General features: G+C 44.5%; 221 protein-coding genes and 3 pseudogenes (2 of these 224 cut by a window edge). 107 read left to right on the top strand and 117 right to left on the bottom strand.

Annotated elements, in window-relative coordinates; translation table 11 throughout:
* The 13 genes from ABMY42_RS01660 to ABMY42_RS01600 form a co-directional block, all read left to right on the top strand.
* A protein-coding gene (locus tag ABMY42_RS01660; RefSeq protein ID WP_017819346.1) for a polysaccharide biosynthesis tyrosine autokinase crosses the window boundary here: on the top strand, positions 1-2,110 show its 3' portion. It extends 86 nt beyond the left edge of the window; 2,110 of the gene's 2,196 nt are visible here — the last part of the coding sequence; its start codon lies off the left edge, out of view; the stop codon is at positions 2,108-2,110.
* Positions 2,088-2,897, top strand: a complete 810-nt coding sequence (locus tag ABMY42_RS01655; protein ID WP_017188677.1) for a putative capsular polysaccharide synthesis family protein — start codon at positions 2,088-2,090, stop codon at positions 2,895-2,897. The genes ABMY42_RS01660 and ABMY42_RS01655 overlap by 23 nt, the downstream gene beginning before the upstream one ends.
* A 2-nt stretch (positions 2,898-2,899) precedes the next feature.
* A complete protein-coding gene (locus ABMY42_RS01650; RefSeq protein WP_009697146.1) occupies positions 2,900-3,952 on the top strand; it encodes a glycosyltransferase in 1,053 nt (350 codons plus the stop codon).
* Complete coding sequence (locus ABMY42_RS01645; RefSeq protein ID WP_349265890.1) at positions 3,918-5,168, top strand: O-antigen ligase family protein; 1,251 nt, start codon at positions 3,918-3,920, stop codon at positions 5,166-5,168. Before ABMY42_RS01650 ends, ABMY42_RS01645 begins: the two co-directional genes overlap by 35 nt.
* Positions 5,169-5,240: 72 nt before the next feature.
* Positions 5,241-6,071 carry a putative capsular polysaccharide synthesis family protein gene (locus tag ABMY42_RS01640; protein WP_029790091.1) on the top strand — a complete coding sequence of 277 codons (831 nt, stop codon included), beginning with the start codon at positions 5,241-5,243 and terminating at the stop codon, positions 6,069-6,071.
* Positions 6,071-7,102 carry a glycosyltransferase gene (locus tag ABMY42_RS01635; RefSeq protein ID WP_009697149.1) on the top strand — a complete coding sequence of 344 codons (1,032 nt, stop codon included), beginning with the start codon at positions 6,071-6,073 and terminating at the stop codon, positions 7,100-7,102. Before ABMY42_RS01640 ends, ABMY42_RS01635 begins: the two co-directional genes overlap by 1 nt.
* A gap of 8 nt (positions 7,103-7,110) precedes the next feature.
* On the top strand, positions 7,111-8,418 hold the full coding sequence (locus tag ABMY42_RS01630; protein ID WP_349265889.1) for an oligosaccharide flippase family protein: 1,308 nt from the start codon (positions 7,111-7,113) through the stop codon (positions 8,416-8,418).
* 2 nt (positions 8,419-8,420) lie between these two features.
* On the top strand, positions 8,421-8,810 hold the full coding sequence (locus ABMY42_RS01625; RefSeq protein ID WP_050922675.1) for a VanZ family protein: 390 nt from the start codon (positions 8,421-8,423) through the stop codon (positions 8,808-8,810).
* A 151-nt stretch (positions 8,811-8,961) separates the two neighbouring features.
* Positions 8,962-9,282 carry a N(4)-acetylcytidine aminohydrolase gene (yqfB, locus tag ABMY42_RS01620; protein ID WP_005432046.1) on the top strand — a complete coding sequence of 107 codons (321 nt, stop codon included), beginning with the start codon at positions 8,962-8,964 and terminating at the stop codon, positions 9,280-9,282.
* Positions 9,283-9,332: 50 nt separating this feature from the next.
* Complete coding sequence (locus ABMY42_RS01615; protein ID WP_009697152.1) at positions 9,333-9,920, top strand: TetR/AcrR family transcriptional regulator; 588 nt, start codon at positions 9,333-9,335, stop codon at positions 9,918-9,920.
* Between the two features lie 102 nt (positions 9,921-10,022).
* Positions 10,023-11,054 carry an NADP-dependent oxidoreductase gene (locus tag ABMY42_RS01610; RefSeq protein ID WP_069688094.1) on the top strand — a complete coding sequence of 344 codons (1,032 nt, stop codon included), beginning with the start codon at positions 10,023-10,025 and terminating at the stop codon, positions 11,052-11,054.
* Positions 11,055-11,069: 15 nt separating this feature from the next.
* Positions 11,070-11,687, top strand: a complete 618-nt coding sequence (locus ABMY42_RS01605) for a glutathione S-transferase family protein (protein WP_274877514.1) — start codon at positions 11,070-11,072, stop codon at positions 11,685-11,687.
* Between the two features lie 300 nt (positions 11,688-11,987).
* Positions 11,988-13,424, top strand: a complete 1,437-nt coding sequence (locus ABMY42_RS01600) for a catalase (RefSeq protein WP_005451376.1) — start codon at positions 11,988-11,990, stop codon at positions 13,422-13,424.
* 195 nt (positions 13,425-13,619) lie between these two features.
* On the opposite strand, the gene ABMY42_RS01595 is transcribed toward ABMY42_RS01600, so the two are convergent.
* Together ABMY42_RS01595 and ABMY42_RS01590 are read right to left on the bottom strand one after the other, a co-directional pair.
* Positions 13,620-14,498: an NAD(P)-dependent oxidoreductase gene (locus tag ABMY42_RS01595; RefSeq protein ID WP_017819353.1), complete on the bottom strand. Its 879-nt coding sequence runs from the start codon at positions 14,496-14,498 to the stop codon at positions 13,620-13,622.
* Positions 14,499-14,614: 116 nt separating this feature from the next.
* Complete coding sequence (locus ABMY42_RS01590) at positions 14,615-14,983, bottom strand: DoxX family protein (protein WP_038899224.1); 369 nt, start codon at positions 14,981-14,983, stop codon at positions 14,615-14,617.
* 101 nt (positions 14,984-15,084) lie between these two features.
* Here ABMY42_RS01590 and ABMY42_RS01585 point away from each other — a divergent pair, with 101 nt between their 5' ends.
* Positions 15,085-15,972 carry a LysR family transcriptional regulator gene (locus ABMY42_RS01585; RefSeq protein ID WP_239210742.1) on the top strand — a complete coding sequence of 296 codons (888 nt, stop codon included), beginning with the start codon at positions 15,085-15,087 and terminating at the stop codon, positions 15,970-15,972.
* A 326-nt stretch (positions 15,973-16,298) separates the two neighbouring features.
* Here ABMY42_RS01585 and ABMY42_RS01580 read toward each other — a convergent pair whose 3' ends face one another.
* On the bottom strand, positions 16,299-18,170 hold the full coding sequence (locus ABMY42_RS01580) for a fructose-specific PTS transporter subunit EIIC (protein ID WP_020194036.1): 1,872 nt from the start codon (positions 18,168-18,170) through the stop codon (positions 16,299-16,301).
* 233 nt (positions 18,171-18,403) lie between these two features.
* Between ABMY42_RS01580 and ABMY42_RS01575 the strand changes: the two genes are divergently transcribed.
* Entirely contained in the window at positions 18,404-18,703 is a 300-nt protein-coding gene (locus ABMY42_RS01575; protein WP_005441202.1) for a PTS fructose transporter subunit IIB, read from the top strand.
* A 12-nt stretch (positions 18,704-18,715) separates the two neighbouring features.
* Positions 18,716-19,492 (top strand): PTS sugar transporter subunit IIA, encoded by a 777-nt coding sequence (locus ABMY42_RS01570; protein WP_017819357.1) that lies wholly within the window; start codon positions 18,716-18,718, stop codon positions 19,490-19,492.
* A gap of 12 nt (positions 19,493-19,504) precedes the next feature.
* Here ABMY42_RS01570 and ABMY42_RS01565 read toward each other — a convergent pair whose 3' ends face one another.
* Entirely contained in the window at positions 19,505-20,347 is an 843-nt protein-coding gene (locus ABMY42_RS01565) for an AraC family transcriptional regulator (RefSeq protein ID WP_005451367.1), read from the bottom strand.
* Between the two features lie 382 nt (positions 20,348-20,729).
* Between ABMY42_RS01565 and ABMY42_RS01560 the strand changes: the two genes are divergently transcribed.
* The 4 genes from ABMY42_RS01560 to ABMY42_RS01545 all read left to right on the top strand — a co-directional run bounded on the left by ABMY42_RS01560 (position 20,730) and on the right by ABMY42_RS01545 (position 26,134).
* Positions 20,730-22,637, top strand: coding sequence for a fructose-specific PTS transporter subunit EIIC (locus ABMY42_RS01560; RefSeq protein WP_349265888.1), 1,908 nt, complete (start codon positions 20,730-20,732; stop codon positions 22,635-22,637).
* 77 nt (positions 22,638-22,714) lie between these two features.
* Complete coding sequence (gene manA, locus ABMY42_RS01555) at positions 22,715-23,947, top strand: mannose-6-phosphate isomerase, class I (protein ID WP_349265887.1); 1,233 nt, start codon at positions 22,715-22,717, stop codon at positions 23,945-23,947.
* 201 nt (positions 23,948-24,148) lie between these two features.
* Complete coding sequence (locus tag ABMY42_RS01550; RefSeq protein WP_349265886.1) at positions 24,149-25,084, top strand: ADP-ribosylglycohydrolase family protein; 936 nt, start codon at positions 24,149-24,151, stop codon at positions 25,082-25,084.
* Positions 25,085-25,228: 144 nt separating this feature from the next.
* Positions 25,229-26,134 (top strand): LysR family transcriptional regulator, encoded by a 906-nt coding sequence (locus ABMY42_RS01545; protein WP_349265885.1) that lies wholly within the window; start codon positions 25,229-25,231, stop codon positions 26,132-26,134.
* 65 nt (positions 26,135-26,199) lie between these two features.
* Here the strand turns inward: ABMY42_RS01545 and ABMY42_RS01540 are convergent, their stop codons facing one another.
* The 6 genes from ABMY42_RS01540 to norV form a co-directional block, all read right to left on the bottom strand.
* A complete protein-coding gene (locus ABMY42_RS01540) occupies positions 26,200-27,195 on the bottom strand; it encodes an efflux RND transporter periplasmic adaptor subunit (protein WP_272760360.1) in 996 nt (331 codons plus the stop codon).
* On the bottom strand, positions 27,195-27,518 hold the full coding sequence (locus ABMY42_RS01535; RefSeq protein WP_029790108.1) for a DUF3302 domain-containing protein: 324 nt from the start codon (positions 27,516-27,518) through the stop codon (positions 27,195-27,197). Before ABMY42_RS01535 ends, ABMY42_RS01540 begins: the two co-directional genes overlap by 1 nt.
* 426 nt (positions 27,519-27,944) lie before the next feature.
* The gene (locus tag ABMY42_RS01530; protein ID WP_009697166.1) at positions 27,945-28,802 is read right to left on the bottom strand and encodes a DUF2608 domain-containing protein; all 858 of its coding nucleotides are present in this window, start codon (positions 28,800-28,802) and stop codon (positions 27,945-27,947) included.
* A gap of 330 nt (positions 28,803-29,132) precedes the next feature.
* Positions 29,133-29,471: a DUF1971 domain-containing protein gene (locus ABMY42_RS01525; RefSeq protein WP_009697167.1), complete on the bottom strand. Its 339-nt coding sequence runs from the start codon at positions 29,469-29,471 to the stop codon at positions 29,133-29,135.
* A gap of 42 nt (positions 29,472-29,513) precedes the next feature.
* Positions 29,514-30,662 (bottom strand): NADH:flavorubredoxin reductase NorW, encoded by a 1,149-nt coding sequence (gene norW, locus ABMY42_RS01520; RefSeq protein WP_272760359.1) that lies wholly within the window; start codon positions 30,660-30,662, stop codon positions 29,514-29,516.
* Positions 30,663-30,672: 10 nt separating this feature from the next.
* Positions 30,673-32,175, bottom strand: a complete 1,503-nt coding sequence (norV, locus tag ABMY42_RS01515; RefSeq protein ID WP_017188657.1) for an anaerobic nitric oxide reductase flavorubredoxin — start codon at positions 32,173-32,175, stop codon at positions 30,673-30,675.
* A 190-nt stretch (positions 32,176-32,365) separates the two neighbouring features.
* On the opposite strand from norV, the gene norR reads away from it, so the two are divergent.
* From norR to ABMY42_RS01500, 3 genes are all read left to right on the top strand, one after another.
* Positions 32,366-33,898: a nitric oxide reductase transcriptional regulator NorR gene (gene norR / locus ABMY42_RS01510; protein ID WP_050935311.1), complete on the top strand. Its 1,533-nt coding sequence runs from the start codon at positions 32,366-32,368 to the stop codon at positions 33,896-33,898.
* Between the two features lie 98 nt (positions 33,899-33,996).
* A complete protein-coding gene (locus ABMY42_RS01505; protein WP_005451350.1) occupies positions 33,997-34,644 on the top strand; it encodes an HAD family phosphatase in 648 nt (215 codons plus the stop codon).
* 156 nt (positions 34,645-34,800) lie between these two features.
* Positions 34,801-35,334, top strand: a complete 534-nt coding sequence (locus ABMY42_RS01500) for a cytochrome b (protein WP_009700145.1) — start codon at positions 34,801-34,803, stop codon at positions 35,332-35,334.
* 72 nt (positions 35,335-35,406) lie between these two features.
* On the opposite strand, the gene ABMY42_RS01495 is transcribed toward ABMY42_RS01500, so the two are convergent.
* The gene (locus ABMY42_RS01495) at positions 35,407-36,321 is read right to left on the bottom strand and encodes a LysR family transcriptional regulator (RefSeq protein ID WP_349265884.1); all 915 of its coding nucleotides are present in this window, start codon (positions 36,319-36,321) and stop codon (positions 35,407-35,409) included.
* Between the two features lie 92 nt (positions 36,322-36,413).
* Positions 36,414-37,283 (bottom strand): helix-turn-helix domain-containing protein, encoded by an 870-nt coding sequence (locus ABMY42_RS01490; protein ID WP_349265883.1) that lies wholly within the window; start codon positions 37,281-37,283, stop codon positions 36,414-36,416.
* 124 nt (positions 37,284-37,407) lie between these two features.
* On the opposite strand from ABMY42_RS01490, the gene ABMY42_RS01485 reads away from it, so the two are divergent.
* Together ABMY42_RS01485 and ABMY42_RS01480 are read left to right on the top strand one after the other, a co-directional pair.
* The gene (locus ABMY42_RS01485; protein WP_009699691.1) at positions 37,408-38,556 is read left to right on the top strand and encodes a PLP-dependent aminotransferase family protein; all 1,149 of its coding nucleotides are present in this window, start codon (positions 37,408-37,410) and stop codon (positions 38,554-38,556) included.
* A 437-nt stretch (positions 38,557-38,993) separates the two neighbouring features.
* Positions 38,994-40,043, top strand: a complete 1,050-nt coding sequence (locus tag ABMY42_RS01480; RefSeq protein ID WP_349265882.1) for a hypothetical protein — start codon at positions 38,994-38,996, stop codon at positions 40,041-40,043.
* 54 nt (positions 40,044-40,097) lie between these two features.
* Here ABMY42_RS01480 and ABMY42_RS01475 read toward each other — a convergent pair whose 3' ends face one another.
* Both ABMY42_RS01475 and ABMY42_RS01470 read right to left on the bottom strand, forming a co-directional pair.
* Positions 40,098-40,424, bottom strand: a complete 327-nt coding sequence (locus ABMY42_RS01475) for a DUF4156 domain-containing protein (protein ID WP_272760357.1) — start codon at positions 40,422-40,424, stop codon at positions 40,098-40,100.
* 79 nt (positions 40,425-40,503) lie between these two features.
* Positions 40,504-40,968, bottom strand: a complete 465-nt coding sequence (locus tag ABMY42_RS01470; RefSeq protein WP_272760356.1) for a hypothetical protein — start codon at positions 40,966-40,968, stop codon at positions 40,504-40,506.
* Between the two features lie 238 nt (positions 40,969-41,206).
* Between ABMY42_RS01470 and ABMY42_RS01465 the strand changes: the two genes are divergently transcribed.
* Positions 41,207-41,914 carry a lipoate--protein ligase gene (locus tag ABMY42_RS01465; RefSeq protein ID WP_038899209.1) on the top strand — a complete coding sequence of 236 codons (708 nt, stop codon included), beginning with the start codon at positions 41,207-41,209 and terminating at the stop codon, positions 41,912-41,914.
* A gap of 68 nt (positions 41,915-41,982) precedes the next feature.
* Here the strand turns inward: ABMY42_RS01465 and ABMY42_RS01460 are convergent, their stop codons facing one another.
* The 3 genes from ABMY42_RS01460 to ABMY42_RS01450 are packed head-to-tail and all read right to left on the bottom strand — an operon-like array spanning position 41,983 to position 45,680.
* Positions 41,983-43,020, bottom strand: coding sequence for an HlyD family efflux transporter periplasmic adaptor subunit (locus ABMY42_RS01460; protein ID WP_009697177.1), 1,038 nt, complete (start codon positions 43,018-43,020; stop codon positions 41,983-41,985).
* 1 nt (position 43,021) lies between these two features.
* Positions 43,022-44,338 carry a glycosyltransferase gene (locus ABMY42_RS01455; RefSeq protein ID WP_272760355.1) on the bottom strand — a complete coding sequence of 439 codons (1,317 nt, stop codon included), beginning with the start codon at positions 44,336-44,338 and terminating at the stop codon, positions 43,022-43,024.
* Positions 44,325-45,680, bottom strand: coding sequence for a diguanylate cyclase (locus tag ABMY42_RS01450; RefSeq protein ID WP_272760354.1), 1,356 nt, complete (start codon positions 45,678-45,680; stop codon positions 44,325-44,327). Before ABMY42_RS01450 ends, ABMY42_RS01455 begins: the two co-directional genes overlap by 14 nt.
* 901 nt (positions 45,681-46,581) lie before the next feature.
* Between ABMY42_RS01450 and ABMY42_RS01445 the strand changes: the two genes are divergently transcribed.
* A complete protein-coding gene (locus ABMY42_RS01445; protein WP_009701234.1) occupies positions 46,582-48,147 on the top strand; it encodes a DEAD/DEAH box helicase in 1,566 nt (521 codons plus the stop codon).
* A gap of 66 nt (positions 48,148-48,213) precedes the next feature.
* Here ABMY42_RS01445 and ABMY42_RS01440 read toward each other — a convergent pair whose 3' ends face one another.
* The gene (locus tag ABMY42_RS01440; RefSeq protein ID WP_349266099.1) at positions 48,214-49,083 is read right to left on the bottom strand and encodes a Vmh family MBL fold metallo-hydrolase; all 870 of its coding nucleotides are present in this window, start codon (positions 49,081-49,083) and stop codon (positions 48,214-48,216) included.
* Positions 49,084-49,243: 160 nt separating this feature from the next.
* Between ABMY42_RS01440 and ABMY42_RS01435 the strand changes: the two genes are divergently transcribed.
* The 4 genes from ABMY42_RS01435 to ABMY42_RS01420 all read left to right on the top strand — a co-directional run bounded on the left by ABMY42_RS01435 (position 49,244) and on the right by ABMY42_RS01420 (position 51,766).
* The gene (locus tag ABMY42_RS01435) at positions 49,244-50,137 is read left to right on the top strand and encodes a LysR family transcriptional regulator (RefSeq protein WP_269987571.1); all 894 of its coding nucleotides are present in this window, start codon (positions 49,244-49,246) and stop codon (positions 50,135-50,137) included.
* Between the two features lie 85 nt (positions 50,138-50,222).
* Positions 50,223-50,600: an MmcQ/YjbR family DNA-binding protein gene (locus ABMY42_RS01430; RefSeq protein WP_009697183.1), complete on the top strand. Its 378-nt coding sequence runs from the start codon at positions 50,223-50,225 to the stop codon at positions 50,598-50,600.
* 7 nt (positions 50,601-50,607) lie between these two features.
* Positions 50,608-51,147, top strand: a complete 540-nt coding sequence (locus ABMY42_RS01425; protein ID WP_009699213.1) for a nucleotidyltransferase family protein — start codon at positions 50,608-50,610, stop codon at positions 51,145-51,147.
* Between the two features lie 313 nt (positions 51,148-51,460).
* A complete protein-coding gene (locus tag ABMY42_RS01420) occupies positions 51,461-51,766 on the top strand; it encodes an NIPSNAP family protein (RefSeq protein ID WP_017188647.1) in 306 nt (101 codons plus the stop codon).
* Between the two features lie 109 nt (positions 51,767-51,875).
* Here ABMY42_RS01420 and ABMY42_RS01415 read toward each other — a convergent pair whose 3' ends face one another.
* On the bottom strand, positions 51,876-52,793 hold the full coding sequence (locus ABMY42_RS01415; protein WP_005451321.1) for a LysR family transcriptional regulator: 918 nt from the start codon (positions 52,791-52,793) through the stop codon (positions 51,876-51,878).
* A gap of 121 nt (positions 52,794-52,914) precedes the next feature.
* On the opposite strand from ABMY42_RS01415, the gene ABMY42_RS01410 reads away from it, so the two are divergent.
* From ABMY42_RS01410 to ABMY42_RS01390, 5 genes are all read left to right on the top strand, one after another.
* Positions 52,915-53,583, top strand: coding sequence for an SDR family oxidoreductase (locus tag ABMY42_RS01410; RefSeq protein WP_005451320.1), 669 nt, complete (start codon positions 52,915-52,917; stop codon positions 53,581-53,583).
* Between the two features lie 101 nt (positions 53,584-53,684).
* Positions 53,685-54,872 (top strand): MFS transporter, encoded by a 1,188-nt coding sequence (locus ABMY42_RS01405; protein ID WP_009699217.1) that lies wholly within the window; start codon positions 53,685-53,687, stop codon positions 54,870-54,872.
* A gap of 79 nt (positions 54,873-54,951) precedes the next feature.
* Positions 54,952-55,581, top strand: a complete 630-nt coding sequence (locus ABMY42_RS01400) for a GrxB family glutaredoxin (protein WP_009697188.1) — start codon at positions 54,952-54,954, stop codon at positions 55,579-55,581.
* Between the two features lie 10 nt (positions 55,582-55,591).
* Positions 55,592-56,683, top strand: a complete 1,092-nt coding sequence (locus ABMY42_RS01395) for an alkene reductase (protein ID WP_005451315.1) — start codon at positions 55,592-55,594, stop codon at positions 56,681-56,683.
* Between the two features lie 163 nt (positions 56,684-56,846).
* Positions 56,847-57,032, top strand: a complete 186-nt coding sequence (locus ABMY42_RS01390; protein ID WP_009697189.1) for a hypothetical protein — start codon at positions 56,847-56,849, stop codon at positions 57,030-57,032.
* Positions 57,033-57,090: 58 nt separating this feature from the next.
* Here ABMY42_RS01390 and ABMY42_RS01385 read toward each other — a convergent pair whose 3' ends face one another.
* Complete coding sequence (locus ABMY42_RS01385) at positions 57,091-58,533, bottom strand: glutathione synthase (protein WP_349265881.1); 1,443 nt, start codon at positions 58,531-58,533, stop codon at positions 57,091-57,093.
* Positions 58,534-58,838: 305 nt separating this feature from the next.
* On the opposite strand from ABMY42_RS01385, the gene ABMY42_RS01380 reads away from it, so the two are divergent.
* On the top strand, positions 58,839-59,360 hold the full coding sequence (locus ABMY42_RS01380; protein ID WP_017819376.1) for a DUF2058 domain-containing protein: 522 nt from the start codon (positions 58,839-58,841) through the stop codon (positions 59,358-59,360).
* A 103-nt stretch (positions 59,361-59,463) separates the two neighbouring features.
* On the opposite strand, the gene ABMY42_RS01375 is transcribed toward ABMY42_RS01380, so the two are convergent.
* Positions 59,464-59,913, bottom strand: coding sequence for a YHS domain-containing (seleno)protein (locus tag ABMY42_RS01375; protein ID WP_005451310.1), 450 nt, complete (start codon positions 59,911-59,913; stop codon positions 59,464-59,466).
* Positions 59,914-59,995: 82 nt separating this feature from the next.
* Complete coding sequence (locus tag ABMY42_RS01370; protein ID WP_114092807.1) at positions 59,996-60,388, bottom strand: ribosome recycling factor family protein; 393 nt, start codon at positions 60,386-60,388, stop codon at positions 59,996-59,998.
* 184 nt (positions 60,389-60,572) lie between these two features.
* Between ABMY42_RS01370 and ABMY42_RS01365 the strand changes: the two genes are divergently transcribed.
* A complete protein-coding gene (locus ABMY42_RS01365) occupies positions 60,573-61,007 on the top strand; it encodes a DUF6795 domain-containing protein (RefSeq protein ID WP_009697191.1) in 435 nt (144 codons plus the stop codon).
* A 3-nt stretch (positions 61,008-61,010) separates the two neighbouring features.
* On the opposite strand, the gene ABMY42_RS01360 is transcribed toward ABMY42_RS01365, so the two are convergent.
* Positions 61,011-61,877 carry a LysR family transcriptional regulator gene (locus tag ABMY42_RS01360; protein WP_005451305.1) on the bottom strand — a complete coding sequence of 289 codons (867 nt, stop codon included), beginning with the start codon at positions 61,875-61,877 and terminating at the stop codon, positions 61,011-61,013.
* 107 nt (positions 61,878-61,984) lie between these two features.
* Between ABMY42_RS01360 and ABMY42_RS01355 the strand changes: the two genes are divergently transcribed.
* The 3 genes from ABMY42_RS01355 (at position 61,985) to ansB (ending at position 66,802) form a co-directional block, all read left to right on the top strand.
* Positions 61,985-63,241 (top strand): adenylosuccinate synthase, encoded by a 1,257-nt coding sequence (locus ABMY42_RS01355; protein WP_009699225.1) that lies wholly within the window; start codon positions 61,985-61,987, stop codon positions 63,239-63,241.
* A 670-nt stretch (positions 63,242-63,911) separates the two neighbouring features.
* Complete coding sequence (locus ABMY42_RS01350; protein ID WP_349265880.1) at positions 63,912-65,399, top strand: EAL domain-containing protein; 1,488 nt, start codon at positions 63,912-63,914, stop codon at positions 65,397-65,399.
* Between the two features lie 338 nt (positions 65,400-65,737).
* On the top strand, positions 65,738-66,802 hold the full coding sequence (gene ansB, locus ABMY42_RS01345) for an L-asparaginase 2 (RefSeq protein ID WP_349265879.1): 1,065 nt from the start codon (positions 65,738-65,740) through the stop codon (positions 66,800-66,802).
* Positions 66,803-66,878: 76 nt separating this feature from the next.
* Here the strand turns inward: ansB and ABMY42_RS01340 are convergent, their stop codons facing one another.
* Positions 66,879-67,715 (bottom strand): pyruvate, water dikinase regulatory protein, encoded by an 837-nt coding sequence (locus ABMY42_RS01340; RefSeq protein WP_005451298.1) that lies wholly within the window; start codon positions 67,713-67,715, stop codon positions 66,879-66,881.
* 348 nt (positions 67,716-68,063) lie between these two features.
* Here ABMY42_RS01340 and ppsA point away from each other — a divergent pair, with 348 nt between their 5' ends.
* The 5 genes from ppsA (at position 68,064) to ABMY42_RS01315 (ending at position 74,122) form a co-directional block, all read left to right on the top strand.
* Entirely contained in the window at positions 68,064-70,433 is a 2,370-nt protein-coding gene (ppsA, locus tag ABMY42_RS01335) for a phosphoenolpyruvate synthase (RefSeq protein ID WP_349265878.1), read from the top strand.
* Between the two features lie 185 nt (positions 70,434-70,618).
* Complete coding sequence (locus ABMY42_RS01330) at positions 70,619-71,398, top strand: hypothetical protein (protein WP_005451293.1); 780 nt, start codon at positions 70,619-70,621, stop codon at positions 71,396-71,398.
* A gap of 117 nt (positions 71,399-71,515) precedes the next feature.
* Positions 71,516-72,337, top strand: coding sequence for a LuxR family transcriptional regulator (locus tag ABMY42_RS01325; protein WP_050925687.1), 822 nt, complete (start codon positions 71,516-71,518; stop codon positions 72,335-72,337).
* An 81-nt stretch (positions 72,338-72,418) separates the two neighbouring features.
* The gene (tyrS, locus tag ABMY42_RS01320) at positions 72,419-73,675 is read left to right on the top strand and encodes a tyrosine--tRNA ligase (RefSeq protein ID WP_272760347.1); all 1,257 of its coding nucleotides are present in this window, start codon (positions 72,419-72,421) and stop codon (positions 73,673-73,675) included.
* A 138-nt stretch (positions 73,676-73,813) separates the two neighbouring features.
* Positions 73,814-74,122: a Dabb family protein gene (locus ABMY42_RS01315; protein WP_272760536.1), complete on the top strand. Its 309-nt coding sequence runs from the start codon at positions 73,814-73,816 to the stop codon at positions 74,120-74,122.
* On the opposite strand, the gene ABMY42_RS01310 is transcribed toward ABMY42_RS01315, so the two are convergent.
* Positions 74,119-74,478, bottom strand: a complete 360-nt coding sequence (locus ABMY42_RS01310; RefSeq protein ID WP_272760346.1) for a DUF6559 family protein — start codon at positions 74,476-74,478, stop codon at positions 74,119-74,121. The two genes, ABMY42_RS01315 and ABMY42_RS01310, sit on opposite strands and share 4 nt — an antisense overlap.
* Positions 74,479-74,607: 129 nt before the next feature.
* Between ABMY42_RS01310 and ABMY42_RS01305 the strand changes: the two genes are divergently transcribed.
* The 11 genes from ABMY42_RS01305 (at position 74,608) to ABMY42_RS01255 (ending at position 86,866) form a co-directional block, all read left to right on the top strand.
* Positions 74,608-75,489 carry a LysR substrate-binding domain-containing protein gene (locus ABMY42_RS01305; RefSeq protein WP_349265877.1) on the top strand — a complete coding sequence of 294 codons (882 nt, stop codon included), beginning with the start codon at positions 74,608-74,610 and terminating at the stop codon, positions 75,487-75,489.
* A 102-nt stretch (positions 75,490-75,591) separates the two neighbouring features.
* Entirely contained in the window at positions 75,592-76,674 is a 1,083-nt protein-coding gene (locus ABMY42_RS01300) for an efflux RND transporter periplasmic adaptor subunit (protein ID WP_349265876.1), read from the top strand.
* A gap of 9 nt (positions 76,675-76,683) precedes the next feature.
* On the top strand, positions 76,684-79,740 hold the full coding sequence (locus tag ABMY42_RS01295) for an efflux RND transporter permease subunit (RefSeq protein WP_349265875.1): 3,057 nt from the start codon (positions 76,684-76,686) through the stop codon (positions 79,738-79,740).
* 2 nt (positions 79,741-79,742) lie between these two features.
* A complete protein-coding gene (locus ABMY42_RS01290) occupies positions 79,743-81,236 on the top strand; it encodes an efflux transporter outer membrane subunit (RefSeq protein ID WP_050921907.1) in 1,494 nt (497 codons plus the stop codon).
* A gap of 152 nt (positions 81,237-81,388) precedes the next feature.
* On the top strand, positions 81,389-81,544 hold the full coding sequence (locus tag ABMY42_RS01285) for a DUF5993 family protein (protein WP_005451278.1): 156 nt from the start codon (positions 81,389-81,391) through the stop codon (positions 81,542-81,544).
* A gap of 11 nt (positions 81,545-81,555) precedes the next feature.
* On the top strand, positions 81,556-82,095 hold the full coding sequence (locus ABMY42_RS01280; RefSeq protein WP_009697204.1) for a disulfide bond formation protein B: 540 nt from the start codon (positions 81,556-81,558) through the stop codon (positions 82,093-82,095).
* Positions 82,096-82,315: 220 nt separating this feature from the next.
* Positions 82,316-83,542: a sodium/glutamate symporter gene (gene gltS / locus ABMY42_RS01275; RefSeq protein ID WP_005451274.1), complete on the top strand. Its 1,227-nt coding sequence runs from the start codon at positions 82,316-82,318 to the stop codon at positions 83,540-83,542.
* 147 nt (positions 83,543-83,689) lie between these two features.
* Complete coding sequence (locus ABMY42_RS01270) at positions 83,690-83,944, top strand: hypothetical protein (protein ID WP_026000163.1); 255 nt, start codon at positions 83,690-83,692, stop codon at positions 83,942-83,944.
* A gap of 372 nt (positions 83,945-84,316) precedes the next feature.
* On the top strand, positions 84,317-85,333 hold the full coding sequence (locus ABMY42_RS01265) for a GGDEF domain-containing protein (RefSeq protein ID WP_009697206.1): 1,017 nt from the start codon (positions 84,317-84,319) through the stop codon (positions 85,331-85,333).
* Positions 85,334-85,397: 64 nt separating this feature from the next.
* Positions 85,398-86,213 carry a helix-turn-helix transcriptional regulator gene (locus tag ABMY42_RS01260; protein WP_005451271.1) on the top strand — a complete coding sequence of 272 codons (816 nt, stop codon included), beginning with the start codon at positions 85,398-85,400 and terminating at the stop codon, positions 86,211-86,213.
* Positions 86,213-86,866, top strand: a complete 654-nt coding sequence (locus tag ABMY42_RS01255) for a LuxR C-terminal-related transcriptional regulator (RefSeq protein ID WP_009700994.1) — start codon at positions 86,213-86,215, stop codon at positions 86,864-86,866. Before ABMY42_RS01260 ends, ABMY42_RS01255 begins: the two co-directional genes overlap by 1 nt.
* Positions 86,867-86,933: 67 nt before the next feature.
* On the opposite strand, the gene ABMY42_RS01250 is transcribed toward ABMY42_RS01255, so the two are convergent.
* Positions 86,934-89,351 carry a glycoside hydrolase family 2 protein gene (locus tag ABMY42_RS01250; protein ID WP_258456177.1) on the bottom strand — a complete coding sequence of 806 codons (2,418 nt, stop codon included), beginning with the start codon at positions 89,349-89,351 and terminating at the stop codon, positions 86,934-86,936.
* Positions 89,352-89,642: 291 nt separating this feature from the next.
* Here ABMY42_RS01250 and ABMY42_RS01245 point away from each other — a divergent pair, with 291 nt between their 5' ends.
* A complete protein-coding gene (locus tag ABMY42_RS01245; RefSeq protein WP_349265874.1) occupies positions 89,643-91,226 on the top strand; it encodes a BCCT family transporter in 1,584 nt (527 codons plus the stop codon).
* A 102-nt stretch (positions 91,227-91,328) separates the two neighbouring features.
* Here ABMY42_RS01245 and ABMY42_RS01240 read toward each other — a convergent pair whose 3' ends face one another.
* Positions 91,329-92,930 carry a long-chain fatty acid--CoA ligase gene (locus tag ABMY42_RS01240; RefSeq protein ID WP_017819392.1) on the bottom strand — a complete coding sequence of 534 codons (1,602 nt, stop codon included), beginning with the start codon at positions 92,928-92,930 and terminating at the stop codon, positions 91,329-91,331.
* A 304-nt stretch (positions 92,931-93,234) separates the two neighbouring features.
* Between ABMY42_RS01240 and ABMY42_RS01235 the strand changes: the two genes are divergently transcribed.
* Positions 93,235-93,894 carry an HAD family hydrolase gene (locus ABMY42_RS01235; protein ID WP_349265873.1) on the top strand — a complete coding sequence of 220 codons (660 nt, stop codon included), beginning with the start codon at positions 93,235-93,237 and terminating at the stop codon, positions 93,892-93,894.
* A gap of 58 nt (positions 93,895-93,952) precedes the next feature.
* On the opposite strand, the gene ABMY42_RS01230 is transcribed toward ABMY42_RS01235, so the two are convergent.
* From ABMY42_RS01230 to ABMY42_RS01210, 5 genes are all read right to left on the bottom strand, one after another.
* Positions 93,953-94,747 (bottom strand): hypothetical protein, encoded by a 795-nt coding sequence (locus tag ABMY42_RS01230; RefSeq protein ID WP_349265872.1) that lies wholly within the window; start codon positions 94,745-94,747, stop codon positions 93,953-93,955.
* A gap of 44 nt (positions 94,748-94,791) precedes the next feature.
* Entirely contained in the window at positions 94,792-95,637 is an 846-nt protein-coding gene (locus ABMY42_RS01225) for an Mg-dependent DNase (protein ID WP_349265871.1), read from the bottom strand.
* 73 nt (positions 95,638-95,710) lie between these two features.
* On the bottom strand, positions 95,711-96,043 hold the full coding sequence (locus ABMY42_RS01220) for a hypothetical protein (RefSeq protein ID WP_349265870.1): 333 nt from the start codon (positions 96,041-96,043) through the stop codon (positions 95,711-95,713).
* Positions 96,044-96,073: 30 nt separating this feature from the next.
* Positions 96,074-96,535 carry a hypothetical protein gene (locus ABMY42_RS01215; protein ID WP_349265869.1) on the bottom strand — a complete coding sequence of 154 codons (462 nt, stop codon included), beginning with the start codon at positions 96,533-96,535 and terminating at the stop codon, positions 96,074-96,076.
* A gap of 68 nt (positions 96,536-96,603) precedes the next feature.
* Positions 96,604-97,437, bottom strand: a complete 834-nt coding sequence (locus ABMY42_RS01210) for a DNAase (RefSeq protein ID WP_187993501.1) — start codon at positions 97,435-97,437, stop codon at positions 96,604-96,606.
* A gap of 571 nt (positions 97,438-98,008) precedes the next feature.
* Between ABMY42_RS01210 and ABMY42_RS01205 the strand changes: the two genes are divergently transcribed.
* From ABMY42_RS01205 to ABMY42_RS01195, 3 genes are read left to right on the top strand one after another with little or no spacing between them, the layout of a single operon-like run.
* Positions 98,009-98,665, top strand: a complete 657-nt coding sequence (locus ABMY42_RS01205) for a TetR/AcrR family transcriptional regulator (RefSeq protein ID WP_005449834.1) — start codon at positions 98,009-98,011, stop codon at positions 98,663-98,665.
* On the top strand, positions 98,652-99,980 hold the full coding sequence (locus tag ABMY42_RS01200) for an HlyD family secretion protein (protein WP_274877494.1): 1,329 nt from the start codon (positions 98,652-98,654) through the stop codon (positions 99,978-99,980). Before ABMY42_RS01205 ends, ABMY42_RS01200 begins: the two co-directional genes overlap by 14 nt.
* Positions 99,977-103,078, top strand: a complete 3,102-nt coding sequence (locus ABMY42_RS01195) for an efflux RND transporter permease subunit (RefSeq protein ID WP_079324982.1) — start codon at positions 99,977-99,979, stop codon at positions 103,076-103,078. The genes ABMY42_RS01200 and ABMY42_RS01195 overlap by 4 nt, the downstream gene beginning before the upstream one ends.
* A 704-nt stretch (positions 103,079-103,782) precedes the next feature.
* On the opposite strand, the gene ABMY42_RS01190 is transcribed toward ABMY42_RS01195, so the two are convergent.
* The 3 genes from ABMY42_RS01190 to ABMY42_RS01180 form a co-directional block, all read right to left on the bottom strand.
* A complete protein-coding gene (locus tag ABMY42_RS01190; protein WP_005449840.1) occupies positions 103,783-104,049 on the bottom strand; it encodes a hypothetical protein in 267 nt (88 codons plus the stop codon).
* Positions 104,050-104,330: 281 nt separating this feature from the next.
* Positions 104,331-107,489: an efflux RND transporter permease subunit gene (locus ABMY42_RS01185; RefSeq protein ID WP_029790151.1), complete on the bottom strand. Its 3,159-nt coding sequence runs from the start codon at positions 107,487-107,489 to the stop codon at positions 104,331-104,333.
* 13 nt (positions 107,490-107,502) lie between these two features.
* Positions 107,503-108,660, bottom strand: coding sequence for an efflux RND transporter periplasmic adaptor subunit (locus ABMY42_RS01180; RefSeq protein WP_009697217.1), 1,158 nt, complete (start codon positions 108,658-108,660; stop codon positions 107,503-107,505).
* Positions 108,661-109,242: 582 nt separating this feature from the next.
* Here ABMY42_RS01180 and ABMY42_RS01175 point away from each other — a divergent pair.
* The 6 genes and pseudogenes from ABMY42_RS01175 (at position 109,243) to ABMY42_RS01150 (ending at position 113,771) form a co-directional block, all read left to right on the top strand.
* A complete protein-coding gene (locus ABMY42_RS01175; protein WP_349265868.1) occupies positions 109,243-110,760 on the top strand; it encodes a phospholipase D family protein in 1,518 nt (505 codons plus the stop codon).
* Positions 110,761-110,884: 124 nt separating this feature from the next.
* A pseudogene (locus tag ABMY42_RS01170) lies at positions 110,885-111,250 on the top strand (methyltransferase domain-containing protein); the annotation flags it as partial.
* Between the two features lie 277 nt (positions 111,251-111,527).
* Positions 111,528-111,752: pseudogene (locus ABMY42_RS01165) on the top strand (SAM-dependent methyltransferase); the annotation flags it as partial.
* Between the two features lie 14 nt (positions 111,753-111,766).
* Positions 111,767-112,330, top strand: a complete 564-nt coding sequence (locus ABMY42_RS01160; protein WP_009697219.1) for a GNAT family protein — start codon at positions 111,767-111,769, stop codon at positions 112,328-112,330.
* Between the two features lie 192 nt (positions 112,331-112,522).
* Positions 112,523-113,383 carry a hypothetical protein gene (locus ABMY42_RS01155; RefSeq protein WP_005448770.1) on the top strand — a complete coding sequence of 287 codons (861 nt, stop codon included), beginning with the start codon at positions 112,523-112,525 and terminating at the stop codon, positions 113,381-113,383.
* Entirely contained in the window at positions 113,376-113,771 is a 396-nt protein-coding gene (locus ABMY42_RS01150) for a DUF2391 family protein (RefSeq protein ID WP_050924979.1), read from the top strand. The genes ABMY42_RS01155 and ABMY42_RS01150 overlap by 8 nt, the downstream gene beginning before the upstream one ends.
* Before the next feature lie 33 nt (positions 113,772-113,804).
* Here the strand turns inward: ABMY42_RS01150 and soxR are convergent, their stop codons facing one another.
* The 9 genes from soxR to ABMY42_RS01105 all read right to left on the bottom strand — a co-directional run bounded on the left by soxR (position 113,805) and on the right by ABMY42_RS01105 (position 120,563).
* A complete protein-coding gene (gene soxR / locus ABMY42_RS01145; RefSeq protein ID WP_017819402.1) occupies positions 113,805-114,236 on the bottom strand; it encodes a redox-sensitive transcriptional activator SoxR in 432 nt (143 codons plus the stop codon).
* Between the two features lie 294 nt (positions 114,237-114,530).
* Positions 114,531-115,250, bottom strand: a complete 720-nt coding sequence (locus ABMY42_RS01140; RefSeq protein ID WP_017188619.1) for a carbonic anhydrase — start codon at positions 115,248-115,250, stop codon at positions 114,531-114,533.
* Positions 115,251-115,568: 318 nt separating this feature from the next.
* Positions 115,569-115,856: a hypothetical protein gene (locus ABMY42_RS01135; RefSeq protein ID WP_349265867.1), complete on the bottom strand. Its 288-nt coding sequence runs from the start codon at positions 115,854-115,856 to the stop codon at positions 115,569-115,571.
* Between the two features lie 130 nt (positions 115,857-115,986).
* A complete protein-coding gene (locus tag ABMY42_RS01130) occupies positions 115,987-116,436 on the bottom strand; it encodes an NUDIX domain-containing protein (protein WP_005448762.1) in 450 nt (149 codons plus the stop codon).
* 92 nt (positions 116,437-116,528) lie between these two features.
* Positions 116,529-116,747, bottom strand: a complete 219-nt coding sequence (locus ABMY42_RS01125) for a hypothetical protein (RefSeq protein WP_049536332.1) — start codon at positions 116,745-116,747, stop codon at positions 116,529-116,531.
* 926 nt (positions 116,748-117,673) lie between these two features.
* Entirely contained in the window at positions 117,674-118,255 is a 582-nt protein-coding gene (locus tag ABMY42_RS01120; protein ID WP_033008349.1) for a DUF1629 domain-containing protein, read from the bottom strand.
* Between the two features lie 361 nt (positions 118,256-118,616).
* On the bottom strand, positions 118,617-118,874 hold the full coding sequence (locus ABMY42_RS01115) for a hypothetical protein (protein ID WP_349265866.1): 258 nt from the start codon (positions 118,872-118,874) through the stop codon (positions 118,617-118,619).
* Between the two features lie 154 nt (positions 118,875-119,028).
* On the bottom strand, positions 119,029-119,481 hold the full coding sequence (locus tag ABMY42_RS01110; RefSeq protein WP_226982145.1) for a hypothetical protein: 453 nt from the start codon (positions 119,479-119,481) through the stop codon (positions 119,029-119,031).
* Positions 119,482-119,663: 182 nt separating this feature from the next.
* Complete coding sequence (locus ABMY42_RS01105; RefSeq protein WP_272760329.1) at positions 119,664-120,563, bottom strand: LysR family transcriptional regulator; 900 nt, start codon at positions 120,561-120,563, stop codon at positions 119,664-119,666.
* 104 nt (positions 120,564-120,667) lie between these two features.
* Here ABMY42_RS01105 and ABMY42_RS01100 point away from each other — a divergent pair, with 104 nt between their 5' ends.
* Positions 120,668-121,588 carry a DMT family transporter gene (locus ABMY42_RS01100; protein WP_349265865.1) on the top strand — a complete coding sequence of 307 codons (921 nt, stop codon included), beginning with the start codon at positions 120,668-120,670 and terminating at the stop codon, positions 121,586-121,588.
* 349 nt (positions 121,589-121,937) lie between these two features.
* On the opposite strand, the gene ABMY42_RS01095 is transcribed toward ABMY42_RS01100, so the two are convergent.
* The 10 genes from ABMY42_RS01095 to ABMY42_RS01050 form a co-directional block, all read right to left on the bottom strand.
* Positions 121,938-123,650: an SgrR family transcriptional regulator gene (locus ABMY42_RS01095; RefSeq protein WP_049536322.1), complete on the bottom strand. Its 1,713-nt coding sequence runs from the start codon at positions 123,648-123,650 to the stop codon at positions 121,938-121,940.
* A 518-nt stretch (positions 123,651-124,168) separates the two neighbouring features.
* On the bottom strand, positions 124,169-125,200 hold the full coding sequence (tdh, locus tag ABMY42_RS01090; protein ID WP_005448756.1) for an L-threonine 3-dehydrogenase: 1,032 nt from the start codon (positions 125,198-125,200) through the stop codon (positions 124,169-124,171).
* Between the two features lie 141 nt (positions 125,201-125,341).
* A complete protein-coding gene (locus ABMY42_RS01085; protein ID WP_050908175.1) occupies positions 125,342-126,535 on the bottom strand; it encodes a glycine C-acetyltransferase in 1,194 nt (397 codons plus the stop codon).
* A 212-nt stretch (positions 126,536-126,747) separates the two neighbouring features.
* Entirely contained in the window at positions 126,748-129,075 is a 2,328-nt protein-coding gene (locus tag ABMY42_RS01080) for an EAL domain-containing protein (RefSeq protein ID WP_009697225.1), read from the bottom strand.
* Complete coding sequence (locus ABMY42_RS01075; RefSeq protein WP_009697226.1) at positions 129,072-130,004, bottom strand: transporter substrate-binding domain-containing protein; 933 nt, start codon at positions 130,002-130,004, stop codon at positions 129,072-129,074. The genes ABMY42_RS01080 and ABMY42_RS01075 overlap by 4 nt, the downstream gene beginning before the upstream one ends.
* Before the next feature lie 60 nt (positions 130,005-130,064).
* Complete coding sequence (locus ABMY42_RS01070; RefSeq protein WP_005448743.1) at positions 130,065-131,465, bottom strand: aminotransferase class V-fold PLP-dependent enzyme; 1,401 nt, start codon at positions 131,463-131,465, stop codon at positions 130,065-130,067.
* Between the two features lie 546 nt (positions 131,466-132,011).
* On the bottom strand, positions 132,012-133,385 hold the full coding sequence (locus ABMY42_RS01065) for a HAMP domain-containing sensor histidine kinase (protein WP_005448741.1): 1,374 nt from the start codon (positions 133,383-133,385) through the stop codon (positions 132,012-132,014).
* Between the two features lie 40 nt (positions 133,386-133,425).
* Complete coding sequence (locus ABMY42_RS01060) at positions 133,426-134,157, bottom strand: response regulator transcription factor (RefSeq protein WP_005448739.1); 732 nt, start codon at positions 134,155-134,157, stop codon at positions 133,426-133,428.
* 146 nt (positions 134,158-134,303) lie between these two features.
* Entirely contained in the window at positions 134,304-134,999 is a 696-nt protein-coding gene (locus ABMY42_RS01055; protein WP_349265864.1) for a spondin domain-containing protein, read from the bottom strand.
* A gap of 9 nt (positions 135,000-135,008) precedes the next feature.
* Positions 135,009-135,692 carry a spondin domain-containing protein gene (locus tag ABMY42_RS01050; protein ID WP_005448735.1) on the bottom strand — a complete coding sequence of 228 codons (684 nt, stop codon included), beginning with the start codon at positions 135,690-135,692 and terminating at the stop codon, positions 135,009-135,011.
* 286 nt (positions 135,693-135,978) lie between these two features.
* Between ABMY42_RS01050 and ABMY42_RS01045 the strand changes: the two genes are divergently transcribed.
* The 3 genes from ABMY42_RS01045 to ABMY42_RS01035 all read left to right on the top strand — a co-directional run bounded on the left by ABMY42_RS01045 (position 135,979) and on the right by ABMY42_RS01035 (position 137,854).
* Entirely contained in the window at positions 135,979-136,452 is a 474-nt protein-coding gene (locus ABMY42_RS01045) for a hypothetical protein (protein ID WP_274884690.1), read from the top strand.
* A 77-nt stretch (positions 136,453-136,529) separates the two neighbouring features.
* Positions 136,530-137,459 (top strand): LysR family transcriptional regulator, encoded by a 930-nt coding sequence (locus ABMY42_RS01040; RefSeq protein WP_009700733.1) that lies wholly within the window; start codon positions 136,530-136,532, stop codon positions 137,457-137,459.
* A gap of 11 nt (positions 137,460-137,470) precedes the next feature.
* Positions 137,471-137,854 (top strand): VOC family protein, encoded by a 384-nt coding sequence (locus ABMY42_RS01035; protein ID WP_239924544.1) that lies wholly within the window; start codon positions 137,471-137,473, stop codon positions 137,852-137,854.
* Between the two features lie 48 nt (positions 137,855-137,902).
* Here ABMY42_RS01035 and ABMY42_RS01030 read toward each other — a convergent pair whose 3' ends face one another.
* From ABMY42_RS01030 to ABMY42_RS01010, 5 genes are all read right to left on the bottom strand, one after another.
* Positions 137,903-139,342, bottom strand: coding sequence for a PepSY domain-containing protein (locus ABMY42_RS01030; protein ID WP_272760322.1), 1,440 nt, complete (start codon positions 139,340-139,342; stop codon positions 137,903-137,905).
* A gap of 152 nt (positions 139,343-139,494) precedes the next feature.
* Entirely contained in the window at positions 139,495-139,854 is a 360-nt protein-coding gene (locus ABMY42_RS01025; protein WP_074051782.1) for a hypothetical protein, read from the bottom strand.
* A 173-nt stretch (positions 139,855-140,027) separates the two neighbouring features.
* Positions 140,028-140,417 (bottom strand): cytochrome b562, encoded by a 390-nt coding sequence (locus ABMY42_RS01020; RefSeq protein ID WP_009697233.1) that lies wholly within the window; start codon positions 140,415-140,417, stop codon positions 140,028-140,030.
* Between the two features lie 100 nt (positions 140,418-140,517).
* Positions 140,518-141,270 (bottom strand): phosphatase, encoded by a 753-nt coding sequence (locus ABMY42_RS01015; RefSeq protein WP_026138185.1) that lies wholly within the window; start codon positions 141,268-141,270, stop codon positions 140,518-140,520.
* A gap of 87 nt (positions 141,271-141,357) precedes the next feature.
* Complete coding sequence (locus ABMY42_RS01010; protein ID WP_005448715.1) at positions 141,358-141,798, bottom strand: SRPBCC domain-containing protein; 441 nt, start codon at positions 141,796-141,798, stop codon at positions 141,358-141,360.
* 244 nt (positions 141,799-142,042) lie between these two features.
* Between ABMY42_RS01010 and ABMY42_RS01005 the strand changes: the two genes are divergently transcribed.
* Positions 142,043-142,228 (top strand): hypothetical protein, encoded by a 186-nt coding sequence (locus ABMY42_RS01005; RefSeq protein ID WP_005448713.1) that lies wholly within the window; start codon positions 142,043-142,045, stop codon positions 142,226-142,228.
* A gap of 7 nt (positions 142,229-142,235) precedes the next feature.
* Positions 142,236-142,943 carry an EAL domain-containing protein gene (locus ABMY42_RS01000; RefSeq protein WP_252045592.1) on the top strand — a complete coding sequence of 236 codons (708 nt, stop codon included), beginning with the start codon at positions 142,236-142,238 and terminating at the stop codon, positions 142,941-142,943.
* Position 142,944: 1 nt separating this feature from the next.
* Here ABMY42_RS01000 and ABMY42_RS00995 read toward each other — a convergent pair whose 3' ends face one another.
* The 7 genes from ABMY42_RS00995 to ABMY42_RS00965 form a co-directional block, all read right to left on the bottom strand.
* The gene (locus ABMY42_RS00995; protein WP_005448711.1) at positions 142,945-143,916 is read right to left on the bottom strand and encodes a hypothetical protein; all 972 of its coding nucleotides are present in this window, start codon (positions 143,914-143,916) and stop codon (positions 142,945-142,947) included.
* A gap of 18 nt (positions 143,917-143,934) precedes the next feature.
* Positions 143,935-144,666, bottom strand: coding sequence for a fimbria/pilus periplasmic chaperone (locus tag ABMY42_RS00990; RefSeq protein WP_069688040.1), 732 nt, complete (start codon positions 144,664-144,666; stop codon positions 143,935-143,937).
* Positions 144,632-145,981 carry a fimbrial usher protein StbD gene (gene stbD, locus ABMY42_RS00985; RefSeq protein WP_349265863.1) on the bottom strand — a complete coding sequence of 450 codons (1,350 nt, stop codon included), beginning with the start codon at positions 145,979-145,981 and terminating at the stop codon, positions 144,632-144,634. The genes ABMY42_RS00990 and stbD overlap by 35 nt, the downstream gene beginning before the upstream one ends.
* Before the next feature lie 2 nt (positions 145,982-145,983).
* Positions 145,984-148,443, bottom strand: a complete 2,460-nt coding sequence (locus ABMY42_RS00980) for a fimbria/pilus outer membrane usher protein (RefSeq protein ID WP_349265862.1) — start codon at positions 148,441-148,443, stop codon at positions 145,984-145,986.
* Between the two features lie 26 nt (positions 148,444-148,469).
* Positions 148,470-149,171, bottom strand: coding sequence for a fimbria/pilus periplasmic chaperone (locus tag ABMY42_RS00975; RefSeq protein ID WP_230844635.1), 702 nt, complete (start codon positions 149,169-149,171; stop codon positions 148,470-148,472).
* Between the two features lie 96 nt (positions 149,172-149,267).
* Positions 149,268-149,804, bottom strand: coding sequence for a fimbrial protein (locus ABMY42_RS00970; protein WP_005448705.1), 537 nt, complete (start codon positions 149,802-149,804; stop codon positions 149,268-149,270).
* 489 nt (positions 149,805-150,293) lie between these two features.
* Entirely contained in the window at positions 150,294-151,220 is a 927-nt protein-coding gene (locus ABMY42_RS00965; protein WP_053050909.1) for a DMT family transporter, read from the bottom strand.
* Positions 151,221-151,351: 131 nt separating this feature from the next.
* On the opposite strand from ABMY42_RS00965, the gene ABMY42_RS00960 reads away from it, so the two are divergent.
* The 3 genes from ABMY42_RS00960 (at position 151,352) to ABMY42_RS00950 (ending at position 156,142) form a co-directional block, all read left to right on the top strand.
* Positions 151,352-152,242 (top strand): LysR substrate-binding domain-containing protein, encoded by an 891-nt coding sequence (locus tag ABMY42_RS00960; RefSeq protein ID WP_005448703.1) that lies wholly within the window; start codon positions 151,352-151,354, stop codon positions 152,240-152,242.
* A gap of 522 nt (positions 152,243-152,764) precedes the next feature.
* Positions 152,765-153,793: a serine protease gene (locus tag ABMY42_RS00955; protein ID WP_349266098.1), complete on the top strand. Its 1,029-nt coding sequence runs from the start codon at positions 152,765-152,767 to the stop codon at positions 153,791-153,793.
* Between the two features lie 123 nt (positions 153,794-153,916).
* Entirely contained in the window at positions 153,917-156,142 is a 2,226-nt protein-coding gene (locus ABMY42_RS00950; protein WP_289882407.1) for an EAL domain-containing protein, read from the top strand.
* Here the strand turns inward: ABMY42_RS00950 and fliJ are convergent.
* The 8 genes from fliJ to ABMY42_RS00910 are packed head-to-tail and all read right to left on the bottom strand — an operon-like array spanning position 156,137 to position 164,016.
* On the bottom strand, positions 156,137-156,577 hold the full coding sequence (gene fliJ, locus ABMY42_RS00945) for a flagellar export protein FliJ (RefSeq protein WP_005448699.1): 441 nt from the start codon (positions 156,575-156,577) through the stop codon (positions 156,137-156,139). The genes ABMY42_RS00950 and fliJ overlap by 6 nt on opposite strands.
* 9 nt (positions 156,578-156,586) lie before the next feature.
* Positions 156,587-157,939 carry a flagellar protein export ATPase FliI gene (gene fliI, locus ABMY42_RS00940; protein WP_029790766.1) on the bottom strand — a complete coding sequence of 451 codons (1,353 nt, stop codon included), beginning with the start codon at positions 157,937-157,939 and terminating at the stop codon, positions 156,587-156,589.
* Complete coding sequence (fliH, locus tag ABMY42_RS00935) at positions 157,932-158,687, bottom strand: flagellar assembly protein FliH (RefSeq protein WP_005448696.1); 756 nt, start codon at positions 158,685-158,687, stop codon at positions 157,932-157,934. The genes fliI and fliH overlap by 8 nt, the downstream gene beginning before the upstream one ends.
* A 4-nt stretch (positions 158,688-158,691) precedes the next feature.
* Positions 158,692-159,711 (bottom strand): flagellar motor switch protein FliG, encoded by a 1,020-nt coding sequence (locus ABMY42_RS00930; protein WP_005448694.1) that lies wholly within the window; start codon positions 159,709-159,711, stop codon positions 158,692-158,694.
* Positions 159,674-161,425 (bottom strand): flagellar basal-body MS-ring/collar protein FliF, encoded by a 1,752-nt coding sequence (gene fliF, locus ABMY42_RS00925; RefSeq protein ID WP_005448691.1) that lies wholly within the window; start codon positions 161,423-161,425, stop codon positions 159,674-159,676. The genes ABMY42_RS00930 and fliF overlap by 38 nt, the downstream gene beginning before the upstream one ends.
* Before the next feature lie 3 nt (positions 161,426-161,428).
* Positions 161,429-161,785 (bottom strand): flagellar hook-basal body complex protein FliE, encoded by a 357-nt coding sequence (gene fliE, locus ABMY42_RS00920; protein ID WP_005448690.1) that lies wholly within the window; start codon positions 161,783-161,785, stop codon positions 161,429-161,431.
* A 15-nt stretch (positions 161,786-161,800) separates the two neighbouring features.
* Entirely contained in the window at positions 161,801-163,132 is a 1,332-nt protein-coding gene (locus ABMY42_RS00915) for a sigma-54 dependent transcriptional regulator (protein ID WP_026138187.1), read from the bottom strand.
* Positions 163,132-164,016, bottom strand: a complete 885-nt coding sequence (locus tag ABMY42_RS00910) for an OmpA family protein (RefSeq protein WP_349266097.1) — start codon at positions 164,014-164,016, stop codon at positions 163,132-163,134. The genes ABMY42_RS00915 and ABMY42_RS00910 overlap by 1 nt, the downstream gene beginning before the upstream one ends.
* Between ABMY42_RS00910 and ABMY42_RS00905 the strand changes: the two genes are divergently transcribed.
* From ABMY42_RS00905 to lafA, 10 genes and pseudogenes are all read left to right on the top strand, one after another.
* Positions 163,973-164,143, top strand: a complete 171-nt coding sequence (locus ABMY42_RS00905; RefSeq protein WP_226982153.1) for a hypothetical protein — start codon at positions 163,973-163,975, stop codon at positions 164,141-164,143. The two genes, ABMY42_RS00910 and ABMY42_RS00905, sit on opposite strands and share 44 nt — an antisense overlap.
* A 389-nt stretch (positions 164,144-164,532) precedes the next feature.
* A complete protein-coding gene (locus ABMY42_RS00900; RefSeq protein ID WP_272760319.1) occupies positions 164,533-165,351 on the top strand; it encodes a FliM/FliN family flagellar motor switch protein in 819 nt (272 codons plus the stop codon).
* Complete coding sequence (gene fliN, locus ABMY42_RS00895) at positions 165,348-165,716, top strand: flagellar motor switch protein FliN (RefSeq protein WP_005448686.1); 369 nt, start codon at positions 165,348-165,350, stop codon at positions 165,714-165,716. Before ABMY42_RS00900 ends, fliN begins: the two co-directional genes overlap by 4 nt.
* Positions 165,717-165,734: 18 nt before the next feature.
* Positions 165,735-166,502 carry a flagellar type III secretion system pore protein FliP gene (gene fliP, locus ABMY42_RS00890; RefSeq protein WP_005448685.1) on the top strand — a complete coding sequence of 256 codons (768 nt, stop codon included), beginning with the start codon at positions 165,735-165,737 and terminating at the stop codon, positions 166,500-166,502.
* Between the two features lie 12 nt (positions 166,503-166,514).
* Positions 166,515-166,784 carry a flagellar biosynthesis protein FliQ gene (gene fliQ, locus ABMY42_RS00885; RefSeq protein ID WP_005448684.1) on the top strand — a complete coding sequence of 90 codons (270 nt, stop codon included), beginning with the start codon at positions 166,515-166,517 and terminating at the stop codon, positions 166,782-166,784.
* On the top strand, positions 166,784-167,560 hold the full coding sequence (gene fliR / locus ABMY42_RS00880; RefSeq protein ID WP_005448682.1) for a flagellar biosynthetic protein FliR: 777 nt from the start codon (positions 166,784-166,786) through the stop codon (positions 167,558-167,560). The genes fliQ and fliR overlap by 1 nt, the downstream gene beginning before the upstream one ends.
* The gene (flhB, locus tag ABMY42_RS00875) at positions 167,557-168,684 is read left to right on the top strand and encodes a flagellar biosynthesis protein FlhB (protein ID WP_047516189.1); all 1,128 of its coding nucleotides are present in this window, start codon (positions 167,557-167,559) and stop codon (positions 168,682-168,684) included. Before fliR ends, flhB begins: the two co-directional genes overlap by 4 nt.
* Before the next feature lie 31 nt (positions 168,685-168,715).
* Positions 168,716-170,806, top strand: coding sequence for a flagellar biosynthesis protein FlhA (gene flhA, locus ABMY42_RS00870; protein ID WP_005448679.1), 2,091 nt, complete (start codon positions 168,716-168,718; stop codon positions 170,804-170,806).
* Positions 170,799-171,583, top strand: a pseudogene (locus tag ABMY42_RS00865) (diguanylate phosphodiesterase). The gene flhA and the pseudogene ABMY42_RS00865 overlap by 8 nt, the downstream one beginning before the upstream one ends.
* 332 nt (positions 171,584-171,915) lie before the next feature.
* On the top strand, positions 171,916-172,767 hold the full coding sequence (gene lafA / locus ABMY42_RS00860; protein ID WP_005448677.1) for a lateral flagellin LafA: 852 nt from the start codon (positions 171,916-171,918) through the stop codon (positions 172,765-172,767).
* Between the two features lie 436 nt (positions 172,768-173,203).
* Here the strand turns inward: lafA and ABMY42_RS00855 are convergent, their stop codons facing one another.
* A complete protein-coding gene (locus ABMY42_RS00855) occupies positions 173,204-173,491 on the bottom strand; it encodes a hypothetical protein (RefSeq protein ID WP_005448676.1) in 288 nt (95 codons plus the stop codon).
* Between the two features lie 737 nt (positions 173,492-174,228).
* Here ABMY42_RS00855 and fliD point away from each other — a divergent pair.
* From fliD to ABMY42_RS00810, 9 genes are all read left to right on the top strand, one after another.
* Positions 174,229-175,566 carry a flagellar filament capping protein FliD gene (gene fliD / locus ABMY42_RS00850; RefSeq protein ID WP_005448675.1) on the top strand — a complete coding sequence of 446 codons (1,338 nt, stop codon included), beginning with the start codon at positions 174,229-174,231 and terminating at the stop codon, positions 175,564-175,566.
* A gap of 19 nt (positions 175,567-175,585) precedes the next feature.
* The gene (gene fliS, locus ABMY42_RS00845) at positions 175,586-175,972 is read left to right on the top strand and encodes a flagellar export chaperone FliS (RefSeq protein ID WP_005448674.1); all 387 of its coding nucleotides are present in this window, start codon (positions 175,586-175,588) and stop codon (positions 175,970-175,972) included.
* Positions 175,956-176,276: a hypothetical protein gene (locus ABMY42_RS00840; protein ID WP_005448673.1), complete on the top strand. Its 321-nt coding sequence runs from the start codon at positions 175,956-175,958 to the stop codon at positions 176,274-176,276. The genes fliS and ABMY42_RS00840 overlap by 17 nt, the downstream gene beginning before the upstream one ends.
* Positions 176,273-177,340 carry a flagellar hook-length control protein FliK gene (locus tag ABMY42_RS00835; protein ID WP_349265861.1) on the top strand — a complete coding sequence of 356 codons (1,068 nt, stop codon included), beginning with the start codon at positions 176,273-176,275 and terminating at the stop codon, positions 177,338-177,340. The genes ABMY42_RS00840 and ABMY42_RS00835 overlap by 4 nt, the downstream gene beginning before the upstream one ends.
* A gap of 22 nt (positions 177,341-177,362) precedes the next feature.
* Complete coding sequence (locus ABMY42_RS00830) at positions 177,363-177,872, top strand: flagellar basal body-associated FliL family protein (protein WP_005448671.1); 510 nt, start codon at positions 177,363-177,365, stop codon at positions 177,870-177,872.
* 12 nt (positions 177,873-177,884) lie between these two features.
* On the top strand, positions 177,885-178,613 hold the full coding sequence (locus ABMY42_RS00825; RefSeq protein WP_005448669.1) for a FliA/WhiG family RNA polymerase sigma factor: 729 nt from the start codon (positions 177,885-177,887) through the stop codon (positions 178,611-178,613).
* 10 nt (positions 178,614-178,623) lie between these two features.
* On the top strand, positions 178,624-179,481 hold the full coding sequence (gene motA / locus ABMY42_RS00820; RefSeq protein ID WP_349265860.1) for a flagellar motor stator protein MotA: 858 nt from the start codon (positions 178,624-178,626) through the stop codon (positions 179,479-179,481).
* Positions 179,481-180,473 (top strand): flagellar motor protein MotB, encoded by a 993-nt coding sequence (locus ABMY42_RS00815; RefSeq protein ID WP_005448665.1) that lies wholly within the window; start codon positions 179,481-179,483, stop codon positions 180,471-180,473. Before motA ends, ABMY42_RS00815 begins: the two co-directional genes overlap by 1 nt.
* Before the next feature lie 89 nt (positions 180,474-180,562).
* Positions 180,563-180,850 (top strand): hypothetical protein, encoded by a 288-nt coding sequence (locus tag ABMY42_RS00810; protein WP_005448663.1) that lies wholly within the window; start codon positions 180,563-180,565, stop codon positions 180,848-180,850.
* A gap of 60 nt (positions 180,851-180,910) precedes the next feature.
* On the opposite strand, the gene ABMY42_RS00805 is transcribed toward ABMY42_RS00810, so the two are convergent.
* From ABMY42_RS00805 to ABMY42_RS00785, 5 genes are all read right to left on the bottom strand, one after another.
* Positions 180,911-181,501: a hypothetical protein gene (locus ABMY42_RS00805; protein WP_047516197.1), complete on the bottom strand. Its 591-nt coding sequence runs from the start codon at positions 181,499-181,501 to the stop codon at positions 180,911-180,913.
* 152 nt (positions 181,502-181,653) lie between these two features.
* On the bottom strand, positions 181,654-183,093 hold the full coding sequence (locus ABMY42_RS00800; RefSeq protein ID WP_349265859.1) for an aminotransferase class V-fold PLP-dependent enzyme: 1,440 nt from the start codon (positions 183,091-183,093) through the stop codon (positions 181,654-181,656).
* A 131-nt stretch (positions 183,094-183,224) separates the two neighbouring features.
* Positions 183,225-184,322, bottom strand: coding sequence for an AraC family transcriptional regulator (locus tag ABMY42_RS00795; RefSeq protein ID WP_349265858.1), 1,098 nt, complete (start codon positions 184,320-184,322; stop codon positions 183,225-183,227).
* 98 nt (positions 184,323-184,420) lie between these two features.
* Positions 184,421-184,798, bottom strand: a complete 378-nt coding sequence (locus tag ABMY42_RS00790) for a PH domain-containing protein (RefSeq protein WP_005448655.1) — start codon at positions 184,796-184,798, stop codon at positions 184,421-184,423.
* 120 nt (positions 184,799-184,918) lie between these two features.
* Entirely contained in the window at positions 184,919-185,134 is a 216-nt protein-coding gene (locus ABMY42_RS00785; protein WP_005448652.1) for a TIGR02450 family Trp-rich protein, read from the bottom strand.
* A gap of 183 nt (positions 185,135-185,317) precedes the next feature.
* Between ABMY42_RS00785 and ABMY42_RS00780 the strand changes: the two genes are divergently transcribed.
* A complete protein-coding gene (locus ABMY42_RS00780; protein ID WP_349265857.1) occupies positions 185,318-186,082 on the top strand; it encodes a transporter substrate-binding domain-containing protein in 765 nt (254 codons plus the stop codon).
* 508 nt (positions 186,083-186,590) lie between these two features.
* Here the strand turns inward: ABMY42_RS00780 and ABMY42_RS00775 are convergent.
* The 18 genes from ABMY42_RS00775 to ABMY42_RS00690 all read right to left on the bottom strand — a co-directional run bounded on the left by ABMY42_RS00775 (position 186,591) and on the right by ABMY42_RS00690 (position 202,807).
* Entirely contained in the window at positions 186,591-186,821 is a 231-nt protein-coding gene (locus tag ABMY42_RS00775) for a PapB/FocB family fimbrial expression transcriptional regulator (protein ID WP_005448648.1), read from the bottom strand.
* A gap of 54 nt (positions 186,822-186,875) precedes the next feature.
* Entirely contained in the window at positions 186,876-187,619 is a 744-nt protein-coding gene (nqrC, locus tag ABMY42_RS00770; RefSeq protein ID WP_009696933.1) for an NADH:ubiquinone reductase (Na(+)-transporting) subunit C, read from the bottom strand.
* Between the two features lie 9 nt (positions 187,620-187,628).
* On the bottom strand, positions 187,629-188,087 hold the full coding sequence (locus ABMY42_RS00765; RefSeq protein WP_009696932.1) for a copper chaperone PCu(A)C: 459 nt from the start codon (positions 188,085-188,087) through the stop codon (positions 187,629-187,631).
* 20 nt (positions 188,088-188,107) lie between these two features.
* The gene (locus ABMY42_RS00760; protein WP_009696931.1) at positions 188,108-188,590 is read right to left on the bottom strand and encodes a TlpA disulfide reductase family protein; all 483 of its coding nucleotides are present in this window, start codon (positions 188,588-188,590) and stop codon (positions 188,108-188,110) included.
* Entirely contained in the window at positions 188,580-189,254 is a 675-nt protein-coding gene (locus ABMY42_RS00755) for an ABC transporter ATP-binding protein (RefSeq protein WP_349265856.1), read from the bottom strand. Before ABMY42_RS00755 ends, ABMY42_RS00760 begins: the two co-directional genes overlap by 11 nt.
* Positions 189,255-189,256: 2 nt before the next feature.
* The gene (locus tag ABMY42_RS00750; RefSeq protein WP_038898215.1) at positions 189,257-190,393 is read right to left on the bottom strand and encodes an FtsX-like permease family protein; all 1,137 of its coding nucleotides are present in this window, start codon (positions 190,391-190,393) and stop codon (positions 189,257-189,259) included.
* A complete protein-coding gene (locus tag ABMY42_RS00745) occupies positions 190,380-191,666 on the bottom strand; it encodes an ABC transporter permease (RefSeq protein WP_009696928.1) in 1,287 nt (428 codons plus the stop codon). The genes ABMY42_RS00750 and ABMY42_RS00745 overlap by 14 nt, the downstream gene beginning before the upstream one ends.
* 2 nt (positions 191,667-191,668) lie before the next feature.
* The gene (locus ABMY42_RS00740) at positions 191,669-193,072 is read right to left on the bottom strand and encodes a Fe-S-containing protein (protein ID WP_349265855.1); all 1,404 of its coding nucleotides are present in this window, start codon (positions 193,070-193,072) and stop codon (positions 191,669-191,671) included.
* A gap of 104 nt (positions 193,073-193,176) precedes the next feature.
* Complete coding sequence (locus ABMY42_RS00735) at positions 193,177-193,710, bottom strand: iron transporter (protein ID WP_017188589.1); 534 nt, start codon at positions 193,708-193,710, stop codon at positions 193,177-193,179.
* 45 nt (positions 193,711-193,755) lie between these two features.
* Positions 193,756-195,726, bottom strand: a complete 1,971-nt coding sequence (locus ABMY42_RS00730; RefSeq protein WP_226982142.1) for an FTR1 family protein — start codon at positions 195,724-195,726, stop codon at positions 193,756-193,758.
* Between the two features lie 426 nt (positions 195,727-196,152).
* Positions 196,153-196,575: a hypothetical protein gene (locus tag ABMY42_RS00725; protein ID WP_017188588.1), complete on the bottom strand. Its 423-nt coding sequence runs from the start codon at positions 196,573-196,575 to the stop codon at positions 196,153-196,155.
* 172 nt (positions 196,576-196,747) lie between these two features.
* Positions 196,748-197,200: a hypothetical protein gene (locus ABMY42_RS00720; RefSeq protein ID WP_005445358.1), complete on the bottom strand. Its 453-nt coding sequence runs from the start codon at positions 197,198-197,200 to the stop codon at positions 196,748-196,750.
* A 140-nt stretch (positions 197,201-197,340) separates the two neighbouring features.
* Positions 197,341-197,586, bottom strand: coding sequence for a hypothetical protein (locus ABMY42_RS00715; RefSeq protein ID WP_017188587.1), 246 nt, complete (start codon positions 197,584-197,586; stop codon positions 197,341-197,343).
* A 298-nt stretch (positions 197,587-197,884) separates the two neighbouring features.
* Positions 197,885-198,598, bottom strand: coding sequence for a class I SAM-dependent methyltransferase (locus tag ABMY42_RS00710; RefSeq protein ID WP_199450381.1), 714 nt, complete (start codon positions 198,596-198,598; stop codon positions 197,885-197,887).
* 151 nt (positions 198,599-198,749) lie between these two features.
* Positions 198,750-199,151: a GFA family protein gene (locus ABMY42_RS00705; protein WP_009696921.1), complete on the bottom strand. Its 402-nt coding sequence runs from the start codon at positions 199,149-199,151 to the stop codon at positions 198,750-198,752.
* Between the two features lie 168 nt (positions 199,152-199,319).
* Entirely contained in the window at positions 199,320-199,583 is a 264-nt protein-coding gene (locus ABMY42_RS00700; RefSeq protein ID WP_005445362.1) for a DUF3012 domain-containing protein, read from the bottom strand.
* 161 nt (positions 199,584-199,744) lie between these two features.
* Entirely contained in the window at positions 199,745-200,764 is a 1,020-nt protein-coding gene (fni, locus tag ABMY42_RS00695) for a type 2 isopentenyl-diphosphate Delta-isomerase (protein ID WP_349265854.1), read from the bottom strand.
* Between the two features lie 249 nt (positions 200,765-201,013).
* Entirely contained in the window at positions 201,014-202,807 is a 1,794-nt protein-coding gene (locus ABMY42_RS00690) for a sodium:proton antiporter (RefSeq protein ID WP_349265853.1), read from the bottom strand.
* Positions 202,808-203,311: 504 nt separating this feature from the next.
* On the opposite strand from ABMY42_RS00690, the gene ABMY42_RS00685 reads away from it, so the two are divergent.
* The gene (locus ABMY42_RS00685) at positions 203,312-206,029 is read left to right on the top strand and encodes a DUF2339 domain-containing protein (RefSeq protein WP_349265852.1); all 2,718 of its coding nucleotides are present in this window, start codon (positions 203,312-203,314) and stop codon (positions 206,027-206,029) included.
* 239 nt (positions 206,030-206,268) lie between these two features.
* Here ABMY42_RS00685 and ABMY42_RS00680 read toward each other — a convergent pair whose 3' ends face one another.
* From ABMY42_RS00680 to flgB, 12 genes are read right to left on the bottom strand one after another with little or no spacing between them, the layout of a single operon-like run.
* Positions 206,269-207,309, bottom strand: a complete 1,041-nt coding sequence (locus ABMY42_RS00680; protein ID WP_005445367.1) for a hypothetical protein — start codon at positions 207,307-207,309, stop codon at positions 206,269-206,271.
* 11 nt (positions 207,310-207,320) lie between these two features.
* Positions 207,321-208,220: a flagellar hook-associated protein FlgL gene (gene flgL, locus ABMY42_RS00675; protein ID WP_005445368.1), complete on the bottom strand. Its 900-nt coding sequence runs from the start codon at positions 208,218-208,220 to the stop codon at positions 207,321-207,323.
* A 12-nt stretch (positions 208,221-208,232) separates the two neighbouring features.
* The gene (flgK, locus tag ABMY42_RS00670) at positions 208,233-209,606 is read right to left on the bottom strand and encodes a flagellar hook-associated protein FlgK (RefSeq protein WP_272760303.1); all 1,374 of its coding nucleotides are present in this window, start codon (positions 209,604-209,606) and stop codon (positions 208,233-208,235) included.
* Positions 209,607-210,155 carry a rod-binding protein gene (locus ABMY42_RS00665; protein ID WP_349265851.1) on the bottom strand — a complete coding sequence of 183 codons (549 nt, stop codon included), beginning with the start codon at positions 210,153-210,155 and terminating at the stop codon, positions 209,607-209,609.
* Positions 210,156-210,165: 10 nt separating this feature from the next.
* Entirely contained in the window at positions 210,166-211,287 is a 1,122-nt protein-coding gene (locus tag ABMY42_RS00660) for a flagellar basal body P-ring protein FlgI (protein ID WP_049538211.1), read from the bottom strand.
* Entirely contained in the window at positions 211,287-211,958 is a 672-nt protein-coding gene (gene flgH, locus ABMY42_RS00655; RefSeq protein ID WP_009696916.1) for a flagellar basal body L-ring protein FlgH, read from the bottom strand. The genes ABMY42_RS00660 and flgH overlap by 1 nt, the downstream gene beginning before the upstream one ends.
* Before the next feature lie 32 nt (positions 211,959-211,990).
* Positions 211,991-212,776: a flagellar basal-body rod protein FlgG gene (flgG, locus tag ABMY42_RS00650; RefSeq protein ID WP_005445374.1), complete on the bottom strand. Its 786-nt coding sequence runs from the start codon at positions 212,774-212,776 to the stop codon at positions 211,991-211,993.
* Positions 212,777-212,836: 60 nt separating this feature from the next.
* On the bottom strand, positions 212,837-213,568 hold the full coding sequence (gene flgF, locus ABMY42_RS00645; protein ID WP_029789141.1) for a flagellar basal-body rod protein FlgF: 732 nt from the start codon (positions 213,566-213,568) through the stop codon (positions 212,837-212,839).
* Positions 213,569-213,580: 12 nt separating this feature from the next.
* Positions 213,581-214,780, bottom strand: a complete 1,200-nt coding sequence (gene flgE, locus ABMY42_RS00640) for a flagellar hook protein FlgE (protein ID WP_349265850.1) — start codon at positions 214,778-214,780, stop codon at positions 213,581-213,583.
* A gap of 26 nt (positions 214,781-214,806) precedes the next feature.
* Positions 214,807-215,490, bottom strand: a complete 684-nt coding sequence (flgD, locus tag ABMY42_RS00635; protein ID WP_005445377.1) for a flagellar hook assembly protein FlgD — start codon at positions 215,488-215,490, stop codon at positions 214,807-214,809.
* Positions 215,490-215,924 (bottom strand): flagellar basal body rod protein FlgC, encoded by a 435-nt coding sequence (gene flgC / locus ABMY42_RS00630; RefSeq protein ID WP_005445378.1) that lies wholly within the window; start codon positions 215,922-215,924, stop codon positions 215,490-215,492. The genes flgD and flgC overlap by 1 nt, the downstream gene beginning before the upstream one ends.
* 2 nt (positions 215,925-215,926) lie before the next feature.
* Entirely contained in the window at positions 215,927-216,289 is a 363-nt protein-coding gene (flgB, locus tag ABMY42_RS00625) for a flagellar basal body rod protein FlgB (RefSeq protein ID WP_005445380.1), read from the bottom strand.
* Between the two features lie 78 nt (positions 216,290-216,367).
* Here flgB and flgA point away from each other — a divergent pair, with 78 nt between their 5' ends.
* From flgA to ABMY42_RS00605, 4 genes are all read left to right on the top strand, one after another.
* Positions 216,368-217,165, top strand: coding sequence for a flagellar basal body P-ring formation chaperone FlgA (gene flgA / locus ABMY42_RS00620; protein ID WP_199450370.1), 798 nt, complete (start codon positions 216,368-216,370; stop codon positions 217,163-217,165).
* Positions 217,166-217,303: 138 nt separating this feature from the next.
* Positions 217,304-217,585, top strand: a complete 282-nt coding sequence (flgM, locus tag ABMY42_RS00615; protein ID WP_026000156.1) for a flagellar biosynthesis anti-sigma factor FlgM — start codon at positions 217,304-217,306, stop codon at positions 217,583-217,585.
* Between the two features lie 22 nt (positions 217,586-217,607).
* The gene (gene flgN / locus ABMY42_RS00610) at positions 217,608-218,045 is read left to right on the top strand and encodes a flagellar export chaperone FlgN (protein WP_005445383.1); all 438 of its coding nucleotides are present in this window, start codon (positions 217,608-217,610) and stop codon (positions 218,043-218,045) included.
* Positions 218,046-218,088: 43 nt separating this feature from the next.
* Positions 218,089-218,766 carry a lytic transglycosylase domain-containing protein gene (locus ABMY42_RS00605; RefSeq protein ID WP_033002550.1) on the top strand — a complete coding sequence of 226 codons (678 nt, stop codon included), beginning with the start codon at positions 218,089-218,091 and terminating at the stop codon, positions 218,764-218,766.
* 403 nt (positions 218,767-219,169) lie between these two features.
* Here the strand turns inward: ABMY42_RS00605 and ABMY42_RS00600 are convergent, their stop codons facing one another.
* On the bottom strand, positions 219,170-219,688 hold the full coding sequence (locus ABMY42_RS00600) for an NUDIX hydrolase (RefSeq protein ID WP_005445385.1): 519 nt from the start codon (positions 219,686-219,688) through the stop codon (positions 219,170-219,172).
* Positions 219,689-219,948: 260 nt separating this feature from the next.
* Here ABMY42_RS00600 and ABMY42_RS00595 point away from each other — a divergent pair, with 260 nt between their 5' ends.
* Together ABMY42_RS00595 and ABMY42_RS00590 are read left to right on the top strand one after the other, a co-directional pair.
* Positions 219,949-220,209 (top strand): DUF333 domain-containing protein, encoded by a 261-nt coding sequence (locus tag ABMY42_RS00595; RefSeq protein WP_005445386.1) that lies wholly within the window; start codon positions 219,949-219,951, stop codon positions 220,207-220,209.
* A 259-nt stretch (positions 220,210-220,468) separates the two neighbouring features.
* Positions 220,469-221,143 carry a hypothetical protein gene (locus ABMY42_RS00590; protein WP_009696910.1) on the top strand — a complete coding sequence of 225 codons (675 nt, stop codon included), beginning with the start codon at positions 220,469-220,471 and terminating at the stop codon, positions 221,141-221,143.
* Positions 221,144-221,152: 9 nt separating this feature from the next.
* On the opposite strand, the gene ABMY42_RS00585 is transcribed toward ABMY42_RS00590, so the two are convergent.
* Positions 221,153-221,995: a YdcF family protein gene (locus tag ABMY42_RS00585; RefSeq protein WP_045487010.1), complete on the bottom strand. Its 843-nt coding sequence runs from the start codon at positions 221,993-221,995 to the stop codon at positions 221,153-221,155.
* A gap of 144 nt (positions 221,996-222,139) precedes the next feature.
* On the opposite strand from ABMY42_RS00585, the gene ABMY42_RS00580 reads away from it, so the two are divergent.
* The gene (locus tag ABMY42_RS00580) at positions 222,140-223,510 is read left to right on the top strand and encodes an L-serine ammonia-lyase (RefSeq protein WP_017817330.1); all 1,371 of its coding nucleotides are present in this window, start codon (positions 222,140-222,142) and stop codon (positions 223,508-223,510) included.
* Between the two features lie 374 nt (positions 223,511-223,884).
* Entirely contained in the window at positions 223,885-225,369 is a 1,485-nt protein-coding gene (locus tag ABMY42_RS00575; protein WP_009696908.1) for an MFS transporter, read from the top strand.
* An 86-nt stretch (positions 225,370-225,455) separates the two neighbouring features.
* Here ABMY42_RS00575 and ABMY42_RS00570 read toward each other — a convergent pair whose 3' ends face one another.
* Both ABMY42_RS00570 and ABMY42_RS00565 read right to left on the bottom strand, forming a co-directional pair.
* Positions 225,456-226,727: an Nramp family divalent metal transporter gene (locus ABMY42_RS00570; RefSeq protein ID WP_005445392.1), complete on the bottom strand. Its 1,272-nt coding sequence runs from the start codon at positions 226,725-226,727 to the stop codon at positions 225,456-225,458.
* A 214-nt stretch (positions 226,728-226,941) separates the two neighbouring features.
* The gene (locus tag ABMY42_RS00565; protein WP_005445393.1) at positions 226,942-227,178 is read right to left on the bottom strand and encodes a hypothetical protein; all 237 of its coding nucleotides are present in this window, start codon (positions 227,176-227,178) and stop codon (positions 226,942-226,944) included.
* 210 nt (positions 227,179-227,388) lie between these two features.
* On the opposite strand from ABMY42_RS00565, the gene ABMY42_RS00560 reads away from it, so the two are divergent.
* The gene (locus ABMY42_RS00560) at positions 227,389-228,279 is read left to right on the top strand and encodes a LysR family transcriptional regulator (protein WP_005445394.1); all 891 of its coding nucleotides are present in this window, start codon (positions 227,389-227,391) and stop codon (positions 228,277-228,279) included.
* On the opposite strand, the gene ABMY42_RS00555 is transcribed toward ABMY42_RS00560, so the two are convergent.
* The 3 genes from ABMY42_RS00555 to ABMY42_RS00545 all read right to left on the bottom strand — a co-directional run.
* Positions 228,276-229,061: a phosphotransferase gene (locus ABMY42_RS00555; protein ID WP_349266096.1), complete on the bottom strand. Its 786-nt coding sequence runs from the start codon at positions 229,059-229,061 to the stop codon at positions 228,276-228,278. The genes ABMY42_RS00560 and ABMY42_RS00555 overlap by 4 nt on opposite strands.
* Positions 229,062-229,247: 186 nt before the next feature.
* Positions 229,248-230,123 (bottom strand): LysR substrate-binding domain-containing protein, encoded by an 876-nt coding sequence (locus tag ABMY42_RS00550; RefSeq protein ID WP_349265849.1) that lies wholly within the window; start codon positions 230,121-230,123, stop codon positions 229,248-229,250.
* A gap of 115 nt (positions 230,124-230,238) precedes the next feature.
* Positions 230,239-230,686, bottom strand: partial view of an OmpA family protein gene (locus ABMY42_RS00545; RefSeq protein WP_005445398.1) — the 3' portion only. Its footprint extends 518 nt past the window's final position; the window shows 448 of its 966 coding nt (coding positions 519-966); its start codon lies off the right edge, out of view — the gene reads right to left on this strand; its stop codon occupies positions 230,239-230,241.

Below are 230,686 nucleotides of genomic sequence, written 5' to 3'. Positions count from 1 at the left end.
AACACTTAAAAAGAATTGGTTAAGCATTTTAGCGTTTACCATCATCTTTTCTCTCACTTGCACTTGGTATATCTATTCGAAAAAGTCGGTATACCAAGCCACTGCTACCCTTCTTATTCAAGAAGAGCAAAAAAGTGCACTCTCAATTGAAGAAGTGTACGGCGTGGACACCACTAAAAAAGAGTACTTTCAAACTCAAATCGCCATTCTTAAATCAAATCACATTGCCGACAAAGTGATTACTCAGCTTAACTTAACCCAGCACCCTGAGTTCACAGGGTCAAGTAGATTTGAGCAGAAAATCGATGAGATTAAGTCCATCCCACTAGTACAAGATGTGTTACGAGTGTCTCCAAACCCTGAAGAAACTCAACAGCATGCAAAGCCATACTACCAAGCTCTTCAAGCATTCAAAGAGAAGCTAGAGATCGAACCTGTACGTAACACTCAGCTAGTGAAAATTCGCTTTCGCTCTACTGATCCCGAGCTTGCGACCAAGATTGCGAATGCCGTCGGTCAGGCATACATCGATACCAACTTCGAAGCCAAGTTAGTAATTACTCAAAACGCAGCGACTTGGTTGACCAATAACTCACAAAAGCTAGAACAACGCTTGAGAACGTCTGAGCAAGCGCTACAAGACTTCTTATTGCAAGAAGGTCTTATTGATATCAATGGTATTGATGATATCTACGCCAGTGAACTCGAAGAGCTAAGCCGCAAGTTAAATGCCGCGATTAACAACCGTATTGAAGCGCAGACTCTGATCGACCTTTTGAAGCGTAAATCTTCACAAGACTTAGATAGCCTTCTGTCTATCGACGAATTTGCAAACCAAGCGCAGATCCGCGATCTTAAACTTTCTGAAGCTCAAGCTGAGAAAAATGTCTCTGAGCTTTCTCAACGCTATGGACCAAAGCATGACCGTATGGTTCAAGCTAGGGCTCAGCTAGATTCAATTCGCACCCGAACTCAACAGCTGATTCGCGAAATCTCATTCAGCAAACAACAAGACTTACTCGCAGCGAAAGCGCAAGAAGATATGCTTCGCGCGGAATTAGACAGCAAAAAGTCAGATTTCCAAATGTTAGGCTCCCAAAAAGCCAAGTATGAGCAACTGAAGCGAGAGGTCGAATCGAACAAAGATTTGTATGAAGCGTTTTTGAACCGCGAGAAAGAGACCAGCGCCACTAGCGATTACAAAAACGTCACTGCGCGTTTTACTGATCCAGCAATCATTCCGCTTTTCCCGATTGCGCCACAACGTATGAAGCTGGTGTTAATTGCGACCTTCTTTGGTTTTGCTATTGCCTGTGCGCTTGTCATCATTTTAGAAACATTGCGTGAAGTGATTCGTACTTCTTCAGATGTACAAGAAAAGCTGGGTGTCACCTGCCTAGGCACAATACCAAGAGTGAAAAAGCGTAATCTACGCAAAGGTGGGGTGAGCTATACCGCTTATCTCGACAAAGATGAGAAACTGTTCAGCGAAGCCTGCCGCTCGGTCAGAACCTCTCTCCTCCTCAGATTAACAAACTCGAAACAGAAAGTGCTCCCTTTCACTTCAGCTATTCCAGAAGAAGGCAAAACATCAACGAGCATCAATATGGCAGTGTCTTTTTCCACCATGGAGAAAGTCTTGATCATCGATTGCGACTTACGCAGACCATCGATCGCCAAACGTTTTAATATCTCGGAGTCGAGCCCTGGACTCACCAATATCCTTACGATGGATACATCGCTAAGTGAGTGTATTGTTCGCAGCGAGGAGGCGAATCTAGATGTATTGCCTGCAGGGATTATTCCACCAAACCCACAAGAGTTGTTGGCATCCGATCGTTTCGACAAATTGATCGAATACCTCAAGGGGAAATATGACCGCATCATTATTGATACGCCTCCACTGCTATCAGTGAGCGATGCACTCATTCTAGGTAAGAAAGCAAACGGATTAATTACGGTAATCCGATCAGAATCGACCAAGGCATCATTGGTTAACGCAGCGCTATCTAAACAAATTCAACACTCAGTTCCTTCGCTTGGCGTTCTGATTACTCAGGCAAAATCAAAGGAAGGAGAAGCGAATTATGTCCAGCAGTACGCCTATTAGCCTTAGCATGCAGTGGTACCAACTGTTAAAGGAGCAGGACAGCCCGGTACTGATTTATCAAATGGGAAAAGTGGGGTCGAGCGCGTTGGAGAAATCGATTCCAAAATCGATTCATCTACACGATCTGATGTCTATCGATGCAGAAAAACAGATATCTCCAGTTCGTGCACAACTGCATAACCCTGCGACTAACTACATCAAGCGCTTATTAAAGCGCTTGATCATGAGTCGCATGCTCAAGCGTAAGAAACAAGTCCGCATCATTTCTTTAGTGCGTGAGCCGATTGGTCGAAACATATCCATGTTCTTCCAATCCCTACCATTCTGGATGGCGGCAAAGTACTTAAACGATGACAGTGCAGTACGCTCTGAACGTTCTCAATTGTTACATGAAGCTTTTGAGGAGCATGTAAACCATCAATATCCATTGGAATGGTTTGATAATGAAATCAAGCCACTCACTGGCATCGACGTGTTTACACACCCTTTTGATCATGAGCTTGGATATCAAGTTTACCAAAAGGACAACTTCTCTCTTATGGTTGTTCGTGTCGATAAACTCGATCAGTCACAAAAAGCAATTAGCACCTTTTTACAACAAGAAGTAAAGGTGCAGCATGACAACCAAGCCGATAACAAGTGGTACTCCCCTCTTCTTGTTGAATTTAAACGTACTTTTCATCCCAAAGTAGCGCTCATTGAAGAAATGCTCACTTCTAAATTCACTAAGCATTTCTTTTCTGCATCTGAGATCGAAAAGTTCAAAAAAGATTACTTATCTGCCTAATTATGAAAACAAAAATACTTCATATCATCAATGACTTATCCAAAAATGGGGGCGCGCAAAAATTCCTTGTGGATCTTGTGATGGAACACGCACCTCAATACGATATAAAGATTCTTGTATTGTGCGATGACAACGACTATCTGGACTTGTTATCTGCTCAAGGCATCGAATGTTTTAACTGGAAAACGCTTTCACTAAAAGAAAAGTGGTCACTGTTGCGTTGGCCTGATTTAGTTCATGGTCACCTATATCCTTCCATCTATCTCGCGCTATTAGCTGTGGGGAAAAAACGAATTCAAACCGAGCATTGTTCTTATAACCGCCGCCGTGACTACCCCCTATTCAAATTCATGGAACACCTGCTTTACAGAGGTCATAACCTTACTGTTAGCATCAGTGAAAAAGTGCAAGAAGAGCTCGTGAAATTCATGCCTCACTACCAACACAAATATCGTGTTGTACACAATGGCGTTGATCTCGAACGTTTTCCAATGGTCGCAAAGTCCGCCAGTTCAGTGCTACAAAAGCCAGTTATTAATATCGGTATGGTCGGAAGACTGCATGAGCATAAAGACCATGAAACCTTGATTCGTGCGACTGCCCTAATGCCGACCAATTATGAGCTTCACTTAGCGGGAGATGGTAGTAAACGCACCGAACTACAGTCTCTTAGTCATCAACTCAATATTGCCGAAAGGGTTCATTTTCACGGCATCATCTCTGATATTCCGTCATTCCTGAGCGACATCGACGTATACGTCCAGTCTTCTAAAGTGGAAGGCTTCGGTTTAGCTGCGGTTGAGGCGATGGCAGCAGGTTTGCCAGTATTGTCTTCTGACGTACCTGGATTAGATGAAGTCATGGGCAGCAGCGAATACCTGTTTGATCTGGGAGATTCAAAGCAACTTGCCCACAAATTAACTCAACTTTGCACCACCCAAGAAATGTACAACAGAGCAAGCGAGTACTCAGTTAATCGCGCCAAGTTATACACCATCGACAAATTCCGAGACGGTTACTATGGACTTTACCAGCAACTCTGCACCAGTAAGTAGTCGCATCTCATTACTGGCAGCAATTACGCTCTCCCTCTTTTTCGCACCATTTAAAGTGGGAGCAGGTAGCCTCGTACTCGCGCCTTCCGATATTGCAAGCTTGCTCTCGATCGGTTTGGTGACTCTTATCATACTGGAAGGTAAGACCCATGCATTGCTACATCCTCGCATGGGCTTCTTATTACTGTTTACCTGCTATGTTTTTGTCAATGGACTTCTTAATCGTGTCCCATTTATGCCCTTGGTTACGGAGACAGTTCAATGGGTTGCCATATTAAGTTTGCTGTGTTTGCTTTACGCCTACGGTGTCTTTAACGACGACCGAATCATGGTCTATTTTACATACAGCTTACTGGTGATTTGCTCTCTTGTTGCGCTGTGGCACTTCTCACAAGGCTACCAGAGTGGATTCAAGCTATTGGGCGTGAGTAAGTACGCCTTCGGTGTTCTCTGCTCCCTACTCTACCTTTACAGAGACAAAATCCGCGCTTTTCCCCTATTAATGCTATTTGCATTCGTACTACTGGTTCTTTCTCAAGAGAGAAAAGCATTGCTCGGTTTTTGTTTGTTGGTTTTTATGGATCAACTGGTGATCAAGCGATTAGTACGACAAACCATCAGTGAGACCTACACTTGGACTGTTCTGATTGGGGTAAGTTTAGTCATCTTCTTCGTCGTATCAACAACGCTTTACGTGGGTTTTGACCAGCTTGCAGACAAGCTCGAAATTACTCAGGAAGACATCCTATTTGCTAACCAAAGTGAAGCGCGTTGGGTCTCCAATTTACACCGTAAATTGCTCTTGGCAAACGGGTTAGACATCTTGCTTCAATATCCAATTTTAGGTGTCGGAGCAAAGATGTTACCTCACTACATGATCAACTACTTTAACTACGATGAGTTAGCGATTTACACCCACAACTTTGTTCTAGATACCTCTATCGAATACGGGCTATTAGGCATTTTGTTGTTATTTGGTGGTTATGTGCACTTTATGAAGGGCTGTTTCAACTCATTGGAAGAGAATAGAAAGAGCTTCCTACTCGCAATCTACGCTCTAATCATGGTGTTTTTTGTCGCCGTGAATACCACCATCATTTTAATACTTTTACTACCCGTCATGATCAGTAAAGCAAGGCATTATAACCTCCAGCAAGAGACAACCGTTTCGGCAGAGTTCCACTCTCAACCTGCTCATGATTCAAAACCCAATTAACTGATTTCGCCACCAACCAACAAATAGAAATGGCGAAGAGCAAACAATTTAAAGCTATCAAGGATAGGATAAATGAAATATTCAATCTCTCGACAATTTGAGAAAAACCGAGAACTTCAAGCAGACAATTTCGTGCTGGTTTACCAAATGGGTAAAGTCGGTTCGTCGTCTATTGAGCATACTTTGGGTGAGCGTAAAATTCCGAGCTACCACATCCACACGTTTGATGATCACGAAGAGTTCCAGATGTACCACAATAAAAAAGATGTGAGTAAATTCTTCGACTTTAAAAACCGCACCATGTATCGCCTTGTTCTCAACAAAAGAAAACGCATCTTACAAAAGCGCGACAACATCAAGATTGTGACTCTGGTACGTGATCCAATTGCAACGGTTTTCTCCCGCTTTTTCCAAGACCTGCATATTCAATTCATCGAAGGCAAGAAAAACGACGCTATCCATCGCGATATGGATGTGACTTACAAACATTTAGAGCATTGCTTCGATAACTACCTTAACCTTAATTATTTTGCTAACTGGTTCGATAACGAGCTTAAACGTAACTTCAACATCGATGTACTTCGCCAAGAGATTGATAACACTCAACCTTTTTATACATTCAGTAATGAAAAGGCGAGTGTCATTCTAATTAAATGCGAACAGCTGAGCTCCCTTGATAAAGAGATCGGTGAGTTTCTTCAGCTTGATGATTTTATTCTTAAAAACAGCAACGAAGCAAAAAACAAGTGGTATTCCAATATCCATCAGTACTTTAAAGAGCGTTACGACTTCTCCAAACTTTTCTACATGTACGATCTTCCTCTTTATCGTCACCTTTACTCAGAGCAAGAGCGTGCAGCATTTAAGAACAAGTGGAAGCAAACTCCAGGGACCAAAGCATAATGAAGAAAGTACTGCACATAACCGAAGCTTTTGGCGGTGGGGTTCAAACAGCACTCTACAGCTACGTTCACTCTTCGCGTAGCGAAGCATTCGAGCATTCATTGCTTGCTCGTGCTCGCTCAAATGATATGACTAATGAATCAAGCAACCATGTCTTTAGCCACACAAAATGGGTAGAGGGCAACTTATTGCAATTCATGAAGGACGCAAACGCATTCATTGCGGAGATCAAGCCAGATTTTGTTCACTTGCACTCAAGTAAAGCGGGCTTCCTCGGTCGATTCTTAAAGCTCGGTCATGCTCGCCTTATCTACACGCCCCACTGTTATGCATTTGAACGTGAAGATATTTCCAATTTTGCCAAACAGATTTACAAGACGTTAGAAAAAATCGCGCTTAAAAAAATCGATGTTGTTGCTGGGTGCAGTCAACGCGAATGCGATTTAGCCATCAGCATAGGCGCTAAGCGCGCTGAGTTACTCAATAACTACGTAACCTATGGTAGCGAAGAGCGCAGTCCAAATACTAACAAAACTCAACTGAAATTGGTCATTCTAGGGCGAGTCGCTCCACAAAAAGATCCTCAGTTCTTGCTTGATACACTCGGTCAAATCAAAAAGGCTGAGTTAGCACATGATATTGATATCACTTGGATTGGTGGCGGCGAGAGAGAGCTTGAAGATCAGTTACGTGCACAAGGTATTAAAGTCACGGGCATGATTCCACGAGATGAAGTCGTTAGCCTACTCAAAACTTCGGATTTGTACTTACATACTGCTGCTTGGGAAGGTATGCCGCTGACCATTCTTGAAGCGGCGAAGCTGCATTTACCTATGGTCATTCGCTCTATCGGTGCCACCAAAGATCTTAACTACCCTTTCTTGGCACAAGGTCCACAAGAGATGGCAAAACAAATCACCCATTGCATTAATCACTACCACGATATTGACTTCAATCAGTACTCAAAGGAGCTCAATGAAACATTTAGTGAAGAAAAACAACGAATCGCGCTAATCAGCATTTACAGCTAGAGGATCAAATGCTTCAACAACTACAACAAAAGCGCGCAGCCACTCAGAACAAGGAAAAAAGTCTGTTTTCCCTCGGCTTTCAAACCGCAGTTACCCGTGTTCTGAGTGCTGGTTTTGCGTTTCTTTTAACGCTCATCGTTTCCCGAGTCACAGATGCATCGACATCAGGGCAGTTTTTCTTTTTGTTTAATCTCGCTTACTTCACTGCCATTATTTCTCAGTTAGGATTTGATGTTTCGCTTGTTAAGTACAACGCTATTGGTTTCTCGAATAACAATAGTGAGGAACAGAGCAACAACTACCGTATCGCGCTAGCACGAAGTCTGTTGTTTAGTGTAGCAGCGTGTACTTTTATCTACTTGGCATTCAACTTTTTCCCTAAACACGTAAACACAACTGGCGTTTCCGACGCTGCACTGGCACTTGCTTTGTTGTCGATCCCATTACTCGTTATTGGACAGACAAATAGCCGAGTATTGCAAGCCTCTAGACGAGTTGTCCCCTCGCTATTTGCGTTACAACTCGGCGTGAGCTTCTTTATGGTTGCGCTGGTATTAGTGGCTCAGAGAGCTTACTCAATTGATGCAGACCTCCTTATGATTTTACTCGTCATAGCAACAGGGGCTGTCGCTCTCCAATCGAGCATCAAATGGCTTAAGTCTGATCAATATAGTCATGGGAAAACGGAGAAAAATACCGAGCTAACCTATTCAGCAAAACAAGTTTGGTTTGGCAGCATCTTTTCCAATTTGGTTCAGTGGGGCAGCTTGGTCATTGCGGGTTTCTTTCTCGCAACTTCCGATCTTGGCTTACTTGCAGCAGCACAACGCACCTCATTACTCATTGGCTTTGTGTTAGTCACAATTAACTTCGTCGTCGCTCCGATGTTTGCTTCACTCTATAAGGAAGGAAAACTAGATCGACTGCAAAGCCTTAGTCGTTTGGCATGCCGTGCAAATATTGGAGCAGCACTGATTCCCGTGGTTGTGTGCGTCGCCTTTCCTGAGTTTGTTATGCAACTGTTTGGCAAAGAGTTTACTGCAGCTGCGCCCTTACTCGTTGCATTGTCGCTAGGGCAACTAGTGAATGTGGCAACAGGTTCAGTTGGGTTTTTATTGCTTATGAGTGGACATGAAAAGACCATGAAATACATCACTATCGTATCTGGTGTCATCTCCATTACATTACTGGTCACGCTCTCTCAATGGTACGGCGTATTAGGCGCAGCTTGGGCAATGGCGATAGGTTTAGCAATCCAAAACTTAGCCGCACTCTACTTCGTGAAACGTTATCTTGGCTTTTTTCCAGTGGGGTAAATATGACAAATACGATTGCACGAATTAGCTTTATCGGAGTGTTACTACTGACGATTTCTCTATCGCTTTGGAAAAGTTCTGATATCAGTCATGCCACGTACCAAAATCTAGAGAATTATGTCGGCGGCTCAAGTACGTTACATTTTACCTTTAGCCTTTTGATTGGTTTTCTAGCCGTGTTTAACTTCCCTAAATGGGTGACAGCAACAAACGCGGACATGTTTGGTATTCGGTTACTGATCGTCCTATTGTTTATCGTCTCTTTAGAGGAGTTCAGCCAATTGTTTATCGCAACTCGCTCCTTCAGTTTTGATGACTTAAGCACTAATTGGATCGGTATTATATTAGGTTATTTCTGTGCCAAACTTATAAAACTCATTGTTAAACAATAACATTTTCGGCGCACTCAACACTCTAAAGCGACAAACTACACACCTCGAAATAGCGACTCTACATAGGCGTCTTTGGTGAGCACTTTTTTGGATATTTTTCTTAAAGGGCGAGATATACTCTCGCCCTATTACATTAATATGAGCATCGGTTATGTCTTCGCATCCAACTAAAATCACCTTCTTTGAATTCCTAACACCACTTATCACTGCAGGTAAAAAGACAATCACGATTCGTGATGAATCAGAAAGCCACTACGTGCCCAATACCGAAGTGGAAGTGTTTACCTTAGAAACAGATCGCAAGGTATGCGACATTAAAATCCTGTCAGTAGCACCACTGAAGTTTGATGACATCAACGAGTTCCACGCAGAACAAGAAGCGATTGAACTGCCAAAACTGAAAGAACTTATCCGTGAGATCTACCCAAATATCGATGAGCTGTATGTGATTGAATACGAACTGATCAAGTAAGAATCACAAATTACTAGACGACTGGTCTAATCGCTTTTATAGTATTAGTCATGAATGCAAAAACGAACGATACACGCCAACACATTCTTGATGTCGGCTACCAGTTGGTAGTGACCAAAGGTTTTACCAGTGTTGGACTCTCAGAACTATTAAAGGTAGCGGATGTGCCGAAAGGCTCTTTCTACCACTACTTCAAGTCGAAAGAGCAATTTGGTGAGGCATTGATTGAAGATTACTTCTCTCGCTACCTTAAAATGATCACAGCCCACTTTACTGAAAGTGAAGGCTCTGGTTCCGAGCGCCTGTTGAGCTACTTCGAGCGCTGGATGGCGATTGAAAATGGTCAATGTAATGCCAACAAATGCTTGGTGGTGAAGTTGAGCGCGGAAGTTTCTGATCTTTCAGAAGCAATGCGTGTAAGACTGGCTTCGGGTGCCACTCAAGTGGTGAAAGCCATCGAAGATTGTGTCCAAGCGGGCATTGAAGACGGCTCTATCCAAGTTGAATCAGCAGAACAAACCGCCCACTTGATTTATCATCAATGGATTGGTGCAAGCTTACTCAACAAACTGTATCAGGATCGTTCCGGCTTAATACGCAGCTTTGAGAGCACTCAAAGTATGCTAAAAGGCAAATAACGAACCACACTTAATCCGCCTTATCTTTACCCAAAAAGTACGGCGGATTTTTTAGGAACAAAAACTAGACGACTGGTCTAATAATTAATGTAGGAACTTACCATGACCCAAACGCTTAACCGTCAAATCGTATTGGCTAACCGTCCAAAAGGTTCGCCAGTCCCAGAGAACTTCCGTTTAGAACAAACTGCTATCCCTACTCCAAGTGAAGGTGAAGTGCTTCTGCGCAGCGTATACCTATCTCTCGACCCATATATGCGCGGTCGAATGAATGAAGGCAAATCCTACGCAGATCCTGTTGAACTAAACGACGTAATGGTTGGCGGGACCGTTTGTCAGGTCGTGGAATCGAAGAACTCTGACTTCCAAGCAGGCGAATGGGTGGTAGCTTACACAGGTTGGCAAGATTACGCGCTATCTAACGGCGAAGGTCTATTTAAATTAGGCAGTGAGCCGACGCATCCTTCTTATGCCCTTGGTGTGCTTGGTATGCCTGGCTTTACCGCTTATGTGGGTTTATTGGAAATTGGTCAGCCTAAAGCTGGTGATACCTTAGTTGTCGCTGCTGCAACCGGTGCGGTCGGTTCTATGGTTGGTCAAATCGGTAAGCTAAAAGGTTGTCGTGTAATCGGTATCGCAGGCGGCGCAGAGAAGTGTCAGTACGCAAAAGAGACCCTAGGCTTTGATGATTGTCTTGATCACACCGCAGATGACTTTGCAGATCAACTAGCAGCAACATGCGACAAAGGTATCGATGTCTACTTTGAAAACGTAGGCGGTAAAGTCTTTGATGCCGTGTTACCTCTGTTAAATGTCGGCGCTCGCGTGCCACTTTGTGGTTTGATTTCTCAATACAACGCGACAGCGTTACCAGAAGGTCCCGATCGTATGTCGATGTTGATGGGCAACATCCTGGTCAAACGCATCAAGATGCAAGGTTTCATCATTTTTGATCACTATGAGCAAAGCTACACAAATTTCGTGAAAGATGTAAGCCAATGGCTAGCGGAAGGCAAAATCCACTACCGTGAGCATTTAGTAGAAGGTTTAGAAAATGCGCCAGAAGCATTCATCGGTCTGCTGGAAGGCAAAAACTTCGGCAAACTTGTTATTAAAACTAATCAACCTGTATAAGAAAAGGATTCTTCTATGATTAAACTGCATCACTTAAACCAGTCTCGTTCAAAACGCATCATTTGGTTACTAGAAGAGCTGGACGTAGATTATGAAGTCATACCTTACCTTCGTGACAGCGTCACATTTCTTGCTCCACCTGAGCTCAAGAGCATTCACCCACTCGGCAAGTCACCCGTATTGGAAGATGGCGACGAGATCGTTACAGAGTCTGGTGCCATCACTGAATACTTAATTGAGAAGTACGCGGACGGGCGTTTTGCACCAGAACGTGGCAGCAAAGCTTACACGCAATACATTCAATGGATGCACTTTGCAGAGAGCTCAGCCATGGTTCCATTGCTTCTCAAAATGTTTGTCGCTAAAGATGGCGCAAAGACCAATTTCCTAGCTGACTATGCAGATGCGGAAACCATGAAAGTCATGGGTTACGTTGATCAAAGCCTTAAAGGAAAAACCTACTTTATTGAAGAGCGGCTAACAGGCGCGGATTTCATGATGTCGTTTATTGTCGACATCCTAAACAAGTTTGGCGTTATTGAGCGTTTCCCTAACATTCAACGCTATGGTGCACAGCTTGCCACTCACCCAGCATTCCACAAAGCTGAAGAGCTAGAGGTAAAGTATGGCTAACTTAATGACTGCCAATCTGCGCTGAGTAGCCTAAGTTTCTGTCTATTTCCGATTTAATTGAAATAGACAGAAATTATTCATATAAGCCATATTCAAGAACAACCTTTAATCCATACGACAAATAATGTTAATTGACACAAAGGCATTGTTTAACAAGCACTTAAAGCATAGGTGATACCTATCACACTGATTGCTAATAACAGTTTTTTTATTCTCAGTTGCAGCGCTATTCTCCTTGCATAACTTTCGAGCAGTTGCCGAAAAGTCGATAAATAATCACTATATTGCAAGGAAAATCAAATGAGCAAAAAACTGACTACAGCAGCAGGTTGCCCTGTCGCCCATAACCAAAACGTTATGACTGCTGGTCCTCGTGGCCCTCAACTATTACAAGACGTTTGGTTCCTTGAAAAATTAGCGCACTTTGACCGCGAAGTGATCCCAGAGCGTCGTATGCACGCAAAAGGCTCTGGTGCTTACGGTACGTTCACTGTAACGCACGACATTACAAAATACACTCGCGCGAAAATCTTCTCTGACATCGGTAAAAAAACAGAACTATTCGCTCGCTTCACGACCGTAGCTGGTGAGCGCGGTGCAGCAGATGCAGAGCGCGATATCCGTGGTTTCGCACTAAAATTCTACACTGAAGAAGGTAACTGGGACTTGGTTGGTAACAACACACCAGTATTCTTCCTACGTGACCCGCTAAAATTCCCAGACCTAAACCACGCAGTAAAACGCGACCCTCGCACTAACATGCGTAGCTCTACCAACAACTGGGATTTCTGGACATCACTACCAGAAGCATTCCACCAAGTGACTATCGTAATGAGCGACCGTGGTATCCCAGCTTCTTACCGTCATATGCATGGTTTTGGTAGCCACACATTCAGCTTTATCAACGCAGAAAACGAGCGTTACTGGGTGAAATTCCATTTCAAAACTCAGCAAGGCATCAAAAACCTAACTGACCAAGAAGCAGAATCAATCGTCGGTAAAGACCGCGAAAGCCATCACCGTGACCTTTACGAAGCGATTGAGCGTCAAGACTTCCCTAAATGGAAGATGTACGTACAGATCATGCCTGAGCTAGAAGCGGATGAAGTCAACTTCAACCCATTCGACCTAACAAAAGTGTGGTCTCAAAAAGACTACCCACTGATCCCAGTTGGTGAGTTTGAACTGAACCGTAACCCAGAAAACTTCTACGCAGAAGTTGAGCAATCAGCGTTCAACCCAGCAGCCGTAGTACCTGGTATCGGCTTCTCACCAGATAAGATGCTACAAGGTCGTCTGTTCGCTTACGGCGATGCTCAGCGTTACCGTCTAGGTGTAAACCACCATCAAATCCCAGTGAACGCACCTCGTTGCCCTGTTCACAGCTACCACCGCGATGGTGCAATGCGCGTTGATGGCAACTTTGGTTCAACACTGGGTTACGAGCCAAACTACAAACAAGAATGGGCAGAGCAACCAGATTACTCTGAGCCACCTCTACGCATCAATGGCAATGCTGATCACTACGATCACCGTGTAGACGAAGACTACTTCAGCCAAGCGGGTGACCTATTCCGTCTGATGAGCGAAGAGCAACGTCAAACTCTGTTCGACAACACAGCTCGCGCAATGGACGGTGTGCCAGAGTTCATCCAACAGCGCCACGTTCAACACGCATACCAAGCGGACGAAGCGTACGGCAAAGGTCTTGAGATTGCACTAGGCTTAAACAAGTAAGCAAACGCTGTAATCATCACACTATGTGATTAAAAGACATAAAAAAGGAGGTGCCCTACAGCACCTCCTAGTTTTAAATCATTAATCCTTAATCACTAGTCACAAACCATGCTCAAGGAGATTCATTATGATTAACTTAGATTTCTTTAAGCTCTTTGATACCAAAGAACTGTTTATCTATTACTGATTCATCAACTACTGATTTTTAGCGACCGCTTTGATCAGTACTGATGTATCCATGCGACCTAAACCATCTCGTTGAAGGTCTGCGTATTGCTCATCCACTTTCTTAGTCAGTGGAAGTTCTAGACCCACTCGCTCTGCTTCTTGCAGACAGAAACCCAAGTCTTTGCGCATCCAATCAATAGCGAAGCCAAAATCGAACTTATCTTCCGCCATCGTATTTGCACGGTTTTCCATCTGCCATGAGCCTGCAGCGCCATGCTTCAGCGTTTCTACAACTTGAGCGATGTCCAAACCTGATTTTTGTGCCAGCAACAAAGCTTCACTCAGACCTTGTAAAACGCCACCAATACAGATTTGATTTACCATTTTACAACGTTGCCCCTGACCGTTTTCACCCAGTAGCGTCATCTGCTTCGCGTACACATTCATCGCTGGAGAGACACGAGCAAAAATGCTTTGTTCACCACCACACATGATGGTTAGAACACCATTTTCTGCGCCCGCTTGACCACCAGAAACTGGCGCATCAATGAAGTGATTGCCGTATTTAACACACGCTTCAGCCAGTTCAACCGCTAGGTCTGCAGAAGTCGTTGTGTGGTCCACTAACACAGCATCCGCTTTCAAGCCGACCAGAATGCCTTCTTCACCGTAAACAACGCTACGAACGTCATCATCATTACCCACACAGGTAAAAACGATGTCACAGCCTTCTGCCGCTTCACGTGGAGTTTCACAAGCCACGCCTTGGTATTCTTCAGCCCACTTGTCAGCTTTCGCCTTTGTGCGGTTGTATACTTTGGTTTCATAGCCCGCTTTACTTAGGTAACCAGCCATTGGGTATCCCATCACACCCAGACCAATAAATGCTACTCTTAGTTTTTCCATTGCAAGCCTCCTTGAATTCGAAATAAGTGACGTTTTGAAACTATTACTATTTGAAACAGTTACTATTTGAAACATGTTACTAAAGATTTCAGAACATTACTTGCAATAATTTCGTCTTAAATAAGCGCAACAAACTCAATCAAAGGCGAAGCTACCAAAAGTGACAATAAAAGCGTCACAATAGACGGAATCGCATCTTTCCAAGTATCAAAACGAAAATGGAAAAACATAGCACCAACGGAGGTGAAAACAATAAAACTTGCACCTATCGCACTTAACAAGTTGTTCGCCGATAACAATCCAATTAACATCAAAATTGCACCCGTCACCTCAACCAGTCCAACCAAAAACATAGCGGCACGGTTCAATCCATATTTATGAAAGAAAGCGAGCTGTGGCTCAAAAATCGGCTTCACCCAACCGATGATTTTGATCGAACTGGCAAACAAGAAAAACGCGATTAACAACCCTTGAATCAACACCATAATTTTAACTCCCGAACAGATGATGGAAGTATTAAAGCATTCCACTTAAAACTTAAGGAGAGTAGTATTTAGCTACTTATCATTCCAAACAGGAATGCATCATGGATAAATTTGATTGTTTGAAAGTCTTTTCTCGTGTCGCTCAGTTAGGTTCATTTACTTCCGCGGCTAACGAACTCAATACCACTCAGAGTGCGGTAAGCAAGAAGATCGCTTGGCTTGAACGAGAAGTCGGCATTACTTTGTTTCACCGTCATGCACGTGCCATCAGCTTAACTTCTGGTGGAAAGCAATATCTCGAGCTGGCGCAGACACTCACAGAACAAATGGATTCCTTCGAGTCGCAGCTTAGACAAGAGCAAGCGTCGGTCTCTGGCGAGCTCAAGCTTTCAGTGCCGAGTGCGTTTAGCGTTCGCTTGTTATCTGCGCCACTGAATGAGTTTCTCAACCAACATCCGGAGCTTAGCGTCGATGTGTCAGTTTCGGACAAGTTTGTCGATTTAGTTGAAGGCAATGTTGATATCGCGATTCGTGCCGCCTACCTAAAAGACTCGGGGTTAAAAGCGCGTTGGTTGATGGATAACGAATTGGTTTACTTCGCTTCTCCAAGTTACATCGACAAGCGCGACCCTATTCTTAGTGCTAACGATTTGAGTACGCACTGCTGCTTAACCTACTCACTCTCCAATCCGTCTAACTTGTGGCGTTTTAGCGATGGAAATGAAACCATTAAAGTCAAAGTGAAAGAGCAGGTTCGAAGTGATAGTCCTGAGATGTTGGTGCAAATGGCAAAGCTTGGGCAAGGCATCGCTGCAATGCCAAAATGGATGGTAGAACAAGAGCTTAACAATGGTGAACTGATTCAAGTATTAACGCAATATCAATCAGTTAAGCTACCAATGTACTTGGTTTACAAAGATAGTGAGTACCAACCTCAGCGCATTCGCACTTTCATTGATTTCTTGGTTAAGCACTTTTCTCAGGGATAAAAAAAGCTCCATCAAAAATGATGGAGCTAACTAGCTGATAGCCTTATTTGGGATTATCCCCAAGTGACTTCAAGATGCAGTATTCAGAGCTTGGTCACTGACTCGAGTTCGAGGAAAACATCGCAGCGTAATAGTGATCTATTTCCAAAGAGTTTGACAAAGAAATCGCTTCAGTGACAAGCTCCCGAAGGGCGAGTTGATTTGGTTTGCATACTTTGTTAACGATTTTTGATTTAGCACCACTAGAACTTCAAATCGTTGCCTCGTCTGAAAACCAAATCATTCTCGCTGAACCATGCATATCGAGGTTACTTGGGGATATGTACTTAAGGGATTCTTTTCGCCTGCAACAGTGCTGCTGCATTGAGCATTGCGTCTTTAGTACTGACATCCAGCACCTTCATTTTTCTGAATCGTTCTGGCTCTTTGATGGCTACATCGTGAGCGAAGATTACAAACCTTGCCTTGGCGATATCTTTGTCAGTGATTCGGTTAATGATGCCGTTCGCACCTTGCGTTTCGACCTTAATCTTAATGCCTAACGCACAGGCGGCTTTCTCTAGTGACTTCGCAGCTAAGAAGGTATGCGCCACACCTGATGGACAAGATGTCACGGCAAGAATATCTGCTTCGCCCTCGCCTTGCACAGACGTATAAGCTTGAGATTGACCAACCGGACTATCGTCTTCTGTGACTGTCTTCTTAAGCGCAATAACAATCAATGCTGTGGTAAACGAACCTGCAATTGTGCCAACTATGTAGCCAATCTTGCCGTCCACAACTGGCAGCACAATCCAGCCGCCCCACGGAGCATGGTTAATGACATGGAACATAAACCCAATCACATTACCGACGATACCACCAGCAACAATCGCAGGCAATACGCGAGCTGGGTCTCCGGCAGCAAACGGAATCGCCCCTTCGCTGATGCCAATCATACCCATGATGCCCGCGGCTTTACCCGCTTCACGTTCATCACGTTTAAACTTACTTGGCGATAGAAAAGTTGCTAACGCCATACCTAAAGGCGGGGTACAAATCGCGATACCGACACCACCCATCAACCACGGCTGAGTATTCACCTGTGTCTGAGCAAACAAGGTCGCCACTTTGTTGATAGGACCGCCCATATCAAACGCGGTCATTGCGCCCAGTACGGTGCCCAACATCACTTTACCTGAGCCAGCCATACCCGTGAGCACATCGTTCATGGTCGTCATTGCGCTGGCGATAGGTGAACCAATCACCCACATCACTGCGCCACAGGTGACAAACGTACCAACCAGTGGGTAGATAAAAATCGAGCCGAGGGAGCTCATGCTGTCCGGCAATTGAATCTTCTTCAGTAGCCAAACCACAAAGCCTGCGAAAAATCCGACCACAATCGCGCCCAAGAAGCCAGTGTTGTAATGACTAACCGCAATCCAAGATCCAATCATTCCCGGAGCAAGACCAGGCTTATCAGCGATCGAATAGGCAATGTAACCACCTAATACCGCGGTAAATAGTGTCAGACCAGCAATACCCATTTTGGCGATATCAGCCAGAATGCCTTCTTTCGGAACCCCACCATGACCTGAGATCATCACAGAGAGAGATAGCAATACACCGCCCGCGACAATAAACGGGATCATATGTGAAGTGCCGAACAGCAAGTGCTCTTTCATTCTGCTCAGCTTTTGTGCCCAAGGGCTAAGGGGTTCAGATGCGAATTCCAGAGGATCTAAACCTGAGTCGTTTGCGTTCGACTGAATGTCAGTGAGTAGTTCGTGCGCTTCATCCACTGACTTCGCCGCTTTTAGCTTATTGACGAAACCATCTTCAATGATTTTAGTGGAGATTTGTGCCAAAACTTCGATGTGGTGATGGTCATCCCCATCTGGAGAAGCCAGCATGAAAAATACGTCAGACAGTTCGCCATCATCAGCACCGTAATCAATCCCTTTGCGGCTGATGCCCACTGCAACTGCGGGTTTTGCGACCGCATTGCTTTTGGCGTGAGGAATGGCAATACCCTCGTCAAAGCCGGTATTGCCAATCTCTTCTCGTTTCCAAATGTCCGCCAAGAACTGACTTTTGCTAGTGAGCTTGCCCGCCGCGTCCAACAATTCGACGAGCTCTTTGAGCGCTTCATCTTTGGTTTGAGCCTGCAAATCCAAGCAAATGGTTTCCGGTTCAATAAGGTTTAATATGTCCATTGTTTGTACCTTGCAATGTTCACGCTCGAGAGTCATGAGTTATTTGTTCCATCTATGACTGTGTACAGAGTAACCAACACTCGTCCTTTCCAATACAGGACAAAAAGTGCATTAACTGGATTAATGTAACATGAGATTTAAACTGTGATAGAGCTCTTGCGATTATCTGCTTTAAATCCATCCTTCCGACGGTCACTATGCTAAAATCCACAAAAAAATAAAGTGGATAGAACATGAAGATCGTAGCGGTGACAGCGTGCCCTACAGGCATCGCTCATACTTATATGGCGGCAGATGCACTAATGAAAGCTGCGCCTAAGCATAACGTACAAATTAAGGTTGAGACGCAAGGCGCGATGGGTATTGAGAATCAGCTCACTCCCCACGATATTGCACAAGCGGATCGTGTCTTAATTGTGTCCGATATTGAGATTGAACAACCAGCTCGCTTTGAAGGCACCAACAAAGTCCAAATCCCGATTGAAGACGTGTTACTCAATGTCGATAAAGTATTCCTTGTACACTGTCGATGATACGCTGTGCTGATGAACGAATACCAAATCACCTTTTTTGTCGACGATATTAATGCCAGTGCTCATGTCGCACAGCCCCTCAATCGCGTCGCCAAAAAGTTCAAAAGCACATTACACATCATCAACATAACCCAAAATCGCGTCGCTGAACTCACTAAGTCAATCGCGGTTTTACAAGTTGGCTTGCAGCAAGGCGACTTGTGTCAAATCACGGCTATTGGTATTGACGCCGAGCTTGCCTGTTTCGTTATCAAAGATATGATTGCTGAGAACTTCACCGTTGTGGGTTCTCACATCAACTACGAATTCTCAAGCCAACTTGCTGAGCGTCTTCCGCAAATTTGCCCGCCTTGTGAAATTAAATGGCATTACGCCAAAGCGCACACTGAGCTCACCAAGTTTGAGTGCTTGAAAGGGCTAGCGCAGCTTATTCATCCTATTCACCCAGACGAACTCATTCTCGCCTTTATCAAACGTGAAGAGCGGTCCTCAACCGCAGTAACACCAGGCATTGCTCTACCCCATGTCATGTTCGAAGGTGTGGACCACATTTCTGTCGCAGTTATCGCTAACGAGATTCCGATGGATTGGGCATCCAAAATGGGTGAGGTGCATCTTGCTATAGCATTAGTAATGCCAGCGAAACCCACACGCGAGCACATCATTGCAGCAACCAACTTAACTCGTAATCTACTGACCGACCAAATGGCTGAACGTTTACTGCTAACAAAAAGCAGCGTCGACTTGCAGGCGCTTCTGATGTACGCCATGTCGAGGCTGCTTGCTTAATCTTTACTTGCTTTAAATTGAACCGCGATACTCCGTCGGCGTTCTGCCCGTTCGGTTCTTAAAGACTCGGCAGAAGTAGTTCACATCTTTGAATCCACAGCGCACCGATACCTCATTCAACTTAAAGTTGTATTTCTTGAGCATAAACTTTGCGCGATCTACTCGAACCCACGTAATGTAATCGGCTAACGTCATGTGACCTTGCTGACGGAACAAACGCGACAAATGGTTAGAAGAGATGCTGAACCTCGACGCAATACTGTCACGCGTGATTGGGCGGTGAAAGTTCTCTTGGATGTAGATACAAATGCCCTGATACAGATCTTGCACTCGGCTGTGCGCCTGCGTCTCTATAGGCGCATCTAACATCGACTTAGCGTATTGCAACAAGGCTTGCAGCAACAACTCGTCCATAGGTTTCTTGTTACACTCACGAGCCAATGAGCTCAGTGCTTCCAAGATATTATCAATCGCAAATCCAGAACGAGTTTGAATACTGTGTTTTTGAATATCGTAAAAGCTCGCCTCCCCTTTACGTTTGGACACGAGACTCAAACCCAATTGACGGCGACCAAAGAGAATACTTAATACCGAGCAATCTGTATCCCAGTCAGGTTTATTCCAACAGTTAGGCGGAATAAATATCGCATCACCGGTTTTCGCTACGATATGCGTCACTTTGCGATCATGACTTTCCATTTCATTAATATATTCACCAGATAAGACCAATTCTAATCGAGGGAAGTTAACCTGATAGCTAAATTCAGGCGGTGTATGAAAATCACCAGCAAACCATATATTGTGGAATGGTTCTCGCTCGTTTAATACTGATGAAATCAAATCATGAAAAATCATTTTACGTACTCTTAAACACGCATCCATGATGCTATACCTATAGATATACACCCTACTGGATTTTTGTGCTATTGAGCAAAATCACACTTCCATTTCAAGGTTACAAAAATCTAGTTAACGCATCAATTATCCAGTCTATCAAATCATCAATAAAGTCCTTAAACCCTTATATATGGGAGCAATAACACATTTCACTTATGGTTCATCGACTTCCACATAATGTCACAGATATGCAGTAAGTTTATCCAGTAGACGATCTACATCACACTCTAGTCGGGCGGTTACAATCGTCCAGTAAATGCATTTTTTCTTCACTACTGTCTCCGCTTGGTTAATTTCAAAATACCCCTGAAATAAAAATTATATTTATAGGGGTTCGACAATGATCACCAAACTAATAAATGAAGACTTGATTAAGCTTGATCTTCAAGCGACTTCAAAAGAAGACGTATTTAAAGAACTGGTTGCAGTTCTACACGCCCAAGGTCGTATTTCAGGCCAAGAGCAATTTCTTGCAGATATAAAAGCACGTGAAGAATTAGGTAACACCGGATTTGAGGATGGCGTTGCTATCCCACACGCGAAAAGTGCAGCGGTTCTTGAACCAGCGGTTGTGATCGGCGTAAGCAAATCAGGTATCGAATACGGCGCAGAAGACGGTTTGCCTTCAAAACTGTTCTTCATGATCGCTTCTCCAGACGGTGGCGATAACCACCATATCGAAGTTCTCGCAGAGCTGTCTTCAAAACTGATTGAAGATGGTTTCATTGATGCGTTCTTAGGTGCAGCAAACAGCCAAGACGCACTGGCACTTTTACTTGCTAAAGAAGAGCCGCAACCAGTGGCAGAGGCACCAGCCAACCAAGGTTTCATCATTGGTGTTACTGGTTGTCCTGCGGGCGTTGCTCATACCTACTTAGCAGCAGAAGCGCTAGAGAAAGGTGCAGCGGCGATGGGTTACGAAATCAAGGTTGAGACGAACGGTTCAATCGGTGTGAAAAACAGCCCAACCGCAGAAGAAATCGAGCGTGCAGATGCAATCATCGTGGCATGTGACAAGCAAGTCGACATGAACCGCTTTGCGGGCAAACGCGTGGTTAAAACCAACGTAAAAGCACCTATCCGCGATGCACAAGGTCTGATTAACGAAGCGTTAAGCGCTCCAGAATACCAAGCAGAAGCAAGCAGCAATGCACAAGCGTCAGTGGCAAACAAAGCCTCTCAGGCTCGCTCTGACCTGTACCGCTACTTGATGAACGGCGTATCACACATGATCCCATTCGTTGTAACGGGTGGTCTGTTGATTGCACTTGCTCTTGCAGTCGGTGGTCAGCCAAGTGAAGCGGGCATGGCTATTCCTGAAGGCAGCATGTGGAACCAAATCCTCAACGTAGGTGTGGTTGCCTTTACGCTGATGATCCCAATCCTAGCGGGTTACATTGCTTACGCGATCGCTGACCGTCCTGCTCTGGCTCCTGGCTTGATCGGTGGTTGGATTGCAAACAACGGTTCTTTCTACGGTGCAGACGCTGGTACAGGCTTTATCGGTGCCATCATCGCTGGTCTGCTTGTGGGTTACTTCGTGAAGTGGATTACGTCGATTAACTACCACAAATTCATTCAACCTTTAGTGCCAATCATGATTGCGCCAATTACAGGTTCGCTATTCATCGCTGGTCTTTTCATCTTCGTTATCGGCGCGCCAATCGCAAGCCTGATGGACGGTCTGACTGCGCTACTAACAAGCATGAGTACAGGTAACGTCGTTCTACTGGGCATCGTACTTGGTGGTATGGCTGGCTTCGATATGGGTGGTCCATTCAACAAGGTCGCGTTCCTATTCTCTGTGGGCATGATTGCGAGCGGTCAAACTCAATTTATGGGTGCGATGGCGTGTGCAATCCCAGTTGCACCTCTAGGCATGGCACTGGCAACGGCACTTGGTCGTAAGTTCGACCTGTTCGAAGAGTCAGAAACTGAAGCGGGTAAAGCAGCAGGTGCAATGGGTCTGGTTGGTATCTCTGAAGGTGCGATTCCATTCGCAGCACAAGATCCAATGTCAGTGATTCCTGCGAACGTACTTGGCTCAATGGTAGCGGCAGTAATGGCGTTCTCATTCGGCATTACCAACAGTGTTGCTCACGGCGGTCCAGTTGTCGCTCTACTTGGCGCGATGAACCACCCAGTACTTGCTCTGATTTGTATGGCAGCTGGCGCAGTGGTTACCGCAGTAACGTGTGTAACTCTGAAGAAAGTTCGCAAAGCAAAAATGATGCAAGCAGCCGCTTAATCACCCCTACCCCCAAATGGCTCCTATGGCTTGGGCAATGTCGCCCAAGCCATGATTTTCTCTCATGGTGACACTCTATGTCTGATTTAACGATGTCCGATACACAAACGATTCAAACTCAAGCTAAGCATCCGATGTTTTTCCTGATGAACAACGTGATTCAAAACTACGCTTGGGGCAGTACTACTTCTGTTAACCAACTGTTTGGCATTGAAAACCCAACGGGCGAACCACAAGCAGAAGTATGGATGGGCGCGCATCCAAACGGTTGCTCATTGGTGATGGTAAACGGTGAAGAGACCAAACTGTCTTCACTGATTGCTCAAGACATGAATGCCTTTCTGAGTGAAGAAGTCGCAAACCGTTTTGGTGAACTTCCATACCTGTTTAAAGTGCTTGCTGCTGAGAAAGCACTGTCGATTCAGGTTCACCCAAACAAACAGCAAGCAGAATTAGGCTTTGCACTGGAAGAAAAACAAGGCATTCCCCTAACCGCTGCAAACCGTAACTACAAAGATCCAAACCACAAACCTGAGTTGGTTTACGCGCTAACCGAATACCAAGCGATGAATGGCTTCCGCCCAACAAGTGAAATCATCAGCTTCTTCTCTGAACTGGCGATTCCTGAGCTGCAAGGCTTGGTGGATGACCTTATCGCAAACCAAACGCCAACAGGCTTGGCGACCTTCTTCTCGGGTCTATTGTCACTAGAGGGCGAACAGAAAGAGATGGCGTTGACGGTGCTATTGGCTCAAGCTCGCATCACCGACTTACCTCTGCTCAACCTTATTCTTGAGCTAGAGAAGCAATACCCTGGCGATATTGGTTTGTTTGCACCACTGATGCTTAATGTGATTACCCTACAACCGGGTGATGCCATGTTCTTGGATGCAGAAACACCACACGCTTATTTGAAAGGTACGGGTCTTGAGATCATGGCGAACTCAGACAACGTACTGCGCGCAGGTCTGACACCAAAATACATGGACGTGAAAGAGCTCGTTGCGTGCACACGCTTCAACGAGAAGCCATTCGACAGCCTATTGCTCGCACCAAACGAAGTCGACGACATGTTGGAATACCCTATTCCTGTGGACGATTTCAAATTCGCTATCGTTAAGCAAGCTCACCAGCGTACTCTAGAAGTTCAAACCGCTGAGATCCTTATGCCTCTGGATACCAAACTTGTGCTAACTCACACAAACGGCGAAACATGCATAATTGAAAAAGGACAATCTGTTTTCATTCCGGCTTACGCAAAACAGGTTACTTTGGATTGTGAAGGTCGTGTCGCACGCGCTTACAGTTAATCGTTATTATTAATAGTACGCCACTACAACCAACGCCTCGCCACTCGCGGGGCGTTTTGCTTTAAACCCTAGTCTTTTTAACCCTAGTAAAGCAATGGTTAATTAAGCACTATAGTCTTGATCCAAAACAGAAAAATTTCCCTACAAAACCAAGAAACTGTGTAAGACTTATTGAGTAGCCCTGTTGATAAAGGTGGCAAGATGACTCATAGAAACGCTCACTCTCTTCATGCCATTATCGGCGCACTCGTCGGTGATGCAGCATCTCTCGGATTTCATTGGCTTTACGATCAAGAACTCATCAGGCAGTTTGGTTCTCCGCATCCGGAATTTCATCAACCGAATCGAACTGAATACCATGACAAAGGTTATTTTGCCCACGGTAGCAAGCAAGTCGGTGACCTCACCCACTATGGTGCGCAGCTTGTTGCCATGTTAGATGCTCTGGTTCAAACCGGACACTACGACGAGGCGCGTTACATTCGCTCCTTTCGAGAGTGGTTTGATTTTGGAGGTAAATGGCAGGGTTATACAGACAAACCAACTAAGCAAACACTGCTCAACATTCATGAGTTGGAAGCCAAAGAGCTGCGTGTGACCCTATGTGGGGCTGACGACACACAAAACCCTGCATTATCTAAGCTTCCGCCGTTGGTGGCTTTTCATTCCGATGATGACAAACTCGCTAAACTGGTCGACTCCGCAGTGAGGGTTACCAATAACAACGACACCGCAGTTATGTATGCCCAAGCTGTCGCAGTGATGATTCAGATGGCATTGCAAGGCGCTGCGCCCAAAGCGTGTGTAATGGCAGCTCAGACGGTTTCTCCAAAGATTGCCAGCGACATTCAACGTGCAGAGGCGATGAGCGGCAGAAGCGCCACCAGCGTTGCGGAGTCGGTTGGAATGCATTGCGGTTTAGACGCTTCGTTTGTGGTGATTTGTCATTTGTTGATGAACTCCGAAAGCTACGAAACCACCATGCGTGAGAACATTTACTGTGGCGGCGATTCAAGTGGGCGGGCTATTCCGCTCGGTGCCATTCTTGGGGCAAGTTACTACGACACACCAATGTCGATTCCAAATCATTGGATGGATAAAACATCGCTTCCTCGTCGTTTATTGCAGTGTTTATAACCCTTTTCAACCAGCGAAAAGAACAGAACCCAAACTCTGGTCTTTTCGTTGGTGATGATTTGAATCTCGCCTGACAGAAATAATCCTCGAAATCTTTACGCTATCCACCTACATTGAAGATAAAGCAAATCAAAGAGATAGCCTATGGACCTTAACTTGTTAAAAACGTTTGATGCGGTCATGAAGTCAAAAAGCGTCAACGATGCCGCTACCGCGTTAAACATCACTGCGCCCGCCGTGAGTCACGCACTCAACAAGTTAAGAGATCAATACCAAGATCCCCTCTTTGTTCGTCAAGGCAGAGGTATCGTCCCGACGAATTTCGCGATTGAGCTACACGCAGAAATCAAAGAGCCTTTAAGTCTATTGATTAACGGTTCGAAATCTCGTCAAGAATTCACGCCAGAAACCAGCCAACGCACGTTTCGAATCTCTAGCCATAAAGATATCGATTTAATGCTCGTACCAGCCTTGGCAAAATACAAATCTCAGCATGCGCCATTGGTGTCTATTGAAGCGGATGTGGAACACTTAAACGAACAAGACCGCCAAGACGATTTAAGACGCCGACGCGTGGACGTGATTCTTGCTACCGTGCCTTTGACGGATCATGGTTATCACAATGAATTGTTGTTTGAACAGGAACTTATGGTGACAGTAAGCCAAGATCACCCTCGTATTCAGGACGCACTCACGTACGACGACTTCATACGTGAATCTCATGTAACTTGGCGAACGCAGCGACTCAACACCAACGCTTTAGACTCTTTGATCATCGAAGATACGCTGCCCCCGAGGCAAGTGGCTTACTCCACCGGCTCGACCATGACAGCGCTACAGTTAGTGTCTCAAACCGACTGGATATGCGTTACCTCGCGTTGGTTCTCTGACAACTTGGCAAGCAAGCTCGGATTGAACGCTTTCCCTTTGCCCTTTGAAGCCAATAAGGTGCCTATTTACATGACTTGGCACCAATCACAAAAGAACGACAAAGGACACGAATGGCTGAGGAATGCAATTAAACAGGCGGTCGCTCAATCCATTGAGTAACAGACGAACAATAGCAGTACACCCATAGAAAAAGGGCAAAACCTGCAGCTTTGCCCTTGATGTCATTAGCCTTCGAATAGCCAGTTTTGCCAACTCTGCATTCTCAGAATCACTTTACGTACGATACTGAACATTTCCCATTTCGGTGAGTACACCGCAACATGTGCATCTGTGCCGGATGGCAATGGCATGTCTTTTACCAAGTCTGGATTATCCAGTTCCACTTTCACTAAGATTCGACCACCAGCAGGAATTTGTTCTGGGTACTTCATATTGCCTGATGGTGATACCGCGCCTTGAGCAAAAATGTCATTCACTTGTGTCACATGCGCCTTGTAAGCATGACCGGGAATGGTATTGAAGGTCACTTCCGCCGGATAACCGACTTTCACGTATCGTGCTGGCGCTTGTTTAAATGCAGCAAACAGTTGTTTGTCTTCTTTGTGGACGAAGGTCAGGTTTCCTTGAAACGGCACAATGCGACTCTTCATCCCCGGACGCAGCGCCACTTGCGTGACATAGCCATCCGTTGGTGCGGTGACAGTGGTTTTGCCTAGTTTAAACTCAGCAACAGCTAACTCTGATTGATATTTGCTCTTATTTGCCTTTTGTTCCAGCAATTGGTTCTCAATATCGTCCACTTTCTCTTGAGAAGAATACCCCTTACGCCCTAACTTTTGGTATCTCTCCAGCTCCGCCTGATAGAAATCAATCGCTGATTCGGTACGACTGATATCACCTTGAATACGGCTCACTTTATCTTTGAACGGTGTATCGTCAATTTGATAGAGAGGGTCACCCGCTTTCACTTGTTGGTTTCCTTGCACATACACTTGAGTAACTATACCTTCTACCTGAGAAGTGATTGGTGTCGTCACACTGTACAAACGCGCCATGCGAGAAACGGGTTGATACATTGCCATATAGAGAAAAATCCATCCCACGATGAACATGCCAATAACGGATGCCATGGTGAGTGTCCACTTGGTTTTAGGTACACGAAATACTCGAAATACGATAACGCACAGCGCTACGTAACTTAGGATGATAAGAGTTTCCATTATTCGCCCCCTCTCACTTGCTCAAGTTGATTGATACGAACCAGTAGTTGCTCATAATCTTGTTGAGATACCGAAGGCTTAGCACCTAACCAGTTTTGCTTCTCTCCGTCGTACATGGCTGCCCATATCCAAAGAAACGGCCAAATCACATGAAGAAAGAACAAGCTCACCCAACCGGCAATATGAATCGCATCGGCATGGGGATGGTTGCGCTTTTTTGCAATTTCGTAGGGGATATCATGTAAGGCTATCAATCCAAAAATCAGAATTAACAGCACCACAAATAAGATCGCCAGAGAGGCGTAGTCCAACATTAAATTCATTGTGGAAGCTCCTAGTTTAAGACGCTCTAGACGTTTAAGACGATCTAAACAATGCTAAAACGTAACTGAGTGATGACTTTCCTTAAGCTTGTCGCTCCGTCGCAATGAAGAAATTGTAGGATGAGGCTTACATCAGGACTATTGATTCCTATTTAAATGACAGTTTAGCAATATTTAATTGTCCATAAAATCATCAAGTTAGACCTCTATACCCATTCAAATCCTGAATGATTTCAGAATAAGCAGAACAGGATCGAATCTAGCTTTCTACAGGCAGAAAAAAAGCGATACCAACATTGATATCGCTTTGGATAAGGTTGCAAGACCAGTAAATAATCCGAAAAAATCGATTGGACCCCTCCATCTCTCTAAACGGGTATTAATAACCCGGCACAAGCAACAAACCTAAATCACTTTTTCACCTGGTTATTGACCCAAACAAGTGTCACCCATACGTGCAGGCGCAATCTGGTCCAGGACTTTGTTTAACGCTTTCCAATCACTCGCCATCTTATTTGCTTGTTCCTGTGTTAGTACTGCTCCATTTGCTGCAATACGGTCATGCTCTACTTTGGTATAGTGGAAGATTGTCATATCTACTGCTTTGTCATCTTTGTAGGCATTCTTCATATTGACGACGTTCTTCTCACTGTCATCAACAAACACAACGTCACTAAAGCTTTGATCTGTCTTATCTAAAATGTACTCAAGCATGGTGCCTTTGTTCATACCTGTGGTCATCATAATGCCATTGATGTAGCTCAGCGGGCGCTTGGGATTATCGATATAGATAGGCAGTGCATCTGAACCTTTCTCTTTAAGCGCAGTGCGTGTCATATCAAATTGATTACGCATCATTTCACGCTCTGTGGCGTAACGATAATTTGGAGAACGAGACGTTAGAGCCATCACCGTTAGACCGTCATCTTGCCAGCCGCGCAACATCGCAGGCACGCCATTTTCGATGGTTTTCATCGGTACTAGCTCGTACAGCATGCCGATGGAGTCTTGAAAAAGACAATCGACTTTATCGCCATCTTTCGGCTTCACATCCAATTTACCGCGTTGCCATTGGTACCAAATATCGCCCCCAATATCGGAAGTCGAAGTCAGCAAAGTATTGTCGATATCAACCACGATCAGTGGATTTTTCCCTGCTTCTTTCAGCTGATTTACTTTAGCCGCAACATCGTTAAAGTTGTTGGTATCTTTGACCTCCACATCTGCCATTGCGTTAGTTGCGAATGCCAGTGCGCAAAATAGAGCCACTTTTTTTAGCGTCATAGTATTTCCTTAAGTTGATTCTTTCCGAATAACTCGAGCTTTTCAATATTAATTACGTTATAACATAACAAAAATATCGTAACTTTTTGTTACATTCCAACTATATAATTGATATCCATCACATAAATGAGAGCACGGTTTCGTTTTAACGCTCTTCTCGTCGGAGTTCTGTGTACGCAAACCATTATTCAACATCATTTGTAATCGTCGTAAAGTAAGAGACAAAAAAGAGCAGAGACGAATCTCTGCTCTTTTGCCTACGCTTAATGCATAGTGTGATAGTAAACGCTTCTTCCCGACAAATTAGCGCTGTATTCACTTCTGTATGCGTTATTTCTTCGCGTGGAACATCGCTTGCCCACTCTTATCTTTGTTCGACCAAAAATTGATGTTGAACTGAGCATCATCGCTCATCTCAATTCGGTGCCAATATTGCGGAGGACTGGTAGCAAACTGGCCTGCATTAATCACCACCACCAATTCTGCTTCTGTGGCATTTTCATCAGCAAAGCCGTAGTAAGTCACTTGCCCTTCCATGACGCACAGCTGCCCAAACACACCCTCAGCGGTATTATGATGAGTCAGTAGCGCTGGTGGCACATTGTCTTTAGTGAAGAAAGGCGTTGAACGTTGAACAGTCCAGTCTTTAGGAATTCGTAAGTGCGACATAATGATACCCTCTCTAATTACAATTCTTTTCGTTTAAATCGGTTAAGCCTGACCGGCTTGAGACAACTCTCGAAGTAATGGAAATGCTTGGCTGACTTGTTCGCCCGTCACGACGAAGCCCTTGAGTCGGCTATTTTCATCTTCAGCCTTTGCGGCAATACCAGTTTGAGAAATCTGCACGCTCCAGTTCGTCACCGAACTAAAATCGCCCGCTAATTGAATTGGGTAGCTCGGCGTTTTCATCTTTACCATCATAGGTGGTAGTTTCAACTCTGCTTCTTGCCCCAGTAGCTGCTTGCCTAACACATTGGCACTTAGCACGATCGGTTGGAGATACGGCATCATTCGACCTTGGATCTCGGCGCAATCGCCTAATGCAAATACATTGGCTGCTGATGTCTGTAATCGAGCATCCACCTTAATGCCTTTATTGACGCACACCCCACAAGCCTTCGCTAACCAAGTGTTAGCACGTAAACCCGCCGCTGAAATCACTACATCGGCTTCGATTGCATTACCTTTGCTCACGCTTGCTACCAGCGAATCATCTGAGTGATTGATCGCGACAACCCCAGTCTCCAAAGCAAGTTGAATACCTTGCTGCTTAAGTTGGTTTTCGAGCGGTAATGCGACGAATTCAGGAATCAGGTTAGCGAGCAAACGGGGATTTGGCTCAACCACCGTAACCGCTTTACCACTGGTCGCGAGATCCATGGCAATCTCGACGCCGATCAACCCACCACCAATCACTAAAACACGTTTCGCACGGCTAATTTTCTCTTCTGCCAATTGGTATTCTTGGAGTGAATTTAACGTGATCACCTCAGATGCCGCATTGCCTGACATCGGTGGCACAAAGGCTCTCGCACCTGTCGCAAATACCAATTTGGAGTAAGGATAGACTTGACCATTGACTACCACTTGCTGAGCTTGCACATCGACATGCTCAATCATGGTATGGGCAAATAACTCAATGTTGTGTTCCTGTGCAAACGCTTCTCCACTCTTAACCACTAGGTCCTGGGCGGTTTGCTTATTGCTAAATACATGACTCAAATCAGGCTTGTTGTATTCCGCGCCATCATCAGCAGTAAACACTTGTAGCGGAATATGTGCGTCCATTCGACGCACTGTTTTCACCAATTGGTAAGCCGCAAAGCCGCTACCAATAATCACAATAGGTGCTTGCATATTCGCCCCCTTACCCGTTGTATTCGACAAAAACGTCTTTACCCAAGTGGCATTCTGGGCACAAGAAGTAATCTGGCACTTCGGTCCAAGCCGTACCTGGTTCAACACCTTGATTAGGCTCACCTTTAGCTGGGTCGTAAACCCAATTGCAAACCGTACAAACCATGCATTGACAATCTGCAGGATGCGCCTCGGTACTAGGGTTACTAGGAGCAGCATCTACCACAGCTTGTGTTGCTACTTGTGCAGCGGGTTGTGATTGAACTTGTGGTGCAGACGCAGCAATCGCCGGAGAAATAACAGGGCTCGTCAGGTCATGCTTCGCCCACAATTTCGCGATGTTCTGACCATGTTCACGGCACTCACGCATCGCTTTACCATCTGGTCGCCATTTGGTTTTCAAACTCACTGCGGTTTCAAAGCCTGCGTCGGTCAATCGAGCATGGATACGATCCACCGCGCCACCATTCCAACCGTAGCTACCGAACGCAGCGGCTTTCTTCGCTTTAAAGCGCAGACCGGTAATTTCTTCTAGCATGCCTGCGATCTTCGGCATCATGACGTTATTCATGGTAGACGAACCAACCAAAATGCCTTTTGAGCGGAATACATTGGCGAGAATTTCATTCTTATCATGCTTAGAGACATTAAAGACTTTAACCGCCACACCAGGATCGACATCGTGAATGCCCTGCGCAATGGCATCTGCCATCATTCGGGTGTTATTTGACATAGAATCGTAGAAAATCGTAATGCGATCTTCTTGATAATTGTCTGCCCACGCCAAGTATTGCTCGATGATTTGAACCGGATTATCGCGCCATACAATACCGTGTGACGTTGCGATCATGTCGACAGGCAAGTTGAAGCTCAGCACTTCTTTGATTTTAGCGGTTACCAAGCTGCTAAATGGCGTTAGGATGTTTGAGTAGTAACGCAAACACTGCTCCATCAATTCATTTTGGTCCACTTCATCATTGAACAGACGTTCATCGCAGTAGTGCTGACCAAATGCGTCGTTACTGAATAGCACCGCATCGCCCGTTAGGTATGTCATCATGCTGTCCGGCCAATGCAGCATTGGCGCTTCCACAAACACCAGTTGCTTGCCATTACCGATATCGATACTGTCGCCCGTTTTTACGGTTTTGAAGTTCCACTCGGGATGGTGGTGATGACCAACGATGGAGTCAATCGCCGCTTCTGTACAGTAAATTGGCGTGTTCGGAATCTTCTCCATCAATGCAGACAATGCGCCCGAGTGATCTTCTTCTGCATGGTTTACCACGATAAAGTCGATAGACTTAAGGTCGATTTCCATCTCTAAATTTTGGATGAATTGTTGACTGAATCGATGATCGACCGTATCAATCAGTACGGTTTTCTCTTCACGAATTAGATAACTGTTGTAGCTGGTACCTTTTGTCATTTTGTATTCTGTACCATGGAAGTCCTGAACTTCCCAATCGCGCTGACCTACCCAATGAATGTTGTTTTTTACGTGAATTGTCATAATTACTACCTTGAATGACGAAATAAATAAGAAGAACTGACTTTTATAATGCATCGGGTATGCCAACTTTTTAATTTCTTTATTTTCAAAAAGTTAAAACAAAATCAACAATAATAACTGTCATTAAGACACAGTTGAAAATTGTCATTAAGACACTACAATAGTCATATTGACACAATTGGTATTGGTTATGACTTCTTTAATCGCGCAGTGGCTACACATCACACAAGACCTTAACTCAGCACTCACTCAGCAAGCTCGTTTTGATACGTTGTTAACCACGATTCGAGAGGTATTAAAGTGTGACTCTTCTGCCCTTCTTTTGTATGAAGATCAGCACTTTAAGCCATTAGCGATCAATGGTTTGGCAGAAGAAGTGCTGGGACGCCGTTTCTCCATTGAGCAGCACCCAAGGTTAGAAGCCATTGCCCGAGCTGGCGACATCGTGCGCTTTCCCTCTGACAGCGACTTACCTGATCCTTACGACGGCTTGATTCCAAACCACGATGACAAACTACATGTCCATTCCTGCATTGGTTTACCTTTGCTGATCGACGATCAGCTCATTGGTGCTATTACGATTGACGCCTTCGACCCCAACCAATTTGATGGGTTGCGTAACCAAGAATTACGTTTTGTTAGTGCATTAGCCGCAGGTGGCTTACATACAGCTCTACTGTTAGAGCAACTAGAAACTCAAGCGAGCCTGCCACGTGATTCTTACGCCGAGAAACGCACCTTGAGCAACGAAATCATTGGCAACTCTCAGGGGATGAAGAATCTTCAAGAACAAATAGATGCAGTCGCCGATACCGAGTTGTCTGTACTGATCATGGGTGAGACTGGCGTGGGTAAAGAGTTGGTCGCCAGTGCTATTCACCATCGCTCCAATCGTTCCAGCAATACCTTGGTTTACCTCAACTGTGCGGCTCTGCCTGAGTCCGTAGCAGAGAGCGAACTGTTTGGGCACATCAAAGGCGCATTTACGGGCGCAATCAGTAATCGTAAGGGTAAATTCGAACAAGCAGATGGCGGCACACTGTTTTTGGATGAAGTCGGTGAACTGTCATTAGAGCTACAAGCCAAGTTACTTCGAGCCCTACAATACGGCGACATCCAACGAGTGGGTGACGACCGTCATATCCGAGTCAATACACGCATTGTCGCCGCCACCAACCGTATTTTGCATGAAGAAGTCACCGCTGGGCGTTTTCGAGCCGACTTATATCACCGCCTAAGCGTCTTCCCACTTCATGTGCCACCTCTTCGCGAACGCGAGGATGATGTAGTGTTGCTAGCGGGCTTCTTTGCTGAACACTTGAGAAGTAAGCTCGGATTGAACAGCATTCGCTTGTCCCCTACGCTCGTTCACGCACTTAAGGATTATTCGTGGCCAGGCAACGTTCGAGAACTCGAACATGTCATCAAACGGGCTGGAGTTTTGGCAAAAGCACGCACCCATTCCATGGATATTGAGTTAGTCGAACAAGATTTTGATATTCGAACGCCGAATCAGAACATCAAGAACGTTGAAGAAACGAAACAAAACTCTCGCTTAGAGCTGCCAGAAGGCGGATTAAAACCAGCCACAGACGCATTCCAAAAAGCGATGATTGTTCGATCACTGGAAGAGAACCAAGGTAACTGGGCAGCAACGGCACGTCAACTTGAGCTGGATAACGGCAATTTGCACCGTTTAGCAAAACGCTTAGGAATAAAATAAGGATTGAGTAAAAAGCGTGTGAGATGGTGGAATTCCACAAGAAAATCGTTTTCGCTTATGTCAAAATGCGCCATCTCAATCGACAAGTCCATAACGTAATGAATTTTCAAGCTGCTATTTTTGACATGGATGGTTTACTCCTCGATACGGAACGTGTGTGCATGCGCATTTTCCAAGAAGCGTGTGAAGCACAAAACCTCCCATTCTATAAAGACGTTTACCTTTCAATCATTGGTCGCAATGCAGCCGGCATTGAAGTAATTTTCCGCAAAGCTTATGGGGATGATCTTGACCGCTTACACAAAGAGTGGCGCGACCGATACGATGCGGTAGTTAAACACCAAGCCATTCCGGTCAAAGAAGGAGTGATTGAGCTACTTGAATGGTTGAAAGAGCAAGGGTTACCCATTGCTGTTGCCACTTCTACAGCAAAAGAAGTGGCGAAAAAGAAGTTGGAATTGGCAGGTTTGAGCCAGTATTTCGACAACTTAACTACCGGCTGTGAAGTTTCACACGGTAAACCCGATCCAGAAATTTATTTGCTTGCGGCAAGTCGTTTAGACATAGAACCAACCAAATGTCTCGCCTTTGAAGATTCAAATAATGGCGTTCGTGCTGCTGTTGCTGCCAACATGGTAACTTTCCAAATCCCAGACCTCGTTGAACCTTGTGAAGAAGTGCGTGGATTTGGTCATGCGATCGTTCCTTCACTGCACCACGCTCTCGCTGAGTTAAAACAAGACTAAGCAATTTTTGCTCATTGAAATGACTCAAAACGCTCCAACTTTCGGAGCGTTTTTTGTGAACAAAATTTACCCAACTTTACACTGGCATGTGTAGTTCTATTCACAACATTAATGGATAATCGTTCGCATAACCACAAAGAAAAAGAGGATTATCATATGCTCAACAAAACGCCTTTAACTTGGCAAACTATCGCTTTGCACTGGGTAACTGGACTCGCTTTTATAGGTGTGTTCGCACTTGGTTTATACATGGTGGATTTACCACGCAGCCCAGTAAAATTCGAATGGTACGGGATTCATAAATCGCTAGGCGCTATCCTTTTAGTTATCGCTCTTGCTCGTCTAGTGTGGCGCTTAAAAGAAGGCGCTCTACCACCAGCTTCTGAGATGCCAGCATGGCAAGACAAAGCAGCCAAGGCAGTCCACGGTATTCTACTGTTAGCCACCTTAGCAATGCCTATCTCTGGTATTGCTATGAGTGCTGGCGGTGGTCGAGCTGTTGATATTTTCGGGTGGGTGATCATCGCAGAAGGTGCAGAAACACCTTGGCTGCAAGAGCTTGGCTCAACGATTCATCACTCTGCGGTAGAAGTGCTCATCTTAGTGTTTGTTTTGCACGTTGCTGGCGCTATCAAACACCAAGTGATCGATAAGGATGGCACCATCTCACGTATGCTTGGTCGCAGCTAATCTTCTTAACTTTATAAGAAAAAACGCCACTTAATACGAATTAAGTGGCGTTTCCATTGAATATTATTCAGGCTACTTTTGCTGTTCTGCCAGTTCAAGCTCCCAATAAGGCGGTTGACCGTAATACTCCGCGAAATAGTCAATAAACGCTCTAACTTTAGGGGCGATCAGGCGAGAGCTCGGGTAGACCGCCCAGATACTTGCATTCATCACTAATGGATAGTCTTGTAATATTTCGACTAACTCGCCTTTTTGTAACTGTTTGTATACGCTCCAAATCGAGTTAATTGAAATCCCAAGCCCATCAATGCAAGCATCACGCATTGCATCACCATTGTCGGTTCTAAAGCTGCCAGAAGCGCGCATCGAGTACTGCCCTTCTGGGGTTTCAAATACCCAGTTCTCCAAACCAGCCAAAGTCACACATTCATGATTTACAAGCTCTTCTGGCGATTGAGGTGCGCCATGCTGCGCCAAATACTCCGGTGACGCGACAACAATACGACGATCTGGAGCAAGTTTGCGTGCCACTAGAGACGAGTCTTTCAGCTCGGCAAGGCGAACAGCAACATCGAAGCCACCTTCCACCATGTCGATAATCGAATCGGAGAAGCGAAAATCAATGGTCAGCTCTGGGTACTTTGCCATAAACCCTTTAAGTGCTGGCACTAAATGCAAGCGCCCAAAAGATGCAGATGCGGTGACTCGTAACGTCCCTGTTGGCGCCTTGTGACCAACACCTACAGCACCTCGTGCCGCTTCAACCGTTGCCAACACTTCCTCAGCATGAGGTAAGAATGCCTGCCCCTCTTCTGTTAACGAAACCTTGCGCGTGGTTCGATGTACAAGGCGCACGCCCAAACCTTCTTCCAATTTATTAATATGGGCACTAGCAACCGCAGGAGATAATCCCAGCTCTTGTCCCGCCATACTGATATTGTGGGTCGATGCTAAACGAACGAAAAGTTTTAGATGTTCTATGTTCATTTCATTTTCAACTTATTCTATAAAGTCTGAGGTTATTAATGGCTATTTTCTTCCCACACAATAGTAAAGCAATCAATTTGAAGCAAAGACTTTTAGAAGAAACTGATAGGTAAATAGAAATCTAACTCGAAGACTTCTTCGTGATTAAGAAAATGGTTTTTATGATAGTACACATAAGCAGGTGTCGAACGTTGCTTAAAACCAGAGTTAGGTAACCACTTTTCCAATACCATGCTGATTTGCGGCAAAAGCTCACCATAGACGCCTGTTAATCGGAACACCGCGTGTAAGCCACCTGGAATGGTCATTTGATTCACCACACCACGGTATTTAAGCGGTTTATCAATCGCCATGCACGCGACATAGCGACACTTATCCAGCTCTACCCAAGCAGGGTTGGAATGGTGCAAACCATATTGAGTAGAGAAATCACGCTGCTCAGAGTTCGCCCACGCTTTCAGCACCAGCCACGCATTACGAATCGAACGGTTGTAACCTTCATGGCGAACGTACGCAGCAAAGCGTTGTGGAACTTCAATAATCTTTGGCTCTGGTAGAGTGCGCTTTGCGACTCGATGATACCCTGCTGCCACTTCCGGATCCTTCAAATACGGCTTTTCTGCCACATGAAGGTCATGCTTACGCCATGCTCCTGGAGACAATTCAAACGTCGCTTTAAAAGCACGACTAAAAGACGACGCTGAGCTGAAACCACACTTATTAGCAATTTCCAATACTGACGATTTAGTATCAAACATCAACTGATTTGCTGCGTATTCCATTCGCGTACGACGTATGTATTGATGAATAGACTCACCTACTACATCTTTAAATATACGGTGGAAGTGCTGTTCAGAATACGCCGCTACATCAGCTAGCTCTTTGGCGGATAATTCTCTACTGATGTCTTGATGAATATAGAACAGCACGTCATTGATTCTGGAAACCTGTTGCTGGCTCATAACTTATCGCTTTACTGAAATAGCATAAATGGACATGTTTAACAGCATAAATGGACACACCTTAGTTAGCAAATCCCATGTACTATCTTTCACATAAAATTAAAAAATACGAGAAACACAACACATGGAAATCGCACAGTCACTGCAACAAGTAAAGTCATCGTACATTCGAGAGATCCTCGCTGCCGCTAGCGATAAAAACGTCATCTCACTTGCTGGTGGTTTGCCAGATGAAAAAACCTTTCCTATCGAGCTGATGAAGCCAACATTAGAGAACTTGGCAAACATGCCTGAAGTTTTCCAATACGGTTCAACGGCAGGCTATGGACCACTACTAAACTTCCTAAACGGTTACTTCAAACTGCCTGAAACACATACTGCGATGATCACTACTGGCTCCCAACAAGGTTTGGATTTGATCGCACGTGCTTACGTGAATCCAGGTGACAAAGTCGTGATGGAAGCGCCAAGTTACTTGGGTGCCATGCAGGTGTTTGGTTTGGTTCAAGCAAACATCGTTACCGTTTCTCAAACAGAATTTGGTCCAAACCTTGATGAGCTGGAGCAATGCTTCGCTAAGCAACAACCGAAGATGTTCTACGCCGTGCCAGATTTCCATAACCCAACAGGTGTTTGCTGGGCACTGGAAACACGCCAAAAGGTTGCGGAGCTTTGTATTCAATACAACGTGGCTTTCATTGAAGATGCACCATACCGCGAGTTACGCTTCTCTGGTGAAGCTCTGCCCTTGGTATCTGACTTCTGCCCACAAAACTCTATCGTGTTGCGTTCTTTCTCTAAGATCGCTTCTCCGGGTTTACGAATCGGTGTTGTAACGGGTAAAACCAGCTACCTAGAGCCACTGATTAAAATCAAACAGGGTGCAGACCTGCATTCTAGCGTGCCTATGCAAGCCCTGTTGCACGGTCTATTGCAACACGATAACTTTGCAACCCACATCTCTACTATTTGTGAGCTATATAAATCGCGCTACGACGTGATGTATGCAGAATTAGAAAAACAGCTTCCGACAAGTTGTGTATTGAAACCGGTTGATGGCGGTATGTTCGTATGGGTGGAGATTCCAGAGTGCGATACGTTTGAGCTAGCGAAGTCATTGCTTGCGAACGGTGTAGCTGTCGTACCGAGCCCAGTGTTCTACCCAGAAGGTTCAGAAGTAAAAGCAGCGCTTCGCTTGAACTTCACCAACGCAACACCTGATGAACTCAGAGTTGCCGTAACCCGTTTAGCTGATGTACTGAAGGCGCTGTAATCCGAATTCCCCTTTAGAATCCAATCACCTGCCTTTGGGATGCGAATTAAGTCCCAAAGGCAGCAGTATAAAAAGTTCCCTAAAAAATTTATTTTTTTCTCTCAAAATCAACTCTCTAGCTTAAGTGTCTGTTTTCGCTTGATCCTCGCACTATCGCAAAAAATAGATCTCGATCACGTATTTGAAGCTTGGAAAAGTTACGTCTATCTTTCAGAAAAAAGACATCGCCCTTGCAGCATCATCTGCGAATTCAAACACTTTTGATCGTGATGGCTTATCACCATCGAAAGTCGAGCTGACACCATCAGCAATGTCGTCTTGTGAAGATGAACGTGGTGAGGACGCAATTACAACCATTCTGAATGTCGCTATACCAATCCGCGATTGGTCTTATACACGTCGGCTTAGCGCATCATATTACAGAGGGGTTTATCAGGATGAACAATCGACCATCGAAAGGACTCGTCGTCACGGGCTTGTCCGCCATGCTTTCTCTCGCAGCCATACAAACAGCGCATGCGGGCAATTCACCAAACTGTAGCGACGTACTAGCGGGTAACAAGACCGCCGCTTCTCAGAAAATGACGATATTGCTGGGTGAAGACATCACCAAATCAAATCTAATCACTACTGTTGTCCCAGCAAAAAATAATCCGTTTGTGACCGAAGAGCTTGTCTCTGTCTCTAACAATGTTTCACCAAATGGACCGTTATCCAAGCAGTCATTAGAAGAAATCAAGCAAGTACGAGAAAACATCGAAAAAGCAGGCGTAGAAGTGAGTAAGCTTCAAGGGACTTTTGAAGTAGCGTTTGTGAGCCTTATTGACGGGCACTGCCAGTTCTCAACCAACCAACTCACTACGCATGCAAAAATCGATTTTGACCATTTAGAGGGGTTAACTGCATTTTCAATACCAGCTCTGCTAACAATGGTCGATAAGTCTTATTCGATGGCAGAAAAACGTATTGCTGAAGAAGAAGCGAAGCTCGCAGAAGAAAAGGCGCGCCAAGAAGAAGTAGAACGTGAGAAAGAAAGACAGCAAGAGTTAGCGGCAGCCGCAGCAGCAGCTCGCTATCAAGACCCAAATGTTTTGGTTAAAGTTGAAAAGTTCGATGGCTCCAATGTGACCTTCTCTGTTACTAACCTATCCGCTGATGGTGAACTACAACCAAACTTCAATACGTTTAGAGCATACCAAACAGACAAAGGTGAACTTATCTACAAATCAGAATCCTTATTGAGCTTAGTGGACAGCGAGGGAAATGGTCTAACAACCGTGGGAATCGCTGAACTCGGTCCAGAAAGTGGAACTGATCTGGTGATTGCTCCGGGAGAAACACGCACTTTCATTACCAGTATCGAGTCGGAAGTCGCATCCGAAATGAAGCTTAGCCTGGAATTTCCTGCGAAAGTGTTGAATACCGGCGAAGCATTCTCGGTGTCATTTACTGATGCGGTCGCCATGGCAACGGCGGGCTTGAATTAGATAGCAAAATTGACGATTACACAAAAACAAAAGCAGACCTCAGGTCTGCTTTTATTAGTTCTGGCATTTATACGCGTTAGCGAACATTGTCACTGAGCTCGAAAAATCAAGCGGTTGGTACAAATAAAGAGTGTCACCCCCCAGTTCAGCAGCTTTGATACGCATTTGGTTCAGCGTTCCCCAAACCATATCTTTGTCCGCATGCAACCAGTAGTCATAGAAGTGACCTTCTGAACCGATCACTGTACCTAAATGTTGGCAGTTCGCGATTGCGTTTGCGTCATCCCAAATCACTTTTACTTGTTCAGATTCTTGTGTTGGGAACGTCACACAGCCAGTTAATAACGCTGCTAATGCTGCACCAGTCATTAACTTTTTCATAATTTCATCGCCTTAGAATTAAATCGTCTGCGGATTCTATTTATCGTTTAGACAATGACCAACAAATTATTTTTATGCTTTACATAACCGCTCGTTTAGGAGCTTTCTTAGGCTTCTTTAATGCACGCGCATCGCGAATGTTCAGCGTCATCAATGTTAGGTTCGTGAAACCAGCAAGCAACTCAACCAACTGAACAACATAGAAGGTCGTATCAAACTGATTACTTGCGGCTAAATGCTGCAAATAAATCGCCGCCGGAACCAAAATCAAGATGCCGTTCATCGCAACGAAAGGCATACGCTTTTTCTTTGCCGCTAGAGGTTCTTTTTTCACATTCGGAGCCATCTTTGATCCGGTTATGCCGGCTGCTGCCATAAGAGGGACAACTGCCCAAATCGCGTACGAGATATAAGTTTTAACCGCCAAAATTGTGTGATGATCACCAAACAACTCAACCGCGACTGTACTGGTGAAAAAGCTCATGATGAGCAGGTATGCACTAATAGAGGTGATTCGATGAGCAAAGCTGAGTGTCTTTTTCATAGCGATATTCTCTTTTCATGTTGTTGGGATTCACGGTACAAAAAAGATTACATAACAATCATTGCATACGCAACACTTGCACCCAAAATAAAATCATTAAAATTTAGCTTAATTAAATGGATTTTTATTAAGTTTATGTTTTAGTTAATAATTTAATAGAAAACATAAATAACTAGGCGATTTGCTTTTTGACCAAATTAGAGTAAAACAGAGGAGTAAGCGGCAAGAGGGACTGAATTTGACTTCGAAAAACAAACTGATCCGTTACCAATCTAAAGAAGTAGCTGACGTATTCAGCAAAGAAGACGAGTTAATCAAGCTTGTTCAATCTGGTCAACTTTCTCAAGTATTACTGTTGTGGCAAGTCAAAAGCCCTACGCTAGTGCTTCCAGCAGGTAAGAAGTGGACAATTTCAGAGCAACTAGAACAAGGTCTAGCAGACTCAGGTTGGAGGCTGTTTTCACGTAAAACCGGCGGTGCACCAGTTCCACAGGTTCCGGGGATCATAAACCTCTCTCATATCTACCACTGGCCTGAAGGTCAACCTTACGACATTAAAAAAGCGTATCTCGACTTATGTTCCGTACTCGCCGTGTTTTTTAAACAATTAGGTGTCAAAGTTGATGTGCACGCTACGCCAAACTCCTATTGTGATGGCGAATACAACTTAAATATTGATGGGAAAAAAGTGGTTGGGACAGCACAACGTGTCTTACTGAAAAAAGGCGGAGGACAAGTAGTGCTCTCTCAAGCCTGTATTCTCATAGATGCTGACGTAGAAAAAATCGTTGAACCAGTAAAGCTATGTAATCGCCTTTGCGGGCATAACGATGATATTCGTGGCGACGTTCATACTCCCCTATTCGACCATATAGAACAAAAACTAAGTGTTGATACGTTGTTTCAAACGCTGACTCAAGCGTTTTTGGATCACGCGAAGCGTTGAGTCTATTCGCGATATTCATCAAAAAAGGGAGCATTTGCTCCCTTTTATCATTTATTAAACTCATTAAGTTAAAAACGAACTTCCACTTCAACGCCCTCAATCCATCTCGTTTGCTCTACGGGTTCGTCAAAAGATAATGTGACTTTCAGGTACGCTGGTTGACCCTCAAATGGGCTTTGCAGCTCTTGGGGTAGCTTGTTAACCACTTCAACCGGCCTTGAAACTGTCGCAGATAACTTTTTACCGTCAGGGAAGATGACCTTCGCTTTGGTTCCTTTTTGGCTGTAATCCAGATACTTAGGATTTAAAAATGCGGTAATGTCCGGTGTTACGTTCTGAGCTACCGTCAATAATGGTGCATTCTCTGTAACGCGCTGACCTTCATGAACATGAATATCCAAAACTCGACCACTAAACGGTGCTCTAAACGTCAAGCTCTCTTGTTGGGCACGCTTTACGACAAGCTCTTGCATTAACGCTCGATACTGCTGTGCAACCGGCCCCGCCAATGCCAATTGCTCTCTATCACGTTTGGCATTGATGTAAGCTATTTCTTGGTCGCTCAATTGGCTATCAATGGCATTGCTCACGTTAACTACCGCAGCGTAATCCACTTCTGACACCTGACCTTTCTTTCTAAATTGGTCGTACTTTTGCTGAATTTGTTGCACCTTAGCGAGGCTTGTTTTGGTACTGGCTATCGCTTGCTGGTACAACTCATCAGTACTTTGAACCTTGTTATTGGACAACGAAACCAACTCTTTTTGTAAAAACTCCACTTCTTTGTTTAACGCACTATCTGCCAATAGAATTAAAGACTGCCCCTTGCCTACCTCGTCACCGACATTCGCCGGAATCGGTCCAACAATTGCGGCTTGAGTCGCCGTTATCGTTAATGGATAAGAGGTCACGATACCGGGCGCAGTCACTAGAATCTGCGTCTTAAACAAGTAATAAGCCATAAATAACAGTGGGCTAATGACAATTGCCAAAATCAGATACCAACGAAGTCGATAACCACCACGCTTCGCCTGACCGTAGGCGACTTTCATGCCACTCTCAGATTGTGGCTTGTTCTTTTTATCTAAGTGAAAGTTAACTTTCATACTAAAACTTTTTGCCTCGTTTCAATACCCACCAAGGTGCCATGCTAGATTCTTCGTGACTGCGTCTTACTACCTCATTCACCATCGAAAACGCCGTTATTAGACGCATGAAAAACTGATAAACGGGGTATAGAAATAGCCATTTCGTAAATTTTAAGTCTTCTTTTCTTCTCTCAGACACCAGCCCGATATAAACAATAAATATAATTAAAGAGAGAAATAAATACGTTAAGTACAGCAACAGCATTAATGCTAAAACAAATTTAAGCGGATACGCTATAAGCATATACACGGTAAAAATAACAACTAACAAAGGTAATAAGACGTTTTGAACCACACCATAAGCGAGAGTAAATAGAAAATTACCCCACCCCAAAAGAGATGGTGATAATCCTTCATTGTGCTTACGCAAAAATAGGAAAAGCAAATCGCCATCCCACCTTAAACGCTGCATAACTAGCCCTTTTAAGGTATCTGGAACATCGGTATGCCCAATCGCATGTGTGGCAAAAGCTAATTTATTGTTTGGATAGCGTCGCTTATATTGTTTTAAACGCATGGTTAGATCCAAATCTTCTGCAGTATGCGTATCCCAGCCACCCACTTGTTTGAGTAAGTTTTTTCTAAAAGCCCCAAACGCACCTGAAATATTATTTAATACGCCCCATTCTGCCATCCCAGTTTTGCCTGCTTGCATGGACAACATGTATTCTAAGGACTGCATTTTTGTCAGAATATTGGCGTCATGATTTCTAACCCGTAACGCGCCTCCGCTTGCAATCACATCTTTCGATGTAAATTGTTTCATCATGGTAAACACCATGTCGTTATCAAAGGAGGTATCACCATCGACGTTAATCACGATCTCGCCCTGAGCAACAGATAAACCAGCATTAAGAGTCGACACTCGTCCGCCACGTTGCCACTTTGGAATAACCCGTACTTTGCGATTGCGGACGCCAGCGTGACGCAGTTCTCCGTTCAACGCCGCTTGGTAAGTATCTTGGTTCTGTACCGCGCCATCTACGACGGCGAGAATTTCTATGTGACCCGGATACACTTGTTCAACTAAAGTGTCGATGGTGATTCCAATCGCATCCCCTTCGCCATAACAAGTGATGACAAAACTGATCGATGGAAACTGCGTCAACTCAACGTCTTCCTGATCATACGACCATCGAAAAATGCCCGTTAATACCAACAGGTACAAGGGCAGTTCGATAATAATCATGACCGGGAATAGCAGTAGCCACAGCTCTTCATTGTGCAGCAGCATCCCGCGAAGATAATCAAGCAGAACAAGACTATCTTGCAGCATAAATATCACCAACCAGTGTTTCTAACCATACCGCTACGCCATCTTCAATACTTGCTTGAGGAAGTGCCCATGAGAAGACATTGAGTTCAAACTCTTCATCTTCAATTTGGCTTCCCAGTACCGAGAGTTTGTTCTGCAATACCGATAAGCTAGACGTTTCGGTATTCGGCATGAGCACCAGCAACACATCTTGCTTAAATTGGCAGCAGATATCCGTATCTCTGAATATCTCACTAAGACGCTTAGTCAGTTGATCCATCAAGGAGAAAAGCTTGGCGTCACCGTGCTGCTTTCCGTACTCATCTAAAGATGGAAGGTGTAACCCCAAAAGTAGGTGATGCTCTTTGTGGCGCATAGCGACTTTATTTAGCCACGCGAGTAAGTTCTGGAAGAAACTGTTCTCAACCTTACCTTTGATTGAGAGCTCAGGAGCTTGAGAGGACTTTCCGTGCTGGAATATGTATTCTCCTGCTTCACCTAAACGGTATTGGTACAGCTTGCGCACAACGAGATCATCAACCTTCATCTTCTCATCACAACTCAAGCATTGGCTCATCGTTGCTGCTTCAACAAAAAGATTAGAGCACAGATTACAAACGTGATTCTCTAGAGGGCGGTCGTAGTCCACACCAATGTGTCTTAGTTGCGTTAAACACTTTGGGCATTCCAACTTACCGCGGCGTTGAAATGACTGCTGCTCACCAACGTGACCACAAGTAAAGCAGTGGAGCGAACTCTGAGACTCAATGTCGATACTGCTGCATTGAGGGCAAACTTCAACGTAATTCAAGTGACCGCTGTTGCAATGCGTACAGACACGAATACGATCCATCAGTTGTTCACTTTCTAAAATATCTCGTGCTTTCTCGGACAACACGTAGCGATAGGTTGAGTAAATGTCAGGGTAAAACGCTTCTATCAGTGGATACGTATAAATTGCAGATGATTCAAGGCTTTTCATCGCCGTTAATCTGCGGTTTCTATTTATACCAAGCCAGCCAATCAGCGGATCTAAGGACGTCACCTGAGGTACCGATTCAAGGCGGCTTCGCGAGCTTTGCCATGCTTTATAGGACGTCGTTAAATCAAAAGTGCCATCAGTAACACATCGAGAATATGGTGTTTCAATAGTGGTGTAGACAGCCCAACTCCATCGCTCTTGCTGTTGGTAAAAAGCTTTGAGTATTCCTTCAAGTTGTTTTGGTTCCGAAGCGTTTACACAAAACATACCTCCCATACCAACAGGCAGTGCCTCTACCTCATTGATATACTCAACATTTTCCAGTTCGTATTCCGTTGGTTTATCCCCGAGCCAATAGAACTTTTCATTCTCAATTAACATGATTATTACTCACACAAATATTAGAACGACCTACTAATTAAAAATATAGAACCTTTACAGATCTTTTTTGAATAATTTAATCGACAGGAACGCAAAAATGCCTTGAACCCGAACCGTTTAATGACGTGGTCAGGTAAAACAGCAGTGAATTTATATAATTTTCAAATCAGGGCGTTACAGAGCGGTACTTTCACGCTGGCACGCCGAAGCAGTCAATTAATTGACAGAAAGAATAACGTTGAACTTATAATAAAGAAATGAGGATATATATTTTAAATTAATACGAAGAAACGAGAACATTAAGGAACCTTTATTAAGCAAGCTGAATATCATTTATCTATGTGGTTTATGATCGCTCTTATTACCACTATATCTATTTATTTTAATAGCCGTTTCGGCGTTCAGCATTTAAGCACAGCAATTGGTCTCATTGTTAAGACGATTATTTCTATTTTTTCATCTTCACTTTACACACATGAAATCAATTAGATTAATTCTTAATTTTCAATTACAAAGCGTCGTTTTATCGTTTGCTATATTTTTGCTTTATAAATAGAAAGATAATTTAATTTGCATAACCAAATATTATAAAATAAAAAAGACACCTTTAAATTAATAAGCAACAATTACATCTAGCAACAGCATTCATATCTATGAAATGTGTTGTTAAGCCTCCCTCCTCTATCATCACTACCAAAAATGCCAAAGGTATGAGAGCTCTTCTTCAACGCTCAAATCGCTTGATTAGCTCACTCAATTTCGAAATGAGATCTACCTCAAACATTTATCCATGACGGAAATAGTTGAAGCTAACGCCCAAAAGCCTCAGAATGTCGCACTTTTCGCGTCGCGCATAAAATCGACGCCTTGTTATCAAACTCGACAATTGAGAATCATACATATGGGTTTTACCTCGTTAGGTCTATCTGCTCCAATCCTTAAGGCTATTCAGGAAAAAGGCTACGACACCCCTTCGCCGATTCAGGCTCAAGCAATTCCTGCTGTTTTGGAAGGGAAAGACGTAATGGCAGCAGCACAGACTGGTACAGGTAAAACGGCGGGCTTTACGCTGCCAATTCTTGAACGTCTGTCAAACGGTCCACGCGTACGCGGCAACCACATCCGCGCATTGGTGCTGACACCAACTCGTGAGCTTGCTGCCCAGGTACAAGAAAACGTATTCATGTACAGCCGTCACCTACCTCTAACGAGTGCAGTGGTATTTGGTGGTGTGAAGATCAACCCACAAATGCTTCGCCTGCGTAAAGGTGCAGACGTATTGGTTGCAACACCAGGTCGCCTAATGGACCTATACAACCAAAATGCAGTGAAGTTCGACCAACTAGAAATGCTAGTACTGGACGAAGCAGACCGCATGCTTGACATGGGTTTCATTCGCGACATTCGCAAGATTCTTGAATTGCTACCGAAGCAACGTCAAAACCTATTGTTCTCTGCGACATTCTCAAACGAAATCCGTGAGCTTGCGAAAGGTCTGGTCAACAACCCTGTTGAGATTTCAGTTAACCCAGCAAACTCGACAGCACGCACCGTAGAACAATGCATCTACCCAGCAGACGTGAAGAAGAAAGCACCAATGCTGGTCAAGCTGATCAAAGATGGCGATTGGAAACAAGTATTGGTATTTACCAAAACCAAGCATGGCGCGAACCGCTTAGCCAAGTTCCTAATCGACCAAAAGATTACAGCAGCTGCAATTCACGGCAATAAGAGCCAAGGCGCACGTACTAAAGCTCTGGCTGACTTTAAATCTGGCGAAGTTCGCGTATTAGTCGCAACAGACATCGCTGCGCGCGGTATCGACATTCCTCAGCTTCCTCAAGTGGTTAACTTTGAGCTGCCAAAAGTAGCTGAAGACTACGTTCACCGTATCGGTCGTACCGGTCGTGCTGGTGAAGTGGGTAAAGCGATTTCTTTAGTATGCGCACTTGAAGCATCCGAGTTGTTTGCGATTGAACGTTTAATTCAACAACTGCTGCCTCGTAAAGAACTGGAAGGCTACGCACCAACTAACGTATTGCCAGAGTCGAAGCTTGATACTCGCCCTATCAAGCCAAAGAAACCGAAAAAGCCTAAGAAGCCAAAAGCAGAAGGTGAAAACGGTCAAACAGCTGAGAAGAAAAACAACGGCGGTAACAACAAATCAAAGCGTCGTTTCAACAGCGACAACAAAAATGGCAAGGGCGAAAACAAATCAGGCAAAGGCGGCGCTGGTAAGCCAAAAGGCAACCGTGATGGTCAAGCTCGCACAAACGACAAGCCAAGCGGTAACAAGCCTAATACGAACAAATCAGGCGCAAATAAAAATGGTAACGGTGGTAAACCATCAGGAAACCGCAAGCCTAACAGCGGTAAACCTGCGGGTGCAAAACCTTCAAACGGCAAACCGTCAGGCAACAAGCCATCAGGACAACGTCGCAAGCCACGTCCACAAGCAGCAAAATAATAAAAAACAGCCCCTCACGATGAGGGGCTGTTTTTTTTGGGCAGTATGGCGAATAGCAAGCTTAGATTAATGCCACTCCATTTCACCACTTAGCACTTTCGCGCCCAGTTCAAGATCACCTTCTGTCGCAGCAAACTGTGGGTACTTAGCCTTCATCGCTGCCGAAATCTCGCTTGATGATGGCTTGCTTGACTTTTCTAACGTCTGCTCGATGCCTGCGATGTAGTTTATGGTGAATTGAACACCTTCCACACCTTTCGGCATATCACCAAGGTAGTGTCCCGGAATCACGGTTTTTGGTTTCAGTGCTTTCATGCGCTCCAACGATTGAGACCATTGAGCACGCTCTTGTTTCGACTGAGTGTCCGCCATCCAAACATGAACACCACTGTAAACCGATACACCACCAAATACAGTTTTCTCCGCAGGCACCCAAAGGTAAGCATCATGAGTATTGATTTCTTTTACTTCAATGCGCTTACCTTCAAGCGTCAGAGTGGTGTCATTGAGTACAGTAGGGACAACAATTTTTGATGGCGCCCCCTCTTCCAAAATAGGTCCCCAGTACGCCAGTTTCGCGTCTTTTGTTCGTTCGATATGTTTAACAACCGCTTCGCTCGCAACCACTTTTACATCAGGGAATGCAGCAACAATAGGCTCTAAGCCAAAATAATAGTCTGGGTCACCGCTGCTAATGTAAATCATCGACAGCTCTTTGCCACTGTTTTTAATCTGTTCCACCAATTTTTTTCCGTCTTTGACGCTAAATTGTGCGTCAAACAACATCAGCTCTTTTTCACCAGAAACAAGCACAGAGCTTGCAGGAAAGATCGCATTTTCACCGGGGTTGTAGTGGGTAATCGTTAAGTCCGCAGCCGACACATAGTTCGATGCCGCTAGTGCTGTAATCAGTAGAGTAATTGAACGCTTATTCATCATCTTATTCCGTATTAGAGAACCAACTCATGCGGCTCGTTTAGTGTTGAGGTCATCTTATTTGATTGGTTTTAGATGAAATAGACAGCAAATTAACTTTCACTGTTGCGAAATCCGGACATATACTGTGACGGCGATTTTCTTAAGGTGAAGCAACAGAATGGACAGACTTGAGGCAATGAACGTCTTTGTCACGATCGTAGAGCGAGGAAGCTTAAGTGCTGCCGCTGAGCATCTCGATCTTTCGCGAACTAAAGTGACACGTTATTTAGGTGAGCTCGAAAAGTGGATGGATACTCGTTTACTCCACCGCACAACTCGAAGCCTCAGCTTAACCAGTGCAGGGAAAGAGACGCTTGAGATTGCACGAGAGCTACTTGCACTTGAAGAATCCCTAAGCGGAATCCGAAACCAAAATCGAGTGAATCTAAAAGGTCAATTGCGTATTACCGCAAGCTATTCCATTGTGAGTAGCTTCCTCATTGATGCAATCACAAGCTTTGTTGAACAATGGCCAGATGTGGCGATTGATATTGTGTCGACAGATGAAACCATAAACCTCGTGGAATCACGCATTGATCTTGCCATACGCATCACCAATGAGTTGCCTGCTAATGTCGTAGCAAAGCAATTAGGTGAATGCCGCTCGGTGATATGTGCATCTCCCAAATATATCGAACAAAAAGGCGCACCGTTAAACGCCCAAGACCTAGGACACCACAATTGTCTTTCCTTTAGCTATTTTGGTCGTTCCGAGTGGATATTCTCTGGACCAAACGGTGATGAATCAGTCTCCATCAAAGGCAATATCAGCGCGAATACCCCAGAAGTACTGCTTGCTGCCGCTTTAAATGGTAACGGAATCAGCTTACAGCCTTTCCCAACCGTGAAGGATTTGCTCACTGAGGGTAAGTTGATTCAGCTGTTACCAGAATGGCACCCAAAAACGTTAGGCGTTCATGCCATCTATGGCACACGTAAACAAGTCACACCGTTATTAAGAGCCTTTATCGACCATCTCTCCATTAGCATGTCGGAATCCAAGCGCTGGTGAGCATTTTTCCGCAAACGTCCTAACCTTACTCTCAACCTGTGTTAGTCTAGCGAAATCCGTGACTAAGATAGGTTGAGACGTCATCATGACATACGATGAATTTAATCAATTCTGTGGCTCATTCGCTGCTACTTCTCATGTTGTTCAATGGGGTGATGCGCACGTTTGGAAAGTCGGTGGAAAGGTATTTGCTATTGGTGGCTGGAGTAAAGACAAGCAGCCTGCATTTACGTTTAAGACTTCCCCTTTAAACTTCGATTTTTTAAGTGATTATGAGGGTTATATTCCTGCCCCTTATTTCGCAAACCGTGGTATGAAGTGGATTCAACAAACGGAAACCTCCGGACGCCTAGACGAAGAGCTAAAGTACTATTTATCAGAATCTTATCGATTAGTTGCACTTGGCTTGAGTAAGCGAAAACGCGATGAATTGGGCATTGAGCTGCCACCAGCCAAATCTTAAGGGTGACATGGAAGATCTTGTTCAATTATTGCTCGCCGATCATGAACGTATGAAAGCAATGGAATGTGCTCGCTCACTGGCTTTACCAGATTGCTACGTTGCTGCAGGCTTCGTACGAAATCTAGTTTGGGACCATCTTCATCACAAACCGCAGCCAACCCCACTCAATGACCTTGATATTGTCTACTTCGACCCAAATGAAATAGATGACAAGGCGGCGTTGATTTATGAAGCTCAGTTAACTGCAATGATGCCAGAGTTCAACTGGCAAGTACGTAATCAAGCAAACATGCACCTAAAAAATGGTGATAAGCCATACCAAAGTACCTTGGATGCGATGAGTTACTGGCCAGAAAAAGAGACGGCGGTTGCTGCCAGATTGAACGAAAAGAACCAGATAGAGTGCATTTCAGCGTTCGGATTTGAGTCTTTGTTTAGAGGTTACCTGACTTGGAATCCAGAACGACCATTAGTTTTATTTCGACAGCGATTAACTCAGAAAAATTGGCTAACCATTTGGCCAAACCTAAAACTTGTACTCAAGTAACCTCAAGGTTCTCGAATATATATACCCAAGTGACTTCAAGATGCAGGATTCAGAGCGTAGTCATTGATTCGAGGTCAAGGAAAACAACGCAGCGTAATAGCCAGCTCTTTCCAAGTTGTATGACGCAGAAGTCGAGTCAATGACACGCTCCCAAAGGGCGAGTTGTCTTGGTTTGTATACTTTGTTGTCGATTCTTGATTTAGACCCACTAGACCTTTAAATCGCCGCCGCGTCTACAAACCAAGTCATTCTCGCTGAACCTAGCATCTCGAGGTTACTTGGGTATAAACCAAATAAAAAGGACTTTATCTTTATGATCACTTGCTATGTTCGTTATGTCATTGATGCAAAAAAAACCAAAGAGTTTGAAGAGTACGCAAAAATGTGGATTCCGTTAGTAGAGAAATTTGGCGGACAACACAACGGCTACTATCTTCCATCTGAAGGTGCTAACAATATTGCACTGGCATTATTTACATTCCCAAGCCTCGCGGCGTATGAGGAATACCGAGAAAAGTCGCTCAACGATGAAGAGTGCATCCAAGCCTTTAAGTTCGCGGAAGAGACCGACTGTGTATTGAGTTACGAACGCAGCTTCTTCAGACCTGTTTTTAGCTAACTCAGCCACACCGCACTTGATGCCAATATTCTTAAAAGCGCTGTGTTAATAATCTCTAACCTCAGTATGATGCAGCCTTTCCATGCGACACATCGAAACGTTCGCCTCATTAAAATTGAGTGTGAAAACGCTCAATCAAGAAATCCAAAAACAAACGAAGTCGCTTGGGTTGATACTGGCGGCTCAGGTAAATCACGTTCAAATCCGCGCCTGCAGAAGAGGTCGATGCGTTGAAGTTCTTCATATAGCCATTTAATACCGTCACTAAACGCTGCTGTTTGATGTCCTCTTGTACATCGAGAATCGATTTCAACGCAATACCCGCGCCATCTAACGCCCACTGACGAATCACTTCGCCATCATCAGAAAAACGCTTCGGTACGACAGTAACAACATTGTGCTGCTCTTCATCTTGAAAGTGCCATGTTTTCAACTCTTCATTGCTGCGAACCATGGCTAAACAATCGTGATGTGCTAAATCTTGTGGCGTGATCGGCGTGCCTTTCTTTGCCAAATACTGAGGAGAAGCACAAAGCACTCGGCGACTGGACGCCAGTTTGCGAGAGATAAGGTTGCTGTCGGCTAGCTCCCCATATCGGATAACGATGTCCAAACCGGACTCAGCTAAGTTGGATAAGTTATCGTTCAAATACAGATAAGGGATCACATCGGGATAGAGCTGACTAAATTCCGACAGTATTGGCGAAATGTATTGCTTTCCAATATCACGAGGAGCCGAGATTTTAAGTGTGCCGCGCACTTCTTTGGTGCCAGTTTGGAGTAAGTTCTCCGTCTCTTTGACGCTGTCGATGATTTCCAAGCATGCCTGATGGTACATAGCGCCAGAGTCCGTCAGTGAGATATGCCTTGTACTGCGATTAAGTAATTTCACCCCATAGCGATCTTCCAGCGACTGCAATCTTGCCGTTACTGTTGCTGGCGATAAGCCGAGTTCTCTGCCAGCCGCCGCCAACCCTTGGTTCTTCACTATGCTGACAAACAGCGTCATATCCGAAAACTTGTCCACATTCCCTCCTTAAACTTCATTATTCATCTGAGCTGAATAATCAATTCAAATATTACTCAATTATCAAATTTATTCCAATCAATATACTGACTCCATCGAAACGAGATTGGAGAAACAAATCATGACAACAGAAAAAACCATTTATGTCGTACTGGGTGGCACATCAGGTATTGGCGCTGAACTTAGCCAACAACTTGCGAGCGACAATGCGGTTGTCCACGTAGCAAGCCGCAAAACAGGGTTAGACATCAGCGATGAACAGTCGGTTTACCACTACTTCGAAACTATTGGTGCTTTTGACCACCTGATCGTCACAGCAGGTTCTTATGCTCCAGCAGGCAAAGTGGTGGATGTAGAAGTTTCCCAAGCAAAATACGCGTTCGATACCAAATTTTGGGGCGCCATCAACGCAGCGAAACATGGAGCACGCTACATCAAGAAAGGCGGATCAATCACGCTAACTTCCGGCATGTTATCGCGCAAAGTTGTTGCTAACACCTACGTAAAAACCGCGATTAACGCTGCCATTGAAGCAACCACAAAAGTACTGGCGAAAGAACTGGCTCCGATCAGAGTGAATGCAGTCAGCCCAGGTTTGACCAAAACTGAGGCGTATCAAGGCATGAACGAAGACGACAGAAATGCCATGTACAAACGCACACAAAATAGCTTACCAGTGGGCAAAGTTGGCGAAGCCAGTGACGTTGCAAAAGCTTACCTACTTCTGATTGAAAACACCTATATGACCGGTGCCGTGATTGATGTCGATGGTGGCGCACTGCTTGGCTAACAACACACGTTTGGATAACAACAAATAAAAACAAGGTGCCAGAGCAAGAAAAAAGCATGGCACCAATGGGTTAAAACTAATTAAAAAAAGAGACTCCCCCCATGAATAAAGAAAAAATGCCGCTGCAGGTATGGATCTTAACACTTGCAGCTTTTGCTATCGGTACCGCAGAATTTGTTATTGCAGGAATCCTTCCTCAAGTCGCCAACTCTTTGTCCATCACGGAAGGACAAGCCGGTTACCTAATCAGTGCCTACGCACTTGCCATTGTATTTGGCGGTCCGCTACTTACGATTTACTTAGCACGCTTTAACAAGAAAGCCGTACTGGCTGGGCTAATGGTGCTGTTTATTCTCGGCAACGTGTTGTCCGCTTTCGCGCCGAACTACTTTGTATTGATGGTCAGCCGAGTGATCACAGGTTTAGTTCAAGGTCCTTTCTACGGCATCGGTGCCGTGGTAGCGACCAATTTGGTTTCAGAAAAAATGGCAGGTCGTGCGGTCGGACAGATGTTCGCGGGCTTAACGCTGGCTAACGTTTTAGGTGTGCCTGGCGGTACCTGGATTGGCTTGCAATTCGGCTGGCACACCACTTTCTTGACCGTTGCAGCTTTTGGTTTAGTGGCTCTGTTTTTTATCACTTCAGTGATCAAATCCACCGGTCATGGCGAAGCAAAAGATGTCAAAGCGCAATTAGCTGCGTTCAAAAACCCAATGCTACTTATAAGCCTTGCGATCACCGTATTTGCTTGGTCGGGGTTCATGACTCTGTATGGCTACATCGCCCCTATCGCCATGCACATCACAGGCTTTGGTGAAAGTGCCGTAACTTGGATTCTGGTTATTGTTGGTGTCGGTCTGATTGTTGGTAACACCATGGGTGGTCGTTCATCGGATAAAAACCTACAAAAAGCGTCTATGTTCTGGGCTATCGCGATGATTGTGTCACTCGTACTGGTCGGAATCACTGTAGACAGCAAAGTGCTGTTCATTGCCACCGCCTTTGTATTTGGTATTGCGTCATTCGCTAACGTACCAGCAATGCAACTTCGAGTAATGAACCACGGTGGTGAAGGTCAGGAATTAGCAGCGACAGCAAACATCTCGGCGTTCAACTTAGCTAATGCCTTTGGCGGTTTCTTAGGCGGCATGGTGCTCGATAGCCAAATGGGCGCAGGCATGATCCCTTACGCAGCCATCATTGTTCCACTGATTGGTTTGCTATTCATCGCCAAGGCAAACCGCAAAGAAAGCAAACAGGCTGAGTTAGCTCCGAGCTTCAACAAGTAATGTCATCCCTACAAGTAGCCCTGACTTAACGCTTCTCGAGCAAGCGGGGCTACCCAATACGAATCACCAGGAAAACACTATGAAACTCTATATTTACGAACATTGCCCATTCAGTGCTCGCGTCCGCTACGTTGCTGGCATGCTGAATATCCAACTCGACGTCATCAATATTGCTTATGACGACGACAAAACCACAACAGACCTGATTGGAACCAAGCAAGTGCCACTTCTTATCAAAGACAACGGTGAAGCGATGGCAGAAAGTCTCGATATCATCGCTTACTTCCTTGAACTGGCAACATCAAGTGAAACAAGCCAACCGTCGCAAGCGGTGTTGGATTGGCAAAAAATCGCGTTCCTTCCACTACAAAAAGTGGGTTACCCACGTTGGTCAAACATGGATTTACCAGAGTTTGCCACTCAGTCTGCACAACAAGCTTGGCGCACAAAAAAGGAAACGGATGCACTCAATTTTGATGCACTTCTGCAAGACACACCAAACATTGCCAAAGAGGTCGAAGCGCTCATTGAACGTGCGAAAAGCGTGTTGAATCTCGACTCTTATCAGCATGTGACTTTGGTAGACGAAGCGATCCTATTTTCTATTTTGCGCGGGTTCTTCAGCGCCGCAGAAATCCAATGGGACAACGCTGTGAAAGATTGGATGGAATCTGTAAGCAACAAAACCCAAGTACCACTACTTAAGTAAGGAATCGATCATGAGCAAACTATTTGAACCAACACAGCTGAAACAACTAACTCTGCAAAACCGCGTAGCCATGGCTCCAATGACCCGAGCGCGCACTAGCCAACCGGGAAACATTCCAAACCAAATGATGGCGACTTACTACAAGCAGCGCGCTACCGCAGGGTTAATCATCTCTGAAGCCACCCAGATTTCAGACGATTCGCAGGGTTACTCATTCACACCAGGCGTCTACACTGATGAACAAGTGGCAGGCTGGAAAACCGTCACTCAAGCAGCAAAAGAGCAAGGCGCAGCTATGTTTTGTCAGTTGTGGCATGTCGGTCGTGTATCACACCCAACATTCCAAAAAGGCGAACAGCCTATTGCCCCATCAGCACTAAAACCCGTAGAAACCCAAGTGTGGATTGCCGACGAGCAAGGCAACGGCAACATGGTCGATTGTGTAGAGCCACGAGCGATGACTCAAGCCGATATTGACCGTGTGGTAAGTGATTTTGCCCATGCAGCGAAACGTGCGATTGAAGCAGGCTTCGATGGCGTCGAAATCCACGGCGGTAATGGTTACCTGATTGACCAGTTCCTACGTACCAATTCAAACCACAGAACCGACAACTACGGCGGTACTCGCGAAAACCGACTTCGCTTTTTATTAGAAGTGGTCGATGCGGTGAGCGAAGCCATTGGTGCCAACAAAGTAGGAGTACGACTCGCACCTTTCATCACTTTCAAGGACATGAACTGCCCAGATATTGTGCCAACCATCCTCGATGCATCGAAACAACTTCAAGCTCGTGATATTGCGTACTTACACCTGTCTGAAGCGGATTGGGACGACGCACCAGTGATTCCAGAAAGCTTCCGCATCGAACTGCGCGAATACTTCACCAACACGATTATCGTCGCAGGCAGTTACACCCAAGAGCGTGCTGACGAGGTACTTGAGAAAGGTTATGCGGATTTAGTCGCGTTTGGACGCCCGTTTGTGTCTAACCCAGACTTGGTGGCGCGCTTACAGCACCAACAACCTCTGGCAGAACTGGATGGCTCCACACTCTTTGGTGGTAATGAACACGGCTATACAGATTATCCGGCGCTTGGTTGAGAGGCTTTACCCGCTTCTGGTAACGATTCATAGCGTGCCGTATTTCTCAGATTAATCAGTTGCTATCCCATAAAAAGAAAAGAGCAACACAGCTCAACGTTTTCTTAAGTTTGAGTGTAATAAACTGGCTGCATATTCAGAATGCAAATTTAGGAGAACGCTCGTGTCTGATGAAAAAACAAAACAGGAAGTGACGGTTGTTGATATTAAAATGCCATTTATGTCGATGGTGATCTTTATGGTCAAGTTCGCTATCGCTTCAATTCCTGCAATGATCATCCTAGGTATTATTTTCAGTATCTTAGGGGCGCTTTTCGGTGGGATGTTCCACGGTATAGGTCACATGTAACCGACTAATCCACAGATAAAAACACTCTCCATGCTTTACTCATGGAGAGTGTTTCTTTTTAATCCACCAGCACTAAAGAATCTAAGATGCCTTTGCCGCTGTGGATGCCACCTTCGTTTTCACTGGCTGGTTTACTGCGAATCAAATAACCAGCGTAGCCATCCAATTGCGTTACAGGTTCACCTTGATAGTGCGCCGTGAATAAACCAATTTCACTCACAAGGTCCGTCACCACGCTCTGCTTTGCATCACGCACTGCAATCGTCGGTATTTCTCTTTCATGCGGATACAAACGCTGCATCAAAGCCCAAGCACTGTATTGCTCTTGTGGCAGTCGACTCAGTTGTTTCGCTATATCTTCACCAAAGATACAGTGACCACCGCCCTCGCCTTGGTTTTTCAATACCCATTCGTCTTTGTTACCAGAAGCAGCAAACCATTTAATCGTGTCAGTGTTAATTGGCTTCATCTCTGCCAATACGCTTTTGACCAACTCGGCTTCTTCAACATTGAGTCCCCAGCGCTTATACTCACTTGCCGGCATCATGGTTAACAACATTTGCATTGATTTGCTGGTAGCCAACTGTTGACTGATGGTCGCATTCATCGCTACGTAGTGCTTTTCCATGAACAAACGAGCTTGGCTCAAGGTATGGCAACAGATTGGTTCATTTAGCTCTGGCGAGAAGTAGTCCATATATTGATAACCTGCGCGCAAGTACACAACGTCAAGACCGCCGATGTTATCTAGCAAGAGGCGTTGCTTGTCACCGCTCGATAGCTGTGAACTTAACTGCTCAAAGGTACGTCTTACTGTGCGAACGCCAAGCTTCTGCAATTCCACTTCGAGTAAGTGTTGGTCATATACATTGTCTTCGTTTTTCTGCACCACCATCAGAAACGTCGGTGCGCCTTCTTCATTAAAATGCGCTTTGACTTTTCTCGCGGCAGTGGCAATGCCAAGCGCAAGTTGCTGCATGCCTTGGTTATCGGCTGGTGTTGCCGTTTTATCTTCTAACCATTGTTGGTAAACGCTGCCCCACTGAGAGCTCAAAAATTGATGCAGCTCTGTGGCACGCTGACCGAAAGGCGCCATCCCAGCCGCAATGCCATTAAACTCGATCACTTTCGCGCCGTGTTGACGATCATCCATAAAGTCGGTTCGCATTAACAACAGTGGCTGGCGCGTGGCTTCATGGTGAACCTCTTTATGCAGCTCCAATAAACGCTCAAAAAAAGTATCGGCTTTGCCTAGCTCGGCTAAGGAGGTTTGCAGGAATTCATAATCCTCAGACACGTGACTGATCAGCTTGGCGATCAACGGCGTCACTTTCTTCAAATGTGCGAACACATCACGCTCTATCGTCATTGGCGCAAAGCTAAAAGGACAGTGTCTTGCGGTGTTATCTGCTTGGCGAAATGCCACGCCGTGCATGATTGCCCACTCACAAGCTTCTTCAATCACTTGTTGTGGGATCGTTTGTTTGTCTGAGGTACTCATGGTTTTGCTTCAAAATTTTTCGCCTAATGTACTTAAGACGCTGGAAGTTGCAATAAGACGCACACTTTCTCGATTTATTTTTCGTTTTTTTGCTCAACAAAGCGCCGAACTATATCCCGCCTTGTGTTTATATTGGAAAGAGCTAACTATTCCGCTTCGTTGTTTTCCTTGCTTGCTTTCGGTAAATAGGGAATCAGTGACAACGCTCTGAATCCTGCACCTTGAAGTCACTTGAGTATATCCCTCTTTCTTTGCGGTGGATGACTGGTTAAAATGCACAAAATTGCGCACTAACTGGATAGATCATGGCAAAACTTACCCTTCAAGAGCAGATGCTAAAAGCAGGCTTGGTTAACGAGAAAAAACTGAAAAAAGCGAAAAAAGGCTCTAAAAAATCACGCGTTCAAGCTCGCGAAGTAAAAGCGGCGGTTGAAGAGAACAAACGTCAGCAGTTAGAGCGTGACAAGCAATTGAGCGAGCAACAAAACGCAGAGCGCTTGAACAAAGAAATCAAAGCGCAAATCAACCAACTGATTGAAATGAACAAGGTTGATTTGAAAGATGGCGACATCAAATACAACTTCACACACGGTACACTTGTAAAGTCGCTTTACGTTGATTCAATCATCCGTGATCAATTGATCAAAGGTATCTTGGCGATTGCGATTGTCGGTGAGAGCTACGTAGTTATTCCTCGCCCTGTTGCAAACAAGATTGCTCAGCGTGACGAGTCTGTAATCATCGAACAGAAAGAACCAGAAGCGGACATCCCGGCAGAAGATGACCCGTACGCAGATTTCGTCGTACCAGACGATCTGATGTGGTAATGCTCCACTTCTTGGAACCCAAATTGAAAAAGCCGCGATCATCGCGGCTTAATTATTTCTGCGTCTTTTGATTTCTGTATCTTTTCGTTTTGGCATCAGAGCCCTATTGGGAAAGCAGTGTTGGCCAATGCTTATTAGCACTCGCAATATTACCAGGAATGTCTTCTTCCCATGTCGCTTGCACAGATTTACTGTAGTTGAGATAGAGCTTGCCATTCTCAATTGACCATGCATTCGGGTCTATCTTTGCGGTGTAACCTTTGCTTACTGCCCAAGCACAATAACCACCATATTGCGGTGCAAATTTCTCAGGATTTTTCGCAAATGCATCTCGATTTTCAGCCGATGAAAAGTACCATTTGGCATCATTCCAACGGTAAGTGAAATCGCTGTCACCTTTTACCGGTTTCGATTGAGTGAAGTATGCGACAGGGTCATAACCACGAATCGCTTTACCGAGAAAGTCGCTATAAACGGGATCAAGCGCGAAAGCAGGAAGCGTCAAACTCCCCCAAATGAAGAATACGCTCAAAAGTTTCGATATCAGCTTCATAACTTCCTCTCTCATCTTATCCAATGTCGATAATCAGTCGCTTACCAGTATAGACAGGAAAAATCAGAAGAAACTTTCAGGTTTAAAGCATCTCAGCCTCGAAACGCGCCGTTCGAGCTTGGGCGATAGTACAGTTGGTTTCTGACATTAGCTCCGCCAAAGTAATGTTTGGATTCTCCAAGACCAATCGAATCAGCTTGGCTTCCAAAGGTTCAAGCTTATCGCTGTGTTTAGCCAGACCAACTTCCATTTTGTTTATCACGAACCGCATCGGCTCAGATTCTTCTGCCTTGATATGATCGAGGAACACTTTCAAATCCAACGCATCACCAGCAATTTGCCAATTACGAGAGCGTCGAATGCGCTTCATTTCGCACTTCTTCTCAGCCGCAATTGCTTTAGCTCGCTTAGCATGTTCACCACCAATTCGGTGAATCAAAGATGGTAGAGGGATGGAGATAGTCTTGTCAGTCATCACAATAGTGGCATGGTTAATTTCGTCGCCTATGATAAACAGCTCGCCTCATTTTTTCATCGAGAAAACCTAATCGTTTTCAAAGCGTGGTGATTTTGGTCGAAAATACGAGGTTTATGCTTGCCCGCTCAATAGACTTTAAAGATTCTGGCACCTTTCATTCTTGGACAAGGTGATATAAGAAATGGAGCGCATTTTAAGCCCTTATATTTCTGGCTATTTGCATTTAAATGGCAAGCCCGTCGAGGGCATCAATATAGAAAGGACGATTGTTTTCAAGGGTGTTGCTTCTGACTCGACGCAATCTGACGCCGAAGGGCACTTTGTTTTTGAAGCTGTGCTATTAGATTCCAAACACCAACAACATTCTTTGCAAGATATTCGAGTGAAGCTGGATCTGAGTACCGAGTTTCAAGGTGATGAAGTGACGATATGGCAATCAAAAGTACACTCATTTCACCCGTCTCCCCTTCTGCTCATTTCTCTTGAAAGCTTAGCTTGTAATTTGGACGCCCCACTCAAAGTATTCACGTACCCTACAACACAAACGGAACCAGTCACCAATGAAATCTATAGTGTTTGCGACCTAAATGCGCTTACTTTCGAAGAGCTTTATTAGGTATTACCCCACCACAGACACATTATCAGCCACCCATTTAAGAAGTTGTTTTGCGGCTTTGGACAGCACTTGGTTTTGGCGCACTATGTAGCCAAAATCTGTGTTGGGGAAACTAGGTAATGGCGTGACTTCTCGCGAGAGTTTCAACCTTGGGTCGAGGGAGAAGTCAGGTACAATCGCAGTTCCAAATCCGGCTTCAGCCCAATCTATTTGAGCTTCAACACTGCCAACTTCCATGACCCTATGCCTAGGAAGATTTAGCTCTGGTAGAGACGCGTCAATCAACTCGCGCGTTCGGGTGTCGTGACCGAGCAAGATCAATGTTTGGTTCTCTTCACTGTTTTCTCGCCAATCAAAGATGTTATCGCCGAAAGCACACCAATGAATTTGAGTAAGTGACGTAAAGTGCAATGGTTGGCTCTCTTTCTGCGCAATAACAAAGCCGATGTCTGCACGAGCACTTTTTACCAAATCTACCGCTTGTGATGATGTAGTGTTGAACAGCGCCAAATCAATTCCAGGATATTCACTTTTAAACTGTTGAAAAGGCTTGATAAGTAATAGGCGCGAGACAATATCACTCGCTGCAATCGAGAGCGTTCCTTGCGTTAAGTCATTGATGGCATTGAGGTCGGATTGGCAGATTTGCAGCTCATTCAGCATGTGTTCGGCAGTGTCTAACAAACGCTTTCCGGCTTGGGTCAATTGCACAGGGTTGCGTTCAATCAACTTAGTGCGAGTGGCTTGTTCTAGCTGTTTGATATGAAGACTCACATTTGGCTGCGTCATGTGCAGTTCAATCGCTGTTTTTCCGAAATGTTTCACTTCTGCCAAGGTGACAAACGTGCGTAACCAGTTCAAATCCAACATAGAAAATTACCCGATATGAATTTCTTATCAAGTTAATGAGTATAATTAATTTCTCTTATTCATGCGAGCATCCTAAGATTTTCCGGTCTGTTTTTGGAGAATGAATTATGTCGTCTATCGTTGTTGTGGGTGCAAACTGGGGTGATGAAGGCAAAGGCCGCATCGTTGACTTTTTGGCAGAGCAAGCTTCTGCAAGCATTCGTTTCCAAGGTGGTAACAACGCGGGTCATACCGTAGTTAACGACCTAGGTACGTTTAAGCTACACCAGCTACCAAGTGGCGTTTTCAACCCTGACTGTTTGGCAGTATTAGGTCCGGGTATGGTAATCAGCCCAGCGTCGCTGTCTCAGGAGATTGCGGAAGTTGAAGAAGCGGGCGTTAAAGTGAACATGTGCATCTCTGATCGCGCAACACTGTGTCTACCTCTACACGCACTAGAAGATACGCTAGAAGAACAACGCTTAGGCGACAAAGCATACGGTTCAACTCGTCAAGGTATTGCACCTGCATACGGCGACCGTGTGATGAAAAAAGGCATCCTAGTTGGTTGGTTGAAGCAGCCAGAAGTCCTAGTAGAGCGCATCAAATTCTGGATGGAGTGGAAACTTCCTCAACTACGTGCGCTTTACCCAACGTTCGAATTTGAACAAACCGCTGAAGAGATGGCGAGCTGGTTGTTAGAAGTATCTTCACCTTGGCGTGACGCTATCTGCAACGTAACGCTGCCGCTAAAAGAACTGCAAGCAAAAGACCAAACTCTACTGTTCGAAGCGCAGCTAGGTGCAGGTCGTGACCTTGTTTACGGTGAGTACCCATGGACAACATCTTCAAACGTTGTGTCTATGTATGCTGGTATCGGTAGTGGTCTTCCTGCTCTTCGTCCAGAGCGTGTTATTGCGGTAGCAAAAGCGTTCAGCTCATCGGTAGGTACCGGCACACTAATTACTGCAATGGAAGAGCAAGATGCATTCCGTGAACTAGCGGGTGAGTTCGGTGCAACAACAGGTCGTCCACGTGACATGGGTTACTTCGATGCAGTAGCAACGAAGAACGGTGTTGAGCTTCAAGCAGCGACTGAAATCGCACTGACAAAAGTGGACTGTCTGACTGGTCTTAAAGATCTAAAAATCTGTGTTGGTTACGAAGGCGAGCACAGCGAAAACCCAATTTGGCCTCAAACGGCTGCACTAGCACCAATCTACGAGAAGATGGAAAGCTGGAGCGAAGACATTACTGGTTGTCGTAAATTCGAAGAGCTACCAGTCGCGGCACAAAAATACGTTCTACGTATTGAAGAACTGATGGGTGTACCTGTGAAGATGGTATCGGTTGGTCCTGGTCGTGAACAAATGATTATGCGCTAAGACGTGAATTAACACGTCTATTGGCAAGCGGCTTTTATCTTTTCCGGGGTAAAGCCGCTTTTTTTTAGTTTTATCCCGTCATTGTGCGCTTCAAGCACGGTATGCTGTCATTCAGTCATCATCGATAAACTATACGCCCACACAAAGTTACAAATAAAGCTCAAAAGAGAAATAAAAGCTCAGTAAAAAACACCAAAACCTCTCATATTCATGACTATCTCATCATCAAAAACCAGCATTTTCATCGATCATAAATCCAGTATTTAATCTCAAAAACTTCACTCCCAGAAACAAATAAAATCACATCAAAATCACCCTAAGATAATGCAAAAAAATTGTCTTTATCTCAGCCAATTTCTACTCGAACAGGCACGACCAGTTGCCTAAATAGCAACTAAAATTGAATAAACTCGCTTTATGGTCGCCTTATATTTAGATAAGGAAACCCATACTTTTTATTTTAAAATAGTAGTTTATAGATAATTTATAAGATCCAACTCACACTTTGAAATGTTCAATTCCTAAAAATGAGACACTTGTTATAGTTTTACGCAATTACTTGCTGGTAGCACCGATAACTGTGAACAATAAATTCTTTAAAAATCCGTCCAAGAGTTGGAGTGACAACATTGCATTAATAGTTGTTGGTGTACTCTCTTTTAGCATCACTATGCTGGCTTTTATCCCTTTTGCACACCAATATCATAAAAAGCTCACAGAAGAAGCTATCTTGACGATTGAGTCTGAATTTCACGATAACGTGGAGCAGTTAACACACCTGTTAGACGATAACTTTTTTCTTAAGTCGTGCGACGAGCTTATCCATGATCTCAGGACAAGCATTTTTGGTTTGGGCATGGCAAAAGACATTGCCACCTTCGATCAAAACGGAAAAGTGTTGTGCACGAGTAGCGAACGCCACCCGTCTTTCAGTATCTATTCGTCAATATTGACTCGTCTTGGTGACAGTGATGTGCATGCAACATTGGCTTTTACTAAGCGAGCGCTCACCAGCAACCAAGCTCTGATTCTCTTTTTCACCAAACAACAAGGACGAGGAATCAGTGTTGTTTTCCCGAAAGAGGTTTTGGAAGTTCTCGTTAGCGATATATTTCGTTTTGGTGATATGGATTACCGAATCGACATCACAGACAAAACCGCTATAGATTCCATTGCACTCAACCCACTTAGAATGGAACAAGCCAGTTCCGAGATTTTGCCTTTTACCGTCTACTCTGCAATCAGCTATCCATTCTATTTTCAGTTCTTAGGTAGCAAGCTTTGGATTGGGTTGTTGGGAATGGCGTGTGCTTTGATTGTTCACCTATTTTTCTCTTCCAAGAAGTTCGCCAAAAATAGCTTAGAATTCTCTCTTGCTCTTGCCATTAAAGGACGTAACTTAACCGTTCATTATCAACCCATTGTCGATCAACGTGATGGCAGCGTTATTGGTGGAGAGTCACTTGTTCGCTGGAACGATCCAGTACAAGGGTTTATTTCACCAAGTATCTTTATCCCTCTGGCAGAAAAGGTGGGGTTGATCGATCAGATCACTTACCTTGTGCTAGATAAAGTGATCAGCATGATAAGCAGTAACAAGCTTGCGTTCCATGACCGCTACATTAGCGTCAACGTGAGCCGCTCATTGATCCTCAGAGAAGACTTTATTCAAGAGGTTGAATCGCGTCTTAAATATCATTATTTCATTAGTGAGCGTTTGGTGTTTGAAATCACCGAAGAAGCCATCTTCAGCGCGAGTGAACTGGCTGTACTTCGAAAACACTTGGACCGATTAACCGCACTTGGTATCCGAATTGCGGTGGATGATTTTGGTACCGGATATTCGGGTTTAGATTTTATCGGTCAATATTCATTCGACATCATCAAAATCGACCGCGTATTCGTTAACAACCTTGGTAATGGCCAGACGATCCAACCTTTGTTGGAAGCAATCCACACCCTGACAAGAAACCTAAGCATGTCAGTGATTGTCGAAGGAGTAGAAGAGCGAGCGCAATTGCAAGTCTTGCACGATCTCGGTTTTTACAACATTCAAGGGTTCTACTTTTCAAAACCACTACCTAAACCTCTCTTTCTCGATTATTTAGAAGTAAAGCCAACCGTCGCTTTTCAAAAATTCGCACCTGCCGTCAGTTAAGCAGCGATCATCAACCAGCAGTTGAACAAGCAGATTGGTGCTCGTATGGCTAACCAAAGGTAACTCAAGTGAACTGTCACTCCGAGTTCTCTCTCAGGGTCTTTACTTACAAATCAATTAATTACAATTAATCAAATGTTGTCCAGATTACCGGAACATCTCACTTGTTAATGAAGCACGCCAATTAGGTTAAACACTTGATTTAATGTTCTTTAAGTGATTAGTTGATCACGATTTTCATCTGTAAATTGGTGAAGTTGTGCTCAAAAAATCTACTGTTCTGTTTTTAGGATAGATAACGTTTCCCCCAACATCTAACCCAAAAACAGGTGATTCCTATGACCAAAAAGTTTCTCCGCCTCAGTTCGATCACACTTGGTTTGTGCATGAGCTCATTTGCTTTTGCCAATGCCGATTTACCAAACATCAAGATTCTGGCGACTGGCGGCACTATCGCTGGCGCAGGTCAATCTGCGACAGAATCAAATTACACCGCAGGTAAAGTCGGTGTTGATTCGTTGATCGCCGCCGTACCCAATATGACGAAGATCGCCGACATTTCTGGCGAGCAAGTGGTCAGCATCGGCTCTCAAGATATGAATGATGAGGTGTGGCTTAAGTTGGCTAAACGAGTGAATGAGTTACTCGCCCAAGATGACGTGGATGGCATTGTGATTACTCATGGCACTGATACATTAGAAGAGACAGCCTACTTCCTCGATTTAACGGTAAAAAGCGATAAACCAGTGGTTATCGTTGGTGCAATGCGCCCTTCTACGGCAATGAGTGCTGACGGTCCGGTTAATCTCTACAATGCGGTGGTCACAGCAACAGACGAAGATTCTCAAGGTCGTGGTGTACTGGTTGCGATGAATGACACCATCTTTGATGCGCGTGACGTAACAAAAACTAACACAACATCAGTCAGCACTTTCCAATCTCCTAACTTTGGTCCGCTAGGTTATATCCACAACAGTGATGCGAAATATCAAAGAAGCCCGGAACGTAAACACACTACTGAAACAACCTTCGATGTTTCCAAGCTCGATAAGTTGCCACAAGTCGGAATCGTTTATAACTATGCAAATGCGTCGAGCTTACCTGTTAAAGCATTCGTCGATGCGAAGTTTGATGGCATCGTCAGCGCAGGTGTCGGCAATGGTAACTTGTACCACACGGTATTTGATGAGTTAGAAAAAGCAGGCAAAGACGGCATTCTGGTTGTTCGTAGTTCTCGTACGCCTACCGGCTCTACCACTTTAGATGCAGAGGTTGATGATGATAAGTACGGTTTCGTGGCATCAGGTACACTGAATCCACAAAAAGCACGTATTTTGCTGATGCTATCACTGACACAAACCAAAAATTACCAAGATATTCAGAAGATGTTTCAGCATTACTAGGGTCTATTGACCTTTTGAGGTTAAATTTAAGAGGAGGCACAGGTGCCTCCTCTTTTTTTGATTTATTACAGGAAACTTAGCCGAACAAGCGGCGCTTCATCCCTGCTCTTTCAAGAATCCGCGTAGTGATCTCTTCTACAGACAGAGAAGACGTATTGATATACGGAATTGCTTCTCTTCTAAACAACGCTTCTACCGTATCTAGTTCCAGTTTGCATTGTTCCGTACTCGCGTATTCGCTGCCTGATAAGCGGTTCTCGCGAATCTCATTCAAACGTTCTGGATTGATGGTTAAGCCAAACAGTTTGTGTCGATGAATTTCGAACTCCGGCAACAAACGCATCATCTTGACGTCTTCAGCGATAAACGGGTAGTTCACCACACGTAAACCAAACTGCATCGCCATGTAAAGACTGGTTGGAGTTTTGCCACTGCGTGAGACGCCAAGCAGAATAATGTCAGCCTCCTCCAAGCCTTTGAGCGTAATACCATCATCATGAGCAAGTGTGTACTCAATCGCCGCGATACGGTCAAAGTAAGTATCGGAATCTTTGCTCACGCTTCTTGAACGCTGCATCTTAGGCTGAGGAGCCATCTGAATGTCGTCTTGTACCTTTTGCACAATGCTTTCTAGCACGTCATAGCTGTAAGCGGGAGCTTTGAGCAACACTTCACGAATTTCTGGCACAACAATCGAAAAGAAAACCAGCGGTTTCACGCCATCACGTTGGTAGGAAATCTCGATTTCTTTGATGACATCGGCAACTTTGTCTTCACTTTCAACAAAAGGAAAGGTTTTTTCATTAGGAATAAAGGGAAACTGACCCAGAACAACATGTCCTAATGTCTCACATGTTATGGCCGTTCCGTCAGAAACATAGAATACATCACGACTTTGGTTATTTATTTGCATTTTAGTTTAATTTTTCAAATTCATTTGAGTAGGATGGTTTACATAATATTAATAAATGAGTTTGGCTTGCAATTACGTTCCCCACAGCTTTGAAAATTCTTCGGAGTTTTTTTCAGCAAATACGTAATCGTTTGCCTTTCATATCAACCAAGAAAAGTGTTGATACATGTTTGCGTCGGAAAATTCGTTTAAGCCCTAGTTGGGAAGTTGTAGTTAACGCCCCTTATCTACAATGGCTGCTATCAGCCCGAAACTGTGTCTTCAATGACATTGACCTGCAAGGATGCATAACCACTGTTCGAGGTTGGTATTAATCCCTACAAAGCTGCAATGTTTCTGGAGAAAGACATGCAAAAGAACACCCTCTGGTTCAATGGACTATCCATGGATGATGTCGACAAAGTCGGCGGTAAAAATGCTTCACTTGGCGAGATGGTTTCTAACCTAGCCAATGTTGGTGTATCGGTACCAAACGGTTTTGCGACAACCTCGTATGCGTTTAACCAATTCCTTGACCACGAAGGTTTGGATGAGCGTATTCACCAACTACTTGATGAACTGGACGTTGAGGATGTAGAAGCCCTGCGCAAGACAGGTGCCACCATTCGTCAATGGGTATTAGAAGCCCCGTTCCCAGCGGATCTTGAACAAGACATCCGCGATAACTACAAAGAACTGACAGATAATCACCCTGAGATTTCTGTTGCTGTTCGCTCTTCTGCAACTGCAGAGGATCTGCCGGACGCGTCATTTGCTGGTCAGCAGGAGACGTTCCTAAACGTAAAAGGCATTGATGCAGTCTTAGAAGCGACTAAGCACGTTTACGCTTCTCTGTTCAATGACCGTGCAATTTCATACCGCGTACACCAAGGCTTTAACCACCGAGGCATCTCGTTATCGGCAGGCATTCAACGCATGGTGCGTTCGGACAAAGCCTCTTCTGGCGTTATGTTTACCCTAGATACAGAATCTGGCTTCGATCAGGTCGTATTCATCACCTCTTCTTGGGGCTTGGGTGAAATGGTGGTTCAGGGTGCAGTTAACCCTGATGAATTCTACGTTCACAAGCCAATGCTAGAAGCGGGTCAATACCCTATCGTTAAGAAGACGTTTGGCTCTAAGCAGATCAAGATGATCTACTCAAATAGCCAAGAGATTGGCAAGCAAGTTGAGATCGTCGATACCTCTGTAGAAGAGCGCAATGCCTTCTCTCTGAACGATGAAGAGATCAAAGAGCTGGCAAAACAGGCGATGATCATCGAGAAGCACTACCAGCGTCCTATGGATATTGAGTGGGCAAAAGATGGTATCGACGGCAAACTTTACATCGTTCAAGCACGCCCTGAAACCGTATGTTCTCAAAGCGAGCAAAACGTAATTGAACGTTACGAGCTAAGCAACAAAGCAGACGTTTTGGTTGAAGGTCGTGCAATTGGTCAACGTATCGGTAAAGGTCCAGTACGTTTGGTTGACTCTCTAGACCAAATGTCATTGGTCCAAGACGGTGATGTACTGGTTACAGACATGACTGACCCAGATTGGGAACCAGTGATGAAGAAAGCCTCTGCGATTGTTACAAACCGTGGCGGTCGTACTTGTCACGCGGCCATCATTGCACGTGAACTTGGTATTCCGGCTATCGTTGGTTGTGGTGACGCCACCAGCAAACTGACTGACGGTGAGACCGTAACAGTATCTTGTGCTGAAGGCGAAACGGGTTACGTTTACCAAGGCGAGTTGGACTTCGAAGTGAAACGTTCTGCGGTTGATGAGCTTCCACTGCTACCAACCAAAGTCATGATGAATGTGGGTAACCCAGACCGTGCATTCGACTTCGCTCAGATTCCAAACGAAGGTGTCGGTCTTGCGCGTCTTGAATTCATTATCAATAAGATGATTGGTATTCACCCGAAAGCGCTGCTGAACTTCGACGCGCAAAGCGATGAGCTAAAAGCGGAAATCACTGAACGTATCCGTGGTTACAAAGATCCAATCGACTTCTACGTTAGTAAGCTAACAGAAGGCATTGCGACCATCGCGTCAGCATTCTGGCCAAAACGCGTCATCGTACGTATGTCTGACTTCAAATCCAACGAGTACAGCAACTTGGTCGGCGGTAAAGGTTACGAACCGCATGAAGAAAACCCTATGCTGGGCTTCCGTGGTGCATCTCGCTACATTTCTCCAGTGTTTGAAGACTGCTTTGAGCTAGAAACTCAGGCAATCAAGCGCGTTCGTAACGAGATGGGTCTGAAAAACGTTGAAATCATGATCCCGTTCGTTCGTACACCGAGCGAAGCGGCATCGGTTATCGACTTACTTGCTAAGTTCGACCTACGCCGTGGCGACCAAGGTCTAAAAGTCATCATGATGTGTGAACTGCCATCAAATGCGGTACTTGCTGACGAATTTTTGAAGTACTTCGATGGCTTCTCTATCGGTTCAAACGACATGACTCAGCTTACACTTGGTCTTGACCGTGACTCTGGCGATGTTGCACACCTATTCGATGAGCGTAACCCAGCGGTGAAAGCCATGCTACAAATGGCGATCGATGCGGCCACTAAAGCAGGCAAATACGTTGGTATCTGTGGTCAAGGTCCATCAGACCACGATGACCTTGCAGAATGGTTAATGGAACAAGGCATCAGCTCTGTGTCATTGAACCCAGATACGGTTATCGATACTTGGTTGAAGCTGGGTAAAGTGAGCAAATAAGCCACTCTACTCTGTCGATAATATAGCCCTCAAGCTCCTGAGTTTGAGGGCTTTTTACTGTGTCTTAATTATGTCAAACCTACGTGAGTTCGTGACAGCAATCCCAACCCAATAAGCTGATCAATTCTCCCTGTTAAAATTTTCACCTAGAATAAAAGGATATGATTTCATAAAAGAACGGACCTATGAAAAAGCCTCTTGCTCTCATCACCGCATTAACGCTTCTTGCTTCTCCCGCTTATGCCGACTGGGATGACATTTCAAACAGCCTTTCAGACCTAGGAGATGCCGTCTCTGACACTGCTAAAGAAACTTGGGACAGCACCAAAGCCTTCTCCAAACAAGCTTGGGAGGACTTCACCAATTGGTCAGAAGATGCGATTAACACCGCTGGCGAGTGGACCGACGCAAGCATTGAAACCAGTAAAGGTTGGATCGATGAAGCGGACAAGAAGATCACCGAACTGATGGAAGGCGATACACCTCAAGAAGCACGCCAAGCGATTGATCTTATGGCGGATAGCACACTTCTCAAACTGTTCAATGAAGAGCCTAAAGCCAAAGCACTGTACGACAAGGCATACGGCTACGCGGTTTTTGATTCACGCAAACTATCGCTGATGTTCCATACCAACTCTGGCTCTGGGGTTGCGGTCAACAAGTCCACTGATCAACGTACTTATATGAATATGTTTGGTGCGGGCGTCGCTCTTGGCGTTGGTGGTAAGTTCTACCAACAGGTCGTACTGTTTGAAAAAGAAAAAGACTTTAACACCTTTGTCGAAGAAGGTTGGGAAGCATCAAGCGAAGCTTCTTTAGTCGCTGGTGAGGACGGCGAAGAAATGACAGCGCAATTCAACAGCGGCGTAGCAGTATATCAGCTAAACACCACAGGGTTATTAGTTGATGCCAATGTTTCTGGCTCAAAATACTGGGTGAATAAAGAGCTAACCGATTCACAGTAATCTCTTAGTGACAATGATTTATTGAGGGGGAGCACAACGCTCCCCTTTCTGATCACTTTGGGATATCAGCCTGTTGCGTTATGCTTACCCCAACCTTTATCGAACTCCCGAATCACCATGCCCAGCGACGCATTCAACACTCAGCTTGCAGAAACAATATCTGCCCTTAACTCACCAAGCTTTACGCCTAAACTCATGCGCGTGATAGCTTCCCTACTGAGTTTTGATTGCGCAGTGATCCTCGGCTACCGCGAAGGCAAACACCCTATCTATCTGTATGATTCGATTGAAAATGAACGCGAGCTACTGTTCCAGCGTTATCTCACGACTTCTTTTCAAAATGACCCGTTTTATCAAAAACTTAACGCTAACAAAGAACAAGGTATCTTTACGCTCAAAGACGTGGTGAGAAAAGATGTCGCGCGCAACGATCTCGATTATCAAGCCTACTGCGAGCAGTTCTACCATCAAACTGGCTGGAAAGATGAAATCAGCATGTTGGTCGAAATCGAACCGACACGTTGGGTGATGTTCTACTTCGGTTTTATGCAGGACGATAAGCGCTTCACCAAGCCTCAAGTAGCCAAGCTCAAATCTTACTTCGCCATTATTCAGTCTTTGTGCCGACAGCACTGGAAACAAACCGAGTTTACGCTCGCCGAGCCAGTTTTCAGTCCTACCACCTACTCGGGACAAATGCGTACTGCAATTGAATCCGCTCTGGCATCTTTTGGCGAAACTGTCCTCACTAATCGAGAACAAGAAATTGCCGCATTAATCGCGCAAGGCTATGACAGCAAAGAGATTGCAACGCAGCTAGATGTCGTAGAAGGCACAGTCAAGAATCACCGTAAACGCATTTACGCACAACTGAATGTGGCGTCTTTAAGCGAGTTCTTTCAGTTGTTTCTCAACCACCTGATCACTCAATCAAGATAACAAACTGTCCCTTTAGGGATATATCTCGATTCCGCATCGCCTTTTAATCTGAATACAACCGAACCAGATAAAGATAAGACGATGACACTGATTGAAGATTTACAAACTCGCGGCTTGATTGCCCAAGCGAGTGATTTAGACCAAGTTCAACAACTGCTTTCTGAGCCACAAACCTTGTACTGCGGCTTCGATCCAACCGCAGGTAGCTTGCACATCGGTCACCTTGTTCCACTTATTATGCTCAAACGCTTTCAAGATGCAGGACACCAAGCCATCGCCCTGATTGGTGGGGCAACGGGTATGATCGGCGATCCAAGTTTTAAAGCTATAGAGCGCAGCTTAAACTCAGAAGAAACCGTAACAGGCTGGGTAAAAGATCTGTCGAACCAAATTCAACAATTGATGAATAACCAAGTCAGCAAGCCAATGATCATGGTAAACAACGCAGATTGGGTGAAGCAAATTAACGTGATCGACTTCTTCCGCGATGTGGGTAAACACTTCTCCGTGAATACCATGATCAGCCGAGAGTCGGTTAAGCAACGCTTACAACGCCCAGACCAAGGGATTTCATTCACCGAGTTCAGTTACGCACTGCTGCAATCTTACGACTTTGCAGAATTAAACCGTCAGTACGGCTGTCGCTTACAAATCGGTGGTAACGACCAGTGGGGCAACATTGTTAGCGGCATTGACCTTACTCGCCGTCAAAATGGTGAACAAGTATTTGGCTTAACCTTACCTTTGATCACCAAATCCGATGGCACTAAATTTGGTAAAACCGAAGGAGGTGCAGTGTGGCTGGATCCAAGTAAAACCTCGCCTTACGCCTTCTACCAATTCTGGTTATCCGCGGAAGATGCCGATGTTTACCACTTCCTACGCTACTACACCTTCTTGAGTTGCGATGAGATTGCAGCAATTGAAACACAAGACAAAGAGAGTAAAGGCAAACCGCAAGCACAGCGTATCTTAGCGGAACAAATGACAAGCTTTGTTCATGGCGAAAAAGGATTAGCAAGTGCAGAACGAATCACTCAAGCGCTATTTAGCGGTGATGTGCAGCAATTGAGCTTGAGCGAGCTAAAACAGTTGGAACTCGATGGCTTACCGAGCATGCAAAGTGCTGAGCAAGACTTGGTTGAGCTTCTGGTTGAATCCGGTTTAGCTAGCTCAAAACGCGTTGCTCGTGAGCTAATTGGCAACAACGCCATCAGTGTGAACGGCGAAAAAATCGATACAGAAAAACCAAGCTTGAACTTCCCACTATTCGACCAGTACTGGTTGCTTCAACGCGGTAAAAAGCACTTCTGCTTGGTGAAGCGTCTCGAAGGTTAATCGCTCACATCTAACTCCCTCCAAATATAACTAAAGCACGAGCCAAAGTGCTCGCGTTTTAGTTTTCCTATTTTGTGAAGCTAAGAGCTAACTTGAGCGCAGATGCCCGCTATAGTGTTGTTCTTCAAAAACAACAACATGACCAAAGCCATGATCAGACACATTCTACTCATCAAATTTAAAGCTTCTGCCACCAGCGAAAAAATTCAGCAATTACGAGAGCTATTCGAAACCATGCCAACGAAAGTAGAAGGCGTAACCGACGTTGAGTGGGGCTTAAACAACAGCCCAGAAGGAAATAACAAAGACTACACGCACGCCGTGATGATGACATTTTCTGATGAAGCAGGTCGTCAGAATTATCTGCCTCACCCTGAGCACGACGCCTTGAAAGAAGTATTTAGACCTCTGCTTGAAGACATCATCGTATTAGATTACGAGATTTAGTATCGGCTATTCATTCCAAATCGGTGGGACATATCATCATCCATACGTCCTCCCTTCCAGCCGCCAGAGCCCAATAAATTCAACACATCTTGCGCGTTGTAGTCACCACCTTCGAAAAAATCATTGGCGACATCAGTGCGCAGAGACTGAATTTCAGTAGCTTCTTCTGAGTTAACCTCTTCAGGGTTAGCATAAAGCGCTAAAGCAATGTGTTGTTGGCGCTTACTTAACTCAGTTGTACTGCTCTGAACTTGACCAATAGAAAAGTAGTCACGACTGCCATAGCCCTTTATTAGCCTTGCAGACAGTAATTTAATGACCTTTTTGATTCGACGGCGTTGGATAACTCTCAGCACATTAATTCCCTATTTCTATTTGATGACAAGTGACGGTTATCAAAAGTCGCGTTATGTTTTGTGCATAACCTCGTGATGCTTTAGAGTGTCACGGTTTAATACAGTGTTCAATAAGCATGGAGCGCCAGAGTGAAAATTGACGATCTCAAACTGTTCATTAAGGTGGTGGATTTAGGTAGCTTTACCGCCGCAGCCAATGCGCTGGACCTACCACGTGCGAATGTAAGCCGGCGAATTGGAGAGTTAGAACAATCTCTTGGTGCACAGCTATTTCATCGAACAACACGCAGTTTATCGCTCACCAACAACGGCGAGGCGTATTACGAGAATCTGCAAAAAGCACTCACTATGCTCGACTCTGCAAATGAGCAAGTCAGTAACGATACCAATGAGGTCCGCGGTCGAATCAAGCTCGGTTTATTACCTGAAACCGATGAACTAGTGCGCCCTATTCTGTTCGACTTTCACGATCAATACCCTCATGTTGAGTTAGATATTCGTAATATCAACAACGGCTTTCATGATATGTTCCAACAAGGCTTGGATATTGCCTTTCACGGTGGTGCACTATTCGACTCAGATATTGTGGCACGCAAACTGCTGACGCTCGACCGATGCTTGGTCGCCTCCCCGAGCTACCTACAAACCCATGGAACGCCGGAAACGCTAGAGCAATTAAAAACGCATCAATGCGTGTGCTTCCGTTGGCCAAATGGCGACATTGATAATGTCTGGCATTTTCAAGAACAAAGCGTACAACTCAGTCCCAAGCTTATCTCGAATAACATCGGTTTTATTAAAAACGCCACCATCTTAGATCGCGGCATTACTTTTATGCCCAAACTACTCGTAAAACGTGAATTAGAATCGGGCACTTTGGTCCAATTATTGTCACAGTATTCGGTAACAGAAGAGTCTGGCTGGCTACTCTCCCCCCAACCTAAAACCCTAAGCCAAGCGAGTCGATTACTTATTGAGCATCTAATTAAAGAAATCCCCAAATTGGTTTAGATACATTATTGTCTCATTTTTTGAGACAGTGAGTCTCAGAGTCGAGTAATTATCTGAACAGCGTTCGATTGTATGATGGCACCAAAATTAGGGAGCCATCTTATGAACCGTCTATTCAAAACCACAGCGTTAAGTGCAGCGACACTCGCGCTGCTTGGTTGTAACCAAAACCAAACCACATTCGCCGAACCTGAATCTCCTCGACCAATACAAGTCGTCGAAGTAAAGGACAGCAACTCCGCCTCAAGCAAATCATTTAGCGGCATTGTTCACGCCAAAGAAAGTGCTTCTCTTTCTTTTCGTGTACCAGGCACGGTAGAAAGCGTTTTGGTGAAGAAAGGCGATCATGTCGAGAAAGGGCAAGTCATTGCTACGCTTGACCCACACGATTATCAAGTCTCACTAGAAGAGCTACAAGCTCGTATGCTGGAGGCAAAGTCCGCACATAAACTGGCGAAAGCGGAGCTTAAGCGCGTTAAGCAAGCAACTGACGATAATGCCATTGCTAGCGTTAATTTAGACCGTGCCATCAGCGGTTATGAACGCAGTCTATCCGCTGTCAAAGTGGTAGAAAAAAACATCCAGCGAGCGGAAGACGCACTGACTTACACCACATTACGCGCACCATTTTCTGGCAACATTGGTGAAGTCCGTATTGATGCTTTCGAACAAACCCTGCCTGGCGTGAGCGTGGCTACGATTCAGCAAGATGGGCAATGGGAAGTGGATATCGATGTGCCAGAAAATATGGTTCGACAGTTTAACCTTGGTCAATCTGCAGCACTTTCTTGGTACGGTGCTGAGCAAACCTACAGTGCAAAAGTCGCCGAGATTGCTCCGAAGAAGCATTTAATCAAGCAAACTTATCCTGTCACGCTAGCGATCGATTCTATTTCTAAAAACTTGTTCAATGGTAAAGCGGTTACGGTAACGACTTCGTTCCAGCCGAATCAATCAAGCCACTGCTTCCCATACTCTGCCATTTTGGGCGAAAAAAAGACCCTACACGTCAACGTGGTGCGAGATGCTGTCGTACACAGTGAACCCGTTAACTTGCAATCCATTGATTCTCATCAAGCTTGTGTTTCCGGCGATTTCCAACAAGGTGACTATGTCGTTATCAGCGGAACTCACTATCTCAAACCAGGCGATAACACGTCAAACCTAACCATCAAAACGCTATAGGTTCAAACCATGATCAATTTAGCCGAATTCGCGATAAGACAGCGTACTTTCGTGTTGTTCTTCATCGCCTTAAGTGTGGTGGCGGGTATTTACTCCTACTTCGACCTAGGGAAATTAGAAGACCCAAGCTTTACCGTTAAAACCGCTGTCGTGGTGACCTTGTATCCGGGAGCATCGGCTCAAGAAGTCGAACAGCAAGTGACCGATACTATTGAGACTAAGCTGCAGGAAATGGCAGAACTGAACCGATTACGTTCATTGTCTCGTCCTGGAATGTCGATGGTATTTGTCGATTTGAAAGAGAGTCTCAATTCAAAAGCGTTGCCTCAGCAATGGGACTTACTGCGACGTAAAGTGAACGACGTGAAGCTACAACTGCCTTCTACGGCACAAATCAGCATAGTTCAAGATGAGTTTTCTGAAGTGTACGGCATGCTTTTCTCTATCCACAGTGAAGACGCAGCACCAGAAGAATTACGTCGTTATGCAGAAGAGCTTCAGCGCCAAATTAAGGCAGTAAAAGGCATCAAAAAGATCGAACTTCACGGCGTACAGCCGCGTGTCGTGCACATCGATATGCCTGATGAACGTTTAGCACAATACGGCTTATCTGTTGCGCAAGTGTGGAACCAGCTCAGCACACAAAACATGACCTTTGAAGCGGGGAAATTCGATGCAGGAACCGAGCGTATTCGCATCACGCAAACCAGCGAGTTTCAATCACTAGACGATATTCGCAACTTGGTAATCAAAGGTGGCGTAAGTGAACTAGGCACAGGTCTAATTCGCTTAGGTGACATCGCCGAAGTGAGTATGGGATACCAAACTCCCGCGCTGACAGAAAGTCGATTTAATGGTCAACCTGCCGTGACTTTGGCGGTGAGTCCTGTTGAAGGCATTAACGTTGTGTCATTGGGCGATACCATTCGTGACATTATCCATAACTACGAGCAAACATTGCCGCTCGGCGTCGATATTTCTACCGTCGCTTATCAGCCAGAGGAAGTACAAAAAGCCATTGATGACTTCGTGGGCAACCTACTGGAAAGTGTCGGTATCGTATTCGTGGTGCTGCTGGTCTTCATGGGTTTTAAAAGCGCAACGATTGTTGGCTCAAGCTTGTTGCTAACAATCTTGCTCACGTTGATTTACATGAACATCGCGGGAATTGATTTGCATCGTGTCTCGCTAGGTACCTTCATCCTTGCGCTAGGCATGTTGGTAGATAATGCCATCGTGATCACTGACATGATGATCGTGAAGCTGAGCAAAGGCATTGAGCGCACTCGTGCTGCTATTGATTCAGTCAAGGAAACGGCGGTACCACTACTTGGTGCCACCATCATCGCCATCATGGGTGCAAGCCCAGTGTTATTTTCGAAAACTGACTCGGCTGAGTTTGCTGGTTCAGTATTCTACATTGTTGCTTCATCGCTACTGCTGTCTTGGCTGGTTGCCATGACCTTCACCGTATTGATGTGTTGGATGTTCATCAAACCAACACCCGTGGATGAAGATGCCAAACCAAGTCGATACAAGCAATTAGTGTTTTGGACAGTCGACAATCCGATGAAAGCACTGACGGCATTGATTCCGCTGATTTTAGTGACTGCATTTGCCGTGCCCTATGTAGCGGTAAACTTCATCCCACAATCGGATCGCCCTATCGTGTTCCTAGATTACTGGCTACCAAATGGCGCCAAGATTGAACAAACCTCAGCAGACATGCGCAAAGTCGAACAGTGGCTGCTCAAGCAACCTGAAGTAGAAAGTATTTCTAGCCACATGGGCGCAAGTGCACCTCGATTCTCTGTGACTGTAGAACCCGAACCATTTGATCCCGCATATGGTCAGATTTTAATTAATACCAAGGATTACGCAGGTATCAGCCAACTTGTTGAGCGTGGTGATAAATGGCTGCAGAACACATTCCCGGACGCAGAGCCCCGCTTTAGAGCGCTGAAGCTCGCAACCTCGGACAAATACGCAGTCGAAGCTCGCTTCTCTGGTCCAGATGAAGTAGTACTGCATCAGCTAGCGGATCAAGCAAAAGCCATTTTTGCTACTCATCCTGATGCAAAATACGTTCGTGATGACTGGCGCCAAGAGAGCAAGGTTCTCAAACCCATCATCAATCAAGACAAAATGCGTCAAGCTGGTATCAACCGTGCGGACATCGCCTTTGCTTTGAAACGCGCTTCTGACGGCATGCCTTTGGGACAGATGAATCTCAATGATGAGCTCATTCCAATTCAACTGCGTGGCACTTCTCAAAACATGGCGTCACTGGAAACATTACCTGTACGTTCACTACTGGGCATGCACAGCGTACCTCTTGGTCAGGTGGTTGATGGCTTTGAGTTAGTACCAGAAGAGAGCATGATTTGGCGTCGTAACCGAGTAAAAACCATCACTGCGCAAGCGGGTGTCGCACGTCACTCGACACCAGCGACAGTAAGAAATGCAGTGAAAGATCAGATTGAAGCCATTCACCTTCCTGCGGGCTACAGCTTGGAATGGGGTGGAGAGTTCTACGACGAGCACAAAGCTGTTACGGATATCTTCAAGCAATTACCGAAAGCGATGTTAATTATGGTGATCATTTTGGTCGCGATGTTTAACGGCTTTAAACAACCAATCATCATTTTTGCGACTTTGCCATTGGCCGCAACGGGCGCAACCTTTGCTTTGCTTGGCTTTGATAAACCATTCGGTTTTATGGCATTGATTGGTGCGGTAACGCTGACTGGGATGATCATTAAAAATGGCATTGTATTGATGGATCAAATCGAACTAGAGCGAGCAAATGGACGCGCATTAGTCGATGCCATTAAGGAGGCTACCGTCAACCGAACGATGGCGATTTCTATGGGGGCATTAACAACAGCCCTTGGAATGATTCCGCTGCTGTCAGACCTATTGTTCGACCAAATGGCAGCAACCATTATCGGTGGCTTGGCCGCAGCGACAGTATTGTCATTGTTCATCATGCCGGCACTGTATCGCTTGGCATACAAAGAAAAGCCACAAGCAACCCACACTGACGCCAAACTGAAGGAGGCGTAATCATGAAAAAGTTCGTTCTTGCGCCACTTGTATTGGCAATGAGTTTATCCGGTTGCGCTGTTGGTCCCGACTACCAAGCGCCAACCACAAGTATGGCTGAAACCTATCTTCATGCTGAGCAAAGCAACGTCAGCCAGGTTAGCGAAAAAGAAGCCTTTTGGTGGACGGAATTTAATGATCCGACGCTGAACGATTTAGTCCTTGATATGCAAAGCCAAAACATCCCGTTACGAGTGGCAGCAGAGCGCATCAAGATGGCTGAGAACTACAAAACCGTTGTAGAGTCATTCAAAGTACCAACCGTCAATATTGGCGCGGGTTACTTCAACTACCAACTGAGCAAAAATGATTCTCTGCTGGGTCCTGCACTCAATCCGATTGGTGATTCAGCAGCAGGTTTACCGCCACAGATTGGCAACACGACACTATTAGATAATCAACATGATGGCGTTTTTGCTGGTGCAAGCATCGCATGGGAAGTGGACTTATTTGGGCGTCTTGAGCGTCAATCTAATGCGGCAAAGATTCGTGTAGAACAAGCTGAAATCTATCAGAGTGGGCTCACCACATTGCTCACCGCTGATTTGATCCACAACTACTTACAATATCAAGGTGCAACAGAACGTCTCGCGTTGGCAACATCCAACCTAGAGGACCAACAAAAAACCATGGATTTGGTCGAAAAGGTGGTTCGCAGTGGTTACGGTTCCGAGCTCGATTTAGCCCAAGCTAAAGCAACATTGGCAGCAATGGAATCCATCATCCCTCAATTGGAAATCGCACAACAAGCGCACAAGCATCGCATTGCGGTACTACTTGGTGAGCCTTTATCGAAAGTCGAGATACGACTCGCTCAGACACAAACAGTACCTACCATGCAAAACGTGGTGCCGATTGGGCTGCCTTCTGACTTGTTGCAGCGTCGACCAGATATCCGCATTGCGGAACGTGAAATGGCTGCCATCAATGAAGAACTCGCAGCCAGTGTGGCCAATCAATATCCGAAGTTCTTCTTAACAGGGGCGCCAGGTGTTTCTGCGTCTAGCTTTGATGACTTATTCAGTAGTGATTCATTTGGCTGGGTAGGCTCAGCAGGTATCAGTTGGAATGTATTTGACGGAGGTCGTGGTGAAGCGTTAGAGAAAATCAACCAAGCTCGTTTTGAATCCGCCACCTTGGCTTACCAACACGCCGTTGATTCCGCATTTACAGAAGTAGACTCGACCCTATTTGCTTACGGAAGAAGCCAAGAGAACCAACGCCGAATTGAAGAAGCGCTGGAGGCAACGGACAACGCGGTCAGCAAAGCGAAATCACTCTATCGCGCAGGTTTAATCGATCACTTATCCGTCCTTGATGCACAGCGACAAAAACGCATGATGCAAGACCGTCAGCTTGCTGCCAAATTGCAAACGGCACAAGTTACCGTCGCACTCTATAAATCATTAGGCGGTGACTGGGCGTTGGAACAACCACCAAAACAAGACGGTAAGTAACGCGTTTTTGTAAAAACGGTTTTGGGGAGAGGATCAGATTCATCTGGGACCTCGAATCTGCCCTCTCCTCTTTTTTATATAAAGTCGCGCATTGATACCCATTTCCTATAGTTAAAAGGATTGAAATCAGAGAGTAAGGAAGGAACTCCCTCATGATGACACTAATTTTTGTACTATTGTTAATCGCGATGCTCAGTGCATTTTTAGGCAAGAAAGCGATGGGTTATGCCTTCTTTGCTTCCTCCGTGATCATTGGGCTGTATTGGTTCAACCACCATGCAACCGATCCTCTAGCTATTTTGTTGTAGGGGGCGTTGATATGAATCGCAACTATTTGGCTTTACTCAATACCCTCGGATTACTCGGCATGACCGCCGTGTTGTTAATTGGTTTTGTTCTGCAATTTGTACTCAATGAACTGCCTTGCCCATTGTGTCTGTTACAACGCATTGGCTTTGTCATGATCATGTTCGGCTTTCTACTGAATGTGGTTTACGGTCCGCACGCTCGACATTATGGCGTGGTTCTAATTGGCGCACTTTATGGAGTAGCCACATCGCTAAGACAAGTCTCACTGCATGTCATTCCGGGAACGCCTGGTTATGGTAGCCCTATCTTAGGTATGCATTATTACACTTGGGCGTTTGTCTTGTTCGTCGCGACTATATTTGCGGTGGCGGTCATCCTTATGCTCACCAGTAAAGAAGAGTCACCGGAACCTTACCAAATGAGCAACCTTGGTCGAATTGCTTGCCTGTTGGCTATCTCCGTTGTCGCACTTAATGCCATCGGTACATTTGCCGAGTGTGGTCCATACCAATGCCCTGATAACCCAGAAAGCTACTGGCTATTTAATTAGGGGGCTTTTTGAGCTGATTCGACGAGGAGTCATGCATAGGTTAACGCAACCTTGTATCACTCCTCTTTTCTATCTGTCATGGGAATACCATGCTCAGAGTAATCTGACTTGGTTCAAATTCATTAGTATGCAACTGGATGTCATTCAAACATGTCAGTATGTTTAGAGGTAAACGTACCGATTAATTCTCTCATCATGTTTTATTAGAACAGGAGTGGTTATGAACTTTGTCGACGGTGTATTACAAGTCGAATCCTTTCTCGCGGTGACTCTTGGAATCATCGTTTTATTCTTAGGTAGGCGATTAACGCAAGCGAGTACTTTCCTCAAAGAGTTCAGTATTCCAGAACCGGTTTCTGGCGGTATTTTGGTGTCCGTACTGTTTGCGGTGATTCATTACGTTACCCAAATTGATGTCCAATTCGATCTCGCGACTCGTGACCTACTCTTAGTGTATTTCTTTACCACCATCGGCATTAACGCAAGCTTGCAAGATCTGTTTAAAGGGGGAAAGCCTTTATTAATTCTGCTTTCGGTCACCATCGGCTATATGTTGATTCAAAACCTTACTGGTATCGGAATCGCCACCATGCTCGGTCAACCAGAAGCGGTTGGCTTGCTAAGTGGCACAGTCTCATTAATTGGTGGGCATGGCACTGCTATCGCTTGGTCACCAAGAATTGCAGAAATTTTTGACCTAAATACCGCCATGGAAATCGGTATCGCTAGCGCGACATTCGGTTTGATCTTAGCAAGCTTAATGGGAGGACCTATTGCTAAGTACCTGATCAACAAACACAACCTCAAACCCGCGAAAGTTGAAGAGATGGATGTCGGTACCGCGCAAGATGAGCCTCAACCCTCGATCAATGCCTATGACTTTTTAGACGCGATGTTAGCGATTCATGTATGTATTATCTTAGGTGCAATCTTGAATGAAGGCGTCAGCAGTTTAGGGTTAGAGCTGCCATTGTTCGTAACTTGTCTGTTTGCTGGTATTCTGATTTCTAACCTGATTCCTGCTTCTTACCCGCGCCTAACAGGAACGCGCTGGCCGGCTAGAAAACCTGCGGTTGCATTGATCGCAGATATGGCGTTAGGAGCATTTTTGGCGATGTCTCTGATGAGTATGCAACTATGGGCTTTGGTGGATTTGGCAGGACCGATTTTCATCATTCTTGGCGCACAGTTTCTTGTCGCTATTTGTATCGCGATTTTTGTCGTTTTCCCTTTGATGGGAAAAAACTACGATGCGGCGGTGGTTTGTTCTGGTTTTGGTGGAATTTCTCTTGGTTCCACTCCAACGGCGATGGCAAATATGTCGGCAGTCGCACAGAAGTACGGTAACTCTCACCAAGCGTTTATCATCGTGCCTTTAGTCTGTGCGTTTTTTATCGACTTAGCCAACGCACTGATCATTCCATACTTCATCAATTGGATTGGATAATTAAAACGCCATCTGGTTAAAAAGAGGACACTTCGGTGTTCTCTTGCTTTATTCAAGCAAATATTGCTACCACTTCCCCCCTCACTAAGTTGTATAATGTTGACCTTGAAATATTTTGTTACGAACTCTGTAACTCTTGAGATGAACATGAACAGCAGCAGATGGGTTGGCCTATCAATTGGCACCCTCTTTTTAATCGGAACCCTTATTCTTTTTGGTTCGACCGTACACGCCTCTTGGTACAAGATCCCAATGGAAGCCGTGAATGGCATTGCTTTTACCCTGTCATTCGGCTTAGGGCTGAATCACCTGTTTGCCTACATTTCTGCGTTTATTACCCTTGCAGCCTTATTCTATCTTGGTTATGCAATAGGTTACCGTATCCACCAAAAACTCAAGTAGACATCTCAAACTTAAGACTCATTTTAATCACCCCGCATAGTACTTAAGTACTAGTTTTTCCTCAATAATTTACCGGTTAACGCACTTTTTACGCGGACATATTGAGATCGGAGCATTTTCCCGAAAACCGTATAGTTTTATGCAACCCCGCCTCATAGAATAGTTTATAAAAACGGCAGTAGGTATCGAGCAACTATATGAAATGCAGTGTCGCTTGCAGACGAGAAAAACGCCCGAAAAAGCATATGCGCCTCGCATTTCCTTATTTATGCGGGGCTGGTTCTATGTTTCTCTCGTCCTCCATCCACACTCAACCCATACAGAATCCTCTCTCTGACTGCCCATTATTTGCTGTTCCTTTGAGACATAACTATGGACAGAACGCAGTTCACCAAAATTTTTACGCGCTACTATATGCGCTCCACAAGTCTTGGGATTCTTATCACCTTAGTCGCTTGTGCAATCAGAGGGGTTGATTATGTTGTATACCTTCCTTATATATTTTCCGCGATGGTCTGTTTTGCCTACCTTTGGGTGGGCAAATCATTTGCACTCGAGCAAAAGCATCAGTCTGTTGTCATCGCTCTGATCCTCGGCTACACCCTCACTTTTTACCTGTATTACTTCTTAGGCGGGCACTTTCTCTTCTCTTCGTTAGTCACCGTGAATCTCCTTTTAACCCTGATTGAGTTTGGCGTATTTTGGTCGGCACTCACATATGTCTTATCAATGGCAATCTGCTTTAACATTGATTTGATAACCGCAGGTAATTACCTGTTTAAACTACAGGGTTTAAGTGAGTTCTCCATTCGGAGCACGTTTCTTTACTTGTTCAATCTCTTTATTTACCAAGGCTTGCGCTCCATCGAGTGCTATTGGTTTAGCGCCTGGCAAACGCAATATGAACAAGTTGAAAAACTAGAAAGACTGCTCGAGATTGACGAGCTAACAGGGTGTTATTCCCGATTCAAAGGCAATCAGTTGATCGAACAACAGATACAACGAGCTCAACCGTTTACTCTGTTATATATCGACTTAGATGGCTTTAAATCGGTGAATGACGAATTCGGTCATGACGCCGGAGACAAAGTACTACAAATCACCGCCCAGCGTATTTTAAACCTACTCAGTGGTGGTCAGTTCGCAACAAGGATAGGTGGTGATGAGTTTATTGTTTGCCTCCCTGAGCTAGAAAGTACAAAGGACTTAGAACAATTTCAGTCTTCGCTGCACCAAGCGTGTAGCGCACCTATTTTTATCCATTTTCAAAACGTTCACATCGGTTTGAGTGTTGGTATTGCACGTTTCCCTTATGAGGGCAATAGCAGCGATTCCTTAATCCAGCACGCAGACCAAATGATGTATCTCACTAAAAGATCAAGAACATAGATTTGCGACTCATACCGAGTCGTTTCAAGCAATCAAAAATATAATGAGTTCAGGACGTAGATATATGGTTAGCAAGTTAGAATTTTCGCATGCTGTTGCAACAATTCGAAAGGAGAGAGGTTTAACTCAAGGTCAGTTGGCAGACGAGTTAGCACGGAGTTACAGTGCTTTTGAAAGCTTAAATCAACCTACATTAAGTCAATGGGAAAGCGGAAAAGTCACACCGAGTTTATTAAAAAGGCTCGCCTTCTCTCATTATATTGGTGAGCAATATCAATATACCTCAAGCGAGTATAAGCGCGTTAAAGCCTCGCAAAGTAAAAACATTTATTTAAGCTTTAAAGACATTGTTTATGAGTATCAAGTCACCGATGTAAAGAGTTGCTCACTCAATCAAATAAGCGCGTCGGAGTATCAACAAATTGATGCAGTCCACAAGCAGTTAATCACCCCAGGCGGTATGGCAGATACGCTCAATCAATTTGATGAATCTTCAAGTAAGGTACGCCTGTATTACTGTAAAGGCATGTTAGTCGGACACCTTATTTATCAAGAGCTGAGGTCTGAATTTAGGATTCTAAGCTTATGGCATTTGGGGCGCTCTATCCTGAAGTTTTTAGTCACCGATATCATCCAAGTCATGGGGAATGCGGTTGTCCACTTTCCGGTTCATGAACCCGTGGTAAAGCAACTTTTATTCGACATTTTTATACGGGATTTCTATCACCATCGGCGAGTCACGTACTTCAAAGCACCCGCCACTCAAATATTTGAAAACCCAATGGTTAAACACTGCTTCGATGGATTCTTAGATCTTGTTTTGTATCGCTTCCATCAAGTAGGAAATGAATTTATGCAGTCTCGACAGGAGGCCCACTAATGATGAATAACAATCCAACCACCAACACCATCTTATTATTCACTTGCAACAACATTCAAGGAAGAGGCTTACAGACGACAATCGAGCAACAGCTTGGTCAACCAGTCCTCTTGGCGAAAGGATCAAGTACTGATCTTCCTGTTTATCGCGATGAACACTATGTTGCTATTGTCGACAGTTCACTGCCAGATCTCTCTGGGGTTAAAGTCGTGCTCAACGAGCTCGATCACGTTGATGCGACCGTTTTGGTTAATGCCGAACCTAATTTGGGCATCGAGAGTCTGCTCTCTTGGTCGAACTTAAAAGGTCTGTTTTACTTCGATGAAGATTTTGACAAAGTGATTCGAGGATTAAAAGGTGTTGTGAATGGTGAAAACTGGCTCTCACGCGACATACTCAATCGTTTAGTGAGCTATCTTGTAAACTTAAATCACTCGGTTTCTGAGCTCGACACGAAACTCGAAATTGAGCTAACTCGACGCGAAATGCAAGTACTTACAGCGCTTTGCCAAGGAGGTTCTAACCTCGATATCGCCGACTCGTTGTTTGTAAGTGAGCACACTGTGAAGTCGCACCTCTACAGTATCTTTCGCAAACTTGAAGTGAAGAATCGAATGCAGGCGATCACTTGGGCAAAACGAAACCTGTTCTAAATCAAGCCGTTCTCAGGCTGAGAAATCAAAAGGGAGCACGGAAGCCCCCTTTCAAAAGTGCTTTCCGTTATTGCATTAAGTGGTAAACACGCAGAGACTCTGCCATTGCCGCCCAATCGTCACCCAAGAATGTTAACGTAACGGGCTGGTTTGCCAATAAAGTGATGCTTGAATCTTCAAAGCGCCCAGCCGTATCACACTCCAAATGAACAAAAAACGCCGCCTTATTTGCCCGTAGGGTCACTTGGTTTGCTTCAATCGTTACTTCAATATTTGCTTTAACCATAGGCAGCGTCTTAAGTTCATGAGTACTAAACCAGGTATTGTTGATCCGTTCATCACCCACCTGCGCTTCCACATACAAGAACCCTGATTTCAGGTCGCCCAAACCAACTAAGTCAACCTGCTCATCTAAAGACCAAATGACAGTATTGCTATCATTCGTCACCGTTTTCTCTATCTGCCAAGTTTTCTCAATTTCGCCTTGCCAATTAACCCAATGAAGTTGAATATCCGCACTAACTGGTATTTTGGCATCGTTGAGCAGATGCAGACTCAAGTTGCCTGTGTGCTCCGAGAACACGAAATACTGAGGTGCAAAGAAGCGTTTCGCATGGTAATGCAACTGCTTCCAACGACCACTGTATTCGATGCTAGACCATGAACTCACAGGCCAGTTGTCATTAAGTTGCCAATACAACATGCCACGACATATCGGTGCGATGGCTCGCCAATGGTCACACGCAGTTTTGATAGCCATCGCTTGCTGCACTTGGCTAAGGTACAACATTTGCTCAAAGCCGCTAGGAAAACGGAAATATCGGGTGAACATCTCAGTAATGATGCTGTTACCACGTGGGTTCTTTTGGTGCTGCTCAAAGGTAGGTGACGTAACGTTCCAGTCTTGTTCCGGTACAAACTGTTTTGCTTCCGCAAACGAAGGCCAAGATTGGAAACCAAATTCTGAGCAAAAGCGAGGATTAATGTTTAGGTAGGCATTAAATGATTTTCCTGAATGCCACACATCCCAAAAATGCATGTCACCTTTACTGTCATCATGCCAAGCATCTCCGAAGTCCAGTTCACCATTACAAGGAGAGCTAGGCCAAAAACGACGAGATTCGTCTAACTGTCCGATCACCTGCTCTATCATGCGGTTGAGACGGTCATAGTTCACCGTATATTTCACTTTGTTATGCTTGGATTCGTCATACCAGCCAATAGCTCCAATAACTTCATTGTCGCCACACCATAACGCAATAGATGGGTGTTCTTTTAAGCGTGGAATTTGGAAACGCAGTTCTTGTTCAACTTCTTTTAAGAAGTCATCGCTAGAAGGGTAAAGCGAACAAGCAAACATCATGTCTTGCCAAACTAACAGCCCCAGTTCATCACACAAGTCATAGAAGGTTTCACTCTCATACTGCCCACCCCCCCAGACACGAATCATGTTCATGTTGGCATCAACGGCACTTTGTAAAAGCGTTCGGTAGCGGGTTTCGCACTCACGCCCCGGCATGGCATCGATCGGAATCCAGTTCGCCCCCTTAGCATTAATCGGAGTGCCATTAATGATGAATTCCATCGCCGATCCATGTTCATCAGCTTGATTATTTAAGCTCAACTCTCGTAAACCAATCTTACGGACTAGAGTTTGTTCACCAGAAGTGACTGAAATGGAATAGAGGTGCGCTTCACCATAACCTGCCGGCCACCAAAGCTTAGGTTCGCTTACAAGGAATTCACAGTGATAGTGACCACTTCCTTCGGTTTGGAGCACTTGTCGTTCACCATTAAAATTAACAATGATTTCATGACATTGATTGCCAGTCTCTACCTCTATAAGAACGTCAACCAATACACTTCCATCTGTCTGCCATTGCTGGTTTGTGGAGAAGCTTTTTAACCACACGTCCTCGACAACATCGATTTGAATCGGGTCATAGATACCCGAGACCATTAAACAAATACCCCAATCCCATCCCGAATGACATTGGGTTTTGCGGAGCAAATTCATGTGTGGAATTTGGTTGTTGCCCATTGCAGAAGGAATAGGAAACGGCAGTTTCTTTGCTCGCTCTGCGCCTTCTAAGTCTACGCGAGCAAACTCAACTCGAATCGTGTTAGTGCCTTGTTTTAAGTAAGGTTTAATATCAAGACATTGTTGGGCAAACATGTTGCTGCAAGTTAGTACTTGCTCACCATTAATGTAAAACGTCGCTAAAGTATCAACGCGAGTAAGTGTCATCCAAACTTGTTTGGCAAAGAGCACTGCGTCATCCACATCAAACTGACGTGAAATATGCCAATCACACGTTTCAATCCAACGAACTTTCGCTTCGTTATCCGCAAAATAAGGATTAGGGATGAGCTCTGCTTGTAACAACGCAGAAACGTTGTCTCCAGGCAAAGTCATTGGAATATCGATATCTGGGTGCTGTGGTGAAGTTAACTGCCACATTCCATTGAGTTCAACATGAGCCATAGGATAAGACCTTTAATTTTTATTAGAACAGGTTGGCTCAATGTAATCCTGAGATGTCCTTGCAAGAATAAGGGAAATGTCATTTACGTATGAAATGCGGCGCACTTCACGCAAAAATCTCTACCCCAAAATCAGTAATTTGCTTCAGATTTCCATAATTAATCTGGCTCTACGGTTATATTGGTGTGCTCAACGTGCTAGTATCAGCGGCTTTTTGATCATCCTCACACTTTTCGAGCTATTCGTGTGAGGGAAATGCACGGCTTCCGAGCCCTAAAAAGCGAAGTAATTATGTCAAATATGACGAACGCCGCCTCTCATGCTCCTATTCAGGAGGCAGACTATTCTGCGATTCATCCTCCTTCCCTTCTCAAGCGTCTTGAACTCACTAACCCTGTTTTCTGGTTAAGTGGTAGCTTCCTCACTGTGTTTGTTTTGCTAGCTCTAACGAATACAGACTCTCTGACCGCAATGGTTAATGCAGGCTTTGGCCTTGCAACTCAATACTTCGGTGCCTTCTGGCAAGTATTACTCCTTCTGAATTTCCTTATTGGTTTGGCTATTGCGCTAGGTCGTACGGGTTACGTACGCTTAGGTGGTTTAGCGAGACCAGATATCGATACCTTTAAATGGCTATCAATCGTACTTTGCACCCTACTTGCTGGTGGCGGTGTATTCTGGGCTGCAGCTGAGCCTATTGCTCACTTTGTTTCTGCACCACCTTTATATGGTGAAGCCTCACCAAAAGCCTCTGCAATCAATGCGCTTTCTCAGTCTTTCATGCATTGGGGCTTCCTTGCTTGGGCTATCTTAGGTTGTCTTTCTTCTGTGGTGTTAATGCACCTTCACTACGACAAAGGTTTACCACTTAAACCACGCACTTTGTTGTACCCTGTGTTTGGCGACAAAGCGATTCACGGTCGAATTGGTGATGTCGCAGACGCGTGCAGCATCATTGCTGTAGCCGCTGGTACTATTGGTCCAATCGGCTTTTTAGGTCTACAAATCAGCTACGCATTGAACTCTCTGTTTGGTTTGCCAGATACCTTCATTACTCAAAGCCTGGTGATTGTCGCTGCGATTCTCATGTACACTTTGTCAGCGCTAAGCGGCGTGAGCAAGGGCATTCAACTTGTTAGCCGTTACAACATTGTGTTGTCTGTAGCATTGATTGGTTACATTCTGTTCTTCGGACCAACTAGCTTTATTGTGGATGGTTACGTACAAGGCATTGGCCGCATGGTTGACAACTTCTTCCCAATGGCGCTTTATCGCGGTGACACAGAATGGTTAAGTTGGTGGACGGTTTTCTTCTGGGGTTGGTTTATTGGTTACGGACCAATGATGGCGATTTTCATTGCTCGTATTTCACGAGGCAGAACCATTCGTCAGTTGATCCTCTCTATCAGCATCGCTGCGCCTTTGATCACCTGCTTCTGGTTCAGCATTGTTGGCGGCAGCGGCTTAGCCTTCGAGCTAGAAAACCCAGGTTTGATTTCATCAGCATTCGAAGGCTTTAACCTTCCCGCAGTTCTACTTGCCATTACCTCTGAATTGCCATTCCCAATGGTGATTTCAGTATTGTTTTTGATCCTGACTACGACTTTTATCGTAACGACTGGTGATTCAATGACTTACACCATTAGTGTCGTGATGACGGGTTCTACCGAGCCAAATGCCATTATTCGTTCATTTTGGGGATTGATGATGGGTGTGGTGGCAATCGCACTTATTTCTATGGGCTCAGGTGGTATCTCTGCACTGCAGTCTTTCATCGTCATTACGGCAGTACCCGTGTCTTTTATTCTGCTGCCAAGCATTTGGAAAGCACCAAGTATCGCGAACCACATGGCGAAAGAGCAAGGTTTGATTTAGTACGTTACTGAGTACGCAGCCTTAACTAAATGAAAATCGGCCCCGATGCATAACCTGTGTCGGGGCCGAATATTATGGTTTGGATTCAAAAAGTTTCACTACTTACAGATGAAGTTTACGCAGTTCTTTCTTATCCACTTTACCAACGCTGGTCTTAGCAATCTCGTCCACTATCTTCACTTTAAGTAGTAATGCTTCTCTAGCAAGAATCCCTTTATTGATGAAGTCTTTCGCAAAACCTAACAGTTCCTTTTCTGTGACTTGAGCGTCTTCTTTCAAAGTCACCAAAGCTAACGGCACTTCACCCCACTTGTTGTGCGGCATACCAATCACCGCAACTTCGGAAACACTCTGATGCTGGTGGAGAATGTCTTCAAGCTCTAAAGAACTTACCCACTCACCAGATATCTTAATCATATCTTTTACGCGGTCAGTGATCTTGATAAAGCCTTCGTCATCAATATGCGCCACATCACCTGTGTGCAGGTAACCGCCACGCCATAGTGCTTTAGAGTTTTTGTTGTCTTTGTAGTAGTTAGGCGTTAACCAAGGTGCACGAACAACAATTTCACCAGCGGTTTCGCCATCATGAGGCAGTTTGTTCATATCCTCATCCACAATATACGCTTCTACAAGCGCAACTTTCTTACCTGTCTTCGAGCGATATTCCGCTTGTTGGTCGACATCTAACTCTAATTGCTCAGGCGTCAATTGGACGATAGAAAGAATAGGTCCAGTCTCACTCATGCCGTAACCAGCAAATACGTCGATATCACGTTCTAGAGCTGATTTACATAATGCTTTTGGTAGCGCAGCACCACCAATGACGACTTTCCACCCAGAAAAGTCCATCGCCTTCGACTTTGGAGAGCTCAGAAGTAGATGCAAAATAGTCGGCACACAGTGTGAGAACGTCACCTTCTCTTGCTCAATCAGGTTAAGCAAAACATCTGGAACATACTTACCCGGGTAGACTTGCTTAACACCAAGCATGGTTGCCATATATGGAAGCCCCCAAGCATGGACATGAAACATCGGCGTAATCGGCATGTAGATGTCACCTTGATGCAATCGACCTTGTGAAGCGTTGGTACCGATTGTGCTTAATATACCCATAGTATGAAGAACAAGTTGACGATGCGTGAAGAAAACGCCTTTTGGAAATCCTGTAGTACCCGTGGTGTAGAAAGTTGTCGCCACCGTGTTTTCATCGAAATCAGGGAAATTGTATTCCGTGCTTTCCTGTTCAAGAAGGCGTTCATACTCACACTCTTCATCATCACGTAACACAACGTAGCGAGTGACCGTATCAATGCGTCCTTTGATCTGGTCTAAGATTGGTAGAAACTCTTCATGAATAAGAATGATGTCATCTTCGGCATGATCAATGGTGTAAAGGATCTGTTCTGGAGACAAACGAACGTTAATCATGTGCAGCTTGGCACCAATCATTGGGATAGCAAAGTAACACTCAAGGTAACGGTGGGAGTCGTAATCCATCACAGCAACCGTATCGCCTTTTTTCACGCCCATTTTGGTAAGCGCGTTGGCAAACTGTCTTACACGATCATGAAACGTTTTGTAGCTATGACGGCGGTGGTTAGCGTAGACGATTTCTTGCTCTGGGTTGAAAGCAACTGGGGAAAACAGCAAGTTTTTAATTAGTAACTGATAATTGGATGGATCATTTACATATTGGTTCATATCGGGGGTTCTTTTTGTATTTTTCTTAACGTTTGCTTTGCGAGTGACTCAATTATCGCTCAAAAGCGTGACTGTATTCAGTACACAAGAATAAGATTAGATTCGAAAGTTCTATTGTAGCTCTCTAACGCCAACTCAGAAATGCTTCATCCCTAATCATTGAAACTAAGTTTTGTGATAGTCCGGAGAAAGTGCAACGAAACCGTCACAGTTTGTCGTTAGCATACCTCACAAACTCATAAGCCTCGCTCTGTACTGAGCGAGAAGTTACATCGTCCTCAACCCAACTAGTGAGAACCGAACTATGTCCAAACCTTTGTATGTATTTGATATGGATGAGACCTTAATCAACGCTGATTGTGCAATGATTTGGAATGAGTTTTTGGTGGAGAAAGGCATCGCAACTGAGCCTAACTTTATTGAGGAAGATCTTCGCCTAATGGGCTTGTACGCAGAAGGGAAAATGGAGATGGAAGATTACCTAGCGTTTTCCATGAAGCCAATAGAAAACATGCCGATTAAAGAAGTCAACGCCTTGGTTGAAGAGTGCGTAGAAAAGCATATTCTGGCTAAACAGTACCCTCAAGCCAAAACGCTCATTGAACAACTGTCTGGTGATGGTATTGATATGGTCATCATCTCAGCAAGTGTCACTTTTTTAGTGACAGCTGTTGGACGACATCTGGATATTCCGACTTCTCTTGGAATTGACTTGGTGGTGGCTGATAACCGCTATACCGCAGAAATCGATGGAATCCCAAGTTACCGAGAAGACAAAGTTACCCGATTAAAACAGTGGTTGGCGACGCAGGCAAAGTCCTATTCGGAAATCCACTTCTATACTGATTCAATCAACGACTTGCCACTGTGTGAATACGCAAATTACGTCTACCTTGTGAATCCATGCCCTCGCTTAAAAGTGCACGCTGATAGACCGAATTGGACCTTGTTGAATTGGGGTTAGTGGTTCAACACTAACTGCTAATAGGTAGATAAAAAATCATGCTCTAATGAAACCTAGCCTACTTCAGCAAGTGCTCAGAAGAGCCTTCTTCAATATATTTAGAAACATGTAATGAAGACACTATAATCTCTTCTGCCTGTTTCGAATTTTCGAAGCAGACACCCATATATTTATCATTCCATCCATCATGGTGGACTTCCAAATTAATATATCCATATTCATTTAGGATATAGAAATATTGATTCTTTAGATTTGATTCTGAACGAACCTCTTCATACATTATATAATTATCCCTAAAAACAAATTCAGGATTTTTTATTAAAACTTCTTGAATTCGTTTATTTATAAGGCTTTCCTTAAGTCTAAAATCACCAATAATGTAATTTTCGTTGAAATGTTCATTAATTGACTTAATTTTAAATTTATTATACCCTCTTCCTGTTTCAGGATCATATTCCTCTGCGTTATAGAATGTTTCATATCTTTGTTCAATATCTCTTTTTATACAATCCATGTCTATTTCTTTTTTATGTTTAAAAAGAAAAGGGATCAATTGAATTTTAATGGTCAATTTACCATAGTAACTATAATTAATAGGGTATGGAATTAACGTATGGTAAAACCAATCTAAACGTGATATTTCAATAATATCGTTATGATATTTAGTTTTTGAATTCTTAAGATAGTATTCAAAATCCACTTCTGGCAAATTACTACTTAGACTAGTTTCGTTAAACCCTTCAGGAACAGTCAAGTCACAAATTAAACTACCAAACCGATAGAGTCTTTGTTGCGTTTGAGCAAGCTTAGCTCCTGCCCGAAACTTAAGATTAAAAAATGAAGAAATGTACATCAGTGCTTTCCTATTTTCGCATATTTTCTTACCATCCTCGCCTTTTACTTTACATCATTCCCTCGCAACTTTTCCTCAGCAGAATTTAAACAAGAGTCAATATAATTAGACAATTCCAATCGTTCTAACATTTCTTTTTCGAATTTTTCATCGGCATTACTCACCCAATTTAACAATTTTTTATTTGTATAACTAGAGTCTAATTTATACCAAAACTCTACACTAAGATAAAATCCACCACTAATTATTATGTTATATACTCGCTTTAGATCATATTTATAATAAACGTTTCCTTCTTCATATTTAACACATCGATGATTACCTATATTTACCTCTTTACATTTAATAGGTGGATACCCCAAAAAGAAACTATGTATAAGATATTTTTCTTTTTTCTTTATTTTATCTTCATCGTCAGGATTAACTCCCCAACGCTGATCTGCAATTATTCTGGCATCATTCATTAAGTCTGTATGATAACCACGCATAGAATCACTGCATGGATTAGGATCATGATAATAGTCGTTATATTCTCTTTCTATAAAATTTGATAATTCATTTTCAGTTTCAATAGTAGCATTTGATTTTTTAATTCTTAAATTAATATACAGTTTACCTAAAGTGTTCACAGGAAAAATATAATTTGTTACTATCTTCCTGAAAGGATAACCAACATAGAATAGATTGACATATTTCTGGTGTATATACTCAGTAGATTTAATATTAAAGTCTTCCAAAAGAAAGCTATCTTCGTAATGACGCTTTTCCAATATATCTTTCGGGAATTCAAATTTAATCAAGTAATCGTCGACTCTAAAAATATCGATGGACATTTCAGATAAGTCAAGCTTCCCTTTGAAACCATCTAGGAGCAATTTAAATATTTTCAAATTTCCATCCTATTTAATCCAATAATTAATTTACATAAAATTCACTGATAAAAATATGATATTTAGCTAATGTTTAAGCTTTAATGTTATAAACCATTGAGGAATCAATACAATTTGAAATTTCCAATCGTTCTAACACTTCTTTTTCAAATGTTTCGTCAGCTCTTTCAATCCATTTCAAAAACTTTTTCTTAGGATAGCCATATTGAGTTACATACCAAAACTCAATACTGAAGCAGAATCCATCTTTAATGATTAAATTATATACTCGACTGAACTCCCCTTTATACTTTAAACTTCCTTCCAAATACTTAGAAAACGTATATTTACCTATTTTTTCATTTTCACACTTTATTGGTGGATAGCTATAGTAAAAACTATCGATAAGATATTTTTCTTTTTCCAATATCATTTCTTCACGCTCTGGGTTTTCTCCTCATTGACGATTTGCTCTTTCAGTAAAATCTCTCATTGACTCTGTATGCTCTCCACGCGTAGAGTCTGAACATGGATTCGGATCATGATAATATTCCAAATATTCTTTTTCTAAGTAGCTTGAGAGCTGATTACTTGTTTTTATATTTCTGTCTATCGACTTTATTTTTATTTTAATAAAAAGATCTCCTTGCTTATTAACCGGAGCAATAGGATTAAAAATCACTCGACTAAAAGGAAAGTTTACAGAAGCCAATTCAATTATTTTTTCATGACCTTCATGAAACGAATTATCATCAAACTTGTCTAGATCAACTACATCATCATATATTGAATATTCATACATATTGTCTGGACATAAGAATAAAACAATGAAATCATCAACTTTAAATATATGATAAAACAAACTAGAAAACTCTGGCTTTTCTTTGAAACCATCTTTTAACTGTTCTAAAAATTTCAATTTTATACTCATTTATCAAAAACACTTTTTTAAAAATTCAACTCTATAAAATATAATCATTCAAAACATTATTCAATCCTCCAATTATTGCCTAGATATGAATCGATAAAAGGTGATATTTCTAATCGTTTCAGCACTTCTTTTTCAAATGTTTCGTCAGCTCTTTCAATCCATTTCAAAAATTTTTTCTTAGGGTAGCCATATTGAGTTGCGTACCAAAACTCGATACGTAGACAGAACCCATCTCTGATGATTACATTATATACTCGACTAAACTCCCCTTTATACTTTAAACTTCCTTCTAAATACTTTGAAAACGAGTGCTTTCCTATTTTTACATTTTTACACTTTATTGGGGGATAGCCGCGGTAAAAGCCATCGATAAGGTATTGTCTTTTTTCTGATATCATTTCTTCAGATTCTGGGTATTCTCCCCATTGACGATTAGCTCTTTTTATAAATTTTTTCATTAACTCCGTATGATATCCACGTTTAGAATCCGAACTTGGATTTGGGTCGTGATAAAAATCAAAATACTCTTTTTCTAAATAATCTGATAGTTGTTCTGTTGTTTTCACATGACTATCTATTGATTTTATTCCTAACCTAACGAAAAGATCACCTTGTTTATTTACAGGTGCTATAGGGTTAAAAATAACTCTACTAAAAGAAAAATTAACATAAGCCAGCTTAATTATACTATCATGATCTTCGTTAACTGAATTGATATTAAAATTATTTAGTTCAATCTTGTTCTCGTATACTGCACCTTCAAATATGTTATCTGGGCATTCAAATAAAATAACTAGATCATCAACTTGAAACGCATGATAAAACAAGCTAGAGAATTCTGGCGCTCCTCTAAAACCATCTTTCAATTGATCTAAAAATTTTATTTTCATACTAATTTTATAATAAATACTCGTTGTAAAATTTCAGTCATATAAAAGAAAACTAATCAAAGAAACTGAATGACTACAATTAATTTTATCCATATTCTCAACTAAATATAAATCGATGAAAGGTGATATTTTCAATCGTTTCAACATTTCTCACTTACTAGGACACGTTAAATCTGACTATAGAAAGACCACACGAACGAAGGGTCGGTAGAGACTCTTTGATGATTACTAATTTTTCCGCGCTTAGTTAGTGTTTTATGTATCATCTTCATCTCACGCAATAAGCATCATTAACGCAGCATGGTAATTGAAAACAGATTCAGTTCGAGATGGTTATGAAGAGGAAATACTGATTTTTCGATTGACTAGGGAATTATATCTTATTGAGAAACATATCGTTTTCATTGGTGTTAGCTTACTCATACTGCGAGTCGTCATGCTCCTCTCGTTGCTCGAAGTCGACTTCATCACAAATTAATCAATTGATTAAATAGCGATGAATTTTTCGTATGTCGTATAACCAATCGCCGTCTTATAATTAATCAAATGTTTAATATTTTGAGAGGCGACGGTGACAAAAGCTCAAAGAAAGGCAGGAAGACCCACAGACCAAATTGATGCTCGTGAAAAGTTAATATTCCACGCACGCGAGCTCTTCACCATCATGGCCTACGACAAAGTATCCACTCGTTTGGTCGCACAAAAGGCTGGAGTGAATGTCGCGATGATTCGTTACTACTTTGGAAATAAGGAAGGGCTATTTGAAACGATGCTGCGCGAGACACTGTCACCCATGCAGAAGCAATTGCAAGCTCTCGTATCAGACAGCAGTGAGCAAAATTTTCTCGACTTAATGCGTACCTATTACCGAGAAATGATCAAAGTGCCGCAGTTTCCTCGCTTAATAGCTCAAGTCATGCACATGCCTCCTTCCGAAACTCAACGAAAGTTACTTGAAAAAGTATTTGCCGACATCAGCCAACCAATGCAAGGGGTTATCTTCGATAAGTTGGTCGACAGTGGTGTTCTGCGAAAGGGAGCTGACCCGCAACTTTGTCGTGTCTCTTATATCAGCTTAATGGTTTTCCCTTTTATGGCACCACCAGCGCTGCTCGCCATACACGGTATTGAACTCTCAGAAGCATTCTTGAACCGATTGTTCGAACACAACATACAACTGATGAAACATGGACTCTTAGACTCGGGCGACCAATATGAAAATGAATAAAAAATTGCTGTTCTTTCCTGCCCTTTCTGCCGGGATCGTCATTCTGCTCTTGGCAATTAACCTCAAACCAGATTTGCCAGTAAAACCTGCGGGGGATCGCGCAAGGTTAGTCGAAACTGTTCCTCTTGAACTGAAAGCCATTGCACCTATCGCTATTGGGTTCGGAAAAATTACACCCAAAATTGAGTGGAAGGCTATCGCCGAAGTCACTGGAAAAGTAGTTTATCGCCACCCACAATTGGAAAAAGGGCAAGTACTACAAGCAGGAACGGAGATCTTAAGGATCGATCCACTCGATTACGAATTAAAACTGGTTCAAGCTCAAGCCGACCTTAAGTCTGCACAAACCTCTCTGGCCAAGCTAAACCAAGAAGAAGCGAACTTAAAAAGCACACTCAAAATTGAAGCGAATCGTTTAGTGATCGCCAACAAGGAACTTGCTCGTAAGCAAAACCTACGCAAGAAAGGCTTAACATCGCAATCTGATGTGGATCAACAAGAGCAAAGTGCGCTTTCTCAGCGTAAGTTGGTGCTTGATATTGAAAATCAGATAGGTTTGATGCCAGATGAGAGGCGTGTCGCTGAGGCGTTAGTTAAGGTCAACGCTTCGAAAGTGGATGAGGCGAAACGTTCACTTGATAAAACCATCATCACGCTCCCATATGATCTGCGCATTGCTCAGGTGGATATAGAACAAAATCAAGTAGTGAACCTTCAACAAACTATGGTCACAGGGCATGGCATTGATGTGATGGAAGTTGAAGCCCAGCTGTCGATACATGATATGCAAACCCTTGCTTCAAGCATCGGTGAGTTTGTACGTGATGAGTCAGGTATCCCACAACCTGATATGAATGCTATCCACGCCATTATTGAGCTTAATAGCGGCAACCTATCTGCGTCTTGGTCTGCTAAAGTCGCGCGTATCAGCGAGACGGTGGATCCAAGCCAAGCCACCGCTGGGGTGATATTGGAGATTGAGCAAGACTATCGAGCATTGAAACCAACGTCTGTACCACCTCTCGTGAACGGTATGTTTGTACGTGCATTGATTGAAGGACAACAGAATCCAAGCTGGGTTATTCCTGAACGCGCGCTCCATGGAGACAAGATCTACCTGATGGGTGAAGATAACCGCCTTCAAATCGTGACTGTTGAGGTACTCTATCGACGCGACAACCAAGTCGTTGTCGAAGGTGCCTTGGAACAAGGTCAAAAGTTAATCATTAATGACCTGTTGCCTGCTATCAACGGCATGTTGTTGAAGGAAGCATCAGAGCAGAGCCAAACGGTGACTGAGGGGTCCGACTCATGATCCGATTCTTTGCAAAACACCCAACCGCAGCCAATTTGTTGATGTTGACGTTGCTTATCTTGGGTATTTCTTCCCTCTCTGGCATCAAGCGAGAAACCTTTCCGGAGTTCGATCCCCCTTATATTCTTGCTGGCGTGGTTTATCCAGGAGCATCCCCTCAAGAAGTGGAAGAGAGTATCTGTGTTCGCATGGAAGACGCCGTAGATGGACTCGCTAATATTGAAGAAACTCAGTGTGAAGCTATTGAAGGGTCAGCTCGTCTCATCTTAAAGTTAAATGAGGACGCCGATATAGGTCGCATGCTCGTTGACGTTCAAACTCAAATTAACTCGATCAATGACTTCCCACAAGAAATTGAGTCGCCCGTAGTTCAAGAACTGGACTGGAACGAGCCTGTCGTTGATGTGGCAATCACTGCAGATACGACTTGGCCGGAATTAAAAGGGTATGCCGAACAACTTAAACGCACACTAAAACTCGATTACGGCGTGTCTTTGGTCGATGTGGCAGGCTTCTCGGATCATCAATACAGGGTAGAGCTTGATACACAAGCGATTCGACAATTAGGTCTGAGTGTGGGTGATATTGCGGAGCAAATTGGTCGTCAAAACGTTAAGTTACCAAGTGGTAATGTTGAAACACCAGACAAAAATTTCCTGATTCGTTTTGACGAACGCCGCGTTACGCCAGAAGAACTAGAAACTATTGTTGTTGGTTCAGGTCCGAATGGCTCAATCATTCGCTTAAAAGACATCGCTACGATTACAGATCGCTTTGAATTAGATGAGCAGAAAGTACTCTTCGATGGTCACCCTTCTGCCCTTCTAAAGATCAGTAAAAACAAAGAAGACGATGCTCTCAGAATTAAAGAACGTGTCGCTCAATTTGTGGAAGAACAGCAAGCCATTGCGCCAGACGGAGTCATGCTACAAATGACCAATGATCTCTCGTCAGTGCTTTGGGATCGTCTTACTATGATGGTCAAAAATGGCTGGCAAGGTATCATTTTGGTCTTCGCTACGATGTGGTTGTTTTTTAGCTTTCGCTATTCATTTTGGGTTGCCGCCGGTTTACCTGTTGCATTTTTAGGTGGCTTGTTTTTGATGGCACAGCTTGGACTATCCATCAACATTATGTCCTTAGTCGGCTTGCTAATGGCGATCGGTATCATGATGGATGACGCAATCGTTATAGCAGAGTCCATTGCCGCTCACCTTGACCGAGGCGAAGAGATTGATGACGCCGTTATCAAAGGCGTTAAGAAAGTTTTACCGGGTGTAATTTCTTCCTTCTTAACCACCGTTTGCATCTTTGGTAGCCTGCTGTTTCTACAAGGTGAAATGGGTGCAGTGCTAAAGGCGGTCCCGCAAGTACTTATCTTGGTATTAAGCTTGAGCTTAGTGGAAGCATTTTTGATTCTACCCAACCACTTATCTCATTCACTGCATAAACAAAAACAAGAAAAGACCACACCAAAGTTCAAACAAAAGCTACTGGCATCTTTTGAGAACTTCCGTAATACCACGCTGGTTAATGCCGTAGATAAAGTGGTTGAGTATCGCTACGCTTTCATGGGCAGTGTCATTACTTTGCTGCTGATTTCTGCCGCAACGTTAATTGGCGGTTTGCTTAAGTTCCAGCCCTTCCCTGAGCTAGACGGTGATATTGCCGAAGCTCGTATCATTCTTCCTCCTGGGTCTTCGCTATCCCAAACAGAGGCAGTGGTAGATAAGATCGTCGCATCAGCGCAAAAGCTCGATAAAGAATGGACTGAAAAAGTTGAAGGCGGTAATCCGCTCGTACTACACATAACCAGTCAATTCAACGCGAATGCCGATGCCAACGAATCAGGTCCCCATATCGCAACAGTTAGATTGGACTTGTTAGGGGCAGAAAGCCGCAACACTCTCATTGATGACTTTATCGCAGCATGGCGTGAAGATATTGGAGAACTCGCAGATCCCATCTCTCTGGTATTCAAACAGCCCACGATGGGACCGGGTGGTCGAGCGATAGAAATTCGTGCAAAACATGATGATCTTGATGCATTGAAAGCGGCTTCGATTGATATTCAACAGTATCTTAATGAATTTGACGGTGTTCATGGCGTGCTAGATGACATGCGCATGGGTAAAGAGGAAGTTCTGGTTAAATTGCGTCCCGGCGCAGAAGCTTATGGCATCAATGGTCAGCTTGTTGCAAACCAACTACGTGCGGCATTTTTTGGTCAAACCGCTGACGAAATCCAAGTCGGCGTTGAGAATATTTCGATAGAAGTTCGACTAGATAAAACGCAAGCAGGCGACTTACAACAGTTGGCGAACTTTCCGATTATCTTGCCAGACGGTAGCCAAATTCCGCTCGCGACCATTGCAACATTGAATTTCCAGCGCAACTACGTACGCATCCAACGTATTGATGGATTGCGCACGGTGAGCGTATTTGGTGATACCGACAACACCAAGGCAAACTCAACCGCTATCATTCGCCAATTCCAACAAGATGAAGCGCCAAAATTGATGCAGAAGTACCCTGGGTTACGTTTCGACTTTGAAGGTGAAGCTAAAGACACAGCCGAGACCGGAGCCTCTATGGGCAAAGGCTTCTTGCTTGGGTTATTTGGCGTGTTTGCCATCCTAAGTTACCAATTCCGCAGTTACTTGGAACCGTTTGTAGTCATGCTCGCGATCCCACTTGCTTTTATCGGGGTAGTATGGGGGCATATTGTGCTTGGGCATTCCTTAAGTATGCCGAGCATGATGGGCTTTGTCTCATTGGCTGGTATCGTAGTAAACGACTCAATCCTGCTAGTACAGTACATACGCCATCATGTAGATGAAGGTGACAATGTTCATGATTCTGTCGTTAAAGCGAGTAGAGAACGTTTCCGTGCCGTATTCCTAACCTCGATGACAACCGCTGCAGGTTTGCTACCGTTGCTAACGGAAACCAGTTTGCAAGCCCAAGTTATCCAACCTCTGGTTATCTCTATCGTGTTTGGTATTTTCGCCTCGACGTTGTTGGTACTGTTTATGATTCCTGCCGCTTATGCCATTTTGGCTGACTTCGGTCTAGTTCATAAGCACGAAGAGATCTAAAACAATCCGATAAGTTTCCTTATCAAAACAAACAAGAGCGGCTTAGGTCGCTCTTTTTGTTTTCAGTGAAAAACGTTAAAAGCCACACAAACACGTAACAATTAAAAGGTTGTTATGAGGCATTAAGTGCAAATATGAACAATTGAGAATGCGATATGTTGACTTTTATATAACTAATTCAAATGACAGACACCGCGTTTATGATAAGTTTTATTATCAAAAACGACATTTAGCACAGTAAAAACACACACAGACAACACATTCACAATTTGAACTAACGATAATGAAATCATTGATTGAAGAATTAACATTTTAACAATGATTACAACAATGTTAACTTTAGCTCCGTTGGTCGCACTGGTGGTAAGCCTCTCACCAAGCCTATTGTCAGTATGATATGGACGTTCGACCATCTCCAAAATGAATAGACACCCAAATTGGTGCCCTTTTTTCGCCCGCGAAGGTATTCTTCGCGGGCTTTTTTCTTTCTAACTATTTCAACTCACTACTGTTGCCTATCATGTCGCCAGATATATCGTTCGTTTTCACTAACTCGTAAACACAAAAAAGCCAACCTAGTTAAATAGATTGGCAAACAGAGCAACAAGATTGACGCCGATAATTCATCACGTCACCCTTGTATCGGATGTACTTTGGTTAATCACGCTTCCTTGTGACTAACACGGAATCTTTAACGTCAGAGCTTAAGATTTGGTTGCCTCTATCTTCTGGCACTTGATCTTTACCAACTGCGCTTGTTGTTCTTTGATGTGTTTAACAATGCGCTCATCACGTTCATCAATGGCGTCCATGTTCATTTGTTGAATGTCCGCAACTGCCTCATGCTTCATTGTTGTAAATTCTTGACGTAGATCTGCACTCCACTCATCTTTGTCTAGAGTGTTAGCAGTAGCGATTGGTGATGACATTACAGCAATAAGACCTAGAGTAGATAGAAATACGCTTTGCATAATAAGCTCCTTAGGGATTAGCAGTTCATTGGGTTGCATCCTATACATTGCACATAGAATGCCAACTTTTAAAACCTTTAATATCAATGACTTAAAATAAACATCATTTTTCTACCATCTGCTCGGTGGCGAATTTCACACACTCAGTGTTAAATTAACCAAGCAAATTTATGAATATTTAACCATTCACTCAATTTATAGTATAGGAAGTTCATTTCTGTTCGCTTAAGGAACAAAAAAAGCAGCCCGAAGACTGCTTTGTAATTTCGTTCTAGGTGAAACTAGCTTTGCATACTTTCTCTACCAGTTGTATTCGCTGACGGCTTCTTGAACTTACTCATCACACGCCCGAAAAAGCGTTTGATTGCCCGGAAGATGTTTTTAATGTCTTCAAGCATCAGGTACAAACAAGGCACCAAAATCAAGGTAAGTACAGTAGCAAACAGCACTGCAAAACCAAGGGCTACTGCCATAGGGATAACGAATCGAGCCTGCAAGCTGGTTTCAAACATGATGGGTAAAACACCAGCAAACGTCGTGATCGATGTCAGCGTGATCGCTCGGAAACGTGCACACCCAGCCTCAACGACTGCTTGCTTGATGCTCATGCCTTTTTCACGCACCTGGTTGACGTAATCTGTCATCACCAAGGAATCATTGATAACCACCCCCGCTGCCGCGATCAAACCAAACGTCGACATCATGCTGATGTCCATATCCAGCCAGAAATGTCCCCAAATCGCACCTGTTAAGCTAAACGGAATCACCGACATGACGATCAGCGGTTGGGTATAGCTCTTCAACGGCACAGCCAGCAAGATGTATACGATGATCATGCCTGCAATGAAGAACATGATTTGCTCGTTACGCTGTGCAGCTTGCTCTTCAATATCACCGCCCAATTCCGTTTTCACACTCGGGAAAGCTTGCTTCATGTCCGGTAAGATGTTGTCGTCAATTACCTTCACAACTTCTTGAGGTTCAACCAACTCTTCATCAATAGAACCATAAACGTAAACGGTTTGGTAACCACCTTCTCGTCGAATGCTACTCACACCCGGTTGTTCGTTGATCTTAACCACATCACCCAGCATGACCTTTTTCCCTGCTGGCGTCGTGATCACTGCATAGCGTAAAGAAGAAAACGCTTCACGAGTCAATTGCGGGTAACGCACCATGACTTTGATTTCTTCACCATCACGAATAATGCGCTGCGCTTCACCACCATAGAAACTGCCACCAACTTGTTCTGCAATCATCGTCAGATCCAAACCAAGGTCGTAAGCAACTGGAGCAAGTGATAGTAGAACTTCTTTGCTACCGGAATCGATAGACGAAGATACGTCATACAAACCTTCTTCTTGCTGCAGTCGACCAATCAAGTAACGACCCGCTTCATTCAGCTCGTTAATATCCGAACCAAACAATAAGTAACCAAACTCATCACGATCACCACCGCCTGCACTTTGCTCACGGATCTTAAAGCTCTTCATTCCCGGAATCACAGGCATAGCTTCACGCCAACGACGCGCAAGCTCAAAGGTATTAAATGGACGTAATTCTTCATCGACAAGTGGCACAAGAATGCGACCTTCAGTACGACTGCGATTGTAAGACAGCACGTCACGAATCATACCTTGACCGTATTCATCGATGATCTGATCTTCGATTTCTTGCATCACACCTTCAATGGTTTTTAGCGCATTAATGGTTTGCTCACTCGATACCGTGTCATTCATTTCAATCGTAATCGCAGGATAATCCGTTGGTACCTTTGGATTCGGAATCACACGCACATAGTTAGAACTCACCAAGGCTGCACTAATAAGAAGCAAGCCACAGAAGAAGGCAAATACAGTCCAGCGCCAATGCGTACACGCTTTAACAAAACTACGGTAAGGACCATTCACAAAACCAAAGAAACGCTTGTTAAAGCTATCACGCCATCCATCTGGTTTGATTGGTTTGAAGTTCGTATGCGCTAAGTGAGCCGGAAGAATCAACTTAGATTCAATCAAACTAAAGGTAAGACACAGGATCACAACACCAGCAATGCCATAAAAGAAGGCACTATCAATACCACTAGAAAGCAGGAAAGGTGCAAATACCGCAATCGTAGTCAACACACCAAAGGTAGCTGGTGTAGCAACACGTTTAACGCCAGTGACAACATTTTCGACACCACCGCCCTTCTCTTCGATTTCACTATAAGCACTTTCCCCAGTCACGATAGCGTCATCGACAACGATACCGAGTACCATAATAAAGGCAAATAAAGAAACGATATTTACAGTGATACCAAGCATGGGCATCATCATCACTGCGCCTAAGAAACACACTGGCAGCCCTAACATTACCCACATCGCCAAGCGGAAACGCAAGAACACGCTCAGCATGATCGCTACAAGCGCCGCACCTTGAAGCAAGTTTTTCAGCATCATATCGAGACGACCATTGAGATAATAGGTCATATCAACCAGTACTTTTAACTGAATATCGCTAGGTAACGTTTTGTTCTTTGCTTCAATATAGTTACGAACAGACTCTGCAACAGGAATGATGTTTTGGTCGCGCGTGGCTTGAACCGCCATGTAAATTGCATTTTGACCTGAATATTCAAAGTAACGATCTTCTTCTGTGAAGCCATCTTTGATGGTTGCAATGTCTTGCAGTAACACCTTAGCGCCATTTGCGCCGAGTTTAACGGGGATATTTCGAAATTCATCGCCATGGTAATACTGGTTCTCAATACGAACCGCAATCATACCTGCGTTGGTTTTCACCTCACCTGCGGAGAAGTTAGCAGAATAGCGACGAATCGCATTACTCACGTCATTCAGTGTTAGATCATACTTACGCAAAACAAGTGGGTCGACTTCAATCGCAATCTCTTCCTCTGGCGCACTGAGATCCACCAACATAACGTTTTGTAGTTGCAGAAGCTCATCTTCGACTTGTTTAGCAATAGGTTTGAGCTCTTCAAGAGGTCGGTCCCCGACTAACCCCATCTCAATCACTTCTTGTCGCCACTCCACTTGATAAACGTTAATCGGCTCCATGCCCGCAGGCAAATTGGATAAGGTGTCCACTCTTTGCTTTACATCGTCCAACACACGTTTGATGTCCGCGTTCACATCCACTTCAATCGACACATGCGCACTGCCTCGGGATGCGCGTGCGACCGTCTTTTTGATGCCGGTGACGTCTTTAATCGACTCTTCCACTTTCACCAAAATACTCTCTTCAATTTCTTGTGGAGAAGCACCTGGATAAGCAGCACGAATATTGATGTAGTTGACCTCAACATTCGGGAACATTTGGCGTTGAATGAATAAGAAACTCACGATGCCCATCACGATGATGAACACCATCATTAAGTTTGCAGCGACAGAGTTATTGGCAAAATAGGCAATAATGCCTTTTTGTTGATTCTCTTCCATGATTGACTCCTACTTACTGTACGACGGTTTCGGAGTCGTCATTCTTTTTTGCGACTTGGACTGCCATGCCTTTTTGCGGGTACTCAGGCAAAGTCAGAACAAGCATGTCTGATTGCTCCAAGCCTTCCCCAACAAGCAAAAACTCACCTTCTGCACGAAGCACGTTTACTGTTCTTGGTTGCAGTTCATTTTCACCATTCACTACCCAAACCGTTCGGTTTTTCACTAACTCTTGTGGTAAGCGATAAATGTGCTTTAGTTCTTTACCTGTGAAACTCACTTCGACATACGAGCCAAACTTAATCGGCGGCTGCTTGTTATCTAAGCCATAAGGATCTTTCACCTGAATGACCATGTTGATCATACGTGTCGCGCTGTCGATCATTCCTAAATCTCGAACGACCTTACCTTCTCTCGTTGTTGAAAGAATACCTTGTTGAGTCACCGTTGCTCGCAGTTCTTTTAAGGAGTCAGGAAGGAACGCACTGTCAAAGCCTGCGATCGGAACATGGATCTCTGCCACTTCAATGTTATTTAACGTAGCCACGCGAGAACCAGAAGAAACAAATTGACCGACACCGATGTCGCGTTCAACAACGAGAGCATCGTAAGGTGCTACCACTTTGCAGTTTTCTAGGTCACGCTTTGCTCGTTTCAGGGCTGCTTGCGCTGACTTCACTTGCGCTTGAGCACTTAACACCTGTGGTTTGCGTAAATAGAGGTCTGTAATTTGTTTATCGCTTAACTTCTTCGCTTGACGTTTCGCTACCTCAGCTTTTGCTTGCTCTTCAATTAGAGCTGCACGAGCGCTTGCTAAACCGGCTTCAGCTTGGAGTACTGCCGCTTCGTAATTATCACTTTCAATCGTGAATAGCACTTCACCACGTTTAACGATGCCACCAGTGACAAAGTTTGGATGCCAACTCACGACCTCACCGCTGACTTGTGCAGCGAGGTGGGTTTTCTCAAAAGGGACCATCTCACCATGACTGGTGATTACGACTTTATGATCGGTTGGAAAAAGTGAAGAAGTTTGTACTGTAGGTTCAGTAACGGTGTCTTTGGTTGACTCTTTTTCTGGTGCGGTCGCAGCAATAGCGGCATAGCCCGCATAAGCCCCCCCCATCACGACGAAGGGTAAAAGCCAACGTAATACTGGTTTTGCTAACATCAAAAATCCTTTTTTATTTTTGTATTCTCCTATTCATCCCCATCAGGCATTCGCCTTAAGACCACGTTAAAAATCCGAGATTTTGTAACTGGACCTTACACTCCCCGCGGACAAACAGTGAGATATTTGCATCTGAAATAGACAACTTTATAAAAGAGCCGTGCTTCCGCTGTTTTTGTGACTATCGATCACAAAAGAACTATCCATGGCAAGTTAATAAAATTAACAAAAACTTAACCACTTTCGCAAGTTACGGCCTCTCACACTCACCGTTTATACGCAATAGGTGTGCCAATCGTTTACTTTTTAAATATCAATAAGTTAAATTAATCTAGCTATTTTTTGTAGTTCAGTGTTGGTAATTACCACCAGATATTAGTGATATTAACCATTTACCAACAAAACATAAGTTAAAAACATGATATTGTCCGCCTGAATAATATTCCATTTTCATGCATTAAATGTGGTTTCGCGCTCTTTGCCTTGAATGTGAAAACTGCGACTTAACCTAACCCGCTCGCATTACCAGTTACCAACGCTTGATATATAATCAAAAGGTTATGATAAACAAGGAAGTGTGCATTGCGACGTTCTCTCTCAAAAGCCCTCTTGGGCTCTATGCTCTTACTGGTCTCAGCGTGTTCATCCATTCAACCCAGAGATCCAAGTGAGAAATCCACCAGCTTTCAATTTGGCTATCAAAATGATTCTGCTTTGGCTGATTTTTTTGAAAGCTACGACAAAGATCCAGACTCTGATACCGGTTTTTATCCACTAAACCAAGGCAATGACGCACTTCTTGCTCGAATAGCTCTGATTGAATCCGCCGAGAAAAGTTTGGATTTGCAGTACTACATTTACCGTAGCGACGAAACTAGCCAACTGATGACATGGCGATTGTATGAAGCCGCTCAACGCGGTGTACGTGTTCGCCTATTGCTGGATGACATGCAAAAACGCAATGATGAAGGTATGGCGCAACTGAATGCTCACCCTAACATCGAAATTCGTTTGTTCAATCCTCATCAATACCGAGACGCGCGCGTATTTGCTCTTGCGAGTGACTTTGACCGCCTTAATCGTCGTATGCACAACAAGTCACTAATATCAGATAGTGTCTCCGCGATTGTTGGTGGCAGAAACATTGGCAATGAATACTTCTCTTTTGAATCTAATGTCGAATTCGGCGATTTCGATGTCATGCTTTATGGCGAGGCTGTGACACAAACCGCGGATCAATTCGACCTTTACTGGAACAGCTTGTATGCGATCCCAATGGAATGGATTGTGCCTGAATCAGAAAGAGTTGCCGACGATGCCATTAAAACTCAAGTTAAGAACTTGAAATTAGAAGAAAAGTTCTCTACTGGTCCTTATAATTTTAAAGAACTCGATCTTTACGAAGAACTGCAACAGGGCAAGTTGAATTTATACTGGGGACAAGGTGAAGTTTGGTTCGACTTGCCCGATAAGATTGCAACTCAAGAAAGCCAACTTGTTGCCAACCTCAGTGAACTGTTAGCAAACGTAGATAACTCTTTTGTACTAATATCCCCGTACTTTGTGCCAACAAAATCTGGGACAAAAGCACTGACGGACGCGGCAAAGCGAGGTATCGACATCACAATAGTCACAAACAGCTTGGCATCGAACGATGTGTTTGCCGTTCATGGTTGGTATGCGAAATACCGAGAAGACTTGGTTAAAGCTGGGATCAAGCTTTGGGAAGTGAAAGCCAGCGCAAAAATCAAAAGTAAATGGAGTCTCACGGGCAGTAGCAGAGCAAGTTTGCATGCCAAAGCCATGATGATCGATAGTAAAACTCTGTTTGTTGGTTCCATGAATTGGGATCCACGTTCCGCTGAACTCAATACCGAAATGGCAGTCGTCATCGAACAACCTGAATACGTGCAAAAATCCTTAGCGGAGTTGCCCAAACAGCTCAGAGAAAATGCCTATAAAATCGTAATCAAAGATGGCGACATAGCGTGGGTTGATATGGAAACTGGTGAAGAATTCGATTCGGAGCCAGAAGCCAATGTATGGAGAAGAATGGGCGCTTGGTTCTCTGGCATACTTCCAATTGAAGATCAGCTATAACCCTCGTTATGCGCCTGCTGAATACCAGAAACCAGAGAGAATAGCCCACCGCTCAGAACATAAGGGAGTCGTGTTCTATTGAAACGTAATACGACAAAAATAGAAGAGTGAAAAAGGAATCACGATGTCAGTAAAATGGAACGAATATTATCAAAAGGTCGCGCAGCAGCCGCACCGTCCCAACGTCGAGCGTGCAGCGAATTTACTTACTCTCGATAATAAAACCGCTATAGATGCGTGATGTGGAACTGGAAGAGACTCTCAGTATCTTCTTAGTCGAGGCTACACCGTTCATGCTTTCGATGCGCATCAAGACGCTGTCGAAACCTGCTTAACTCGCTTTGAAGGCAACCCTCACTATTCCATATCCCATTCTTGTTTTAGTGATTTTACGTATCCTGCTTGCAGTTTATTTATCGCCAGCGCTAGTTTGTTCTTTTGTCCTAGCGAACACTTCGCCAAGGTCTGGCAAAAAATCAACAAAGCATTAGGGTCTGTTGACCTTTCGAGCTGATTTTTGCAGCGAATTGTTGGGGATTTATACAAGGCAGAGACTTTGCTGTGTAGCTAGCCTACATGAGAAGGCGATAACGCAGTAGAAATGACCAACAAACGCTGCCCGGAGGGTTCGGGCTAGGCGCCCCCGCAAAATCGTTTTATGCTTTGTTAAGGAGTATTTACTTAGAATGACTAGGCAGCACACACCTTGCCTCGCCTAAAACGATTTTATCTCGAACAAAATTTAACCGCGAAAGGGTCAACAGACCCTAATACCTAACGGCGTATTTTGTGGCGACTTGTTAGGAATCAACGATTCTTGGGTTGAGGCAGATACTCACCCCAACATCTGTGCTTTCACCAAAGAGCAAGTGGAAGCTTTGTTTGAAGGTTATGAAATACTTCATTTTCACGAACGAGATGAAGATGGCACAACAACTGTTGGACACACAAAGCATTGGCACACGTTCAGCGTCACCGCCATTAAACGTTAATTAAAAGGTAAGCTATGTACCATTTCCAAGGCGTGACACTGCGACGCGCGACCCCTGAAGAAGCAAAGAATCTATATCAGTTAATTACTGAAGATGAACGATGGGCTAAATTTAATGGTCCTTACTTTCCATATCAAACTCCGACACTGGAAGGCTTTCGTAACAACACCTTACAACGCCTAATAAAAGGTGAAGACATGTTATTGATTGAGTTCGAGGGTAAACCTGTTGGCTCTGTCAGTTGGTATTGGGAATGCGAGAGCACGCGTTGGTTAGAAGCTGGGATCGTCATTTACGATTCTAACTACTGGAACAAAGGGTTAGGTTTTAGCGCATTGGTGCCTTGGATAAGCCATATCTTTGACACACAAGAAATAGAGCGAGTCGGATTAACCACATGGTCAGGTAACCCGAGGATGATGCGCTGTGCGGAGAAACTCGGCATGCAGCAAGAAGCACGAATTCGTAAAGTGCGTTATTACCAAGGCGAATACTACGACTCGGTCAAATATGGCGTACTGAAAGAAGAGTGGCAAACACTGATCCAAGGCTTGTTCAGCCCAGATCAATTCGCATAGACCACTTACACAATACCGGAGTAAAAAGAGCAAACGCCCTACAAAGTGAGATAGCCCGCCACAAGACGAAAAGCTAATGACACGTCAGAACACATTATAAAACAAGTGTTTTTCATGAGTTCTTTGCTAAACATAGTCGCTATTTGCTATGGTTTCAGAGATCCATCCACTCTCGACGCAAAAGGACGTTCTATGCGCTTAATCATCGGCATATTCTTCGCTGCTCTACTCTCTTTCCCATCTCTAGCATCAGAAGAAAAGTATTCAGAATCCGACCTTTTAGATCGCCCTTTGATGGAACGTTATATCCTCGACGAATTAAAGTCTCTACGTCAGGAACAACAGGATTTAGAACGACGGATGGTCGTCGAGATCACCGACCGCGAGCTTACCGTAGCCGATAAATCATTGAACTACGCTAACGTCACCGTCACCTACTTCTTCTATATCATCGCAGGTGTTGCATCGCTAATTGCCTTTGTCGGTTGGCAGTCATTGCGTGAATTTAAACACAACACCAAAGAAATGGCAGACAAGCGACTAGAAAAAATCGCTCAGGAATACGAGAAAAAGTTCCTAGCATTAGAACGCGACTTAAAACGCAAAACTCGCATCATCAGCGAGAACAACAAAGAAATCGAGAAAATCAACGAAATCCATAACTTATGGCTTCGTGCACAAAGCTCACAAACTCCAGAGCAACGTATCGATATCTACGATGAGATTCTGCTGATTCGCCCGGGCGATTTGGAAGCACTCACTTACAAAGCAGATGCCGCAATGGAGATCAAAGAATACCACTGGGCACTGAGCTTATGTAATCGCGTTTTGGAAGTCGATGACACTAACGGACCGGCGCTTTATCAACGTGCATGTGCGTACTCTCGACTCGGCATTGAAGAACAAGCGATTGAAGATTTGGAGCGTGCAATAGATGCCAGTCCATCAATTCGCGACTTGTTAGCTGAAGAGCAAGATCTGGAACTGCTTCATGGGCATGAACGCTTCGAGCAACTTCTCACAAGTAACACTACAGAGTCTAAGCATGAGTAGCCACTTTAATCTCGAAGACGCCAGCCAAGTTCTCGTTGGTGCTTTTGCTTTAGCCGTGCCAATTTCATTTTCGGAAGAGGCATGGCGACTAGGAGAAAGCCTGCCTTTTATTAACTTACTGATGTTGTTTAGCCTTTCAGTACTCTTTTTAGGTTTTTTCGCCTATCAAAGTGTATTTCAAAGCAACATCAATACTCGTATTACGGTATTTATTTTTCGTGTCGTGATTGCTTATTTTATTGCCGCTGTAGTTGTTGCTCTGGTTCTATTTTGCATCAACAAATTGCCAATGTTTACCGACCCAATTATCGCTCTTAAACGCGTAATAGTCATAACCATGCCAGCTTCAATGGGCGCTATCGTCGTCGATAGTTTTGATAAAGAATAGAACCACATTCTCGTCACTAGGGGCTAGTTGCCCCTAATCATCCAACGTTAAGTTCGACCCCGAATGCTCTTTCCCTAATATGTCTTCTGGGTTTCTTAACGCACACGTTTCAAGCGACAAACAGCCACATCCAATGCACCCGCCTAAGTCATTTTGCAATGCTTTTAGCTTTTGAATTTTTAGATCCAATTGTGCATGCCAATGACTTGCCATGGTTTCCCACTGTTGCTTGTTTGGCGCTTGATGCTTGGGCAACTCTTCTAATGCCTGTTTGATTTCTTCGAGGGATAGTCCAACTTGTTGAGCAGCTTTAATTACCGCAATACGACGAAGTACACTGCGGTGATACCGCCTTTGATTGCCTTGGTTTCGCCAGCTTGATATGAGTCCTTTCTGCTCATAAAAGTGCAGTGCTGAAACCTTTACTCCAGAACGCTTTGCTACCTCACCAACACTGATTTCCATGCTTTGCCTCTTGCTCTTACAAATGCCAACCTCAAGCTTAATTGAGGTTTTAAGTTACATTACGTTAACAAATTAAGCCATTAAAGACGATGAAAAATAAAATCCTGTCCTCATTGGCTATGCAGTATTTAGAGGGCATTCTTCACGACTATTTACGATAAGAACATTCTAGCAACAGGTGCCAAAACGATTACGGTAGGGATGATGCGACGCTTGGGTTAGAAAATGAATGGCAAAAACAGGTTGATTGCCATTCATTAGCTTTAGTGGGATCCTTCTCTGTGTGAGCGCGGATTACTGCTGAGCAAGGATCATACGTGCATTAAGCGGCTGAATTGGACGGTTGTTGTGTCCCATTGCTTTAGCAAATTCTTTCACCTGCTCAGGTGAGATCGTTTTCGTGTCTTTGATTACCAACCAACGAACTCCTTCAGAGCAAGGCGGAGTCGTTAGAGAACCATTAAAACGGTAGTAATCTTTATCACTTGGGATAAGCGCGTCCGCATCAAACGGGACTTTAATAGCAACATCGTGATCTTTATTAGGGATGTTTTGCAGTAACTTAGCTAGATCTGGGTTCTCATTACCCAGTTTGAAGAACACTGCGACAACGGCTAGGTGACCCGCCTTATCAGCATGCACAAAGTGCGCTTCTAGAGGGTATTCCTTTCCATCTACATGGTTTTCTGATGGCGTGTGGAAGTGAAATTGTTTTAATACGAACTCTTTGCCATCAATCGTCAGTGTATTTTTCCCTTCTAAACTCGTCTGTAAGGTATGACCGTTGTTTAGCAGTGAAATCGCTTTACCTTGATAATCAAATTGAAGCTTATCTAGTTTGGCTTCAGTAGACGATTGAATATTAATTGGGCTTTGGTTTTGTCCTTTAGCACATTCGGAAGCAAACTCCCCCCAATGAGCAGGTCCATGCTCCCCCTCGTAGCCCCAATTCGCCGCATTCGCGGAGCTCGCAAATACCAAAGCAAGACCAAGTGCTGTTAGTGACTTTTTCATGTTTTCTCCTTGTTTTCTTCCATTCGAGTGTTGTGAAAGCACACTCATACTAATCGTTGTGGAAACATACATAACAGACTGAAAACAATGATTGCGAGCTAACTTTGGAACCCATCACTCTAGTCGCGAAATTGAGATATTACTTAGGATTCAAAAGTGAGAAGACATCTCACAAACGAAAAGACCGAGCACGAGGCTCGGTCTTTATTTTTGAATCACTTATTGAGCGTATCAAAGATACTCAGATATTAGTATTACTATAAAATAGAGAATACTAATTTAGAAGAGAGCGAATCCCGTCATAGTACCATTCCTGTACTACCTAGTCGTGCTCAGCTCTGGATCTTCTGTTTGTAAGTTCTCGGCTAACCCCATTTCTCCTGCTGCAAAGAGTGCGCTCCCTAATGCGGATAGGGTTTCATTGCCCTCACGGTCTGGAAACTCACCCGCTTTAGCAACCGTTTCTGGCTCGATAGTGTTTTTACACACAACACTCAAACAGCCCTCATCTTCTGGTTCTACATTGGGAACACCCAACACGTCATCAGCCAACACACTCACTGGGAAAGTGCTAGATAGGAGTGCTGCCAACATCAAATGTTTCATTCCATACACCATACATTCACGTCAAAGATAAAAACTAAGACAATGATAATGTTAGAATGTTCAAAGGGAAAGCGCCAAAACAAAGGCAGTCCTGCACATGAATCTTACTTGTAACCAGAAACCACTACGTTTAACTTTCTCGCCAAGTGAATGCATCGTTCACCATCAAAAGCGTATGATGCATTCGCAATTTAGACTGGGCATACATTTCCTCTACTTCAGCTAAAGTGAAAAACTGTGCTTTACCTATCTCATGGCTAAATATTGGTGAGATTTTTTGGTCTTCAACCTCTGTCACCCACACGTGACGAAGCACCAAATCACCATCATCAAAACACCCTACATAAGTGTTCAGGTAATTATCTAAACTAACTTGTAAGCCCGTTTCTTCGAAAACTTCTCGAACTGCAGCTTGTTGAGGAAGTTCCTTCACTTCGACACTGCCAGAAGGAATATGCCATAACCCCTTTTTTGTTCCGTGAAGTTCTTGAACTAATAAAACTTTTCTGTGTTGATTGAAAATGACCGCGCCTGCGGCTTTGGCAGCAATCTCAACATGATGCTGAATTCCATATTGCATTGGTACCATTCCTTTTTTCTATTACGTCAGATGAGGTGACATTAGTGAATGCCAATCTTTTTTCACTCAATGGGGTGTTCGAATATGCTCTTTTATTTCACTGTATATTTGTAAGCAAACAACGCGCCGCTAACAATTCCAAGAAAAAGACAGGCGAGGAAAATAACAAAATTACGAGCAGACTCATCTTCTGATTGGTATAGCGGTCCAAATAGAGAACCAAATAAGTGGAAGAGGACAACAACGACGATAGCGCCAAACACACCACCAATAACCACCCTGAGCCAGTGGTATCTATTCCGCTTCTGCATGCTAAAGACCTTAAAGAGGCTTTCCTCTGCTTTCCCAAAACAAACTTTAGAGAGACGAAACTATCACGAGAAGCTTTGGTGATAAGTAGTAGATTGATCCTTTGCGATTCATGACATTATCGTACTGAAATAACTGCAACTATTCTCAGTGTTAGCCTTATTTGAAACCACGGTAAGCTCCTTATTCACATAATACCGCTCACCATGCAAACCAAGCGCACCCTGACGTGTCAAATCATTCATCGAATGTTCCCTGCCTTTTGCATCTAAATACTTGCCAGGAATGCGTTGTCGAACCTTTTGCTCAATAAAAAGGAAGATATCATCAACACAATTATGGGGAACGGGGTCTGAACAAAGATTAAAGCTAAGTGACATAATTTATGGCAACTGACTATTCTTCCGTTTCCCTTTTAGCTTTTAAAGCAGAGAAAAAACCAATAAAAAATAGAGCATTGGTTACCACTAGTACAAAACCAGAAACGGCTGGTAGGTTGGTGCCCAAAATTAGTGACAGAATATAGTACTGTGCGCAGGCAGCCATGACACAGAGGGAAAGAGGTCTTAACCACATAGAATAATTTGTAAACTGATTAAAAGAACTCAAGCAAATTGAGAAAAAGACATGAGAAAAATGGATCGTAGCCAGAGAGAAGAATACAACTAGCGTAACTATTAACATTTTCAATCACCCATTTTTGCTATTCTCAGCAATACCTGTATATGCTTCTTAAACATAAATTTGACTTAGATTTAGAATGAACGTTGATACCCCTTCATTGAAAAAACCGCAAATCTACTCAATATTTTTCCGTCTGATTTCACGATAGTTTGTAACTTACTGAATAGTAGTTTTACCCCCAAAACGTCTGCGGGCATCGATAGATACATGAATGACGAGCTCCAGACGTATTGCAAACGGTGTTTTAGGGAGATAACTGTATCTCTTTAAAGCTCAGCCCCGTCAAACCCAACTCGTGAACTCGCTCGTACAAACCACCTTTCTTATCTGTACAGAACATTCGCAACCCTGCCCCTTGAACTCGAAACAAACCAGCGCCATTAACAGCTTTCTTCTTCAAAACAAGTTTCTTAAAGGGTCTAACCCGGCTCTGCTTTCCATCGCGAAGATTGAACTTAGTTGCAGAATGGTCGATAGCATCTAATTGAGTCAAGATGTTAACAGCTCGCCAAGACTGCTTATTCAAGCACAATGGGAGAAACTCAACATCTTCACATAGTACCCCCAGTTGATCCGCGATCGAGATAGGCATGGCTAATGATATCGCTCTCCAAGCAGCAATATCCGGCTTTGGTAATGCCTTTTCGTTTTCAACTTCTAACCATTCGACATCGACACACTTCCAACTAGCTTTGACAGGCTCGCCGTACAATTGAATCGGTTTTCTTTCAGTCTCCTGAATAGAAAGTGCCAATGAAGACTCTTGTAACAGTGCAAACTCGTTGACATTTGGAGTTACAACAAACACTTTGCTAAATACTGCCATAGACGTCCCTAAACAGATTGAATGAGTTATTGAAAGCTCCCTTAAATCAAGGCTTTCACGTACTTCCATATATATAACGATTATACTTAGATACCCAAAAGGCAACTGTACCTTCTTAAAGAAACGCTTAATTTAAATATGTTGACCGACATAAAAAGATAAATATAACGCCATGTCTATCATCACGTTATAACCTATACATGAGGTAAACGAAGAATTGCCTAATCATAGTGTTCTCGCTTACGCTTCAATGAGTAACGGGTTTATAACAAAAACGCCCCAAGGTTAACTTGAGGCGTTTGTATGAATATAAAACTATTTTCTGCAGAGTTTTACTGCCAACTCCACTAGTAGTCGTTTCTTAGAAAAGAGAGGCGACTTCAAAAAAATAACAAGAAAGAACATCAACCTCAGAGTCTAATTGATCTGGAGAATAAAACTTGTAGCCTTGAGAGACTAATTCTCGGAATAACATTTCTAAACGCTTATAAGTCATACAATAAGCTTGAAGTTCGTCAACACCAAAAATATTTTCATTCACATCTAAAGTTGGAATTAAGATTGTACATGTGTAATCTTGTTCTCCTAATTTTGGAGAGGAAACATCAACAGATAACAAGACCTCTTCTCCGTTAGGCTTTATAGCTAAGTATCTGGAAGTAAACATAAAAACCATTATATATTGTGCTGCGTTGAAATTTTAGCAACGCAATTTCGAAGTAACGCCACTCCGCCTTATACGACAACACGACGCTTAGTAAAAATGCAAAGAGTCACAAATCACAACCAAACTCATTGTTAGCTTTTCTTTTACCGTATGAGAGATATTTTAGCCATATCAATACAGGTAATGTCATCAAGCCCGTTAGTAAAATATCTGCCACCGAGTGATAACCTTGATAAAGCATCAACAAACAATAAGAAACCATTGAGATGATTGTTATAGACCTTACTTTTTGTCCAATAAAAGAGAGAGTTACCACAAAAACTAACGCCAAAGCAGTGTGGGTACTGTAATCGAGTCCAATCGCCGCATATGCATCAAAGTATTTATCAACAAACATTAATGTATAAATATAAACAGCACCTAATATCGTTGTTGAAGCATCGCCCAAAGCGCTTCTCAACCCTGAACGCTTTCCTTTTATTACAAACCAAAATAGCGTCATAATGCCTAACAGAGGAACATACGAATCAGCGATGGCATCTAACTGTTGGTAAGTCATTTTTATAAACCCTCGAATTCTTGTTCATGTGCGTTCAACTTACTACGCACAACAACGACATATCTATTAAGAATGATTGAGCCAAAGTCTAATCGCCATTGAACATCACAAGTAAAAGCAACACAAGATTACGCTGGAGAATGATTATCATTTACATGAGAATTTAATGCAAGAAAGTTTATCTACGCCAGCGGTATGCTCTTCTCGCTACCTAACTGTCTAGACAACCTCTCAACTACCGGCGTTGCTTTGTCTTTTCTCCATATAAAGTAGAGAGACAGTTCTAGCTTGAACTCTTTTAAGGAAATAAACTTAACTAATGGAGATACTCGCTCAATATGTTTACTGTTTACGATAGCAACACCTTGCTTTGCCGCGACTAATGCAAGCATCGAGCTTTCATGATGAGCCCAGTGAAGAACATTTGGACTCAAGCCAATGTCTCGGAATCTCTGCTCTTGCCAATTAAAAAAAGCAGGATATGAGACTTGAGGGAAGCGAATGAAAGGCAGTGAATTTAGTTGCGCAATGGTAACACCCTCACTAAACATCTCCTTCCAAGACGCTGGATAAGCCAGTGTCATAGGATCCGTTCTAAGTTTAATCGCACCATATGAATCGCCTATGTCATCAAATAAATACACAAATGCGCAATCCAAGCTGCCATTTTCAATATGAGTCAAAAGAGCAGTTGTATTATCTGTAATCATTTCCATCGTGATATCAGGATTTAGAGATCTAAACCGATTAAGTTGTTCAGGAACCAAACCTTCCCATAATACAGCTTCGACAGAACCTAACTTAAGATCTCCGACCGCTCCAGACGCAACTCTTTTTACCGTTTGAGTGGCATTTTCTATATCAGAGACGATTTCAGTCATCTGATTCCTAAAATGTTCGCCTGCTATCGTAAGCGTAAGTTTTCGAGAGACACGGTCAAAAAGTTGAACGCCTAACTCCTCTTCTAAATCACTTATTTGCCGTGAAATTGCAGGCTGCGTGACGTTTAGAACACTAGCGGCTTTTGTAACTCCCCCCGAATTCGCTACAGCAAGAAAATATTTGATTTGTCGGAGATCCATACTGTCCCTTCGTTAACTTTTAGGCATCAAACTATAAGAATATATCAATTTTTGTTATCAAGCAGCTCGGTTACTCTTTCAAAAAAGTTAATCGAAGAGAAAAAATGAACACACTTAAAAATAGAAAGCTAGTTAATGGTATTGGATATGGTTTTTTGACAGTTGTCAGTTGGGGTGTGCTGAATGTCACTACACATGATGCTCTTAGTCGCGGCTTCTTACCCAATGACCTAACAATGCTTAGGTATTGTGTAGCCGCTATAATATGCCTTCCTCTTATGGCAATAAGTTTTCGTCACACAATTCATAGATCTCATTGGCTAAGAGCAACTGTATTTGCGTTACTTGCAGGACCGTTGTACGGCTGGTTAGTCAATAAGGGCATGCAACTTACCCCTTTATCCTACGCGAGTGTTATGGTTCCTACATTCACAATGATAACTACCGTGTTGTTACTATCGACGCAAGGCGAAAAGATCAATAAAGCTCAGGTTATAGGGATATTCGTCATTGTCTGCGGTTTGTATCTACTCACTAATCATTCGTTGAATGTAACACCGCATAGTCATTTGGGAGTAGTATCGTTTTTTCTAGCTGGATTAGCATGGTCTCTATTTACAATATTATTAAGAAAATGGAAGGTTGAGCTGGTTTCAACCATTTTTATGATGAACATGGTCTCTGGTTGTATATATTTCCCCTTCTATCTTTACAATGCGCACTCTGACTTATCTAGTCAACCTATGACATTATGGTTGACACAGACCTTTGTACAGAGCGTGCTTGCTTCAATCATAGTAGTATTCACTTTTGCGCGTACCGTCAGGTATCTAGGTGCAACTGTTTCCTCTACACTTCCTGCGCTTATACCTTTGGTATCAATATCAATAGCTAGCTTATGGTTTGGACAACAAATTACTAACAGTGAAAAACTTGCTTTAACTACGATTACTTTCGGTTTTGTTATATGTACATTGAGCAAACACATTCCAAAAACGAAAACTGAGAACGCAAAGTACCAATAAGAGTTAAACCTGACAGTTACCAGGGGTCAACCAATAGTTGGATGCCCCCTTATAAAAGTTGTTAGTCAAAAAGAATCGTCGAAAGGACTCCTGCAAAGAAGCCCATTAAAAATGGAATCATTCGAGAATGGGTAGCTCCGCTTGACTCTACAATAAGCGCTTGCTCAGGGTTGATAAGATCTGTCCTTGCTTTATATCGGTACATAAAATGGTCATGTGGAAACATCTTCAATTCCTTTCTTTAGTGAACGACAATATTGTGTCGAAGTTTAAAAAAGTAAAAACGAAGAGTTATGATTATGAAGTTCCACTTTTATCCAGTTTCTGTACCAATTTAGGACTCGCTCAGTTAGTCCTTAATCCAAAGCTTTTTAAATGAAATAAGTCCCATACTGTCGATATCTGTACCTTTTATTGTCTCTGAGAAATTGTAAGCAGTTGAAGTTCGCCATAGTGGAATCGATATCCCTTGCTGAACCATCCAGTCCTCACAACGATGGAGCTCTTCTATCAGGTGATGCAGGTCTGTCGAGTGTTCTAGTAGATTATCTACGAACGATATTATGGCTTTTTGCTGTTCAGGTGATAGGCAATAGTCAAAAGCATCACTGCAAAGAAACCATTTATAGTAATTCAATACATAATCGTCCTGAGCAGCATAAATCCCCAAAGCAATGTCTGCATAGTCACTGTCTTGATAGGAAAGTACTGTTATATCTGCTCCTTTTTTCCGCCAGTACTCTATCAAATCTACATAATGTCCCCTATTGATGTCAGCACACCATACATTAATATTACGCTGTGGCTTTTTCATAGTATGGTGGTACAAGTGAACAACTCTGTCGTGATGGAGCCCAGAAATACAATTCGCAACGGGCACTTTGTTAGTAGAAATATTCTCACAGAAGTCTCTAGCATGATTAATAAGCCAAGCTTTTTCATCCATGGAAAGTAAGTCTTCTTTATGGATAAACTCCATCACTTCACACCCCATAGAAAGCGTTTTATTGATCGACGCTGAAGGAACAGTAGTTGAATATCCGTGGTGAGTGATATGAGCTTGTATATCTGTTGACGTCGAATCGATTGTCCAACACTCAATTTTGTCTATTAATGCGTTAACAGAAAAGTAACGGGGGTTTTTCGTCAAGCACCAATGAGTATAAGTAGGCTTATCGATAGAGCTAGAGACTGACGAATGTACTTCGAGTTGGAAAACGCCGGTTCCAGTAGGGATATCGCTGCCATCCTTTTCTAAGTATATCGCTGCGTGAGTATCCGCTAACACCCTCAGGATCATGGGATCTGCAAATGCCATTTCTAGAACAACCCAACGACCATTAGCTCTGACTGACTTTACATGACGATATAAGATTTGCTTCGAATGTGGATAAGACATTAAATATTCAAGGCATTGAGTAACGTGAGTAGGCAGCAACGCCTCACCACTATGAAAGTACACATCATCACGCAACCTTAACCACAGTTCGGTTCCCCGAAACTCAAAGTGATGCGCTAAACTTGGTTTAACCAAATCAGAGTCTTTGTCGTAACGAAGTAACGTATCAAATAACCCATTTATGTAAGGTCTAGATATTGGACGAATTGCTTTTAGAGGGTGCAATTCAGGCAAGCAATAAGGTACCAACATTGCAAGATGATTATGAATTTTGAGGACCTCCTGAGCTTTGTCTAGCCATTCAGGAAGATTGTTTCGAAAAGTATCATAATAGCCGAACTGCTCTGCATATCTCGCAGCTTCACTTAATTGACCTTTGGAGCAATATGATTCCAAAACTCCTAATAATGCACTTTCAAAGCTTACATTGATAACCAGTATAGACTTATGCCCTCTACCTTTCCCTGGTTTCCAGGAAAGCCAACCTATCGATGTAAGCGTCTTTATCAGCTTTGTCACGTTGCGGTCAGAGCATGATAACTGCTCAGCTAAAGTACGTATATCAGTTGCGCAGAACTCCTTGACTGGATACTGAGTACAAAGTTGTTTAAGGCGCTGTAAATGAATTTGATTGATAAAAGGTGAACTCGATTTCTCTAACATGTCATAGTTACTTCTTGAAATTTGAATGATAGTGATGCCCACATCACCCAACTCAATCGCTTTATTTAGATTACGTGTTAATGTTTTTAGTGAAGCGCGAGTTTAGTACGACTGTCAACAAGAATAGATTATTTGTGTTTATTGGTTACAGTTGGAGAGCATGTCTTTAGACCACCATGCTAGCAGGTGATGTATTGAAACTTAGTGGAATCTTTATCCACTCAGAGATACCTACCTTAAGTTAGAGAAACACGCATACAAACACCAATTCAGTTTATCAGTTGGGTAGGCAGGACATCTAGATAAAATGATAATTGCGAGGAGCTCAGGAAAGGCTCAAAGAGGTAAGTCAGAAAAAGTATGGAAGGTGTTAAAAAGAGTTCATGAGGTGATAAATATTACTCTCTTACAAAAAACTCCGAAAAACACTGTAGTTTTTCGGAGTTTTTAACTGGTACCAGAGTGGCGGAGGTAAAATTCTCCTAAGAGAACCTAGGGACTATTTTACCAGCTTTGCTCTATTCCCAATCAAGAATAACCTTACCTGACATACCGCTACGCATTACGTCGAAGCCTTCTTGGAAATCATCAATCTTGTAGTGGTGCGTGATGATTGGTGATAGATCCAAACCAGATTGGATTAATGAAGCCATCTTGTACCATGTTTCGAACATTTCACGACCGTAGATACCTTTGATCACCAAACCTTTGAAGATAACTTGGTTCCAATCGATACCCATGTCTGATGGTGGAATACCTAGAAGTGCAATGCGACCACCGTGGTTCATCGTCGTTAGCATGGAGTTAAATGCTGATGGGTTACCAGACATTTCTAGACCTACGTCGAAGCCTTCTGTCATGCCTAGCTCAGACATTACGTCTTCTAGCTTCTCTTCAGCCACGTTTACTGCGCGAGTTACCCCCATCTTACGAGCAAGCTCTAGGCGGTATTCGTTTACGTCTGTGATAACAACATGGCGAGCACCAACGTGTTTCGCTACCGCAGCTGCCATGATGCCGATTGGACCAGCACCTGTGATCAGCACGTCTTCACCGACGAGGTCAAAAGAAAGCGCGGTATGTACAGCATTACCAAACGGGTCAAAGATTGATGCTAGATCGTCAGAGATGCCTTCCGGGATTTTGAACGCGTTAAACGCTGGGATCACTAAATATTCTGCGAATGCGCCTTCACGGTTTACACCAACACCGATCGTGTTGCGACACAGGTGAGTACGACCACCGCGACAGTTACGACAATGACCACACGTGATATGACCTTCACCAGAAACGCGGTCGCCGATTTCAAAGCCACGCACTTCCTGACCAATCGCAACCACTTCACCCACGTATTCGTGACCTACAACCATAGGAACTGGAATTGTCTTTTGTGACCATTCGTCCCAGTTGTAAATGTGTACGTCAGTGCCACAGATAGCGGTTTTCTTAATTTTGATCAGAATGTCGTTGTGGCCAACTTCCGGTTTTTCAACCTCAGTCATCCAGATGCCTTCTTCAGGCTTTAGCTTTGATAGTGCTTTGATTTTCATAATATTCACCCAATATTGCCCCGCTCTATGCGTGGCAAAAAATTCTTTCATCTACCGTCATTAAAGAAAAGGTAAAGGCTTTACCCATGAGCCGACTCAAAAGAGTTGGGAAAGCCTTTGTAACCTTTTAGTCTCTCAGACTTAGATGATGCCCATGTCCTTACCAACTTGGATGAACGCGTCGATTGCACGGTCTAGTTGCTCACGAGAGTGCGCCGCAGACATTTGAGTACGGATACGCGCTTGACCTTTTGGTACAACAGGGAATGAGAAGCCGATTACGTAGATGCCTTTCTCTAGAGCGCGCTCAGCAAATTCTGCTGCTACTTTTGCGTCACCAAGCATGATTGGAATGATTGCGTGGTCAGCACCACCCATTGTGAAACCAGCGTCTTCCATACGAGTACGGAAGTGTGCTGCGTTTTCCCATAGACGGCCACGTAGGTCACCGCTCTCTTCTAGTAGGTCTAGAACGCGAATAGAAGCGCTTACGATTGCTGGTGCAACAGAGTTAGAGAATAGGTATGGACGAGAACGCTGACGTAACCAGTCAATCACTTCAGCTTTACCAGATGTGTAACCGCCTGAAGCGCCGCCCATTGCTTTACCTAGCGTACCGGTGATGATGTCGATACGGTCCACTACGTTATGGTGTTCGTGCGTACCTGCACCTGTTTTACCCATAAAGCCAACAGCGTGAGAATCATCAACCATAGTTAATGCGCCGTACTTATCTGCTAGGTCACAGATAGCTGGAAGGTTAGCCACTACGCCGTCCATTGAGAACACACCGTCAGTTACGATAAGAATGTGGCGAGCACCCGCTTCTTTTGCAGCGATCAATTGTTGCTCTAGTTCTTCCATGTTGTTGTTTGAGTAGCGGAAACGCATCGCTTTACATAGACGAACACCATCAATGATTGACGCGTGATTTAGAGCGTCAGAGATGATTGCATCTTCTTTACCTAGGATAGTTTCAAATAAACCCGCGTTTGCATCGAAACATGATGTGTAAAGAATCGTGTCTTCTTTACCTAGGAACTTAGAAAGCTTCTGCTCAAGCTCTTTATGGATGTCTTGAGTACCACAAATGAAACGTACTGAAGCCATACCAAAACCGTGCTCGTCCATGCCTGCTTTGCCCGCTTCGATAAGCGCTGGGTGGTTAGCAAGACCAAGGTAGTTGTTTGCACAGAAGTTTAGTACTTCTTCACCAGTAGAGATTTTAACAGCCGCTTGCTGTTGAGACGTAATGATACGCTCTGCTTTGTAAAGACCTTCCGCCTTCACTTCTTCAATTTGCTGTTCAATCTGTTGGTAAAATGCAGAAGACATTCGCAATTCCTTCCTGTTTATTTTGTCGAGTTTTCACTCGATTAGAATTAGGTTGAGCCTTTATGTAACGGGGGTCACAGGCAATTACTTCTCAATTAAGTGTAGTGTAATTCAAGGAAGGAAAAACGATTATCCCTCAAGGTGGAAAAGCATTAATGAATTCTAGGCACGAATCCAACTAATGCTTTTCTATGAGGTTGTATTGAAAGGAGTTATAGCCAAGTTGGCGTTGTTAAAAGCGCTTCAAACTCCTTCGCTGGCAATGGTCGGCTATAGTGGAAACCTTGTCCGAACTCACAGTTTAGGTTTTTCAAGTAATCAACGTGACGCTGCTCTTCAATGCCTTCTGCGACGATCTTAAGGTTAAGCGCTTTCGCCATTGCAATAATAACGTTCACAAGCTCACGATCCGATTCATTCTCAAACATGTTCTGTAAGAAACTGCGATCAATTTTAAGTCGGTCAAATGGGAATTTCTGTAAGTAACTCAATGCTGAGTAACCGGTACCAAAGTCATCAATCGTTAGCTTCGCCCCCATCGCACGTAAGTTATCTAACATGCCCATCAGTTCATTGCTGTGGTTGAATAAAAGACTTTCAGTAACTTCAACATCAAACAATTCAGGCGGCAGTCCCGACTCCTCAAGATGAAGCTTGATTTGCTCAAAGAGGCGATCACAGTATCTAAACTGCACACTAGAAAAATTTACTGATACAAACAAGGGTGAATCTTTCTGCCACTTCGCTGCTTGGTGACATGCTTGACGAATAGCGAAATCACCAAGTTGATGAATCAAGCCGTTCTTTTCTGCAATCGAAATAAACTCTTCTGGGTTCACAAACCCAAACTTGTCGTCATTCCAACGCATTAGAGCTTCAGCGCCGACAATCGCTCCGCTTTCTAAATCAATAATAGGTTGGTAGTAAAGCTCTAATAAGTCTTGCGAAATGGCGTTACGCAAGCGAGTTTCCAACTCTAAGAAGCGCTGCAAATCTTGGTTCATGTTGTGATCGTAAAAACAGAAAGCGTTACGTCCATCCTGCTTAACTCGATACATGGCCATATCCGCGCACGCCAACAACTGCTCGGCGTTATCACCATCTTCCGGGAAGACTGACATTCCGACACTCGCCGAGAGGAAAAACTCGTGGTTTTGCCATACAAACGGCTCGTTAAACACAGATAGAACCGTTGTCGCAAATCGTTTTGCGCTGTCCGCATTGTGCAAGTCTGGAATCACTAACAAAAACTCATCACCGCCAATCCGAGCCAATAAGTCTGTTTTTCGAACTGCGTTGTGCAATCTTTCCGCTGCGAGTTTTAAGACTTCATCACCAACGAAATGTCCCATGGAATCATTAATCTGCTTGAAATGATCAAGGTCGATGAACATCACCAACACATTCGAACCGATGCGTTCTGCACGTGAAAGCTCTAAGTCGAGACGCTCGGAGCCATAAACTCGGTTTGGTAATCCGGTCAAGGAGTCATGTTTCGCTTGATAAGCTAACTCCATCTCTGACGATTTACGGCGCTCGATTTCACTGGTCAGGCGCTGGTTCTGTTGAGAAAGAAAGTCTTTACGCTTTTTCTCCTCTTCCAATTTTATTTTCAGCTCTACACGAGTGTTGTTTAGCGTGAATGCATAAAGCAACCCAACCACAATCATGATGGCAAGTACACTTAAACCATTAATGAACATGCGTGAAGTATAAATATCTCGCTCACTGAGTGATTCAAACCACGCCATCAACTTAAAGTGATGATGTTCAATGGGTACTTCAAAATAGATTTTTTGCTTTAGCTCTTTGGCAAGGGCTTCTGGATCCGTGATGTTTTCTTGTTCCAGCTTACGACTAATAGAATCCCAAACTTCCATTTCCACATCGTTGATCTTTAACACCATCCGGCTATAGCTGCCTTCATGTTCTTGATTCGTCAGTTGGGAAATCACCACTTCTTTGTTGATGTCAGCAATCAAAAAGCCAACAGGCTTGCCAGAAAACATCACTTGCTTAACGACTTGAATGAGGACCTTACCATCATTTTGTATCGCTCTGACTTCCTCAGGATGAGCGTGGTCATTAAGCAATCGAGACGTATCAATACGATGATCTGTTTTAACGCCCGTAGTGACGATGGTTGAACCATCAAGACCAACTAACGTCAGCTTGGTGTAGATGATCTGGTTGTTGACAGTTTTCGCGTCGGCTTTCTCTTGCAGCTTACGCTTCAAGTTGATCAGACTAGCGCCTAGGCCATATTCCATCGACATGCCTGAAGCAAGATTCGCAAAGAAGGTCTGCACCGTTTTATCAGTGGATAAGTGGTCGACATCTTCGCTGGCTATCGTGAATAAATTATCGAGAGTACCCGCGTAGCTTTTTACCTTTAGGTCAAGTTCACGATGCTGAGAATCTTTTAATTTGTTTTGACCTAAACTCGTCACAGTAATAATCATCGCTAAATAGAGCGACACCAAAATAGCACTGACGGTGATGATCTTCTGGCTTGATATCTTTTTTACAGACTTTCTCATATATCGTTCTTACTATCTTCTAAGAAGTAGTCATTATAAAAATAGTAAATTGACGGGTAGTATTTCTCGACCAACTTCTGGTACGTCCCATCTTTTTTAATTGACTTCAAATATTGATTAAATGCGGCTTTTAATTCAGGGGAGTCCTTACGGAAGGCAACCGCCATTTTTTGATTTTCGGACACAGGACCAATTACTTTGATTTCTCCTGGCCACTTTTCCAATGCAATCAGTGTATCTGCTACATCAAGCAGTGTACTTTCTGCATCATTCTTCATTATCGCTGGCACCATCTCATTCAATCGACGCTGCCCATCAGGCAAAATAACTTTTGCTCCCGTGTCATACAGATTGTAAAGGTTCGGGTCTAGACACGAGTGCTCCATCGCGAGAACTTCACGACCTTTGATAAGCGATTTCACCATCGAGATATCGTTCTCAATGGAACCTGTCGGTTTGATTGGAGTAAGGGTGGAATCTGTACGTGCAACTAACCAAACCGCAGATGGGAAGTAATCATCAGAAAAATCGACGACATGAGTTCGCCAATCAAGAATAGTGACTCCGTTAGCAATCAGATCGCCTTCAATAGGCATCGTTTTGCCAACCTGAAGCTGGGCGTCTTTGTACTCAACTTGTTGACCTGTCAATTTGCCTACCACATTGTTCCATTGCGCTGGTACGTATTCATATCGGACGCCAAGAGACTGAGCAAACCCTTTAATAATATCCACATCCAGCCCTGTCAAAGTCTGCACTTCACCTTGGTCGATGTAAGAAACAAAGTTCGCGTATGGCACACCGATATGACGCAAAACGCCACTGTCTTTGATGTCTTGTAAATCACCAGCAAACACTGAAGCAGAGAGTAGTGACGTCATACCAACAGCCATTGCCGTCATGGTTCGTTTGATTAATTTCACTGACATGGTGAATATCCCTCTCTTTAACAAAGCGCCCAAACATGGGCGCTTTGACGATAAACAACATTAGAACGAGTAATAAAGATCCGCAATGGCTTCAACCAGACCTTCTACATCTCTCTCATCATGGAATAAATGAGTCGAAATACGCAACGCATGTGTTTCGTACGAATCATCCTTGTACAACTTGAAGCTTGTTGTACGGATGATGTAACCATAATCTTCACGAAGACGATCACGGAACTGCGTTAGTCGTTCTTCATCTGTTACATCAAAAAACGGGTTAAACGTAGTCAGACCGCTAGTTAAGCCCTCAACGTTTGGCGAGTACATTTGCGCCTCAGGTAACGCTTCGCTAAGCAGCACCTTACATAACTCACTTAACTCCAAGATGCGTTCTTGAATTCGATCGCGACCAATTTCATCCCACATCTTACAGCTGTCAGCAAGTGCTTGTTTTGCTGGGTAGTTGTCATTACCAATGTACTGCATTTGTAACTGCTTACCTAGGTAATCTGCATGAGATAAAGAAGAGTTAATCAACCACAATGGGTTTTCACGATCGCTCCAGTACTCATTTAAGCGTTTACCGTTGTCACGTACATATAAGATACCCGTAGCGCCCGGACCACACTGCCATTTATGACCAGAACCTGCATAGAAATCACAGTCCATGTCATGGAAATCAAGATCGAACATACCCACAGTGTGCGCACCGTCAACTAAGGTCGGGATTCGATGTTGCTTAGCCAAAGAACAAATGGCTTTCGCTGGAAGTGTTGTGCCAGTTTTGTAGGTGATATGAGAGAACACGATTAACCGAACATTTTGATGTGCTTGAATCGCATCGCTGAACGCTTGAATATAGTCTTCTTCTGTCACATCTTCTGTACCAGTGAAGACAGGAAGTTGAATCTCTACGACATCCACACCAAATCGATGCTTGGCAACGTTCATAGGGGACGTCGCCGCAACGTGTTCGTGATGAGTGGTTAAGATCACATCGCCCGGCTCGAAGTGAAGACCGTTGATGATAGAGCATAGACCATCAGTAGTGTTACGACTCAAGATGATCTCATCCGCATTTGCACCAAAGCCCGGTGCAACTTGCGTCACCATTTCAGACACATAAGGCCATGAACCAAATTTATTCTTCATGTCCCACGGGTATTTCGCAACCAGTTTGTTGTTATCCTCATACCCTTCAAGAACATGTCTTGGCATTGAGCCCGTAGTACCGATGTTCATATAAGTCGTTCGCTTATCCAAAACGAACTGCTTTCGAACTTTACGCCAGAGGCGTCTTTCATTTCTTTTACCTAGTCTGCTCCAATCGATATTCTGTTCCTTTGCTTGAACAGCACCAGAAAACGCCGAAGCACTGACGCCAGCCACAACTGCACCAGTTGCACCTTTTAAAAAATTGCGGCGGCTGCGATTAGTCTTAATAGATTCCTTGTCGCTCATCTTTTCGATCCTTGTCGGAAGTTTAGCCATATTATTAATTATGAATCCGTAACTAACTGTTACTTAAACATTATTACCAAATAGATTCCCTGTTTAGATTTTTCGGCGGCAATTAAGTGACTTTAGTTCCATTTTTTCATTTCATTTGATGATATAAGCAACAGTTCTTTATGATAAAAATAAACAACTAAATGCATATTACAATATTCACTAAAACACCTAACTCTAATATAAATAGAAATTAATTTTATAATGTAAAAATCATAAAAAAGCGTGAGTTGTAATATTTACGAAACAAATTAGATAGCAAGGTTAATATTAAGCTCTAGCACGTTAAATATGTAACAGAATAAATTTAATTCATCAGCGCTATCATTCGTTTGTTGAAATAACAATCATGACGAATTATTAAGCGAAAAATTCTATTTAAACAGTAGGTTTGTTCGATGAACAGAAAGGGAAAGTAAGCAAGAGGAAGGGGCGGTAGCTATACCCAAGTAATCTCGAGACACTTCATTCAGCGAGAATGGCTTGGGTATAGATAGATTAAACGGCTCGTAATGTGAACTTTTGTTGATATTGAGATGGTGTGCTGCTGGTCTCTAGATAACTGTGATGCAACATGAGTATCGACTGTACAATCTTGGTCCCAATACCTAGCGAGCCTCCCTGTGCTTCTTCTTCAATATGGTTAATAAAGGCAAAATGAATTCTTGATTTATCGTCACTCAAATGAGCATGACAATGTACTTCAGAACGCATTGGACTGTGGCGCAGCGCATTTTCAAGCAAGTTAAGCACCAACCGCTCTAAAAGACCTTTATCACCCACGGTTTGAATTTCGTTATCGACGTCTATTTTTAGCAGCACTTCTTTTCGAGCAAACTGGCTTTGCATCGTCTCAGCGCACTCTGCCATCAAGGCTCCAAGATCCACTGGTCGATACTCGTAATTCGGCATGGGCGCTTCTTTTCGAGCTACGTCCAACAAAGAGTGCAATTGCGTAGACAGCTTCTCACAGTTTCTGAAAGCGACGTCAATCAAAGGGTCGGATTCCGGATGCTGCAAACGCCACGTTTCCAAATAGCCAAGAACGCTCGATAACGGTGTTTTTAAATCATGACTAAGCTGCAATAAGCTTTGACGACGATGAGACGATTGATACTCCAACTGCAAAAACTGTTGCTGGATATGCTTCGCCATCATCTGATAGGAATTTGCTATCGGTACTAATTCCGGAACTTGGCGCGTAAAATCGGGTTGCAGGCGGAAATCATGTTCTGCTTGTTGTTGAAGCTGATTGGTCACACGTTCAATCGGGTTCAATAAACTGCGTTTCACTAACACATAAGCACCTAATGCAAAGCCTAAAATAGACACTAAAACTAACCCAGCGAGCGCGATATAAGGTGTGTCTACTTGGGCGTTGGCAATCGCATCATGTCTGGTACTGCCAATGACTACATAGAGATAACCCACGGTTGAGCCGAGTTCCTCAATCGCTGCTACGGAAAACACTTTGTGCTCGCCACGATTACGAGGATCTTCGCCTAAGATGGGGAATGGCTCGTCATTCAAGAATCGTTTAATTGGGTTAAGATCTACCTTACCCATGATCTCTGCACCTTCTGGTGCTGCATGGGTAGTGATGTTGCCTTGGCTATCAAGAAAGTAGATTTCGAAATCCGGACCAATCAACATAAGGGTATGAAAGATGGATTTAAGCGCTTTCGGGTTGTAATCCGTACCTATCATCAACGGATTATCATCACGCATGTGGCTTGCCAGCTCTTTGTGCAGACTCTGTTTAGTGCGTAATTCAATGGTCTCTTTTTGCCAATTGTACGTTAATGCAATAACGGCTGCTGCTAAACAAAACCATAGGCTCGTGAACACCACTAAGCGAGATTTGAAGCTCATCCTAGCGCCTCCTTAATCAGTCATTACTTGGGTAGTAAAGCTACTGTCGTGGTTGAAACTTGTACCCCACGCCCCATACCGTCTGGATAAAATGATGATCAGAGTCAGACAAAGACAACTTGCTACGTAGGCGATTGATGGTGCTACACACCGTATGATGATAACCGGAATGGCTGGTATTCCACACATGGTCGAGTAATTCATCTTTACTGTAGACTCTACCTGGGCGTGTCGCGAGGAATTGCAGCAAGGTAAACTCTGTCGCGGTAAGAGTGACATCCTTGTCATTTAGGGATACCTGATGCAATTCTGGAATAATTCTTAATGGACCAAAATCCATGCTATCTTCAAGTTCACTTCTTTCAACTTGTACTTCAACGGTTTGACTTACCCGTCGCAATACATTGCGTACTCGAGCTTGAAATTCTAATACGCTAAACGGCTTGGTAATGTAGTCATCCACACCCGCCTCCAAACCATCCACTTTATCCATCTCACCATCTCTGGCAGTCAGCATGAGCACAGGGCTCCAATCTTGTTGCTGACGTAAATAATGGCAGATATCTAAGCCGTCACCATCTGGCAAACCTCGGTCAAGAATGAGTAAATCAAAAGGTTGTTGTTGGTATTGCGCTTTGGCTTCGGCGACATTCGTTACCCGCAACACTTGGTGTCCTTGAAACTTGAGATGCATTTGAACCAGTTCTGCCAAATCATCATCGTCTTCTACCAGCAAAATGTTCGCGACTAAATTGATTGCCTGCTGTTCCATGGTCCTTTCCCTGCGTCTGAGAATCCTCACTTTGCACATGACCGGAACAAATCGGAATTTCTTTCAAAAAAGGTTCCGATGACGCCATGAGGGTTAAAGCGCTCGGCTACAAGCGCTTTGGAAAGGAGACGCCATCGGAGCCTGTATTACTCGACTCGGGTGATAGTGAGTTTCGCACCAGGATTCAGGAAGCGATGGTTCGCAGAAAGCGCAGAATTGGCTAAACCATCATCTTTACTTACCACTCCAGCGTGAAACGCCACTACGTCATTTGTGTCGTTACGAGCAGCATTAAAGCCTTCACCACCGCCTGCTGGTCCCGGAATGGTGGCTGCAAATTCATCGTTCAATTCCGTGCCGGAATCCCAAACGTTCATGCTCATTTCGTAGCTTTCTCCCACCGCCAATGATTTAAGCGATAGACCCGTTTCCCCAACAAACGCATCGTTGGTGTTCACAAACATGGAAGCGACTGAAACGTAGCCCGCTTTGTGTGGGTCAACTGTAAAGGTTACGGAATCACTTGAACCAGGAAGCACTAAACCATTACCTGACAACGTTTGGTAGACATAGTCATTGGAATCCTTTAGCGCTAACAGCTCGGCATTGCTGCCCCCTTCTGCAAGATGCTCAAGCTCAACAGAAGCGCTTTTGCCAATTTCAAACAGTTTGTATTTGTCGTTGTGAGCCAAAATCGCAAGTGGCGACATTGGTTGATTCGCGGTCAAGTTTGCAACGTTAATCGTGTAACGGTATGACTTCACCACATCATTATCATCATCGCTTGGACAACCGGCGAGTAAGCCGACTGAAGCTGCTACGAGTAAGATTCTGTATTTCATACATCCCCCTTACTTCACAACAATTGTGATGGTTGCAACTGGGTTCAGCCAACGATGGCTGCTGCTGTCTAGGTCACTGATGCCGCCAGTTGGATCGCTATCACCAAGGTTACCCGGATGCACGTGAACTTTGTCATTAGTCACTGCAGCTTCAACACCGGTGCCGCCTGTACCAAAGGTAATGAAAGGTGGATTTGGCATGCTACCTTTAAGTTCATCATTGGCTTCTGTGCCTGCATCATAACTTCTTAGCGTTGCTCGGTATGTGCCAGCTTCCGTTGGGATTTTCCAGCTATCTAGCCCCACGAAACCATCATTGGTTGGCAGAAGCATCGCACTAAGAGACAAGTATCCATGATCACCACTGTTCATAGTAAAGGTGGTTGCGACACCCGGATTCAAAATACCACCAGCCGGGTTCTCAACCACAACACCACCAGCATTACCAATGACACTAGCAAGACCCGAGATGTCACCACCTTCCGCCATTGCTTCTAACTCTGGGGTAGCGGCTTCACCGGTTCTGAACATCTTAAGATCAGAGCCATGCGCTGCGACAATCAGTGGCGTAAAGTAAATGCCTTTTGTCGCGTTAGTCACGGTGATTTCCAGTTCTGCTGCATTCACTGATGCAGAGCCTAGTGCCATAGCGACTGAAGTCATGACGAGTCCGAGTTGGGTACGTTTTTTCATTGTGATTCCATCCTTTAATGAGGGTTGAACTACTCAAGTCCATGTTTACGGCTTTACTTCTTTGTTTGTAACTTAAGTAGGTTAAGCATTACGTTTCGAACGTTTTGCGTTCTTGCCTCTAAGAATGACGAACAAATCTATCAGCAACTTCATCGAATTCTCATAAAATTCTCACAAGTTCTGTTCGATTTTTTCAGCAGCGATTTTTACTCTTAATCAGCTATTTACACTTCGTGTACTCCCCTCCTACAATGCGGTATTCCCTGTTTAAATCACGATTCTCAGCATGATTCATAACGTACTGGCTGCTTACTATGGCGAAATCTACGGCATCGCTTTTTTCAATCACTACTTGAACCATTACGCCCATGGTGAACAACAAACGCTGTGGCAAACCTTGATTGAAGTAGAAGAGCTCACCGCAGAAAAGCTCAAGCCTGTATTACTAGCAAATGGCATGGATATCGAAAGCCGACACCAAGAGATGCTTGATAAAGGCTTGGCAGACGCAACCAAGTGGATAGAGTTGCCATGGCTGGAGTTGGTGGCAACTCTTCTGAAGTGGGTAGAACCTTATGAGGTCAAGTATCGAGAGTGGCATGAAGAAGTGAAAGCTTCACAGCAGTATTCAATCGCTGAACGAGAAGCTATCGGGTTGATTGCAGACCATGAAACAGCCATTTATCACTGTTGGCAGCACTACCATATTGGTGAATCTGGCTTGCCTGCCCTGAATACCTTCTTAGCAAAATATCGCTAAAGCGAGAAGGTGACACTTGAACCGAACAAAACCGTACCAGACAATACCGTTATTCCGCTGCGCAGAATTGAACAAATATGGTTAACCCAAAACTCATTGCCCTACTCCCTGATCTTGCTTCGTTTATCTTAGTGGTAAACGAGGGCAGTTTTACCGCTGCAGCCAAACAACTTGGCGTGACGCCATCGGCTTTAAGTAAGTTGATCACACGGTTAGAACAAGCCCTCTCAGTGAAACTGTTCGAGCGAACGACTCGCAAGTTGATCATCACTCAAGCCGGGCAAAAGGTTTACGACCAAAGCATCGCCATGGTGAATGCGGCGCAGCAAGCGGTTGAATTATCGGCGGAAGATCATGCCGAGCCCACGGGTGCACTCACAGTGGCTGCACCCGAAGCGTTTCTTAACTCGGTGCTTCAACCATTTGTGTTGCCATTCCTAGATCGCTACCCAAACATTCAGCTCAAGCTACGTGCTGCTGATGGTGAGATTGATCTTTTTCGCCAAGGTATCGACGTAGCATTTAAGCTCACCGACAAACCCGATGAGAATCTGGTACTCAAAGAGATCAGCAAGACCAATCTTGTTTTGTGTGCCTCTCCAGATTACCTTACCAAACACGGTATGCCAGAGCATCCAACTGAACTTGAGCAGCACGATTGTATTTATCTTGCTGAGAACGACAAAGACAACATCTGGTCTTTCTTTAAAGAAGAAGCTTTCCACTCTATTGCCGTGAGTGGACGCTACGCCGTTAACCACTCTCAAATGCGCTTGAACGGGGTTAAGTCTGGCTTGGGAATTGGAATCTTCCACGACTTCGTGATTAAAGACGCGTTAGAACGAGGAGAAGTGGTAGAGGTTCTGTCTGATTGGATGATCAAAAGTAACTACCACGGCGCTATCGCGATGCAGTATGCACAAACCAAATACATGCCTGCTCGCCTGCGCGTGTTTATCGACTTCGTTAAGGAGCACTTAGTCTCCGGAGAGGCTAACCATGTTTGAAGAGACTAACCATGTTTAATGCCATTCACCACGTCGCCATCATTTGCAGTGATTACCCAACATCAAAACACTTTTACACCCAAGTCTTGGGGCTAAAAGTCATTGCTGAAAATTATCGTGAAGCTAGAGACTCTTACAAGCTCGACCTTGCTCTACCTGATGGAAGCCAAGTTGAGCTGTTTAGCTTTCCGGGCGCACCGAATAGACCAAGCTTTCCCGAAGCACAAGGGTTGAGACATCTCGCGTTTTTGGTTGATGATGTTGTTCAAGTAAAAGCCTACCTCGAATCGAATGACGTTGAAGTCGAGCCGATTCGTATTGACGAGTTCACAGGCAAAGCATTTACCTTCTTCCAAGATCCAGATGGCTTGCCGCTGGAGATTTATCAGAAATAAAAAGAGCCAGCAATTCGCTGGCTCTTTTACTATTTCACTTGTCTCTTGCTAGTTCAACGCAGTTTTCAGCTTCTCGACGCGGTTGAACAACAGCCAATCCAGTGCGAGAACGGTAACAATTGCCAAACCGCCCATCGGAAACGCCAAACACAATACTACCAACGTTACTAAACCAAGCTTCCAAATTCCGTCTTGTTGAAATTTAGGTGGCGCCCCTAATGCAGCACTGCGACTTGGTCTACGAATCCACCACATCACAACCCCTGTGATTGAGATTAAAATGAACGCCAGACAGAACACCACGTTGAGCACTTTGTTCAATACACTCACATCGCCTTGGTGCAATGACACGCCTGCCGCCATGAACTTGGCAAACAAACTGTAATCTTGCCATGTGACGTCCACCAACAAGCGACCGGAATATTGGTCAAAGTGACTGGTGCGATCTTGTCTTGGATCGGAAATATCACCGCCCATTGAGTTAGCAGCCACGGTGTAAACACCTGTCTCAGAGCGTGGCAAAAATAGCTTATAGCCAGTAAAACCCATCATTTCTGCCTTGTGGACGATATCATCAATAGATAGTGCATCATGACTGCCTGCATAAGCCGATTCTTCCTTCATGTTGGCGTGATCATGAGCTGGTTTATCTTTCGACTGTGGCACAGCAGCAAGCTCTAAGTTCCATGGCACCTCTTCTGATGCACCATGATTCAGGTCTTTGTGTGTCAGCGTCGACTCTGGTTTCTCACCCCATGTGTAATAGGTTGGGAAGGTATTCCAAGCTTGCACCATTTTCGCGCCCCATATCCCAGCCCAAGACAGACCTGAAATCAAAAAGAACAACAGAACAATTGATAGCACACCGCCTAAATTCGCATGCAGATCTCGCATCAAAATACGAGTTCCACTGCCAAAACGAATTTTCAAAAAGCCAGCACGGCTTGCGTTGTCTTTTGGTAACCACAGGTACAAACCAGACACCAACAGTAAAATGCCTAAACTGGCGGCGATTTCTATTAACCGATCACCCAAATCACCAATAAGCAAAGTGCCATGGACGTTATTCATCAGTTCATAGATGCTATCACCACGGTTAATCGTCCCTTGTACTTCTCCGGAGTATGGGTTCACAGCAACAATCAATGAGCTGCCTTCTTGATTTTGAATCGAGAATCGGTTGGCGATATCAGATGTTTTTGCAGGCACAAATTGGGTGATATTAAAATCGGGATACGCCTGCTTTACCGCGTCTAACTGTCTAGAGACAGGAACGGTTTGCTCTTGCGGTATAACGTGCAACGTTGCCTCATATCGAGCCAGTTCGATTTCATCATCAAACAGCATCACTAACCCCGTAAGGGAGAGCATCAACATAAATGGAATAACGAATAAACCTGCGTAGAAGTGCCATCGCCACGTCATAAAATAGATGGACTTTTCGCGTGAAGCTTCCTTGAGTTGAGGCTTTGCCGAGTTTCTCAACATGTGTATTTTCCTTTTTTCATTGTGAACACCCAAATTCAGTCAAACGCATCCTGAACATACTCATCGGTATGTGACGTCATATTACTTAGATTCGGGAGTACCACTGCTCGAATGGCAGTGTTGTTGGCTTTATTTACTTGTAATTGTTTTTGTTATGAGAAAAAGGAAATTGGGGGAGCACGAGGAACTGGCGTTTCAAATCGCACACTTAGAGCCAAATAAGTGTAGCTGTCAGAAACGACCAAGCTCAATCTTGAGAGTATCGGTGTCGTTGGAAGTGTATCGTGATGAAAAGTCGAGAAGTGGCTGAACGGACAAGGCTTACCTTTGTGGCTGACGGAGTTGTCACCCTCTTCTATCTGCACCAACTCAAAACCGTTCAGTGTACATAGCGTCGCCCACACCCCCATGCTGTTACCATGAGCATTGATAACAGGCATCAGTGTTACTAGTACCCAACTTAGAGCACTAGCAAATAACATGGAGCGGTAAAAAGGAATTAATCTACGCATAACGGTGACTTAACAAATTTCACATAGCGTAACCAATTCTGAGTGCTAGCTCAAAAAGAGGATTCATAAGTGGCTGCTACCTCACAGGTTTTCTTGAATACTGTGATTGACAGGCACAAAAAAGCCCGCCGAAGTGGCAGGCTGATGGTCATCTTTTCAAGTTGGATAAACGGTTAGCTAAACAGCTTACTCCAAATACTTGGGTTACGCTTATCGTGGTACTCTTCGCGTAGACTATCGATTTCACGTAATTGATCTTTCGCTTCTTGTAGCTTGCCCGCATCGAGATCAGCTTCAATCTTATCTAGCGTTACCGTCAACTTGTTAAAGCCTTCTAGGTAGATATCAAACTTCTCTGGTGGGTAATTACCACGCTTAGATTGTTCGACGATCGCTTGCAAGCTATCAATCGCAGATTTCATGGTTTCAACATCAGACGCTTCCGCCGCCTGTTTGAATTCCATCTTCATCTGCTTCATGTTTTGTTTTAAATCGACGGCTTCTGCCATTGCATAAGTTGAGCCTAACGCAATCACACACCCCAGTATTAAAGGACGTAACATCTTCACTTCTCCATTGAATGCCGAATTCTGAGTCGGCTTTTTAATGCGAGCAGTGTAAAGCAATCCCTTAACACTTGCATAACCAAAAGTGTAATCAAGTTTATGCGTTGCGAATCTCGTCATACTCTGCGATTGGCTTACGACCGCGCAACTCTAAGAAGGCTAAGAATTGTTGTGCTGAGTGAGTAATAACTTTGCTGCTGTCGATACCCACTCTGTCCATTAACTCGCCGACTAAACTCAGATTACCCACATCATGGCAGAAGTGTGCATCGCTGCCGGTAGTGAAAAATACACCCAATTCTTTGCCGATTTGTGCAATCTCATGGCAGCGGTCTACACTACCGACGCGGCTATTGCCCTTCAGAGTGGTGTTGTTAATTTCAATCGCTACATTGTGCTCTTTAGCGCACTTCAGCACAGCTTCAAAATCAAAGTCAAAGTTCGGGTTACCTAAGTGACCCAACGCATCAACACGACCATTTTTGATGATATTCAACAACGCTTCCGTGTGCGTGGCACTATCTGCAGGGCGGAATACTGGCTCATGAAAACTGGCAATCACCCAATCCAAATTTCGATCAACGCTGTCGGGAATGTCGATATCACCTTGAGTGTTCATGATGTTAGATTCAACGCCACGAATGATCGCAACCCCCTCAAGAAAACGAGGCAGAATTTTCTGGTTAGAGAAAAACCAGTAATGAGGCGCACCCGGCATTGATTCAGCGTGATCGGTCGTACAGAACATATCAAGCCCGTTCTCTTTTGCCGATTTCGCGTTTTCAATCAACGTACTGTATGCGTGACCACTGGCGTACGTATGCGTGTGGGTATCAACCTTAAATTCCATCATCAACTCTCTTGGTGCGCAAATTGGCGGCTATTGTATACCCACAAGTCACCTGTCGTCAGCCCAATCTTAGCTTGCAACCTCACCCTATTCTTCGCTGATAGTTTTGATCAAAGGCAGAGCCTTCTCCCAGCCGTGGTTGAACATCGACACAAAATCACTGTGAGTGTGAATGGTTATACTCAGCAATAAGCGATCCTCCAAAGTATCGATCTGATAGATCTCTCGCGATCCGATCCACTTTGACGCTAAGTCTCCATCCAATTGCTGCCGATTATCTGGGTTAAAAATGGCAACATGATGAAACTCCAGTTTTTGTAGCGGCTGTACCGTGTCAATTATCGCTCTCGTTCCGCCCATGTCTGGGTCAAAAAAGGTCATGTCACAACCTTCTTCCCATGCGCCATCAAATTGAGACTGAGGCGAAAAGGCTTGTGCCCATCGTTTATATAGTTCGACATCGGTCAGCACGCTCCATACGCGCTGAGGTGTCGCGGCAATCTCGACGTGATAGTTTAAAGTCAGCATGTTTTCTCTCCCTGCACCTTTCTTGACGCTAGCTCATTCTGATTAAAAATCAAACAATTCGCGAACAACCAAAGGAGAATTGCGAAGCCTGACATCAATAGTGCAGAGCTTATCGAAATCGAGTCCATTAGCAGCTTGCTATTTTTTCAACGCCTAATGCCAACATGCTGCTTCACTCTTCAATTAAATTGAATACACGAAAAACGACACCCTAATGCAGCGGTATATCAGTAATGGATTCAACATGAGTGGCGTAGAACAAAGAGAGTTTAACTATATAAAACAACGCATTAATGAAATGAGACCAGAGCAAATACGTGAAATAAAAGGTGTCATTGAATTTAAGAGAAAAACGTTGCTCGATGAAAAACCACTTATCTCTGATGAAGAGATGGAGTTCATCACCATCATGTTCAAAAAAACGGAATAACGGGAAAATGTGCTTTTTGATCGAAGATTACTTGAATAAAACCAACAATATCTACCCATCGGATATCCATTACAAGCTGCAGGAAATCGTCGACGTCAAGAACAGGGTTCTTGGTTACGAGGTTCTTCTCGATCCTCTGAATCTTCCAAAACAAGAGATAAAAGACCTCTATAATCGGGAAATACAGTACCCTCATATGAGCCGTGCGTTGATTTCTAGATTAGAGCACTATATCCATCAACACACCAATGACTTCTTTGGAAAATACGTTTTCATTAACCTTGAAAGAAGCAACCTATGCGACAAGTACTTATTGTGTGACATTGTCATTCTTAGGAATACGCTCGAAACATTAAAGGCGGATTTAGTCATTGAAGTCACAGAAAGGAATACCTGCCAACGATGCCCAGAAATTCAAAAGGGGTTCGATTTTCTGAAGAAACAAAATGTCCTGTTAGCAGTAGATGACTATGATTTAGACTTCGATTTTAGAGAACAAGAGGTGCTAGGTGGGCTTTATCAGTTTATTAAGGTCGAACACTCCACTAAACAAGACTATTATGACCGAGTGATTGAACTGAGCAAAAAGACCCGAGCAAAGTTGATCATTGAACGGGTCGAAACGCCACTAGAGCGTATGCAAATCACCCAGAGCAATATCCCAGTTTGGGGGCTACAAGGCTTCTTATACAAAACGCTAACCGTTAACTTATAAGCTAAGCAGGACAAGATTTTGACTTGGCAGAGCAAAACTGACGCAAGTTACAAAGGTTGCAGTCTTTAAAATCGCACTCTTGTAAACACTGCAATTTTTTTTTGATCTTTGGAATCAAAATAGGGTTGGAAATGGAACGAATGATATCGAACTTAACCAAATACAAACCCACCTTCTGGCTACTGTCTGTAGGCGGGTAATACTTGACCTCTTTTGCATTAAATACTTTCTTTGCAAACTCAAGAATCGGATATCCGGCAATAAAGATATAGACGTAATCCTTTGTCTTATAAAGAGAAAGCAAGTAATAACAAATCGCTTGAATCACTAATTCAAAGAAATGAGTAGAGTTCATCGCGTGTCCTAACTTAACCAGACAACTTCGCTTTACTTCATTTTCAGGGATACTAATGAACGAAGATAGGTTGTTCAGCTTCTCTAAGTTCAATATACCAGCCCAATGACCAACAATATCGTCTTGTTTATTCTGCAATAAAATACACTTGTACTTAATATCCGTTTTCATCGCGTACAAGTCCCCAATAAAACCTTCAATGGCAGAAACATTGCTATAAAAATCTTTAAAAACCTCAAGGTGTTCGTAATAGGTTTGGGAACGAATTTCACTTCGAACAAATTCGGGTACTTTATAGTAAGAAAGAGCCGTCAGAGAGAAGTCAAACGCCTTTACCAAATTAGACAACACCGAGGCATGCCGTGCAGGATTTTTATGCCCGTGCTCATCTAGATTAAGAATGATCTCAACTAAGTCGATGTCTAAACATCGCGCGATATAGAATTGCTTATACAAAGGAGGAATCACTTTACCGTTCAACCACCGGCTCAGAGTGATGGTGTCTAACCCTTTAAACTCCTCATAATAGGCTTGTTGTAATATTGCAATAAGTTCTTTCCTAGAGATCGATTTTTCCTCTAACCAAGCAGCGAACTCCCTTTCAAAGTTGTAAATCATAAATCTCACCACTTTATGCTAATGAACTAAGGTACCTTTATAATTTGTTATATTTCCGTCATCTCCAATGATGTCGAAATGTACTTGTTGTATATTTAGACGTTGACCTAGCGGTAAGCTGACGCTCGAAAAAGGTGCGACAGTGATTCTTTCATAGGTATCGTCACCCACTTTTATCGACAAAAAATTTGCAAACCAAGGCAGCGGATTGACCACCTTCAAACTTTCTCCTGAGCGCACAAAACGCAGTTGTGAAAACGCATGTTTTCCTGGGGCTTTGATGCCTTTTGGGCGAACAAGTACTTTTAAGCGCAACCTCAACGGCAACATGATTTGCTGAGTATTTGCGGTGACTGTTTCTTCGGATACCTGCGTCACTTGAAAAATGTTTAACCAAAGCAAGTTTTCACGATCTTCAAAATCTAAATCGGCTCGATTCAGTAACAAACGTACTGATCGCACTTCTCCCCGCGCCATTTTAAAAATAGGAGGGATAACGAATAATGGTGTCTCCTCATCCGATGGAGAAACCTTGAGGTCACCTTTGTCCGTCCATAATTGAAGAAGTACGTTATCCTCACCAGAATTCGCTAGGGTAAAGTCACTTTCTAAGTCATGGGCACTGATGACAATACGAGTTCGATCTATATCGACAGCTGCATGAACAGAAGACATCGAAAAAACCAAAACAATACTGAAAAGTAACCAAGTGAACTTATTGAAAGCTGACGATGATTTGCGCTTGGGCATACACAGCTCCTGCTGTAACAGTTTCACCACTGAGTTTTTCTAGAGAAGCCGTAAAGTGACCTCGGTAGGAATCAGAAGATGCATTGGATGATTCCAATTGCGTGACCTCTTTAAAGCCATACCATCCGCCAGCATTACCCGTTCCAGTCGTACGACTAGGCAACAGGTTCATTGGAGACCCAGAGTTATCGTATATTCTGATCCCGACCCCCTGAGCTACGCCAGGATTCCCGTATTCATTGCTTAACAAATACGTTAAACCGCCCGCAGATGTTTTTAGCCCAAGTTGCTCGGCTTTACTGGCTGCGTTGGTAGAGTTCACCAATAAGCCGATCGCAATCGGACGTGTCGCTGTCAGACTGGTACTTGTGTTAGATGTGGTGCCAGACGCAGCATTAAGTTCACACAGTAAACCGATGCTAAACGCCAACCTTGATGATTCACCATTATTTAGCGCATCGACGGTCATCGTCGGGAAGAGTACGTGTGGTGTGTAATCTGAAACTTGGCAAAACGCACCACGAATAAACGTAAGCTGATTCGCCCATCCCCACGCTCCGGGATAATCTCCATACCATCCACTGTAACAACCGCCACCATGGTCACAACCAACGGTCAAACCAGAACTTCGACCGCCGCCTTTAAATGCAATATAGCCATGCACACCGTTACGAGTCGGTGAAAAGCGACCGTAGTTCAACCCGTAGTTACCCGTCCCGCTGGTTACTTTGATGACTTCAACACTTACATCACTAAACACTCCTGCGTGTACATAGATGTAATTGCTGTCTTGAAACATATCATCAGGGTTGAGCTTTCTCGCTTTCCAATAACGGGAATAGTACTCACCGGTTGCAAGATTAGTCAGACGAAAGGCGGCATAACGATAGTCAGAATAATAGGCTCCTGGAATGCCCGGAACTTCATTTCGTCCTGCATAGTTGTCGTCTCCGTTTGTTGAGTAATACTCCCAAAGATCGTTTTTATCAGCTAAGTCGCATCGAAACAAAACCTGCTTATCGCCATAAGGCGTTCGGTTTGCTGAGCCTAAGAACGAAGCTGTCGAAGTCGCAATGACGCTGCCATCTGGCTGAAAAAGACTGCCACTGTTGATGCTAATCACCCCGGGTAAACCATAGCTTCCAAAGTATCCATCCGCCGCACCAGTAAAGTTATTGTTTACATAGTAACCAGCGTTGATTGCCTCGGTTGATAAGTAAGCTTGGTTCGTCGTGTTCAGCTTTGTGCAGGTAGCAAAAGCAGACATACTCACAAACAAGATAGATAGGCAAAGGGTCCATATTGAATATTTCATAATTACCTCATCATGCAGGTTTGTTCGGTTAAGAGAAGTACTCGGTCCGATTTCGGCGGGGTGTAGTTGATGCTGCATTCATTGCCAGTACCCCAACGTAAAATCACTACGTTGTTAGTCTCTTTTAATCGGGCGTACACCTGACCAGCTTGCCCAACCATGCCGATCTTTATCCCTTGCTGATCAAAAGCATCTGCGCCCATTGGAGGAATCCCCCCTTTATCGAGTACGGTATTGATCAACACCGCTTTTCCTTTCAGCGTTTCAAACTTCACTTTTACAACAGCACCGGAATACGGCACGACTTTCCGACTACCGGTTTTGATTTCCGCGCCAGTACTTAACCCATTATTTTTCAAAGACACATCGGTATAACGATAAGGAATCAACGAAGGCAATAACGCGTAGCCAGAGTCATCGATTCTTGCACCTTGTCCATTCATTACCTTGGCACCTTTCGCGCCTTTCGCTTCAATTAAAGCAAACGAATCATTGGTATAAGGACCTAGGGTGACACCGCCATCGTGCACAAGCATCGTTCCTGAAATACCCGCCGAAACACGGTTGTAATCATCGCCATTTGCAGAAGAAAGCGAAACGCCGCCGTAAGGAGTTCTGGTGTACAAGCTGCCGCCATAAGTATTGCTATTCCCTTCTCGCCCACCGTAGACTGAATAAGAAACAGGTGCATCTTTACCCAGCGTCCCCGATACATTGGCGGTCGCTGATTCACTCGATTTACTATGGGTATAGTTAAACCCAAATGTCGACCAACGGTCATAGAAGTCGAACGGAAGTGACACACTCAATGCTACGGTGTTTTCATAATTACCTACGCCAAACTCTTCGTGATAAAACTGACGTCCCACGCTGATGTTGTAAGACACATTTCTCCAATGATTATTGTAGGTAGCTTGGTAATCGATACTCTCTTCACCATCGTAATAATCCACTAGAGAACCACTAACGTTAACCGTGCCGTATTTCTCCAATGATTGGCTCAAAGACAACGTAAGACGGTTTCTTTGATTGAGCGTTTGAGACTGATATTCATCGCTATTGTTTTTTCGCTGTTTTCTCAAGCCCAGAACGTCTTCCAACTCTTTGTAGTTTTCTGAAGAATAACGATAAGCAAGCAGAGAAAAATTGGTACCGGTATCAAACGAGCGACCATAGTTCATCTCCACTTGCCACCCACGTTGGTACTCTTTTTCTTCATACACACGCGCAAATGAATAGGTGCTATTTATACCAAATGCACCGATTGGCGTCGCAACCACACCGCCAGCTAAATACGCCTGATAATCTTTCCCCATGCGCAAACCATAGTTGAACGTAAGACGGTTGTTTACACCTTGCTGGATAGAACCTTCAGCAAACCAATTGCTGACCTCTTCATACCCTCTAACATCACCAAGAACGGTGTTATAAATGATTTGTCCAGGACGCACAGAAAGAGGCACCGAGGAGTAAGGCACGTTGAATGAGCTTGCGCTACCGTCAGCTTCTTGAATGATCACCTCTAACTCACCATCACTTTTGGTATCGTTCAAATCACTGATAACAAAAGGACCGGGTGGTACGTCGATTTCTTTAATAATTTTACCTTGCTGTTTAATCACGACATGAGCATAAGTGGCAGCGACACCACGAACTTCCGGCGCATACCCAAGCTGGCTTTGCGGCCACATGCGCTGATCCGTTGATAACTTGATACCGCTGTATGACAAGCTGCCAAAAATAGAGCCATTGGTGTACGACTCACCAAGCAACAATGAACTGTGGATTGAAGAGATAGGACGCTGAACGTACGTATTCAACGAGGTATATTCTGTATCATTGTCCAAATAGCGAAAGTAACCATCGTGACGAAATTGCCACAAGCCCAGATTCATCCCAACTTTTAAGTTGCTGTAAAGGTAATCGCTGTCTTCTGCGCGTTTGTACTCATTGTGGTAATAGTTCGTGTTATGGCGCACAAAAAAAGCCGTCATACCTTCATCCCATTTTTCTGGATCAATGTAACCACGAGGTTTACTTTCCATCGCCGCTTGTGGGATGTCCAAATTCATTTGAAAGCTTGATTCGTCATACTGCCACTTCACCATTGGCGCGACGTCAGACAAAAGCTGACAACTGAGATTTGCTTTCGCTTTGTCATCCAACTTAAACCCGATCAATTTGAGTTGTTGGGCAGAAAAACAAGGCTCTTTGCGCTCAGTCCTCTTATTCAAACGAGAAGAAACAACACTCCCTTGGAGAACCATTTCGCCATTGACATACAAATCAACTAAGTGCCCATCATCAAACGAGTAGCCATTTAATGCATCGCCAGATAACATGTGCTTTTGAATATCCACATCGCCATGAAATAGTGAAGGGTCAAAAGCGAGCTCTTCCGCTAAAGTAGGCATTGCAGCAATAAGCGAAAAAATAAAATATGAACGTTTGACGAACAACATATTACTCACCAAAGCTAAATTAATATTTAAAACTGAATGGAATAACGCTTAGGTATTAATGCCCCTTGGTCACTGATCGTCGTTATTAACAAATCGGCTTTATCACCTTTTTTAATTTTTACATTTTTGAACGTAAAATCTTGATATGAATTTGGTGATATCATTTTAGCTTCTGAGAACCACTTTTCGTCCAGATGCTCTATGAACATATTTGCAGACAAAGATACATACAGTGGTTGCTTATTACTAAGCCTAACCTTTGCGATTCCATCTTGATAATTTATGAGCTGAACTTGAAAGTCTTCTTTCCAATTTCTATTGTAATTAACCACTTGCTTTGGTCTGTAGAACAACTTCACTTTGTGCTTTACTGTTACCACAATTTTATTGCTGCTTGCAGCCACTTCAGCGATGGCAGCATTAGACGGAATTTGTAAAAAGTTAAAGTAAAAAACTGACTCTTGATCTTGGGGAAGTGCTTTTTCTACTCCTTTGATTATCCTTAGCGTTTGACCCCGTTGTGGCTCAATTTTCGCCAATGGTGGCAACACGACAAATGGCACATCACTTTGTGTCGCTTTGGACCCATCTTCGTTCTCAAACCAAGATTGAACCATAAAGACATTTTTGCTTTTGTTCTTTAGGTAAACGTTAACGAACGGTTCACCCTCTGGATATATAACTCGGCTTCCCGTCATGACAATATTGGCATTCGCAAAGAAGCTCATTATTACCGTGATAAAGACAACACAAAACCGTAAAAACATTATCACCTCATCACTTTACAACGAGGAGAGAGGACAGAACCTCTCTCCAATTACAACTTACTGGTAAGAGACTGCGTACTGTAGTGACGCATTTACTGTACCTGCTGTTGATGCACCTGTTGCGTAGTACTGGGCTTTGTACGTCGCACTGTTTGCTTTCTCGCCAGCGGCAAGTGCAAGATCATTACTTCCTTTGTAGCCACCGCTTAAGTCAATAGCAGAATCGCTAGTGTCTAAGATTTGTAACTCTACGTTTGTCGCACTGCCTGTATTGCCAAGGTTCCCATTACCTGTCACTTGGTTACCGACGAATACTGTCGAAATGTTCGGCACACCCGTTGTCGCGTTACCGGTACAACCAGAGATAGAAACTTCAAACTCCGTTGCACCAGCCGTGTCACCACTTTTCGCTAGCTCTGACTTCGGCACAGTTTCCAAAAGTACAACCGGGGAAGCATTTTCACCGTTTACTGAAACTGTGCATGTTTCATCTGTCACCTCACCTTGGAAAGTAATGGTATTCGCCGATGCCGCCAGAACAGAAGACGTAAATAAACATGAACCTAAGATCGCAACTAATTTATTGAGCTTCATAATATTTTCCTTAATCCTATTTTTTTGAACAGAAAATGAACTGAATTAACATTAGTTATTTTTGTTAACCGAGTTCATACATTGTTTTTTGAACTCATGTCTAATTTTCCAGTTTTAAAAGATTACCAATTAGCATTAATTAAAATATTGGATTAGTGATGCTAACTCGTTACATTTATAGTTTATTACTATCGATTCCTAACCAAACCTATAATGAAAAGCTATCAGCATTTGGTTATAGAAAAAACAATCTTAGTTTCAGTTCAGACCTTTCCTACAGTACAAATAGAAAGTGTACGATCCCTAAATTCTTGCAAATCTTATTATTCAACTCTAAGCCTATGACAGAAATAGATTTATCTATTTGTTTTACTAAAATAGAAAAATGACCTGTTTTCCTACAAGGAAGGTAAACAAGTCATCATATTTAATAGAAAATAAAACAATTAAATAAAAACGGCAGACTCTCGCTGCCGTTTTTTAGTGTGATTATGATAACTCAGTCCTTCGCAGTACATGTACGCGGCGTGCTGAGAACCTAACCCAACAGGTATTCAATACCGTCGCTAACACAATCAAACTCACTCCTGCAACTTGGCTATGACTCATTTGGTCGTCAAAGAAGGTCCATTGCCATACTGCGGTAAACAACAGATTGGTGAATATCAGCGGTGCAAGCTGCGAACCACTGCTTGCAAGCTGGTACGCTTTGGAACGGAATACTTGCGTATTAATAATGAGTAACGACATCAAAAATACGAGTGCAGTATTGGGCGTTTCAAAAGTGCTTATCGATAGGGAATTAACCAACATACTCGCATCATTCACGAACACGAGTGGCAAGATAAGCAGTGCCGCTGTGCCGAAGGTCCAAAAATTGATTTCTAGTGGTGATAGACCACTCTTACTTGCTTTGTAGAGCGTCAATTGAGAACCCGAGTTAAACAGCCCACCAGCTAACCCCAAGAGCAAATCGATACGCCATGTAAACTCGCCATCTGCACCCGCCAATAAAATCACACCTGAAAATGCCATAACGAGCGCTACGATAGTCGACATTCGAATCTGACCACGCATAAACAGCTTCTCGACGATGGGCATAAATAGTGGTCCAGTTGCGAACAGTACAACCCCTTCAACCAAAGTGAGCGTTTGCAAAGAAGCAATGAAACACAACTGACACATTGCGATGAAAAGAGCACGCAGAACAATTGGTTTAATAGTACCTGCTGTAGGCAAAGTCAGATTCTTAAAGCGCAGCATGACCAATAAAATGAGAGCTGGAGTAAAGAAGCGTAAAAAACTGAACATGGTCACGGATAAATCATCACTGAGCTGCTTTGCTAACAGCCCTGTAACAGATAAGCTTAATGTCGACATCAACATAAAGATGACGGGTTTATTTTCTTCTTTCATTGGATACTCCTTAATTCACGGAGTATTTTAGGAAAAGGCGTTAGTGATAAATAGCGAGTATTTTTAAACACCAATGTAAGTAAAACTTACAAGTTAAATAAAATACAGTTCATAGAGAGAGCCGAAGCAGTATGCGCAAATTAGTCCCACTAAAATCCATCTACGCATTTGTCGCTGTAGCGGAGACAGGCAGCATGACAGAAGCCGCCCACCTACTCTCTGTGAGCCACTCTGCGGTGAGCCAAGCCATCAAATCGTTAGAAGGTCAGGTCAATAAACCTTTGTTTGATCGCATTGGTCGCCAAGTCAGACTCAACAATGATGGTAAAAAGTATTATCGCAAAGTGGCGCCTGCGTTGGAGCAAATCGTCGATGCCACTGAAGCTTTGATTCACGATCAAAACTCCAAGCGTATTACGCTCAATATGGTTAACTCACTTGCTTTGCATTGGTGGATCCCTCGCATGTCGAGCTTGCAAGATTACGCCCCTCAGTTGGATGTTCGTCTGTCTAATTTGGTGGGATTGTTTAGCTTAGAGCAAGAGGGGATTGACGCTGCGGTCGTGCATGGCAGTCCTCAAGAGTGGCAAGATTACTATTGTGAAAAACTGAGTGAGGATGAGTTAGTGTTGGTGTGCAGTCCCGAATTATTAGAGCAGCCTGATAACCGAGACATTCAGCAACTGCTATCAACTTACCCCATCATTGAAGTCACTAACGATCGCCGAAAGCATGACTGGCAAGTTTGGGAAGAAGAGACAGGATTACTGCGACCTACCAATAAAAAGCCAATGACCTTCAATATGTCCATTCAAGCGGTACAAGCAACGACAAGACGTTTGGGGTTATTGGTAACCCATCGTCTATTTGTCAAAGATGACATCAAATACGGGCAATTGGTGGAATTGGGCGAGCCTGTGGTCAACCCATACCAGCAGTTTTACTTTGTTTGCCCACCACACAAACTCAAACAGGAAGCCTTTCATTTACTGAGGTCTTGGCTAAGACAAGAGTTTAGCTGATACGCCAACATGCCCGTGTGCTAGAGCAGCGATCACACGAATTGTATTGAACCTAAAGTTTCGCCAGCACAAAGGTGCAAACGATTGAATATTGAATTGAGATAATCGACTTCATACCCAAGTGACTTCAAGATGCAGGATTCAGAGCGTTGTCATTGATTCGAGAGTAAGGAAAACAACGCAGTGTAATAGCCAGCTCTTTCCAAGTTGTTTGACGCAGCCTTTTGTTTGACTAAAAAAACGAGTCGAAGGCACGCTCCCAAAGGGCACTCTTTGCAAATAGTAAGGGCCTTGGCTTGTATACTTTGTTGCCGATTCTTGATTTAGGCCCACTAAACCTTTAAATCGCCGCCGCGTCTACAAACCAAGTCATTCTCGCTGAATCTAGCATCTCGAGGTTACTTGGGTATAACGTGGATTTATTTGCATCACGAGTGAATAGATTAATGCCGGAATTGGTATAAAGTAAAAAGAGTGCTTTTGAAATCCAAGGATGGCTTTATGAGGTTGTATCATTTCTTTATGAGTGGCGTTGTTCTCATTGCCCCACTTTCTAGCTCAGCCGAAACGATGGGTGAAGTCAGTTCACCTGACGTGAAACCTTTTATTATTGGCGGACAACAAGCTACAGCCAACCAACTCCCTTTCTTTGCACGCGTCATTTTACACCGTACGGGTTCCAGTCAGTTTGCCAACATTTGCGGTGGTACCATCGTTAATGACAGGTACATCATGACCGCAGCACACTGTGTCGAACCGAGTGTCTTCACTGGCGGATGGACAATCAACGATCTTCGCGTGTTGGTAAAAAACCCAACCATGAACGATGTGTTTGTGGAAGAATTTAAAGATGTGCGAGCTATCACCATTCATCCAAACTACGATCCAGATGACCTTTGGATTAACGATATTGCTGTCTTGGAGCTCACGCGTCCAATTACCGACAACGTCCAATCCATCACACTACCACAGGACTTTGGCGACTACAGTGGGCAGGCGGTATATCAAATCTTTGGGCTTGGACAAACCTCAACGAACGATACGTCAGGCCCTAACTATCTACGCTGGGCAGAAATCCAACCCTTAACAGATTTACAGTGTGCCTCACTTGTTTCAGGCTTTAACTCACAAGAAAGCTTGTGCGCCAATGGCTTCCCTAACCGAACTTACACTGGGATATGTGCAGGGGACTCTGGTGGTCCTTTGACCTATCAAGACAGCAACGGGGATTATCAACAGATTGGCATAGTGAGCTATGGATCTTCGGTTTGCGAGTCTCCCGCTATTCCAAGCGTATTTACAGAAGTACTCAATTACACTTCTTGGGTCGAGGCGCAAACCAGTTCCGGAGTAAAAACGGTCTACAATGCCACTCTGGCTGCAAGCGAGGATTACCATAGCGAAGGGGATTCAGGGTTCGATCCGGAAGACACCACCAGCAATGATTTTGGCAATAATAACAGTGGTGAAAGCAGTGGCGGTTCACTTGGTTTCGGACTGGTGACTCTTGGCAGTTTATTCGCTTGGGTCAGACGCCGTCAGCCCTTGTAGCACGTGCCTTAAACCTTACTTACAATTTTTAGAATAAAAACTCTAAAACTTATCATTTTCCAGTACATCTTAAGCCGATAATCCTGTTATTATCGGCTACCCAACTACTTTCAGATCAAGTCCATGAATAATGCTGCATCGAGTCGCCGTATTTCAGCGATGCTGTTTTTGACTCTTGGCGTCATATTGTCCGTGTTTGCTGGTTTTGCGCTGTCGCAGATGTTTGTTATTGAGCAAGATTCCTTTCAGCTAATTTCTGCCGTCAGCTCCGTCATGATAGTGAGTTTTCTTCGTTATCAATGGCGCGCATTGCCTGCAGTAATACTCGGGTTATTCGCTTATTATTTTTGGACCGGAAGAACACTCGAACATGCGTTGCTTTACGCTTTCACTGTTCCATTGTTGCCTTTCGCATTTTCTAGCTTGTTTCATTACCTCAACAACCGTGCCCTCTATCAACCCGCAGAGCAAAGGATCACTTTATTCTTTGTCGTCATTGGGTGCTTATTTCCGTTCGCTAATACGATCAAGATGATGTTGGTCAACACCTTTGTTGATGGTCAATTTCTAAGTCCGGACTTTTTGTTCTATGCCACACTAGGGAATTACTTAACTCAGTTGTTGGTGACACCTATTTTGTACGTCATGGTGAGCTTACTCACCGATACCGACACACAATCGTATCTTGCCTTAGACAAGCGTTTAAGAGTTTCAAACTCCCGCTGCCGCGGCTACATAACATGGCTAGTAAGCTGTATTGCCATTTTTATTACTGCGGTACTTTCTTCATCTTCTTTCATGCTCAACTCGCTGAGCTTCTTTGCCGTACTTCTTGTCGTGATTGGTTTAGCTAAGCATGGACTCATTCGCCCACTGTTTGTTGGCGCGCCGTTCATTTTATTGATCATTAATGACAGTATCAGCCACTACAACGCAGGCTTAATTGGTGACAAACAGTTCTATGGTTTGCTGATCATCATTACCGTGCTCACTACCTTGGCGTATTTACTCGGTGGCTATTCAGTGAAGCTGTTCGAGATGACACAAAGACAGATTCGTTCAGAGCGGATTGACCCGTATTCAGGCTTGTCCAACATCGCCCAGTTAAAAGAAGACATCAGTCGTCAACGCCATTCCCTGTTGCTCTATCTTGATCTAACGCCAACGCTTTCTATGCTCACAGACCTCGGTCATGAGGGTAAATCGCAATTAATCATGCAACTGAGTGAGTTTCTTTATTCTCGCAACGACAGTATCAATCGCTGCTACCGCCCACCTTTCTCTACAGGGTTGTTGAGTTTTACTCATTACTCAGACCTCGCAGAGGAAGAGTTGCGAGAAGTCGTGGAGTATCTAGAGAGCTTTCAATTCTATTGGCGTGGCACCTCTGTTGCTCTTGTTTCGCCAACGATATTTTGTACCGTCGTTCATCACGGGCAAGACATTGAAAAGGTGGTGTCGATTTTGTGTGATCAACCACCTCAAAGCGATCGCAGTATTCATTGGATTAACGCACAATCGTTCGAAATGGACCGCGTCGATAAACTCAACCATATCCAACAAGTGTTTAAGCGCGAGCAGTTTGAACTGTTCTGCCAACCATATATGAAGCTCTCAGGTGTCGAAGAAACTAAGCACAGTTTTGAAGTATTGTTACGCCTAAAAGAACAAAACGGAAAAGTGCTCTCACCTGCGGCATTTTTTCCTCTGATCAACCAATTCGGATTAGAGATAAAACTTGACCACTGGGTGATAATCAACACGTTTCGAATGCTTGGGGACAAGGTAAAAAACTGGGATGACATTGGGCATTGCGCGATCAATCTTACCGCGAAAACCCTAAGTGCAGAAAACCTAGCCTCTCGCATTATAGAGAGTGCAAAAAGCTTTAATGTACCGTTGGAAAAGATTTGCTTTGAGATTACCGAATCTTCAGCACTCATCAATGAACAACAAGCGATTGAAACCTTAAGCTTGTTACGCAAACTCGGCTGTAAAGTCGCAATTGATGATTTCGGTACTGGTTACGCTAGCTTTGCTTATTTGCGCCGCCTGCCATTAGATATTCTGAAGATTGAAGGGGCATTTGTACGTGAAATCACTAAGAGTGAAACCGACCGATTGATCGTCAGTTCCATTGCGACGGTTGCGAAAGAAATGCACTTAGAAACCGTCGCAGAGTTCGTAGAAACCGCAGAACATAGCGAGATATTACGCAGTTTGGGGATCAACTTTGCACAAGGTTATGGCGTCGCAAAGCCTATGCCGCTGAGTCGTTACCTAGCGAACCTCTTTGACCACCAAGACAAGAAAGAACAGTTACCAGCGCCAGAGTTCGCAACTTTATAGCGGTTTGCGTTTTAGGCGGGAATTGATGATGTCTTCAATCAATTTCTGCTCTTTCTTGGCTTTCTCATAATTTTGTTTACTGCGCCAACGTTCCAACACTTTCTCTAGCCCCTGCACTCGGGCATGTTTGTATTCAAGGTGTTTTTGTACCGAAGCGCATTCTGCTTGCATCACGGCTTGTTCGTGTTCGTGGTGGTGAAGCATTTTTTGTAGCATGTGATCAACGCGATTTAAGTTCATCAGCGTCGCGCTATTAAGCACAGGTGTTGCAAGGGCGGATTGACCCGCATGGTTTTTGAGTTCAGAAAGCTGCTCTAGCTGCATCGCAAGATGAGAGTGACGCTGCCGCATCACATCGAGCTGCTGCCCCACTCTATCACGCTGCTTTTCTTCCATTTGCTGCAGCTTACCAACCGCTTTTAGTTTGGACTCCATGCTGTAACCTTATTGCGCCTCACTCTGGAACATCTGCGCCAACGCCGTCAAACTGGTTGGGTAGTCTACGGCTTCATTTGCAGACTGCTGTAGATAAGCACGCAATTGCGGATACATAGAAACCGACTGATCCAACTCAGGATCTTGTCCTGGTTGATAGCCACCCAGTGGTAATAACTCTTTAACTTGCAGATAGTTGGAGTAAAGCTGACGGAAGTTATTAGCAATCGTGCTGTGTGCTTCGTGAGTACAAGCGTTCATACAACGGCTGATAGAAGCATTGATATCAATCGCTGGGTAATGCCCTTGCTCAGCCAATTGACGAGACAACACAACGTGCCCATCCAAAATTGCACGAGCAGAATCAACCACAGGGTCTTGTTGGTCATCACCTTCGGCAAGCACGGTATAGATTGCGGTCAGACTGCCATGCGGGTTTTCGCTGTTACCCGCTCGTTCTAAAAGCTGAGGCAAAACGCTGAATACCGAAGGCGGATAACCTCGTGATGCTGGCGGCTCACCCAAAGACAAGGCAATTTCTCGCTGCGCCATCGCATAACGCGTCAAAGAATCCATCAGCAACAATACGTCTTTACCTTGGTCACGAAAGTACTCAGCAACTCGGTGACAAAGTAATGTAGCGCGCAATCGCATCAGTGGCGATTCATCCGCGGGTGCGGCGATAATCACCGCTTTCTGACGAGCTTCTGGTGTTAGGTTTCGTTCAATAAACTCGCGGACTTCTCGACCACGTTCGCCAATCAAACCCACGACAATCACATCTGCCTCTGTGTTCTGCGTGATCATTCCCATCAAGACACTTTTACCGACACCACTGCCAGCCATCAAGCCAATGCGCTGCCCTTTACCCACGGTCAATAAACCATTGATAGCACGAACGCCAACATTAAGAGGCGTATCGACCGGGCGACGTTTAAGTGGGTTGATCGGTTTAGGTTCAAGTGAAACACGATCTCCCCCTTTAAGTGGCGCACCGTCATCGAACGGTTCACCTAATCCGTTGACCACCCGCCCTAACCATTGCGAACTAAGCTGTACCGTGCTGTCTCCATCCAGTGGAATGACTTTGGCACCAGCAAATAAGCCACCTAAACGGCGAATAGGCATTAAGTAGGCGACGGTATGATCAAAGCCAACCACTTGCGCTTCGATCATATCCCCTTCTGCGGTTTCAACTAGGCAACGTTGTTCCAGTTTGAAACGACAGCCAACGGCTTGAAGCATCAAACCATTTACTTTGATCAATCGCCCTGTCACTCTCGCAACGGGAATTGAATCGAGCGACGCTAATGCATCGCTCAAACGCTCACTTAATACTTCATGGCTTAAGGTGCTATTCATCTTCGGTTTCAACCTGCGGAATCGACACTTCATCAAGCAGGTGCTGCTTTACGTTGTCCATACAAGCTTCCAAGCGTGAATCGCAGCTCGCATCAGCTTCGGCATCTTCGGTGACAAGCTGACAACCGCCCACAGGCAACTCGGCATTTGCAACCAACTTCCAAGCTGATGGCAAATCTGCATTAATCTGATTAATACGCTCTAAATCCTGCGGATTCAAATGCACAATCACACTCTCCGCTTTGCCCGGCATTGCCGATAGCGTTTCATCAACCAAGGCTAAGATTTGCTGTGGCATTAAGGTCAGCTCAGCACGAATAACCTGCTGCGCCACCTTTTGTACTAACTCGCAAATCATGTGACGTTGTTGCTGTTCTTTTTCGTTCTGCCAACGAGACAGAGCATGGAACAACTCATTCACTGGTTTCGCCGCTTCCATAAAACCTTGCTTTCCAGATTGCTCTCCAGAAATAAACCCTTTTTGAAAGCCTTCTTTTTGTCCATCGAGCAAGCCTTGTTGTTTACCCTGCTCAATGCCTTGACGTAGACCTTCATCATGACCTTGCTGTAAACCCTGTTGAAAGCCAGCCTCAAGCTGTTGCTGAATATCAGCTTGAGTATCTTGCCAACCTTGATTTTCCAGCGCGAAGTCATCTTCAATATTTACTGGCTGTGCCAAAGGTGGAAAGCGATGTAAACGGTAACCACTTGGGGGTAAACGCATGGTATTTGGTGCTTTGTCTGCCATTGCGTTACTCCACCGTTGGCTCTTCGTAAAGTAGCAGTTGAATTTCGCCCGACTCATCGAGCTCACGAACTAGCTGCATAATGTCCTGACGTGCACGCTGCACTCGGCTCAATACCACGGCGCCGCGCAGTTCCATATCGTCTTCTAGCGCTTTAACCATACGTTGAGGCATAGAACGTTTGATTGCCTGCTGCATAGTAATCTCGGAGCCTTTCAATGCCACAGCCCACAATTCCAATGGGATCTGTTGAACCAGTGCATCCATGGTTTCTTCGCGCTGACGACCCAGCACCATGAAGTCGAACATGTTCTCTTCGATTTCATTCACAACATCCTCGTCGTGCAGTTTGAGCATTTCCATCAAGGACGCGCGATCACCTTCAAATCGGTTAATGATGTCTGCCGCTTGCTTCACACCAGACAAAGGCGTGGTTTGACTAGCAGAAACCTTGTCAATGCAACGCTCTACAAGCTCGTGCAAATCGTTCGCAACTTGGTGATCGATATCTTGCAACTGAGCAATGCGGAACAAGATCTCATCATGGTAATCCTGCGGCAGGTGCTTCAATACGGCTGAAGAACTGTCCGCCGGTAGATAAGCTAAGAAAATAGCCTGCATCTGTGGGTGCTCGTTGACGATAAATCGTGCCAACGTTTCCGCCTCTACCCACTGTAAACGCTGCATGTTATTGCGAATTTCATCGCCATACAGGTTGTTGAGCAACCCCTTTGCCAAATCGTTACCTAACGCTTTACGTAGCGTATTGGACAAGTATTCTTTCGACGCGCCACGAATGCCGCTGTGCTCTCGGAAATCTTCAAAAAAGTTTTGGATGACACCACGAGCAGAATCACTTTTGATGCCATTCAACTTCGCCATTGCGCGAGTCACACGCTGGGTTTCATCACGAGTAAAGTTTTGCAGCACTTTTGCAGCCGCGTCCTCTCCCATCCCCAGTAGCACAAGGGCGGTTTGTTCTACATAACTAAGCGTCTGTTTTGACGTCAACGGCGCTGTGTTCATTGATGTTTACCCATTGTTTCAGAATTTCGGCTACACGCTCTGGCTCTTCGTTGGCAATAAGCTGTAGGTGTTTCAATTGAATCTCAAGTGGAGAGCCTGCTGGCGGTAACATGTCACTGTTAACATCCAATCCAGACGAAACGGCAATCCCTTTCTCTGATAGTTTGCGATTAAGCACTTCTTCACGCTCACGCTCTTCACGAGTTTGTAGGTTGTCGTAATCCGGTTCGATTTGTGGCTCAGCAAACTCCAGCTCAGGAGCAGGTTTGTCTGCACCTGTGAGATGCATGATAAGCGGACGAAGAACAAAGAAGATCATCGCCAAACCCAACATTCCACCAATCACGTAACGCAAAGGCTGCTGTACCGTCGGGTCTTGCCACCAAGGCATTGCCGGCGGCGCGTCAATCTCGATTGGAGTGAAGTTGAAGCTCATAAGGCTCAAGCTATCACCACGAGCGTTTGAGATACCAACTGCGTCCATGATCATGGTCGAAATTTGCGTTTTATCGGCTTCGCTCCAAGCCACACCATCCGGCGCCGCTTGTGAGTTCAGCAAGACCGAAACACTTAATTTGTCTATCTGACCTTGTTGGTATTGAGTACGACGAACACTGCTACCCACTGCGTATTGACGGTTGATCTCCGAACGCGCGTTTGAGTTCTGGCTGTCATTCGTTGGCGTTTCACCGGTGACTGGCGGTTGGTTGCTCAATGAACCAGGGATACCAAGAGCGATTTGGTCGATTGAGTTATTTTGAATCGTATGCTCATTACGGACCACTGGAGCGTTGTCTAGGATTTCTTGCGTTTCTTCAACTTGGCTGAAATCCATATCTGCCGCGACTTGAACACGGAAGTTACTTGGTCCCACGATTGGGGTCAGCATGTCAGCGGCACGTTGAATGATCTGTTTCTCAACGTTTTTTTGATATTCAAGGTATTTGGCGTTCACTTTGCCAGCTTCAGCAGAAGCAACGTCTGCACTCAATAGGCGACCGTATTGGTCAACGACAGAGACAAACTCCGGCTTCATTGCCGTCACACTGCCAACCACCAAGTTAATGATCGCTTCAACTTGCTCAGGCTTAAGGTCTTCACCCGGTTTAAGCTCTAGCATGACCGAAGCCGACGGGTTTTCCGTATTTTGACGTACAAACAGGGTTTGACGAGGAATAGCAAGGTGCACACGTGCGTTTGCGACTGAGTTTAGAGACATGATAGTACGTACTAACTCACCTTCTAAACCATGACGGTAGCGTGCAGTTTCCATGAACTGACTGGTACCAAGAGAACTGTCTTCTTTTAATGAATCAAGACCCGTTGGCAGCTTCGCTTTTACCCCCTTTGAAGCCAAAAGCATACGGATACGTGCAACCTCACCTTCAGGAACCAGCACTTGTCCATTTTGCTCTTGCATACGGTAGCTGATGCCTTCCGTTTCTAATACCGACACAATCTCGCCAATATCAAAGCGTTCTTGCTGGCTATATAGAGGACGGAAGCTCTGAGAAGAACTCCAAAGCGCGACCACAATGAGCGCGGCAACAATAGCAGCCAATACAGCAGACAACACCAGGTTGCGTTGGCTGCTTGACCACAATTGCTTGATTTTGTTTGTAACGTCATCCATTCCATTGCTTGAAGAGAATGACTGAGTGGTGCCAGTATGCATTGCAGAAGTACCGGCGACTTGAGTGGATAGTTCTGACATGTATTACACCGGCATCTTCATAATATCTTCAAATGACATCACGACTTTGTTGCGCACTTGCATCAAAGCATTGAATGAGAGACTCGCCTTTTGGCTTGCAATCATTGCCCCGACCAAATCATCACTTGCCCCAGTTTCTACAGCCGTCATTTTCTGGCTTGCGACTGACTGATGTTGATTGACCGTATCGAGCACGTTCGTCATCGCTTGTGAAAAAGAAATTGGAGTATTCAAGGTTTTCTGATCAAGTGGGTTTGCACTTACCACAAATTCCGGAGGTTGAGCTTGTGTTCGCATCACCTCCATTTTTGACAGCATTAGCTGCTCTGCTGAAACCGCATTGGTTGGTTGACTTGCCATCTTTGTTTTCCCCTTTTAGGCAGCCGAGCCAAGCGCCGACTGTAGATCAATACCGTGCTCGCGCATTGCCGCGAGCTTGTAACGTAACGCACGGGTAGAGACACCCAATGCGTTTGCGGTTTTGGTTCGGTTTCCACCAAACTGACGTAATTTATCTAGAACAAATTGAAACTCAGCTTGCTTCTTCGCTTCGACATGTCCAAAGCTTGAAACAGGCTCAACAGACTGGACTGGTGTTAACAATTCAATCGGCAACATCAAGTCATGGGCGGTAATGTAATCACCGTGACGCATGACTAAAGCGCGTTGAATAACGTTTTCGAGTTCACGAATATTGCCTGGCCAGTGATATTGGCTCAGTGCTGAAATCGCATCTTGGGACAGATGACAACGACTGCCATCTTGGTATTTTTCGATGAAAAATTGGCTGATCGGTAAGATGTCTTCTTTGCGCTCACGCAGCGGCGGCCAATGCAATGGCAGCACATCCAAACGATAGTAAAGGTCTTCACGGAACGTGGCTTTTTGCACTTCTTCACGCAAGTCTTTGTTGGTCGCCGCGATCACTCGGATATCCAGTTGAATTGCTTTGTGACTGCCAACTCTTTCCACCTCACGCTCTTGAAGTACGCGTAATAGTTTCGCTTGCACTGCTGGCGACATCTCACCGATTTCATCCAACAAAATGGTGCCACCATTGGCTTCTTCGAATTTGCCGCTTTGTGAGTTTGTTGCTCCGGTGAACGCGCCTTTTACATGACCAAACAACACCGCTTCCAACATAGATTCTGGAATAGCCGCGCAGTTGACCGCAACAAAAGGTCCATCCGCTCTTGGAGATTGCTCATGCACATAACGAGCAAGCACTTCTTTACCCGTACCAGATTCACCAGTAATAAGGACGCTTGCATTAGTGCATGCTGCGCGATGAGCTAATTGAAGCACCTGTTTGCTACGCCATGATTCCGCCACAATGTTTGCCAATGGCTTACCTAAAGCTTCTACGCGCTTAAGTAAATTCAGTAATTGGTTGGTTTCGAACGGACGAAGTAGGTAGTCTGTCGCGCCTGACTTCATTGTTTCCGCAGCTAAGATGCCCTGTTCTTGATCGACAACAGCGATCACAACACCAGCATTGCGCTGCTTCTGATGACATGCCACAAACTCACGCACACACATATCAGGCAAGTTAGAACTCACCAGAGTAATACAAGCACGCTCTTGCAAAAGTGCGCTACGACCAGTGCGGCTGTGTTTTGTCGAATATCCTGCATTCTCAAGTACACCCAACACTGGTTGAGCAAGGTTTTCATTTGGCTCAACCAACAAAATATCTGTTTTCGTCATCATTGAACCTTTACCTTCTCTTGTTGGGGTTGTTTTACTTCTGGGCGATTTTTCGCAATCACACGTTCATTGTCTCGAACCAGTCTTAGTGTGACTCGGCGATTTTTGGCTTGTCCGGCTGACGTGTTATTACTGGCGATAGGGTAGCGAGCACCATGGGCACGAATTTCAATCATGCTGCGCTCAGCACCTAGCGCAACAAGGGCATCTGCGACTTGCTGGGCTCGTAGACGTGATACGCTTAAATTTGCAAGCTGAGAGCCTACATTATCGGTGTAACCATCGATCAAAATCTTAGTGACGCGCTCATCGACAGACACATAACTGTATAAGGCGGCCAATGTGTCTAATTGCTTAACACTTAATTGCTTTTGACCAAAATTAAATGGCAGATTGATATCGCGTGCTTGGGAAAACGAAAGCTTAGGCAAACGAGCGCGGCACTGGTTGAAGGACTCCAATGCACTCTGCATTCGGATAGTTGGTAACGTTACAGCGCTAATAGCGGAAGGATTACTTCCGTCAAGTGACAATGTCACCCAACGACCTGAAGCAACTTGCTCCAGTAATGCATCTGCACCATGGCTAAACTTAAACCGATTCGTCGCCAATTTATACTCAACCAACGCCCTATCTTTCGTATAAAGCTCATTAGACCATGGAGCATTCTCACTACTTAGCACCGCGCTATTCCATTTATTGTTGTTATTTCGAACATCTGCAATAAACGAAATTTGGCTATTTGGTTCCGCTAGGAAATAAAACTTCCCCTGTGGAATATTTGAATGCATCAAGTTGCACTCAAACTTATTTCCTTTATATGTCCAATTAGAAAGATCCATGGGTATGGTGATCTTTTCTCCAGCAACTGAAGAATTAGACAAGGTTAATAGTGCAATAGAAAATAAGCTTGAAAATATTATTAAGCCATTTCTGCCTAGGTATATCTTACAAAGCCCTGACATAGAATGGTTAATTAAATATGCCATCAAATTAGGAAATTTGGCATAGGTAATCATATTAAGACCCTATTCTGAAATATTAAAATTGGTCAACAAACGCCCACGAAAGCAGGGTTCATTCTTACTTAAACTTAATTTGACCAACAAAAAATGGTTTGTATTGCATGAGGTTAGATGATTTTATTATCTTTCAACCCTAAATAGTTGAATTAACACCATCTTAGCTTCCGCTTGTTATATTTTTTATTAACTATTTTATAAGCCACAACCTAACTCTTTTTAAATTTCATTAAAAGTGCATATAGTTACCTACAAATCAACATGTGAACTAAAGTCACAATAATCAAAGTTGACACTAAAGGATCATTAAATTTTATGTATAGACTGGCCGCCATTAAGTTGAAGCAGTTTAGATTGTTAACGCACGGTAAAATATAGATGGAAAACAAAGTTAACGAGCCTATTTCCGACATCAATTTGTTAGATGTAGAATTATTAGGCAAACCTATTCATATCATTCGTGAAAAGCTCGAAATTTTGATTTCAGAATCCTGTTCCAGCCTCACAAATGAATTGCAAAATTGGCTCAGCTCAAACAAAGTCGAAGCGAGCTTAGTTTCTGTCGAGCTGCATCGGTTCTCGCCAACGCTGTTGGATAAGGACCAAACGTCCACTTACCAACATCAAGATGAGGGCATGGTGTATGTTCATGGTGATTCGCAAACTCTGATTAAGTTAGCAGACCGTTTTTACGGCGCAACGACAGAGCGCAGTTCAACCTCATTAACCGCTAGTGATTTACGATTGCAAGAACGAATTAGCCGAATCATCACCAATTGGCTCGCTCCTCAAGAAATGTGGCAACTTTGTGAGTATGAAACGCCACGCGGGATTGGCTTACACGCCGAACTTTCCATCGCGTTTGAAGACTATCAGGGCACCATTCACCTCAAGCTAGACAGTGCGATGATTCAAACTCTGATTGAGCAGCTGGAAATGCACAGCGATGCCGATCTGTATCAGCCGTTTTGTCGTTCTTTAGAATCCACCCCCGTTCGTCTCAACGTCGTGCTAAGCAAAAAAACCATGGCGCTCAGTGACGTTGTGGGGCTACAGCCTAACGATATTTTGCCAATAGAGCTTCTAAATACCGTGCCTATCAGCATTGGTCCCCAAAGCCTTTTCACTGGTCGTGTTGCCGAGCAAGACGGTCAGCTTGTTTTGATTTTTAACCCAGATAAGGAATCGCAGCGATGAGCGAAGCGCAAGAGAACACAGCATTCGACGCCGATGAATTAAATTTTGATGATTTTCAGTTGGAAGATTTTGAAACTGAGCCAACTTTTAAAGCTGAACCTGTTGCCGAGCGCGATTTGAGTTTCTTCAAGAGCATTCCAGTGACCGTAACACTTGAAGTCGCGAGCAAAGAGATACCGTTAGGTGACTTGATGAAAGCTGGTGAAGGTACCGTCATTGAGCTTGATAAACTCAACGGTGAACCTCTAGACGTTAAAGTTAACGGGTCGCTAATGGGACAAGCAGAAGTCGTCGTTGTTAACGATAAATATGGACTTCGCCTTATTGATGTACACGACTCCGCACTTAGCGGTGTAGGTCGATAAGTTCGGATGGATTGCGCAATGAATGTTCTGAGTGTTTGTCAGCGTCGACGATCTTTGCTGACGATGGTGGTGTTCGGTTTATTACTGTTTGCACTGCCAACCATGGCGGCGGACAACGGCTTAACGATCCTATCGGTTTCCGACGGCGACACACAACAAGAGTACAGTGTGAAGCTTCAGATTCTGTTGCTCATGACAGCACTCAGCTTCTTGCCAGCGTTTATCCTCATGGCCACCAGCTTTACGCGTATTATCGTCGTACTAGCAATTTTGCGTCAGGCTTTAGGTTTGCAACAAAGCCCACCAAACCGAGTGTTGGTGGGTATTGCTTTGACGCTGACGATTCTAATTATGCGTCCCGTTTGGACTGACATTTACGACAATGCGTTTAAGCCCTATGACAACGGTGAAATTACTTTGGTTCAGGCGTTTTCTGTAGCTGAAAAGCCAGTCAGAAGCTTTATGTTAGCGCAGACGCACCAAAGCTCATTAGAGCAGATGTTACGTATTGCGAATGAACCAATAGATCAAAATGTTGAAGACATTTCTTTCGCTGTTGTACTGCCAGCATTTGTGATCAGTGAACTCAAAACGGCTTTCCAAATTGGCTTCATGTTGTTTATTCCATTTTTGATCATCGATCTGGTGGTCGCTAGTGTCTTAATGGCAATGGGTATGATGATGTTGTCACCTCTGATCATCTCCCTACCCTTTAAACTGGTCATCTTTGTTCTTGTTGATGGTTGGGCGATGACGGTTGGTACCTTGTCTGCCAGCTTTGGGTGATGGGAGAACATCATGACACCAGAATTAACCGTCACTCTATTCTCTGACGCAGTATGGCTTATCATCTTGATGGTGGCAGTGCTTGTTGTACCTGGTTTGATTGTTGGTTTGTGTATTGCGGTATTTCAAGCCGCAACACAGATTAACGAACAGACACTGAGTTTCTTACCGCGTCTATTAGTCACACTCCTTATGGTGATTTTCGCAGGTCACTGGATGCTGCGAAAAATCATGGAGCTGTTCGATTACCTATTCCACAACATTCCGGGGATGATCGGCTAATGACGATCTCGTTCGCGGAATTGTCCATGATTCTTGGTCAACTTTGGTGGCCATTTTTCCGTGTGGGCGCGGTGTTTATCTCCATGCCTTTTTTCGGAGATGCACTTATTCCTGTTTGGGTGCGCAGCTTGCTCGCCCTTTCTATTGTGGTGATCACCGCTCCACTGATGCCACCCATGCCAGAAGTCGAACTCTTCTCTATGACGTCTCTGTTTCTTGCTTTCGAGCAAGCAATCTGGGGCGTGATGTTTGGGTTGATTCTGCATATGCTATTCAATGTCTTTACCATGCTTGGTCAAGTCATCTCTCTGCAGATGGGTTTAGGTATGGCGATGATGAATGACCCAGTGAACGGACTTTCGGTCGCCATTCTTGGACGTATTTTTCTGATTTTTTCTACTTTGCTGTTCCTTGCACTTGAAGGACATTTGTTGGTTATCGACATTGTCATTCAGAGCTTTGTCGTTTGGCCGGTCGGCTCAGGTATTACCGCTCTATCTCTTCAAGGCATTATCAACATATTTGGGTGGATGTTTGCCTCTTCACTTGCTTTAGCGCTACCGGCTATCGTGTCCATGCTGCTTGCAAACATCAGCTTTGGTGTGATGAACCGAGCAGCCCCGTCACTTAACGTGTATGCACTCGGCTTCCCGATGACCATGTTATTAGGTCTATTCAGTGTTTTGATTTCAGTATCTGGCGTGCCAAGCCGCTACACCGCATTGGTGCATGACACGATTCGTTTTCTGAACAACTTTATGTTGGGGGGCTCATGAGCGATCAGTCGTCACAAGACAAAACCGAGAAAGCCTCCCCCCAGAAGGTAAAAAAAGCCCGCCAGGAAGGGCAGATTCCTCGCGCAAAAGAGTTCACGACTGCTGTGATATTTTTAGCGGTAGCGCTGTTCTTTTATTCTCAACTGAATGGCATTTGGGAAAGCATCTCGGGCGTATTCCGCTACAACATGACCTTGACTAAAGCGGACTTAGAAAATCCAAAACAGTTGGTCGAGCACCTAGGTCAAAGTTTGGCTGTCATTATTGAGATGCTGTTACCGCTTTTCACGGTGATCATCATTGTGACCTGTGGCAGTAGCATGGTGCTAGGTGGCTGGATGTTTCGACCAGCCAACGTGATGCCAAAGCTAAGCAAGCTCAACCCTATCTCAGGTATTAAGCGCATTTTCTCGACTCGCTCAGTCGTTGAGCTGTTGAAATCAACCTTCAAGGTTTTGGTTATCTTCGGCATCCTCTATGGCTACTTGGACAACCATTTGCAGCCGCTACTTGGTATGCAAAACTTGCCATTGAGCCAAGGTTTTTCTCTGATCATGTCGATTTTGTTCGAAGGTCTACTGCTGATGGGGTTTGCTCTATTACTGTTTGGGGTTATTGACATTCCTTACCAACGTTGGGAACACCTCAAGGAACTACGAATGACCAAACAAGAGCTCAAAGAAGAGTTCAAAAACAACGAAGGTCGCCCTGAAGTCAAACAACGTATTCGACAAATTCAACAACAGTTTGCTCGTCGTAAAATCGACAAAATGGTGCCAACTGCAGACGTAGTGATCACTAACCCGACTCACTACGCCGTCGCATTGAAATATGAGCCATCACTTTCTGATGCGCCATTTGTGGTCGCAAAAGGCGTCGATGAGACCGCAATGCACATTCAACGTATTGCTCGCGAGAACAAGGTCGAGATCATCAACTCGCCGCCTCTTACTCGTTCGATTTATCACACCACCGCAATTGAGCAAGCCATTCCGAGCCAGCTCTATATCGCTGTGGCTCACATTCTAACTTACGTTTTGCAATTGAAAGCCTTTCGTAAAGGGGAAGGAAAAGAACCAACACCTTTGCCTCACTTTTCAATTCCAAAGCATTTGCAACACTGATTAACCCGCGTTTACCCAAGGACACGAGAGTATGTTTAACCGGTTAAAACAACTTCAAACTTCCACCAAAGGCTATATGGGAATTCCAATTGTCTTGCTGATGGTTTTGGCAATGGTAATTTTGCCTCTACCACCCTTACTGTTGGATGCGCTGTTTACCTTCAACATCGTTTTAGCGATTCTGGTATTGCTGGTCAGCACTACAGCAAAGCGACCACTCGACTTTTCAGTTTTTCCAACCATTTTGTTGGTCGCGACGTTATTACGCTTAACACTGAACGTAGCATCAACGCGTATCGTATTGCTTGAAGGTCACAACGGTGGAGATGCGGCAGGTAAAGTTATCCAAGCCTTCGGTGAAGTGGTTATCGGTGGTAACTATGTCGTTGGTATGGTGGTGTTCATCATCTTGATGATCATTAACTTCGTCGTGATCACCAAAGGTGGTGAGCGTATTTCTGAAGTATCCGCTCGCTTTACCTTGGATGCCTTACCAGGTAAACAAATGGCGATCGATGCCGACCTCAATGCTGGTTTGATCGACCAAGAGACTGCACGTCTGCGTCGTAAGGAAGTCGCGAACGAAGCCGATTTCCACGGCTCAATGGATGGTGCATCTAAGTTCGTTCGTGGTGATGCTGTCGCAGGTTTGCTGATCCTATTCATCAACATCATTGGTGGTATCAGTATTGGTGTATTCGAGCACGGATTACCTGCTTCCGAAGCCTTCAAGACTTATGCCCTACTGACCATTGGTGACGGTCTCGTTGCACAAATCCCATCACTATTACTTGCTACTGCCGCTGCTATTATCGTTACTCGTATCAACGACAGCGACAATGGCATGTCAGAAACCATGCATAAGCAGTTACTGGCAACACCAGCAACTTTGTTCACCGTTGCTGGCATTATGGTGGTGATTGGTATCGTACCAGGTATGCCTCATTTGGCATTTTTCACCTTTGCTGCAGTATTGGCATTTGCTGGATGGCGACAAAGTAAAAAGCCCGTCCAAGACCCACAAATTGACCAAGTAGAAGCGCTTTCTCATGCAATGCAAGAAGAAGAGACCACGCTAACTTGGGATGATATTCCACACGTTCACACTTTGTCCCTTGCCCTAGGTTACCGCTTAGTGCATTTGGTCAACAGAGAACAAGGTGCACCTTTGGCACAGCGTATTCGTGGTGTGCGTCGCAACCTCTCTGAACAAGTGGGTTTCTTACTGCCTGAAGTCCGTATCCGCGACAACTTAAGCTTAAAGCCAAATCAATACACCATCGCTCTAAATGGTGAAGTGATTGAACAAGGCTTTATCGAACCAGAACGCTTAATGGCAATTGCTGTTGGTGAAACCTATGGCGAAGTTGATGGTATTTTAGGAAGCGATCCCGCTTACCAATTGCCAGCCGTTTGGATTGAACATCAAGACAAAGCCAAAGCCCTGAATATGGGTTATCAGGTGGTTGACGATGGTACGGTAATCGCCACCCACATCAGCAAGATCATGAAGACCAATTTGGCAGAGTTGTTTACGCACGATGACGTAGAAGCCATGACTCAACGCCTTACAGCACAAGCGCCAAAACTGGCTGAAGCGTTAGCGGCAGCATTAACACCAGCCCAGCAACTTAAGGTTTATCGTCAGCTTCTGCTTGACCAAGTGCCACTAAAAGACATTCGCACCATCGCCAATACCATGTTGGAATCATCGGAAAACACCAAAGATCCAATTTTGCTTGCTGCAGACGTACGTTGCGCACTCAAACGCACCTTGGTCAACTTAGTTGCTGGTCAGAAAAACGAGTTGAACGTCTACGCCTTGTCTGACGAACTCGAACAGATGTTGATGACATCACTGCAACAAGCACAAGCAGCAGGTACGGTCATGCTAGACAGTTTCCCGATCGAACCAAACATTCTTGGACAGTTCCAACAGAATTTACCCTTGATTCGTCAACAACTTAAGCAGCAAGGTCTGCCACCAATTTTACTGGTGATGCCTCAACTGCGACCATTGCTGGCACGTTATGCCCGCACCTTTACCCAAGGGTTGGCAGTACTGTCTTACAATGAAATTCCAGAAAACAAACAAATCAACGTGGTAGGTAACCTTGGATAATCTCATCTCAAACAAAGCGATGTACGACTATTTGTGTTGCCTTGCTGAGGAACACATTGTCACGGAAGACGATAAATTGGTGTTTGATGCACTCAAACACAATGACATTCAGCATGCGTGTCAGGCAATTCGTGAGACGAAAACCGGAGAGGTGGAATACCAACACCTCACATTACGTTTTGGGTCACGTGGTGAGCAGAGCGTGTATCAATTTGAACTTTCTGAGCAAATGCTGTTTTGCTTAGATCTTTACAGCTTGTATCTCGCGCTTCGCCAAACTCAATTTCAGTTGGAAGCGTTTCATCCCGATTTGATCAGCAACGTGGTCGTGCCAATTCATGTTGATGCGCTGCTTTGGCAACCTGGCGCGCACTTTCTTGAGCAAATGATTCAGTTTCACAATGCAGGATTTCAACATGTCGTGCCATCTCTGCAAGCAGATAAAACGCTCTGTTTACACGAATGTGTTGGTACTTTGGTTGAGCAGCTCAAAGAAAACGCCTTTGCACTCTGGTTCGAGATCGCGACAAATCAAATTCACTTTGAGCATATTGTGGATTTCGAGCCAGACATGATTAAGTTATCTGTGACGATAGAAAACAAAGAAGATCAACATGCGTTTTTGCCTATTGCTCGTTTCCTACGTCGCAATCAATTCCCATGGGTAGCAGGGCGTGTCGCAAGCCAAGTAGAACTCAACCGCTACCGTTTATTAGGCGCGAGTTACTATTTCGGATACTTCAGTCACTGTCTTTTCAATCGTTTGATGACGAATAAAATAAGAATGCCGTAGAACAATAAGGGCGAATTCTAAATTTAGAGTTCGCCCTTTTTTATACCCAGTCGTGTCGAGACGATGGGTTCAGCGAGGTTGATTTGGTTTGTAAACATGAAGGACTTAGTTTGTAGATGCGATGGCGATTTAACGGTCTACTGGGTCTAAATCAGCGATTTTCTGGAATGGGCATCACCAAAAACCATCAAAATGAGCCATTTGGAAAAAATATTTAACTTTCTAATTAATCATTAAAACCAATTAACCGCCTCTTGTTAGTGAGCAGGGAAATTCCCGAGGCCTGAAAAGATATTGAAAACCAAGGAGACTTACGATGGCTTTATCTATGCACACTAACTACGCTTCACTTGTTACGCAAAACACGCTGAACAACACAAATGGTCTATTAAACACTGCAATGGAGCGTTTGAGCACAGGCTTCCGTGTTAACTCAGCGGCTGACGATGCTGCAGGTCTGCAAATTGCTAACCGACTAGAAGCACAAACTCGTGGCATGAACGTAGCAATGCGTAACGCACAAGACGGCATCTCAATGATGCAAACTGCGGAAGGCGCGATGGACGAAATGACTAACATCGTGTACCGCATGAACGACCTAGCAACACAGTCGTTGAACGGTTCAAACAGTGCTACTGACCGCGCATCTCTTGATAAAGAATTCCAAGAGCTAACTAAAGAACTTAACAACATCGTTGACAACACTAAGTTCGGTGGTCAAAACCTTCTTAAAGGCGGCGGCTTCGGTGCAGGCGCAGTATCATTCCAAATCGGTTCATCTTCAGCTGAAACACTATCTGTAGACGCAAGTACTGGTATTGGTGAAATCACTACTATCCTAGCTGACGCAGCAATCACTGACGGCGTTGGTGACGCAGCTAAAGCGAAAGCAGCTCTTGATAAAATCAGTGGCGCTGCTGGTCTAGTTGAAAAGATTGGTTCTTCTCGTGCAGACTTCGGTGCGAACATCAACCGTCTAGAACACACTATGACTAACCTTGGTAACATGGTTGAGAACACTACTGCAGCGAAAGGCCGTATCATGGATGCAGACTTCGCAGCAGAATCTTCAAGCATGACTAAGAACCAAATGCTTATGCAAGCTGGTACAACGGTTCTTTCTCAAACGAACCAACTGCCTGGTATGGCAATGTCGCTACTACGTTAATAGTCCCCTTCTATTAACTAAAAAGTTACAACATTTAGTTCGTCTGAAAGCTCTAAGCCTCCCATTCATCCGGGAGGCTTTTTTCGTTCACATAGGGTTGATTTATACCTATACCCAAATGACTTCAAGATGCAGGATTCAGAGCGTTGTCATTGATTCGAGAGCAAGGAAAACAACGCAGTGTAATAGCCAGCTCTTTCCAAGTTGTTTGATGCGGCCATTTGTTTGACTAAAAAAGCGAGTCAAAGACACGCTCCCAAAGAGCACTCTTTGTAAATAGTAAGGGACCTTGGCTTGTATACTTTGTTGTCGATTCTTGATTTAGACCCACTAAACCTTTAAATCGCCGCCGCGTCTACAAACCAAGTCAGTCTCGCTGAACCTAGCATCTCGAGGTTACTTGGGTATAAATGAAAAACCGCCACGAAAAGATTTATTAACGACGAATGTAGATACTACTTGCACCATTATTTTGATTGGCAGGGACACGAAATCCAGCTTTGAGCATGGTGTTGATCAGCACCTTATTAAACAGCTCAAGCTCCGCAGATTCCGCGCCATGAGTCGGATGGTAAGATTTAAGCTCAGGGAATCGCGAAACCGCTTCAATACGAATACTCGCCAACTCCTCAGCATTAATACTCTGTTTACTGCGTAGTTTGGTTCCAATGAAGGCTTCGTATGCACGGGCACACTTCATAAGTCTAAAAACAAAATCATTCATTACTGTCGTTCTTTTTTGGATCTAATTGAGGAATAGCCGGACGTTATACCCAAGTGACTTCAAGATGCAGGATTCAGAGCGTTGTCATTGATTCGAGAGCAAGGAAAGCAACGCAGTGTAATAGCCAGCTCTTTCCAAGTTGTTTGACGCAGCAATCGGGTCAATGACACGCTCCCAAAGGGCGAGCTGCCTTGGCTTGTATACTTTGTTGTCGATTCTTGATTTAGACCCACTAAACCTTTAAATCGCCGCCGCGTCTACAAACCAAGTCAGTCTCGCTGAACCTAGCATCTCGAGGTTACTTGGGTATAGCAACCACAAAAATTGCAGGGGCATAAGATAGCAAAAACAGTTCTCTTATTAGGGTCAGAAAAATCTGAAACACTTAGCAGTAAACCCCGAAATCCGCTCACTATGCGTACAGCCTCATAGCCTCGTTTTCTCCTCTCGATACCCAACTTATTCTCACTCAACCAAGCCTCTCAGGTTACTCGGGTATTGCGTTAAATCTTTGCCTATTTTTGGTCGCCTCTTCTATTTGGGAAACCCCAAGAGTATTCAGGGGAAGAGCGGAACCAACAGGTGGAAAATCCGCTTCCTCCCAACTACACAAAATCATCGTAATGCATTGTTTTATATAGACTTAAACATTAGGCACGCATCTTGCGATAGACAATTTATTAGTGGCACTGCGACAGCTCGCAGTGCCAACCACAGATGAGAGAGGGAGCGACCTCATGAGTTCGTTAGATCCAATAAGCATGGCAACCCAATTCGCCACGTTAGATGTTCAACCATTTCAGCAACGCTACAAGCTACAAACAGACAAGTATCAATCTCAATTAACGGCGTTGGGCAAAGTAGAAACCGCTCTGCGTGACTTCCGCACCGCCGTTAAAGAGATGAACAGCAGCACCAACAGCGTTATCAAAAACAAAGCTACGACATCTCAAGAAGGCTTTTTTACTGCTGACGCCGATGCTAAAGCTTTGGTGGGTAACTATCAGATCTTCGTTGAGCAAGTTGCAACCTCACACCAGATCTCTACGGGTATGCCTGCGAGCTTGGATGCATCGACAGAAATCCCTGCTGTGGGTTCTTTAGATTTCACCATCAACGGTGAAAGCATGAGCTTGGACTTATCAACCGTTGATAGCGACGGTGACGGTAAAGCAACCATGACCGAGCTGGTTAGTGCAATCAACAACGATGCCGATAACCCTGGCGTTAACGCCACACTTGTGCGTTCTAATGGTCAAACTCACTTCATGTTATCTAGCACCAAAACAGGTGTCGCAAACACAATCAATGTGAGTGCATCGGGTACTGGTGAAGCATGGTTTGAAAATGCTTTCACTAGCACGACTGAGATTAGTAAACCTCAAGACGCTGTCATTTGGCTTGGTGCAGAAAGCAGTGGTCTAAAGCTAACTAACGCGAGCAATACTTTTGAAGGCGTGATTGATGGTGTCGACCTCACAGTAACAAAAGCGCAAAAGTCAGGTGAAACACCGATTGCACTTGAAGTAGGCACAGATTCAGAAGGCACAAAAGAACAAGTTGATAAGTTTGTTGAAGCATATAACTCATTGATTTCAACCATCGACGAATACACCAAAACAGGCGGCGAAGATCAAGCACGCGGCGTACTTGCTAGTGATCCAACCATGCGCTCTATCGAAAGCCAAGTTACGAGCCTAGTTCGTGGTGAATACGGCGGCATGCGTTTGAGTGAAATCGGCATTACGTTAGACCGTTCAGGAAAAATGAAAGTCGATCAAACCAAGTTCAACGAAGCTCAAAAGAGCAACAGTGCCGCACTAGAATCCATCTTTAACGGCGATGGTGCACTTCTAGATTCACTGGATGACATGGCTGAACCTTTCCTGAAGTTCTCCTCTGGCACATTCAAATCTCGCAAAGATGCACTACAAGCCAACCTTGGACGCATCGAAGATAAGCAAACCACATTAGAGCGCAAGTACGAGATGTCGTACAAACGCTACATCAAACAATTTACCCAAATGAACACGTTAATGACGCAAATGAACCAAACCCAGTCGTTGTTTGGTTAAGGCTTTAGGAGAACTACTCATGCTCATGGATTCCGGCTACGACTCGTACCAGCAAGTCGATCTTGATGCGCAAGCTGCATCAGCAAACCCACATCAACTCGTTGTCATGTTAATCGACGGCTTACTCGATGAAGTTGAACGTATACGTGGTCACCTAGCTGCCAACCGACTTGCGGAAAAAGGCGCAAGCATTAACAAATGCATGAACATCCTCATTGGATTAAGCAGTGCTTTAGATGAAGAGAACGGCGGTGAAATTGCTGACAATTTACGCCAACTTTACGACTTCTGCCAAGTAGAGCTGTTCTACACCAGCGTACAAAACGACACATCACGTTTAGACAACGTTGAACGTGTCATGGGTAACATTCGAGAAGGTTGGATGAATTTTGGACAGCAAGCATAAAGTGTCGCCAGAGCGATTTCGCCACTTGTCAAAACTGATCCAAATCGCCACTAAAACGGCTGATTGGCGAGCTCTCAAGCGCTACGACTTACAGTTGCGAGAGCTGCTTATTAGCCACAAGCCATTCTTGAAAGATCCAAAACTGGCGCCGGAAATCCAACGAGCGAAAGCAGTGCACGCGAGTGCTTTTACTACGTTGGAAAAAGCCACCAGCGAGCTAGAGCAAGAAATGAGTTCGGTGAGTAACCAGCAAGAGCGAGCCATGGCGTATCAACTTGCAATGACCATGGAGCTAACACAATGATGGTAACCAATTCAATTTCTGGCGGTGCTGCTTCTCAGCCAACGCAAGATGGAAAAGTAATGCAGGCACGATCCGAGCAAGGGTTTTCTGCATCATCTTCTCAAACTCAGCAAGAAGCGCTATCCGGTCACGTTCCTGTACCCGGCTTTCGTTTGAATGCACAAGCGTTGCCTAAAGCGCCTGCCGATACAGAAACAACCGAGCAAGGTTCAAGTTCTGAAGATGCCCCGGTGGATGCCCTACTCAGTTCTCAAGCTCCAGCGACACCAGCCAATTTAGCAGCTCAAGCACAAGCTCTGATGCAAGGCATGGTGAAAGCAGCCGGCAAACAAGGCGAATCTGGTCAAGTTACGACCAAAGCGATAAATGGCTCAACGCAAGCAACCAGTACGGCAACTCAACCACACTCTACACTGGGAGCGGCGACGCCAACGTCAGAGAATCAAAGCATAGCTAAAGCTAGCGCCACAAATCAGGTCAAAGTATCTGCAGCAGATTTGCAAACACTCCTTAACCAGCCAGTTCAGGGACAGCCTTTGACGGCTAATGCGCAAGTGCAGTCACCGACAGCTCATGCGGCGCACACCAATCCTACGACGCCGCTCGCAGCAACCCAAGCTCAGGGGTCGGAATGGGCGGCAGTTCGTGTCGATACCAGTTCTGGTAAATGGGGTGAGCAGATGATGCAAGTACTTCAAGACCGCGTGACGTTGCAAGCACAGCAGAACCTGCAAGAAGCCAAGATTCGTCTCGATCCGCCAGAACTCGGTAAGTTGGATCTATTGGTTCGTGTCGAGGGAGATCGCTTAAGCGTGCAAATCAACGCTAATAGCGCCGTAACACGCGAAGCATTGATGCAAGTTTCAGAACGCTTAAGAACGGAACTTCAAGAGCAAAACTTCGTTCATGTCGATGTCAATGTCGGCTCGGATCAAGGTCAAGAGCGACACGCGCATGATGGCAACCAAGAAGAGGCATCTATCTTTGCCGCTCGCGAATCCAACACCTTTCAATCTAATACAACAACAAACTATTCAGAGCATTGGCTAAACACTCAAGCCTAATGAATCACCGAGGAAAAAGGTTATGACCAAACAACAAATGATCGCCCTGTTTATCGCCATGATCATCACCAGTGCCCTCGTTTCCGGAGTCACTGTGATTGGTGGTATTTGGTATCTAAACAAAAGCGCACAGTCAGTATCATCGGCGTCCAGTTTCAACGATTATTTAGAGGACTCCCCACTGGCTTTTCTAGCGGTCGAGCAACCAACGAGTAAAGGACCAAGCTTCCATCCGTTGGAGAGAGTGGTATTGACTATCAAAGGTAAAAAACAAACGCACTTTGTAATGTTAGAGCTAGCCTTAGAAACACGTCGCCCTGAGCGCATCAAAAGCATCGATGACTACATGCCTATGGTGCAGAACTCATTGCTTAAGCTATTCAGCGATAAAACATTCGATGAGCTACAACAAACAGGTGCTATCGACACTTTGCAAAGTGAGGTGAAAGAAACCTTGCTACTGGCATTCGCAAAAACTGACATCGTGCGTGATATCGATGATGTTCTGCTAACCAAATACGTTGTGCAATAACGGGGCACAACTATGTTGGAGATGAACTTACAGGAAAGTTATACCGAGACGGAGGAAGTAAACACACCGTCTCGCCCGATTGACGAGAATGCACTATTGCAGCGTCATCAGATCATGGTCAAACGTGTTGTGAACCAACTGCGTGTTCATGCAACGTCTCATTGCAGCATCGAAGATATGCAACAAATTGGTCTGATTGCTCTTGTTGAAGCGGGTCGTCGTTACGGGGATGTGGAAGATCCGCACTTCCCTGCTTTCGCCGTTTGTCGTGTTCGTGGTGCCATTCTCGATGAGCTACGCCGATTGGATTGGCGATCGCGCAAGACACGTCAGCAAGCGCATGAACTGAACGACGTGACCCGAGATCTCACGCGTGCTCTCGGCAGAATGCCAACCGATGCCGAGATCATCAAAGCCCTCGGCACCGATGAGAAAGATTACTACAACCGTCAAAACGCGGCGCTTGCAGGCGAAATGCAAAGTCTCGATCAGTTGATGGAAAGCGGTAATGACAGCCACTTTGGTGGTCAATATGACGGTATGGAGCATGAACATATACGTCGTAGCTTAGACAGTGCTCTTGGCAAAATGCCAAAACGAGACCAACTGTTGCTGACCTTGTTTTACCAACACGAACTCAACCTACATGAAATCGCGCTCGTGCTCGACCTGACACCACCTCGCATCTGTCAGTTGCACAAACAAGCGCTTAAACAACTTAACCAATTAATGTCCTCTTAGGAGTCACGAGATGCAAAAGTTTTTTGGAGCCATTACTGTCCTGTTGTGTGTCTTCGGCGGATACATGTGGGCAGGCGGTAATCTGGGTGCAATCTGGCAGCCCGCTGAATTTATGATCATCATTGGTGCCGCTGCTGGCTCACTGATCATTGGTAACCCTCCGCAAGTCTTGAAAGAAATGCGTCAGCAATTGCGCGCAACCATTTCAGGTCCTGACGAAGAGTATGAATACTACATGGAGTTAATGGCGCTGCTTAACAATCTACTAGAGACTGCTCGCAGCCGCGGTTTTAAGTTTCTCGATTCACATATTGAATCACCAGAACAGAGCTCTATGTTCCTCGCTTATCCAAAAGTAAGTGACGACCATCGTCTTATTTCTTTCATTACTGATAATTTACGTTTAATGGCAATGGGACAAATGTCGCCTCATGAATTAGAGGGACTGTTAGAACAAGAAATCGAAGCAATTCAAACCGAAATGCTGTTGCCATCGCGCTCTATGCAACGCACCGCAGAAGCACTTCCTGGGTTCGGTATTCTTGCTGCAGTTGGTGGCATCATCATTACCATGCAAGCCATTGATGGTTCAATTGCCCTAATCGGTTATCACGTTGCTGCTGCCCTCGTCGGTACATTCATTGGTATTTTTGGTTGTTACTGTTGTTTAGATCCACTCAGTAACGCCATGGCTCAGCGAGTGAAACGAAACATGACGGCTTTCGAATGTGTGCGTGCCACTTTTGTCGCTTACGTTGCGAAAAAGCCAACATTGCTCGCTATCGATGCTGGTCGTAAACACATTCAGTTAGACATCAAACCTACTTTCAACCAAATGGAGAAGTGGCTATCTGAACAGGAGGGATAATGCAAAAACAAGAGCATGTGGTGTTCAAACGCGTCAAAGCACACAACCATGATGAGTTTCATGGTGGCGCGTGGAAGGTCGCGTTTGCCGACTTTATGATCGCTTTGATGGCGCTGTTTCTTGTACTTTGGGTCATGCAGGTGGTCGACAAGGAAGAGCGCAAAGCCATTATGGCTCACCTTCATAGCTCGAGTGTCTTCGATAAGAGTTACGGTAACCCTTTCGATACCTCGCAAAGTATCTCTCCAATCGACTTGGCACAGGACTCTTCTGTGCCAAGTAAACACAACTCGAATCATGTCGTGAGCTCGTACTTCCAAGGTGATGGCGATGGTCCAGAAATCGACTCGCTGATCCCTGGTAACTTCGACACACAAGAGCAACTTGCTCTACTGGCGAAAGTCATCGATGAAGTGGTAGGTCAAATCAGCGCGCAAGGTAACGTCAACGTAACCATTACGCCGCAAGGTCTACGTATCGCACTGCAAGATGATTACAAGCAGCACATGTTCAGTCGTGGTGGCGCGGAGTTGACCCCTTTCTTTGAAGATTTACTGCTTGCGCTTGCACCTGTGTTTGAACGCATCAGCAACCCATTGATCATCAGTGGTCATACTGACTCTACACCTTTCAAAAAGCACTTTGGTCGACAATCAAACTGGGCATTGTCCGCGTCTCGTGCCGACGTTGCGAGAAAAACGCTTGTTGAGGGTGGCATGCCTGATGAGCGAGTCATGCAAGTCACGGGGATGTCCGATCGTGCGCTGCTTAACCCGGATGAACCAGATTCAAGCGAAAACCGCCGTATAGAGTTGTTTATTCTCACTACGCCCGCTGCTCAGGTTTTAGAAACCTTCTTCGGAGACCAGCAAGACAGTGAGCTAGAAAAAGCAAAACAGAAAGCGGAGTTTAACCAGCCAGTGATAAGACAAGAAGTGATTCGTTATTCTGTTGAATCTGACAATCAAAAAGCCAAGATTCAAGACCTCTAAACCCAAAAAGGTCACCAGTTTCATTCCTTCTGCGTGACCTTTTTTTTCCCCAATATCATGATTGCAGTAATTGTTTAGTTGAGTTCGATATGCCATTACCCGCGGCCAATAAGCCTAACAATGATTCGCTAAAGAAAGCGTTCCTTTGGCTAATCGTTTTTGATTATCTATTGCTGGGATTCTTTCTTACTCAGTTATCAAGTTTGAGCCTGAATAGCGGTACCATGATCAGTTTACTGCTCGTTGTTTACAACGTCTTGCTGGTCTCATTCTGCTACCAGCGCACCAGCAATCATGACTCCTACATCATCTATCCAGTGTTATCTGCAACCTTGTTGGCGTTTGTCTTCTTTCTGTATTTTTTCTTTTTGGTATGAACTCGGGGCTATTGTCTCACGAGTTTTCGCCCTCTTAATCGCAGCATCGCCAACGGAATATCAATCGAGTGGCACCATTTGTACGTTTTTAATCGCGTGGCTTTTTAGCGGAGTCGCACAATCAGTGATCGTTCCAACCTCAATCCGACTTGTTTTCGAATAGACCGCAAGCACGTCAATACAAGCTTCTTCATGTTCTACTTGCGAAGGATTGGCACGGATAAAATCACGAATTTTGTCCACATAAATGGGATGTTCTGAGTACAAGCTCGCGAGCTTTTTTCTACCAATATACGTATGTTGATTTGCGTCTCCGATTGGGAATAACACGCCTTTATGTCCCCGCTCTAAATGGTAATTACAGTTGTTGCAGCTCTTCACCTGAGCGAGAGTTAACGTATTTTCTTCATCCTTGAAAACTTTGATATTGGTTTGGGTTTGATTAAGAGCAGCGCTACTTTTTGTGTCGGCTTTTGAATATTCAATCTGTCCGACCAAGCTGGCTTTTTTACTGACTAAGAATGCCGTATCAACCCCTGAGGCACTAACAAGATGACTGTCGACGGGCTTAGCGCTCGAGCATCCATTGAGAATAGCTAGTCCAAAGAGAAGAGTGAGTCCAAAGGGAAGAGTGAATAGATTTGATTTCATATCTGAATCCTTATTGAATGGGATAAGTGATACAAAAAGAATAAGTAAACCCATACAGGATTAATTGTCATTGCATGCCTAAGTACATTGAGCAGACATAAAAAAGCCCAGTATAAAACTGGGCTTATATTCAATTTTTGCGCTCGAAGACGTTACTCAGCATCCATGCGATGCTTCTCTTGCACATATGCTTTTACGATCTTCTCTGCGGATAAGTCGATATCTTCAAGAGAAGTGTGACAACTTAGCACTGAGAACAACATAGTTTTCAGCCCTTTGTAACCCGAAGTAGAAGGGTAAAGCGTCCCTTCTTGCTGTAGTCGATGGACCACGCGTGCTGTCAGCTCGTTACGATACGCCTCATCCCCTTCACCAAACTGTGCGGAGAAACGGTTGGACACAACATCATTCAAAATAGTAATGCCATCTACCGTTGAAAGCCTTTCTGCCATATGTTGTGCAAGCGAAGTACAACGATCAACATGCTCTTCAATGCCCTGTTTGCCAAGCGATTTAAACGCAGCGTAGACAGGTACACCGCGTGCACGACGCGAAGCACCAATGCCAAAATTAATGGCATTACGATCTGGTTTATCCATCGCATCGTTCAGGTAATCCCCCATATTACTGCCTCCCATCGCTTGAGCCAGCAAACCTGCATCCTTCACAATGACCATGCCCGAGTCATAAGGCATGTTGAACCACTTATGACCATCCGTATCGATGGAATCGACTCTTTCAATACCATCAAGAAGGTAACGATGTGTTGTACTTGCAGCCGCCCACAAACCAATCGCACCATCAACGTGTAGCCATGCATTGACATGCGCAGCGACAGCGTCAGCAAGCGCGTGGAAAGGATCGAAAGCGCCAGAGTCGATACAGCCCGCTTGCGCACAAACTAAAGTTGGTCCTTCAAGTGCGGTGATCGTTTCCATTAAGTTGTCTGGAATAATGCGTAAGTTGTTGTCTGTCGGCACCTTAACAATATTTTCCAAACCAATACCGATCATTGAAAGAGCACGCTTAATCGTTGAGTGAATTTGATCACTTACAACCACATTAATGCGCGGCGCACCATACATACCTTGAACAGCCACATCCCAACCTGCACGTTGCAATAGTGCATTACGAGCAGTGATAAGGCTGGTGTAAATTGCCTCTTGCGCGCCAGAAGTAAAGCCAATGCCAGAGTTAGGCGCCAAACCGAGTAGTTGAGTCATCCATTCAGCGGCCGTCTCTTCAACCACTGACAACGCAGGGCTAGCAACGTAATACGGTACGTTTTGGTCCCACGCGCTTACTAGCCAATCTGCCGCTAATGATGCAGGGAAAGAACTACCAATTGCATAACCAAAGAAACGAGGACCACCTGTTGCAATCAGACCGGCATCGACGCTCTTAACCATCTCATCAATCACCGCAGATGGATCCGTTGGCGTAGTTGGCAGCGCACCACCAATCGCTTTTCTCAGTTCCTGGGATGTCACACATTTGTCGACAGGTCGTTCATTTAATGACTCTAAGTACTCGACGGCGTGCTCGAAGGATTGGGTAAGCGGTGAACGATACTCATGGAATCGATGGGACATTTTCGTTTCTCTCTCTTTAGTTTCGATGCCCTTCATCTTATTGATTGAGAGAAATATAAATTGTCATCCTGTGCCACAAGATGGAATTGATGACCCTGAGTGAAAAGTACATTAGCGCCACACCCCAAACCTCAAGTTTTGCGGTAAGCAGAAGGCGTCATGCCTATTTTCCGACGAATAAAACGAGTGAAATTGGCGGTATCGGCATAGCCCAAGGATGCTGCAATGGTCGTGATAGAAAGAGTGGAGTTTTTGAGCAGAGATAAACTGCGCTCCAGCAGCAATGATTCCATCACTTGGCTGTACGTCACCTCACAATCATGCAGACGTCGCTGTAACGTTCGTTTATGAATACCCAAAATTTGAGCCGCTTCCAAAATGGAAAATCGCCCAAAAGAAATATAGGGAAGAATCGCAAAACCAAACGAGGAAACAAACGAGGTTGGCACTTCACTGAGATCGGTACTCCCATCAAATCGCCCTTTGTTCGGCATACAAATCGTCTTGTTTAACACGGCATCATCAAGCTGGATACCCGTTGCCGCTCGGTTGGTGTAAAACTGCACATGCTTCAATTGTCGGCAATCAAAGAAGCGTTCCATATTGGTGCTCTTCACACTCACACTTACGGTTTGCTGCCGATAGTTTGCAAGTGCAGCAACCAGTTCATCCATAAAAATGAGACTAAACATCTCAGCATATTGATACCAAGGTTGGTTTTCCCCATCTTTGTACCTCGCAAACCATATACGATCGTGGTATTGCTCCAAGCCAAGACGTGTATTGTTCGAATATCGGTGCATCGAATGACAGAATACCTCAATAGCTTCAGCGACCGTCATTGTCGGCGTAAGGGCTAACTGTGCTAACACTTTGGGCACATACAAATCGCGACACAAGGTCCAAATGGTGTGAATAAATTCGTCGGTGGGGCAAGACTCTCCGAACGCTAAAAGCAGATTTCTAAGTATGGTTTCGGGCAAAAACTCAACGTCTGACATTTGAATGTCTTCAGGGGCTTTGCTTACTTTAATAAGCTGATGCACATCGATATTACTGTTGTCGAAAAGCGCTGCCAGATCGTGAACCCACTCTGTTCGAACGAGAGGAACGCCCTCAAATACAACTGTCATTTTCTTCCCTTTGCAATCATTCAAAAAGCCGAAAGGTAAAGAAAACACCATCGCTTGTCTTGTCATTTGGCGACAGCGCAGTAATTCAAACAGCAAACTTATCTACCCGTTCTTAATATACCCAAGTACAAGAACAAAAAAGGAAGCATATTTGCTTCCTTGTTGGTTATCTATATATATGGCATTGAGGCTCATTAAGCCAGCACATACTCGCTTATCATCTTATTGAATGAGATTAGGTCGAACGAGCCTTTTATCTCAAAGCGCACTCGCCCAACCTCACTGAGAAAGAACTCAATCTCACAGTCTAAATCGAACGTGCCTGATGTCTCAATTGAGAAAGCATTTATCTTGCTATAAGGAAGCGACGTGTAATCCACTTTTGAGCCAGTGATACCCTGAACGTTAGCAGCGATAACACGCTTGTTGGTGAACACCACTTGGTCACGGACGGTTTTAAAGCCAGCAAAAACGGTCTCACCGTCAATTAAGAACTTGTGAAAATCGTCGCGAACTTTAGAGACTTCTATTGGCTTAAGCTTGAATACCGAGGAACTGTCAAAATCGATCATGGCATTACCTTGTGTTTGAATAAGTAGAGTGACGACTCCATTAATAGCAAAGTCTCTACAACGAACCTACTCATATTCATCACTTTTCTAACTCCATCTCGTTTTTGGGTTTCCAACGGCCTATTTCCATCCTTGTCGCCACTGCTGTGTATCTTTTAGATCATGCCAATCTAATTCACGCTCTCGCTTGGTCATAACCGCCTCAATCACACACCTCACGACGTTGCCTTCTTCATCAAACTCCATTTCTGAAATGATAAAGTGCTTTTCTTTATTTACGGGTTGTGCCGCCGTCCATTTACTACGAAGCAATTTCTTAGGATGAATCCGATTCATAACGCCCTGCCATTCATACAAAAAACCTTGCTCTTCTTACGTATAAAGAGACAAATGCAATCACTTTCAAGACAAGAAATTATTTTTGAAAAATTACGCTTTTTTCGATTGGTTTGATCTGTTTTTGCTGCGGTTCCTGTTAGTTTGAAAATTCGTTCAAACACAACAAATCAGACAACAACAATGAAAAAAACAACATTATTACTTGCTTCCGTAGCACTTGCAGTTTCTGGCGTCGCTCAAGCCGACAAGCTAGAAGACATTCAAAAATCAGGAACATTGCGTGTCGGTACAACTGGCGATTACAAACCCTTTTCTTACTATGACGGCAAAAGTTACTCTGGTTACGATATTGATGTCGCGAAACACATCGCCAAGCAGTTAGGCGTAGAGCTAAAGCTGGTTCGTACTACTTGGAAAGACCTGCTGACAGACCTTAACCAAGACAAATATGACATCGCGATGGGCGGTATTACACGTAAGATGCAACGTCAATTGAATGCAGAACAAACTCAGGGTTATATGACGTTTGGCAAGTGTTTCTTGGTCGCAAAAGGCAAAGCCGAGCAATACAACACGTTGGATAAAGTAAACCAAGCATCCGTTCGTGTAGGCGTTAACATCGGTGGCACCAACGAGAAATTCGCCGATGCAAATCTGCAAGATGCCAGCTTTACTCGTTTCGAAAATAACTTAGATGTGCCGAAAGCTGTCGCTACGGGCAAAGTGGATGTGATGGTTACCGAGACACCTGAAGGTCTATTCTATCAAGTCACCGATGAGCGTTTAGAAGCCGCACGCTGTGAAGACCCGTTCACCAAAGGTCAATTTGGTTACCTTATCCCGAAAGGCGAACAGCGCTTATTGAATACGGTGAATTTCATCATGGACGACATGAAGCTCAAAGGCATTGATGATCAATTTATGCACCACAACTCACTGAAGTAGTTTATTAGTAAGCGAGAAAACGAGCAGGTCAGTATCAAACCACAAGCCCAACAGCTTTGTAGGGATTATTTTACCCAAGAGCTAATGGGTAAGTAGAAACAGTAAAGGGGATAGTCATATCCCCTTTTTTTGTACCCTTACGCTGTGCTGTTATACCCAAGTGACTTCAAGATGCAGGATTCAGAGCGCTGTCATTGATTCGAGAGTAAGGAAAACAACGCAGTGTAATAGCTAGCTCTTTCCAAGTTGTTTGACGCAGCAATCGGGTCAATGACACGCTCCCAAAGGGCGAGCTGCCTTGGCTTGTATACTTTGTTGCCGATTCTTGATTTAGAATGACTAGATCTTTAAATCGCCGCCGCGTCTACAAACCAAGTCATTCTCGCTGAACCTAGCATCTCGACGTTACTTGGGTATACTCACGCCACCGTTGTTGTTCAAAGCCTTATAGTGAATAAAAGTAGCATGGTCGCTGAATGCAGAGGCGTCACTAAAAAGTGGTGGGCACTTAATAAAACTTCCTTAACTTGAGAACCGTCGACTCAACATCTCGAAGCTTACGTAAACGAACGCTGAGAAAGCTCTGATTGATACCCACCGTTTCAGTGGCTAAGCGCTGGCTTTTTCCTTCGACTAAGTGCATTCGAAGTGCTTTTATTAATACTGCTGAGCGAATTTTAGTAAGCTGAATCAATAACATCAGTTGTTCTTCTGAAACTTGACCTCTTCTAAGTGCCATCACCTTTTCTCCTTGAGCGCAGAGTTTAAATTGCCTTATGAATAGTCAAACTTTTTAATTTCGGTATTGGCGTAAGAACTCGCCGAAACCAAGATCCCCGGTCCAAAAATTAATCGCGTGTTCAACGCCTTGGCTGGTGTAGGTTGCCCCACTGATTCCATCGACAGAGTAAGCGTCTTGTGTATTGCGCCCTTCCTGTACGATACGAATCGATGGATGACCATGGTCGAATAAAGGCTTGTCTTTGAACTGCTTTGTCCAGTTAGCGTTATCGGTAATCTCCGCCCCTAATCCTGCGCTCTCCCCATGTTTGTAAAACGACAGACTCGCAATGTGGTAGTTGTCGCTATAGAGGGCTAAGTAACCATAAATCAAACCAAACTTACCTTCACCACGGATTGGCAAAACAATTCGAGAGACTTGCCCGTTATCATCTTTAATCAAATACACAGGCAACCTATTTTCACGCATTTTTATCCCAGCAAGATCATCACGGGAAGATAGCTTTACTGCATTACTTGGGTCGATGGGAAATGCAGAGAATGACTCGTCTACACTCATGGAGGCATCGCGATATTCACCGCTATCAAGGTCGACGGCTTCAACCGATACATATTGCTCCATCAATTTCTTCATCGGCATACGCTTGTCCATTAACCCTGCCGATTCCGCGAGGGTAAGACGCTGATCCAACTGCGTCAATTTAGGTGGCTCTTTCTTTGCTTGCTCGGGTTCAGAACAACCACTCAAACTAAACAACGCTGCTGCAACCAGCGCCAAACCTATTCGTACTTTCATTGAGCCACCTTATTTCAGTTTACGAGGCACCACTTGCGCGATCACTTTGAAGTCACCTTGATTGGTGTTTACTACCATCGTCAGGTACTCACCAAGTTCTAATTCACGCTTTGGACCAAACATCATGAAATGGTGTGTATTTGGCGTAAGCGCGAGTTTTTTATGTGCAGGAATAGTGATGCTTTTCACCATAAACATTTTGCGCTTACCCGCTTCATACTTCGTCCCGTGTAGCATGGTCTTGTCGAATTCATCCACTTTGAAGCCATTGATGACTAAAGCTTCATCTGAGTTATTGTGAATGGTCATTTTCGACCCCGTTCCCTTTGCACCGCTGGCTAACTGAAAGATGACTGGTGATTCAATTTGTACTTTTTCTTGTAAGTTTTCAGTCGCCCAAGCAGAAGACATCATGGCAAAGACAGTAATCAGAGCGGTCAAAAACGGGCGGAATTTTGTAAGTGACATTTGGTTGATTCCTAAAATGATTAAAGTTGAGAGATGACCTTGTCCAGATCCATACTCGCTGAATAGCCGATGTGCATGTCCACCAGCTTTCCATCGCGATTAATGAGGTAAGTTGTGGGTGTCACCCCAATAGAGAAACGTTCTTTAGTGATGCCCAATTGATCTTTCACCATAGGAAATGAAAACCCATACTTGGTGGCGTATTCATTTAAGTCGACCTCGTAGTCATCAATGTTAATCGCTATCACTGCGACTTCATCGCTTCGACGTGCATATACGTCTTGCCATTTCTTCATCATGGCAATGCACGCACCGCAGGTGGAAGACCAAAATTCCAGAACAATTTTCTTACCTTGATAGCTTTCAAGGCTTACCGTTTGTTGCGCCGCATTCATTGCAGCAATATCAGGACTCGGTTGCCCGATTTGTGCTTTTTGGTCTTTACAACCAAATAGCGCAAGCATGGCTAACAGCGCGATCACGTAGCGGCGTTTATGCCACATCTAACACCTCCTCTCCGATGTACTTGCCGTGTTGGAGGCGGATGATTCGGTCCGTGTACTGACCTAAGCTTGGGTTGTGGGTGACCATAATGATGGTTCGGTTTTGTGCATGGAGTTTTTGGAAAATATCGAGGACGATTTTTTCGTTCTCCTCGTCCAAGTTACCAGTGGGTTCGTCAGCAAACAGGATCGGGCTTTCATTCACAATCGCGCGAGCGATGCATACACGCTGCTGCTCACCACCGGAAAGCTGACTCGGCAAGTGTTCAAAGCGGTGCCCTAGACCTACTTGTTCTAACACTCGCTTTGCTGCTTCTTCATCGGGCACACTATGGTAATGCTGCGCAAGCATCACGTTCTCCAGAGCAGTGAGATAAGGAATAAGATGAAACTGCTGGAAGACCAGACCGATTTTCTCTGCTCGAAATGCTCGTCGCCCTTCTTCATCTAGGCTGTCCGCTTCCTCACCATCGAGGAACACCTTGCCTGAGGTCGGATTGTCCAAACAGCTGAGGATATTCATTAAGGTCGTTTTACCTGAGCCCGACGCGCCCATAATGGCAACAAACTCCCCTTTCTTGACCTCAATATTGATATCGTCCAATGCATGAACTTGGTCAAAAACCTTGCATAAGCCTTCGGTCTTAATAGCGTAATCTGCCATGGTTAATCTCCTTTGAGCACTTTAGCCGGATCGATACGAATGGCTCTGATGGTTGGAAGCGTTGCAGCCACTAAAGCCGCAGCGAAAGAAAGTAAGCTAGTGATAACCAGGACTGGGAAACGTAAATCAATGGTGGCGTTAAACACCGAGTGTCCAAGAAATTGCGCTAACACATAACCGATTAGCAACCCTGCAATAACTGCAGCAAAGGTAATGGCAAGAGTTTCAACAACAATCTGACGAGTAATGGACTGATTGGATGCGCCCAAAGACTTTTGTAGTGCGAACTCATAACGTCGCTCAGAAATCATCGACGTCATGGTTGTATTCACGCATAAGGTAGACAACACTAAAATGACCAAAGCGACGATGCCCATTAACAGCTTAATCTTATTGAGTACTTTACCTTCCGATGCTGACACCTTTCGGATAGGACGAACAAGCAAGTCTGGGTACTGCTGCTTCAAAGTCGATTCAAACTGCCCTACCTGACCTTTATCATTCGTTAGACTGAACATGGCAAAATTGATTTCATCCCCTTTGTTCAACCATTTTTGTACGAACGGTAGGTTTACAATTAGGTAGTTATCTTCATCCGAACCTGACTCAATGATGCCCTTAATCTTGAAAGTATAACGGTCACTTTTGTTGTAGACCGTCAGGTCAGAGCCAACTTTGAGTTCTAATTTCTCTGCCAGTTTCTTTCCGATCATGACATTCCGATCATCAAAAGAGACACCAATCCATCGACCTTCCACTTGCCAATAAGGAACCAGTTTTTTCAACTGCGAAAAGTCGATACCCATTAAGACAATTTTCTCTAGCTCGGCTTGTACCATGCCGTACAGATATGGGCTGGAAGCAATTAAACTGTCTTTAGGTGCCTCAGCTTTGATCTGTTGGTATTGCTTTGTCGTTAATGTCGCTGTCGCGTCCGGTCCTACAAAAAAGTTCGCTCCGTAGTTTCGTAGCTCATGACTCATCTTCTGGTTAATGTCGAAGTAGACCCCTGCCATTGCAGTAATGATTGCCGCGCCAACCGTCAACGCCATAAACACCACGAGAACACGTTGCGCACGTAATCTCAATGAACGCCAAACTAAGGTAAGCAGCATAGAGGAAGATTTATTTGCGACCATACAACACCTCAATTGGGTAGAGAGAAGCAATTCTGCGTGAAGGGAAGTAAGTACCTAACACTGTAATTAGGGTCGAGATAAACAGCACCACTGGAACGATGATCCAATCAAAAGAGATGGATGAACCAAACAGTGCATAACCAACCACTTTGGATAGTCCCCACCCGGCAAGGCAACCAAGTAAGCCGCCCAACACGCCACAAATCATCGATTCAGAATAGAACAACGCATACACTTGCCAGTTGTGAGCACCAAGGGACTTCATCAAACCAATCTCTTTGGCTCGCTGCAATATCGCATTGGTCATTAATGAGGCGATCCCCATCGCAGAAGCGATCAAGGCGGCAAACGTCACAACAAACAATAAGCTTTGGATCTTATGAATCACCATGCCTTCTGAAGCGGCAACCTGCCACAAAGGCTTCACCATTGCGTTATTCATCGCGCCTTCTAATTGGAAAGAGATTGAGGAGACAAACGCCGTGCAGAACCAAAGGTCATATTCATCCGAATCGAGCGATTCCAAATCTTCACGTGCTTTTTTTGATAGTGCGTTTTCCGGCACCGTCAATGCTGAGACTTTTACCGATTGTACTCGTCCTTCCAAACCCAGTAGTTTCTGGCCAAGGTTCAGCGGCAGTAACACTGCGTTCTCATCCGTCGTGCCATTTTCCAGTAAACCCGTTATCGTTACTGACAGTGTGCGGTTTTCGATGCCGCGCAACTCAAGCTTGTCACCAGATTTAAGACCCAGTTTTTGCGCCAATGACTGCCCTACCAAGGCTTGAGTTTTTTCATCATCTGGCCATTGACCATCGACATGCCAATACGTCGAGATGGTTTTATTACCCGTTCGGTATTTGCCATCGTCAGAAACAGGCAGATTCTTATCAAAAAAAGTACCGATAATATTGACGGTTTTATCGAACTCAGGCGCTTTAACTTGCCCACGTACAAATGGAGCAAAACCAATAATGTTATTGCGCCAAAAGATGTCCATGATGTTGGGCAGTTCACTCTCTGCAAGTAAGTCTTCTTTTTCCAACTTGTTGACGTTCTTCGCCAAAATATCTGGCAGCTTTACTTGTCCTTCAGGAGATATTTCAATGTTGGCACCATAGCTTTTCATCTCCATCGACATCTTGTTACCGATATTGATTGAAATAGCCAGCAGCGCTGAGATTAGGCTCGCCGCGAGAAAAACCGTAACGACGGCGAGTAATTTTCGGTTGGTATCATGTCGCCATGACTGACGAAGCATTCTGATTAACATGATTACTCTCCTAACGGATTTAGCGGTTCAACGTCCGCGTATTTCCATGGATCATCACGGAAAGCGTCATAAGATTGCTCAGAGGTAAAGAAGTAGGTCTTTCCTGAGAATGAATAACTGTGCTCAGCCTCCATATTGCTGATCTTCTCGCCATTGACTGGATCTGTCGCCATGACTTCCACCACGTCACTAAAATATTTCAGACCGCTTTCTAGGGTTGACTTCGAAATTACGATTTCATGATCCGCGACGGTCCATTTAGGAATAGGGATTGGGTTACACCCACCAGGCTTACCAATCGAAGGAATAAAGATATGTACGCCACACGCCAAGCACACCACTTGATCGCCAACTTGCGCGTACCCTGCATCACCACACAGCATGCAAGCATCAAAGACAACGCCAAACTTCTCTTCACCGGCAAAACGATCAATGATGAAAAAGCGCACCACTTTGCCATCGCTTGCTACCCATTCAAATCGGTGCAGTTTTCCATCGATTAATTGCTCAGAGATAGGGACATGGACAGCGCCATCGGCTGCCACTTCAATACGTTGCGCTTCTGAACGACGAATCGGTTGAGAAGCGACAAGATCCCAGAAAAGCAGTGCAACCAGAATCGTAGCGATAGTCGCAATATTAAAACGCACTTTACGTTGAGCTGAATTCAAAGCCGCTTGATGTTTGCGTCGTTCAATCGCGGATTCAGCTTGCTTCACCTGCTCTTGTAGTGGTCGAGTTTGAGTAACGAAAAAGACAGTCACACAAATAGAAACTAATGCCAGTACGGCGTAAGACAGAATCCAAGAGAAGTTGGTGACTTTAGATACGTAAGACAGTAAACCTTTATCGAGACCAAGAATCCCTAGCTTCATGCACGCCAAGATAATCTCGCCAGAGAGGGGCAATGCTGCCAGCACTAACAACAGTAAACAAAGTGCATTACGAGCCATCTTGGATAGGGATTTGGTCGTCAAAGAGACCGCGATCTTGATTAGTGCAATCAAGACAAATCCTAGAACCACAGAACTGATGTTTAAAATCAGCTCTGTGTTAATAACGTTGGTTGTGCTCAACATCGTGAGCTTGGCTTCTTTTGCCCAAACAAAACTGCATAGAAAGACCGTTACGCTTTGCAGGCACACCAATAAGACCGAAGGCAATCGCCATATGGCACCAAGTAAAACCGACAGGAAGATAACGCCAAGATAAACACTGTTAATAATAAGTACATTCACTTGGCTAAATGGCAGTAGATGAAACAGTGCAGAACCAGAAAGCACCGCAAGCACAAACCACCCAATCTGGTGTTTATACAAAGCGTTAGATTGCGCAGCCCACAGCACACCAAATAGCATCGCTGGGAGCAAAAAAACGAGTAAGACGTGAGAAAGATAGAAGCTCATATTTACCACTGACCATTCATGCACAGTGCATCAGACAGATAAGTCACTCAAAAAACCAGAACAACCAGACCACAAACTGCAGCCTGGTTGTTACGCAAGGAAGGTTACTTAATGCCTACGTACTTAAACTTGTATTGAGCATCAAATGGTTTGAACCAACGACCAACGCCAGTTTCTTCATCCGTATGACGTAGCAAACCCGCTTTTGACGGTGGATCGATGTGGAATGTAAGCTCGTAGTTACCCACACCTAACATGTTGATGTTTGAGCCGTAGTGAGGACCATCTGCTGCTACCATCGGCATGAAGGTCCCCTCTTGCACTTTACCGGTATCGACGTTTTTCAACGTGTAGTTAATGGTTAGGTAAGGGATCCACTCACCCGCACCAAAGCCGTTTTTGTTACCAGCAAGAGCATGGATGTCTGCCTCTAAGTGCACTTCCGATTTAGAAGCTGCACGCATCATACCTTGAGGCTCCATCGTAACGGGCTTAAGGTAAACAGCAGCAATCTCCATACCATTCATTTCAAGAGGTTCACCAGCTGGGTGCTCAACGAAAGGTAGATCATTTGCCATAGCCATGCCTGATAGAGCTGAAGCAGCCACTGCGGTAGCGATGAGTTTTTTATTCAACATAGTAATGTCCTTTACTTACTTGATTTTACAAAGATTTTTTCATGTTTAACAACGAGCTTGCTGAGCAAGATCTCGCTTACTTCTTGCTTTCATTACGATGAGCGCAAAGACTGCTGCCACGATAAGCGCCAGTTGAGGCAGCAAAGTTTCCATGTATGGGTAAATGCCCAACGGAGCAAACTCTGGCGCGCCTGAAATTAATGTCGGTTGGAATAACTTGCCTTCAATCAGCTCTAGGACACCTTTACCCGCAAAGACAAACGCCATCAGATACATGAATCCGCCAGTAAAGATGAAGAAAGGTTTCAGAGGGAGCTTGACCACGCTATAGCGCATAACAAAGAAGATCACCGCGAGCAGTAGCACGCCAATAGCGAATCCAGCAATCAGGGCGACCATGGTTTGAGAGTTGGTATCGGCTGCCAAAGCAAAGTAGAACAAGACCGTCTCTGCACCTTCACGGTAAACCGCTAGGAAGCTCGCCAGCCATAAACCAAAGAGAGAGCCTGTGGTGATCGACGTGGCAAGTTTGCTTTCGAGGTAGCGCTTCCATTGAGCGGCTTCAACTTTGGAAAGCAGCCAGTAACTCATAGAGAACAGCACGACAACAGCAATCAACATGGTGATGCCTTCAAGCAGCTCTCGACTTGCGCCAGAGTTTTCAAATAGCCACTGGAACAATACCGCGGTGATCGCACTGGCAATCAGACCAACAACGACCGAATTTTTGACAACATGTAGCTTGTCAGAGGCATCGTTTTTGATCAGGTAAGCGGTAATGGCGGCAACGATAAGCAGCGCCTCCAATCCTTCACGGAAAATAATGGTGAAGCTCGCGATCAACATCGCCCACCAACTCAAGTTGCCTTCAGATAGATTGCCTGCTGCATCCATCAAGCCTACTTTTAGCTTTTGCACTTGCTGGTCAATATCAGCCTGAGCTTGATTTGCCTTTAGCATACTGACAATACGGGTGAAGTAGCCTTCAAGTTCTGATTTGAATGCGCTGTCTCTCGACCCCACCGCATTTTCCATACCTGATGCTTCAAAATGATCGAAGTAAGCGTCTTGTACCGCAAGAATAGCCGCCGTTTTGTCACCATGTTTATAGCTATCAATAGCGCCATCAATCGCAGTCATGATATCGCTGACGACTGGGTTCCAATCACGTGCAGCAACTGCTGTATCGGCGTTCTTCGCAGTATCAGGAACTTGGAAATCGCGAGTCGCTGGCAGACCCGGTAATTCGTCTTTCAACCCTTGAACCAAGGTCGACAACTCATACCCAAATCGGATCAGGTTTTGTTGATTAAAAGGTTGCTTGGTGATTTTGGCAATAGAGCGGAACGCCGCGTTGTATTCTGCCGAACGCTCTGCAGATCGATGTAACCGAATAGCGATTTCCAGCTCGGTATTTTTGTACCCTTTGAACTGCGCTTGTTGCACTAAATCGAATGCACGTTGTTGTTTTTCTGCTGCGCTTTCTGGTTGTTCGCCAGATTCACGATATTCAGTCAAAGCCGCATTGAGCTGGGTGTCGATGCTTGTGACCGCTTCACGCCAAAACGGCAAGATATCCTCGGTATGTAGATTGGTGTTTTCAGCTTTAAGTTGGTGACCTGACGCCAAGATCTCCGGCAGACCCAGAATTTCTTTTTTCAACCAATTGATTTCCGTATCCACTTCATCAACTGGTTTTCCCGCAACGATTAACTTGCGAATGTCACCAAACTTCGCCTCTAGTTGATACGCGTATTGCTGCGAGTAATTAATTCGTACCGGACCTTCTAGGCTTTCAAACACCTCGAAATACGCCATTTGTACTGTTGTTTTTGCTTGGTCTTTATCGCCTTGTTCATAAAGCTGAGATGCTTTATCTAAGCGCTGCGCAATGTCGTTGACCGCACTGTCATAGTCAATCGCAAAGGCAAAAGAGGAATAAATAGAGACAAGCAACACCAAGAGTGTTGAGAACGTCGTTTTCTTTACCGCCAACATAGTTCGTCCACAAAACATGAATATTTCGTGAACGCTATTGCAAATTATTATCATTTACAATGAGTAAAATTTGCTGGGTGAAAACAACCATGAAGCACGTATAAGTGGTAAGAAGCTATCGCCTCAAATGTAAGGCTATGATTTTGTGGAGATATTTGCGTTACAGGATTTTTTAGTATTCATCTGGATAATAAATACGACAAAATCGACAAAACTTAAGTTTTCACTTCTGATGACAGGATATCATCCTGTTGTGAACTGTTTTCATCCGAATAAAAGTGCATATAAAACGAAAGTTCACAGCCCAATAAAAGTAAAAATGTAGAAATAAAGTCTGTATACCCAAGTGACTTCAAGATGCAGGACGAAGAAGATAGGCTCGAATAGCTGGCAAAAGGAAAATACCCACGACACATGCCATGGGTATTTCATTTTCCAGTTCGATTACATCACACACTCTTTGGCGGCTTGCGCTTTTTCGATGCCTTCTTCAATCAAAGATTTGGTTTCTTCACTACCGATCGATGACATTACTTTATCCATCACCTTATCCACCGTCGACTCTGAAGACGCTTCCACCAAACAAGCGTATGCGTTGGCAATATGCTCTTTTGCTTCAATCAAGGCTTGTGGATCACTGAAATCCACATTCATCGCTTCCTCTACAGATGCAGCTAACTGTTCTGCAGATTCAGCAGCATCACCAAACTGATCGAGATTGAATGCATCTTCTACCGATTCCATCTGCTCTTGAACCGTATCAATCGCTTTGTTTGCTGCTTCTTGTGCTTGGTCAATGGCTTTGCTTGCGTCATCACAGCCAGCCAGCGCCACTGCCAATACCATTATTGAGATTGTCTTTTTCATGTTTGTTCTTCTAACAAGTAAATCGCTCATCATCACAATACGTGATAAGCCAATAGATTTTAATTCAAGAGTTGTAAGAAGAGGAAACAGAAATACTTGAAAGCCCTAAAAACAAAAGCCGCTAAAACGAGCGGCTTTTGTTTTTATATTAACTTAACTGTTTAACCAACGGCTAAGCTATTCTACCGTGGCTAATCGCCATCATTTCATCATACGACCGTTGTAACGCATCAAATGTCCACTCGAAGTACACTCTTCGCTCCATCAGTGGCGCAATTTGATCGGCATAAAATGATTCAATAGTAAGGTCAGAGTACTCAACTTGCAGACTATCGCCGTCCGTCCCCCAATCTTCGTATTCACGATTACCAATGAGATCATAAAGATTGTTACTTAAGAAGCTGTATATCACTAAGAATGATTTTACTGCATCTTCAGAAAAGTTAAGCATGCCGGCAATCTGCGCCACGTCATACGACTTTTCTTTATCACCTTGGTTAATATCAAGCCTTACCAATTGGGTCTCCCACGTTGCCAATTCACCGTGGGAGTCCAAGACATGTTGATTCAGGGCTTCAAACACCTGAAAAAAGTCTTGGATCATTGCAATGTATTTGTCAGACATAACGTCCCTTATTGTATTTGGTGAACGGACGATCTTCGCCGCCGTATTGTTGCTCACCCTAGCCAGTGGTTGTTAAAACGTAGACTACAAGTTGCAGCATTGCATACTGCCTCTGTAATCTTATTGTCATTTTTGAGTGATTAGTCAACTAATAGCGAAGGGTCGTCAATGCCCATGTAATCACACAATTCACGCTTAATGCGGTGGAAGTCTTGGATTGAAACGAAGTAGTCGGCGTAATCGGTTTTGCCTTCAATACCAATATGAATCGATGTAAAAGTCTCAATTGCCGCGGTAATTTCAATGAAATCATTCGCTAGCGAGAACGTCACAACATGATCCATATTTAGGTAACGCCCTGACTCGATTTTTAATGCCTTCGCCATGATGATTTCCTACAGCCTAAAAGTAATAATGAAATTCGGTAACTGAACAACAGACCGATGAACAGCCACACAGTGACTGAAATTCTGCGCCAAGATTGACGTGAGACTATCATAAGCGCTCGCCTTCAAAATTAGAGCCAAACCGCACTTTCACTTGGATTTACTTACAAATGAAACATTTACCAAAAATCTGACCGCAAATTCACAAACAAGGTAAAAAGCGCGTGTATTTCACAAAATATACAAACAAAAAGACCGCTGAATTAGCGGTCTTAAGAGGGTTCACAGGACAAGAGCATTAGATGTTGATTTGGTACATCGCGAAATAAGTATCCGCTTGGATAACATGCTTTTGGTTATGCTGTTTCAGCGCTTCAACAGCGTTTACAAATGGGTCATCTCCTGCAAATGCTTCCGCTAACTTGGAGTATCGCTTAGAAGACGAGAACAACACATGCGCCAGTTCTTCTGCACTGACTTCTAACTCTACTGTCTCTTTATAAACGTTGACCGCTTGAAACCCTTCACAATCGCTGAAGTTGATAGCATGGTCGTAGTTGGATTCAACCAAGTCCATCTCGATACCAAGCTGCTCAAGAGATTTTTCTAGCAGCACTTCAAAATCATAAACCACGACATGTGCTTTAGGCTGGCAAACACGCTGTAGCTCTGCCAATAAAGCCGTTGATTTTGCATAAGAGAGCGAGCCAGCAAACGTCACCACATCCACGCTACTGTCTGAAAGAGGTACGTGTTCACCGTCACCAACATGATATTCAATACTTACTGATGGTTTGGCTTGTTCAATCATTGATGTGCTCGGGTCAACCCCATGAACCTGCTGACAGAACTTAGCCAAAGCAAACGTCGATACGCCCGTGCCGCAGCCGATATCCAACCCCAATTGAAACTGAGGTAACTCTTCCAAATTGGCTTTCAAAATCACTTGATGCAGTGGCGGACGATAAGCCGCGTAGTGCTTAGAAATGGCTTGGTTGTATTCTTCGCTCACTGATGTTCTCCCAAAAAACTGTCGATGTTAATTAATCGTATAGTGTCGGATATTACTGCCACTCAAAAGCAAAAAGCCACTCAATCGAGTGGCTCTATCTCACAACTTTAAATCCTTAGCGATTTTGTACTAAACGCAGCAAGAAACCGACCTATAGCTTAGGCTCCGCTTCAAACTGTTTAAGCTCATCAGTAATCTCATTCCATGGCGCTTTCGAACCTACAAAAATGTGGAAACTCGGTTTGTCGGCAGGGATATCGTCAAGGATACCTAAACGAACATTCACAATACCGTTGTTCTTTTTCGAATAGAGGCTAGATCCGCAATGACGGCAGAATGAGAGTTCGGTATTTGCGCTCTTCTGATAGGTTTGGATATGCTCTTCACCTTCGATAACTATCAGCTTGTCGAGTGCAACACCTCCCGCCGATGAATAGTCAGAACCCGTAAACTTGCGGCATTCAGAACAATGACAATTGCCCATGTATTTGAATTCATCTGCAACTTCGATTTTTACCTTGCCACACAGACATGAACCTTTGAGTACTTCCATTTTTTAGTCCTTCTCTTATTGGAATTACGGTAACCATGCCAGTCCCATACAACGAAATAAAGATAAGTAAGTCAGGTTTGCAAAAATGGAACGACAAATTGGAAGTAAAGAAACAGAAACACAAAAGCCGAGCATGACGCTCGGCTTTCTCAATTTTGTTCGGTCAATTTAGAACACGCAGTGCTTAGCAAAGCCAGTCGCTTCGTTGGCTGTCCAATCACCTTTTGGCTTCTCTTTTAAATCTTCACACCACTGCTCGCTACCGATGCCATCTTGCAGAACGCAGTGCTTTGCAAAATCTACTGCGTTATCAGCGGTCCACTCTGTTTTAGACTTGTCACGCATGTCTTTACACCAAGCTTCTGTGCCCACTTCGTCAGTACATGCGGTAAGCGCTGTTGCCGCTAGCAGTAGCATTACCAATTTTTTCATAAATTCAGGTTCCACTTTCAATTGATGAATGGACTATACCCAAAATATCAGCGCAAGTGTTAAGACTCAGACAATTTATCGACGTTCGCTCTGTAAAAGACGTGAAATTCGGCGAAATCAACCTAACTGTATCAATAAGCGAGTAAGTACTAGCCGTTGAGCTAAAGACGACGAGCTTGGGTCAATGCTTGGAGATTTGCAGAGCCGGTACCAAAGCACGCTAAACGCAGCTCTAATGCCATTTGTTCAAAGTGATCGACAACAGACTGTGTGCTGAGTGTTGCGGCTTTTAATACCGCACCAGCTTGCCCAACTAGATTGGCACCCAGATGTATCGCCTTCGCGGCTTCTAAGCCGTTATGCACGCCACCAGACGCAATTAAAGGTAAGTCAGGGTATTGAGCGTGAATTTGCTCTAAACACTTGGCCGTTGGAATGCCCCAGTCACGAAACAACTCAGCTGCGCGCTGCATCTTATTGTCTGTCTGACAGTAACCTTCGACCGCTGACCAACTTGTACCACCAGCGCCTGCAACATCAATCGCATCCACGCCCACTTCGACAAGTTGTTTCGCCACTGCGCCACTGATGCCAAAACCCACCTCTTTGATGATCATCGGGACATCAATGCGCTGTTTTAGCTGCTCAATCGATTTAAGCACACCAATCCAATCATGGTCGCCATTCTGTTGAAAAGCTTCTTGCATAGGGTTGAGATGCACAAATAAAGCGTCCGCTTGGATAAAGTCGACCGCACGTTGGGCGTTGTCGAGACGTTGTTTGTCTCTCAGTTGAGCGGCACCCAGATTGGAATACAAAGGCACGCTCTTGGCGAGATCACGAATGGTTTTACCCAGACCTGAATGTAGGCTGTCTTCTAGGCTCACTCGCTGTGAGCCAACCCCCATCGCAATGCCCATTTCACTAGCCGCTTCTGCCAAACGACAGTTGATGATTTCTGCGTCTTTTGCGCCGCCAGTCATCGAACTGATCAAAAACGGCAACGCCAATGAATGACCAAGAAACTCGCTCGAAAGATCGATGGTGTTAAAGTCACATTCAGGCAATGCGCAATGCTCAAATTCGACAGACTCAAAGCCCGCCGTTTTGCTTTTCATGTTCATGTCATGATGTAAAACAGCGTCTAAATGTAAGTCTTTTCGATTAGATTGCGGAGCCATAATGTCACCCTAAAGTAAAACAGTCGCGCAGTATTGCGATCCTTGTCATTGCCGTCAATGCGAAAATTCGGAAATTGAACAATTTATTCGCCGAATCGAGCCTTGTAGGCTCTGGTCTTATGACTAAGGAATCATATTAAGGAGCAGCGTTTAAAACACTGCGCCTCACTGCTCTATTAAGCTTGGGTAACGATTAACAATGTTGCCACTCCGATGTGCCAAGAGTGGCAGTTCTATACGCCATTTGAGCTATTGAGTCTCGACCGATTGAATAAGTGCCACCACAGTGCTGGTTGTAGGCGGTTTGAACTGGTCTGGATCATCACAGAATTGAATTTTGCCTTTCTCTTCAACATGGAAAAGCGGAATCATCAAATTGTCTTTGTGGTGATCAAGGTAATGTTGGTAGGTGAAACTCTCGCTTAGCTTGGTGTGTTTGATTTCTGCCCCTTGGCTCAACAAACTTGCCATTTGGGTGTAACTGACGTTGCCACCCATCAGCAATTTGCCGTGATACTCTTCGGCAACCGAGTGTTTTTCATTGCCGTTAGATTTGGTTTTCTGCAGGCAATGTACTTTATCTTCGCCGAATTCGCCGACAAATTGCATACACGCCATGATATTGAAGTGTTGGTCCGGCGTCAGTGCCACCACTTGTCCAATACCAATCAGGTTCAGGTTATCATCCGCATGGCTGGAGATCGGGTTACCGTAGTAATGGTCTAAGCCCAACATGCGAACTTGGCTGATGTAATCCCAGTTAGAATCGGTGAGCAGAACTTTGCGATCGTATCTCGCCAGTGCTTTTCCTATCTCTTGCGCCACTCGGTTTGCGCCAATCAATAGAAAGCCTCTCGGTGCTGGCTCAGCCACACCCAACACTTTAGCCATAGGGCGAGCCGTAGCACTTTGTAGTACCACGGTGCCGATGATCACCATGAAGGTCATTGGCACCAACAGCATGGCTTCTGAAATGCCATATTCTGTCAGCTTGATAGCAAACAGAGACGAGATGGATGCTGCAACAATACCGCGCGGCGCAACCCAAGAGAGGAACAGCTTATCCTTGAAGGTTAAGTTACTGCGAATAGTTGAAGCGAAAATCGAAAGTGGACGCGATACCAACTGCATGAAAACAAACAACATTACCGCACCAATGCCAAGCGCAGCAAAGTCATCAAGACTGATTCGAGCCGCTAAGAAGATGAACAACCCGGTGATCAACAAGATGGTTAAGTGTTCTTTAAAGTGCAGGATCTGCTGAATGTTGATGCCCTTTGCATTTGCTAACCACATGCCCATAACGGTAACCGTCAGTAGCCCTGCTTCCGATTCCATTTGGTTAGAAATCGAGAACACACCGAGCACCACCATCAATACCGCAAATGGCTGAAGGTATTCCGGCAACCAAGCTCGGCGCAAAACGGTAGATACCGCAGCACCGGAGGCAACACCAAGAATCAAACCCACCGCAATGATGGTACCGAATACTTCGATACTGTTTACGGCATTGTGCGAGACAATAAACTCGTACACCATCACCACAAACAGCGCGCCTAGTGGGTCAATGAGAATGCCTTCCCAACGCAGAATATTGGCGAGTTTGGAGCTTGGGCGCACGGTCCTTAGCAATGGTACGATCACCGTTGGACCAGTAACGACGGTTAAACTGGCGAATAAAATCGCAAGCTCCCAAGTAAAGTTAAGGAAATAGTGCGTCGCCACACTGGTTGCCACCCAAGATATGATTGCGCCGACAGACACGATGCTCCACACCGAACCGCTCACACCACGGATCTCTTTAAAGTTAAGGGTTAAACTGCCCTCAAATAGAATCACCGCCACAGCGAGGGAAACTAAGGGGAAGAGTAACCCCCCGAGAATGTCATCTGGATTGAGCCATTGTAGAATCGGACCAACAATGATCCCTGCTAATAGCAAGAACAGAATGGCAGGTAAGCGCATTCGCCACGCCAACCATTGACAACCTAAACCGATAACCCCAACCGCCGACAGCACCAGCGCTTCGTTGCCCACTTGCATTTATCATCACCTAATTTGTTATTGTTATGGTGAGCTTTCGCCCAAAACCAATTAACTCTATAAAAAAGATTAGTTTAGTGTGAATGCTCCGCCAGTTTTCGTTCAAATATGCGACTCTCCCTCAAAATTCTCGGTCTGTGTTGTATACCCAAGTAACCTCGAGATGCTCGGTTCAGCGAGAATGACTGGGTTTGTAGACGCGGCGGCGATTTAAAGGTCTAGCGGGTCTAAATCAAGAATCGACAACAAAGTATACAAGCCCAGTCAACTCGCCCTTTGGGAGCGTGTCATTGACCCGATTGCTGCGTCAAACAACTTGGAAAGAGCGGGCTATTACGCTACGTTGTTTTCCTTGCTAGCTTTCGGTAAAAACAGAGAATCAATGACAACGCTCTGAATCCTGCATCTTGAAGTCACTTGGGTATATATCCCGTTAGCTTGCCACACAGTGAACTAAACTTAGCTAAGTTGCTCAAAGTTAAGGGTTCTCAAACAAGGAAGGGAGTGCAGCAGTTGTTAATCTCATTGGCAGTCATCTTGGCGGTTTGTGCCATAGTCATCACATGGAAAGCAGTCGGTCGAATATCAAGGCTCGAAGACGAAGTGTCTCTGCTTCATAAAGAACTGACAGAGCTGCGTGCGCGTTGGTTTGAGGGAGATACATCAACGACTCCACAGCCTGAGCATAAGGTTACAGCAGCACTGCATGCGTCAACACCACCAGACAGTCTCGTACCACCTAATGATCCGGAGCCTAAATCAGATCCAGAGCCAATAACTGCGCCTCTAGCCGCCAAAGAAATGCCACAACCAATTGTTGAGCCGAGCCTCCCGTCACTCGACGAAGTGCACATTGGTGGTTTAGCCCATAGCAGTGAATCCGTTTTTGAGAAGCAAGCCAATAAACTGCTGAGCAACATCCAAGAAAATTGGTTGGTTTGGGTTGGCGCACTCGCCATGTTGATTGGTGGCGGTTATCTCGTGCAAGTGATTGGCAGTCATATCGAGTTCTCACCAATCATGCGCGTGACCATCGCATTCTCAATCTCCCTTGCTACCGTGATAGCAGGTGAGTGGTTCCATCGCCGTGAGCAAAAATCCTCAGACCGAGCAGAACGAGCGAAAGGTTTTACTTACGTGCCTGCTGCCATTACCGGAACAGGGTTAACAGGGATTTACTGCACGGTGATCTTTGCGTTTGTCTTCTATCAACTATTATCGCCTAGTGCATCGCTGCTGATCTTAGCGGGCGCCGCATTTTCGAGCTTAGCTCTCTCCCTGCGCCAGGGACCTTTAATGGCTGTACTTGGTTTGATCGGCGGCTACTCCGCGCCCCTGTGGATTGGCGGCGCAGAGCCCAACTATTACTTGCTCGCGGGCTATATCACTGCGATTTCAGTTGCCGCGACTTTGTTAATGCAAAAGATCCGACACGCTTGGATTTCACCATCGATGACCGTGCCGCATGTTTTGTGGATGCTTCTGTTGATCGAAAGCATACCAATAGAACAACTATTCTCTTGGCTTACGCTCTTCCTTTCACTCAGTTTGTACCTGTTGTTTGTCGTACCAAGAATGGGCTGGATGCTCAAACCGCGTTACCGTCATTGCCAAGGTAAGTGGACACATCCGCCAACAGGTATTGCTCCGGCTATCACGTTGTTAATGCTGTCGGCATTGGCTCGCATGTCTAGCGTTGATACCGCAGAGATGGTTTACTTCTATGTGTTCTTTATTGCCATGATTTGGCTACCAGCCGTTCGAAAGGCTTGGTCGTTAAGAATCTTTTTACCATCAATTTTGGTGGCTTCTACCGCAATCATGCTGCTTTCTATCGCGCTTGAGTCTATCTATATGGCAGAGGGGCAAACACCAGTATTGGTTGCGCTTGGTGTCAGTATTGCGTTGATTGCACTGCGAACATTATTCCAGACCCTAGCAGGTGATCACTCACGGCTGACGGGTATCCTCTTCCTTGTTCTTGCCCCAGCAATGACATTGATTACCCTGCTCTACGCGTACGAGTTTATGAGTCGTCATGTTTTTGCTTGGACACTCTTCACCGCCGTGATTGCGGTTTATTACGCCTTACTCGGACAGAAATTCAAAGCTCTGGCGCTGGAGTGTTCAGCTATCATGCACGCCATCATTGCAGGAACGGCTTTTGTTTGGCTCAATGACACATGGCTTACGACTGCCATTTCGATTCAAGTGGCAGTAATGGCATTACAAACTCAAGCTAACCTGTTCCGCCCTGCAAGTTGGGCAGTGAAAGTTGCCATGGGGATCTTGGTCGTGCGTCTAACCTTGCTACCATTCATTCCAGAGTGGCAACCCGTTAATGCAGGGCACTGGGCTTGGGTATTGATCAGTTACTTGCCGTCTTTGACGATTCTTGCTTACGCTCGTACTGTATTACATCACTCAGATACAGAACTCGCCAATTGGTTTGAAGGTGCGTTTTTACACGTATTCTTGATGGCAGTGTTTACTCAGACCAACTACTGGCTGACGGGGCAATACAGCTACCTTGGCTACGTCGATTTCACTTCTGCCATTGTGTTTGCCAACCAAGCGTTAGTGATGGGATTGATTTACAGCTATCGCAGCAAGTTCGCGCAGCAATTAGAACGTGTTTATCAAGCTTACAGCTACCTGCTTTGGGGCGTCTTTGTTGTGTTGGTGATGCTACTCAATAGCCTTGAATCACCGTTGATGGTCAATAATGTTTCCGCTGAATCCATGCCTGTGTTTAACATGCTATCACTCGGCTGGCTACTGCCTGCAATTATTTTGCTAGTAACCACTTACAAACACTGGAACACATTGCAAATCTCACGTCCTATTGTTGCTAGCTTTGGTCTTATCTTAGCGGCAACTTGGCTAGGTATGTCGATTCGCCAATTCTGGCAGCCTATCTCGATGACGCTAGCTCAACCAACGGGTATGGCAGAGCTGTTTACCTACTCGATTGCTGGTTTGATTGTCGGCGGCTTACTCACTTGGGTAGGCGCAACACGTAAAGCGATGACGATTCAACGCATTGGTTTGGCAGTGTTGGCGTGCGTCGCGCTTAAGGTATTCTTGTGGGATGTAAGCTCACTAGATGGCTTCTGGCGAGCGGTTAGCTTCTTGGGGTTGGGGGCGTCACTGATTGGACTTGGGTGGTTGTTCCAAAAACTCCATCGTTCGGTTGCAGGACCTGTTGAGCAAGCAGAATAGTGTTTGAACAAAGAAAGAGATTCCCGACGTCGCTCTCGGGAATGACCCAGAAGAGTATTGAGCGGTTGACGAATTCTAAAGCGGAATACGCGCCTAATGATCGTCTTTTCAGAGTTGAGGAATTAAGTGTCTGGAATCTCTCTTTTAATCGCAAACTAGAAAGGCGATTCCCAACTCTTTTCTGGTTTTTGAAACCACATATTGAATCGAGAAGGGAATCTTGGAGTGTTCTTGAAAGGTTATTTCAGGAGCGCCACAACCGTATGGCGACGCACATTCGCTTGTGCATTAAGCGCTTGGAACGTTGAGGTAAATTGATCTGACGTTGCCATAAATCCATCGAGTTTCGAATTCACATCCTCGGCACTCATCTGGTTAGATTTACTTTGCACCGAACGCATCTGAGCACTCAACTCACCGTGAAAAGCTTTGGCTTCTTCCAAGCTGGTTTGCACTTGTCTTAAATGCTGATTCACCTTGGCAATAGTTTGTTTGATGCCATCTCGAGAACCTAGGTCAAAGCTTAACTCTGCAATACCGTCAGGTTCCGATTTTAGGTTCAGGACATTGGCGTGTCCCGCTGGGAATCGATGTCCTTCACCCGTCACCAATACCTTTTGCTGCATTTGCTGATAAGCAGTATCGCGCGCTTCAAATAAAATAGTGCCGTCTTCCGCCAGTGATGCGCGCATTCCCATCGCAATCAAACTGCGATCGAGCATTTTCACCGTACGCGCACCATCCGCCTGACCGTCAAACTGGATCATCACCGATTGACCCTGCGGAAAATCCAAGCGAATTTGCTCTGCTTTTTCACTCAAACGATGTACGTTCAAACCCGGGATAGAGAAGCGGCGAATATCGGCTTTATCCAGTTTTAGGTGCAGTTCGTTATCAATCACCTTTTGTCCATCAAAACGCGCCTGATCAACCACTTGTTGAATGGACGTTTTGGAGCGAACTAAGCTGTCTTGCAAACCAGGGACGTTCTGTGTGCCTTGGCTAACGGCTTGGGTCAAACCTCGCTTAATTTGAGTCAGCTCTCTACCAATCACTTGCAGCGATTTTGATGCGATCTGCACAGCAGTTGCTTGTTGCTGACCTTGAGTAAGCTGAATACCGGAAACAGAATAGGCTGACGCGGTGTCAGCCTGAACTTGCCTAGGACGCGGTTTAATCGCACTGCTCGTATCCGCTGAGCGGGTCGGCATGATAGAGGCTTGTTCTTGCCCACCTAAGCGTATACTGTGGGGTCTTACCTCTACTGTGCTCATCACCATATAAAACTTCCTTAAATACGATCAAACAGGTTGAGATCGTTGATCTTAACGTAGCTAGCTTGCGTTGCTTGTAACGCTGCCATGTAGTTGCTCAAACGTACTGATGCTTCACCGTAATCGAGCGCAGACAAATCGTTCGTCACTTTATCAACAAACAGCTTGTTTTCGCCGTGAGCTCCATCCATCAGATCTAGGTTGTTGTGGCGTCCACCAATCTCTGTGATAGCACCTAATACGTTTGCAGAGGTATCATCAATGGCAGCAAGGCTAGCGTCCACTTCAGCTCGAAAATTCGGACTCGGCTTCTCAAATTCTGCAATTAAAGCATCAAGTTGGTTCAGCACATTGTCGCCACTGCCAAGCTCTAAAATGTCTTTAGCGGTCATGTTGGATTCCATGGTGACGCCTTTAGCAACCGTCACAACACGCTTATCACTGTTGCCGTCTACTTGGTAAACACCGCCCCCGTTACTCACCGCTGGTTTGTCGGTTTGGGTGCCTGAAAACAAGTAATGACCTTCTTCGTCTTGTGCATTAAAGGACGACTGTATGGCATCTCGGTAGCTTTTTAGTTCGGTAACCATGCCGCTGCGGTCATCATCGGTTAACGAGCCATTTGCCCCCCAAAGCACCAAATCGCGAACACTTTTCAGGCTTTCATTCACAGAATCCAAATGTGTTTCTTGCGCAGAAAGCGTCGTTTTCAGATTGGCAATATTGCTTTGGTACTGACCGATTGCGCTGTTTTCACGCTCAAGGTTAAGTAGCTTAATGGACGCCATTGGATCGTCTGAAAGCTTGGTCAGTCGATTACCTGTCGACATTTGTTGTAGCACATTCCCCAAGCCTGCGTTGTTAGTTTGCAGACTTTGCAGCATCATTTGGCTGAATTGAGTGTCACTGATTCGCATATCGAGTTCCCTTTAGAAAAGCTGCAATACAGCATCGAAAAGTTGGTTAGCTGTGCTAATGACTTTCATATTGGCATTGTGTGCGTTAGCAAACGTCATCAAGTTCGCCGCTTCTTCATTACTGTTAACCGCACTAACATTATCGCGTGCCGCGTGAGCTTGCTTGTTCATTGCGGTTTTTGCTTCATAATCTGCCGCAGCTTGGCGCGCTTTAATCGCCGTTTCACCAACCATTGCGGTAAATGCATCGTTCAAGCTCAAAGAACCAAAACCTGTAATGGCGACCGGTTTGTTGCTCAACTTAATCAAGTTATTCAGTACGTCGGCATTACCTGGCGCGCCATCACTTGAGAATGCCAATTCCTCTGCGCTGATTCCCGTAATTTTTAAGCTAGATGAAGGGTTTGCTGGGTCGTAACTGAACAAAGGTTTACCCGGATTACCTTTAAGGTCTTTACCCGTCGCAAGTACCGCGTTGTACTCGTCTGCCATCGCCTTTGCCATATCGTCTAGTGCCACTTGGTTTGGCATTAGGATTTCTGTTTGATAGTCGTTAATCGCTCCCAATTTGCCGCCGACAGATTGATCGAGACCAAAACTTTGAGAAGCAAACTCAACATTTAAATCAGCAAGATAAGGATCGGAAGGATTTGGCTTCGACGTTAGCTGGCCGTAATCAGTCCCCATCACCAAAGGCTGACCTGAAGCGAGTGTCACCTGCATGCTTCCATCAGCTTGATCCGTTGTCTTGATTTCAACGATCTGAGAGAGCTCACCAATCAAAACATCACGAGTATCCATTAGCTGAGCCGGGTTACCGCCCGTTCCCTGCATTTCGACAATCTGCTTGTTTATGTGAGCGATGTTCGCCATCAAGCTATTGGCATGATTTAACGCCGCATTACGTTGCTCACTCATGTCTTTATGCTGATTATGAAGCGACTCGGTTAACGTATTGAAGCGACGCGCTAACGCTTCTGATTCGTTGATAATTTGCTGACGGTATGGGATTGATTCTGGTTTTACTGTGGCATCATTCAAAGCTGCGTTAAGCGAATCCAAGCCCGCAGAAATACTAAAACCATCAGCGCCAAGCGTACTTTCAAGCTGGCTCATTGCGGTAGTGTAACCACTTGAGTATGACGCTAGGCTGTTTGTCGACCAAGTCTGTTTGACCAAAAACTGGTCTGTTACGCGGCGAATACTTGTGACTTCAACACCAATGCCCGGACTGAGCTTGTTGTACTTGCCATCCCCGACAGATGCCATAAGCGCTTGTTGACGGCTGTATCCTGGCGTATTGATGTTTGCCACGTTTTGTGCCGTCACTTCAAGTGCGACTTGGTTTGCGTTCAAGCCTGAAAGGCCGATATTAACAAGGTTCATTTACAGCTCCATTTTTCTGATCAGCGGCTGAGTAAACGCGGTCGTCATACCGGCTTCACCGAGCACTTGTTTAACAGAGGCGACCACTTGCTGCACGGAATTAACTACATCAGTGACTGTGGCGATATCATCACTTTCAAGTTGTGACTTGCGTTCAAGCGAAGTCACTTTTCCATCATTCGCCGAAGAGATACTGCGTGATTGGTCGAATGCTACCTCACGCATTGATGGGCTTAGCTGTTGAACCAGCATATTGGCAATGCCCGCATTTTGCTTTTTAGCAAGCTCCATTGCCAGTTGACCGTCATACATATCGCGAAACACACCTTGTTGTTGGCTAGCAAACGGACTGTCTTTGTCAGCCAACACGTCACTACTGCTGCGCATTTGACGAAGCACCATTTGCAGAAACATGGCTTCAAACTGACCTGCAACCACTTCCAAGGCACCTTCTTGATCACGGCTTCTCTTGATGTTCGCTAGCGCACTATTGTCGTGATACAACATGGAGCTCAGTTTGGCTTGATCGTTACTGGTATCTAATTTCATCTCAAACTCCTTAAATCACGACAAGCTCGGCATTCAACGCACCCGCTTCACTGAGTGCTTGCAGAATCGACATCAGATCCGTCGGTGTTGCACCTAAGCTATTCACTGCATTGACGATGGTGTTCAGCTCCGTTCCCGGCGGCCATATCACCATTTGCGCAAGCTCTTCATCAACGTTAATTTGCGTTTGATCTATGACTTTTGTATCACCACCAGCAAAGGCGTTCGGCTGGCTAACTTGCTGCGATTCCGATATACGGACAGTCAAGTTACCGTGGCTAACTGCCGCTTCGCCTACTTTGACATTTTTACCTATGACAACGGTGCCAGTACGAGAGTTGAAAACAATTCGAGCCGGTTTACGACCTTCTTCCACGCTCATCTCTTCTAGCATCGACATCATGGTTACACGCTGCTGGGTATCCATTGGTGCTCGCATTTCAACGCGCGCTTTGTTGATTGCTTTCGCTACATTTGGACCAAAGGTGTTGTTGATTTCACGGGCGATGTTTTTTGCAGTAGTGAAACTCGGTTTACGAAGGTTTAACGTGATTTCACCACGCTGGTTAAAGTCTGTTTCGATTTCTCGCTCCAACGTTGCACCGTTTGGAATACGACCTGCAGTTGGAGTGTTCACTTCTACCTTGGAACCGCTTTTGCCTTCTGCCGATAAGCCACCAACTACCACACTACCTTGGGCGATGGCATAGACTTCACCATCAATACCGCGCAGTGGTGTAAGTAATAGCGTACCGCCACGTAAGCTTTTCGCGTCACCAATTGAAGAGACCACAACGTCGAGTGTTTGACCCGGTCCCGCCATTGGATCTACCGATGCAGTAACACTCACCGATGCCACGTTACGTAGTTTCGGGTTCATGCTGTCATCAATTTGTACACCAAATTGGCGTAGCATGTTGGTAATCGATTGAGCAGTGAATTTAACTTGGTTCCGATCACCTTGACCTGCCAAGCCCACTACCAAACCGTAGCCGACCAATTGGTTTTCTCGGATGCCCTGAACATCCACCAAGTCCATGATCGGAATTTCCACTTCAGCTTGCGAAGTGGCAGGAAGTCCCAAGGTCAATGCCAATAGGAAAGAAGAAAAGAATGCGTTAATTGGCTTCATTAGAATGGTACCCATGGGCTGTTGAAGAACTGCGTCAGCCACCCAGCTGCGTTGCTGTCAGCTAATGCGCCGCGACCCGCATAGGTGATACGAGCATCTGCAATACGCTGAGAAGAAACTTGGTTGCTACGGTTGATATCATCAACACGCACGATGCCAGTTAGGCGAATAAATTCATCGCCTTGGTTAAGTCGCAACCACTTTTCACCGCTAATACGAAGCACACCATTTGGTAGCACTTCATGCACAGTAACCGTGATTGCACCCTGTAATTTGTTGCCCTGTGAACTAGAAGCGCTGCCATCAAAATTACGGCTACCGTCCACGCTTACACCCAATTCATCGATGGTTTTAGTGCCAATGGTTGGCGCAACAAAATTTACAGTGGAGCTTTTACCAAACTTAGTGCCTGCTTTTTTGCTGGATTCCGTCTCTTCCGATAGCTGCACCGTCAAGACATCACCAACACGGTAGGCACGTCGGTCTTGGAATAACGTCATGGTGTATTGGTGACGATAAAGGCTACCTGAGTTTGCTTCTGGCAAGGTGTAATCCAACACCGGCGGCGCGTATTCCTCTGCATTTGGTTCAGGCGGAATAAACTCCTGACGCCCAGCACATCCCACCAGCAACACGACGGCAACTGCCCAACTTTTCGAAAGCCATTTCATTGCTTTTTCCTTCATCATCACCAATTTCTTACCTACATTGCCTGTGCGACAAACTTCAGCATGTCATCCGCTGCAGAAACGACTTTTGCGTTCATTTCGTATGCGCGCTGAGTTGTGATCATGTCGACCATCTCTTCAACAACTTGCACGTTAGAGCCTTCTAAAGCCCCTTGCTTAATGCTGCCCGCGCCATCTTCACCTGCGATTAACTCGTCAGCTGGTCCGCTTGCTGCTGTTTCACGGAACAAGTTGCCACCCACTGCTTCTAAGCCCGCAGGGTTAATGAACTTAGCCAGAGTGATTTGCCCTAGTTGCTGCGGCGTCGGGTCATCGGCTGACGTAGTTGTTACCGTGCCATCCACACCAACAGAGAATGAAATGGCGTTATCTGGGATCTGAATTTGAGGCTCTAGTGGTAGACCTTGACTGTTCACCATCAAACCTTCTGAGTTGATATGGAACTGACCATTTCGGGTGTACATGATCTGACCGTCAGAGTTTTCGATTTGGAAAAAGCCCTGACCCATTACCGCCAAGTCGAACTCACCAGTCGTGTTTTGTGTGTTACCTTGTGTGAAGACTTTTTGCGTCCCCACGACACGAACACCAGAACCCAACTGAACACCGGTTGGTAGCTCGTTAACTTGGTCAACTTGCGCGCCTGGCTGACGCTGAATGCTGTAGAACAGGTCTTCAAACACTACTCGGTCACGCTTAAAGCCGACCGTGTTGACGTTTGCTAGGTTGTTCGAGATGGCAGTCATTTTCGTATCTTGAGCTGCCATGCCCGTTTTACTTACCCATAATGCTGAATGCATTGGTTATCTCCTTTGTGGCAGGAATTATCTAGAAGCACGATTTACGTTGAGCAAAAAGTGTTATCTCGCTGCCATCAATTTGTTTCCGGCTTGCGCCAAGGTTTCTGCGGTTTTCATCATGCGAACTTGCATCTCGAAGTTGCGCGTCAGTGACATCACGCTGAGTAGTTCATCGATGGCTGAAACGTTACTACCTTCGATATGCTCTGGTGCCAATTGCACCGTTTCATCAGCGACAAAAGGCACACCATCAACACTGTGCAGTAAGCTGTCGCTTTCTTTCTGAAGTTGGTTAATGGCAGGTTTCACCATTTTTAAAGTGCCAACTTCAACTTCTGCACCACCGCCCGGTGGGATCACAGACACGCGACCGCGCTCACTGATCTCAATCTTTTGAAAATCAGGCACGATCATTGGTCCGTTTTCACCTACAACGGGAAATCCATTGATACTCATGGCACCAAACGTATCGATTTTGATGTTACCCGCACGCGTGTAAGCCTCATTTCCAGCCGGTGTTTCTACTGTTAGGTAGCCTTCACCCATGATCGCAACGTCTAAGGGGCGTCCCGTTTTCATGATGTCGCCAGAATCAAAACGCGTCGATGCAGAGTTCGTCACCACCATGGTGCGACCATCAAAGCCCGCACCTTGCAATTCAACGCTTCGTACACGTTCCATATCCGCACGGAAACCAGCGGTGTCGGCGTTCGATAAGTTGTTAGAACGAACGTGCTGAGCCTTAAGAACTCGGCTCGCACCAGACGTTGCAGTAAATAACAAGCTATCCATGCAATACTCCCATTACACTGCGTTGAACAGAGCTTGAGTTAGCTTGTCGTTGGTTGAGATGGTTTTGGCGTTCGCTTGGTAGTTACGCTGCGCCGTCATTAGCGCGACAAGCTCACTGGTTAAGTCAACGTTAGAGCCTTCCAATGCACCCGGAGTAAGGTCACCCAGTGTACCTGTACCCGGAACGCCCATGATCGGCGCACCAGAGCTAAAGCTTTGTGTCCAAGCGGTACCGCTCACTTTCGATAGACCTTGCGTGTTAGCAAAGTCCGCAAGCACTACTTGACCTTGAAGTTGAGATTGACCATTGGTGTACGTCGCGTAAACCATGCCGTTGTCTTCCACTCTAACGCCAGCAAGTTCACCCGATGTGTAACCATTTGGATTATTGGTGCTCACGCCAAATGCAGCACCAAACTGAGTACTACCTGAAAGGCTAATATCAACGCTCATTGCGTTTGCACCCGCGGCTGGGAATGCCACATTAAATGCGCCAGCAGGAGAAGCCAGCGTACCATCGGTATTGAATTGAACGGTTTGAGCTGTTGCAGGTGTCGTAGGCGCGCCATCCACTTCTACATTCACTTGCCATTCGTTATCTGACGTTTTAGTGAAGTACTGAGTCACCGTATGGGAATTGCCTAGCGAGTCGAAAACCTTGGTGGTGTAAGAAGAGTTGAATGATTTAGGGTCCGAAGAATCAAATGGATAAACCGCTTGATCAATCTTGGTCGCACTTGCATCGAAGTTAGCAACAAATTCTAAGCTGCTTGTTGCTTTAGCACTCAGAGAAGAAGTGGATACCTTGATATCGCCGACTGAACCTGTTTGCAGGTTATTATTGTTGTCAACGCTGTAGCCTTGTAGTTTGGTTCCGTTGTTCGCGGTGACGAAATTATTCTTATCTGTGCTAAATACACCAGCACGGGTGTAGAGCATTTGACCCATAGAGTCTTTGGTCACAAAAAAACCGTTGCCGTTAATGGCTAGGTCCATTGCTCTGCCAGTACCCGTTACAGAACCGTTTTTTTCGAAGTTCTGAGAGATTGACGCCACTTCTACGCCGCCTGGCTGCATGCCGTTGTAAACCGCCGCGAATTCAGTACGACCGCCTTTGAAACCATACGTCGATGCGTTAGCAATGTTATGACTGATGGTGTTCAATTCTGTATTGGTCGCGTCCAGACCACTAAGTGCGATGTTAAAACTCATAAATAACCTCTGATTTCCTTATTTGGTTAAGCACCAAACTGAGTAATTTGATAGAAAGGAACGTTGCCAACGCCTTGAACATTGACCAGTGCTGAGCCACCTGAGCTTGGAATACGAACCTGCTCAACCGTGCCTGCCAGCAAAACTTTAGGGCTTTTCTGCCCATCTTGAACTTCCACCGCAACGGTGTACTTACCCGGTTTCAAACCGAGCTCTTCAGGATTAATGGAGAATTCCAAATCACCAGCAGCGTGCGCGCCAAGAGGCACTTTCGTTGATTGACCAAACTGGTCTTTCACCACTAGCGTTACTTGGTTAGAACCATGTTCTAGTTCTATCTTGCCGTTTTGCGCGCCTTCACCGAGTTCAAACTCATTCGATGAAACGTACACGGTTTGACCAACCAAACCAGCGGTCGAAAGCACTTGCATGTTGTCGAGTAACACCATGCTGTTTTGCATCAACTTCGACATGTTTTCGGTACTCTGCACCTGAGAAAACTGCGCAAGTTGACCAACGTACTCGGTTCCGTCTAACGGGTTTAGTGGGTCTTGGTTTTGAATTTGTGCCACCATCAACGAGATAAACTCATTTTGCAGTGAGCTGGCACTGTTCATATCTGATGGGTTGGCGGAAACACTTGCGTCACTGCCAGACTTGGTTGTTACCGGCTTATCGGAAGACAGTGGGGTGTATTGTGCGATACTCATTAGCTACCCTGCCCTAATCGAAGCAGACCTTGCTGCATGCTTTTCACATTCGCCAATACCTCGACATTGGTCTCGAAGCTGCGTGTCGCTGACATCATGTCTGCCATTTCTGACACCACATCAATATCCGGGTAGTACACGTAACCTTCATCGTTTGCCAATGGGTTATTAGGTTCGAAGCGCTTCTCTGCCTGCCCTGCATTTTTCACAACATCCACAATGCGAACTTCTGCATTTGGATAAGCACTGTTCTCTGTTGCCATTTGCGTTTTTTGATACACAGTTGCAAACACAGGTTTAAGTGCCTTGTAGGCATCATCTGGGTTGGCAGACACCGCATCGGCGTTTGCAAGGTTACTGGCTACCGTGTTCAGACGAACGGTTTGCGCCGTCATCGCTGAGCCAGTGATCGAATAGATATCAGTAAATGACATGTTTAACGTCCCTCAATCGCTTTCGCCAAGCCACTGAATTTCATGTTGAGAAACGTCAGGCTGGTTTGAAAGTCCATGTTGTTTTGTGTGAATTTGGCTTGTTCAACACCAAGTTCCACGGTGTTGCCGTCTTTGCTGTTTTGGTAAGGCACTGAATATTGCGCCTCTACCTGAAACTTCGGCACTGATTTGCTCACACTTCCCGTCGACATATTGTTCATCACGGTGGTGAAGCTCAGGTCCTTTGCCAAGTACCCTGGGGTATCAACATTTGCTAGGTTACTGGCGAGGACTTTGGTACGCTGAACGCGAAAATTAAGTGCCTCTGGATGTACACCTAACGCATTTTCGAATGTGATCGCCATGCATCTTTCCTTCAAGTCGGCTCGAATACGCCAAGAATGAAACAAGATGCGTGCCATAAAAATTACTTATAAAAATCAATGAATTACAAACAAGGAAGGAAGCCTCGCTTCCGGTTTACGGAAACCACTCAAAACAAGGGGAAAGGTCGATTTCCCCAAATTATGCTGCTTTGTGGTTTGGTTTTGAGTGCCAGTTCGATAAGTGCCGCTGCCGCTGAGAAAAACCTCACTGCGAACGAACTAAAAGTCACCGTCAGTGAACAATTTGAGCAAGAAGTCGCACAAATCGCGCGTTCACACCATTGGGGAACCTATCAGCTCGAATATCGTATTTGGGTTCCGGGCTCTGCCAATCACTTGCCCGCCTGTACGTCGCCTTTGGTCATCGCAGGACGAGATAATCGCCCACTGCCTGTTGGCAATTTGAAGCGCGCGGTCAGTTGTGAGGACATCACCTCTCCTTGGCGAATCAACGTTACAATCAAATCTGCAGTGACACTCCCTGTCCTCGTTGCGACCAGCACAATTGGGCGTAACGAAACGATCTCCGCGACTCATTTAAAATCTGAAACGCGCACGATTTCGCGCCAAGACGACTTCTACACACAAGTGAGCCAAGCGGTAGGATTGGAGACCTCTCGCCGTATTCGCGCCGGACAAATTATTGATCCTTCAAACCTAAGCTCCCCTGCTCTGGTTGAGAAAGGCAACGAGGTGATTATTGTTGCGAGCAAAGATGGATTTAGCGCCAGTACCAAAGGCGTCGCCCTAGAACAGGGAAAGAAAGGTCAGCAGATCGATGTAGAAAACATCAGCTCTGGCAAAGTGATACGAGCAGTCGTGACAGGGTTAAATCAAGTACATACTCAGTTCTGATTTTGGACTCAGGTTATCATTTTTTGATTTTTACACTCGTCAGCACAGGTGAACTTCGAGTACAAAAAATAAATATTTAATGTTCATCACACCCTAGTCGCCTATTCGATTTAGAACATGATGATTGAGGACAACAGCATGAAAATCGACAAAGTCGCGGGCGGTCATGTCCCACAAACGAAATTCCAGCAAGCAAGCAAGAAGCCTGTCGAAACCATCGCACAGAGCAAAACTAGCGAGCCAGCATTCCAAGCTAACACTGCCGCCATCGATCGCGCTCAAGCAGAAATGAAATCACTGCCAGACGTAGATATGGCAAAGGTTGAAGAGATCCGCAACGCATTAGCACGTGGTGAACTGAATCTGGATACCAAAGCACTATCCAAAGCAGTAATGCAGTTCCACACTGGTCACGAGTAACGCAGCGCACTAGGAGTCATGCATGGCAACGGCCGCATCGCAGCACATTCAACAATTTGTTCGTTCCCTAGCGGAAGACATTAAACTCTACCAGCAATTGCTAGAGCTTATTCAGCAACAAAAAACGCTGTATTTGAAGTTTGATGGGGAATCGCTTAGCGAGAACATTCAAAAGCAAACGCCAATTTTGAATCGACTTAGTCGCTCGGCGAGTGAAAGAAGTCAGTTGATGCGCTCGCTTGGACTCCCTTGCAACGAAACCAGTGTGAATCGAATTTTCAATGCTCTGCCTGCTAAAATTGGCACGCAAGCAAGAAAACAATGGGCGCTGTTGGAAACCTTGGTAAAACAATGCCAAACGGACAATCAGAGCAACGGTCAAAGCTCTGCGGCGTTCCAAGAGTTGGTCAGTCAACTCAAGCAACCTGTGCAACACACTTATGAAGAGCGTTCGTTCTAAACAATTCTCGCCTTGCCTACAGAATCTTCCTCCATCCAGGTCGATTACTGTGGGCTTTTTTGCGTTTTGGCTCACCTGCTTTTCTTCTCTCTCAATAGCCAAACCCAACGAAGAAACCATTACCCAACAATATCAAGTGCTCGCGCCCTACCAGAGCCAAATTGCCAAACGTCTCGATTCTGTTCGCCCATTGCTCGATCATATTTTCAAACAGCTTAAGCAGCAGTCGTTACCGCCCACATTCGTTTTGTTGCCCATGTTGGAATCGTCTTATAACCCTCAAGCCGTCTCACATGCGAATGCTGCGGGTCTATGGCAATTAATCCCTGCCACAGCGACACGATTTGGTTTACAAGTATCAGACACCGATGATGAACGGTTTGATACCAAAGCCAGCACTCAAGCGGCGTTGAAATACTTGGCGTTCCTGTATGAGAAGTTTGATCAAGACTTGGCACTGACTCTAGCAGCTTACAACGCGGGCGAGGGACGCGTATCAAGGGCGATGAAAAATGCGGGTAGTCGAAATTTTGATGCGCTCACTTTACCCAATGAAACACAAGAGTACGTCAACCGCTTCTACGCACTAGAGCGCTTGGTTGATGTACAACAACTTCGTACGGATTCTTTTCAGCCTTTGCTGTTATTTTCCGACCAGTCATCTATCTACACCAAACCGCTTATAGACCTTAGTCGATTACCACCTCTGGTCGAATTGTGACACCCATCACTAAAACTCGACAATGTCAGGTGTTCGTAAAAATACAAGATCCTGTACTGCCAATTTGCAAACTCGTGATCTCGATGCAAACGCGTGCATAAAAGTTAAGGTAATGTATCTCAAAGATAAGAAAGAGCAGTGGTTTGCTGATAATTCACCAATTTGTGCTTGTGTATTGAGTAGAGATGCATCACATTACGGGTGCAAATTCAGTGAAAAACAATGGTTAGACCTATTAATTATTTACACAACAAATATAAAACCGCTATTGTTTTTACAGATTGAAACAAAATACAGAATATCGAGATGACGCTTCGCTTGCGCGTCTGGAATAAGTCCGGGTTCCGGGGGGGAGCTCGGACTTTTTTATTGGCTGGAAGTTACAACTTTGATCGAAGGGTGATTACAACAACTCTTTTGCGATTAGTTGGAGCAAGAAGGTTTCGCGTTCAATGCTCATTCCTTTCTTTGGGCTTTCTGCCATCGTCTTTTCATTATGCGCAATCGCATCATGCACATTCATCCAAACTGGACGCATGCCGTTTTTCACTTCGTAATCTTCATAAGACGTTTCACCTAGCTCACGGTCAATCTTGCACGTGTAGCAGTATGACGTCATGTGCATCACATCCGCATCGTCTTTGTACCAAGGACGAAACTCTTCAAAGATACCAAATGGCTTAATGTTGTGAATGTTTTTCGCACCAGTTTCTTCTTCGAGTTCACGAACCAAACCTGCAATCACGTCTTCGCCTTCATCAATACCACCACCCGGCAGAGTGTAGTCGTGGTAACGTTCAGTGTAGAGGAGAAGAACATCTTCACCATCAAGCACAATGGCACGTGCAGCATTACGCTGAAAGATGATTTTGTCATCCAAATGTTCGATGTCTGGGTGCGTAGTTGTTTTTAAGTGTCTCATCGCAGGATCCGCTGTGAATGTTTTGCGCGCATACTACCGAAATTCATAACTATTCCCAAGTTTCAATTTGCGCAAGCCTACAACAATGCCACCCAAGATAACCTTGAGATACTTGGATATACAGACGAACAGTGAGCAAATTCTAAAATTACACAGAATTCCCTTTCAAGCGTCGTGCTTTTAACAAACATAAGACAGTATTTTTCTTAAACTCTCCTATAATCAACACACTACTCGTAATTCCCACGCGGAGATCAAGAATGAAAAAGACGGCTTTAGTAACGGCGGTGGCGGCAGCAATGGTGTTGGCAGGTTGTTCTACTTATGAAGGTGCAACTCGCTCAAACGAATACACATCAGCAGCAAACCCAGCAGCAGTATACTGCGTGCAGCAAGGTGGTGAACTAGATACAGTGACAGAAAACGGTGAACGCGTAACTTACTGTCTATTGTCTGAAAATGAGCGTGTTGAACAGTGGGAATATTACCGTAAAAACCACAAAGAAGACGCTGAGTCGTAATGGTTAACATTTACGCAATCTAAGATTGCGCAATCCACAACAAAGGAGCTTCATGCTCCTTTTTATTTTCTCTAAACATTCCAGATTTCTGACACTTAGTCCTTTATTTACCAGCCTTACCGCATAGCGACACCATATCGAACGCCGTTTTATTTCTGACATTTCTCTGACATTACTTTCCACTTGGGCAATAAAATTTCTCGCGCACATCACGAAATTTCACGTTTTTTCCACATTTTTATTGGAGCGGGTGGTCAGGATGAAAATAGATACTGTCAAACAAGTCGAATCGGCACAATCCAACCTTGTTGAAGACTCAAAAATTACTGAAGAATCAAAGCGCGTTATCTACAAAGCGATGTTGAGTGCATTGACCATCATCGCGATTAGTATTTTAGTGAACCTGAGTATTCGCGTAGATTACGTTCTACTGGGCTCAAGCTTGGGTGAAACATCCATCACTGAAACGCTACAACTGATCATGTTAGCCGTCGCTTCTTGGTCGTTCTATCGCGTTTCCAAGCAAGAAGCTCACTTATCGCACGCCGCGATCCTTATCTCTGGCTTTTTTGCGGTATTGATGATCCGCGAAATGGATTACTGGTTTGATATGATTCACCATGGCTCTTGGGTATTCCCAGCCTTAGCAGTAACAGCACTCGCATGTGCAAAAGCTTACCAAGGTGGTAAAGGTACCGTGAATCAGATGGCGGTTATACTTCAGTCGCCATACATGAAACTGCTCATTGGCTCTGTTGTTTTATTGGTGGTATTTTCTCGCTTATACGGAATGGGAAGTTTCTGGCAACACGTTATGGGTGAGCACTACGTGCGTGATGTGAAAAACATCTCTGAAGAAGGCATCGAGCTATTGTGCTACAGCCTTATTGCACTAAGCGCAGTTCGTACTCGTCGTGAACTTAAACGCCAGTAAACCTGAGTTTCATTCCGATACACTCGCTTCTGGGTCAAGGCGTTGATTTAACGCCGTGAGTATCGGATGAAACACAGCCAACGCTTGTTGCGCTGCAAAAACTGAATCATCAAAGGCCGTCATTTCGATGGCCTTTTTCATCTCTGCGATTTGGTTTTTAACGTCTTGTGTTAAAGGCAAAGTTTGGAGTTTTTCTATTGCTTTTAAAGCTATCGCTAATGGTTTCGCTTGTACTTGAGCCAAGTCTCGCTTAAATGCCTTGTTTTTCACCCCTTCCAAATAAACACGATAAGTCGTCAGTTCATCAAATAAAAGAAACGCATCTGCCTGAGTGCCTGAGTTTGGATATGGCACACTGATATGCTCAGCGATATCTAGTGAAACAGTGAGCTCTATTCCCATGTCTGCACAACGCGATTTCAATACTCGTAATAAGCCTTGTTCATCCATCAAGGTCTGGATCTCAATAATGCGCTCTAAATGGTAGTCATTGGAAAGCAGTATGACTTCGATAGCTTGTCCCATTGGACATAACCCACTTTTCAGTAGCTCTTTTGCCGCATTTTGCATGTTCTGCACGGTATTCAGGGAACGACTCTCGATGATGACTTGCTGATCAGGAAAGTCGATTCCCCTAACCTTGGCTAGCTGACCAAAATACTGATACATCGCATCCGCTTCAGAGATCGTTTGACCTTGAGTGACCCCTCCACAAAAAACCAATGCCGTCGACTCAAAATCCCATTGGTTTAAAACGGAAACTAAAGCTTCTACACGTGAGCGCCCTTCAGCACTGAGCTGATCATGCACCAAACGCTTACCTAGAATGATCACTACCTTGTTTAACTTCATTACCGAGATCTCAATTACTCATACTTTCGCGAACAATTTGTATACAAAAATTTGCTTTGCCAATACTCTTTCAGGCATTAACATCTAATTAACAATGTCGTTCTAGAGACCTTGACAAAGGTCCGCAAAGAAAGGAAGTCAATTATGCTGTCGATTTTCGATATTTTTAAGGTCGGTGTCGGTCCTTCTAGCTCCCACACCAATGGTCCTATGCTCGCAGGTTACCATTTCACTCAATTGCTTAGCGACTCTATGGCGAAAGTGCACAAGGTGCAAGTCGACCTTTACGGCTCTTTATCGCTCACCGGTAAAGGACACCACACGGATCGTGCTACCGTCTTAGGGCTAATGGGTAATAAACCCGACACTATCAAGATGACGAGCGCGAAAAGCGCGCTACAACATACCATTGAACACGGCACGCTCTCTGTCGCAGGTGTTCATGAAATCGTGTTTAGTTATGAGCACGATATCGTCTTCCACAGCGATAACCTTCCTCTTCATGAAAACGGCATGACCATCACGGCTTTTGATGCTGCTGGTGAGCAAGTGGCGTTTGAAACTTACTATTCCATCGGTGGTGGCTTTATTGCCACTGCTGCCGAGCTAGAAAACGGTGGCAATGAGGCAGAAATCCAAGTTGCTTACCCTTTCACCTCTGCTGACGAGATGTTAGAAAAAGCAGAGCAAAACGGCTTTAGCTTAGGGGGGATGATCCTTCAAAACGAATTGGCTTTCCGTGAGCAAGAAGAGATCGACCAAAAAGCAGAACAGATCTGGAAAGTAATGTCGTTGTGTATGCAACGTGGCTTTGACACCGAAGGCATTCTTGAAGGTGGGTTAAACGTCACACGCCGAGCGCCTAACCTACTCAAAAAGCTTGAAGCTAACGCAGCAGTAGAGAACGATCCAATGGAGATCATGGATTGGATAAACCTATTTGCTTTCGCAGTAAGTGAAGAAAACGCGGCTGGCGGTCAGGTGGTCACATCACCAACCAACGGCGCTGCTGGCGTCATCCCCGCGGTGCTCATGTACTACCATCGTTTCATCAAAGAGCTCGACAACAAACAGCTGAAAGACTTCTTAGCTGTGGCTGGAGCGATTGGTATCTTGTACAAAACCAACGCTTCGATTTCTGGTGCAGAAGTCGGATGCCAGGGAGAAGTCGGCGTTTCTTCTTCTATGGCAGCAGCAGGTTTAACCGCACTGCGTGGTGGCAGCAACGAGCAAATCTGCATTGCTGCTGAGATTGCTATGGAGCATTCACTTGGCATGACTTGTGATCCAATTGGTGGTTTGGTTCAAGTTCCGTGTATCGAACGAAACGCGATGGGCGCAATGAAAGCCATCAATGCATCACGCATGGCGTTAAAACGCACTAGCAAATGCCTTATTTCATTAGATAAAGTTATCGAAACCATGTACCAAACAGGTAAAGACATGAACAAGAAATATCGTGAGACGTCACTCGGCGGTCTGGCAGTGATTCACATGGCACCACCTTGCGAATAGCATACTTTATTTCAGCGTTTGCTAATTAATATTTTTCATTGTTGGCGGATAAAATTCCGCCAACGTCTTTATTCCTGCATAAAAATCACGCTATCTCCCACCTCACTCTCGACTGCTTATTATTTCAACGTCTTTTCAAAACCTTAAAAATCACTAAAGAATAATAGTCTTATAAAATGTTATTTTTTAGTCATTTATTCACATAATTCCTAGTTGATCTAGAACAACACATTAGCAAGGCAAACGTTTCGCATTAGAAAATTTAGTGCATTAAATTCGTTTTATGCGACAATTGTTTCAATATGTAACATAGCGTTTAAGTAACATTTAACAGAAATAATAACTACCTTTCTCGCAATAGTGAGTATTTAATTATGTGGAATAAACTAAATAAATCTATGATGTTCTGCCAAATGATGTTTGGCTTATCATTCTACGGCGTGTTAGTCAGTCTAACGCGTTTTTTCTTAGAGGATCTGAATTACAACGAAGCTGATACCATGATGATCGTGGGTGCCTTTTCTGCGATTGGCCCCCTATTTGCGATTGCTGGCGGTTTCATCGCTGACAAATTTTTAGGAGCTTACCGTTCTCTATCGATTGCCTTCCTAGCATTCGCATCTGGTTACGCGCTGCTTGTTCTTGGTGCTTCGGCTACCAACGTACCACTGTCTATGTGTGGTATCGCACTAGCAAGCTACGGTCGTGGTTTGATGTCACCTTCCTACCCTAGCTTGTACAAACGTACCTTTAAGTCTCAAGAAGACTTTGAGAAAGGCTATCCAATCAACTACTCAGTGAACAACGTAGGCGCCTTCCTAGGTCAATACCTGTTCCCAATGATTGTATTGGTGATTGGCTTTAATGGCGGTTTCACCATCTCTGCAGTAATGGCAGGCGCAGCACTGGTTATGCTACTTGTGTTCCGCAAAGGCTTGGTTGGTGTCGCATCAGATCTAGACAAACAAACCGTTAGCATCAAAAACTGGATCTTCTTTGCTCTTATTTCTGTGGCGATGATTGCGTTGGTATTCTTCATGTTCTCAAACATGGATATCGGTCAAAACATCGTTTACGCCATTGGTGGTGCAGCAATTCTTTACTTTGTTTCTTTGATGTTGAAAGCAAGCAAAGCGGAATCATTGAAGATGGGTACCATCCTTATCGTAACCTTCCTAACCACGTGTTTCTTCGTTTACTACGGTCAAATGATGACTTCAATGAACATGGTGGCGATCAACACACTAAAAGGTTCCCTATTTGGCTTTATTCCACTAGAACCTGAAGCTGCAATGGCGATGAACCCGCTATGGTGTATGGTTGGTGGTCCTATCGTAGCTGGCTTCTTTGGTGTGCTAGAAAAACGCGATATTCACCTATCTACAGCAACTAAAATTGCGTTGGCATTCGTGCTAACAGCGATTGCTTTCGGCATCCTAACCTTCGCTGTAACCACAGTGGGCGAAGACGTAATCATCATGCCTGAGATCTTCCTAGCGATTCACTTCTTCCAAGCAATTGCAGAAGTGATTGTAGGCTCAATGGTCGTTGCATTTATCCTATCGGTTGCACCGAAGCACATTGAAAACTTCTCAGTAAGCTTGTTCTCTGTTGCTATCGCGCTGAGTGGTATTGTTGGTGCTGCATTCTCGACTTCTATCGCTCTAGAAAAAGGGCAAGAAATCACCCAAGAAATCGTACAACACGTCTACGGTGATTACTTCCAATTGCTAACCGTGCTCGCTGTTGTAATGGTTGCTATCGCACTAGGTGCTTCTTTCATCATCCGCAAAATGCTTGAAGCTGCCAAACGCAGTGAAGCTGAATTGGAAATGGTTGAGGCTAACGCACAAAACTAATATTCCTCTTCACCTAAATGCAAAAACGGAAGCCAATTGGCTTCCGTTTTTTTATCGACAGAGGTTTGTCGCTTAGCGAGCGTTGGCTATGCAGCAAGCGTAAACATCAAATACGCGTTCAATGCCAATACAAGAGTGACGATAACCACACCCGAATAAGATACCCATTTATTGTTTTTGAACTCGCCCATCAAGCGCTCGCTGTTGGTAAAGATAAGCAGCGGAATAATCGCCAGCGCAATACCGAAGCTTAATACCACTTGGCTCATCACCAAAATATCAGTGGTGTTCATACCCAAACCAATCACCACAAATGATGGCGCCATGGTAATGAAGCGGCGCAACCACATTGGAATAGAGAAGCGTACAAAGCCTTGCATCACGACTTGTCCTGCCATGGTTCCCACTACTGTGGAAGATAAACCCGAAGCAATCAGAGACACACCAAATAGCACAGAGGCAGCTTTACCTACGAGTGGGGTCAGCGTCATGTACGCGGTTTCAATTTCTGCTACATGCTGGTTACCAGAGTAATGGAAAACAGCTGCTGCCATCGCCACAATAGCGATATTCACAAAGCCCGCTATTACCATCGCAATCAACACGTCAAAACGAGTAGTACGAAGACGTGTTTTCGTACTTTCACCATAGTTGTTTTTGAACAATGCCGAGTGAAGGTATATCACGTGAGGCATCACAGTTGCGCCTAAAATGCCTGCCGCAAGGTAGATTTGGTGCGAGTTAGTAAATGTTGGGGTTAACAAACCTTTTGCCATTTCACCGCCAGCGGGGTGAGCGAAGAACAATTCCGCAATGTAGATAACCGCAACCAGCATCAGAAGCGAACCAATCACCACCTCTAGCGGCTTTTGACCTTTCTGGTTAAGCGTCAGAATCATCACTGTCGCAACGGCAGTGATCAACGCCCCTTCCATCAAACTGATACCAAAGACAAGCTGAAAGCCGACTGCTGCACCAATAAATTCCGCTAGGTCAGTTGCTATCGCTATGATTTCAGCCTGAATCCAATAGAAACCCACTGCCCATTTATTAGGTAGATGGTCGCGTAAGTGTTCTGCGAGGTTTTTGCCTGTAACAATGCCAAGTTTAGCGGACAAATACTGAATCAACATCGCCATGAGGTTTGCCCAAAGCACAACCCAAAGCAGTTGATAACCGAATGAAGATCCCGATTCAATATTCGTTGCAAAGTTACCTGGGTCAATGTAACCAATTGCGGCAATAAACGCTGGACCTAACATGAGTAACTTGCGTTTTATTTTGTTAAAGGCTGACGCGTTTTGTGCCGCCGTTGTTTGTATCGCTGTAGCGTGTAAATTATTGGACGTACCATTCATGAGCGTATTCCCCTCTCGTCGATAGAGAAAATCATACGCCAACCTAAATGAGAATCAATATCATTTAGGTGCACAAAAATGGTAATTAAGATTTCAACAATTAATTTTCAATTATCGATAAATAAAAGCTATCAGAATAACTTTAAATCTAGAAGTGTCATAAACAACAATGCCGCGTTAAACGCGGCATTGAAAGTAAGGAGATTTCGACCATTTAGTCGCGGCGACCGCGAAGTTGGATCGGTTGAGTAGAAGCGTCTGTTTGAATCATAACACCACCATAAGCAGCATCATTTCGACCTTTTAGAGTCAGGTTAGAATCTGCGCGTTCCACATCAACTTGGTTAGCTTGGCTTGTTGTCATATCAATGGTACCTGTGTATGACCCATCGCCAGCGAATGCCACATTTACTGAACAAACCATTAAGCCTAGTGCGATTAGTTTTTTCATACGTCACCTCTGTTGTTTGTGGTACATCATTTCGATATAGAAACTTTAGCAACGCCGCCCAAGTAGCACGAGGAAAACCCGAATTTACCAAATGGAAATCCCTGTTGGAAAAAGGCTTTTTTGCCATAAACTTAGAATTGACCATTCCCTGTCTTTCCGCTGTTGAGGCAGCGCTATGATGCCGTAGCAAACGTTGGCTGGAGTAAAAGAATGACAATCAATCTAGATATGCAGAACGTCTTGGTAATAAAGCGCATGTACGATCTGCGCAACGTTCGCTTGGTCGCGGAATCAATGGGAAAAACCTCCGGCGCCATCAGCAAAAACCTCACTAAAATGAAAGCGCAACTGGACGATCCTCTGTTCATTCAAACCAAAAATGGATTTGAACCAACCTCATTTGTGGAAGCCAATATGCCTCATTTCGAACAAATCTTGGCGAGCGCAGACGCAATCAAACCCCAAGAGTTTTCCCCGCCGCTTTATACTGGCGATGTTGCAATCTACGCCAACACACTTTTTTGGGATCGTTTTGGCGATAAACTTTACCTAGAGTTGCTCAAGCAAGCGCCGCATGCCAATTATGCATTTTTAAGGTGGGGGGCTGATGCTCGCAATCGCATCATTGACGGTGAGAACGCCATTGCTATTCATTACTTTGATGAAGATCTACCTCAATCCATCGCACAAAAAGAGTTGGGAAAAGGCAAAGCGGTATTCTTTGTACGCAAAGATCATCCTGCCAAGGACTTCCAATCGTTGGGCGATTATACCTTTGTTTTGTTCAAGACGCCTGGTTGGAACGATCATAAATACCCACTTTTGGATCGCTTAAAAAACATCGGCTTTCATGTTGATCCAAAAGTTGAGATTGAACATCCTGCCATGATTCACAGCATCATCATGAACACCGACCATTTCGGTATTACGATGAGTGGTAACGTTCCTGAATCATGTCGTAGCATCGAACTTCCAAATGGTTTAGAGCTCGGCGTGAGCTTTGTGATGAGCTGCCGACGTTCTCAGCAGCACGACCCACAAAACCAATGGCTGTTTAGTGTGATTCAATCCATCATCAAAAGGCACACCAAGCCAGACTAAAATTTGATTTCTCCCAATACGCCCACAGTAATCGCTTGGTGGTGTTTGTTGAGGTATTCGATATCTTGTAAATAAGCCGTATGGTGACAATCTTCCATATTGGCTTGAAACTGGGCATCACCATTGGCTGCCATCGTGCGCATGTGATCGACTAAAGCCGTTAAGCGCAACGTCATTACCTCCACCAACTCTTCGCGTTCTAATCGGGAGCAGCCATAGGCATCACAAAAGATTTTGGCTCGTCGAATTTGTTCTTCTAACGTGCCCATCTTGTCATCTTCATCAGTCTTAAATGGCGCCCAACCGTATATAGAAAAAGCAATATCCCAAATTCGCGGCGCAGGATGAGCGGTATCGAAATCAAATACGCCGCTCACGACATCCCCATCTAACGCCACGTTATAAGGCATGAAATCACCGTGACAAATCACTTCTTGCGGCGAGCGAGCTGGCAACATCCAATGATGAACATCTTGATCATGCTGTTTAAGGAAACTCTCCGACGCATCATGATAACAACGGAGCAGGTTTGCGGCAGATTTCAACGCAGTGAGCGAAGCAATCGGTCCTTCTAACGGGTAGTTATAGCTGTCACCCTCAACAAAGGTCAGCAACTCTTTCCCGCCCTCAATCGACACTGCTTTTGGACATGCAGTAAAACCATGTTGATGAAGATGTTGGAGTAATTGATGGACGGTCATCGTCCAGTGGCTAGCTGGTCTACTGACCAAATTACCTTTACGATAAATGGCATTATCCCTGCCCCCTTCAAACGCTTCCATTACTGCTCCTTGATAACCAGAGCGCATGCTCTGTGAGTGATGACGACATGAAACGTACTCTGTCATCTTAGCACCCGAACTTTGGTCATGACGGTTGATAATGTTTCAGATTGTTAGCTCTATCTCAGTTCGTGCTCATCTTGTCATTTTGCCCCCCGATAGCCTGAAAATCGCTTGGACATCTGGTTACGCTTGTAAGCTTTTTACTAGCCATTGAGTAAAGGCTTTGACATGCGGCTTCTCGCCATAACGAACGATCATATGATGTGCGCCTCGGCTTGGCATTGACCAATGACCTACTTGGACCAAAGTACCTTGTTGAAGATGATCTTCTACTAACAAGTCGCGCACTAATAAGACACCTAGCTGATTCACCGCTGCCTCAATAGCCAACAAAGAATGTTCAAATTCTCCCGCTAACTTTACGCTCCCTCCTTCGTGCCCTTGGTACGCAAACCAACCTTGCCATGTTTCCTGATAGCCACCAGTTGCAAGTTTCGGCAAACGGACAAGATCAACCAGATCAGAAACGGGATTTAGTAAAAGAAACCCCGGACTTGCCACCAAAATCCAGTTCTCTTGCGTGAGTTGCGTTGCGTGTTGCGAAGACCAATCACCATAACCATTAATGATTTCCACATCCGCGATGTCGCTATTACTCGGCACTGCATTTGCGGTAGTAGAAACTTTAAAACTCACTTCAGGATACTGGCGATGAAAATCAGCGAGTCGAGGTATCAACCATTGGGAGCAAAAGCTGTGCGCCATGTGTAACGTTAACTGGGTCTGTTTTTGGCGAGAGAAAAGGTGTTGAGTTGCGGCGAACAAACTCTGGAATACATTGCTAACCACGGGCAAGTAATCGTGTGCTGCTTGGGTCAAAATGAGTTGTGCGCCATTGCGTTCAAACAAAGTGGCATCTAGATACATTTCCAGGGATTTCACTTGTTGACTAACCGCTGCACGGGTGACATTGAGCTCTTCAGCCGCTTTAGTAAAGCTGCGTAATCTTGCCGTCGCTTCAAATGCTTTTAAAGAATTGAGTGGGGGTAAGTTCTGCATCTGTAGCTCCAAACAAAAGAACACGAAAAGTGTAAGTCAGAGCTGTGACATTTCGATGAAAACAAAAAAGCCAGCGACAAACGCTGGCTTTTAGAATCATTAAGCTAATGATGGATTATTTAGCTTCTTCAGTTGTTTGGTATTGGAACGCAGGAACAACGACTTCTACACGACGGTTTTGTTCACGACCTTCACGAGTTTCGTTGCTCGCTACTGGGTTAGCTTCGCCCATGCCTTTAACTGTCATACGGTCTGCAGCAATACCTTCAGCTTGGAAGTGATCAGCAACTGCTTGTGCACGCTTCTCTGTTAGCTGTTGGTTGTAAGCTTCAGAACCTGTTGTGTCACTGTAGCCGTTGATTTCAACTTGAGCTTGTGGGTAAGTGTTCATTAGCTCAACAGTACCGTTGAACGCAGAAGCGTCTTGTAGTTCAGCACTTTCTAGACCAAATTGTACTGTTGCAGTTTGAGCTGGGTATTCGTGCTCAACGATGCGAGTTACAGGACGAGTTTCAACCACTTCTTCTTGAACTACTGGCTCAGAACCAAACTTGTAGTTGAAG

Origin of the sequence: Vibrio sp. SSH13-20, assembly GCF_040104475.1 — a bacterium.
GTDB classification, from domain to species: Bacteria; Pseudomonadota; Gammaproteobacteria; order Enterobacterales; family Vibrionaceae; genus Vibrio; species Vibrio harveyi.
Note: the sequence above shows the minus strand (reverse complement) of the source record. Positions and strands in the feature narration are given on the sequence as shown.

What these genes read in the sequence shown, in the direction of transcription:
- ABMY42_RS01315 (WP_272760536.1), top strand. Translation starts at nt 73,814, where the DNA reads ATGACCAAAGCCATGATCAGACACATTCTACTCATCAAATTTAAAGCT.
- ABMY42_RS00575 (WP_009696908.1), top strand. Translation starts at nt 223,885, where the DNA reads ATGTGGAATAAACTAAATAAATCTATGATGTTCTGCCAAATGATGTTT.
- ABMY42_RS00585 (WP_045487010.1), bottom strand. Translation starts at nt 221,995, where the DNA reads ATGAAGTTAAACAAGGTAGTGATCATTCTAGGTAAGCGTTTGGTGCAT.
- ABMY42_RS01035 (WP_239924544.1), top strand. Translation starts at nt 137,471, where the DNA reads ATGTTTAATGCCATTCACCACGTCGCCATCATTTGCAGTGATTACCCA.
- ABMY42_RS01025 (WP_074051782.1), bottom strand. Translation starts at nt 139,854, where the DNA reads ATGCGTAGATTAATTCCTTTTTACCGCTCCATGTTATTTGCTAGTGCT.
- ABMY42_RS01370 (WP_114092807.1), bottom strand. Translation starts at nt 60,388, where the DNA reads ATGACTGACAAGACTATCTCCATCCCTCTACCATCTTTGATTCACCGA.
- ABMY42_RS01105 (WP_272760329.1), bottom strand. Translation starts at nt 120,563, where the DNA reads ATGGATCTCCGACAAATCAAATATTTTCTTGCTGTAGCGAATTCGGGG.
- ABMY42_RS00765 (WP_009696932.1), bottom strand. Translation starts at nt 188,087, where the DNA reads ATGTCACTTACAAAATTCCGCCCGTTTTTGACCGCTCTGATTACTGTC.
- ABMY42_RS00740 (WP_349265855.1), bottom strand. Translation starts at nt 193,072, where the DNA reads ATGAGCTTCTATCTTTCTCACGTCTTACTCGTTTTTTTGCTCCCAGCG.
- ABMY42_RS01045 (WP_274884690.1), top strand. Translation starts at nt 135,979, where the DNA reads ATGATTCATAACGTACTGGCTGCTTACTATGGCGAAATCTACGGCATC.
- flhB (WP_047516189.1), top strand. Translation starts at nt 167,557, where the DNA reads ATGAGCGATCAGTCGTCACAAGACAAAACCGAGAAAGCCTCCCCCCAG.
- ABMY42_RS01185 (WP_029790151.1), bottom strand. Translation starts at nt 107,489, where the DNA reads ATGGAAGAGAATCAACAAAAAGGCATTATTGCCTATTTTGCCAATAAC.
- fliN (WP_005448686.1), top strand. Translation starts at nt 165,348, where the DNA reads ATGAGCGAAGCGCAAGAGAACACAGCATTCGACGCCGATGAATTAAAT.
- ABMY42_RS00570 (WP_005445392.1), bottom strand. Translation starts at nt 226,727, where the DNA reads ATGAATGGTACGTCCAATAATTTACACGCTACAGCGATACAAACAACG.
- ABMY42_RS00825 (WP_005448669.1), top strand. Translation starts at nt 177,885, where the DNA reads ATGTTGGAGATGAACTTACAGGAAAGTTATACCGAGACGGAGGAAGTA.
- ABMY42_RS00705 (WP_009696921.1), bottom strand. Translation starts at nt 199,151, where the DNA reads ATGGAAGTACTCAAAGGTTCATGTCTGTGTGGCAAGGTAAAAATCGAA.
- ABMY42_RS00690 (WP_349265853.1), bottom strand. Translation starts at nt 202,807, where the DNA reads ATGCAAGTGGGCAACGAAGCGCTGGTGCTGTCGGCGGTTGGGGTTATC.
- ABMY42_RS00730 (WP_226982142.1), bottom strand. Translation starts at nt 195,726, where the DNA reads ATGTTTTGTGGACGAACTATGTTGGCGGTAAAGAAAACGACGTTCTCA.
- ABMY42_RS00720 (WP_005445358.1), bottom strand. Translation starts at nt 197,200, where the DNA reads ATGTCTGACAAATACATTGCAATGATCCAAGACTTTTTTCAGGTGTTT.
- ABMY42_RS00855 (WP_005448676.1), bottom strand. Translation starts at nt 173,491, where the DNA reads ATGAATGATTTTGTTTTTAGACTTATGAAGTGTGCCCGTGCATACGAA.
- ABMY42_RS01480 (WP_349265882.1), top strand. Translation starts at nt 38,994, where the DNA reads ATGAACAATCGACCATCGAAAGGACTCGTCGTCACGGGCTTGTCCGCC.
- ABMY42_RS00790 (WP_005448655.1), bottom strand. Translation starts at nt 184,798, where the DNA reads ATGATCGATTTTGACAGTTCCTCGGTATTCAAGCTTAAGCCAATAGAA.
- ABMY42_RS01075 (WP_009697226.1), bottom strand. Translation starts at nt 130,004, where the DNA reads ATGTCAGTGAAATTAATCAAACGAACCATGACGGCAATGGCTGTTGGT.
- ansB (WP_349265879.1), top strand. Translation starts at nt 65,738, where the DNA reads ATGACCAAAAAGTTTCTCCGCCTCAGTTCGATCACACTTGGTTTGTGC.
- ABMY42_RS01460 (WP_009697177.1), bottom strand. Translation starts at nt 43,020, where the DNA reads ATGAAAGTTAACTTTCACTTAGATAAAAAGAACAAGCCACAATCTGAG.
- ABMY42_RS01500 (WP_009700145.1), top strand. Translation starts at nt 34,801, where the DNA reads ATGCTCAACAAAACGCCTTTAACTTGGCAAACTATCGCTTTGCACTGG.
- ABMY42_RS01455 (WP_272760355.1), bottom strand. Translation starts at nt 44,338, where the DNA reads ATGCTGCAAGATAGTCTTGTTCTGCTTGATTATCTTCGCGGGATGCTG.
- ABMY42_RS00980 (WP_349265862.1), bottom strand. Translation starts at nt 148,443, where the DNA reads ATGTTGTTCGTCAAACGTTCATATTTTATTTTTTCGCTTATTGCTGCA.
- ABMY42_RS01530 (WP_009697166.1), bottom strand. Translation starts at nt 28,802, where the DNA reads ATGACGCTAAAAAAAGTGGCTCTATTTTGCGCACTGGCATTCGCAACT.
- ABMY42_RS01080 (WP_009697225.1), bottom strand. Translation starts at nt 129,075, where the DNA reads ATGAGAAAGTCTGTAAAAAAGATATCAAGCCAGAAGATCATCACCGTC.
- flgC (WP_005445378.1), bottom strand. Translation starts at nt 215,924, where the DNA reads ATGTCATTTACTGATATCTATTCGATCACTGGCTCAGCGATGACGGCG.
- ABMY42_RS01425 (WP_009699213.1), top strand. Translation starts at nt 50,608, where the DNA reads ATGGAAGATCTTGTTCAATTATTGCTCGCCGATCATGAACGTATGAAA.
- flgB (WP_005445380.1), bottom strand. Translation starts at nt 216,289, where the DNA reads ATGGCGATCACATTCGAAAATGCGTTAGGTGTACATCCAGAGGCACTT.
- ABMY42_RS01440 (WP_349266099.1), bottom strand. Translation starts at nt 49,083, where the DNA reads ATGAATAAGCGTTCAATTACTCTACTGATTACAGCACTAGCGGCATCG.
- ABMY42_RS00900 (WP_272760319.1), top strand. Translation starts at nt 164,533, where the DNA reads ATGGAAAACAAAGTTAACGAGCCTATTTCCGACATCAATTTGTTAGAT.
- ABMY42_RS00815 (WP_005448665.1), top strand. Translation starts at nt 179,481, where the DNA reads ATGCAAAAACAAGAGCATGTGGTGTTCAAACGCGTCAAAGCACACAAC.
- ABMY42_RS00750 (WP_038898215.1), bottom strand. Translation starts at nt 190,393, where the DNA reads ATGGTCGCAAATAAATCTTCCTCTATGCTGCTTACCTTAGTTTGGCGT.
- ABMY42_RS01575 (WP_005441202.1), top strand. Translation starts at nt 18,404, where the DNA reads ATGAAGATCGTAGCGGTGACAGCGTGCCCTACAGGCATCGCTCATACT.
- ABMY42_RS01430 (WP_009697183.1), top strand. Translation starts at nt 50,223, where the DNA reads ATGACATACGATGAATTTAATCAATTCTGTGGCTCATTCGCTGCTACT.
- flgF (WP_029789141.1), bottom strand. Translation starts at nt 213,568, where the DNA reads ATGGATAGCTTGTTATTTACTGCAACGTCTGGTGCGAGCCGAGTTCTT.
- ABMY42_RS01495 (WP_349265884.1), bottom strand. Translation starts at nt 36,321, where the DNA reads ATGAACATAGAACATCTAAAACTTTTCGTTCGTTTAGCATCGACCCAC.
- fliP (WP_005448685.1), top strand. Translation starts at nt 165,735, where the DNA reads ATGAATGTTCTGAGTGTTTGTCAGCGTCGACGATCTTTGCTGACGATG.
- ABMY42_RS01200 (WP_274877494.1), top strand. Translation starts at nt 98,652, where the DNA reads ATGAAAATGAATAAAAAATTGCTGTTCTTTCCTGCCCTTTCTGCCGGG.
- ABMY42_RS01330 (WP_005451293.1), top strand. Translation starts at nt 70,619, where the DNA reads ATGAAAAAGCCTCTTGCTCTCATCACCGCATTAACGCTTCTTGCTTCT.
- ABMY42_RS01560 (WP_349265888.1), top strand. Translation starts at nt 20,730, where the DNA reads ATGATCACCAAACTAATAAATGAAGACTTGATTAAGCTTGATCTTCAA.
- ABMY42_RS01630 (WP_349265889.1), top strand. Translation starts at nt 7,111, where the DNA reads ATGCTTCAACAACTACAACAAAAGCGCGCAGCCACTCAGAACAAGGAA.
- ABMY42_RS01365 (WP_009697191.1), top strand. Translation starts at nt 60,573, where the DNA reads ATGGAGCGCATTTTAAGCCCTTATATTTCTGGCTATTTGCATTTAAAT.
- ABMY42_RS00830 (WP_005448671.1), top strand. Translation starts at nt 177,363, where the DNA reads ATGACCAAACAACAAATGATCGCCCTGTTTATCGCCATGATCATCACC.
- ABMY42_RS01570 (WP_017819357.1), top strand. Translation starts at nt 18,716, where the DNA reads ATGAACGAATACCAAATCACCTTTTTTGTCGACGATATTAATGCCAGT.
- ABMY42_RS00665 (WP_349265851.1), bottom strand. Translation starts at nt 210,155, where the DNA reads ATGAAATTAGATACCAGTAACGATCAAGCCAAACTGAGCTCCATGTTG.
- ABMY42_RS01590 (WP_038899224.1), bottom strand. Translation starts at nt 14,983, where the DNA reads ATGGTGTTGATTCAAGGGTTGTTAATCGCGTTTTTCTTGTTTGCCAGT.
- ABMY42_RS00715 (WP_017188587.1), bottom strand. Translation starts at nt 197,586, where the DNA reads ATGGCGAAGGCATTAAAAATCGAGTCAGGGCGTTACCTAAATATGGAT.
- ABMY42_RS00960 (WP_005448703.1), top strand. Translation starts at nt 151,352, where the DNA reads ATGCGCAAATTAGTCCCACTAAAATCCATCTACGCATTTGTCGCTGTA.
- ABMY42_RS00785 (WP_005448652.1), bottom strand. Translation starts at nt 185,134, where the DNA reads ATGAATCGGATTCATCCTAAGAAATTGCTTCGTAGTAAATGGACGGCG.
- ABMY42_RS00990 (WP_069688040.1), bottom strand. Translation starts at nt 144,666, where the DNA reads ATGCCCAAGCGCAAATCATCGTCAGCTTTCAATAAGTTCACTTGGTTA.
- ABMY42_RS00565 (WP_005445393.1), bottom strand. Translation starts at nt 227,178, where the DNA reads ATGAAAAAACTAATCGCACTAGGCTTAATGGTTTGTTCAGTAAATGTG.
- ABMY42_RS01360 (WP_005451305.1), bottom strand. Translation starts at nt 61,877, where the DNA reads ATGTTGGATTTGAACTGGTTACGCACGTTTGTCACCTTGGCAGAAGTG.
- ABMY42_RS01230 (WP_349265872.1), bottom strand. Translation starts at nt 94,747, where the DNA reads ATGTACATTTCTTCATTTTTTAATCTTAAGTTTCGGGCAGGAGCTAAG.
- ABMY42_RS01260 (WP_005451271.1), top strand. Translation starts at nt 85,398, where the DNA reads ATGGTTAGCAAGTTAGAATTTTCGCATGCTGTTGCAACAATTCGAAAG.
- ABMY42_RS01435 (WP_269987571.1), top strand. Translation starts at nt 49,244, where the DNA reads ATGGACAGACTTGAGGCAATGAACGTCTTTGTCACGATCGTAGAGCGA.
- ABMY42_RS01290 (WP_050921907.1), top strand. Translation starts at nt 79,743, where the DNA reads ATGAAAAAGTTCGTTCTTGCGCCACTTGTATTGGCAATGAGTTTATCC.
- flgG (WP_005445374.1), bottom strand. Translation starts at nt 212,776, where the DNA reads ATGCATTCAGCATTATGGGTAAGTAAAACGGGCATGGCAGCTCAAGAT.
- ABMY42_RS00780 (WP_349265857.1), top strand. Translation starts at nt 185,318, where the DNA reads ATGAAAAAAACAACATTATTACTTGCTTCCGTAGCACTTGCAGTTTCT.
- ABMY42_RS00760 (WP_009696931.1), bottom strand. Translation starts at nt 188,590, where the DNA reads ATGTGGCATAAACGCCGCTACGTGATCGCGCTGTTAGCCATGCTTGCG.
- ABMY42_RS00660 (WP_049538211.1), bottom strand. Translation starts at nt 211,287, where the DNA reads ATGAAGCCAATTAACGCATTCTTTTCTTCTTTCCTATTGGCATTGACC.
- ABMY42_RS01120 (WP_033008349.1), bottom strand. Translation starts at nt 118,255, where the DNA reads ATGGCAGTATTTAGCAAAGTGTTTGTTGTAACTCCAAATGTCAACGAG.
- ABMY42_RS01155 (WP_005448770.1), top strand. Translation starts at nt 112,523, where the DNA reads ATGCGCTTAATCATCGGCATATTCTTCGCTGCTCTACTCTCTTTCCCA.
- ABMY42_RS00580 (WP_017817330.1), top strand. Translation starts at nt 222,140, where the DNA reads ATGCTGTCGATTTTCGATATTTTTAAGGTCGGTGTCGGTCCTTCTAGC.
- ABMY42_RS01160 (WP_009697219.1), top strand. Translation starts at nt 111,767, where the DNA reads ATGTACCATTTCCAAGGCGTGACACTGCGACGCGCGACCCCTGAAGAA.
- ABMY42_RS01005 (WP_005448713.1), top strand. Translation starts at nt 142,043, where the DNA reads ATGAGTGGCGTAGAACAAAGAGAGTTTAACTATATAAAACAACGCATT.
- tyrS (WP_272760347.1), top strand. Translation starts at nt 72,419, where the DNA reads ATGACACTGATTGAAGATTTACAAACTCGCGGCTTGATTGCCCAAGCG.
- ABMY42_RS01635 (WP_009697149.1), top strand. Translation starts at nt 6,071, where the DNA reads ATGAAGAAAGTACTGCACATAACCGAAGCTTTTGGCGGTGGGGTTCAA.
- ABMY42_RS01100 (WP_349265865.1), top strand. Translation starts at nt 120,668, where the DNA reads ATGAACACACTTAAAAATAGAAAGCTAGTTAATGGTATTGGATATGGT.
- ABMY42_RS01350 (WP_349265880.1), top strand. Translation starts at nt 63,912, where the DNA reads ATGCTGGCTTTTATCCCTTTTGCACACCAATATCATAAAAAGCTCACA.
- fliF (WP_005448691.1), bottom strand. Translation starts at nt 161,425, where the DNA reads ATGTCAGAACTATCCACTCAAGTCGCCGGTACTTCTGCAATGCATACT.
- ABMY42_RS01130 (WP_005448762.1), bottom strand. Translation starts at nt 116,436, where the DNA reads ATGCAATATGGAATTCAGCATCATGTTGAGATTGCTGCCAAAGCCGCA.
- ABMY42_RS01550 (WP_349265886.1), top strand. Translation starts at nt 24,149, where the DNA reads ATGACTCATAGAAACGCTCACTCTCTTCATGCCATTATCGGCGCACTC.
- ABMY42_RS01600 (WP_005451376.1), top strand. Translation starts at nt 11,988, where the DNA reads ATGAGCAAAAAACTGACTACAGCAGCAGGTTGCCCTGTCGCCCATAAC.
- flgM (WP_026000156.1), top strand. Translation starts at nt 217,304, where the DNA reads ATGAAAATCGACAAAGTCGCGGGCGGTCATGTCCCACAAACGAAATTC.
- ABMY42_RS01475 (WP_272760357.1), bottom strand. Translation starts at nt 40,424, where the DNA reads ATGAAAAAGTTAATGACTGGTGCAGCATTAGCAGCGTTATTAACTGGC.
- ABMY42_RS00735 (WP_017188589.1), bottom strand. Translation starts at nt 193,710, where the DNA reads ATGTTGAATAAAAAACTCATCGCTACCGCAGTGGCTGCTTCAGCTCTA.
- ABMY42_RS01055 (WP_349265864.1), bottom strand. Translation starts at nt 134,999, where the DNA reads ATGAAATACAGAATCTTACTCGTAGCAGCTTCAGTCGGCTTACTCGCC.
- ABMY42_RS01605 (WP_274877514.1), top strand. Translation starts at nt 11,070, where the DNA reads ATGATTAAACTGCATCACTTAAACCAGTCTCGTTCAAAACGCATCATT.
- ABMY42_RS01295 (WP_349265875.1), top strand. Translation starts at nt 76,684, where the DNA reads ATGATCAATTTAGCCGAATTCGCGATAAGACAGCGTACTTTCGTGTTG.
- ABMY42_RS01625 (WP_050922675.1), top strand. Translation starts at nt 8,421, where the DNA reads ATGACAAATACGATTGCACGAATTAGCTTTATCGGAGTGTTACTACTG.
- ABMY42_RS01070 (WP_005448743.1), bottom strand. Translation starts at nt 131,465, where the DNA reads ATGAGCGACAAGGAATCTATTAAGACTAATCGCAGCCGCCGCAATTTT.
- ABMY42_RS01285 (WP_005451278.1), top strand. Translation starts at nt 81,389, where the DNA reads ATGATGACACTAATTTTTGTACTATTGTTAATCGCGATGCTCAGTGCA.
- ABMY42_RS01015 (WP_026138185.1), bottom strand. Translation starts at nt 141,270, where the DNA reads ATGGAATTTAAGGTTGATACCCACACGCATACGTACGCCAGTGGTCAC.
- ABMY42_RS00550 (WP_349265849.1), bottom strand. Translation starts at nt 230,123, where the DNA reads ATGCAGAACTTACCCCCACTCAATTCTTTAAAAGCATTTGAAGCGACG.
- fliS (WP_005448674.1), top strand. Translation starts at nt 175,586, where the DNA reads ATGCTCATGGATTCCGGCTACGACTCGTACCAGCAAGTCGATCTTGAT.
- ABMY42_RS01020 (WP_009697233.1), bottom strand. Translation starts at nt 140,417, where the DNA reads ATGTTACGTCCTTTAATACTGGGGTGTGTGATTGCGTTAGGCTCAACT.
- ABMY42_RS01420 (WP_017188647.1), top strand. Translation starts at nt 51,461, where the DNA reads ATGATCACTTGCTATGTTCGTTATGTCATTGATGCAAAAAAAACCAAA.
- ABMY42_RS01615 (WP_009697152.1), top strand. Translation starts at nt 9,333, where the DNA reads ATGAATGCAAAAACGAACGATACACGCCAACACATTCTTGATGTCGGC.
- ppsA (WP_349265878.1), top strand. Translation starts at nt 68,064, where the DNA reads ATGCAAAAGAACACCCTCTGGTTCAATGGACTATCCATGGATGATGTC.
- fliD (WP_005448675.1), top strand. Translation starts at nt 174,229, where the DNA reads ATGAGTTCGTTAGATCCAATAAGCATGGCAACCCAATTCGCCACGTTA.
- ABMY42_RS00975 (WP_230844635.1), bottom strand. Translation starts at nt 149,171, where the DNA reads ATGAGCTTCTTTGCGAATGCCAATATTGTCATGACGGGAAGCCGAGTT.
- fliE (WP_005448690.1), bottom strand. Translation starts at nt 161,785, where the DNA reads ATGGCAAGTCAACCAACCAATGCGGTTTCAGCAGAGCAGCTAATGCTG.
- fliQ (WP_005448684.1), top strand. Translation starts at nt 166,515, where the DNA reads ATGACACCAGAATTAACCGTCACTCTATTCTCTGACGCAGTATGGCTT.
- ABMY42_RS01640 (WP_029790091.1), top strand. Translation starts at nt 5,241, where the DNA reads ATGAAATATTCAATCTCTCGACAATTTGAGAAAAACCGAGAACTTCAA.
- ABMY42_RS01255 (WP_009700994.1), top strand. Translation starts at nt 86,213, where the DNA reads ATGATGAATAACAATCCAACCACCAACACCATCTTATTATTCACTTGC.
- ABMY42_RS01385 (WP_349265881.1), bottom strand. Translation starts at nt 58,533, where the DNA reads ATGAGTACCTCAGACAAACAAACGATCCCACAACAAGTGATTGAAGAA.
- ABMY42_RS01270 (WP_026000163.1), top strand. Translation starts at nt 83,690, where the DNA reads ATGAACAGCAGCAGATGGGTTGGCCTATCAATTGGCACCCTCTTTTTA.
- yqfB (WP_005432046.1), top strand. Translation starts at nt 8,962, where the DNA reads ATGTCTTCGCATCCAACTAAAATCACCTTCTTTGAATTCCTAACACCA.
- gltS (WP_005451274.1), top strand. Translation starts at nt 82,316, where the DNA reads ATGAACTTTGTCGACGGTGTATTACAAGTCGAATCCTTTCTCGCGGTG.
- ABMY42_RS01265 (WP_009697206.1), top strand. Translation starts at nt 84,317, where the DNA reads ATGGACAGAACGCAGTTCACCAAAATTTTTACGCGCTACTATATGCGC.
- fliI (WP_029790766.1), bottom strand. Translation starts at nt 157,939, where the DNA reads ATGAATAGCACCTTAAGCCATGAAGTATTAAGTGAGCGTTTGAGCGAT.
- ABMY42_RS01060 (WP_005448739.1), bottom strand. Translation starts at nt 134,157, where the DNA reads ATGGAACAGCAGGCAATCAATTTAGTCGCGAACATTTTGCTGGTAGAA.
- ABMY42_RS01110 (WP_226982145.1), bottom strand. Translation starts at nt 119,481, where the DNA reads ATGACTTACCAACAGTTAGATGCCATCGCTGATTCGTATGTTCCTCTG.
- ABMY42_RS00595 (WP_005445386.1), top strand. Translation starts at nt 219,949, where the DNA reads ATGAAAAAGACGGCTTTAGTAACGGCGGTGGCGGCAGCAATGGTGTTG.
- ABMY42_RS00970 (WP_005448705.1), bottom strand. Translation starts at nt 149,804, where the DNA reads ATGAAGCTCAATAAATTAGTTGCGATCTTAGGTTCATGTTTATTTACG.
- flhA (WP_005448679.1), top strand. Translation starts at nt 168,716, where the DNA reads ATGTTTAACCGGTTAAAACAACTTCAAACTTCCACCAAAGGCTATATG.
- flgK (WP_272760303.1), bottom strand. Translation starts at nt 209,606, where the DNA reads ATGAACCTTGTTAATATCGGCCTTTCAGGCTTGAACGCAAACCAAGTC.
- norR (WP_050935311.1), top strand. Translation starts at nt 32,366, where the DNA reads ATGACTTCTTTAATCGCGCAGTGGCTACACATCACACAAGACCTTAAC.
- ABMY42_RS00915 (WP_026138187.1), bottom strand. Translation starts at nt 163,132, where the DNA reads ATGACGAAAACAGATATTTTGTTGGTTGAGCCAAATGAAAACCTTGCT.
- flgH (WP_009696916.1), bottom strand. Translation starts at nt 211,958, where the DNA reads ATGAAATGGCTTTCGAAAAGTTGGGCAGTTGCCGTCGTGTTGCTGGTG.
- ABMY42_RS00590 (WP_009696910.1), top strand. Translation starts at nt 220,469, where the DNA reads ATGAAAATAGATACTGTCAAACAAGTCGAATCGGCACAATCCAACCTT.
- ABMY42_RS01450 (WP_272760354.1), bottom strand. Translation starts at nt 45,680, where the DNA reads ATGTTAATTGAGAATGAAAAGTTCTATTGGCTCGGGGATAAACCAACG.
- flgN (WP_005445383.1), top strand. Translation starts at nt 217,608, where the DNA reads ATGGCAACGGCCGCATCGCAGCACATTCAACAATTTGTTCGTTCCCTA.
- ABMY42_RS01470 (WP_272760356.1), bottom strand. Translation starts at nt 40,968, where the DNA reads ATGAAAAAGACACTCAGCTTTGCTCATCGAATCACCTCTATTAGTGCA.
- ABMY42_RS00560 (WP_005445394.1), top strand. Translation starts at nt 227,389, where the DNA reads ATGACAATCAATCTAGATATGCAGAACGTCTTGGTAATAAAGCGCATG.
- ABMY42_RS01010 (WP_005448715.1), bottom strand. Translation starts at nt 141,798, where the DNA reads ATGCTGACTTTAAACTATCACGTCGAGATTGCCGCGACACCTCAGCGC.
- fliH (WP_005448696.1), bottom strand. Translation starts at nt 158,687, where the DNA reads ATGGCAGACAAAGCACCAAATACCATGCGTTTACCCCCAAGTGGTTAC.
- ABMY42_RS01375 (WP_005451310.1), bottom strand. Translation starts at nt 59,913, where the DNA reads ATGAAGCTGATATCGAAACTTTTGAGCGTATTCTTCATTTGGGGGAGT.
- ABMY42_RS00725 (WP_017188588.1), bottom strand. Translation starts at nt 196,575, where the DNA reads ATGAAAAAGACAATCTCAATAATGGTATTGGCAGTGGCGCTGGCTGGC.
- ABMY42_RS01650 (WP_009697146.1), top strand. Translation starts at nt 2,900, where the DNA reads ATGAAAACAAAAATACTTCATATCATCAATGACTTATCCAAAAATGGG.
- ABMY42_RS01410 (WP_005451320.1), top strand. Translation starts at nt 52,915, where the DNA reads ATGACAACAGAAAAAACCATTTATGTCGTACTGGGTGGCACATCAGGT.
- ABMY42_RS00775 (WP_005448648.1), bottom strand. Translation starts at nt 186,821, where the DNA reads ATGGCACTTAGAAGAGGTCAAGTTTCAGAAGAACAACTGATGTTATTG.
- ABMY42_RS01405 (WP_009699217.1), top strand. Translation starts at nt 53,685, where the DNA reads ATGAATAAAGAAAAAATGCCGCTGCAGGTATGGATCTTAACACTTGCA.
- norW (WP_272760359.1), bottom strand. Translation starts at nt 30,662, where the DNA reads ATGCAAGCACCTATTGTGATTATTGGTAGCGGCTTTGCGGCTTACCAA.
- ABMY42_RS00810 (WP_005448663.1), top strand. Translation starts at nt 180,563, where the DNA reads ATGCCATTACCCGCGGCCAATAAGCCTAACAATGATTCGCTAAAGAAA.
- ABMY42_RS01595 (WP_017819353.1), bottom strand. Translation starts at nt 14,498, where the DNA reads ATGGAAAAACTAAGAGTAGCATTTATTGGTCTGGGTGTGATGGGATAC.
- flgL (WP_005445368.1), bottom strand. Translation starts at nt 208,220, where the DNA reads ATGCGAATCAGTGACACTCAATTCAGCCAAATGATGCTGCAAAGTCTG.
- ABMY42_RS01565 (WP_005451367.1), bottom strand. Translation starts at nt 20,347, where the DNA reads ATGATTTTTCATGATTTGATTTCATCAGTATTAAACGAGCGAGAACCA.
- ABMY42_RS00905 (WP_226982153.1), top strand. Translation starts at nt 163,973, where the DNA reads ATGGGTATGGTGATCTTTTCTCCAGCAACTGAAGAATTAGACAAGGTT.
- fni (WP_349265854.1), bottom strand. Translation starts at nt 200,764, where the DNA reads ATGGCTCCGCAATCTAATCGAAAAGACTTACATTTAGACGCTGTTTTA.
- ABMY42_RS01445 (WP_009701234.1), top strand. Translation starts at nt 46,582, where the DNA reads ATGGGTTTTACCTCGTTAGGTCTATCTGCTCCAATCCTTAAGGCTATT.
- ABMY42_RS01485 (WP_009699691.1), top strand. Translation starts at nt 37,408, where the DNA reads ATGGAAATCGCACAGTCACTGCAACAAGTAAAGTCATCGTACATTCGA.
- ABMY42_RS01340 (WP_005451298.1), bottom strand. Translation starts at nt 67,715, where the DNA reads ATGCAAATAAATAACCAAAGTCGTGATGTATTCTATGTTTCTGACGGA.
- flgD (WP_005445377.1), bottom strand. Translation starts at nt 215,490, where the DNA reads ATGAGTATCGCACAATACACCCCACTGTCTTCCGATAAGCCGGTAACA.
- soxR (WP_017819402.1), bottom strand. Translation starts at nt 114,236, where the DNA reads ATGGAAATCAGTGTTGGTGAGGTAGCAAAGCGTTCTGGAGTAAAGGTT.
- ABMY42_RS01250 (WP_258456177.1), bottom strand. Translation starts at nt 89,351, where the DNA reads ATGGCTCATGTTGAACTCAATGGAATGTGGCAGTTAACTTCACCACAG.
- ABMY42_RS00955 (WP_349266098.1), top strand. Translation starts at nt 152,765, where the DNA reads ATGAGTGGCGTTGTTCTCATTGCCCCACTTTCTAGCTCAGCCGAAACG.
- ABMY42_RS01655 (WP_017188677.1), top strand. Translation starts at nt 2,088, where the DNA reads ATGTCCAGCAGTACGCCTATTAGCCTTAGCATGCAGTGGTACCAACTG.
- ABMY42_RS01585 (WP_239210742.1), top strand. Translation starts at nt 15,085, where the DNA reads ATGGATAAATTTGATTGTTTGAAAGTCTTTTCTCGTGTCGCTCAGTTA.
- ABMY42_RS01280 (WP_009697204.1), top strand. Translation starts at nt 81,556, where the DNA reads ATGAATCGCAACTATTTGGCTTTACTCAATACCCTCGGATTACTCGGC.
- ABMY42_RS01085 (WP_050908175.1), bottom strand. Translation starts at nt 126,535, where the DNA reads ATGTCTTCTGCATTTTACCAACAGATTGAACAGCAAATTGAAGAAGTG.
- ABMY42_RS01540 (WP_272760360.1), bottom strand. Translation starts at nt 27,195, where the DNA reads ATGGAAACTCTTATCATCCTAAGTTACGTAGCGCTGTGCGTTATCGTA.
- ABMY42_RS00680 (WP_005445367.1), bottom strand. Translation starts at nt 207,309, where the DNA reads ATGGTGATGAGCACAGTAGAGGTAAGACCCCACAGTATACGCTTAGGT.
- ABMY42_RS01545 (WP_349265885.1), top strand. Translation starts at nt 25,229, where the DNA reads ATGGACCTTAACTTGTTAAAAACGTTTGATGCGGTCATGAAGTCAAAA.
- ABMY42_RS00805 (WP_047516197.1), bottom strand. Translation starts at nt 181,501, where the DNA reads ATGAAATCAAATCTATTCACTCTTCCCTTTGGACTCACTCTTCTCTTT.
- ABMY42_RS01040 (WP_009700733.1), top strand. Translation starts at nt 136,530, where the DNA reads ATGGTTAACCCAAAACTCATTGCCCTACTCCCTGATCTTGCTTCGTTT.
- ABMY42_RS01355 (WP_009699225.1), top strand. Translation starts at nt 61,985, where the DNA reads ATGTCGTCTATCGTTGTTGTGGGTGCAAACTGGGGTGATGAAGGCAAA.
- ABMY42_RS01610 (WP_069688094.1), top strand. Translation starts at nt 10,023, where the DNA reads ATGACCCAAACGCTTAACCGTCAAATCGTATTGGCTAACCGTCCAAAA.
- ABMY42_RS01525 (WP_009697167.1), bottom strand. Translation starts at nt 29,471, where the DNA reads ATGTCGCACTTACGAATTCCTAAAGACTGGACTGTTCAACGTTCAACG.
- ABMY42_RS00800 (WP_349265859.1), bottom strand. Translation starts at nt 183,093, where the DNA reads ATGTCCCATCGATTCCATGAGTATCGTTCACCGCTTACCCAATCCTTC.
- ABMY42_RS00950 (WP_289882407.1), top strand. Translation starts at nt 153,917, where the DNA reads ATGAATAATGCTGCATCGAGTCGCCGTATTTCAGCGATGCTGTTTTTG.
- ABMY42_RS01140 (WP_017188619.1), bottom strand. Translation starts at nt 115,250, where the DNA reads ATGAAAAAGTCACTAACAGCACTTGGTCTTGCTTTGGTATTTGCGAGC.
- ABMY42_RS01180 (WP_009697217.1), bottom strand. Translation starts at nt 108,660, where the DNA reads ATGTTAGCAAAACCAGTATTACGTTGGCTTTTACCCTTCGTCGTGATG.
- tdh (WP_005448756.1), bottom strand. Translation starts at nt 125,200, where the DNA reads ATGAAAATCAAAGCACTATCAAAGCTAAAGCCTGAAGAAGGCATCTGG.
- ABMY42_RS00965 (WP_053050909.1), bottom strand. Translation starts at nt 151,220, where the DNA reads ATGAAAGAAGAAAATAAACCCGTCATCTTTATGTTGATGTCGACATTA.
- ABMY42_RS01190 (WP_005449840.1), bottom strand. Translation starts at nt 104,049, where the DNA reads ATGCAAAGCGTATTTCTATCTACTCTAGGTCTTATTGCTGTAATGTCA.
- ABMY42_RS00555 (WP_349266096.1), bottom strand. Translation starts at nt 229,061, where the DNA reads ATGGAAGCGTTTGAAGGGGGCAGGGATAATGCCATTTATCGTAAAGGT.
- ABMY42_RS01490 (WP_349265883.1), bottom strand. Translation starts at nt 37,283, where the DNA reads ATGAGCCAGCAACAGGTTTCCAGAATCAATGACGTGCTGTTCTATATT.
- ABMY42_RS01195 (WP_079324982.1), top strand. Translation starts at nt 99,977, where the DNA reads ATGATCCGATTCTTTGCAAAACACCCAACCGCAGCCAATTTGTTGATG.
- ABMY42_RS01000 (WP_252045592.1), top strand. Translation starts at nt 142,236, where the DNA reads ATGTGCTTTTTGATCGAAGATTACTTGAATAAAACCAACAATATCTAC.
- lafA (WP_005448677.1), top strand. Translation starts at nt 171,916, where the DNA reads ATGGCTTTATCTATGCACACTAACTACGCTTCACTTGTTACGCAAAAC.
- ABMY42_RS01135 (WP_349265867.1), bottom strand. Translation starts at nt 115,856, where the DNA reads ATGAAACATTTGATGTTGGCAGCACTCCTATCTAGCACTTTCCCAGTG.
- ABMY42_RS01400 (WP_009697188.1), top strand. Translation starts at nt 54,952, where the DNA reads ATGAAACTCTATATTTACGAACATTGCCCATTCAGTGCTCGCGTCCGC.
- ABMY42_RS01150 (WP_050924979.1), top strand. Translation starts at nt 113,376, where the DNA reads ATGAGTAGCCACTTTAATCTCGAAGACGCCAGCCAAGTTCTCGTTGGT.
- ABMY42_RS01095 (WP_049536322.1), bottom strand. Translation starts at nt 123,650, where the DNA reads ATGTTAGAGAAATCGAGTTCACCTTTTATCAATCAAATTCATTTACAG.
- nqrC (WP_009696933.1), bottom strand. Translation starts at nt 187,619, where the DNA reads ATGAAAGTACGAATAGGTTTGGCGCTGGTTGCAGCAGCGTTGTTTAGT.
- ABMY42_RS01535 (WP_029790108.1), bottom strand. Translation starts at nt 27,518, where the DNA reads ATGAATTTAATGTTGGACTACGCCTCTCTGGCGATCTTATTTGTGGTG.
- ABMY42_RS00930 (WP_005448694.1), bottom strand. Translation starts at nt 159,711, where the DNA reads ATGAACACAGCGCCGTTGACGTCAAAACAGACGCTTAGTTATGTAGAA.
- ABMY42_RS00755 (WP_349265856.1), bottom strand. Translation starts at nt 189,254, where the DNA reads ATGGCAGATTACGCTATTAAGACCGAAGGCTTATGCAAGGTTTTTGAC.
- ABMY42_RS01125 (WP_049536332.1), bottom strand. Translation starts at nt 116,747, where the DNA reads ATGCAGAAGCGGAATAGATACCACTGGCTCAGGGTGGTTATTGGTGGT.
- ABMY42_RS00995 (WP_005448711.1), bottom strand. Translation starts at nt 143,916, where the DNA reads ATGATTTACAACTTTGAAAGGGAGTTCGCTGCTTGGTTAGAGGAAAAA.
- ABMY42_RS01505 (WP_005451350.1), top strand. Translation starts at nt 33,997, where the DNA reads ATGAATTTTCAAGCTGCTATTTTTGACATGGATGGTTTACTCCTCGAT.
- ABMY42_RS01050 (WP_005448735.1), bottom strand. Translation starts at nt 135,692, where the DNA reads ATGAAAAAACGTACCCAACTCGGACTCGTCATGACTTCAGTCGCTATG.
- flgE (WP_349265850.1), bottom strand. Translation starts at nt 214,780, where the DNA reads ATGAGTTTTAACATCGCACTTAGTGGTCTGGACGCGACCAATACAGAA.
- ABMY42_RS01240 (WP_017819392.1), bottom strand. Translation starts at nt 92,930, where the DNA reads ATGAACCAATATGTAAATGATCCATCCAATTATCAGTTACTAATTAAA.
- flgA (WP_199450370.1), top strand. Translation starts at nt 216,368, where the DNA reads ATGAATTACAAACAAGGAAGGAAGCCTCGCTTCCGGTTTACGGAAACC.
- ABMY42_RS01235 (WP_349265873.1), top strand. Translation starts at nt 93,235, where the DNA reads ATGTCCAAACCTTTGTATGTATTTGATATGGATGAGACCTTAATCAAC.
- fliJ (WP_005448699.1), bottom strand. Translation starts at nt 156,577, where the DNA reads ATGGAGTCCAAACTAAAAGCGGTTGGTAAGCTGCAGCAAATGGAAGAA.
- ABMY42_RS01300 (WP_349265876.1), top strand. Translation starts at nt 75,592, where the DNA reads ATGAACCGTCTATTCAAAACCACAGCGTTAAGTGCAGCGACACTCGCG.
- ABMY42_RS01645 (WP_349265890.1), top strand. Translation starts at nt 3,918, where the DNA reads ATGGACTTTACCAGCAACTCTGCACCAGTAAGTAGTCGCATCTCATTA.
- ABMY42_RS01245 (WP_349265874.1), top strand. Translation starts at nt 89,643, where the DNA reads ATGTCAAATATGACGAACGCCGCCTCTCATGCTCCTATTCAGGAGGCA.
- manA (WP_349265887.1), top strand. Translation starts at nt 22,715, where the DNA reads ATGTCTGATTTAACGATGTCCGATACACAAACGATTCAAACTCAAGCT.
- fliR (WP_005448682.1), top strand. Translation starts at nt 166,784, where the DNA reads ATGACGATCTCGTTCGCGGAATTGTCCATGATTCTTGGTCAACTTTGG.
- motA (WP_349265860.1), top strand. Translation starts at nt 178,624, where the DNA reads ATGCAAAAGTTTTTTGGAGCCATTACTGTCCTGTTGTGTGTCTTCGGC.
- ABMY42_RS00745 (WP_009696928.1), bottom strand. Translation starts at nt 191,666, where the DNA reads ATGTTAATCAGAATGCTTCGTCAGTCATGGCGACATGATACCAACCGA.
- ABMY42_RS01030 (WP_272760322.1), bottom strand. Translation starts at nt 139,342, where the DNA reads ATGTTGAGAAACTCGGCAAAGCCTCAACTCAAGGAAGCTTCACGCGAA.
- norV (WP_017188657.1), bottom strand. Translation starts at nt 32,175, where the DNA reads ATGACAATTCACGTAAAAAACAACATTCATTGGGTAGGTCAGCGCGAT.
- stbD (WP_349265863.1), bottom strand. Translation starts at nt 145,981, where the DNA reads ATGAAATATTCAATATGGACCCTTTGCCTATCTATCTTGTTTGTGAGT.
- ABMY42_RS00700 (WP_005445362.1), bottom strand. Translation starts at nt 199,583, where the DNA reads ATGAAAAAATTGGTAATGCTACTGCTAGCGGCAACAGCGCTTACCGCA.
- ABMY42_RS00835 (WP_349265861.1), top strand. Translation starts at nt 176,273, where the DNA reads ATGATGGTAACCAATTCAATTTCTGGCGGTGCTGCTTCTCAGCCAACG.
- ABMY42_RS01325 (WP_050925687.1), top strand. Translation starts at nt 71,516, where the DNA reads ATGCCCAGCGACGCATTCAACACTCAGCTTGCAGAAACAATATCTGCC.
- ABMY42_RS01395 (WP_005451315.1), top strand. Translation starts at nt 55,592, where the DNA reads ATGAGCAAACTATTTGAACCAACACAGCTGAAACAACTAACTCTGCAA.
- ABMY42_RS01580 (WP_020194036.1), bottom strand. Translation starts at nt 18,170, where the DNA reads ATGGACATATTAAACCTTATTGAACCGGAAACCATTTGCTTGGATTTG.
- ABMY42_RS01210 (WP_187993501.1), bottom strand. Translation starts at nt 97,437, where the DNA reads ATGAAAATAAAATTTTTAGATCAATTGAAAGATGGTTTTAGAGGAGCG.
- ABMY42_RS01380 (WP_017819376.1), top strand. Translation starts at nt 58,839, where the DNA reads ATGGCAAAACTTACCCTTCAAGAGCAGATGCTAAAAGCAGGCTTGGTT.
- ABMY42_RS00600 (WP_005445385.1), bottom strand. Translation starts at nt 219,688, where the DNA reads ATGAGACACTTAAAAACAACTACGCACCCAGACATCGAACATTTGGAT.
- ABMY42_RS01065 (WP_005448741.1), bottom strand. Translation starts at nt 133,385, where the DNA reads ATGAGCTTCAAATCTCGCTTAGTGGTGTTCACGAGCCTATGGTTTTGT.